We start from the raw sequence: 168,239 nt of genomic DNA, 5'->3' as shown, positions 1-168,239 counted from the left end.
TCTCTCCAGCGGCCTCAAGGTCGTCCTCGAAGCCGGCGCCGAACTCACCTTCAAGGCCGCCGGCAGCTTCATCAAGCTGGACGCCAGCGGCGTCACCCTGGTCGGCCCGCAGATCAAGATCAACTCGGGTGGCAGTCCAGGCAACGGTACAGGTGCGTCGCCCATCCTACCGGGCAAGGTGGTCGCTGCCGACAGCGACAAAGCAGGCGAACTATTGATCCAGGCTCAGCGCCAGGCGCTTATGCAGAAGAAACCGCTGTGCGCCATCTGCGAAGCAGCCAAGCGGGAGGCTGCGGATGCGGAACAATGATCGCCCATATCTCGAGCTGCCGGCCGGACTGCCATGGGATTCCCAGGCGAGCCTGCTGCTCGATGGCATCAGTGTGGAAGAACTACCGCGCCGACTCTATGAGTGGAGTCACGAGCCTGACTTCGAACCGCTGTATGCAGGTACCCGCTGGTCAGACCTGAGCGATGTATCTCCGTGCCTGGTTCGCCTGACTGGTCCTGGCGATCCGACTCTCGCTCAACATCTGCGGCATGCGGATGAAGAATGGGGCTATCTGTTGTTCAGCAAGGCCGACCGGGAAAATCAGCTGACGCACCTGCGCTGGTTGAGCTGCGTCAGGCACCCACTGGGCGAAGAAATGCTCCTTCGCCTGGCCGATCCGGCGGTAGCCGGAGCATTGCTCGAACATGCCATGCAGATCGGCGACGCCACCCTGTTCGGACCATTCGAGCAAATTGCCCTGGTCGACCGCACGAAACATGTCTGGTGTCAGTATTCTCGCCCAGCGACCGCCACCAGAATCTCGCGGGAGCGACCCTATCAACTCTCCGAGGATCAGCTGGAATTGCTAGGCGAAGTCAGCCTGCGCAGCTGCGTTATCCAGCTCGATGCCCATATGCAGGAGTTCTTCCCCCACTACCAGCCCCAGCTGCTGGGCCCGGAGCGCTGGCAACATTTACACGGGCTTGCTTCGAATGCCTATGCGCGCGGTTTCAACAGCGAGCGAGCCATCACCCTATACGCCAACATTTTTGGCTTTCTCGGCGAGCATGCCCTGGAGCGGCACGCTGACATCGCTGCATTGCTGAATACGCCCTCCGCAGCATCGCCCGAACAGCGTATCGAGCAGGCCGCCGAGCTGGCCAGAGAACGTGCCGACTCCATGGAAGGGAACTCCATATGACCGCCCAGCAACCACCACGCAGCAGCGGCAAGAATCCAAATCTGGCACCCAAGAGCAGCAGCGACGTCAAGATCGCTGGCGGTGCCTGCCCGTTGATGAAGAACAAGATACAACTGCTGCCACTGCGCTATGGCCTGGTCGAGCGCCTAGATCCGGCCAGCGAAGTAGCAGTGCCTTACAAACTCAAATCGAGGCCACTGGGCATCCGCCTGCTACGAGGTGGCTGGCTGTATGTGATTGATAACAGCACCGGCTATCTGCACGAGTACCGGGTCGAGAAAGGTGTCGTTACCAAGTTTCTCTGGAAAGGCAAGGAAGCCGCTCAGGACAAGCGCCAAGGCAACCTGACCGATGATCGCCTGGTTTTCCCGCGCAGCAGCACCCTGCATGTTAGCTTTTCGGAAGTGCAGTGGACCGCCTTCAAATGCTCGCAGATGCTCAAGAGCCGAGCCGAGCGCGACCACTTCATGCAAGTGATCGATCTGACAAAGGCCGATTGTGAAAAAGGTGGCAACCACCTCCTGACCGAGAAACAGGCCGCCAAATGGATAGCGGAGCTGGCCGAACAGCCCGCCGCCATCAAAGCCCCGACAGGCGCCCACCCCGAGGAAAGCCAGGACTACTGCTGGGAGCACCAGCCGCTCTATCGCAAGACCCAGCTCGGCGAGGTGAAGAAGGCCCTGCAGCCCAAGCACGAGCACGACCACCTCTATCTGGTGTTCAAGGACAGCATCGGCGTCATGCGCGACTTGGCCGACGAGCAGGACAAGGTCGTCGGCTGGATTGAAAGCTGGGTAGCCAAGGAACGCAACGACCTCAAGTACGTGATAGGCAGCTACATCGAGACCCTGATGGTGGTGAGCGACAGCACCGCACGTAAAGCGGGCGCCAGCTCGAAACTGTTTGAGAAAACCACTCCAGCCCAGCGCCAGAAAATCTACGATTACATCAATGCCCGCAACCGCTTAGCTGGCATGCATCGTTTCGACCCCAGGGTCCCGGCAGCCCAAACGGATGTCGCCGCCAAGAAAAAGGCCATGGAAGAGGCGCTCGGCGACGACCTCTATGACGAACTGGAAGACGATATCGAGGTCATCGAGGACCACAGCCATGCGGTGCTGGAGGGCAAGGGGCTGGGCGCGCGAGGCATCCATGATCTGGTCCGTCACAAGGAGATGAACCAGTACCTTGCCGCCGAACGCGTTCATCTCCAGCGCTGGAACGCTCGCCTCGACCGCATCACGGCAGACCGTGTCGGTCTCTTCACCCAGGCCGAATACCACCGCAGCGCCTGGTACTTCGACACCAATGTGCCCGATCAACTGATGGCCGCGCTGGTGACCGAGCAGAACTGCGTACGTGACATGTGCCGCACCGAAGACAGCCTCAAGGCCGTCAGCGAGTACTTCCACAAATACCCCTATTACATCCTCCCCGCCTTTGCCAGCCGCCTGGACCTGGCCTTCTTCATCAGCAAGTCGGGAGATCTGACCAAATGGCTGGACGACATCCGCAACCTCAAAGGCGGGCTGGCGGACGCCAAGGCCCGCCTACAGGAAGTGGGGGGGCTGATGGGCAGCCACTGGAGCAAAAGCCTCACGCTCAGCCCCGCAGCTCTCAGCGCCAGCCAGGCCGTCAATGCGGCCTACTCGCCGGCCATCGCCCTGCGCCTGCAGGACTGGCTCGCAGCGGTACAGAGCAAGCTCAACAGCCCCGACCTGAAAGCCCATCTGGACAAGCTGGAGGCCTACAGCAATCGCGCCCAGCGCCTGGGCAGCCTGGCCGCGCTCAAGCAGGAAGGAGCCGATCTGCAGGTGGCGACCGAGCAAGATGTCACGCTCTTCATGTCCAGGCTGGCAAGCCTTGTACGGCTACTGGACAGCGAAGACCAGCTGACCGCTGCACGCGACCGGGCCAAAGCCGACAGCAAGCGCCGCAGCCTCAGTGAGGCTCAGCGCCAGGCTGCCAAAGTGCAGAAACAGCAGCTCAACCAACAATTGGCCGCACTGCGCCAACAGCGCGCCGCTCTGGTCAGCCAGATCCAGGACAGCGTGATTACCACCGGCGCAGCGCAAGCGGGTTTTATCGGAGCAAAACTGAAAATCGACCCTGCCCAGCAGAACCTGCTGAACGAGGAGATCCGCCGGTTGCGCTTGGGCCTGCGGGGCGCTTATGGCGAGACGGGCGCCTATAGTGCAGTCGCGAAAAGCAGCGCACTGCCGCTGCTGGCACTGGCCTTACAGACATGGAATCTGAGGGATGCACTGAAGGCATGGCAGAGTGTATCCAAAGATCCGTCCTGGAAAGATCGAGTCATCTTCTACGGGGCACTTATGGCCCCAGTATCATCTGCTCTATCGGTATATCAGAACGCCCATATCGCCCTGGTGGATAAAGCCTTCAAGGCCATTGTCGCCAGCTCCGGCGGCAAAGGTGGCATGCAGTTCGCCGTCAAGCTGGGCAAGCTGGGGCTGGGCCTGGGCGCGGTGATTGCGCCTTTGGCCCTGCTAGGCTCGGTGGGCACCTCCTGGAACAACTGGAACAAATGGCTGGACGCCATGCGCACTGGCACCACCAGCGAACAGGCCGGCGCGCTGATGGCCTTTGTCGGCGACACCAGCAGTACTGCAATAAACGCTGCAATCACCGGCAAGGCATTTGCGGAGTTTGGCGGGCTGATCATGGAGGCCTCGCGAGCAGCACCGGGCCAGCGAGCGGTAGCGCTCAGCGCCGCCTGGGCCACCCGTGGTGCGCGTTTTCTGAGCTTTTCCGTCCGCCTCAGCCCCTGGGGCCTGGCGGCCACCGCCCTGCAGTTTGGCGGCGAGACGCTGTACAACTACGGCAACCTGGATGACCAGCAGCGCTGGATGCTGGGTTGCTGCTGGGGCCTGGAAAGCAAGGGCTGGGACTGGCCCACCCATGCCCAGGGCCTGGCCGAGGCCAGCATGCGCCCGCTGATCACCGATCAAGGCCTGGCCCAGCGTCCCCAGGATGGCGAAGAGTCGCGCCGCCTGCTGCTGAGCCTGCCAGGCGTGAGCATGGCCAGCCTGCGCCAGCATCCGCTGCGCCTTACTGCGGAATGGGAGTATCAGCTCGGCTGGCCCGCAAAGGACATCGGCGAGATCGTGCGCAACAACCTGCGCCCAGTCGGCGACAACCCGCTGACCCTTGAACTGGAGGTGTCGGCCGACTGGTCTGGCCCACAATCCAGACTACGACTGCGCCTGGCGGTACAACCGGAGTTGGCCGGCACGCCGCTCAAGCAAAACGATGCATACCTGTACTACTCGATTCCGTTAGGCTCCACCGCTTCGAGCGAGCCGATCAAGGGCGAGCCCTCCGTCGGGCCCACCCGTATCGCCCCGCAATGGATCGAAATCACCCCGGAGCACCTGCATGCCTGAAAACCAATACGAGCGCCTGCCCCACGCCGGGGACTTCGAGCGCGAAACCGGCACCGAGGTGTTCTACCTGGCGCCCAGGCCGGTGCCCACTGGCATGCCGGCCTTCAGCGGGCAGAACCTGCATCAGGAGGCCAATGAAGTTTTCCTGGATGTGGGCGCCGGCCAGGCCAGCGTCGAGTTCGCGGCCAGGGCCTATATCGGCTCGGTGATGACCTTAATAATCTTATTCTTTTTTGCCTCTGGCTTTGGAGCTTGGCTTCGGAGGTATAAGGAGCCGTTTGTTGATGGCTGGATCGATGGCTTTTCCACCCCCCCCATGTGGGGCTTTATTGCCTGCATTGCCGCTTTGGCCGGCTACAACATGTTCCGCATTATCCGCAATCTCGGCGCTCGCTCGCCTGTGCGCTTTAACCGCCAGCGCCGCGAGGTGGCCCTGGTGTTTCGCGGCGAAGCCCCTGTCTATGTGCCCTGGGAAGAAGTAATCGCCTGCGTTTCGGCCAGCCAGATCGTTACCCAGTACGCCGTTATGCCCAGCTTTGCCCTGATGCTCGGCCTGCGCAATGCCAGTAGCGGCGATGTCTATTGGGTCACCATCCCCGGCGGCAATCTGAGCTTGGTGGTCAGCGAGTGGGAAGCCATTCGGGTGTTTATGGAAGAAGGCCCTGCGGCCCTGCCGACGCCGGTACTGTCCGATGAAGAATTTCAGGAAGGTACCGTGGCCTACTTTCACATGTGCCGGGGCGTGTACCGCAAGGAACACTGGTGGCCGCGCTATGCCTTCGGCTTTCTGGTCATCCAGTTCTGTAGCGGTTGGACCTTGCCCTGTCACATCGCTCAGTGGGTCAACCGCCGTCCCAAGGCCGTCTTTCCGCAGGAAGTACTGGACTGGTCGCAACCCTTGCCCGACGAGCAGCAGGCCAATCCGAGCGAAGCCCTGCTCAAGGAAAGCGCCGAGATCCGCAAGGCCTTCGCCAAGGGGCAAAACCTGCTGGATTACTACCAGATCAAGTTCGCAGAGCCGGCCACCGAATCACCCGCCGCAACGGGTTAGACTCCTTTCATGGTCCCAACCGCTGACTCCATGCCAAACCCACCGCAGCAACCTCAGGACGAACTCGACCTCAGAAACCAACGCCCCAGCGCCGGAGAGGCTCGTCGCTTCGCTACTGGTGAGGCCCTGTTCCTAGCTCCGCTACCGGTCCCAACCGGACATCTCCCCATGGATTTGTGGGGCAGTTTTGTAGAAGTCAACGACACCTATCTGGACGTTGGCCAGAGCAATACCAACAAGGCATTCCAGACCCAATTGGCGATTTGGGGCGTGATGTTCGCAGGCGGCACTATGCTCTTTGTCCTCCCGCTTCTGGGGGCAGCCATACAGGCATTCGGTCCATATAAAAAAGATTTCTGGAACATGTTTTATGAAGGCTTTTACCTCTACTTAGTTGATGTGAGCTGGTGGACAGTACTACCTATATCAGCCCTGCTTACTGCTACGGTGATTCACAGCACCCTCAAAAAAGCTCGTACTCGCCCCCTACGCTTCAACCGCCAACGCCGCGAGGTCTGCTATTTCCCCGAGGGCAGCGACGAACCCATCATCCAGTCCTGGGAGGAACTGGTTGCCTGGGTCTCGGTCAGCACCGGTTTCACCGGCGAAGGAGTAATGAGCACCTACACCTTCGGCATGGCCATCGATAACCCCAAGACCGACAAGACCCACTTCCTCACCCACGGGGTATTCACCCCCGCGCATGGCATCTCCAAATGGGAAGCCATCCGCAGCTATATGGAAAAGGGCCCGGCGTACTGCCCCGGTAAGGCACCCTACGAGGGACGCCACACTTTCGATCTGGAGCGCAACGCCGTGCACGAGGCCTATCGCGAAGGCAATGGTTCGGCCATCGGCGTCGCCTGGTGGTACCTGTGCCGGGTGATCACTTGGTGGCGCGTCCCCTATTGGGTTGCCGAGTGGGACCACGGCTACGCGATGAAGGCCATGCCCGCCAACATCGCTCAATGGTCACAGCCGCTACCCACCGAGCAATGGACCAAATCTAGTCAGGCACTAAAGGAGCAGACCGCTCGCCTGGAAAAGGCCTATGCCAACGGCCAGAACTTCACGACCTACTTCAACTCCCAGCTCAGCATCGAGCCTTCAACCGCTAGCGCATGAGCAATTCATGACGCTGCAGCTCCAGAACGAGCTCGACGTCAGAAACTTGCACCGGCGAGGCGCATCGTTTCGTGGGGCAACCTAGCTATCCGCATGTCTGAAAACAAATACGAACGCCTGCCTCACGCCAGGAGTTTCGAGCGCGAAGCCGGCAGCGCTATGCAGCTCAGCCTATGTGCCCAGTCAGACTTGGCAATCCTCAGGCCTGCGTTGCACTGGCAGCTTACCTCGGCCCCGCCCCATGCCGAGCAAAGAACCAAGGTAACAGCAGCAACATAAGCGAACCCAGCGCTGCAGCCACGACGAACAACACCTGATATCCCAACCACTTGGCCAGCATGCCACTGCAAGCCCCCACGATGCCCGCCAGCAGCACCTGCGCACTGGCCTGCAGGGTGAAATCTGCACCTTCATGCTCAGGGCGGCACATGCGCATCATCACGGCGAACAGGGCGACGGTGGACATGCCGTCGGCGGTCTGTTCGAACAACGAGGCCGCATACACCAGCCCCGTATCGGCACCTCTGCCCACCAGCAACGCCATGCCGGCAATGCCGAGCGCCTGCAGGGCGCCGAAGGTCAGCAGCGAGCGCAGGGCGCCGAGGCGAGCGTAGAGCAGGCCGCCGAGCAGGGCGCCGCCGATGCCGGCCAGGCTGCTGATCAGGGTCAGTTGGCCGAGGTCGGTGGTGTCCCAACCCTGGTCCACCAGCATCGGCTTGATCATCGGCGAGCCGAGGGCGTCGCCGAGCTTGAAGGTGAGCACCACCGCCAGCCAGGCAAGCATGCCCGGTTGTACCAGTAGCCCCTTGTAATGGCGCCACAACAGGCCGGGGCCGGCGGGCTCGGCCTGCTCGACGTGCTGCGGCAGCAGGCGACGCTCGGGAAACAACCAGATCGGCAGGGTCAGCAATAGCAGGGCGCCGGCCAGCAGGCCGATGGAGAGATTCCAGCCCAGCGGGTCGATCAACAGCAGCAGGCCGCTGCCGCTGGCCAGCATGCCGACCTTGTAGCCGCCCACCTGCAGGCTGTTGCCCAGACCGCGCCAGCGCTCCGGCAGCAGGCGCACAGCCAGGCCGTCGGTGGCCACATCCTGGGTGGCGGCGCCCAGGTTGATGATCAGCAGCAGGCCCAGCAGCAGCCAGAACGCGCTGCCGAACAGTGCTTGCGGAGCGATCAGTGCCAGGCCGGCCAGACAGGTAATCACCGTGCCCTGCAGCGGCAGTATCCAGCCACGGTGATGTCCCAGGCGCCGTGAGCCGATGCGGTCGACCCAGGGCGCCCACAGCACCTTGAGCAACCAGGGCAGCGCCAGCAGCTTGAGCAGGCCGATCAGTCCCAGGTCGACACCGTGCTGGCGCAGCAGCACCGGCAGCGAGTGGGCCACCAAGCCGGACGGCAGGCCCTGGGCACAATAAAGGGAAGCCAGGAGTACCAGGGTGGTATTGCCGGGGCGATCTGCGGTGGTCATGAAGCATCCCTGCGCGAAAGGTGGCCAAGCCTAGGCCAGGGTGGAGAGCGGAGGCAACGTGGATATTCGAAGGGAAAGCCAAAACAAAAAAGAATATAAACCTACAGAAACATTCTTAGACTCTCTAAGCAAAGCCCATTATCTTCGCTGCCTGCTTATTCCAGCCTGTTCTACCACCCACTGTCAGGCAGCCGGTGCAATGAAGATTCGCGATCTAGACCTCAGCCAGAGCCCGCTCAACGCGGAGCACGAAGCACTCGGCCTGCCGCCCGTGGAAGACTACGTTTCCCACCCGGACAATCACCCGGTGCTGCGCGCCGCCATGTGGGCGGCGGTGCTGATTCTGGCCAGCTTGATAGGCTTCCTCGCCTGGCGCCTGTTCTTCGGCGACAACGGCGGCCACAGCGGCCTGGAGATCATCGAGAGCGCCCTGAGCAGCCCAACCTTCTGGAGCGCGGTGGCAGTCGGCCTGCTCGCCCAGATAGTCGACGGCGCCCTGGGCATGGCCTACGGCATCACCGCCACCACCTTCCTGCTCAGCGCCGGCGCCTCGCCCGCCGCGGCCAGCGCCAGCGTGCATATCGCCGAAGTGTTCACCACCGGCCTGTCGGGCATTTCCCACGTCAAGCTGGGCAACGTCAACAAATCGCTGTTCCTGCGCCTGCTGCTGCCGGGCATCATCGGCGCGGTACTCGGTGCCGTACTGATCACCCAGTTCGACGGCGCGGTGATGAAGCCCTTCATCTCCGCCTACCTGCTGCTGATGGGCCTGTACATCCTGTACAAGGCCTACCGCCATGTGAAGCAGCGCAAGGAGCCCAAGCACGTGGCCAAGCTGGCCCTGTTCGGCGGCTTCGTCGATGCCGCCGGCGGCGGCGGCTGGGGCCCGGTGGTCACCAGCAGCCTGATCGGCTCGGGCAGCGACCCGCGCACCACCATCGGTTCGGTGAACTTCGCCGAGTTCTTCCTGACCCTATCCAGCGCCGCTTCCTTCATCCTCCTGGCCGGCGAGCTGGATACCTGGCTGATGGTGGCCGGCCTGGTGTTCGGCGGCCTGTTCGCCGCACCGTTCGCCGCCTACCTGTGCAAGAAGATTCCGGCACGCACCCTGATGACCATCGTCGGCTGCCTGATCGTGCTGATCAGCGCCTTCAACATCTACAAGTCGCTGGCCTGATCCGGGGCATAAGGCCCTGCCAAAACGATCTAGGTAAAGGCCCGGTTCATTGCTCCAGCGCATTGACCGGGCCTCGGCGTTTTCCCATGCTGCGGGCCTTCCATACCGTCGAAGGAACGCACCGCATGAAACTGGAAACCCTCGCCATCCACGCCGGCTACAGCCCCGATCCGAGCACCAAGGCGGTGGCGGTGCCGATCTACCAGACCAGCTCCTACGCCTTCGACGATACCCAGCACGGTGCCGACCTGTTCGACCTGAAGGTCCCCGGCAACATCTACACGCGCATCATGAACCCGACCAACGCCGTGCTCGAACAGCGCGTGGCGGCGCTGGAAGGCGGCGTCGGCGCGCTGGCCGTGGCCTCGGGCATGGCCGCCATCACCTACGCCATCCAGACCGTCGCCGAGGCCGGCGACAACATCGTCTCGGTGGCCAAGCTCTACGGTGGCACCTACAACCTGCTGGCCCATACCCTGCCGCGCTTCGGCATCCAGACCCGCTTCGCCGCCCACGACGATATCGCCGCCCTGGAGGCGCTGATCGACGACAGGACCAAGGCGGTGTTCTGCGAGTCCATCGGCAACCCGGCCGGCAATATCGTCGACCTGCAGGCCCTGGCCGACGCCGCACACCGCCACGGCGTGCCGCTGATCGTCGACAACACCGTGGCCACGCCGATCCTCTGCCGGCCGTTCGAGCATGGCGCCGACATCGTCGTGCACTCGCTGACCAAGTACATCGGCGGCCACGGCACCAGCATCGGCGGCATCGTGGTCGACTCGGGCCAGTTCCCCTGGGCGGACAACAAGGCGCGCTTCCCGCTGCTCAACACCCCGGACCCGTCCTACCACGGCGTGACCTATACCGAGGCCTTCGGCCCCGCCGCCTTTATCGGCCGCTGCCGCGTGGTGCCGCTGAGCAACACCGGCGCGGCGCTGTCGCCGTTCAATGCCTTCCTTATCCTGCAAGGCCTGGAGACCCTGGCCCTGCGCATGGAGCGCCACTGCGAGAACGCCCTTAGGGTCGCCCACTACCTGCAGAGCCACCCTCAGGTGGCCTGGGTGAAGTACGCCGGCCTGGCGGACCATCCGGAGCACGAGCTGGCCGTGCGCTACACCGGCGGCAAGCCCGCTTCGATCCTCTCCTTCGGCATAGTCGGCGGGCAGGCCGCCGGGGCGCGCTTTATCGATGCGCTGAAGCTGGTGGTGCGCCTGGTCAACATCGGCGACGCCAAGTCGCTGGCCTGCCACCCGGCCTCCACCACCCACCGCCAGCTCAACGACGAGGAGCTGGAGAAAGCCGGCGTGCCGCGGGACATGATGCGCCTGTCGATCGGCATCGAGCACTTCGACGATATCCGCGCCGACCTGGAGCAGGCCCTGGCCGCCGCCGGCGCCTGATTGCCCTTGTTATGTGCGCCGCCTGCCACCACTTAGGTGGCAGGAGGACACCGACATGAGCCAACCCTTGCTGATTCCCTGCCCGCACTGCGCCGGGCTCAACCGTATTCCGGCCGAGCGCCTGGGCGATGCACCACGCTGCGGGCGCTGCAAGAACGCGGTACTGCCGAGTGCGCCGTTCGAGCTGAACCAGGCCAGCTTCGCCGCCCAGCTCAAGGGCGACCTGCCGCTGCTGGTGGATGTCTGGGCCGACTGGTGTGGTCCGTGCAAGGCCTTTGCACCGACCTTCCAGCAGGCCGCCGCGCAGCTGCAGGGACGTTGCCGCCTGGGCAAGCTGGACAGCGAGGTCAATCAGCAGCTGGCCGGCCAGCTCGGCATCCGCTCCATCCCCAGCCTGATCCTGTTCCGCGGCGGCGTCGAAGTCGCCCGCCAGGCCGGCGCCCTGCCGCTGCCGCAATTGCTCGGCTGGCTGCGCAGCCAGAGCATCGCCTGAGCGGATCGGTCAGCCGCGGCGAGCGCCGCGGTCATTGCCGCCGCAGCGCCAGCGGCTAGTCTCGGGGCTCCACTGCCAGGAGCCCGGATATGCCGCTACCCGCCGAGATGGCCCGCGTGTTCACCGAAGAGAAAATCGATTTCGTCAAACGCAGCGGCCTCAAGGCCGAGGAGCTGCTGCCCGGCTTCGTGCGCCTGCGCATGCCGCTGGCCGGCAACCAGAACCATATCGGCACCCTCTACGCCGGCGCCCTGTTCACCCTGGCCGAGATCCCCGGCGGCGCCCTGTTCCTCACCAGCTTCGACGTGCAGCGCTTCTACCCGCTGATCAAGGAGATGAACCTGCGCTTCCGCCGCCCGGCGACCAGCGACATCTCGGTCGAGGCGCACCTGGACGCCGAGGAGATCGAGCGCATCCAGAACCAGGCCGAACGCGAGGGCAAGGCCGAGTATCGCCTGGAGCTGCAACTCAAGGATGCCGATGGCCAAGTAGTGGCCGAAACGAGCGCTCTGTATCAATTGCGCAAACACTGACGTGCGGGACTTGTCCCCAGGCCAAAGCAGGTCTATTTAGAAAGCTCATTCTAAAGAACCCGTAGAGGTTTTCACCGGCGCCGCGCATGGACGAGGCGCACAAGGGGAACGACATGACAGGACACGTCCTTATCGCGCACGACCTGCGCAGCACTGCTGACCTCGCTCTTCGCCGCGCAGCCCAGATCGCTCGCCAGCACGATGCCAAACTGACTCTATTGCACGTGTTCGACCCCAAGCTGGGCCAGGCCGAGCGCGAACGCATCGAACAGACCCTCGACCGCAGCCTCACCGAATTCGCCCCCTCCGGCAGCCAGCTGCGCCTGTGCCACGGCAAACCGGCCGAGGGCGTGCTGGAGCAGGTGCAGCAGAGTGGCGCCGACCTGCTGGTGCTCGGCGCCCACCACCAGCGCCACGAGTTCTTCTCCGGTACCACCCTGGACCGCATCGCCCGCCGCTGCCCGGTGCCGCTGCTGCTCGCCGCCCGCGATGAGGACAGGCCCTACCGCAGCGCGGTGGCCGCCATCGACTTCTCCCTGTGCGCCTGCACTGCTCTGCACCAGGCGTGCCTGCTGCTGCCGAGCGAGGCGAGCATCCACGCCCTGCACGTATTCGAGCCGCAGAAGAATGGCGCAGTAGCCGAAGCCGAGCTACGCACCCAGCGCGCGCTGATCGACCAGTTGCTGCATGACGAGGCCCTGCGCCTGCCGCCGGACGTGCCCACGCTCAGCCACGAGGTACGCACCGGCAGCATCCTGCGCACCCTGCAGGAGTACATCTCCGGGCAGCAGCCGCAACTGCTGGTCCTCGGCAGCCACGGGCGCAGCGCCCTGTCCCAGGCCCTGCTCGGCAGCCTGGCGCAGCATTATTTGCACAAGGCGCCGTGCGACGTCTTTGTAGTGCGTTAAGGCTACGGCGAAAACGAAAAAGGCGCCCGCGGGCGCCTTTTTGATTGCCGCGAAATACTCAGCTTTCCAGCAGGTTGTGCAGTTCGACGAACTGCTGGGTCAGCTTGTGGCTGCGATCCAGGTGGATCAGCGGGGTGCAGACCTGGTGCGACTCGCGCATCTTCACCGAGCTCATCAGGTTCACCGGCAGCACCGGCAAGCCTTCCGCGACCAGCTCGTCGAGCAGCTGCTGCGGCAGGGTCGCGCGCGGCTGGAACTGGTTGACCACGATGCCTTCCACTTCCAGCTCCTCGTTGTGGTCTTCCTTGAGCTCCTCGATTTCCTGCAGCAGGCCGTACAGGGCATTGCGCGAGAAGCTGTCGCAATCGAAGGGGATCAACACGCGATCGGCAGCGATCAACGCGGAAACGGTATAGAAATTCAGCGCCGGCGGTGTGTCCAGGTAGATCCGGTCGTAGTCCTCGGCCAGGTCTTCTAGCAGTTTGCGCAGCTTGTTGATCTTGTGCTTCTGCTCCAGTTTGGGCTGCAGCTCGGCCAGCTCGGCGGTGGCGGTGACCACGTGGAGGTTGTCGAATGGCGTTTCGTAGATGTCGACCTTGCCCTTCTTGAAGGAGGTGGCCGAGAGGGTCTGCTTGAAGAACTCGGCGATGCCCATGGGAATGTCCTCGCCGGTCAGCCCGGTGAGGTAATGGGTCGAATTGGCCTGGGCATCCAGGTCGATGAGCAGCGTGCGGTAGCCTTCGGCCGCACTGACTGCCGCCAGGTTGCAGGCAATGCTGGACTTGCCCACCCCGCCTTTCTGATTGAACACCACGCGCCGCATGTGACACCTCCCTGATCGCAGATGGTTGGGGATTCTATGCAAACCCCGTGTCCAGGGCGAGGAATAAGCAGCACGGCGGCAGACCTCCGGTCAGGACGGTCGTGCCAGGATTTGCGCGGGCCGCGCACGGTCTGGATAATGCCGGCACCTCGCCATGGTCCCGGCCACCCTTCCCGCTGGCGGGGTCGAAGTAGACAAGGACGCCCTGGAAGGGCCGAGAAGAGCTCTCAGCGTGACTCAATTCAGGATCGAACAATGGCGTGCCTGGGCTCCCGGCCTGGACAGCACCGCCGACTGGCACGCCTGGCAACAGGCCCCCTTCGCCCCGCAGGACGGTGGCGAACAGCCCGATGTCGGCTTTCTCCCGGCCCTGCAGCGCCGGCGCCTGAGTCGCCTGGCGCGCATGGCCTTCCACGTCGCCTGGCCGCTGGCCGAAGAACACGGCCCCATGCCCCTGGTATTCGCCTCGCGCCACGGCGAAACCCCGCGCACCCTGGCCATTCTCAGCGACCTGGCCCACGACGAGCCGCTCTCGCCTACCCAGTTCAGCCTCTCGGTGCACAACGCGATCATCGGCCTGTGGTCGATCCAGCGAGGCGACACCAGCGAAATGACCGCCCTGGCCGCCGAAGGCGACGGCCTGGAGCAGGCCATGCTGGAGGCCGCCACCCTGCTCGGCGAGGGCGCGCCCGGCGTGCTGCTGATCGTCGCCGAGGAGACACCGCCGGAGCTGTACCGCGCCTATATCGACGACGTGCCCTTCCCCTATGCCGTGGCCCTGCTGCTGCGGCCCGGCACGGACTGGCAGCTGCGGCTCACTGAGGGCTCCGGCCCGCGCACTGCATGGCCCCATGCCCTGGAACTGGTCCGCGCCCTCTCGGGCAATGCGGACTCCCTGCAACATCACTGGAAGCGTCGGCAATGGAACTGGTCTCGCAGCAGGGCCTGAGCCCCTACAGCGCGCCCTACTGGTGGCGCCTGATCGCCACCGCGCTGAGCTTTTCGCTGTTCGGCATCGGCGGCGTGCTGCTGCGCATCGTGGTTTTCCCGCTGCTGTCCCTGCTGCCGGGCGACGCCCTGGCCCGCCGCACCCGTGCTCGTGCCGTGGTCAGCCGCACCTTCTACTGGTTCGTCCAGTTCATGTTCCGCACCGGCGTGCTGACCTATGAGGTCGAGGGCGCCGAGCGCCTGGGCCGCCCCGGGCAGATGGTGATCGCCAACCACCCTTCGCTGATCGACGTGGTGGTGCTGATCGCCTTCATCCGCGACGCCAACTGCGTGGTCAAGCAGAGCCTGTGGGACAACCCCTGCATGCGCGGGCCGATCCGCGCCGCCGGCTTCATCAGCAACAGCGGCAGCATGGACATGCTCGACGAGGCCGCCGGCGCCCTGCAGGAAGGCCAGACCCTGATCGTGTTCCCCGAGGGCACCCGCACCACGCCGGGGCAGGTTCCCGAATTCCACCGTGGCGCGGCGGCAATCGCCGTGCGCGGCGCCAGCATCGTCACCCCGGTAGTGATCAGCGTGACGCCGACCACCCTGACCAAGGCCGAGCCCTGGTACAGCATTCCGTCGCGTCGTTTCCATTTTCGCCTGCGGGTCGGGGAGGATATCGACCCGCGGCAATTCACCGAGCAGGCTCCGCTGCCGATTGCCTCGCGCAAGCTCAATGACCATCTGCACCAACACTTCATGAAGGAGCTCGCAACAGATGAGCGATCTGCAAACTGAGATCAAGCACCTGATCATCGAGGCCCTGGGCCTGGAAGACATGGCCGCCGAAGACATCGCCGCCGACCTGACCCTGTTCGGCGAAGGCCTGGGCCTGGATTCGGTGGACGCCCTGGAGCTGGGCCTGGCCATCCAGAAGCGCTTCGGCATCAAGATCGACGCCGAAGCCAAGGACACCCGCCAGCACTTCGCCAACGTGGCCAGCCTGGCGGCTTTCGTCGCCGCGAAACAGGCCGCCTGAGGACGTTAGCGATGCAAAGCCGTGAAGATATTTTCGCCACCCTGCGCGAAGCCCTGGTGGAACTGTTCGAGCTGGACGCCGAGCGCGTCACCCTCGAAGCCAACCTGTACGAAGACCTGGAAATCGACAGCATCGACGCCGTCGACCTGATCGACCACATCAAGCGCCAGACCGGCAAGAAGATCGCCGCCGAGGAGTTCAAGGCCGTGCGCACCGTCGGCGACGTGGTCGAGGCCGTGTACCAGGTGGTCAACGCCGAAGCGGCCGCCGGCTAAGCCATGGGGCGTTTGTTCGGCCTGCTGCTGGTCGTGGCCGGCCTGCTCTACCCCTTCGCCGTGTACTACGGCATGGAGCACCTGTCGCCGCGCCTGTTCGCCGCCCTGCTCGGCGGCCTGTGGCTGGCGCGCGTCCTGACGCAGCGCAACAAGCCCGGCGCCCTGTGGATGGCCGGCGCCGCCCTGGCCTTCTGCGCCCTGCTTGGCCTGGCCGGCGAGCCGGCGCTGCTGCGCTGGTACCCGGTGCTGCTCAACCTGATGCTGCTGGTGCTGTTCGGCCTGTCGCTGATCTACGGCCCGCCGATGGTCGAGCGCCTGGCGCGCCTGCGCGAGCCGGAACTGCCGGAGCACGCGGTGCGCTACACGCGCAAGGTCACGCTGGTATGGGCCGGCTTTTTCCTGGCCAACGCCCTGCTGATCAGCGCCCTGACCCTGTGGGCGCCGCTGACCTGGTGGATGCTCTACACCGGGCTGATCGCCTATGCCCTGATGGGTCTGTTGTTTGCCGCTGAGTGGTTGATCCGCCAGCGAGTAAGGTCGGATTTAAGGAGAAAATCGGGATGACCTGGCTGGGACTCGCCGATCATCTGCTGCAACCCCTGGCCGGCCGCGCCGTGGCGCTGGAGCCAGCGCTCGACCATGCCCAGCTGCAACAGCGCGCCCTGCGCCTGGCCGGTGCGCTGCAGGCCCGTGGCGTGCAGCGCGTGGCACTGTACCTGGAAGACGCAGGCGACTTGGCCATCGCCCTGCTCGGCGCCTGGAGCGCCGGCGCAGCCGTGCTGCTGCCGGCCGACGCCCAGGCGCAGAGCCGCCAGCGCCTCGCCGAGCAGGCCGATCTGTGGCTGGATAGTCTCGATGGCCTCGATGGCGAAGCGCTGCCGCCCGCCGCCCTCGATCTCGACGCCTGCCGCCTGACCCTGTGCACCTCCGGCTCCAGCGGCGAGCCCAAGCTGATCGACAAGTCCCTGCGCCAACTGGCCAACGAGGTCGACGCCCTGGAGCAGCTGTGGGGCCAGGACCTGGCCGGCGCCACCATTCTCGGCAGCGTCGCCGCCCAGCACATCTACGGCCTGCTGTTCCGCGTGCTCTGGCCACTGTGCGCCGGTCGCCCGTTCTGGCGCCGCGCCCTGCCCTTCCCCGAAGACCTGCAGCGCGAGAGCCTGGGCCAGCCGGCGTTCGCCTGGGTGGCCAGCCCCGCATTGTTGAAACGCATGGGCGACAACCTCGACTGGAACGCCCTGGGCGCCGTGCGCCGGGTGTTCTCCTCCGGCGGCGCGCTGCCGGCGGAGGTCTCCGTCGAGCTGGGCGAACGGCTGGGCCAGAAGCCCACCGAGATCTATGGCAGCTCCGAGACCGGCGGCATCGCCTGGCGCCAGGGCGGCGAGCTGTGGCAGCCGTTCCCCGGCGTGGAACTGGCCCTGAGCGACGAGGGCGCCCTGCGCATCGCCTCGCCCTACCTGCCGGCCGGGCATGTCGAGCAGAGCGCGGACGCCGCCGAGCTGCAGGCCGATGGTCGCTTCGCCCTGCGCGGACGCCTGGACCGCATCGTCAAGCTGGAAGAAAAGCGCATCTCCCTGCCCATGCTGGAGCAGGCGCTACAGCATCATGAGTGGGTCGCCGATGCCCGCCTCGGCGTGATCCAGGAAGGCCGCGCCTTCCTCGGCGCCCTGCTGGCGCTGAGCCCGGCCGGCCTGCACGCCCTGCGCAACCAGGGCCGCAAGACCGTCACCGAGACCCTGCGCAAACACCTGGCCGGCCACTGCGAGGCCATCGCCCTGCCACGGCGCTGGCGTTTGCTGCTGGAGCTGCCCTACAGCAGCCAGGGCAAGCTGGCGCAGAGCAAGGTCGACGAGCTGGTCGCCGCGCCACGGCCGACCCGCGTCGAGCCGCGCACAGTCCAGCTGGTCGACGGCGAGTGGCAGCTGGAACTGGACGTGGCGCCGGACCTGGCCCACTTCACCGGCCACTTCCCGCAGACCCCGGTGCTGCCCGGCGTGGTGCAGATCGACTGGGCCCAGCAACTGGCCCGCCAGCTGATCGCCGAGCTGCCGCCGCGCTTCTGCGGCATGGAAGTGCTCAAGTTCCAGCAGCTGGTCCGTCCCGGCGACCGCATCCAGCTGACCCTGCGTTTCGACGCCGAGCGCGGCAAGCTGTACTTCACCTACCGCAACGGCGAGGCGCCGTGCTCCTCGGGACGGATTCTGTTGGGGGCGGCCCAGTGAGCTTGTTCGTGCCTGGCAGACCCTCACCCCTGGCCCCTCTCCCGAGGGGAGAGGGAAAATACGCGCCGGCAAGCGTGATGCCAGGCATGCACTCCGTGTGGCCGATGCGCACGGCCAGCCCCCTCTCCCCTCGGGAGAGGGTTGGGGTGAGGGCCTGGGCGGCCAACGCGCTGGTGAGGTTCGGGCTGAGGAAAAGCTTCCATGCATAAGCCCTGCGCCGTCATCCCCGTGTACAACCACGAGCACGCCCTGCCCTTGGTGGTTGCGGCATTGCACGAAGCCGGGCTGCCCTGCGTGCTGGTCGACGATGCCTCCAGCAGCAGCTGCGCAGCGGTGATGGATCAGCTGGCCGCCCAGGACAACACCTATCTGGTACGCCTGCCGCTCAACCAGGGCAAGGGCGGCGCGGTGATGGCCGGCCTGCGCGAGGCGCAGCGCCTGGGCTTCTCCCACGCCCTGCAGGTGGACGCCGATGGCCAGCACGACCTGGCCGATATCGCCACCTTCCTCGACACCTCCCGCGAACACCCGCAGGCGCTGGTCTGCGGCTACCCGCAGTACGACGCCAGCGTGCCGAAGAGTCGCCTGTATGCGCGCTACCTGACCCATGTGTGGGTGTGGATCAACAGCCTGTCGCTGTCGATCCGCGACGCCATGTGCGGCTTCCGCGTCTACCCGCTGCCGGCCACGGTGGCGCTGCTCGACGCCAGCAACCTGGGCAAGCGCATGGACTTCGACCCGGAAATCCTCGTCCGTCTGGCCTGGCGCAACCAGCCGATGCAGTGGCTGCCAACCAAGGTGCACTACCCGCTGGATGGCCTGTCGCACTTCCGCCTGTTCCATGACAACGCGCTGATCTCGAAGATGCACGCCAAGCTGTTCTTCGGCATGTTGCTGCGCGCACCGCTGATCCTCTGGCGCAGGTGGCGCGGATGAACGGGCAGAAGGCCGAACACTGGGCCGGCCAGCGCGAGCGTGGCAGCTTCCTGCTAATGCGCTTCACCGCCGGCGCCGTGCGCCTGCTCGGCCGCCGCGCGCTGACGCCGGTGCTGTACGCCATCGTCCTGTACTTCTTCCTGTTCGGCCGCCAGGCCCGGCGCAGCATCCGCCAGTACCAGCGCAACCTGGCCACCTGGAGCGGGCGCAGCGAGCTGGCGCCGCGTTTCGGCTCGGTATTCGCCCAGTTCATGGCCTTCGCCGACGCCCTGCTGGACAAGCTCGACGTGTGGAACGGCCGCCTCGGCCTGGAACAGATCACCCTGGTCGACCCCGATGGCATCCGTCAGAGCCTGCACAGCGAGCCGCGCGGGCAGATGCTGGTCGGCGCCCACCTGGGCAACCTCGAGGTGTGCCGCGCCCTGGCCGAGCTGGGCGAGAAGGTGCAAATGAACGTGCTGGTGCACACCAAGCACGCCGAACACTTCAACCGCCTGCTCGGCGAGGCTGGCGCCAGCCACCTGCGCCTGATCCAGGTCAGCGAACTGGACGCGGCGATCATGCTGCAATTGTCCGAGCGCCTGGAGCGCGGCGAGTGGCTGGCGATTGCCGGCGACCGCGTGCCGCTGCACGGCGGGCGCAACGTCAGTGTGAATTTCCTCGGCCACTCGGCCGCTTTCCCGCAAGGGCCCTGGCTGCTGGCAGGACTCCTGCAATGCCCGGTCAACCTGATGAGCTGCCTGAAGATCGACGGCCGCTACCAGGTGATCCTCGAACGCTTCGCCGAGCGCGTGCAGTGGACGCGCCGCGAACGCGAAGAGGTGATTCGCGGCTGGGTGCAACGCTATGCCGAGCGGCTGGGCGAACGCTGCCTGAACGCCCCGCGGCAATGGTTCAACTTCTATCCGTTCTGGAATGCCCATGACTGACCACGTGACCTTCGGCGAAGCCCAGCTGACCATCGAACAGGTGGTTGCGCTGGCCAACCGCACCACCCGCGCGCAGCTGCAGGGCGATGCCGCCTACCGCGAGAAGATCGCCAAGGGCGCGCGCTTCCTCGACACCCTGCTGGACAAGGAAGGCGTGATCTACGGCGTGACCACCGGCTACGGCGACTCCTGCGTGGTGGCCGTACCGCTGCACCAGGTCGAGGCGCTGCCCAAGCACCTGTTCACCTTCCACGGCTGCGGCCTGGGCAAGCTGCTCGACGAGGCCAGCACCCGCGCCGTGCTGGCCGCTCGCTTGCAGTCGCTGTGCCACGGCGTGTCCGGCGTGCGCGTGGAACTGCTGGAGCGCCTCCAGGCCTTCCTCGAACACGATGTGCTGCCACTGATTCCGGAAGAAGGCTCGGTCGGCGCCAGCGGCGACCTCACTCCGCTGTCCTACGTCGCCGCCACCCTCAGTGGTGAGCGCGAAGTGATGTACCAGGGCGAACGCCGCAGCGCCGCCGACGTACACAAGGAACTCGGCTGGACGCCGCTGACCCTGCGTCCGAAAGAAGCCCTGGCGCTGATGAACGGCACCGCGGTGATGACCGCCCTGGCCTGCCTGGCCTATTCGCGCGCCGACTACCTGCTGCAACTGGCCACGCGCATCACCGCGCTCAACGTGGTGGCGCTGGAAGGCAACCCGGAACACTTCGACGAGCGCCTGTTCGCCGCCAAGCCGCACCCGGGCCAGACCCAGGTCGCCGCCTGGCTGCGCGAGGACCTGGCCGTGGCCGAGCCGCTGCCACCGCTGCACCGCCTGCAGGATCGTTACTCGCTGCGCTGCGCGCCGCACGTGCTCGGCGTGCTGGCCGACAGTCTGGGCCTGCTGCGCCAGTTCATCGAGATCGAACTGAACAGCGCCAACGACAACCCGCTGTTCGACGCCGAGACCGAGCGCACCCTGCACGGCGGCCACTTCTACGGCGGGCATATCGCCTTCGCCATGGACAGCCTGAAGAACCTGGTCGGCAACGTCGCCGACCTGCTCGACCGCCAGCTCGCCCTGCTGGTCGACACCCGTTACAACCACGGCCTGCCAAGCAACCTGTCCGGCGCCCCGGCGGAAACCGCGATGATCAACCACGGCTTCAAGGCCGTGCAGATCGGCACCAGCGCCTGGACCGCCGAAGCGCTGAAAAACACCATGCCGGCCAGCGTGTTCTCGCGCTCCACCGAATGCCACAACCAGGACAAGGTGAGCATGGGCACCATCGCCGCGCGCGACGCCCTGCGCAGCCTGGAGCTGACCGAGCAGGTGGCCGCCGCCACCCTGCTGGCCGCCAACCAGGGCGTTTGGCTGCGCGAGCGCGCCGGCAAGAGCGACATCCCCGCGCCGCTGGCCGCCATGCGCGAACAGCTGGCCACCGACTTCCCGCCGGTGATCGAGGATCGCGCCCTGGAAGGCGAGCTGCGCCTGTGCCTGGTGCGCATCCGCAGCCGCCACTGGGGGCTCTATGCGTAACCTGCTTTGCGTAGGGCGGGTGCAACCCGCATTGGCCGCTCGCGGGTTTCACCCGCCCTACTGGAGCGCTCGCCATGCGTAAGGAAGGCGTGCTGCAGGCGGAGGTCGAGATTCTCGTACCGTTCTTCGACGTCGACATGATGGAAGTGGTCTGGCACGGCCACTACGTCAAATACTTCGAGGAAGCGCGCTGCGCCCTGCTCGACAAGCTCGGCCACAACTACCGGCAGATGCGCGACGCCGGCTACGCCTGGCCGATCATCGACCTGCAGGTGCGCTACATCCGTGGCGCCCAGTTCGGTCAGCGCATCAAGGTGCGCGCCGATCTGGTGGAGTGGGAGAACCGCCTGAAGATCAACTACCTGATCACCGATGTAGCCACCGGCGAGCGGATGACCCGTGGCAGCAGTGTGCAGGTGGCGGTGGAGATTGCTACTCGCGAGATGCTGCTGGCATCGCCGAAGGTATTTGTTGAGGCAGTGGAGAGGGTACTGGCGTGAGCTTTCGGGGCCTAGCCGATTGTCTACGAGCTTCGTGGCTTCTGGTTGCGCCCCCCTGGGCGCGTCACTTTTTCTTGTTTGCCCAAGAAAAAGTAACCAAAAAGAAGGGCACCCCGGCATCCGGCCCCGCCTACGGCGGGGTTCCCTCCCTCCGGTGCCGCTCCGGGGGCCGGCTTACAAGGGCCATCCATGGCCCTTTAAGCCTCTCGCCGCATCCCTGCGGCTCGTCCCCCTGCGCAACACCTCCACTCGGCCTCCTGACGGGGACTTCCGCGCGCCTGATGCATGGGGGCGCAACCGCAGGCCAGCATGCGTCTGCCTCCTCACAACAGAGGATGGGGCCGGGACTGATCCCGTCAGAAGGCCGAATGGAGTCGCTCTGTAAGGGGTTGAGCGGCATGGATGCCGCGAGAGGCGCGATGGGCCAGGGATGGCCCTTCGCGACGTGCCCCTGGAAGAGTGACGGAATGAGGGAAGTCGAGCGCAGCGAGACCCGTATGCCGGGCGTGCTTTCTCTTTGGTTACTTTCTCTTTGCACGAGCAAAGAGAAAGTAACTCGCCCGGGGGGGCGAAACCCAAGACTTAAAGCCTCCTCGACAATCAGCCGAATGCTGATGGCCCTGGCATTGATGACCACAATTCCGGCCCAAGCCTTCGACCTGTCCGACCTCAGCGCCCAGCTCGCCAAGCCCACGGTCGTGCGCGGCCCCTTCATACAGGAGAAGCACCTGCGCGCCCTGCCCACCCCGCTGACCAGCCAGGGCCAGTTCACCTTGTCCCGCGACCACGGTCTGCTCTGGCTCCTGCAAAAACCGCTCAAGCAGGACTACCGCATCGCCGACAGCGGCATCGCCCGCCGCACCGCCGAGGGCTGGCAACAGCAACCGGGCCAGGACGTCGCCGCCCAGCAGAGCCGCCTGTTCCTCGCCGTGCTCAAGGGCGACCGTTCGGGCCTGGAGCGTGACTTCGACCTCAAGCTCAGCGGCGAACACAACGCCTGGCAGCTCCAACTCACCCCGCACTCCGCGCTGCTCAGGCAGATCTTCAGCGCCATTCGCATCGACGGCGGCGCGCTGGTCGAGCGCATCGAACTGATCGAGACCCAGGGCGACCGCACCGTCCTGAAACTGCCGCAGAGCCAGGCTGGCGACGCGTTGACTGCGCAGGAGCGCACCGACCTTGTCCATTAGCCTGCAGAGAGTCCTGCCGCGCCTGTTTGGGGCCCTGCTCCTGGCCCTACTGGCGCTGGCTGCCTGGCAGTGGCGCGACGGCCCGCCGGTGCAGGCCAGCATGCTCGCCCTGCTGCCCAAGGGCGCCGGCGACGTGCTGGTACAGCAGGCCGAGCAGCGCATGCAGGAACCACTGTCGCGCGAGCTGCTGATCCTGATCGGCCACCCGCAGCGCGAGCGCGCCATCGAGCTGGTGCGCCAGGCCGGCGAGCAGTGGCAGGCCAGCGGCCGTTTTGACAAGGTGCAGTGGAGCCTGCAGGCCGATCTCGACGCCATCCGCCAGCAGCTGCGTGGCGAGCGCCTGGCCCTGCTGGCGCCGGCCGACCGCCAGCTGCTGATCGAGCAGCCGGACAGTTTCATCGAGCAACGTGCGCAGCAGCTGTTCGACACCTTCGCCGGCTTCGGCCTGCTGCCCACCGAGCAGGACTGGCTCGGCCTCGGCCTGCGCGCCCAGCAGACGCTCAACCCCGGCAGCCGCATCCAGGCCGACCTCGGCAGCGGCGCCCTGCTGCTGCAGGACGACGGCACCACCTGGGCCCTGCTGCGCCTGCGTACCCGCGGCGACGCCTTCGATATGCAGGCGCCGCCGCAGATCGCCGCGGCTGTCGCCGAGCTGCGCCAGCAGGTCAGCGCCGAGGGCGGCCAACTGCTCGCCGCCGGTGGTGCGCTGCACGCCGCAGCCGGCCAGGCCAAGGCCACCCGCGAGATCGCCCTGATCGGCGGCGGCGCCACCCTCGGCACCCTGCTGCTGTTGCTGCTGGCCTTCCGCCGCCCGCGCATCCTGGTCAGCCTGCTGCCGATGGGCGTGGCGCTGCTGGCCGGCTGCACCGCCTGCGTGCTGCTGTTCGGCCAGATCAACGCGCTGACCCTGGTGCTCGGCGCCAGTCTGGTCGGCGTCGCCGCCGACTACCCGCAGCACTACCTGAGCAAGAGCTGGGGCGACGGCCCGTGGTCGAGCTGGGCCGCTCTGCGCGAGACCCTGCCGGGCCTGAGCCTGAGCCTGGGCACCAACCTCGCCGGCTATGTAGCGCTGGCCTTCACGCCTTTCCCGGCGCTGACGCAGATCGCCTTGTTCTCCGCTGCCGGGCTGATCGGCGCCTACCTGTGCTCGGTGTGCCTGCTGCCGGCCTGGCTGAACAACCTGCGCCTGGCGCCGCCGGCCAGCCTGCGCCGCGCCGCCGAGCGTCTGGTGCAGCGCCGCAAGACACTACTGGCGCGCACCGGCAGCTGGCCGCTGCTGCTCGCCCTGCTGGCCTTCTGCGCCGGAGGCCTGTGGCAGCTCACTCCGCAGAACGACCTGCGCCAGTGGCTGGGTCAGGAGCCGACACTGATGGCCGAGGCCAAGCGCATCGCCGAGCTGACCGGGCAACAGCCCACCAGCCAGTTCTTCCTGGTGCGCGGCGCCGACGAACAACAGCTGCTGCAGCGCCAAGCCGAACTCAGCCAGCGCCTGGACGCCGCCATCGCCGCCGGCCATCTGCGCGGCTACCGCGCCCTCAGCCAGCTGGTCGCCCCCGAGAGCGCACTGGTGCCGCTGCGCACTGCGCTGAACGAGCTGCCGCAACACTGGCAGCCGCTGCTCGACCTCGGCCTGCCGGAGGCCGCCCTGCGCGCCGAACTGGACGAGCTGCTGCACGCGCCGCAACCGAGCCTGGAACAGGCCCTGGCCGGCCCGCTGGGCGAGGCCTGGCGCCCGCTGTGGCTGGGCGCCAATGACCATGGCGTGGCCGGCATCGTCAGCCTGCAGGGCCTGAATGACAGCGCCCTGCTGCAGCAAACGGCCGAGGGTCTGCAGGGCGTGCAACTGATCGATCGCCTGGGCGAGCTGAACCAGCTGTTCGCCGCCACCCAGCTCAGCGCCGCCGAGCTCAAGCTGATCTCCAGCGCCGCCATCCTCCTGCTGCTGTGCCTGCCCTTCGGCCTCGGCGGCGCCCTGCGGGTGATCTGCCTGCCGCTGCTCTCGGCCCTGGCCGCGCTGGCCTGCCTCGGCTGGCTGGGCCAGCCGCTGACCCTGTTCAGTCTGTTCGGCCTGCTGCTGATCACCGCCATCGGCGTCGACTACGCCATCCTCATGCGCGAGAACATCGGCGGTCCGGCAGTGAGCCTGCTCGGCACCCTGCTCTCGGCGCTCACCGCATGGATGTCGTTCGGCCTGCTGCTGCTCAGCCAGACCCCGGCCATCGCCAACTTCGGCCTGGCCATCAGCCTCGGCCTGCTGTTCTGTTTCCTGCTTTCGCCCTGGGCTGCCGAACGGCCCGCCAAGGAGACACCCAAGGAGATAGCCGCGTGACCGTGCTCGGATTCTGGCTGCTGGCCCTGGCGATCTATGCCCTGGTCGCCGTCGTCGGTGGCCGCCGGCTGATCCCCATCGTCGGCCAGCTGCTGGTCGCGGCCATGGCGATCCCCGCCCTGCTGCTGTTGTGGGTCGAACCGCACTGGCAGCTGAGCGCCACCGATCTGCTGGCACCGACCTGGCTGAGCATGCTCTACGGCCTGTGCTTTGCCCTGCTGCTGGGCTACATCCTCAGCGACGTGATCGACCTCGACCTCAGCCCCGCCTGCGTAAAGATCGCCCTGCCCAGCTTCCTGGTGCCGATGCTCGCCGGCCTGGCCTGCTCGCTCTGGCTGCTGCCCGGCGAGCGCGGCTGGCTGAGCTCGGTGGGCATCGGCCTGCTGTTCTCGATCACCGCCATCCCGGTGCTGTACCTGTTCCTGCAGAGCATCGGCTACCCGGCGGCGGACACCAAGCGTCTGCTGCACGCGGCGATCCTCATGGACTTCCTGTGCTGGAGCCTGTTCGGCCTGGCCCAGGGCAGCAGCCACCCGGCCGCATTGCTGTGGCCGCTGCTGGCCGCGCTGCTGCCGCTAGTAATGCGCGGGCTGAAGCTGCGCCATCCGCTGTTCTACAGCCTGCCGTTCTTCGCCCTGATGCTGCTGTTCCAGCAACTGGGGCTCAACGCCCTGGTGTTCGGCATCGCCTACATGCTGTGCCTGGCCTGGCTCAAGCAGCTCTTCGTGCTGCCGCTGCCGCCACACCTGTGGCGACTGCTGATAAACGGCCTGGCCGTGCCGCTGATCCTGACTTTCGGCGTGCTGCGCGTGGACTTCCATGGCATAGGCCAAGACTACTCATGGTTGGTCATCGCTATCCTGCTGGCGCTGCCGGTGCTGAGCAAAGTGCTCGGCAGCTGGCTCGGTCTGCACTGGGCCGACCCAAGCGCCGCGGCGCGCGTGAAGTGGCGCGAGAGCCTGCTGCTGAACATCCGCGGCCTCACCGAAATCGTCTTCCTCAATCTGCTCCTGCAGCTGCAGCTGATCGATTCGCTGATCTACTTCGGTCTGCTGCTGATGAGCCTGTTCTCCACCCTGCTGCCGGCCCTGCTCGGCAAGCATGTCAACAACAATCAAGCGAGAAGCCGTTATGAAGTCTCCTGAAGTCGAACAGCGCCAGATCGTCGTCATCGGTGCCGGCCCCTCCGGCGCCATCGCTGCCGCCATCCTCAAGCGCCAGGGCCACGACGTGCTGGTGCTGGAGCGCCAGCGCTTCCCGCGTTTCTCCATCGGCGAGAGCCTGCTGTCGCACTGCCTGGACTTCGTCGAGGAGGCCGGCATGCTCGAAGCGGTGCAGGCCGCCGGTTTCCAGACCAAGCACGGCGCGGCCTTCGCCTGGGGTGAGCGCTACACCGAGTTCGACTTCCGCGACAAATTCACCGAGGGCCAGGGTTCGACCTACCAGGTGATCCGCGCCGACTTCGACAAACTGCTGGCCGACCAGGCCGAGCTGCAGGGCGTGGAGATCCGCTACGAGGAAGAGATCTTCGCCGCCGACTTCACCGGCGACTGCCCGAGCCTGTCGGTACGCCGCCTGGCCGACGGCCATGAATATGAAGTCGAGTGCGCCTTCGTCCTCGACGGCAGCGGCTACGGCCGCGTGCTGCCGCGCCTGCTCGACCTCGACACGCCGTCGTCCTTCCCGATCCGCCAGGCGGTGTTCACCCATATCGAGGACCGCATCGACCCGGCTTCCGGCTTCGACCGCGAGAAGATCCTTATCACCACCCACCCGACCCTGCGCGACGTGTGGTTCTGGACCATTCCGTTCAGCAACGGCCGCTGCTCGCTGGGCGTGGTTTCCGCCGCCGAGCACTACGAGGGCTACCCGAAGGACCTCGACGCCTGCCTCAAGCAGTTTGTCGCCGAGACGCCGTCGCTGAGCAAGGTGCTGCAGAACGCCGTGTGGGACACCCCGGCGCGCGCCATCGGTGGCTACTCGGCCAACGTCAAGAGCCTGCACGGCCCGGGCTTCGCCCTGCTGGGCAACGCCGCCGAGTTCCTCGACCCGGTGTTCAGCTCCGGCGTGACCATCGCCATGCGCTCGGCGAGCATGGCCGCCGGCCTGCTGCATCGTCAGCTCAGCGGCGAGGCGGTGGACTGGGAGAACGAGTTCGCCATCCCGCTCAAGCGCGGCGTGGATACGTTCCGCGTGTATGTGCAGGGTTGGTACGATGGCACCTTCCAGGACGTGATCTTCTACGAGAAGGCCTCGCCGGAAATCCGCCGCATGATCTGCTCGATCCTCGCCGGCTACGCCTGGGACGAGAAGAATCCCTATGTCGCCGAGCCCAAGCGCCGCCTGGGCGTGCTCGCCGAACTCTGCGCGATGAACTGAGGAGCCCCACCGCAATGGAACGCGCCGCCGCCACCTACGTCGAGGAAACCCGCTTCGGCTTCTGGTTCCTGCAGAGCCACGTCTGGCAGCACCACGTGCTGCGCGTGGCGATCAACGACCTCAAGCGCCTGATCGATGCGCCGCTGCCGCAGGCACCGGTACTGCTCGACGCCGGCTGCGGCCAGGGCCGCTCGTTCGGCCTGCTCAACCAGGCCTTCGCCCCGGCACGGATGATCGGCCTCGACGCCGACCCGCACAGCCTCGACTGCTCGCGCGCCGAGGCCGAGCGCCTGGGCCTCGACGTGCAGCTGATCGCCAGCGACTGCGCGGCCATCGACCTGCCCGATGCATCCGTCGACATCCTGTTCTGCCACCAGACCTTCCACCACCTGGTCGAACAGGAACAGGCCCTGGCCGAGTTCTGGCGCGTGCTCAAACCCGGCGGCCTGCTGCTGTTCGCCGAGTCGACCAAGTTCTACATCGACACCTGGGTGATCCGCTGGCTGTTCCGTCACCCGATGCACGTGCAGAAGAGTGCCGAGGAATACCTGGGCATGCTGCGCACGCAGGGCTTCCAGTTCGAGGAACGCAACGTCTCCTACCCGTACCTGTGGTGGAGTCGTTCCAAGGACTTCGGCCTGCTCGAACGCTGGGGCATCATGAAGGCCAAGCCGTTCGGCCAGCGCGACGAGACCCTGGTCAACGCGGTGGCACGCAAGCCGTGATGCTGCGTGCTGTCCTGCTAGCCCTGACCTTGCTGCTTGGCGCCTGCGCCGGGCACACGCCCGTGCCGACGAGCAGCCCCGCACTGACCGCCGGGCTGCCCATCAGCCTGCAGATCGAACGCACGCAGAACTCCGAGCGGCGCGACTGGCTGCTGGTGATCCAGGCCGAAGGCGAGGCCCTGCGCTGGTCGCTGTTCGACCCGCTCGGCGTGCCGCTGGCGCGCCAGCTGCTGCAAGGCGGCGAGTGGCGCAACGACGGCCTGCTGCCGCCCAACCCCGAGGCCCGCGAGCTGTTCGCCGCCCTGCTGTTCGCCCTCACCGCCGATGACGCGCTGCACGCCTATCCCGAGGGCAGCTGGCAGCGCGGCGCCGATGGTCAGCGCCGGCTTAACCCGGACTGGCGAATCCGCTACCGTTCCGCACTGGACTTCACCCTCGCCGCACCGCAGCTCAGCTATCGGGTGCGCGCGCTGAACCAAGAAGAAGGCAACTGATGCCCCGCTCTACACAGCCTGGCTCTCCCATGCCCAGCTATTTGAATGCCCTCGGCCTGCTGTGCGCCCTGGGCGAAGGCAAGCAGGCGGTGGCCGACGCGCTGCTGGCCGGCGATGCCTCCGGCATGCGCGCCGAGGATGGCTGGGTCACCGACCGCCGCCTCACCGTCGGCGCCGTGCGCGCGGCACTGCCGGCCATGCCCGCCGGCTTCGAGGCCGCCCATAGCCGCAATAACCAGCTGCTGCTGGCCGCGGCCCAACAGATCGAACCCGAGCTGCGCGCCGCCATCGCCCGCTACGGCGCCGCCCGTGTCGGCCTGGTGCTGGGCACCAGCACCTCGGGCATCCGCGAGGCCAGCGACGGCATCGCCCGCTTCCTGCACGAGGGCGAGGTGCCCGCCGAGTATGACTACGCCCAGCAGGAGATGGCCGCGCCGGCCACCTTCCTCGCCGACTGGTTGCAGCTGGCCGGCCCGGTGTACTGTCAGTCCACCGCCTGCACCTCCAGCGCCCGCGCCCTGCTCAGCGCTCATCGCCTGCTGCAGCAGGGCCTGTGCGACGCGGTGATCTGCGGCGGAGTGGACAGCCTGTGCCGCCTGACCCTCAACGGCTTCTCGGCACTCGAAGCGGTGTCCGCCGAGCCCTGTAATCCCTTCTCGGTGAACCGCCACGGCATCAATATCGGCGAGGGCGCGGCGCTGTTCTTGATGACCCGCGAGAGCAGCCCGATCGCCTTCCTCGGCGGCGGCGCCACTTCCGACGCGCACCATATTTCCGCGCCGCACCCCGAGGGTCGCGGCGCCCGCGCGGCGATGGACAAGGCCCTGGCCAGCACCGGCCTGCAGCCCAGCGACATCGACTACCTGAACCTGCACGGCACCGCCACGGCGCACAACGACGCCATGGAGAGCCAGGCCGTGCGCGGCCTGTTCCCCGCCGGCGTGCCCTGCTCGTCGAGCAAGCCGCTGACCGGGCATACCCTGGGCGCCGCCGGCGCCCTGGAGGCGGCCTTCTGCTGGCTGACCCTGAGCGAACATAACCGCGACGGCCTGCTGCCGCCACACCTGTGGGACGGCCAGGCCGACCCGGCCCTGGCGCCGCTGCAGCTGGTCGGCGCCGGTGATCGCCTGCAGAAAACGGCGGGGCGCCGACTGATGAGCAACTCCTTCGCCTTCGGCGGCAACAACGTGGCCCTGATTTTGGGTGATAAGCCGGGTGATGCGCCATGAGCCTGTGGCCCATCGCCGAGCTGGTGCCGCACGCCGCCGACATGATTCTGGTCGACGAGGTGCTGAGCTTTGGCGCCGAAGAGATCGAGACGCGCCTGGTGGTACGCCCCGGCGGCCTGTTCAGCCAAGAGGACGGCAGCCTGCCGGCCTGGGTCGGCATCGAGCTGATGGCGCAGAGCGTGGCCGCCTACGCCGGCTGCCAGGCGCGCCAGGCCGGCCTGCCGGTGGAGCTGGGCTTCCTCCTTGGCACACGCAAGTTCGAGTGCAACGTCGAGCGCTTCCCGGCCGGTGCCGAACTGCGCATCAAGGCCCTGCGCTCGCTGCAGGACGACAACGGCATGGGCGTGTTCGAGTGCCACCTGGACGGCCCCGATATCCATGCCGAGGCACGCCTCAATGTGTTCCGCCCGCCCGAGGTGGCGAGGTATCTACAAGAGCAGCAAGAGCAATCGCAATGACTGAAACCATCCTGGTCACCGGCTCCAGCCGTGGCATCGGCCGTGCCATCGCCCTGCGCCTGGCCCGTTCCGGTTACGACATCGTCCTGCACTGCCGCTCGCGCCGCGACGAGGCCGAGGCCGTGCAGGCGCAGATCGCCGAGCTCGGCCAGCAGGCGCGCATCCTGCAATTCGACGTGTCCGACCGCGCCGCCTGCCGCGAAGCGCTGGAGGCCGATATGGAGCAGCACGGTGCTTACTACGGCGTGGTGTGCAACGCCGGCCTGACCCGCGACGGCGCCTTCCCGGCGCTCTCCGACGAGGACTGGGACCAGGTGCTGCGCACCAACCTGGACGGTTTCTACAACGTATTGCACCCGCTGACCATGCCGATGATCCGCCGCCGCAAAGCCGGGCGCATCGTCTGCATCACCTCGGTCTCCGGGCTGATCGGCAACCGCGGCCAGGTCAATTACAGCGCCTCCAAGGCCGGCATGATCGGCGCGGCCAAGGCCCTGGCCATCGAGCTGGGCAAGCGCAAGATCACGGTCAACTGCGTGGCGCCGGGGCTGATCGACACCGAGATCCTCGACGATCTGGTGCCGGTGGACGAGATCCTCAAGATGATTCCGGCCGCGCGCATGGGTACGCCCGAGGAAGTGGCCGGGGCAGTGAATTTCCTGATGTCCGAGGAGGCGGCGTACATTACCCGCCAGGTCCTCGCGGTGAACGGCGGGCTTTGTTGATGGCTAATTTCAAACGTGTGGTCGTCACCGGCATGGCCGGTATCACCTCGCTGGGCAGCGACTGGCCGAGCATCTCGGCCGCCTTCAAGGAAGGCCGCAGCGGCATACGCCGCATGGACGAGTGGGATCGCTTCACCGAGCTGAACACCCGCCTGGGCGGTCCGGTGGACGATTTCGTCCAGCCCAAGCACTGGTCGCGCAAGCAGACCCGCAGCATGGGTCGGGTGTCCAAGCTGGCGGTATACGCCGCCGAGCGCGCCCTGGAGCACGCCGGCCTGCTCGGCGACGAGCGCATCCAGGACGGGCGCATGGGCGTGGCCTGCGGCTCGTCCACCGGCAGCACCGACGAGATCAAGGCGTTCGGCAATATGCTGCTGAATTCCGTCGCGGACGGCCTTAACGCCAACTCCTATATCCGCATGATGCCGCACACCACGGCCGCCAATATCAGCATCTTCTTCGGCCTCAAGGGTCGCCTGATCCCGACGTCCAGTGCCTGCACCAGCGGCAGCCAGGGCATTGGCTACGCCTATGAGGCAATCAAGTTCGGCCGCCTGAAGATGATGCTGGCCGGCGGCGCCGAGGAACTGTGCCCGACCGAGGCCATGGTGTTCGACGCGCTCTACGCCACCAGCCTGAAGAACGATACCCCGCACCTGTCGCCACGCCCCTACGACGCCGGCCGCGACGGCCTGGTGATCGGCGAAGGCGCCGGCATCCTGGTGCTGGAGGAGCTGGAGCACGCACTGGCGCGCGGCGCGACCATCCATGCCGAGATCGTTGGCTTCGGTTGCAACTCCGACGGCATCCACGCCACCAAGCCGGAGCAGGCGACCATGCGCGGCGCCATGGAGTTGGCCCTGGAAGATGCCGGGCTGGAACCCGCGGCCATCGGCTACGTCAACGGCCACGGCACCGCCACCGCCCAGGGCGATGTGGCCGAGAGCCTGGCCACCAGTAGCCTGTTCGGCCCGCGCATGCCGATCAGCTCGCAGAAGAGCTTCTTCGGCCACACCCTGGGCGCCTGCGGCGCGCTGGAGTCCTGGTTCAGCATCGAAATGATGAACTCGGACAGCTACGTGCACACGCTGAATCTGGACAATGTCGACCCGGAGTGCGGCGAGCTGGACTACCTGCGCGGCGAGTTCCGCCAGATGAGCCACCAGTACGTGATGAACAACAACTTCGCCTTCGGCGGGGTGAATACCTCGCTGATCTTCAAGCGCTGGAACTGAGCGCAAATACAAGGAAGTCCCCTATGCCCGCACTACTTCGCACCCTCCTGCTCGGCCTGATCGTCTCGGGCCTGGCCGCCTGCAGCACGCAGCAACCCGTCGACACCCCCACCATCGAGCTGCCGCCGGGCTCGGCCATCAGCGGTCCGCAGATCGAACAGGCCATCCTCAGCGCCCTGAGCACCTATCGCTGGCATGTCGGCCAGGTCCAGCCGGGCCGCGTGCAGGCCGATATCCTGGTGCGCGAACGCCATCAGGCGGCCATCACCATCGACTACAACCCGCGCGACATCTTTATCCGCTATCGCGACAGCCAGGGTCTGGAGTACAAGAACGGCAAGATCCATCGCACCTACAATCGCTGGGTGAAATACCTCAAGCTAGAGATCGAACACCAGCTCAACCTCTCCCCCACCCCGTGACCTTTCGTCAAGGAGACGACCATGAAACTGAAAAACTGGACCCTGGCCGCCCTGCTCTTCGCTGTTATTCCGGGCATTAGCCAGGCACGTGACACCACCCACTTCCTGCCGTTCGAGCAGGCCGTGCAGGAAGCCCTGAACGCCGGGCGCCTGGATGGCAGCGTGAAGTTCCACCTGGCAGGCACCAAGCCGGCCGGCACCGTCAGCGTGGTCAAATCCGGCGTCACCACCAGCCAGAAGACCAACGCCTTCAACAAGTCCGACGAAGGCGCCTGCTCCTGGGCCCTGCAGTCCGCCCTGATCCGCATGCAGAACGCTGCCAAGCAGGCCGGCGCCAACGCCGTGGTCAACATCGTCAGCAACTACAAGAACGTGGTCTATTCCGACACCCAGAAGTACGAGTGCCACGCTGGCGCCATCATGGCTGGTGTAGCCCTGAAGGCCGACTTGGCCAACGTCAAGTAACAGGCAATACCCCTGCCGGCCGCACCTCTGCGGCTGGCTCCCATTCCGGGCGCATCCGCAATGCAAATGCGGCCCTTTCGAGGATCACCGCATGTCGCTGCGCCTGTGCCTGCTGCTGCCGCTCATCGCCCTCACCGGCGCCTGCACCACCATCCCCGTCGAGCCGCTGAAGACGCCGCTCGCCTCGGTGTGCATCGAAGAGAACCCCGAAGTGCAGGTGGACGACTTCCTTGGCACCTTGCAGCGCGGCTTCGCTCGTCACGGCATCGACACCCGTCTGTACAAGCAGATTCCCGCCAGCGGCTGCCCGCAGGTGCTCAGCTATACGGCGCGGCGCTCCTGGTCGGTGGTCACCTATCTGTCGCTGGCCGAGCTGCGCATCCGCGATGCCGACGGGCGTCAGTTGGCCAGTGCCTACTACCGCTTCCGTGGCCGCGGCCTGCTGGCGGTCAAGAAGTATCAGAGCACGGAAACCAAGATGACCCCAGTGATCGACCAGTTGCTGGCCGGCACTCCCGTAGGAGCGAGCTCTGCTCGCGAATAAGGCTATGCACAGAAAGAACAAGGGCCGCATTTGCGGCCCTTGTCGTTACTGCTGGTGGTATTGCGCCGAGAGCTCGTGCACCGCCTCGAAGAAGGCCTTGGCATGCTCAGGATCGACTTCCGGGGTGATGCCGTGGCCGAGGTTGAATACCTGGCCGCTGCCCTGGCCGAAGCTGGCCAGGATGCGCGCCACCTCAGCGCGAATGGCCTCGGGTTTCGCGTAGAGCACGGCGGGGTCCATGTTGCCCTGCAGGGCCACCTTGCTGCCGACGCGGGCACGGGCGCTGCCGATATCGCAGGTCCAGTCCAGACCCAGGGCCTCGGCGCCGGTCTCGGCCATGGACTCCAGCCACAGGCCGCCGCCCTTGGTGAACAGGATCACCGGTACGCGACGACCATCGTGTTCGCGGATCAGGCCGTCGACGATCTGCTGCATGTAGCGCAGGGAGAATTCCTGGTAGGCCGCGGCAGACAGCGCGCCGCCCCAGGAGTCGAAGATCTGCACGGCCTGGGCGCCGGCGCGAATCTGCCCGTTGAGGTAGGCGATGATCGACTGCGCCAGCTTGTCGAGCAGCGCGTGCATGGCCTGCGGGTTGTCGTAGAGCACCGCCTTGGACTTGCGGAAGTCGCGGCTGGAACCGCCCTCGACCATGTAGGTGGCCAGGGTCCAGGGGCTGCCGGAGAAGCCGATCAGCGGCACACGGCCGTTCAGCTCGCGACGGATATTGCGCACGGCATCCATCACGTAGCCCAGGTCCTTTTCCGGATCAGGGATCGGCAGGGCCTCGATATCGGCCATGGAGCCGATGACTTTCTTGAAGCGCGGACCTTCGCCGGTCTCGAAGTACAGGCCCTGGCCCATGGCGTCGGGGATGGTGAGGATATCGGAGAACAGGATCGCCGCATCCAGCTGCGGGTAGCGGTCCAGCGGCTGGATGGTGACCTCGCAGGCCAGCTCGGGGTTCTTCATCAGGCTGACGAAGTCACCGGCGCGGGTCCGGGTGGCGCGGTACTCCGGCAGATAACGGCCAGCCTGACGCATCATCCACACGGGCGTGACGTCGACGGGTTGCTTGAGCAGGGCGCGCAGGAAACGGTCGTTCTTCAGGGCGGAGGACATCGGCAGGGTTCCTGGAAATACGGCAGGGAAACTGAACGGCGGGGGATTGTGCGGGAGTCGGCCAGCGGCGTCCCCCTCCTCCAGGCGGGCTCCTGGATCGCAGGTGCGCCGCGCGCCGTGGCACAGAAAAAGTGCGGGCATTTTCGCAGACCCAAAAACAAAAGGCACGGCGAGTGCCGTGCCTTTTGTCTATCGCGACGATATGCCGCGACGCGAATCGTCAGACCTGCAGGTAGTCGAGGATACCTTCGGCGGCGTTGCGGCCCTCGAAGATCGCCGTCACCACCAGATCGGAACCACGCACCATGTCGCCACCGGCGAAGATCTTCGGGTTGCTGGTCTGGTGTTTGAACTGGTTCTGCTCCGGCGCCACCACACGGCCCTGGCTGTCGGTATCGATCTTGAAGTCAGTGAACCAGGCAGCCGGGCTCGGGCGGAAACCGAAGGCGATCAGCACGGCTTCCGCCGGGATGATTTCCTCAGAGCCCGGGATCGGCTCGGGGCTGCGACGGCCACGGGCGTCCGGCTCGCCGAGACGGGTCTCGACCACCTTGACGCCTTCCACCTTGTCCTCGCCGACGATGGCGATGGGCTGGCGGTTGAAGAGGAACTTCACGCCCTCTTCCTTGGCGTTCTTCACTTCCTTGCGCGAGCCCGGCATGTTCTCTTCGTCACGGCGGTAGGCGCAGGTCACGGCCTTGGCACCCTGGCGGATGGAGGTGCGGTTGCAGTCCATCGCCGTATCGCCACCACCGAGGACCACGACGCGCTTGCCCTTCATGTCGATGAAGTCTTCCGGCGCCTTCTCGAAGCCGAGGTTGCGGTTGACGTTGGCGATCAGGAAGTCCAGCGCGTCGGTGACGCCCGGCAGGTCTTCGCCCGGGAAGCCGCCCTTCATGTAGGTGTAGGTGCCCATGCCCATGAACACGGCATCGTACTCATCCAGCAGCTGCTGCATGGTGATGTCTTTGCCGATCTCGGTGTTCAGGCGGAACTCGATGCCCATGCCGGTGAAGACTTCGCGACGACGGCTCATCACGGTCTTTTCCAGCTTGAACTCGGGGATGCCGAAGGTCAGCAGGCCGCCGATTTCCGGGTTCTTGTCGAACACCACCGGGGTCACGCCGTTGCGCACCAGCACGTCGGCGCAGCCCAGGCCGGCCGGGCCGGCACCGATCACCGCGACACGCTTGCCGGTCGGCTTGACCTTGGACATGTCCGGACGCCAGCCCATGGCGAAGGCGGTGTCGGTGATGTACTTCTCGACCGAACCGATGGTCACCGCGCCGAAGCCGTCGTTGAGGGTGCAGGCACCCTCGCACAGACGGTCCTGCGGGCACACGCGGCCGCAGACTTCCGGCAGGGTGTTGGTCTGGTGGCTCAGCTCGGCGGCAGCCAGGATGTTGCCTTCGGAGACCAGCTTCAACCAGTTGGGAATGAAGTTGTGCACCGGGCACTTCCACTCGCAATACGGGTTGCCGCAACCCAGGCAACGGTGTGCCTGGTCGGCGGCCTGGGCCGGCTTGAAGGGTTCGTAGATTTCCACGAACTCCTTCTTGCGCTGGCGCAGGAGCTTCTTCTTCGGATCCTTGCGCCCGACCTCGATGAACTGGAAGTCGTTGTTCAGACGTTCAGTCATTTTAAAACCTCATCAAACCACTTCAGGCGCTGTTATTGCGGATTGGCACGGGTGCTGGAGAGCAGCGAACCGAGGCTCGCGGCCTTCGGCTTGACCAGCCAGAATTTGCGCAGGTAATCCTCCAGGTTCTCGAGCAGGTGAGTGCCCCAGGGACTGGAAGTTTCCGCCACGTATTCGCTCAGCACGCCGCGCAGGTGGCTACGGTAAGCCTCCATGGCCTCGTTGCTGATGCGCTGGATCTCCACCAGCTCGTGGTTGACGCGGTCGACGAAGCCGTTGTCCAGGTCGAGCACGTAGGCGAAGCCGCCGGTCATGCCCGAGCCGAAGTTGACGCCGGTCTTGCCCAGTACACAGACGAAACCGCCGGTCATGTACTCGCAGCAGTGGTCGCCAGTGCCTTCCACCACGGCGTGGGCGCCGGAGTTACGCACGGCGAAACGCTCACCGGCGGTGCCGGCGGCGAACAGCTTGCCGCCGGTGGCACCGTACAGGCAGGTGTTGCCGACGATGGCCGACTCCTGGGTCTTGAACGGGCTGCCGGCCGGCGGGGTGATCACCAGCTTGCCGCCGGTCATGCCCTTGCCGACGTAGTCGTTGGCGTCGCCTTCCAGGCGCAGGTGCAGACCACCGGCGTTCCACACGCCGAAGCTCTGGCCCGCGGTGCCCTTGAAGCGGAAGGTGATCGGCGCGTCCTTCATGCCCTGGTTGCCGTGCTGCTTGGCGATTTCGCCGGAGACACGGGCACCGATGGAGCGGTCGCAGTTGCAGATGTCCAGCTCGTACTCGCCGCCGGTCTTGCCGGCGATGGCGGCCTGGGCCAGCTCGACCATCTTCTCGGCCAGCAGGCCCTGGTCGAACGGCGGGTTCTTCTCGACTTCGCAGAACTGCGGCTTGTCGGCCGGGATATGGTCGCTGCCGAGCAGCGGGGTCAGATCCAGGTTGCCCTGCTTGTCGGTCTGGCCCGGCAGCACGTTGAGCAGATCGGTACGGCCGATCAGCTCGCCGAGGCTGCGCACGCCCAGCTTGGCCAGCCACTGGCGGGTGTCCTCGGCGACATAGGTGAAGTAGTTCATCACCATTTCGACGGTGCCGATGAAGTGGTCCTTGCGCAGCTTGTCGTTCTGGGTGGCCACGCCGGTGGCGCAGTTGTTCAGGTGGCAGATGCGCAGGTACTTGCAGCCCAGGGCGACCATCGGGCCGGTACCGAAGCCGAAGCTCTCGGCGCCGAGGATGGCGGCCTTGATCACGTCGAGGCCAGTCTTCAGGCCACCGTCGGTCTGCACGCGGACCTTGCCGCGCAGGTCGTTGCCGCGCAGGGTCTGGTGGGTTTCGGCCAGGCCGAGTTCCCACGGCGAGCCGGCGTACTTGATGGAGGTCAGGGGCGATGCGCCGGTGCCGCCGTCGTAGCCGGAGATGGTGATCAGGTCGGCATAGGCCTTGGCCACGCCGGCGGCGATGGTGCCGACACCGGCTTCCGCCACCAGCTTGACCGAGACCAGCGCGGCCGGGTTGACCTGCTTGAGGTCAAAGATCAGCTGCGACAGGTCTTCGATGGAATAGATGTCATGGTGCGGCGGCGGCGAGATCAGGGTCACGCCGGGCACGGCGTAACGCAGACGCGCGATCAGGCCGTTGACCTTGCCGCCGGGCAGCTGGCCGCCCTCGCCGGGCTTGGCGCCCTGGGCCACCTTGATCTGCAGCACTTCGGCGTTGACCAGGTATTCCGGGGTCACACCGAAGCGGCCGGTGGCCACCTGCTTGATCTTGGAGCTGCGCACGGTGCCGTAGCGGGCCGGGTCTTCGCCGCCCTCGCCGGAGTTGGAGCGCGCGCCCAGACGGTTCATCGCCTCGGCAATGGCCTCATGGGCTTCCGGCGACAGGGCGCCGAGGGAGATACCGGCGGAGTCGAAGCGCTTGAGCACGTCGCTCAGCGACTCGACCTGGTCCAGCGGCAGCGGCTGGTCGGCCAGCTTGAGCTGCAGCAGGTCGCGGATCATCGACACCGGGCGGTTGTCCACCAGCGCGGCGTACTCCTGGTACTTCTCGTAGCTACCCTGCTGCACGGCGGCCTGCAGGGTGTTGACCACGTCCGGGTTGTAGGCGTGGTACTCGCCACCGTAGACGAACTTGAGCAGACCGCCCTGCTGGATGGCCTTGCGGTTGTTCCACGCCTCATTGGCCAGCAGCTTCTGCTCGGCCTCGATGTCGACGAAGCGCGCCCCCTGGATGCGGCTGGCAACGCCACGGAAGCACAGCTCGGTGACTTCGTCGGACAGGCCGACGGCCTCGAACAGCTGGGCACCACGGTAGGACGCAACAGTGGAGATACCCATCTTCGACAGGATCTTCAGCAGGCCCTTGGAGATGCCCTTGCGGTAGTACTTGAACACCTCGTAGAGGTCGCCCAGCACTTCACCGGTGCGGATCAGGTCGGCCAGTACTTCGTACGCCAGGAACGGGTACACGGCGGAGGCGCCAAAGCCCACCAGCACGGCGAAGTGGTGCGGGTCGCGGGCGGTGGCGGTCTCGACCAGGATGTTGCAGTCGCAGCGCAGGCCCTTCTCAGTCAGACGATGGTGCACGGCGCCAGTGGCCAGTGCGGCATGCGCCGGCAGTTTGCCCGGGGCGATGTGGCGGTCGGTGAGGACCAGCAACACCTTGCCACCACGCACGGCTTCTTCGGCCTGATCGGCGATGTTGCGCACCGCGGCTTCCAGACCGATGGCCGGATCGTAGTTGAGATCGATGACATGACGCTCGAAGCCCGGGGTCTCCAGGCTCATCAGCGCGCGCCACTTGGCCGGGGAGATCACCGGGCTGCTCAGCATGACGCGGCTGGCGTGGGCCGGGGACTCTTCGAAGATGTTGCGCTCGGCGCCCAGGCAGATTTCCAGGGACATGACGATCGACTCGCGCAGCGGGTCGATCGGCGGGTTGGTCACCTGGGCGAACTGCTGGCGGAAATAGTCGTAGGGCGAGCGGATGCGCTGCGACAGCACGGCCATCGGCGTGTCGTCGCCCATCGAGCCCACGGCTTCCTGGCCCTGTTCGCCGAGCGGGCGCAGCACCTGGTCACGCTCCTCGAAGGTGACCTGGAACATCTTCATGTACTGCTTGAGCTGGTCAGCGTCGTAGCTGGCCACGCCATGGTCGTCGTCCAGCTTGGCCTGGATGCGCACGGCGTTCTGACGCAGCCACTGCTTATAGGGGTGACGCGACTTCAGGCGGTTGTCGATGGCATCGGTGTCCAGCACCTGGCCGGTCTCGGTATCCACCGCGAGGATCTGACCCGGGCCGACACGGCCCTTGGCGATCACATCTTCCGGCTTGTAGTCCCACACGCCGATTTCCGACGCCAGGGTGATATAGCCGTTCTTGGTGGTGACCCAGCGTGCCGGACGCAGGCCGTTGCGGTCGAGCAGGCAGACGGCGTGACGACCGTCGGTCATCACCACGCCGGCGGGGCCGTCCCACGGCTCCATGTGCATGGAGTTGTACTCGTAGAACGCGCGCAGGTCGGCGTCCATGGTCTCCATGTTCTGCCAGGCTGGCGGAATGATCATGCGCACGCCGCGGAACAGATCGATGCCGCCGGTAACCATCAGCTCGAGCATGTTGTCCATGCTCGAGGAGTCGGAGCCGACGCGGTTGACCAGCGGGCCCAGCTCTTCCAGGTCCGGAATCAGCTCGTTGGCGAACTTCAGGCGACGGGCCACGGCCCAGTTGCGGTTGCCGGTGATGGTGTTGATCTCGCCGTTGTGGGCGAGGAAGCGGAACGGCTGCGCCAGCGGCCATTTCGGCAGGGTGTTGGTGGAGAAGCGCTGGTGGAACACGCAGATCGCGGTCTGCAGGCGCTCGTCACCGAGGTCCGGATAGAACTGCTGCAGGTCCGCCGGCATCATCAGGCCTTTATAGATGATGGTCTTCGGCGAGAAGCTGCAGATGTAGTGATCGGTGTCGGCGGCGTTGGCCACCGAGGAACGACGACGGGCGCTGAACAGCTTGATGGCGAACTGCTGGTCGTCCAGGCCTTCGCCGCCGATGAACACCTGCTCGATCTGCGGCAAACGCTCCAGGGCCAGGCGGCCGAGCACGCTGGTATCCACCGGCACCTTGCGCCAGCCGATCAGCTGCAGGCCGGCGGCCTCGATCTCACGGTTCATGTTGGCGCGGGCGGCCTCGGCCTTGGCCGGGCTCTGATTGAAGAACACCATGCCCACGGCGTACTGCTGCGGCAGCTCGCTGCCGAACTGTTCCTTGGCGATGGCGCGCAGGAACAGATCAGGCTTCTGAATCAACAGACCACAACCGTCACCGGTCTTGCCGTCGGCGTTGATGCCGCCGCGGTGGGTCATGCAGGTCAGGGCTTCAATGGCAGTATTCAGCAAGTGATGGCTCGCCTCGCCCTGCATGTGGGCGATCAAGCCGAAGCCGCAGTTATCCTTGAACTGATCAGGATGGTATAGACCTGCTTTCATAGACACTCTCACCAGGCTGCCTCGAGAGGCAAATTGCTTTCTAATTCATCGACCTAGCTGCCTTCCGCGCAGGGCTGTGCCCCAGCTTGGCGCAGGCAAAGGGGGGTCATTTTACATAGCGACCCCGGCCCTCACAAATTTTTGTGACGGCCAAATGAAAACTTCTGTCGCCTGGAAGAAAGGCGGCGACCAGAGGCCCGTGCTAGGACCAGCCGGTCACCAAATGAGAGGCAATCCACAGGCCACTAGCGGGCCCGCACCGCCTCTTGCTGGATGCTGGCGAAGCTACGCGGCCAGGGCTTACCCGCCTGCACCGCCGCCGGCAGCGACTTGACCGCCGCCTGGGCGGCTGCGCGACTGGAAAACTGCCCATAGGTCACCACATAAAGTGCCTGCCCCTGGTGCAGCTTCTTGAAGTAGCGGTATTCGCCACCATTCTTGCTGACGAACGCCTTGGCACTGCTCTCGGATCGGGTACCGAGAATCTGCAAGGCGTAACTGCCTGACGGACGGCTGGCATACCACTCGCCACCCGGAGCCGGAGCAGCACTGGCCACCGCGGCCGGTTTGGCCACTGGCGCAGCAGCGGGCTTGGGAGCTGGCGTAGGTTTGGCTGCGGCAGCCGGCGCAGGCTTAACCACCGGAGCAGCCACAACAGGAGCCGGCGCAGGCTTGGCGGTAACAGCAGCGACTGGCGGCACCACCGGCGCGCTCGCCACGGTCGGCACCACAGGCGCAGCGACGACCGGAGCAGGAATGGCAACCGGAGTTGGCTGCACCGCAGACGGCACCGCCTCCTGGCCGGCAGCAGCTCCCGCCTCGTCATCTTCCATGCCGGAGGCCTGGGCCAGTGGCTCACGGATCACCGGCTGCGCCTCACCCACCAAGGGTAGCGGCAGCGGATGGCTGGCACCGTTGAACTCCACCGCAGCAGGTGCCTGCGCCGGAGCCGCAGGCGCGCTCGCCGGCTGCTGCGCATCGGCAACCACGGGCGCAGCACTCTGCGGCAGCAATTCGATTGGCGCCTCGGCGACCATCGGCGGCGTACTTTCCGTGCGCCCCTGCATCAACCAGGCAGCCCCGAGCGCAACGGCAACCACAGCCAATGCCAGCAGGTGCTTCTTCGGCAAGCCGACACCGGACGAGCCGGCACTGGCACTACGGCTAGCCAGCATGGCCTCGACCAGCACCTCGCGCGCGGCCTGATTGATCGCACCCGGCCAGCCGCCGGAGCTCAGGTGAATGTCGCTGATCTGATCGTCGCTCAGCAGGTCGATACCCTGGCCCGCACCATCGAGGCGCTGCGCCAGGTATTCGCGGGTCTCGTCCTCGCTATACGGCAGAAGCTCGACCGCGTGGAAACGCTCTTCGCCATCGGCCATCAGCTCGAGTCGCGGCAGGATGTCGCTCTCGGCAAACAGGAAGACATGTGGCCGACCATCGGCATTGCCCGCCGCTAGCGTGAACAAGGCGTCGAGGGCGCCATCGGCCAGCTGCTCGGCATCATCCACCAACAAATAGACCTCCTGCCCAGTCAGCGCCAGCTGCGCCACCTGAGCCAGGATGCTACGCACGTCCGTCTGCTGCATGCCCAGCCCCTGGGCGACCTGGCGCAGCACACCGGCGACATCGCCAGCGCCGCGCGCGGATACGACCACCGACTGCACGGCCTGCTTGTTGGTGCTGGCGACCAGCGCCTGGCGCAGCAATGTCTTGCCACTGCCATGCGGACCGGTCACCACCAGCAGTAACTGGCTGTAGCGCGCCAGATGGTGCAGCTGCCCCAGTACCGGCTTGCGCTGGGCCGGATAGAAACGGAAGCCCGGCACCCGCGCAGCAAAGGGGTCATGACTGAACTGGTAGTGCGCGAGGAGCGCCTCGTCGGCATGCAAACTGGTCATGTAGCTCTCTTATTCTCCAAGCTGAGCCAGCAGCGCGCGGTAGTCTGCGCGCAAGGTGGCATCCAGAACTTCCCGCGGGAAGTCATCGGTAATCACGGCCTCGCCGAGCTGGCGCAGCAAGACCAGGCGCAGGCGACCATCTAGCACTTTCTTGTCGACCGCCATGTGCTCGAGAAAATCTTCGGGCCCCATCTCGACGGGCGGAACCACAGGAAGACCGGCTCGTAGTAGAAGACGAATGCCGCGATCGCGATCGGCAGTCGAGATCCAGCCCAGGCGAGACGACATCTCCAACGCCATGGCAGTGCCGGCAGCCACTGCCTCGCCGTGCAGCCATTCGCCGTAGCCCATATGCGTCTCGACGGCATGACCGAAGGTATGGCCGAGATTCAGAATGGCGCGCAGGCCAGACTCGCGCTCATCCAGCCCCACCACCCGCGCCTTGGCCGCACAAGAGCGTTCAATGGCCTCAACGAGCGCTTCAGGCTGCAGCGAACGTAAAGCATCGATGTTCTCTTCCAGCCACCCCAGAAAATCCAGATCGCAGATCAGGCCGTACTTGATCACTTCGGCTAGCCCGGCCGACAGTTCGCGCGCGGGGAGCGTACCAAGAACGGTCGTATCGATGATCACCGCATTGGGCTGGTAGAAAGCGCCCACCATGTTCTTGCCCAGCGGATGATTGATGCCGGTCTTCCCTCCAACGGAAGAATCCACTTGAGATAACAAGGTAGTCGGCACCTGGATGAAATCGACGCCACGCTGATAGCAAGCTGCCGCGAAGCCAGCCATATCGCCGACAACCCCACCGCCCAGAGCGATGACCGTAGTCTTGCGATCATGGCGCGCCTGGAGCAGGCCATCGAAGATCAGCTGCAGGGTTTCCCAGGTCTTGAAGCTTTCGCCATCGGGCAGCACCACGGACGCGATATCCTGTCCCTTCAGGGATTGCTGCAGCGTATCGAGATAGAGAGGAGCGACGGTTTCGTTGGTGACGATCGCCACCTGACGCCCCGCCAAGTGGGGCTTGAACAGATCAGAACGAGAGAGCAGCCCTTCCCCGATATAGATGGGATAGCTGCGCTCACCAAGATCGACAGTAAGAGTCTGCATGAAGCCCCCGAACAGAAAGGGCATAGGATAACGCAGATAGACGCGCTCTTTAACGGGGAGGCAATGCCTCGAGGCGTTCGATGATCTCCTGCACCACCAGACGCGGTGGCCGCTCATCCGTCTCGATGATCACATCCGCGATCTCTCGGTAGAGCGGATCACGAATTTCCATCAGGTTGCGCAATACCTTGCCCGGCTCTGCATTGCGCAGCAGAGGCCGATTACGATCTCGAGAAGTGCGCTCCAACTGCTGCTCGACGGAGGCGTGCAGATATACAACTCGCCCCCCTTCGCGCAACGCCTGGCGATTCTCAGGCCGCAACACGACCCCACCACCCGTGGCAATCACAACACCGTCAAGCTCGCAGAGCTCCGCAATCATCGCTTGCTCACGCTCGCGAAAACCCTGCTCGCCTTCCACATCGAAGATCCAGGGAATATCGGCACCAGTACGCTGCTCGATTTCCTTGTCCGAATCCTTGAAATGCAGCCTTAGCTCTTTCGCCAACAACCGCCCGATAGTGCTTTTACCAGCGCCCATCGGGCCAACCAGGATCATGTTCTGCACTATCAGTTGCTTACCGCAATGGACTGATTATTCATGATCCGCGGAGTCAGGAACACTAGCAGCTCGAATTTGTTATCAGCCACAACATCTCGACGGAACAGGCGACCAATGTATGGCATATCCCCCAACAGCGGGACCTTATCAACTGCCTTGGACTGAGTATTGGTAAATATCCCACCTAAAACGATGGTCTCCCCATCACTTACCAGAACCTTGGCATTGACTTCGTTAGTAAGGATCGAAGGAGTGCCGTCAACTTGATTGGAGAAATCAGCAGCATCCTTATTAACCTTTACCTCGATGATAACCCTGTTATCAGGAGTAATTTGCGGCGTCACCTCTAAAGAGAGATTTGCCTCGGCAAATGCAGTTGTTGACGCACCACTGGAGGAGGCTTCTTGGTATGGAATCTTAGCCCCCTTTAAAATCTTTGCCGTCTCTTTATCAGAGGTAACAACTTTTGGCTGAGAAATTATCTCACCATTGCCTGTTTTCTCCATGGCAGACAACTCAAGATCGAGCAGCGTATTATCCGTTATAAAACCAAGATTCAATCCAGCCGTTCGCCCAGGAGCGCCTAGATCAACGAAATTCCCAAGCGCTGGCGCTGCTGGATCTTGTACGCTGTTAGACCCACCAATAACCCAATTATTATCACCCAAGCGAAGCCCTCGCCACTCAACCCCCAGCTCCTTATTGAAGTCAACACTAGCTTCAACTATACGAGCCTCAACCATAACCTGGCGAACCGGTATATCAAGCTGTGTAACTATCCGCCGCAACTCATCCAAACGTTCTTGAGTTTGATAGGCAATAATACTGTTCGTTCTATCATCAACCGTGACCGAACCTCTTCCATCAGCCTGCTGCGCCCCCTCAGCATCCGTTACGGACTGGAATAATGCAGCAATATCAGAAGCCTTCGCATAATTAATCTGGATCAATTCGCGCCGCAAAGGAGCAAGCTCTGCAATTTGCTTTTGTGCTTCCAGCTCTTGGCGCTCTCTAGCCGCAATTTCATCTGCGGGCGCAATGAGAAGAACATTTCCCACCTGCCGCTTATCAAGACCACGAGTTTTCAATACCAGATCCAGAGCCTGGTCCCATGGTACATTTTGCAGGCGCAGCGTTATGTTCCCCTGAACTGTATCACTGGCAACCAAATTCAGATCCGTGAAATCAGCAATTAACTGCAGAACCGATCTAACATCAATATCCTGAAAATTCAGAGAAAGCTTTTCACCAGAGTATGCAAATCGCTCAGCCTTTTGTCTTTCAACGTCATCCTGAGTAAGTGGTTTAACACTGATCGTCAGTTTATTGTCCGTTTGGAATACGAGATAATCGTAATTCCCAACGGGCTCAATAGTTATACTGCTTTCAGCCCCCTGAGATGCCGCACTAACAAACTGGACAGGGGTCGCAAAATCTTTTACATCCAGCCGCACCTTGAGACTGTCAGGCAATTGCGTTTTCGAGAAACCCAGCCGAATTTTCCCACCTTGCTCTTGAATATCAGCGGTCACCGCCGGATCAGAAAGCTCAATTACCACATTTCCCTCGCCCTGCTCCCCACGCTGAAAATCAATATTATTGATTGCGCGCCCAGGCGCAACATAGGCAGCCGACTTAATAGGTTGCGGCGGTTGGCTAGCAACAGTGGAGGCAACACCACCAGACTCGCCGACTACCACATACAGATTATTACCCTCAGACCTTGTATGATAAGGGACAAGAGCTGATAAATTTACAATTAGCCGAGTTCGATCTTTTGCCTCAACCACCGTCACACTGCGGGCATTACCCACACCAAGCTCGCGATTTTTTGATCCCAATGCATTAGACACACCTGGAAGATCAAGAGCGATGCGAGCTGGTTGTTCTATTGTATATCCACGAGGTGCGGAAACAGGCTCATCAAAGGTCAATCGCAGCTCGACCTTATCTCCTGGCAGCGATGCGACATCAAGCGCCTGCAAGCTTGCCGCTAGCGCTGACGGTGCAAATGACGCCACAAAAAGAAAAGCGCCAAAACGATAAAGCGAGCTATTCATAAGCTGGTTCTTCCGTTCTGCAAATTTGTAGTTATTCTTCATGATTGGCCACCATTACGAGCGCTCTTTTAGGGTGAGACTACGCGGACGCTCAAGCCAACCACCCTCTCCATCCGGCACGATCTCAATAACTTCAATCTGTGCTTCATCAACTGCTGTCACACGGCCGTGATTTCTTCCAAGATAATCACCTGCCTTAACTCTGTGGACCCCTCCAGCCCCACGCACAAGCCCATATACCCCACCATCTCGGGCCAATGTCCCAACCATCTCGAAAGCCTCTATATTGAAGCCCTCCAAGAATTGTTTAACCCTAGTTTCGTCAGGCTTTATATCCTTGGAGCCTTTTTTCTGGCTCGCCAAATCAATCTTCACAGGCGGCTGAAATGGACTTCTAAGAGAGGCGGCACTATATGCAAATGCTTCATACGGTTGAAACTTAGGTAAGGGCTCGATTGAACCTTTCGGCCTACTTCTAACTTCTTCCATGTAGGATTGGAGATCAGAAAAATCATCGTCGACACAACCAGAAAGAGTCAAAAACGAAATCACTAGCAACAAACAGGATACTCGATTCATTTTGCCAGCCCCTGATCATTGTAACGATAGGTCTTAGCTAGCACGCTCATCCGTAATCTTGAAGGATTATCCTTGTCAGCCACTTTGACTTCAAAGTCATGAAGCGTAACGATTCGAGGCAAGCTAGAAACCCCACTCACAAACGTGGCCAAATCATGATAGCCACCCACAACAACAATCTGTATCGGCAACTCAACATAAAATTGCTGAACAGCTTCCGGCTGCAGTTTTATCTCCTCAAACTCCAAACCACTTCCAAGACCTGTACGAGTGATATCTTCTAACAAGCCTGGAACCTCTGTATCACTAGGCAGCTGCCGAAGCAGAGCCCCAAAGGACTCCTCCATCTCTACCATCTGCACCTTATAAGCATCCAAGTTGGCCGCTTGGAAGGCTTTACTAGAGAACGTATCCTTTAAAACAAGCTCCTCGGCACGCTGCTGATCCAGCATTCCCTGCAGATCTTGAAGATAAAAATTATAGCCCAACCCTATGGCCACAATTAACACTAGAACACTAGCGATCACCTTGGCCGCCACAGGCCATGAGCCCAGATTATTTACATCCAGTTCAGACAAATTCAGTTTGCGCAGCGCATCAATAGAATCAGCGAGATTCATGATTTTTTACCTGGGATGTTTTTACTGTTCGCTTGACCTCGCCCCGCCTCGCCATCCTCCTGCACATCTTCTCCAGGACGAGTCTGCTGAACAGTCAACCTAAACGTATTAGCTTGATCCACTCCACCTGCAGTTACCGCCTTAACTTCTGTTAAATTTGGAGACTTGAGCCAATCAGAGGAGTCAAGATTTCGCATTAAACTTGACACTCGATTATTTGATTCGGCGGCACCAAATATCGAAATACTTTCCCCAGAGCTTTTCAGCTCCGAAAAATAAACACCGTCCGGGAGTGTACGAACTAGCTGATCAAAAATATGCCCAATAACCGGCCGATTACCTTGAAGATCCTGAATAATCTTCATCCTCTCAAGAAGCTGCTCTCGCCTTTTTTTCAGCTCGCTAATTTCCTTGATCCGCGCATCAAGGACGGCTATTTCCTTGCGAATGAATTCATTGCGCGCACTTTGCTGCTGGATTGCACTGTCTAAATATTGCCCACCCAAGAATACAAGCCCTCCAGCGACAACCAGGGAGCCACCCAAGGCAGCTAAAAAACGCTGCTTGCGCTCCTCGCGCAACTGCTCCCGCCACGGAAGTAAGTTAATCCGCGCCATTAGTCGAAACTCCTCATTGCCAGACCACAGGCGATCATCAAGGACGGGGCGTCGCTAGCCAGTGCGCCGGCATTGACCTTGCCACCCAGCGCCATGTCGGCAAATGGATTGGCCACCAAAGTGGGAGTACCGATCTTCTGCTGAATCAGCCGATCCAGATCCGGAATGGACGCAGTGCCGCCAGCTAACAGTATGTAGTCCACATCGTTGAACTGACCTGCGGCGAAGAAGAATTGCAGAGAGCGCGAGACCTGCTGCACCACGGCCTCTTTGAAGGGCTGCAGCACTTCACTCTCATAGTCGTCCGGAAGGCCACCTTGCTTCTTGGCAAGGCCAGCTTCCTCAACGGACAGGCCGTAGCGACGCTGAATCTCTTCCGTTAGTTGACGACCACCGAACAGCTGCTCGCGTGTATAGATGGTGCGACCATTGTGCAGAACACTAAGGGTGGTCATGGTGGCACCGATGTCGACAACGGCCACGGTCAGTTCATCGGTGCGACCGCCGAGTTGAGACTCGAGCAGGCTGTAGGCACGCTCCAGCGCGTAGGCCTCGACGTCTACAACTTTGGCAGTCAGACCGGAAAGGCCGAGCGCCGCCTCGCGGACCTCGACGTTCTCTTTCCGGCATGCCGCCAGCAGCACTTCGACCCGCTCAGGGTTGCGCGCTGAAACGGCCTGGACTTCGAAGTCGATTGCCACTTCTTCGAGGGGATAAGGAATGTACTGGTCGGCTTCGATTTTCAGCTGGTTTTCCAGCTCATCGTCGTTGAGCCCAGCTTCCATTTCGATGGTCTTGGTGATCACCGCAGAACCGGCCACCGCGACAGCGGCAGTGCGCACGCCGGTCTTGGCCTTGCTGAGTACGCGAGAAAGGGCCTGACCAACCCCCTCCAGCTCGGCAATGTTCTTTTCGACCACCGCATTTGGCGGGAGCGGCTCGACTGCGTAGGCCTCTACCTTGTAGCGGCTTCCCGAGCGACTCAATTCAAGGAGCTTGACCGAGGTCGAGCTGATGTCGATCCCCAGAAGCGTATTCGCTTTCTTATTGAAGAGCCCTAGCACGACCGATTTCCTATTGGCATCCGCGACTTACGGACTATTTATGTTTTTCCACATTAAATAACAGTCTTGACAGAAGCGCAAATGGCTCCCCTGTAAAAAAACCGCTTATAATGTGAACAGTTTTCCCCTTTTCGCACCACGCACCGCTTAACCCATTCTTTTAACTGGAATTCCAAGAACCTTGATGCGTTTGCTGAAGTTTTTCTGGTGGTCCTGTGTCGCCGCTTTTTGCGGGTTAGCGCTCAGTTTCAGTGGAGCCTTTCTCTATCTTAGTCCTGGCTTACCCTCCGTCGAGTCGCTGCGCAGCATCCAACTGCAGATACCGCTAAGGGTCTATAGCGCCGACGGCAAGTTGATTGCCGAATTTGGCGAGATGCGCCGCTCGCCGATCCGCTTCGACGACATCCCTCCCGACTTCATCCGCGCCCTGCTAGCCGCCGAAGACGACAATTTCGCCAACCATTATGGCGTCGACTTCACCAGCCTGATGCGCGCTGCTACGCAGTTATTGGCGAGCGGGCACATTCAAACCGGGGGCAGCACCATCACCATGCAGGTGGCGAAGAATTTCTTCCTCACCAACGAAAGAAGCTTCTCGCGCAAGATCAATGAAATCCTCCTCGCGCTGCAGATCGAACGCGAGCTGAGCAAGAACGAAATCCTCGAGCTCTACGTCAACAAGATCTACCTGGGCAACCGCGCCTACGGCATCGAGGCCGCGTCGCAGGTCTACTACGGCAAGTCGATCCGCGAGGCGACCCTGGGGCAGATGGCGATGATCGCCGGCCTACCGAAGGCGCCTTCGCGCTACAACCCCCTGGTCAATCCGCAGCGCAGCAAGGAACGCCGTGACTGGATTCTCGGCCGCATGTACAAGCTTGGCGCCATCGATCAGGCCCGCTACGAGGCCGCACTGGCCGAGCCGGTCGGCGCTCGCCATCACGTACAGCCAATCGAACTCAATGCACCTTATATAGCCGAGATGGCTCGCGCCGAAATGGTCGGCCGCTATGGCAGCGAGGCTTATACGGAAGGATTCCGCGTCACCACCACGGTACCGGCGGCGCTGCAGGAGTCGGCCAACCAGGCACTGCACGACGGACTGATCGCCTACGACCAGCGTCACGGCTTCCGCGGCCCGGAAACCCGCCTGCCCGGCCTGACCCGCGAGGCCTGGCTGCAGGAACTGGCCAAGTACAAAAGCATCAGCGGCCTGCAGCCGGCGATCGTCACCCAGGTGGAAGCCAGCGGCATCATGGTGCTGCTGCGCAACGGCGAAGAACAGGCGGTCGCCTGGGACAGCATGAAATGGGCCCGGCCCTTCCTCAATACCAATAGCCTCGGCCCGCGCCCGCAGAAGCCGGCTGACGTGGCGCAGATCGGCGATCTGGTCCGCGTCGAGCACGACGCCGAGAACGACACTCTATTGTTCCGCCAGATCCCGGCCGCGCAGAGCGCGCTGGTCTCGCTGGATCCGCAGAATGGCGCGATCCGCGCCCTGGTCGGCGGCTTCTCCTTCGAGCAGAGCAACTACAACCGCGCCGCCCAGGCCAAGCGACAGCCGGGCTCCAGCTTCAAGCCCTTCGTCTATAGTGCGGCGCTGGATGCCGGTTTCACCGCCTCCAGCTTGGTCAACGACTCGCCGATCGTGTTCCAGGAAGCCGGCATGGAAGAGGCCTGGCGCCCGAAGAACGATAACAACACCTTCCTCGGCCCGATCCGCCTGCGCGAGGCGCTGTACAAGTCGCGCAATCTGGTCTCGATCCGCCTGCTGCAGACCATCGGCATCGACTACACCCTCGACTACATCAGCGCCTTCGGCTTCAACCGCCAGGAGCTGCCGCGCAACCTGTCCCTGGCCCTCGGCACCGCCGGCCTCACTCCGCTGGAAATTGCCGGCGGCTGGAGCGCCTTTGCCAACGGTGGACGCAAGATCCAGCCGTACCTGATCGAGCGCATCGACAGCCGCGACGGCAAGCCGCTGTTCATCGCCAACCCGCCGCGCACTCCGGAAAGCGTCATGCTGGTCGAAGAACAGAACGCCGCCCTGCTGATCGAGGAGCCCAACGCCGAAGTGCAGCAACCGGTACTCGCGGAGCAGATCATCGACGAGCGCACCGCCTACATCATGACCAGCATGCTGCAGGACGTGATCAAGCGCGGCACCGGTCGCCGCGCCCTGGCCATGGGCCGCGGCGACCTGGCGGGCAAGACCGGCACCACCAACGAGTCCAAGGACAGCTGGTTCTCCGGCTACAACGCCGACTACATGACCACCGTCTGGGTCGGCTTCGATCAGCCGGAAAGCCTGGGTCGCCATGAGTACGGCGGCACCGTGGCCCTGCCGATCTGGATGAGCTACATGGGCGCCGCGCTCAAGGACAAGCCGGACCACCTGCCGCCGGAGCCGGCCGGCCTGCTCAGCCTGCGCGTCGACCCGGTGAGCGGCCGCGCAGCCTCGCCGGGCGCACCCGACGCCTACTTCGAACTGTTCAAGAGCGAAGACTCGCCGCCACCGATGAGCGAGCTGGATCCGGCTATGGGCATTCCCGGCAGCCCGTTGCCGGTCGACGAATCGGCGCCACTCGACCTGTTCTGAGTGGCGAATGCCAGGCAATAAAAAGCCCCGCATCGGCGGGGCTTTTTATTGGGCCGGTGATCAGCCGTTGAACACGTCATTCACCGACTGCAGCGGGTAGTGCTTCGGATACGGCAGGGTCGCCACACCGGTCTCGATCGCAGCCTTGGCCACGGCATCGGCGACCACGGTGATCAGACGAGCATCCATCGGCTTCGGAATGATGTATTCACGACCGAAGCTCAGCTCGATGCCGCCATAGGCTTCGCAGACTTCCTTCGGTACCGGCAGTTTGGCCAGATCGCGCAGGGCGTTGGCGGCGGCGATCTTCATTTCCTCGTTGATACGGGTGGCGCGTACGTCCAAGGCACCGCGGAAGATGAAGGGGAAGCCGAGCACGTTGTTGACCTGATTCGGATAGTCCGAACGACCGGTGGCCATGATCACGTCCGGGCGCGCCTCGCGAGCCAGCTCCGGCTTGATCTCCGGGTCCGGGTTGGAGCAGGCGAACACGATTGGGTTCGGCGCCATCAGCTTGAGGTCATCCTGGCTCAGCAGGTTAGCACCGGACAAACCGACGAACACATCGGCACCGTCCAGGGCGTCGGACAGGCTGCGCTTGTCGGTAGCGTGGGCGAATACCGCCTTGTACTGATTCAGGTCGTCGCGGTCGGCATGGATCACGCCCTTGCGGTCGAGCATGAAGATGTTCTCGACCTTGGCACCCATGCTCACCAGCAGTTTCATGCAGGAGATGGCGGCGGCACCGGCACCGAGGCAGACGACCTTGGCCTGCTCCAGAGTCTTGCCGGCGATTTCCAGGGCGTTGAGCATGCCGGCGGCGGTGACGATGGCAGTGCCGTGCTGGTCATCGTGGAATACCGGGATGTCGCACTGCTCGATCAGCGCGCGCTCGATCTCGAAGCACTCGGGCGCCTTGATGTCTTCCAGGTTGATGCCGCCGAAGGTGATGGAGATGCGCTTGACGGTGTCGATGAAGGCCTGCGGGCTCTCGGAGTCGACCTCGATGTCGAACACGTCGATGCCGGCGAAGCGCTTGAACAGCACGCCCTTGCCTTCCATCACCGGCTTGGAGGCCAACGGGCCGAGGTTGCCCAGGCCGAGGATCGCGGTGCCATCGGAAATCACTGCCACCAGGTTGCCCTTGCCGGTGTAGCGATAGGCCAGTTCGGCATCGCGGGCAATCTCGCGCACCGGCTCGGCAACGCCCGGGCTGTAGGCCAGGGACAGGTCGCGGGCGGTCGCGGTGGGCTTGGTCAGTTCGACGCTCAATTTGCCCGGACGGGGCTGCGCGTGATACTCGAGAGCGGCAGTTTTCAGATCAGACATTTCGGCTATTTCCGCTTTGCAGTGAAGGCAGGCGAGCGAGCATACGCAAGAAGGCCAAGGCCCACAAGATCGGGCCTCTGAGCGGGTCAGCGAACTACCTTGAGCCAATCGCCGGGAAGTGGCTGACCGGTCGGATAAAGACCATTCAGCAACCTCAGCCGCTTCAGCTTGTCGCCCTCGCCACCCATCTCCCGACTCAACGCCTCCAGGCTCTGACCAGCCTTGAATTGCACCAGATGCAGACGCCAGGGCTGCCCCTGTTCGCGCTCCTTGGCTTGCAGCGGCCGGAAGCTGCGTACCACCTCCATGAACTGGTCGTCGGCGCTCTCCAGCGAAGCACGCCCCTTGACCGCACCGATGAACAGGAAGGCTTCTTTCTGTCGTGCGACCACCGCCACGCGCTTGGCGCCGTCGCCGGTCAGCACACCAGTGGTGACGTCCAGGCCGCTCTGCTTGAAGCTCTGCTCGCCAGTCAGGCCGCGCCCGCCAGTCTTCTCATGCACGAAGGTGCGCGAGTCGGTGCCCGGCTTCAGCGGCTGCATGCTCATGACCATGAAGGCCTGTTGATCGCCACTGTGCACGATCACCGCGTCCGGGCGATTGATCAGCTCCCAGCCCTGCGGGATGGCCAGGGTGAAGTCCAGGCCGACATGATAGAAGCGCTGCCCCCGACGCACGCCGGCTTCCGCGGAGTCGCCGAAGGGCATGCCCTCGATCCGCTTCAGGTAGCTGTCGCGCCCCACCTCGCCTTGATTAGTCGCCAGCGGGCTGGCCGAGGCCACCACCTGGCGCAGGCGGGTATCGTTGTCCGGGTGGGTATCGAACAGGCCGTGATAGCCGGCCGGCGGCACTTCCTGCCCCTTGGCCTGGGCCTCGTCGCGGGCGAAGTCTTCCTGGCTCTTCAGCACCTTGACCACTTCGATCATCGCCTGCGGGTCATAGCCGCTGCGCGCCAGGTACTGGGCACCGAAGCCGTCGGCCTCCAGCTCCATGTCGCGGCCGTAGCCACTCACCAGGGCGCCACCCAGCACATTGGTGATATCGCCGGCGGCGCCGACGCCGGTGCCGATCGCCACGGCCTGACCGAGGATGTTCCAGGCCGTCGACTGGCTCTGCTGACGCACGCTGTGGCGAGCCGTGACGTGCCCGACTTCATGCCCGAGCACGGCCGCCAGCTCTGCCTCGGAGCCGAGGTAGGCCATCAGCCCACGATGGATATAGATGTGCCCGCCAGGAATGGCGAAGGCGTTGATATCCGGGGAATCGATGACGGTGAAGCTGTAGGCGAGGTTGCTGCGATGGCTGTTGCGCGCCACCCGCTCGCCCACCTGCTGCACGTAGGCCTGCAGCTTCTCGTCGGCGTAACGCGGGTACTGCTTGGCGATCTCCTGGGCATAGTTGCGGCCCAGGTCGATCTCCTGCTGCTCGCTCATCATCACGAAGTCGGTCTTGCCGGTGGCCGGATTGACCGCGCAACCGGCGAGCTGGGCAAGAAGGGACAACAGCAGGAACAGACGCAACATCATGGCAACACCTCGAGCATGGCCGCGTGGGTCAGCGGCAGCATCCAGCGGGCTTGCTGCGGTTGTACGCCGCCGCGCCGGGAACGGTCAATCACCCAGCCACGCGCCTCGATCCGGCGACCGGCCAGGCTCTGCAGCGCCGCCACGTCAAAGTGGCGCAGCAGCTTCGGCTCGATGCGCAACACCAGCGGCCCATCCATCTCCAGCCACAGACCGCCGCGATTGCGCTGCACCCGCGCGACCTTGCCGCGCACCAGGGCGAAGCCACCGCCGCGCAGATCGAAGGGCGTGATGCTGCGCGCCTGCTGCCAGAGACCGACGCGCCGCTCGCGCGCTTCATCCTCGGCGCTGCGCTGGCAGTCTTCCAGGCCGGTGGCCGGTTCGAATGCCACGCGGTAGCCCAAACCCTCTGCCAACAGTTGCGCCTCCAGATTGCGCCCATCTCCGTCGTAGGCGTGGGCCAGGGTGCGGCCGTAGTGGTCGCGGGCCTTGCTGCCGGCGCGCAGACCGACGCGCCCATCATTGGCGGCCACCAGGGCCTGCAGACGCCTGGTCGCCGCCTCGGCGAAGGGCTCGGCCGGGCGACCGTCACGGGCGCGCTCCGGCGCGTTGATGCCGATCAGCCGCACGCTGCGGCCATCGGCCAGGCGCAGGGTATCGCCATCCACCACCTTGGCCACGCGCTGCGGCGCCAGGTTATCGACCTGCGGGCAGAAGGCCTGGGCTGGCAGAACCAGGCAGACAGAAACGAAAAAGGCGCCCACCAGGGACGCCTTTTTCAGCAAAGCGGCTTGCGCCACTCTTATTCGGTCTTGGCGCCGAACACACCGAAACGCTGCTTGAAGCGGTCGATACGGCCGCCGGTATCCAGCATCTTCTGCTTGCCGGTATAGAACGGGTGGCACTCGGAGCACACGTCGAGGCTCATCGGCTTGCACAGGGTGGAACGGGTCTTGATCACGTTGCCACAGCTGCAGGTTGCAACCATTTCTTCGTACTGCGGATGGATATCGGCTTTCATCGTATGTTCCTCGGTTGGGTGTGCCGCCACTCAGCTCGCTGCCGAGTACCGCACGGAAATAGGCCGCGCACTATACCAGACCGCCACTGCCAGGCAAGCCGCCGCCCGGACGGGGCGACGTGCGGCCGTGCTAGCATCGCCGCTTCGATTCCGGAGCCCGCCGTGCCTGACACCATCCTGCGCCTCGCCCTGCCCTCGCCGCTGCGCCGCCTGTTCGACTACCGCGCCCCCGAGGGCGTGCCTCGTTCGATGCTGCAGCCCGGCGTACGCCTGCGCGTATCGTTCGGCCGGCGCGAGGTGATCGGCGTGCTGGTGGAACTGGCCGACAGCAGCGACGTGCCGCAGGACAAGCTCAAGCCCGCTCTGCAACTGCTCGACCGCACCCCGCCACTGCCGGCGCCGCTGTTCAAGCTGTGCCTGTGGACCGCACAGTACTACCAGCACAGCCTCGGTGACACCCTGAGCTGGGCCCTGCCGGTGCTGCTGCGCCAGGGCGAGCCGGCGGAAGTGCGCCAGGAGCGCTACTGGCACGCGACCGAAGGCGCCAGCGCCGACGACCCGCGCCTGGCCCGTGCGCCGCGCCAGCGCGAAGCGCTGCGCGCCCTGGCCCAGCATCATCACGGCGTGCCGCACGGCCTGCTGAGCAAACTGCAACTGAACAAGGACAGCCTCGACCTGCTGCTGGAAAAGGGCCTGGTCCGCGTCGAGGTACGCCGCAGCGCACCGCTGCAACGCCACGGCGGCTGGCTGGCACAACCGGAGCTGCCACTCAACGCCGAACAGCGCGCCGCCTTCAACGCCGTGCAGGCCGGCATGGGTGGCTTCGGCGCCTACCTGCTGTATGGCGTCACCGGCAGCGGCAAGACCGAGGTCTACCTGCAACTGATCCGCCACTGCCTGGAAGCCGGCAAGCAGGCACTGGTGCTGATCCCCGAGATCAACTTGGGACCGCAGACCGTCGAGCGCTTCGCCCGCCGCTTCAATGCACGCATCGCCCTGCTGCACTCCGGGGTCAACGACCGCGAGCGCCTGGACGCCTGGCTGGCCGCCCGCGACGGCGAGGCCGACATCATCATCGGCACCCGCTCCGCCCTGTTCACGCCGATGAAGAACCCGGGGCTGATCATCATCGACGAGGAACACGACGCCTCCTATAAACAGCAGGAAGGCCTGCGCTACCACGCCCGCGACCTGGCCCTGGTGCGCGCGCGCCAGGAGAACCTGCCGATCGTGCTCGGCTCGGCCACACCGTCGCTGGAGAGCCTGCACAACGCCCACGCCGGCCGCTATGCCCTGCTCAAGCTCGGCCAGCGCGCCGGCAACGCCCAGCCGCCGCGCTTCCTGCGCCTGGACGTGAAGAGCCTGCCGCTGGACTCCGGCATCTCCGGCCCGCTGCAACTGGCCATCCGCCAGACGCTGGAAGCCGGCCAGCAGGTGCTGGTGTTCCTCAACCGCCGCGGCTTCGCGCCCACCTTGCTGTGTCACGACTGCGGCTGGATCAGCCAGTGCCCGCGCTGCGACGCGCGCATGACCCTGCACCAGCGCCACAACGAACTGCGCTGCCACCACTGCGGCCACGTCGAGCGCACGCCGCGCAACTGCCCGGACTGCCAGAAGGTCGACCTGCGTCCGGTGGGTGCCGGCACAGAGCGCGCCGAGGAGCGTCTGGCCATCCTCTTTCCGCAGTTCCCGGTGCTGCGCATCGACCGCGACACCACCTCGCGCAAGGGCGCCATGGACAAGCTGTTCGCCACCATCAACAAGGGCGAACCGTGCATCCTGGTCGGCACCCAGATGCTCGCCAAAGGGCACCACTTCCCGCGGGTGACGCTAGTGGCCATCCTCGATGCCGACGGCGGCCTGTTCTCCGCGGATTTTCGCGCCAGCGAGCGTATGGCCCAGCTGATCGTCCAGGTCGCCGGGCGTGCCGGGCGTGCTGAGGAGCCGGGCAAGGTGATCATCCAGAGCCATTTGGCCGACCATCCACTGCTGGTCCAGCTCACCGAGCAGGGCTACCCGGCCTTCGCCGAACAAGCCCTGAGCGAGCGCCGCGGCGCCGGCCTGCCACCCTTTGCCCACCTCGCCCTGCTGCGCGGCGAGGCGCACAAGCCGGGCCAGGCCGAAGGCTTCCTCGATGAGGCCTGCACCTACGCCGAGCAGTTGCGCGACGAGCTGAAGCTGGCCGGCATCGAGCTGCTCGGCCCGGTGCCAGCGCCGATGGAACGCCGCGCCGGGCGCTTCCGCGCCCAGTTACTGCTGATGGCCAGCGCCCGCGTGCCGTTGCACAAACTGCTGGCTCACTGGCTGCAGATACTGGAAGCCATGCCCAGCGGCCGCGCGGTGCGCTGGTCGCTGGATGTCGACCCGATCGACCTGTTCTGACCGTCAAAGCTTGAAGCCGCGCCCCTCGGGCGCCGATAATGCACAGTTTTCGACCAGCCGCGGCCGCCCCGAGCAGACCATGAAAGACACGATTCGCCACCTGATCCAGCAAGCCCTGACCCGCCTCACCGCCGAGGGCGTGCTGCCCGAGGGCCTGAGCCCGGCCATTCAGGTGGAGAACACCAAGGACCGCAGCAACGGCGACTTCGCCAGCAACATCGCCATGATGCTGGCCAAGCCGGCCGGCATGAAGCCGCGCGACCTGGCCGAGAAACTGGTCGCCGCCCTGCCGGCCGACGCCGGTATCGCCAAGGTGGAGATCGCCGGCCCCGGCTTCCTCAACTTCTTCCAGAACAGCGACGCCCTGGCCCAGCGCCTGGAAGCCGCCCTGGCCGACGCCAAGCTCGGCGTGCGCAAGGCCGGCGAGCCGCAGCGCGTGGTGGTCGACCTTTCGGCGCCTAACCTGGCCAAGGAGATGCACGTCGGCCACCTGCGCTCGACCATCATCGGTGACGGCGTGGCGCGCGTGCTGGAGTTCCTCGGCGACAGCGTGATCCGCCAGAACCACGTCGGCGACTGGGGCACCCAGTTCGGCATGCTGCTGGCCTACATGCAGGAAAACCCGATTGCCGCGGAAAGCGAGCTGGCCGACCTGGAAGGCTTCTACCGCGCGGCCAAGAAACGCTTCGACGAGTCCGCCGAGTTCGCCGACCGCGCCCGCGAGCTGGTGGTCCAGCTGCAAGCCGGCGACGCCGAGTGCCTGCGCCTGTGGCACCGCTTCAACGACATTTCCCTGTCCCACTGCCAGGCCATCTACGACCGCCTGGGCGTGAAGCTCTCCATGGCCGACGTGAAAGGCGAGAGCGCCTACAACGACGACCTGGCCAACGTGGTCGCCGATCTGCAGGCCAAGGGCCTGCTGACCGAGGACAACGGTGCCCAGTGCGTGTTCATGGACGAGTTCAAGAACTCGGAAGGCAACCCGCTGCCGCTGATCGTGCAGAAGGCCGGCGGTGGCTACCTGTACGCCACCACCGACCTGGCCGCCACCCGCTACCGGGCCAGCGTGCTCAAGGCCGACCGCGCCCTGTACTTCGTCGACCAGCGCCAGGCCCTGCACTTCCAGATGGTCTTCGCCGCCGCGCGCCTCGCCGGCTTCGTGCCGGCCAGCATGGAGCTGGAACACATGGGCTTCGGCACCATGAACGGCCCGGACGGCAAGCCGTTCAAGACCCGCGACGGTGGCACCGTGAAGCTGGTCGAACTGCTCGACGAGGCCGAGCAGCGCGCCTACGCCCTGGTCAAGGACAAGAACCCGGAACTGGCCGAAGACGAGCTGCGTAGAATCGGCCGCGTGGTCGGCATCGCCTCGGTGAAATACGCCGACCTGTCCAAGCACCGCACCAGCGACTATCGCTTCAACTTCGAGCTGATGCTCAGCTTCGAAGGCAACACCGCGCCCTACCTGCTGTACGCCTACACCCGCGTCGCCAGCATCTTCCGCAAGCTGGGCAAGGGTGTGGCCGAGATCGGCGGGCAGATCCGCATCGAGGCAACCCAGGAGCAGGCCCTGGCCGGCAAGCTGGCACAGTTCACCGACACCCTCAACAACGTCGCCGGCAAGGGCGAGCCGCACCTGCTGTGCGCCTACCTCTATGACCTGGCCGGGCTGTTCTCCAGCTTCTACGAGAACTGCCCGATCCTCGCCGCCGAAGATGAAGCCACCCAGCAGAGCCGCCTGCGCCTTGCCACGCTGACCGGACGCACCCTCAAGCAGGGCCTGGAGCTGCTGGGCCTGGAAACCCTGGAGCGCATGTAAGTGGCGGCAGCGAAGAAGAAGCCCGCGCCCAAGCGCGGCGCCAGCCGCTACCAGGCGCCGGCGAAGAAGCCGGTGCCGGGCTGGGTATGGATGGTCTGCGGCCTGGTCATCGGCGGCTTCTTCATGTTCCTGTTCAGCCTGGAGCCGGGCCGCGACGACGTGAAGCGGGCCAAGCCCGAGGAGCAGAAGCGCGTCACCGAGCAGCAGAAGAAGCCGCAGGTGGCGCCGGAGCCGGTCAAGCCGAAGTACGACTTCTACACCCTGCTGCCGGAATCCGAGGTCATCGTACCGCCGGACGCCCTGCCGCCAGCCGACGCCGTGAAGCCGCCGGAAAGCAAACCGGTGAGCCCGGAAGAGGCAGCCAAGATCGACGCCGCCCGCGCCGAGGCCGCGCTCAATGGCGAAACGCCGCCTCCGCCGCCCGTGGTGGTAGCCAAGGCGCCGGTCACCACCCAGTTCTTCCTGCAGGCCGGGTCGTTCCGCAAGCGCGAGGACGCCGACAAGGTGCGCGCGCAGATCCTCATGCTCGGCCAGAACGTCCAGGTGGAGTCCGGCAAGGTGCGCGAGGAGACCTGGCACCGCGTGTTGGTCGGCCCCTACGCCAACCGCGAGCAACTGGCCACGGCGCAGAAGCAGCTGGCCGGCAGCGGCTTCAGCAATCTCTTGCTACAACAGCGGCAGAGCCGCTGAGCCATCAAGTTGCCCGCCTCGGTTGAAAAGCCGGGCGGGCCACCCCATCTGATCTCCATTCGGGCACATCAGCCCCGCTGCGTGGAGATTCACCCTTGACCACCATCGTTTCAGTCCGCCGCAACGGCAAAGTCGTCATGGGCGGCGACGGCCAGGTTTCCCTCGGCAACACCGTGATGAAGGGCAACGCCAAGAAGGTGCGGCGCCTCTACCACGGCCAGGTGCTGGCCGGCTTCGCTGGTGCCACCGCCGACGCCTTCACCTTGTTCGAGCGCTTCGAAGGCCAGCTGGAGAAACACCAGGGCCATCTGGTGCGCGCCGCCGTCGAGCTGGCCAAGGACTGGCGTACTGACCGCTCGCTGAGCCGCCTGGAAGCCATGCTGGCGGTCGCCAACAAGGACGCCTCGCTGATCATCACCGGCAACGGCGACGTGGTCGAACCCGAACACGGCTTGATCGCCATGGGCTCCGGCGGCGGTTTCGCCCAGGCCGCGGCCATGGCCCTGCTGCAGAAGACCGAGCTGTCCGCCCGTGAAATCACCGAGGCGGCGTTGAACATTGCCGGCTCCATCTGTGTCTTCACTAACCAGAATCTCACTATCGAAGAAGAAGACTGCGCTGAATAAGCGCAGCCTCCGCCGGAGCCAACCTGCATGTCCATGACGCCCCGCGAGATCGTTTCCGAGCTCAACCGCCACATCATCGGCCAGGACGACGCCAAGCGCGCCGTGGCCATCGCCCTGCGCAACCGCTGGCGGCGCATGCAGCTGCCGGCCGAACTGCGCCAGGAAGTGACGCCGAAGAACATCCTGATGATCGGCCCCACCGGCGTCGGCAAGACCGAGATCGCCCGCCGCCTGGCCAAGCTGGCCAACGCGCCGTTCCTCAAGGTGGAAGCGACCAAGTTCACCGAGGTCGGCTATGTCGGGCGTGACGTCGAATCGATCATCCGCGACCTGGCCGATGCCGCGCTCAAGCTGCTGCGCGAGCAGGAAGTGCAGAAGATGAGCCATCGCGCCGAGGACGCCGCCGAGGAACGCATCCTCGACGCCCTGCTGCCGCCGGCCCGCGTCGGCTTCAATGACGACCCGGCGCCGAGCCAGGACTCCAACACCCGCCAGCTGTTCCGCAAGCGCCTGCGCGAAGGCCAGCTGGACGACAAGGAGATCGACATCGAGGTGGCCGAGCAGCCGGCCGGCGTCGAGATCATGACCCCGCCGGGCATGGAGGAGATGACCAGCCAGCTGCAGAACCTGTTCTCCGGCCTGACCAAGGGCAAGAAGAAGACCCGCAAGCTCAAGGTCAAGGAAGCCTTCAAGCTGGTGCGCGACGAGGAAGCCGCGCGCCTGATCAATGAAGAGGACCTCAAGGCCCGCGCCCTGGAGGCGGTCGAGCAGCACGGCATCGTGTTCATCGACGAGATCGACAAGGTCGCCAAGCGCGCCAACGTCGGCGGCGCCGACGTGTCCCGCGAGGGCGTGCAGCGCGACCTGCTGCCGCTGATCGAGGGCTGCACGGTCAACACCAAGCTGGGCATGGTCAAGACCGACCACATCCTGTTCATCGCCTCCGGCGCCTTCCACTTGGCCAAGCCCAGCGACCTGGTGCCCGAGCTGCAGGGCCGCCTGCCGATCCGTGTCGAGCTCAAGGCCCTGTCGCCGCAGGACTTCGAGCGCATCCTCACCGAGCCGCACGCGGCGCTGACCGAGCAGTACAGCGAGCTGCTGAAGACCGAGGGACTGAATATCGAGTTCGCCGCCGACGGCATCAAGCGCATCGCCGAGATCGCCTGGCAGGTCAACGAGAAGACCGAGAACATCGGCGCCCGTCGCCTGCACACCCTGCTCGAACGCCTGCTGGAGGAAGTCTCCTTCAGCGCTGGCGACCTGGCCGGCCAGCAGAACGGCGAGCCGATCCGCATCGACGCCGCCTACGTCAACGGCCACCTCGGCGAGCTGGCGCAGGACGAAGACCTGTCGCGCTACATTCTGTAAGCGACAAGCCCGTAGCCCGGATACCATCCGGGCTACAACCCATGGAATTGAGCATGCCCATTCCCAGCGCGATCAAACTGCACAAGGTCTCGAAGACTCTGGAACTGCGCTATGGCGAGCAGAGCTACCAGCTGAGCGCCGAGCTACTGCGGGTACACTCGCCCTCGGCCGAGGTGCAGGGCCATGGCAGGCCCATCCTCCAGCACGGCAAGCAGAACGTCGGCCTGAGCCGCATCGAGCCGGCCGGCAACTACGCACTGAAACTGTGCTTCGACGACGGCCACGACAGCGGCCTGTACACCTGGGACTACCTCTACCAGCTCGCCACCCGCCAGGAGCAGCTGTGGGCCGATTACCTGGACGAACTGGCCCGCGCCGGCAAATCCCGCGACCCGAGCGAATCGGTAATCAAACTGATGCTCTAGGGCTTTTCGGCGATCCGTCATCGCCACGCTCTGTTTCGCCCCTTCCGCCATATTAGTTTCACGCCTAGAGCGCATTTTCTAATCGCGCTCGGCATACTCCCGCGCGCCGCGCAATCAGTGTTCGCGAACTTGCGCAAAAACGGAAACTCGGGTAACCAAGGAACTGGCAGGTTCCATGCATTTGCCCCGGCGAATGCGAAGAAAGCGCGGAGCTCGCTCCGCACCCGGTAAACCCGAGCAGTACCAGCCCTTCGCCCTGTGCCCTTCACACAGCTGCAGTTGGTATTCGTCTCAGGACAATGGAGCGTCGTAGATGACCCAAAAGAATAATGAAGACCTGCATCGCCAAGCCTCGGAGAACACCTTGGGTTTGAACCCGGTGATCGGCTTGCGCGGCAAGGATCTACTCACGTCTGCCCGGATGGTGCTGGCCCAGGCCATCAAGCAACCGTTCCACAGCGCCAAGCACGTTACCCACTTCGCCTTCGAACTGAAGAACGTACTGCTCGGTCAATCCGAGCTGCTCCCGGAGGACGGCGACCGCCGTTTCGCCGACCCGGCCTGGAGCCAGAACCCGCTGTATCGCCGCTACCTGCAGACCTACCTGGCCTGGCGCAAGGAACTGCACGACTGGATCGAGGACAGCAACCTCTCCGAGCAGGACACCAGCCGCGGCCACTTCGTCATCAACCTGATGACCGAGGCCATGGCGCCGACCAACAGCATGGCCAACCCGGCCGCGGTCAAACGCTTCTTCGAGACCGGCGGCAAGAGCCTGCTCGACGGCCTGTCGCACCTGGCCAAGGACATGGTCAACAACGGCGGCATGCCCAGCCAGGTGAACATGGCGGCCTTCGAGGTCGGCAAGAACCTGGCCACCAGCGAAGGCGCGGTGATCTTCCGCAACGACCTGCTGGAGCTGATCCAGTACAAGCCGACCACCGAGCAGGTGCACGAGCGCCCGCTGCTGGTGGTGCCGCCGCAGATCAACAAGTTCTACGTGTTCGACCTGTCGCCGGAGAAGAGCGTCGCCCGCTTCCTCCTGCGCAACCATGTGCAGACCTTCGTGGTGAGCTGGCGCAACCCGACCAAGGCCCAGCGCGAGTGGGGCCTGTCGACCTACATCGAGGCGCTCAAGGAAGCCATCGATGTAGTCAGCGCCATCACCGGCAGCAAGGACGTCAACATGCTCGGCGCCTGCTCCGGCGGCATCACCATCTCCTCGTTGATGGGCCACTACGCTGCCACCGGCGAGCAGAAGGTCCACTCGATGACCCTGCTGGTCAGCGTGCTCGACACCAAGCTGGACACCCAGGTCGCCCTGTTCGCCGACGAGAAGACCCTCGAGGCCGCCAAGCGTCGCTCCTACCAATCCGGCGTGCTGGAAGGCAAGGACATGGCCAAGGTCTTCGCCTGGATGCGCCCCAACGACCTGATCTGGAACTATTGGGTCAACAACTACCTGCTGGGCAACGAACCGCCGGTGTTCGACATCCTCTACTGGAACAACGACACCACGCGCCTGCCCGCCGCCCTGCACGGCGACCTGATCGAGCTGTTCAAGACCAACCCGCTGACCCGCGCCAATGCCCTGGAAGTCTGCGGCACGCCGATCGACCTCAAGCAGGTCACCAGCGACATCTACTGCGTGGCCGGCACCACCGACCACATCACCCCGTGGGAAGCCTGCTACAAGTCCTCGCTGCTGTTCGGCGGCAAGGTCGAATTCGTGTTGTCCAACAGCGGTCACATCCAGAGCATCCTCAACCCGCCGGGCAACCCCAAGGCGCGCTTCGTTACCAACAGCGAGCCGGCGGCCAATGCCCGCGAGTGGCAGGAGAAGGCCACCAAGCATGCCGATTCCTGGTGGCTGCATTGGCAACAGTGGCTGGCCGAGCGTTCGGGCAAGTTGAAGAAGGCGCCCGCGAGCCTGGGCAACAAGAGCCACACGCCAGGCGAGGCCGCACCAGGCACCTACGTACACGAACGCTGAAACACGCAACGCTGCACCTTGCGCAGTACTGCCCGCGGCACCCGGAAGTGCCGCACGCCGCAACGGCCCATGGCCCGAGCGGCGCCCGCCGCGAGGCGGGAGACTGGCGAGCGGCCTCGGAAGGTCGCTCTCCGCTGATCCATGTATAGGGCCTAGCGCATGCCGCAACCTTTTGTATTTCGCACCATCGAGCTGGACGGCCAGACCATCCGCACCGCGGTCCGCCCCGGCAGCAGCAGCCTGACGCCGCTGCTGATCTTCAACGGCATCGGCGCCAACCTGGAGCTGGTCATGCCGTTCGTACGCGCTCTCGACCCGGACTTGGAAGTGATCGCCTTCGACGTTCCCGGCGTCGGCGGCTCGTCCACCCCGAGCACGCCGTATCGCTTCCCCGGCCTGGCCAAGCTGGCCGCGCGCATGCTCGACTACCTGGACTACGGCCAGGTCAACGCCATCGGCGTGTCCTGGGGCGGCGCCCTGGCGCAGCAGTTCGCCCACGACTATCCGGAACGCTGCAAGAAGCTGGTGCTGGCCGCCACCTCGGCCGGCGCGGTGATGGTGCCGGGCAAGCCCAAGGTGCTCTGGCGCATGGCCAGCCCCAAGCGCTACATCCAGCCCTCCTACGGCGTGCACATCGCCCCGGACATCTACGGCGGCGCCTTCCGCCGCGACCCCAAGCTGGCCCTGGCCCACGCCTCCAAGGTGCGCTCGGGTGGCAAGATGGGCTACTACTGGCAGCTGTTCGCCGGCCTCGGCTGGACCAGCATCCACTGGCTGCATCGCATTCGCCAACCTACGCTGGTACTGGCCGGCGACGATGACCCGCTCATCCCGCTGGTCAACATGCGCCTGCTGGCCTGGCGCATCCCCAACTCGGAACTCCACGTGATCGACGACGGCCACCTGTTCCTCGTGACGCGCGCCGAAGCGGTGGCGCCTATCATCATGAAGTTCCTCCAGGAGGAACGGCAGCGCGCGGTCATGCATCCGCAACCGCAGCCGATTCGCAGTCACTGATCGCACAACTGTAGTGCTGCTCCGGCAGGCTCGCCTCAGGGCGACGCCAGCCGGACAAGGAAGTTTTTTCGCGCGGCAGTCTGGAATGCCCTCCGGCGCGCCTTGGTACAAGCCTTGCTGTCACTGGACGTGACAGTTCGACGACGGAGCCTGCCCCATGCGAGACAAGACTGCACCGGGATCCATGCCGGTACCCGCACACTTCATGAATGCGCAGAGCGCGATGGTCGGTGTGCGCGGCCGCGATCTGTTTTCCACATTGCGTACCCTGGCCTTTCAGGGCCTGCGCCAGCCGATGCACAGCACGCGACACCTGCTGGCGTTCGGCAAACAGCTGGGCCGGGTGATGCTCGGCGACACACCACACCAGCCCAACCCGCAGGACAGTCGCTTCGCCGATCCCACCTGGCACCTTAACCCCTTCTACCGCCGCAGCCTGCAGGCCTACCTGGCCTGGCAGAAGCAGCTCAAGGCGTGGATCGACGAGAGCGACCTGTCGCCGGACGACCGCACCCGCGCGCACTTCTTGTTCTCCTTGCTCAACGACGCCCTGGCGCCGTCCAACACCCTGCTCAATCCGCTGGCGGTCAAGGAGCTGTTCAACAGCGGCGGCAGCAGCGTGCTGCGCGGTGCGCGCCAGCTGTTCGATGACCTGCTGCACAACAACGGCATGCCGCAGCAGGTCAACAAGCGCGCCTTCGAGGTCGGCCGCAACCTGGCCATCACCCCTGGCGCGGTGGTGTTCCGCAGCGAGATGTTCGAGCTGATCCACTACAAGCCGATGAGCGAAAAGCAGTACGAGCGCCCCCTGCTGGTGGTGCCGCCGCAGATCAACAAGTTCTACATCTTCGACCTCTGCCCCGAAAAGAGCTTCGTCCAGTACTGCCTGAAGAACGGCCTGCAGGTGTTCATGATCAGCTGGCGTAACCCGGACGCACGCCATCGCGAGTGGGGCCTGTCCAGCTACGTGCAGGCCGTGGATGACGCCACCGAAGTGTGCCGCGTCATCAGTGGCAGCAAGGAGGTCAACCTGCTGGGCGCCTGCGCCGGCGGCCTGACCATCGCCGCCCTGCAGGGCCACCTGCAGGCCAAGCGCCAGCTGCGCAAGATCGGCTGTGCCACCTACATGGTCAGCCTGCTGGACAGCCAGGTGGAGAGCCCGGCGATGCTGTTCGCCGACGAGCAGACCCTGGAGTCGGCCAAGCGCCGCTCCTACCAGAGTGGCGTGCTCGACGGCCGCGACATGTCCCGGGTGTTCGCCTGGATGCGCCCCAACGATCTGATCTGGAACTATTGGGTCAACAACTACCTGATGGGCAAGGAGCCGCCGGCCTTCGACATCCTCTACTGGAACAACGACAACACGCGCCTGCCGGCCGCGCTGCACGGCGACCTGCTCGATCTGTTCAAGCACAACCCGCTGACCCGCGTCGGCGGCCTGGAGGTGTGCGGCACGCCGATCGACCTGTCCAAGGTCAACCTGGACAGCTTCAGCGTCGCCGGTATCAACGACCACATCACCCCCTGGGACACCGTATACCGCTCGGCACTGCTGCTCGGCGGCAACCGCCGCTTCATCCTGTCCAACAGCGGCCACATCCAGAGCATCCTCAACCCGCCGGGCAACCCCAAGGCTACCTACTTCGAGAACAGCAAGCTGACCAGCGACCCGCGCGCCTGGTACCACGACGCGCAGAAACACGAAGGCAGCTGGTGGCCGCAGTGGCTGGAGTGGATTCAGCAACGCTCGGGCGAACAACGCGAGACCGTATTCGGCGTCGGCAGCAACAAGTACCCGGCGATGGAAGCGGCCCCAGGCACCTACGCACACGTGCGCTGAAGCACGGCGAAAAACACTGGCCGGGCGCAAGCCCGGCCGGTTATCGTCGAGGCTCCGGCGGCCAGACAAGATCATGGAATGAAGACCCGCGACCGCATCCTCGAAACTGCCCTGCAGCTATTCAACGATCAGGGCGAGCCCAACGTCTCCACCCTCGAAATCGCCACCGAGATGGGCATCAGCCCGGGCAATCTCTATTACCACTTCCACGGCAAGGAGCCGCTGGTGATGGCGCTGTTCGAGCGCTTCCAGGCCGAGCTGGCGCCGCTGCTCGACCCACCGCACGAAGCCGAACTGGGCGCCGAGGATTACTGGCTGTTCCTGCACCTGATCGTCGAACGCCTGGCCTCGTACCGCTTCCTGTTCCAGGACCTGTCCAACCTCTCCGGCCGCCTGCCCAAACTGGCCCGCGGCATCCGCCAGTGGCTGAACCAGCTCAAGCGCACCCTGGCCAGCCTGCTGGCCCGCCTCAAGGCCCTGGGCCAGCTGCGCAGCGATACCGAGGCGCTGGGCCAGCTGGTCGAGCAGATCACCCTGACCCTGCTTTTCTCCCTCGACTACCAGCGCATCCTGGGCGCCACTGGCGAAGTGCGCCTGGTGGTGTTCCAGATCATGATGTTGGTCGCCCCGCACCTGGCCGACGAGTCGCGCCACGCCGCCGAGCGCATCGCTCACCGTTATCTCGATGCCTGAAGCGTCCTCACAGCATTTTCCCTGCCCCTGAAATGGAAACGCCCGGCACTGGGCCGGGCGTTTGTGCATCCTGAGGGAATCAGGACGGAGTGGCGGGCGTTGCCGGTGCCGCGGCCGGAGCCGGGGTAGCAGCCGGGGCCGGCGCCGGAGTGGCGGGCTTGGCCGCGACCGGTTTGGCGGCCGGCTTCGGCGCGGCGGCTTTCTTCACCGCAGGCTTCTTCGCGGCAGCCGGCTTGGCGGCCGGTTTTGCAGCGGGCTTGGCTGCAGCCGGTTTCGCCGCAGGCTTGGCAGCTGGTTTGGCAGCAGCCTTGGTCGCAGGCTTCGCAGCCGGTTTGGCGGCAGCTTTGGCAGCGGGCTTGGCGGCCGGTTTAGCGGCGGCCTTGGCAGCTGGCTTAGCAGCAGGTTTGGCTGCCGGCTTGGCGGCGGCTTTGGCGACCGGCTTGACCGACTTCACCGATACACCGGTGAGCTTCTCGATCTGCTTGGTCAGACTGTCGACCTTGGTCTGCAGCGATTTCACTTCGTTGCGGCTAGGCACGCCCAGACGGGAGATGGCGCTGTTCAGACGCTTGTCGAAAGCCTCTTCCAGCTCGCTCCATTTGCCGATGGCCTTGCCTTTGACTTCGTCGACTTTCGACTTGGCCGAACCGACGGTGCTGCCGACGCTGGACTTGACCACACCCAGTTGCTTGTCAACTTCGGTCTTGGCTTTCTTCTCGGCCTTCTCGCCGTCCTTGACCAGGCCATCGAACAGCTTGTTGCCGTCGTTGCTGATCTTGGAATAGGCGCCGAGGCCGGCCAGCCAGATCTGGCGCGAGTACTTCTCGATCTCGCCGATCCAGGAGTTGCTTTCCTTCTTGGCAGCCGGTTTTTTCACTGCCGGTTTAGCCGCCGATTTTGCAGCGGTAGGTTTCTTAACAGCCATCCTGCTCTCCTTATTGGGTACGCGCCACTCGCTCAAGCAAAGCATTCAACTCGTCCAGCTTAGCAGAGAGTGCCTCAACATCCTGCTTGGAGGGAATACCCAGACGGTTCAGAGCGCTGGCTACACGATTGTCGAAGGCCTTTTCGATCTTGTCGAATTGCACTTCGACCTTGCCTTTGACTTCGGAGACGCTGCTCTTGACGCTTTTGAGTTGGGACTCGATCTGGCTATTGGCGGCATCGACCTGCTCGTTGACCAGTTTCTTGCCCTGCTTCTCGACGCCTTCGCCGGCCTTGACCAGCTCCTTGAAGTAGTCGGCGCCCTCGGCGCCGGCCTTGGCGTAGGCACCCAGACCGGCCAGCCAGACCTTGCGGGCATAGGCTTTGACGTCGGTCAGAACGGTGAGTTTGTCTTCGACTTTCTCGACTGCGACTTTCTTCTTCGCGGCAACTTTAGTGGCCATGGTGCACCTCTTGCTCAAAGTGATGGACTGGTCGTCCTTGCCAGGACTTGAGCGCAAGGTAGTGAAGAAAATTAGAAATCACATACTAGGGGCCATCAGGCCTGCAGATGCTTGTCGAGGGTCTGCTCGATCTCGCGCTTGATGGTGCCACCCAGGGCGGACAGCAGCAGACCCAGCTTGAGTTCCACGCGCACGCTGGAATCGCCCACCGCGATGGTGCCGTCGGCGCCGCTGCGCTTGAACTCCAGGGTGTCGCCGTTCCAGCGGTACTTCACGTCGTACTCGCTGGCCAGGCGCTGGGCCAGCGCCTCGGCCTTCTCGCGTGCGACGGCCAGGCCGAGGGAATGGGTGCGTTCGACGGTGATGCGAGACATGCGCGACTCCTGCTGCGACCTTGTGTCACGCGACTATATCAGCTCCGCCCGGCGCCAAGACAAAGGCCGGCCACGGGTTTAGAATGGCCGCCACTTCGATTCAGGTGACGGCGACATGAACGACCCGCGCAAGGCCCCAGAGCAGGAACAGACCACCCACTTCGGCTTCCAGGATGTGCCGGAAAGCCAGAAGGCGGAGAAGGTGGCGGAAGTCTTCCACTCGGTGGCGGCCAAGTACGACCTGATGAACGACGTGCTCTCCGGCGGCCTGCACCGCCTGTGGAAGCGCTTCACCATCGAGCTGTCGGGCGTGCGCCCGGGCAATCGCGTGCTGGATATCGCCGGCGGCACCGGTGACCTCACCCGCAAGTTCTCCAGCCTGGTCGGCTCGACCGGTGAAGTGGTGCTGGCCGATATCAACGACTCGATGCTCAAGGTCGGTCGTGATCGCCTGCTGGACAAGGGCGTGGCCGGCAACGTGGTGTTCGTCCAGGCCGATGCCGAGAAGCTGCCGTTCCCGGACAACCATTTCGACGTGGTCACCATCGCCTTCGGCCTGCGCAACGTCACCCACAAGGAAGACGCCCTGCGCTCCATGCTGCGCGTGCTCAAGCCGGGCGGCCGCCTGCTGGTGCTGGAATTCTCCAAGCCCGGCAACCCGCTACTGGCCAAGGTCTACGACACCTACTCGTTCAGCTTCATGCCGCTGGCCGGCAAGCTGATCACCAACGACGCCGACAGCTACCGCTACCTGGCCGAATCGATCCGCATGCACCCGGATCAGGAAACCCTCAAGGCCATGATGGTCGAGGCCGGTTTCGAGCGCGTCACCTACCACAACATGACCGGCGGCATCGTCGCCCTGCACCGCGGTATCAAACCCTGATGCTGACCCAGGCGCTGCTGGCCGGCGTCGAGCTCGGCCTCAACCGCGTGCTGCGGATGGACAGCACCGCGCTGCCGCGCCTGGCCCGGCTGGAAGGCACGGTGATCGAAGTCGACTGCCAGAGTCCGGCACTCAAACTGTTCATCCTGCCCAGCGAGGACGGCCTGCAACTCGCCGGCCAGTGGGGCGATGCCGACTGCACCCTCAGCGCCCCGGCCAGCAGCCTGCTGCGCCTGGCCCTGGCCAAGGACAAGACCGCCATCCTGCACCGCCCTGAAGTCAGCCTGAGTGGCGAAAGTGCCGTGCTGCTGGAACTGGCCGGCATCCTCCAGGACCTGGAGCTGGACTGGGAATACGAGCTGTCACGCTGGCTCGGCCCGATCGGCAGCACGCTGCTCGCCGGCCACCTGCGCAGCCGCGTGAATTGGGCAGGCGACAGTCTGGACAGCCTGCGCCAGACCCTCTCCGACTACCTGGCCGAGGAGTCGCGCAGCCTGGTCGGCGAGCGCGAAGCCCAAGCCCGCTTTACCGAACTGGACGACCTCAAGCTCGCCCTCGACCGCCTCGACGCCCGCCTCGAGTGCCTCGCCAGAAGAATGAAACCCGACGCATGAAGCTGCTCGCCACCCGCCGCCTGCTGCGCATCCTGCGCGTGGTCATCCGCTACCGCCTGGACGACCTGCTGCTGAACCTGCCGCTGCCCACCTGGATGCGCGCCCTGCGCTTCGCCCTGCCCTGGCGCTGGTTGCCACGACGCAAGCTCGAACTGAGTCGTGGCGAGGCCCTGCGCCTGGCCCTGGAAGACCTAGGCCCGATCTTCATCAAGTTCGGCCAGCTGCTCTCAACCCGCCGAGACCTGCTGCCGCCGGACGTCGCCGACGAGCTGGCGCGCCTGCAGGATCAGGTGCCGCCGTTCGACCCCGAGCACGCCGTGGAGCGCATCGAGCAGCAGCTCGGCGCCAAGGTCGGCGAAGTCTTCGCCCGCTTCGACGTGCAGCCGCTGGCCTCCGCCTCCATCGCCCAGGTACACGCCGCACAGCTGAAGAGCGGCGAGGAAGTGGTGGTCAAGGTGATCCGCCCCAACCTGCGGCCGATCATCCGTTCCGACCTGGCCTGGCTGTTCCTCGCCGCGCGCATCGCCGAGAAGGCCTCGGCCGACGCCCGCCGCCTGCGCCCGGTGGAAGTGGTCTCGGACTACGAGAAAACCATCTACGACGAGCTCGACCTGCTGCGCGAGGCGGCCAACGCCAGCCAGCTGCGGCGTAACTTCGAAGGCTCCGAACTGCTCTATGTGCCGCAGGTGTACTGGGACTGGTGCCGGCCCAAGGTACTGGTGATGGAGCGCATCTACGGCGTACCGGTCACCGACATGGCGGTGCTCGCCGACCAGCGTACCAACATGAAACTGCTGGCCGAGCGCGGCGTGGAGATCTTCTTCACTCAGGTGTTCCGCGACAGCTTCTTCCATGCCGACATGCACCCCGGCAACATCTTCGTCGCCACCCGCACGCCGTGGAGCCCGCAGTACATCGCCATCGACTGCGGCATCGTCGGCAGCCTGACCGCCGAGGATCAGGACTACCTGGCGCGCAACCTGCTGGCCTTCTTCAAGCGCGACTACCGCAAGGTCGCGCAGCTGCACATCGATTCCGGCTGGGTGCCGGCGGAGACACGGGTCAACGACTTCGAGGCGGCCATCCGCACCGTGTGCGAGCCGATCTTCGAGAAGCCGCTGAAGGACATCTCCTTCGGCCAGCTGCTGCTGCGCCTGTTCCAGACCGCGCGGCGCTTCAATATGGAAGTGCAGCCGCAACTGGTGCTGCTGCAGAAGACCCTGCTCAACATCGAGGGCCTCGGTCGCCAGCTGTACCCGGACCTGGACCTGTGGAGCACCGCGCAGCCGTTCCTCGAACGCTGGATGCGCGAGCGCGTCAGCCCGCGCAACCTGCTGCACAACCTGCAGAGCCAGGCCGAACAGGTGCCGCACTTCGCCAACATGGCCCGCGACCTGCTCGAACGCATGAGCCAGCCGCACGCCAGCGACCCGCCACCGCCGTGGCGCGAGCAGCGTGACCGCTGGCCGCTGCGTCTGCTCGGCGCGGCCCTGGTCGCCGGTGGCGTCAGCCAGGGCCTGGCCCTGGTACCGACCGCCTGGGCGGCCTGGCTCAGCCTCGCAGCCGGGCTGGCGCTGATCCTGCGCCGATAGCCAGTATCGCGCCCGACTGGCACACTGGCTCTTTCAAGCACCAGCAGGGTGCACCACCGGCGCGACGCCCGCGCCACCGAAGTGCCCGGAAACGGGCGGATTGAGAAATGACCGACTGGCTCGACGAAATTCGCTGGAACGAGGATGGCCTGGTCCCGGCCATCGCCCAGGACCACAAGACCGGCCGCGTGCTGATGATGGCCTGGATGAACCGCGAGGCCCTGACCCTCACCGCCGCCGAACAGCGCGCCATCTACTGGTCACGTTCGCGTGGCAAGCTGTGGCGCAAGGGCGAAGACTCCGGCCATGTACAGAAGCTGCACGAGCTGCGCCTGGACTGCGACGCCGACGTGATCATCCTGCTGGTCGAGCAGATCGGCGGCATTGCCTGCCACACCGGGCGTGAAAGTTGCTTTTATCGGGTCTGGGAAGATGGTGCGTGGCACAGCGTCGATCCGGTACTGAAAGACCCGCATGCCATCTACCAGGGACACAAGCATGAGTGACACCCTCACCCGCCTGGCCGCAGTGCTGGAGGCGCGCAAAGGTGCGGCGCCGGACAGCTCCTACGTGGCCAGCCTGTATCACAAGGGCCTGAACAAGATTCTGGAAAAGGTCGGCGAAGAGTCGGTCGAGACCATTCTTGCGGCCAAGGACGCTGCCAGCAGCGGTGACTGCAGCGACCTGATCTACGAAACCGCCGACCTCTGGTTCCACAGCCTGGTCATGCTCGCCGCCCTCGGCCAGCACCCGCAGGCCGTGCTGGACGAGCTGGACCGGCGTTTCGGCCTTTCCGGGCACGACGAGAAAGCGGCGCGCCCCACTACTTCCGACTGATCATTTTTCGAGGACTGATGCATGGGCATTTTCGACTGGAAACACTGGGTAGTCATTCTGATCGTGGTGGTGCTGGTGTTCGGCACCAAGCGCCTGAAGAACCTCGGCTCCGACCTGGGCGAAACCATCAAGGGCTTCCGCAAGGCGATGAACACCGAGGATGACAAGCCCGCCGAAGCGCAGCCGCAGGCACCGGTACAGCCCACCGCCAGCACCGACGTGCAGCACAAGCCGCAGACCATCGACGCCCAGGCTCAGCGAGTCGAAGAGCCGGCGCGCAAGGACTGACAGGTGTTCGATATCGGCTTCTCCGAGCTGCTGCTGGTCGGGCTGGTGGCGCTGATCGTCTTCGGCCCCGAGCGCCTGCCCGGCGCGGCGCGCACCGCCGGCCTGTGGATCGGCCGGCTGAAGCGCAGCTTCGGCGCGATCAAGGCGGAAGTGGAACGCGAGATGGGCGCCGACGAGATCCGTCGTCAGCTGCACAACGAGCAGATCCTGCAGATGGAGCGCGAGCTCAAGCAGTCGATCCAGCCACCGGCAGCGCCTGTCGCCCCCGTGCAGGCGACGCAGCCCGAGGCTGAGGCGGCCGTCACCGCAACGACCAGCGCCCCCGCCACTCCACCGGCCCCTTCCCCAGCCAATCCAGAGCCGCCGCGCCAACCATGACCGAACAGAACAGCGAGATGCCCCTGGTAGCGCACCTCACCGAGCTGCGCTCGCGCCTGCTGCGCTGCGTGATCGCCATCTTCATCGTCTTCGCCGGGCTGTTCTACTTCGCCCAGGACATCTACACCTTCGTCTCGGCGCCGCTGCGCGCCTACCTGCCGGAAGGCGCGACGATGATCGCCACCGGCGTCGCCTCGCCCTTCCTCACCCCGTTCAAGCTGACCGCCTGGTGCTCGCTGTTCCTCGCCGTGCCGATCATCCTGCACCAGGTTTGGGGCTTCATCGCGCCGGGGCTGTACAAGCACGAGAAGCGCATCGCCATGCCACTGCTGGTCTCCAGCATCTTCCTGTTCTATGGCGGCATGGCCTTCGCCTACTTCCTGGTGTTCCCGCTGATGTTCCACTTCTTCGCCAGCGTGACTCCGGACGGGGTGGCGATGATGACCGACATCAACGAGTACCTGGACTTCGTCCTGACCCTGTTCTTCGCCTTCGGCGTGGCCTTCGAGATCCCGGTGGCCACCTTCCTGGTGCTGTGGGTCGGCATCGTCGACATCGACACCCTGAAGAAGAGCCGCCCCTACGTGATCGTCGGCTGCTTCGTGGTCGGCATGATCCTCACCCCGCCGGACATCTTCTCGCAGACCCTGCTGGCCGTGCCCATGTGGCTGCTGTTCGAGGTCGGCCTGTTCTTCGGCGGCCTAGTACGCAAGCGCAGCGACCACGACGAAGTCGAGTCCGACGACCAGCCGCCCGCGCCGCTGCAATGAACCTGCTGCTGCTGGAAGACGCCGACTTCGTCGCGGCCGATCGCGCCGTGCTAGAAGGCCGCCGCCTCAAGCACCTGCACGAGGTGCATCGTGCCGAGGCCGGCGACCAGCTACGTGTCGGCCGCCTCGGCGGCGCCATGGGTCGCGGCACCCTCTTCGCACTGGATGAGCAACACGCCGAGCTGCGAGTGGAGCTGGAACAGCCGCCCCCGGCCAAACTGCCGCTGACCCTGCTGCTGGCCCTGCCACGCCCGAAAATGCTCAAGCGCGTGCTGCAGACAGTGGCCGCCATGGGCGTGCCACGCCTGGTCCTGCTCAACAGCTACCGGGTAGAAAAGAGCTTCTGGCAGACGCCCTTCCTTGAACCCGAAGCCATCCGCGAACAGCTGATCCTCGGCCTGGAGCAGGCGCGCGATACGGTGCTGCCCGAGGTGACCATCGAGAGGCGCTTCAAGCCCTTCGTCGAAGATCGCCTGCCGCAGATCGCCGCCGGTACCCTGGGCCTGGTCGGCCACCCCGGCGACTACCCGGCCTGCCCACGCGCGCTCAGCGAAGCGGTGACCCTGGCCATCGGCCCGGAAGGCGGCTGGATTCCCTACGAGGTGGAGAAGCTGGGCGAGGCAGGTCTTGCGCCGGTGCAGTTGGGTGAGCGCATCCTGCGCGTGGAAACGGCGGTGACGGCGCTGCTGGCCCGCCTGTTCTGAGCGACCGCACAAGCGTTGTTGTTCTGAAACAGTGGCCGGCTTAGGCTGACAACATCCTCAGCCGTCGAGAGCCGATCATGCGCCCACTGACCATCGATCTGGACCAACTGGCCTGCGCCCTCAACACCGAGGGCCTCGATCACTACCTCGACCTGCTCAGCGGCAAGGTGCTGCTGATCCCCGAAGAAGACGCCGACCCGGAGCTGGAAACCCTGCTGCGCGACGATCCGGAGCGGTTTCTACTGATCGAGCCGCTGGGCCAGCAGGATGGCCTGGAGCTGATGCGCGAATTTCTCGCCGAGGTCATCCACCCACACGCCTACGGCGAACTGGAGCAGGCCCTGGAGGGCCGCCGCCCGGCACGCACCTTCATCCACGCACTGATGCAGTACCCGGCGCTGCTACAGACCTGGCAGCGCTTCGAGGCCGAACGCCTGCGCGAGCTGGCGCAGGACTGGCTGGAAGAGAACGAGCTGCAGCCGGCCAGGCCGCTGCACTGATGGTCGGCACGCCTTACAGCGGCGGCAGGGTCAGATCTCGAGCAGGAAGGTCACCGGGCCGTCATTGACCAGATGCACCTGCATGTCGGCGCCGAAGCGGCCGCTGGCAACCTGCGGGTGCTGCTCGCGGGCCAATGTCACCAGTTGCTCGAACAGGACCAGGCCCTGAGCCGGCGGCGCCGCGCTGGAGAAGCTCGGGCGCAGGCCGCTCTTGGTGTCGGCCGCCAGGGTGAACTGCGAGACCAGCAGCAGGCCGCCGTTCACGTCCTTGAGCGACAGGTTCATCTTGCCGTCGGCGTCGGAGAACACCCGGTAGTTGAGCAGGCGCTGCAGGCCCTTGGCGAGAATCGCTGCATCGTCCTGCGGCTCGATGCCGACCAGCGCCAGCAGGCCCTGGTCGATGGCGCCGACTATCTCGCCCTCGACTTCGACGCGGGCGCCACGAACCCGCTGGATCAGCAGCTTCACGCGTCTTCCAGGGGCAAGTCGAGCAGGCGCCGGGCCATCTGGTCGGCGGCGCGCACCAGCGCATCGGTGATGCCCGGTTCGGCAGCGGCGTGGCCGGCGTCGCGGATGATCTGCAGCTCGCTGTTCGGCCAGGCCTGGTGCAGCGCCCAGGCGTTGTCCAGCGGGCAGATCACGTCATAGCGGCCGTGCACGATCACGCCCGGCAGGTGGGCGATCTTCGGCATGTCGCGCAGCAGCTGGTCTTCCTCGAGGAAGGCCTTGTTGACGAAGTAGTGGCTCTCGATGCGGGCGATCGACAGGGCGCGGTGCGGCTCGGTGAAACGGTCGACCACCTGCGGGTTGGGCCGCAGGGTGGCGGTACGCCCCTCCCAGCACGACCAGGCCTTGGCCGCATGCATCTGGGCGATCTGGTCGGGGCCGGTGAGGCGCTTGTAGAAGGCCTGCATCAGGTCGCCGCGCTCCTCGGCCGGGATCGGCGCCAGGTAGTCCTCCCAGTAATCGGGGAACAGGCGGCTGGCGCCCTCCTGGTAGAACCAGTCGAACTCCTGCGGGCGGCAGAGGAAGATGCCGCGCAGGATCAGCGCATGCACCCGATCGGGATGGGTCTGGGCGTAGGCCAGTGACAGGGTCGAGCCCCAGGAGCCGCCGAACAGCACCCACTTGTCGATGCCCAGGTGCTCGCGGATGCGCTCCATGTCCGCCACCAGGCTCCAGGTGTCGTTGCCCTCCAGGCTGGCATGCGGGGTCGAGCGACCGCAGCCGCGCTGATCGAAGGTGACGATGCGATACAGGTTGGGATCGAAGTAGCGGCGGCTGGCGGCGTCGCAGCCGGCGCCCGGGCCACCGTGCACGAACAGCACCGGCAGGCCGTCCGGAGAGCCGCTCTCGTCCACGTAGAGAACGTGCGGTTCCTCCACCACCAGCTCATGGCGGGCGTAGGGTTTGATCTCCGGATACAAAGTCAGCATGGCGCACTCCCGAGTCTGTGCGTAAGTTCCCTATGACCGTCTGCCGACGGCCAGCCGTGCCGGCATCATAACCATGAAAAGGACCTTGAACATGACTGCAGCGCGATTAATCCCCGCTTTTCTGCTGATCTGTACCCTGCTCGCCGGCTGCACGCCAAGCGATCCGCAGGCCGCACTGGAGGCCGCCGTTCAGCAGTTGCAGGACAACCTGGAAGCCAAGAACACCGGCGATGTCATGGAGCAGCTGCATCCGCAGTTCAGCGCCCAGCAGCAATACGACCGCACCTGGGCGCAGCGCACCATGGCCATGTTGTTCCTACGCCACAAGCAGGTGCGGGTGATTGCCATCGGCACCAGCAGCGAAGTCGACCCGACCTACAGCGAAAAGGGGCACACCCGCGCCGAGGTGGCGGTGACCGGCGCCGAGGGACTGATCCCGGACAGCGCCCGACACTACAGCGTCAAGCTGGAGTGGTGGCTGGAAGACGGCGAGTGGAAGCTGGCGCGGCTGAATTGGGAGTAGCCCTAGGGCGGGTGACGCCCGCGTTTCCGCATAGGACCAACGCGGGTGTCACCCGCCCTACGCCTGTTAGAACAGGTAGGGGATGAACATCCGGCTACGGCCCATATACGCACGGTAGTCCTCGCCGAAGTAGGCCAGGCACTCGGCCTCGTCACGCCGCGCTGCCAGGTACAGCAGCACGCTGGCGACCAGGGCCAGCGCCAGGGTGACGGCGTGCAAGTCCTTCCAAGCAATGCCCCAGGTCAGCAGCAGCAACGAGCAGAACAGCGGGTGGCGGATAAAGCGATAGATGCCACCGGTGACCAACTGCGAGGTGCGCTCGAAGGCGTACAGCTCGTCATCCTGGCGCTGTTCGCTGGGCCGACCATCGCGGCGCAGCTGATAGAGGCCGCAGAACAGCACGCTCAGCGAGGCGAACAGGAATACCCAGGAGATCTTCTGATGCAGCGCGTAGCGATCCTCGAACCAGACCGGCGCGTTGAGCACCAGCAGGCCGAGCATCGCCTCCCAGGCGAGGAAGCGATAGAAGCCGTGGGAACGGGTGTTCTTCAGCGCGCGCCAGGAGATGCCCAGCAGCACCAGTGAGCCCAGCACAAACCCCGCCACCTGCAGCCACGCCATCCTTTTCTCCTCCGTCTGCCGCTTCGCCAGAGCCGTCCAGGCCTCTGATACACTGCCGGCCTCTTCAGTTCCGGCGTACGCAATGGACCGCACCCAACTGCACAGCCTGCTGCCACACCAGGGCCAAGCCCTGTGGCTGGATGCCCTGCTCGGCCATGACGCCGGCCGCATCGAGGGGCTGTCCGCCTGGCATCACCTGGACGCCTTCGGCAACGACGCTTCGCCCTGTCTGCTGTTCGAGGCTGCGGCCCAGCTGTGCGCCGCGCATGGTGCCCTATATGGCGAGGATAACGCCATCGACATGGCCCTGGTGGGCAAGCTGTCGCAGTTGCAGCTGCACTTCGAGCCGCAACACCGCGAGGGCGCGCTGCATGTCGCCGCCAGCCAGGAGGCGCTGAGCCCGGCCGGCGCGCTCTACGCCTTCAGCATCCACGCCGAGCAGCGCCTGCTGCTGGACGGCAAGCTCCTGCTGGTGCTGATCCGTGCTTGAACTGAACGACATCGTCCATCGCTATCCCGGCGCCGACACCCCGGCCCTGCAGGGCATCGACCTGCAGCTGCAGGCCGGCCAGTGCCTGGGCCTGCTCGGCAGCAATGGCGCCGGCAAGACCACCCTGCTCTCCCTGCTGGCCGGCGTATTGCCGCTGCAGCAGGGCGAAATCCGCTGGGATGGCAAGCGCAGCCTCGGCCTGGTGCCGCAGCAGCTGGCCTTCTACGCCGAACTCAAGGTGCGCGAGAACCTCGAACTGTTCGCCGACCTGTATCGCCTGCGCGGCGCCGAACGCGCCCGCCGCCTGGAGCTGTGCATCGCCAGCACCGCCCTGGAGGGCAAGCTGCAACGCCGCGCCGCGCGCCTGTCCGGCGGCGAGCAACGGCGGCTGAACTTCGCCATCGGCCTGCTGCAGCCGGCGCGCCTGTACCTGTTCGACGAGGCCACGGTCGGCGTCGACGCCGCCAGCCGCCAACTGCTGCTGGGCGCCGTCGAGCGCCTGACCAGCGAAGGCCACGCGGTGATCTACACCAGCCACTACCTCGACGAAATCGAGCGCGTGGCCCAGCGCATCGTCCTGCTCCACGAGGGCCGCGTGCGCCTGGACCTGGACAGCCGCCAGTTGCTCGGCGACGGCCACGGCCTGCTGTTGGAGTGGCAGAACGAAGAGCCCGCCGGCCTGCGCGACCTGCTGAGCAAACTGCATCTGGACGCCGAAGCACTGCCAGGCGGCCTGCGCATCGCCGCGCTGGATGGCCCGCAGCTGCTGGAGATCACCCGCTTCCTCGCCGAGCGCCCCGAGCTGCCGCATCTGCTGCGCTTCGGCCGACCCTCGCTGGAGCAGCTCTACCTGCGCCTCAACGGAGGCCGCCTATGAGACTGCGGGCCCTGGTGCGCAAGGAATTCCTGCTGATACTGCGCGACCCGCATGCATTGGCCGTGCTGTTCATCATGCCGACCCTGTTCCTGGTGCTGATGGCCGGCGCCATGTCCAACTACCTGCAGGACAAGCCGCCGGCGCTGCGCCTGGTGCTGGAAGCGCCGCAGGCCAGTGCCTACGAGGAAGTGTTCCGAGCAGCCCTGCAAGCCCAGCTGCCCGGCAGCGAACTGCTGCCGCAGGGCGATGCACGCAGCGCCAGGATCAGCCTGCCCGCCGACTTCAGCGAGACCCTGCTGGACGACGAGCGCCAGGGCCTGGCCCTGAGCTTCCCACCGCAACTGGACAAGCTGTCGCGCCAGCACCTGCGTGGCGCCGTGCGCATCGCCCTGGCGCAGACCCGACTGCTCGCCTTCCTCGAAGACAGTGGCGACCTAGACGCCAGCCTGCCGCTGGCCGAACGCCTGGCCCTGGTGCAGCAACGCACCCAGAGCCAGATCGAGGAACACGAGCTGCTGGCCAGCGGCGACCTCAGCGGCCGCGCCAACGCCAGCCAGCTGAGCGTGCCGGCCTGGCTGATCTTCGGCATGTTCTTCGTCGCCCTGCCGATGGCCGGCGGCTTCCAGCGCGAGCAGCAGAGAGGCGCGCTGCTGCGCTTCCGTGCCCTCGACCTCAGCCTGGCCACTCTGGCCCTGAGCAAGCTGCTGCCCTACTTCGCCATCAACCTGGTGCAGTTCGCCCTATTGCTGAGCATCGGCGTGCACGGCCTGCCGCTGCTCGGCCTGCAGGGTCTGTCCCTGCCTGGCAGCCCGGCGGGCTATGTGCTGCTCGCCATCAGCCTGAGCCTGGCCACCTGCGGCCTCGGCCTACTCCTGGCGGCGCTAGCGCGCAGCGCCGAGCAGGCGTTGTTGCTCGGCGGCGGGATCAATATCATCCTCGCCGCACTGGGCGGCATCATGGTGCCGAAGAGCGTGATGCCGGCGGCCATGGGCCAGCTGGCCGAGGTCTCGCCAATGAGCTGGGCGTTGGACGCCTTCCTCACCCTGCTGGTGGGCCAGGGTTCGCTCGCCGACGTCGCCCCCTACTGTTTCCGCCTGCTGCTGATGGCTGCCCTGCTGGGCGGCGGTGGCTGGCTTCTGTTCCGCAGACGAGTGCAGCAAACGCAATGGACGAACGACTAGAACAACAACTCAAGCAACTGCTGATTCGTGAGTGCGACAAGGAAGACGACATCGACTGGCAGAGCATCGCCGACGATGAGCCGCTGTTCGGCGCCAAGAGCCGCGTGCAGATGGACAGCCTGGACGCCCTGCAGGTGTCGCTGGCCCTGCAGCAGCACTACGGCGTGCGCATCGAGGGCGCCAAGGACGGGCGCAAGATCCTCGCCAGCATCGCCGATATCGCCGCCTTTATCCGCAGCCAGCGATGACCCCGGTCTACCTGCAGCGCGGCGCCCTGCACAGCGCCCTGGGCACCGACCTGTTTGATGCCGCGAGCAACCTGCTGGCCGACCGCCGACCGCAGCCGACGCCCTTCCAGCTGCACGAACTGCAGCAACCGCGCCCCTATTTCGCTGTCGCCAATGACGAGACACTGGATGCGCGCCTGGACCGCCTGCTGGGCGAGACCCTGGGCGATACGCCGGCCGGCGACTGCCTGCTGATCGTCGCCAGCACCGCGCTGGATATCACCGAACTGGAGACGCGGGTTGCCGAAGAAGGCGGCTTTCGCTTCGAGCACTCCACGCCGCTGGACCTGATGGCCGAGCGGCTGCGCCTGCGCCACGGATTCCTGGAAGCCTTCACCCTCAACACCGCCTGCACCAGCGCCGCCAATGGCCTGCTGTATGGCGCGCGCCTGCTCGCCAGCGGTGACTACAAACAAGTACTGGTGCTGGCCTTCGAGACGCCCAGCGCCATCGCCCAACAGGGCTTCGGCGCCCTCGACCTGACCAGCCCTAGCGGCGCCTATCGGCCCTTCCATCCCGAGCGCGACGGCCTGGTGCTGGGCGAATGCTACTGCGCCACGCTGCTCGGCCGCGAACCCGGCCCTGCGCTACTGGCGAAGCTGCTTGGCGGCTTCAGCGCCTGCGACACCAGCAGCCTGACCACTACCCGCGAGGACGGCAGCCATATCGACTGGGTGATGCGGCGCGCGCTAGAGACGGCCGGCGTCAGGGCCGGGCAGATCGGCCTGGCCAAATTGCACGGCACCGCCACCGGCGCCAACGACCTGGCCGAGAGCGCCGGCATGCGCCTGCTCTACCCTGAAGCGCTGCCGCCGCTGGCCGTGCTCAAGCCCTGGCTCGGCCACACCCTCGGCGCTTGCGGCGTGAGTGAAACCCTGCTGTTGCTCGCCGCCCTGCGCCAGGGTGCACTACCAGCGCTGGACTATGCCGGCGAGGCGCTGCTGCCGCTGCCCACCGAGCCGACGATGATCGCGCCAGACGCTCTGCTGCTGGCCAACTTCTTCGGCTTTGGCGGCAACAATGCCAGCCTGGTACTGCAGGGAATCAGCCAATGAATGTCATCGCAGCCAGCGAAATCCACGGCAGCGCCGCCCTCGACGACAAGGCGCTGAAGGCCGCGCTCAGCCAGTACCTGAGCAGCCCGCCACGGCGCATCGACCGCCTGATCTTCCAGGCCCTGCTCGGCGCCGCCCTGCTCAAGGAGCATGTGCGCAGCGACTGCGGCCTGTACCTGGCCTCGCGCCACCCGGCGCGGCCGACCATGGGCGCGTTGCTCGACGCCGTGTGCGTGCAGCAGCGTCAACCCAAGCCCTTCGAGTTCGTCAACAGCGTGAGCAACGCCGCCGGCTTCCACGTCGCCCAGCAGTTGGGGCTGGAAGGACCCAACCTGTTCGTCGGCGCCGGGCCACGAGTGTGGCCGCAGCTGCAGCGGTTGGCCGCGCTGGACCTGGCCGATGGCCTGGTCAGTCAGACGCTGCTGGTGGTGGTCGAGGACCTGGGGGATTTTCGTGTGCAGGCGGTGCTGCTGGAGGGCACTGCGCCGGCCGCGTCGGCAGATGATTTTGCCGCGCTGACGGCGGGCATCGCGGTCAGGCGGCTCAGCCTGTAGGTGGATGCAACCCGCTGAAGATGCCAGGGCGCGGATTGCGCCTGAACCTCCCCTCTCCCCCCGGGAGAGGGGCCGGGGGTGAGGGATGGGGTGCCAGGTGGCGCTGCCCCTCACCCCAGCCCTCTCCCGGAGGGAGAGGGAGTTGTTCCTAGCGGCCTTGACCACGAGTGGGATGGCTGGCGTCGTCAACCCTTGCGTTTGCTCCAGGCGCCCAGCTCCTGCATCAGCGCCCGCTCCTGGCCGGCGATGCCGCGCAGCATCTCGGCAATGGGATGGAAGTCCGGCGCCTCGCCCTTGCTGCGGCTGGCGCGCACGCAGGCCGAGGCGAACTGGCGCCAGTCGTCGCCGATGGCGGTCAGGCGCGTTGATGCCTCGCCCAGTTCGGCGGCGCCAATCCTCTCGCCGGCCTCCTGCAGGAAGCTGGCGTACATGAAGCGGAAGCCGGCGCCGCCGGTGCCGATCTCTTCCTGCATGCGCACGATATGGGTCAGGTACAGGCGGTTGTACTTGCTCTGCGCCGGATCGAGGTTTTCGACCTGCTTGGCCAGATACTGGATGCCGCGAATGCCGATCCACGGCAGCGGCATGCCATCGAGGATGCGCGTGGTGCCGAGCACGGCCTGGCGGATCAGTTTCTCCCAGTCCTGCTCCTGCGGCACCTCGTCGAGCCAGTACATCAGGCCCTTGGCCGCCAGCGCTCCCTTGGCGAAGCGTGCCTTCTGCAGGTCGGCAGCGGCGCAGCGCACCGGCTGCTCGAACACCGGGTCGCTGATCAGGTATTCGTCGCCGTCGCGGCCGTAGGCCAGCAGGTTGTGGGCGTTGAAGTGGAAGCGCATCTCCGGCGGGAAGTACGGCAGCCAGAATACCGAGCTCTGCAGGCCGGCCAGGCGGCCCTGGTCGAGCAGCGCATCCAGCTCGCGGCGGCCCTGCTCGGGGTTGCCGAAGGTGCGGCTGTTGAGGCGCGCGCCGAGGCGTTTGCTCAGGGTCTTGATCAGGTGCCTGGGCGGCATGCGATAGGCAATCAACGGCATGCCACTGAGCTTCACGATTGGCAGGTAGGCGAAGGCCAGGCCCGAAGCCAGGCCGAAGGCCATCGGTTCGCTCATCGGCAGGCCGGCGTGGCTCAGCAGGCTGGCCATCACCCCGCTCTCGCAGTGGGCGCTCTGGCGGTGCTGGAAATGCGGTTCGAAGCTGCTCATGCCAGGGCCTTCTGGTAGCCGATCAGTTGTTCCACCGGCAGGCCGAAGGCTTCGGCATAACGGGCGAGGATAGAGGTGTTCAGGCGCCGGTAGATGGCCGGACGGAAATGCCGGCGGATGCGCCACTGGAACAGCCCGGTGATCTGCGCCAGCGCCGGCTCGTCCAGGCGGTAGCGGTACATCAGGCACTTCAGCGGCGACAGCTCGCCGCGCTGCCAGGCCGCCTCGGCGTCGGCCTCCTGGGCCTCCAGCTCGGCCACGGCCAGTTGGGTGGCGTAGGCCTCGGTGTCCCAGCCGTCGCTCTGCGCCCGCTGGTAGTGGCCCTCGGCGTCCACGGCGTAGACCAGCTTGCTGTGGCCGCCGTAGGTGGAGCTGTGATCCTGGGGAACCTCGTCAAGCTTCATCGCCGACCACCGTCAGATGCATGAACGCGCTGGAGAAACGCCCGCTTTCGGGCACGTAGCAGAGCAGACGTTCGCCGCTGCGCAGGCGGCCGCAGTTGAACAGTTCTTCGAGGATGATGAAGATCGAGGCGGCGCCGGTGTTGCCCTTGCTGGTCAGGTTGGTGAACCAGCGCTCCTGGGGAATCGGCAGGTCGGCCTCGGCCAGGCCCACCGCCAGCGGCTCGCGGAAGAACTCGGAGGAATAGTGCGGCAGGAAGTGGTCGATGTCCGCCACGCGCAGGTCACGCTTGTGCAGGATGCGCCTGAGCGCCTCGACCACGGTGTACTTGACGATGTTGTCGTTGAGCAGTTTGACGTCCTGCTTGATCGCCATCACCGAACGGCGGTTGCGCTCGTCGGCGTCGAAACGGCTCCAGCCGGTCAGGCCGTCCTCCGCCTTCTCCGCGCCGGCATACATGCACGGCGGCATCTGGTCGGCGAAGGAGAGGATGTCGATCCAGTCGATGCGCAGGCTCAGGCCGCCGGCGTTGGGCTGGCCCTGCAGCCACACGGCGCCGGCGCCGTCAGAGAGCATCCAGCGCAGAAAGTCCTTCTCGAAGGCGATCTCCGGGTGGGTCTCCAGTTCGGCGGCGCGGCGCTCGTACTCGGCGTCGAAGTTGTGCGCCTGCATCAGCGCGGAGGCCACCTCGGAGCCACAGGCCACCGCATTGCGGCTCTCGCCACTGGCAACGCTGAGCCAGGCGTACTTCAGCGCGGTCATGCCGCACAGGCAGATGCCGGCGGTGGTCACCACCTCGCCGGGCGGGCTGCCCAGCTCGCCGTGCACCATCACCGCATGGCCGGGCATGGTCTGGTCCGGCGACGAGGTGCTGGCCACCAGGCAGTCCAGCTCATTCAGATCGAAGCCCGGCGCCTGCAGGTTGCGGATGGCGGCGGCGCTGATCTGCGCGTTGCTCATCGCCTGCTGGCCGCTAGCGGGGTCGATCACGTAGTGGCGATTCTGGATGCCATTGCGCTTGAGCACCAGGCGCCGCGCCCGCGACGGCTGGCCGCCGACGAAGCCCAGGCGCTCCTCCATCTGCTCGTTGTCGACCGGGTCGAACGGCAGGTAGGCGCTGATGCGGTTGATGAAAACGGGATTGGCCACGTTGAATTCCTCGGGTCACTTCACTCGCCGGACGGGCCGGCGAAGTAGGCCTTTTCACGCAACGTCCGTTCCCTGGACAGCGGAGCCAGCAATTTCTTGAGCAGGGCGCCGAGCGGCACCACGGTAACGATCAGGCACAGCAGGAAGACGATGTAGACCACCAGGCCGGCGCCACGACGACGGCTCTGCTGCGGGCCGAGGGCGGAGAGCAGGCGGCTCCACAACTGGAAGCTGCGGTTGCCGACCTTCTCGCTGCCGATCAGCTTCTCGTCGATGCGCACGGCGCCGAGGCCCTTGAGCATGGGCTCGGTGATGGTCTGCGTGTCGCGGGTCAGGCGCTGCACCATGGCCTCGCCGAAGCGGCTGGCGGCGACGATCTCGCCCTCCTCGATGCCGGCACGCGGTACCCAGGAATAGGGTTTCTGCCGGCCGGTGAACATCCACAGCGGCGTGGCCAGGAAGCTCGCGGCGGTGCCGCAGGCGTCGGTCAGGGCGATATTGTCGACCAGGCGCGCGCCCAGCTCGGCCAGCTTGGCCTTGACCTTCTCCTGGGCCATCAGCCACATGTTGCGGCAGCCGATCAGGGTCACTACCGGGGTGTCCTTGAGCAGACTGGCCGCCTCGGGCGAGGCGAGGAAACTGGTCAGCGGCAGCGACGGCGAGAGGAACCACACCTGGTAGGCAAGAATCACAAGGTCGTAGCGCTTGCCGGCATCCACCTGCAGCGGCAACAGCGGCTGCGGGCGCATTAGCACGGTTTCGGGGAAGATGCGGAAGAAGCCGAGGAACGGCCAGGGGAAGGGAAAAGGCTGGGCCGGCTGCAGTGCGAGATGGTCGACCTGAACGCCGTCGGCTTTCTCCAGCGGAGCGCATACCGACTGGGTCAGCCGCCCCAACTGGCCGGTTTGTGAAAAATGGACCACTAAAACCTGACGCATCCCTTGCCTATTCCCTGCAGAATGGCCGGATTATGCCACAGCGATTTCTTCAAACCGTAACCTGGCCATGCCTGCTGGCGCTGCTGTTCGTCAGTTCACAGACGGTCGCCGGGGACATTCTGGTCAGGGTCGAGGGCAAACAGGCCAATGCCCCCGTGCACCTGGCCCTGCTCTCCGCCGACCAACCCGACTGGAACGGCTCCATCCTGCGCCAGATCCAGGGCGAGGACGGCGAACTGCGCCTGCGCGACCTGCCGCCGGGACGCTATGCCGTGCAGCTGTTCCAAGACCTGGACGGCAACGGCACGCTGGCGCTGAGCCCGCGCGGCATACCGCGGGAGCCGGTCGGTTTCTCGACCAACCCGACATTGCTCAAAGGCAAGCCGACGCCCGCGCAGTGCCTGTTCGAGCACGGCAGCGGCGATACCCTGATCACGGTGAAGCTGCGCAGCAAGAAGCGCTAGTCGGCGCGCCAAATTAGCTCGCTGGTGTCGTAGCCACGAGATTTGGCCTCGGTCAGCAGGCGCTCGCGCACCTCGTTGCTGACTTGCGGCTTGCGCGACAGCAGCCACAGGTACTCGCGATTCGGATGGCCGACCAGCGCGACGCTGTAGTCTTCCTCGAGATATAGCACCCAGTAGTCGCCCTTGCTCAGGCCGGGGAAGAGCTTGCTGAACCAGTTGTCGAAGCGCACCCACAGCTTGTCGGTGTGCCCCGCCTGCTGCAGCTCGGCCTGACCGTTCGCCTCCTGCCACTCGCCATCCTCGGTACGGCAACGGTTGGTCACCGCTACGCGACCGTCATCCTGCAGGCGGTAGTGCGCCTCCGAGGCAACACAGTGACGCTGAAAGAACATCGGCAGGCGGGCCAGTTCGTACCAGGCGCCCTGGTAGCGCTGCAGGTCGACCCGGCCCGCGGTCTGCGGCGGATCGTCCGGCTCGCCGGAGCCGGCGCAGCCGATCAGGGTGAACAACAGCAGGGAAAGCAGGATTGGGCGCATAACGGGTTCTCCTTCGGGCCTGTGCGCTTTCGACCACGATCCAGGCCGAAGGAGCGAGTTATCTCGCCGCAACCTTATTTCAGGCCCTGGCCAGAGAACATCATCACCTTGTCGCCGGCGAACTGGACACTGATGAAGGTCTTCTCGTCGCCCCAGGTGCAGCTGGTCAGGCCGATGGCGCCGGAACACTCGGTGGGGCTGCCCAGCAGGCTCTCCACCTCGGCCTTGGGCATGCCGGCCTTGAGCTTCGAATAGTTGTCCTGGTTGATCTTGCTGCAGGCGGCGAGCAGGACACAGGCGGCGAGGATGGCGAAGTTGCGCAGCGACATGGGGGACTCCAGAGGAAGGAAAACTGCGAGAGAGCTTGGCACAGGACGCGACCGATTGCGCCTCTGCGCCCCTCGAACCGGCGCGCAGTTCGCGAGTGGCGAATGCGTGGCCTAGAAGCGCGAGCCCGGTTGTTCGAGAAACGCCAGCTCCTCAGCCGTAGAGGTACGTCCGAGGCTGTCGTTGCGATGCGGGAAGCGGCCAAAGCGGCGGATCACCTGGCGGTGGCGCTCGGCGTAATCCAGATAGCCATCGAATGGCGCGCGCTGGTCGGCGGGAACCTGCTCGCGCAATGCGGCGAAACGCGCGGCCGCCTCATCCTGCAAGGCGAGGTCTTCGGCGTGCTCCAGCACCAGATAGGGAAATACCCGACAGATCGCCGGCAGGCGGGTATCCAGACCCAGTTCCAAGCCTTGACGAACCAGCGCTTGCGCGCGGACATCGCCAGAGAAGGCTTGCGGAGTAGAGCGATGGATCATCCGCGGCAACTGGTCCAGCAGCAGGATCAACGCCAGCCAGCCTTGCGGCAGCTCGGCCCAGTCTTGCAAAGCGCCGGCGAGAGCAGCTGCGCAGGGCTCGCCGAACAGCCGGCGGGCCTCGTCGTCCTGCTCGGCGCGGTAGCCGAACCACAATCCCTGGCGGTTGGCAGCCACGACGCTGGCGGCGGCTTCGGTATCACCGAACCACCAGTCCAGCAGCGGCTGCCAGGCGCTCATGGTCAAGCCTTGTGGTAGCCGGTGACGCGCTCGACTTCTTCCTTGGAGCCGAGGAACACCGCCACGCGCTGGTGCAGCGACTCCGGCTGGATGTCGAGGATGCGCTGGGTGCCGTTGGTGGCGGCGCCGCCGGCCTGCTCGATAAGCATCGACATCGGGTTGGCCTCGTACATCAGGCGCAGCTTGCCCGGCTTCTCCGGCTCGCGGGCATCGCGCGGGTACATGAACAGGCCGCCACGGGTGAGGATGCGATGCACGTCGGCCACCATGGAGGCGATCCAGCGCATGTTGTAGTTCTTGCCCAGCGGGCCTTCCTTGCCGGCCAGCAGCTCGGAAACATAGCCCTGCACCGGGGCTTCCCAATGGCGCTGGTTGGACATGTTGATAGCGAACTCGGCAGTGCTCTCCGGCACGCGGATGTTGTCGTGGGTGAGCACGAAGCTGCCCATCTCGCGATCCAGGGTGAAGCCCATGACGCCATCGCCGAGGGTCAGCATCAGCATGGTCTGCGGGCCGTAGATGGCGTAACCGGCGGCAACCTGCTTGGTGCCCGGCTGGAGGAAGGCCTTCTCGTCCAGGCTGTCGTTCTGGCTCAGGTATTCGTCCGGGCAGCGCAGCACGGAGAAGATGGTGCCGACCGAGACGTTGACGTCGATGTTGCTGGAGCCGTCCAGCGGGTCGAACACCAGCAGGTAGGCGCCCTTCGGATACTTGCCGGGGATCTGGTAGGCGTTGTCCATCTCTTCGGAGGCCATGCCGGCCAGGTGGCCGCCCCACTCATTGGCTTCGAGGAGGATCTCGTTGGAGATCACGTCGAGCTTCTTCTGCACCTCGCCCTGCACGTTCTCGGTGCCCATGCTGCCGAGCACGCCGCCGAGGGCGCCCTTGGACACGGCATGGCTGATTTCCTTGCACGCGCGCGCGACCACCTCGATGAGGAAACGCAGGTCGGCCGGGGTGTTGTGACTGCGGGTCTGTTCGATCAGGTAGCGGCTGAGGGTGACGCGCGACATGGAGGAGCTCCGGGAACTGGGAAAAATCGGCGGCAGTTTAACCGTTTGCGCGCGCGGGCGCCTCTGCCGAACCGGACAGCAGATGAGAGGATGGCGACACGGGGGAAGTTCAAAAGCGTGGCCCCGTTGCGGGGCCACGTCATAGAGCGCTTATAGGTCCCAGGACAGGGACAGGTTGATGCCATGCTGGTCGCTGTCGTCGGCGTCGCGGTAGGTGTATGCACCACGGACGGCCATGCCCGGAGCGAGCTTGTGGCTGACGCCGAAGCTGGCGCGCCAGGTCTTGTCGTCCGGGGTGTAGCCATCCAGGGTGTAGCCGATGGTCGGCAGGCTACGCAGGGACATGTCAACTTCGGTGGCGTCGTCCTCGTACTCGCGCTCCATCGCCACTTCGCCGAACAGGCGGGTCTGCTGGTTCAGATCGAACAGCCCCTGCAGGCCGATACCGAGGCGCTTTGAGGTACGTTTCTGATCGTCGTAGTTGAGTGCAGTGGCGCTCTGGCTGTCCTCGGCATAGCCATCGACTTCGACCCGCGCGTAGTCCGCGCTGACGAAGGGGCTCAGGTGCCATTGGCTGTCCGGACTCTGGGCGATGTCGTAGCCGACACGGCCGCTCAGGCTCCACAGGTCGCCGTCGGTATCGGCCTTCTCGCTACGGGTGGTCGGGCCCATGTCGAATTTGCGCTTGATATCGTGATAGTCCAGATAGCCGACACTGGCAGCCAGCTCACCCCACCAGCGATTCTGCTGGTACTGGGCGAAGGCGGTGGTCAGATAGCTGCGCAGGTCGTAGTCGGAGTCGGCCTCGCCGGCTTCCAGGTCCTGCTCGTACAGCCCAGCGGCCAGGCCTACGCGCCAGGCCTCGTCGAGGCGATAGCTGCCGCCGAAGTTGAGGCTGTAACCGTTGCCATCGGCATCGCTCTCGTAGATGTCATAGGTGAGGCGCTGGCCGCCGCCGTTGACGAACGAGCGCCACTGGCCGACTGCCTGCCAGGCCTCAAAATCCGCCTGCCATTGGGCGCGCAGCTGATCCTGGTGCGAACGCAGGGTGCCATGCGCCATTTCCGGCAGCAGGCTGATTTCCCAAGGTGCGGCCAGCAGGGAATAGGCGTAATCGGCGATCAGAGTCTGACCGGCGATGGTCGGGTGCACGCCATCGTTGAACAGCAGCTTGGTCGGGTCGGGGTTGGTGCCGTTGATGCCGTAGATCGGGTTCTGCACCGTGCAGTCATCGAAGCAGGTACCGATAAGGTCCTGGTCGGTAGCCAGGCCGTATTGGCCGGGATTCGCCAGCACCTCGGAGAGCATCAGCGGCACGTTCAGCGGGATGATCTCGGCGTTGACCGTGGACAACTGACGCACCAGCTCATTGTTGAACTCGACGCCCAGTTGCGAGACGGTGGCCGCCAGTCCGCTGCCCGAGAGGGCCGGGGTCTTACCTACATCCGGCAGCAGCCAGACCATGATATGGCGCGCGCCAGCCTGCTGCAGCGCCTGGACGCTGTCGACCAGGCGGCCGGCAGCAGCCTGGGCGGTAGCAGGGCTGGTCACGCGGAACTGCAGGAAATCGTTGCCACCACCAGTAACGTAGTACAGGGCATTAGGGTCTGCGCGCAACCCAGTGCTGGTCAGGTACTCGTTGTTGATCGAGTCGAGAATCTGGTCGGTGCGATAACCGCCTACCGCCCAGTTGCTGCCGCCAGAGTTCGCGGCGGCCAGGCCGTCTTCGCCGAGCCCCAACTGGCCTCCCAGCAGCATGGGCGCCACGGGACCATAGGCTTCACCCGGCAGGTAGCCCGGCCCGACGCGATTGGTAAAGCGCACGGGGCCGTCGGCGTCGGTGAACCAGCCGGCGTCGCTTAGGCTATCGCCGAATACGACCAGGGAAGAGTAGGGCGACGCGTGCAGCGAAAAAGAAGTACCGGCCAGCAGGCAGGCGGCCGCCAACGGAGTCAGTAAGCGCTTCATCGGATTGTCCTTATGATTGTTATTGGACCGGTGGAACGGGGCCGACTCTAACGTGATTTACCACTCATTTCACTAAGCAGTTGACACGGGAGAACTAGTGTTCACTGACTCCTGGCTTGCGCAATAGACTGAAGGCCATGCCGCCAAGCAGGGCTACGCCAGCCAGCAGCACCGCCCACAGGCCGACACGTTTCCAGTCCGCCGCGGACTGCGCCGCGTCGGCCGCATCACGCACGATCTCAGGCACCTCCGTAGGTGCGATGGCGCGACCGAGGCTGGCCAGGCGCTTGGGCTCGTAACCGGGAATCAGGGTGCCCAGCGGCAACGCCGCGGAGCGGGCCGAAGCATCGCCGACAACCAGCCGATAAGGCGCCGAACCGCGGGCGAGGAACACCACCTGGGTACCGCGTACGGCGACCCGCAAACTCGGCGCCTCCTTGTCGAGGCCGCCGCCGCGGGCATCGACGCGCAGACGCAGCTGCTGTACCGGCGTGCCCCATAGCTCGATCTCGTCCTGCAGCACTTCCTTGCCGTCCTGCGGCAGGCGATAGAGCAGTCCGCTGGTCAGCGGCTGCCACTCCAGCTTGCCGGCGCCGCGGGACGAGAGGCTGACCGGCGCCAGCACATTGCCCTCGGGCAACGACACCCGCACACGCTCCAGCGGCAGCGACAGGGGCAGCTCCCAGCTGTACTCGCCGACCTTGCTCGAGGTCGACGCCAGCGGCGCAGACCAGGCCAGCGGCGGCGCCAGGTCCTGGCTCTCGATGCTCACCACGCGCGCGGCCAGCAATGCCGGGGCCTGTTGCGGCGCCTGCCAGAGCAGACGCAAGTAACGCGCCTTGGCGCCCGGTAACTCCACTTCACGCTGCTCGACGCGCTCGTCGGCGAAGCTCAGGCGGGCGATCTGCCCGTCTTCCCAGCGCTGCCAATGCTGCAGGTCGTCGCTGGCCTCGATGGTGAAACGCTGGAAGCCTTCCTGATCGGAGCTCCAGTCCAGCTGCAGGCGGTGCAGCGGCTGGTCGAAGGCGCTGGCGTCGAGCAGCCAGCCACGCAGAATTTGCTCGCCGCTGGCGGAGGAGTCCGGTGCAACCTCCACCAGGGTGCCGCTGGTACCGCGTTGCACGCGGATCGCCGGCGCCGCCTGGGTATCGGCCGCGCCGCGCAGCGGGAACCACTTCACCGCAGCCTCCTGGCGCTTCTCCTCGGGCTGGGCGCTGCCCAGGGTCAGGGCATAGGCCAGCTCCTCACCCTCTGCATTGAGCACCCGCAGGTCGCGCAGGTCGGCGTGGCTGGCGGCCATCTGCACACCGAGCGGCAGCTCCAGGCGATACCAGGGGCCCTCACCCTCCAGCGTCAGTGGCACCTGGGTGGCGTACTCGGCCTGTGCCAGCGGCGCGACGAGCAGGGCCGCGAGGGCGATCGACAAGCATTTGTTCATGCATTCACCTGTGCAGATTCGGGTTTGCGCGGCGGCAGCGGGGCGAAGTAGCCCACCACCAGCAACAGCACGCCGACGCCGATAAAGGAAATGATGCGTTCCAGGCCACCACGGTTGCCCAGTTCGACGAAGAACAGCTTGGCCACCACCACCGCGATCAGCGCCGCGCCCAGCAGCCACAGCTCGCGGCGGCCGCGCAGGTGGCCGAGGATCATCAGCGGCAGGGCGATCAGGGTCCAGACGATGGACAGGCCGGCCTGCACCAGCATGGAATCGAGCAGCGCATCCAGCTCATAGGGCACGCTGCCCCAGTGATGGGCGGCGCGGAACACGCTGGCGGTGAGCACGGCGAACAGCGTCGCACCGGCGACCATCTGCGCGATGCGCTCGCTGTGCGCCGCCAGCCCCAGCTGTGGCAGGCCGGCGCGCAGCCAGCTGTAGATCGCCAGCAGCACCAGCAGCATGCCCAGCTCAAGCGGGTTGAACAGCGGCAGGTAGGGCAGCGGATCGGCGCTGCCGTCGCTGGCGATGTTGGCCAGCCACAGCCAGCCGAGCATCAGCAGCGCCAACGGCGCCGCGGCCAGTACCCGGTATTCGCGCGGGTAGGCTGCCACCGGCCAGGGCCAGGCACGCGGTGCGGCCATCGCCAGGAGGAAGGCGCTCGGCAGCACGGCCCAGCCCAGCCAGCGCCAGGCGTTGTAGTGCTCGGCCAGCAGCATCAGCAGGTAGCGCAACTCCAGCGCCAGTACGCCAAGGATCAGCCAGCAGCCGAGCACATGAGCGGCACTGCGCACGCCTGCCGGCAGCAGCTCGGCCAGACGCTTGAGCGACCACAGGTGAACGGCGAACAGCAGGCCCCAGCCGAGCCAGCCGAAACCGGCCGCCGGATGATAGAGGTGATGAGCCAGGTGCAGCAGAATCACCAGGCCAGCCGGCACCAGCAGGCTGCACAGCATTGCCAGCGAACGCCAGCGCAGGCGCCCGGCCAGCCAGCTCCACAGCGCCACACTGAGCGCCGCCAGCGTCAGCAGCGCGGCGCCCTGCAGATCGACCGCGACGAAGCGCAACACCTCGCTGCTCAGGGCCAGCGCCCACCAACCAGCGCCCCAGGCCAGCAACAGCTGGGACAGGCGCTGCAGGCTCAGACTGCCAAGGGAGCCCGCCTGCTGGCGCAGCAGCGCATGGCGCAAGCGCCAGGCGCCGACCTGCGCGGCCAGGGCCAGCACCAGCGGCGCCCAGAAGCCGGCATGCGCCAGCGGGCGCAGCCCCCCGCTGGGCAGATAACCGAGCAGCAACGGACTGACCGCGAGGAAGGTGACGCCACCGACCACCTGCAGCAGCAGGCCGAACAGGAAGCTGGCGCGCAACTGCAGGCGCAGGCTGAGCCAGATGATCAGCAGGCCCGTACCGGCCCACACCGCCGCGGCACTCTGCCAGGGCAGCACGAACAGCACCGCCAGGTTGACGAACAGCAGGCCGACCAGCATCACCAGCGACAGACCGCGCATCAGGCCGCGGTCCTCGCTGACCAGCTTGTCGCGCACAGCGATCAGCATGCCGGCCACCAGCGCCAGGCCGATCAGCGAGCAGACCATCAGGCCGCGCCAGCCGGAGTCGAGCACGCCCGCGCCATCCGCATCGGCGCCGCGCAGCCGCGCGAGGAACAGCACGCCACCGAGCAACTGGATGGCGAATGCGCTGAACAGGAAGGTCCGCGACTGCAGGCGCAGGCCGGCAAACAGGGTCGCCAGGCCGGCCAGCGCCCAGGCGATGGCCGTGCCTTCCGGGCCCAGGCACAGCGGGGCGATCAGATAGAGGAAGCCCAGCCCGGCAGTCGCCAGCAGCGGCAGGCCACGGCGCTCCCTGGCCCGGCTGACGTCCGCCGGCGCCTGGCGCAGTTGCCAGAAGCTGAACAGCAGCGCCACCCCGAGCATCAGCGCGCCCAGCGGTGCGCCGTCGAGCACCGTGTCGCTGGGGATGGAGAAATCGATCCCGCCGAGGAAGGCCAGCGCCGCCGCGAATTGCAGGAACAAGGCGAAGCTGCGCGCCAGCGGCCGACCCTGGCGCAGGCCCAACCAGTAGATGCCGGCGCCCTCCATCGCCCAGGCGGCGGAGGTCCAGCGCGCGTCCAGGCCCAGCGGAATGGCCAGAGTGGCAAACACCACGCCCAGGGCCAGGCAGGTCTCCATCAGCAGCAATACGTTGCGCCCGCGCAGCAGGCGCGCCAGGACCAGATAGAACAGGCCCAGGCCGAGAGCGCTGAAGGCGGCGGCGAACTCGAGGTGCTGGACGATGGCGTACTGCAGGCCGAAGCCCACCAGTGGCGGGCCGAACAGCACGGTGCCGTCGACATAATCGGCGCGGCCGCGGGACCAGCGCAGCAACTCGTCGCGGCCCTCGGGAGCATCCGCCGCCTCACGCAGCTTGCGCCGGGCGAACAGCAGGCCGATGGCCACGTACATCAGGAAGAACAGCAGCAGGAACGGCTCAGTGCTCCATAACAGCTCTGGCGTGTATGAGCGGATGCCCCAGGCGAAGCCGATGCCGAAGGTACCGACGAAACCGACCAGGTTGAGCAGGCGCCAGGCCTTGAACCAGGCGATAGCAAGGATGCCGGTGTTGAGCAGAATGAAGTAGGAGAACAGCGCCACATGGTTGCCGCTGCCGGTGGAGGTGAGGATCGGCGCGGCGAAACCGCCGAGCGCCGCCGCCACCGCCAGGCCCAGGGCGTTCTGTGCCACGGCGAGGATGGCCGAAAAGGCGGTGACCAGCACCAGCAGGCCGAGCGCCAGCTTGGGATCGAGCAGCGGATGCAGGCGCATGGCGGCGAACACCGTCAGGTACAGCACGGCGATACCAGTGCCCTGCAACATCAGACCGTAGTTCGGATTGCGTCGGCGCAGCCACCAGCCGAGGCCGAGCAAGGCGATGGCGCTGGCCGCCACTCCGGCGTAGCGCAGCTCCACCGGCACCACCATGCCCTCGGTGGCGTAGCGCAGGAGGAAAGCCAGGCCGAGGAACAGCAGCACCACGCCGACCCGCAGCACGGTGTTGCCACCCAGCAGCCAGGCCTTGGCCAGGGCGAAGCCACGCTCGATGGCCGACGGCTCGCGCGGCGGTTCCGGACGCCGCGGCTCGCTGGGGCGTGGCGGAATCTGCGGCAAGGGCGTGACAGGCACCGGAGTCGGGCGCGGCGCTTCGGAGGCAACCTGCGGCGAGGGACTGAGCTGCTCCGGCAGCTCCCAGACCAGCTCTGCAGATTCAGGCTCGGACTCGGCTGCGGTCATCGGTGCAGCCTCAGGCAGCAGCGCGGCGGCAATCGGCTCTGCAGGCACAGGCTGCTCCGCCAGCGGCGTGGCAGCGACGCCAGGCGGCGCGCCCTCCAGCTTGACCAGGCGCTCGTACAGCGCCGTGGTGCCGCGTTCGAAGCGCTCGGCAAAGCCTTTCAGCTCCTTGCGTAGCCGCTCGTTATCCGCCGCCAGCTGCTGCAGGCGCAACGCCTGACCCAGGCCCAACCCCAGCAAGCCGCCAAGCAGGGCGGAGGTTATCGATTCCCCAGCCAGTGCACCGAGCACCAGGCCGACCAGCATGAAGATCCATTGCATGCAGTAATTCCCGAGCCATTGAGGCGAAATCCCTTCCCCGTGCAGCTGACCGAGGGTGGCCGAGTATATCGGCGCAGCGGGGGACACTACCTAGAGACGTAGGCCAACTGGTGCACAGACACAACGCTTCGCTTGCTCACATTTCACCGGACACAAAAAAGCCCCGCCGAAGCGGGGCTTTTTCAATGCATCAACCGACTCAGAACTGAGCGGCGTCCAGCAGATACAGCGACTCGCTACCGGCCTTGACCGAAGCGGTCAGCGAGTGAATGCGCGGCAGCAGGCGGGCGAAGAAGAAGCGCGCGGTACCCAGCTTGCTCACGTAGAACTCGTCGTCACCCTGCTTGGCCAGTGCAGAGCGGGCCATCAGCGCCCAGACGTAGGCGTAGGCGGTGTAGCCAAACACCTGCAGGTACTCGACGGAGGCAGCGCCGATCTCGTTCGGGTTGCTCTTGGCCTGGGCGATAACCCAGGCGGTCAGCTCATCGAGGTTGGCGATGGCGGCTTTCAGCGGCTCGGTGAACTCGCCCAGCGAGGCATCGGCGCTACCGATGAAGGCCTTCACTTCGTCGCTGAAGTGCTTGTAGAAGCTGCCGCCGCTGCCGACGATCTTGCGGCCCATCAGGTCCAGCGACTGGATACCGTTGGTACCTTCGTAGATCTGGGTGATGCGGCAGTCGCGGATCAGCTGCTCCTGGCCCCATTCGCGGACGAAGCCGTGGCCGCCGAAGATCTGCTGGCCGTGGATGGTGGTTTCCAGGCCCATGTCGGTGAGGAAGGCCTTGGCCACCGGGGTCAGCAGGGCGACCAGTTCTTCGGCGCGCTTGCGGGTGTCCTTGTCTTCGCTGTACTTGGCGGTGTCCAGCTGCATGGCGACGTAGCTGGAGAAGGCGCGGCCGCCCTCGTTCAGCGCCTTCATGGTCAGCAGCATGCGACGTACGTCCGGATGCACGATGATCGGGTCGGCGGCCTTGTCCTTGTTCACCGGGCCGGTCGGTGCGCGGCTCTGGATGCGGTCGCGGGCGTATTCGATGGCGCTCTGGTAGGAGCGCTCGCCCAGGGCCAGGCCCTGGATGCCGACGCCCAGGCGCTCGTAGTTCATCATGGTGAACATGGCGTTGAGGCCCTTGTTCGGCTCGTCGACGATCCAGCCGGTGGCGCCGTCGAAGTTCATCACGCAGGTGGCCGAGGCCTTGATGCCCATCTTGTGTTCGATCGAGCCGCAGGACACGGCGTTCTGCGCGCCCAGCGAACCGTCGGCGTTGACCATGACCTTGGGCACCAGGAACAGCGAGATGCCTTTCGGACCGGCCGGGGCGTCCGGCAGCTTGGCCAGCACCAGGTGGACGATGTTCTCGGTCAGGTCGTGCTCGCCGCCGGTGATGAAGATCTTGGTGCCGGAAATCTTGTAGCTGCCGTCGGCCTGCGGTTCGGCCTTGGTGCGGATAATGCCCAGGTCGGTACCGGCGTGCGGCTCGGTCAGGCACATGGAGCCGGCCCAGACGCCGGCGTACATGTTCGGCAGGTACTGCTGCTTCAGCTCTTCGCTGGCGTGGTTGAGGATCGACAGGCAGGCACCGGCGGTCAGCATCGGGTACAGGCCGAAGGACAGGTTGGCCGAGTTGACCATTTCCTCGACCTGGGCGCCGATCACTTTCGGCATGCCCATGCCGCCGAAGTCCGGCGAACCGCCGACACCGACCCAGCCGCCTTCGGCGTAGGTCCGGTAGGCCTCGGGGAAGCCGGCCGGGGTTTTCACCACGCCGTTGGTCCAGGAACAGCCTTCCTCGTCGCCGCTGCGGTTCAGCGGGGCGATCACGCCGCCGGTGACCTTGCCGGCTTCTTCGAGGATCGCGGCAGCGGTGTCTTCGTCGACCACTTCGGCCAGACCTGGCAGCTGGGCCCAGAGCTTGGAGACTTCGAAGACTTCATTGAGAACGAAGCGCATGTCGCGCAGGGGAGCTTTGTAATCGGCCATGGAGCGATCCTCGGGGGCAACGAAACGGCCGACGATCCGGCCGATCCAACATGCTCCGGAGTCTATCTGAACACCAATTTAGGACATAGGTTCTAGTTGTGAACCATTGGTCACACCATCTTGCTCACTCGGTCGCGGCCTTGACCCGCACCGCGCCGCGGCGATTCTCGCCCTGGGCTACCACGCAGTTGCGGCCGGCCTTCTTGGCCGCGTACAGGGCCTTGTCGGCACAGCGGATCACCTCGTCGGCCGAACGCTGCTGCATCTCGCGCTCGGCCACGCCGATGCTGATGGTCACCGACACGCTGGCCGCACCGCTGGCGCGCCGGCGCTGGCGGCCTTCCTTGTTGTCCTTCGGCCGTTGCTGCTTGTCGCGCAGCTGCAGCGGGTAGTTCTCCACCGCCAGGCGCACTGCTTCCAGGTGCTGGCGGCAGTCCTCGATGGACTTGCCGGGGAACACCAGGGTGAATTCCTCGCCGCCGTAGCGATAGGCCTTGCCGCCACCGCCCACCTTGCGCAGCTGACTGGCGACCAGGCGCAGCACCTGGTCGCCGACGTCATGGCCGTGGGTGTCGTTGAATTTCTTGAAGTGGTCGACGTCGGCCATGGCGATCACGTAGCTGCGCCCCAGGCGCTCCAGGCGATCATTCAGCGCGCGACGCCCGGGCAGACCGGTGAGTTCGTCGCGGTAGGCCATCTGGTAGGCCTCGTGCACCACGGCGGCGACCAGCATCAGCATCACCAGGCTGCTCATCACCTGCAGGGCGTGCGGCAGGATGAAGGTGTTGGGCAGCATCCACAGCAGGCCGAACAAGCCCAGCAGCACCGCGGCATGCAGGGGGCGGGGCTGGCGCAGGTACTGCACCAGCAGCAGCACGCCGGCGATCAGGAACAGCGGGTAGGACAGCTGGATCAGGCTCATCCACTGGCCATGCCAGAGTGGCCAGTGGATCTCCGCCAACCACGCCTGCAGCCCCTGGGGAAAGCGGCGTGCCAGGGCCAGGGCAGTGCCGCCGATGGCCAGCAGCACGGCGGCGCGGGCGACCATGTCCTGCAGCAGGTGGCTGCGCTCGCGCCAGGCGCCGTACAGCCCGTAGAGCAGCGGCAGCAACAGGCAACACAGGTGGAACATCAGCGCCGCGTCTTCGCGCACCTTGCCGTGCTCACGGAAATAGTCGGTCTGGGTGTCCAGCAGGAAATAGCCGAGGTAGACCACCACCAGCAGGGACAACTCGCGCTGGCGGCCGTAGACCACGCAGAACGCGCCGCCGAGCAGCAGGAGCAGGGTCGGCAACACGTTGAACAGGGACAGGAAGAATTCGTTGAGCTGGCCCATGCGCGCGACCAGCAGTCCGGCGACCAGCAGCGGCAGCGCGGTCAGCAGATGATCGGGGCGGTAGGCGGTGAGACGCGGCACTTCGAATTCTCCAGCCCGCAAAGCAGGAGCGGGACGCGGCATTTTGCCTGTATCGCGCGCAAAGGACAGCGGTGATCGTTCGCATTCTGTCGACTCGCCTTTTTCCAGGCGAAAAAAAACCGCGACCCGAGGGCCGCGGCTTTTCTGACCTGCGGTCGGACCGGACTTAGTAGCCCAGAGCGAAGTGCTCTTCGTCCATTTCCATCAGGTTGCTGGCGCCGGACAGCATGGTGGCGACGTGAGTACGGGTACGCGGCAGGATGCGCTCGAAGTAGAAGCGCGCGGTCTGCAGCTTGGCCTTGTAGAAGGCCTCGTCCTCGGTGCCGGCAGCGATCTTCTCGGCAGCCAGGCGAGCGATGTCGGCCCAGAAGTAGGCCAGGCAGGCGTAACCGGAGTACATCAGGTAGTCCACCGAGGCGGCACCGACTTCTTCGCGGTCCTTCATCGCGGCCATGCCCACTTTCATGGTCAGGTCGCCCCACTCCTTGTTCAGCTGGGCCAGCGGTGCGACCAGGCCTTTGATGGCCTCGTTGCCTTCGTTGGCTTGGCAGAACTTGTGCACGATCTTGGTGAAGCCTTTCAGGGCCTCGCCTTGGGTCATCAGCACTTTACGGCCGAGCAGGTCGAGGGCCTGAACGCCGGTGGTGCCTTCGTACAGGCAGGAGATGCGGCTGTCGCGCACGTTCTGCTCCATGCCCCACTCGGCGATGAAGCCGTGGCCACCGTAGATCTGCACGCCGTGGTTGGCGGCTTCGAAGCCGACTTCGGTCATGAAGGCCTTGGCGATCGGAGTCAGGAAGGCCAGCATCGCATCGGCGGCTTTCTTCTCTTCTTCGTTCTGGCTGTACTTGACGATGTCGACCTGCTTGGCGGTGAAGTACACCATCGCGCGGTTGCCTTCGGCGAAGGCCTTCATGGTCAGCAGCATGCGACGCACGTCCGGGTGGACGATGATCGGGTCGGCAGCCTTGTCCGGCGCTTTCGGGCCGGTCAGGGAACGCATCTGCAGACGCTCGCGGGCGTACTTGATGCCGCCCTGGAAGGCGATTTCGGCGTGGGCCAGGCCCTGCAGAGCAGTACCCAGGCGAGCAGTGTTCATGAAGGTGAACATGCAGTTCAGGCCTTTGTTGGCCGGGCCGATCAGGTAGCCGGTAGCGCCGTCGAAGTTCATCACGCAGGTGGCGTTGCCGTGGATGCCCATCTTGTGCTCCAGGGAGCCACAGGAAACGGCGTTGCGGCTGCCCACGGAGCCGTCGGCGTTCACGTTGAACTTCGGCACGATGAACAGGGAAATGCCCTTGGTGCCTTGCGGGGCGTCGGGCAGGCGGGCCAGCACGATGTGGACGATGTTGTCGACCATGTCGTGTTCGCCGGCGGAGATGAAGATCTTGGTGCCAGAAACTTTGTAGGAGCCGTCAGCCTGAGGCTCGGCCTTGGTGCGCAGCATGCCCAGGTCGGTACCGCAATGCGGCTCGGTCAGGCACATGGTGCCGGTCCACTCGCCGGATACCAGCTTGGTCAGGTAGGTGTGCTTCTGCTCGTCGGTGCCGTGGGCTTCGATGGTGTTCATCGCGCCGTGGGACAGGCCGGGGTACATGCCCCAGGACCAGTTGGCTTCGCCGACCATCTCGCTCAGGGCCAGGCCCAGGGATTCCGGCAGGCCTTGGCCGCCGTGGTCGACGTTGTGCGCCAGGCTCGGCCAGCCGCCTTCGACGAACTGCTGGTAGGCTTCCTTGAAGCCGGTCGGGGTCTTCACACCGGACTCGGACCAGGTGCAGCCCTCGAGGTCACCAACACGGTTCAGCGGAGCGATGACTTGCTCACAGAACTTGGCGCCTTCTTCCAGAATGGCGCTGACCATGTCCGGGGTGGCGTCTTGGCAGCCAGGCAGGCTCTGATAGTGCGCTTCGTAGCCGAGCAGTTCGTCGCGAACGAAGCGGATATCACGCAAGGGGGCCTTGTACTCAGGCATAGCGGTAAACCTCTACGGTGGATTCCTTAGTGTTTTGGTGACCGTCTAGAGCGGTCGTTCGCGGGATTTCTCCCGGCACCCGGCAGGCGCAAACCGGCCCGGCACTCAAACAAGCGTTTGAAACATACGTTTACGCCCTACCCTTGTCAAGCACCCCCCGGGGAGCGCTTCAGACCCGCAGGTCAACCGCCGGCAGCGGAGCCTGCAGCTGGGCCAGGCGCAGATACAGGTCCAGTCTAGGTGGGGTCGCCGCCTGCTGCGGCTTTTCTTCCTCCTCGCGTGCGGCTTTCTCCCCCTCTTCGGCCAATTGCTCCTCGCGCCGGGTGGCACGCTCTTCGGCGGCGGCAACGGCCTCTTCGCGGCGCAGCTCGGCCAGTTCGGCGCGGGCCTGAGTGGCTTGCGCCGCGGCCTCGGCGGCGACGCGCAGATCCTGGGCGGAAGGCTCGGCAGGCGCCAATGCGGCGCGCTGCACCAGCTCCATCTTGCGCAGGGTGGCCTCGGGATCGCCGGGGATGGGGCTGGTGTCGATGCTGACTTCGCCGCCCACGGCGTAGCTCTTGCCGTCCGGGCCGCGTTTGAAGGTATAGGTGGGTGCGCCGGCATAAGAGCCACCGACCGAGGCATGGGCCTGCTCGTGGGCGCGCACTTCGCGGTCGCGGCTAGCCAGCTCGGCGATTTCCAGCTGCTCCTGGCGCAACTGCTGGGTTTCGCGCGGGGATTCTTCCTCACCCTCGGCGTCGGTGAGCGCCGGGCTCTTCGCCTCGTCACGCAGCTCAGGCGACTCGGCGCCTGCCAGTGGTTTGGCGGCAGGATCGGCGGGACGAGAAAGTTCGGACGAAGGAGTCCTGGCCGCCTGGGACGACGGCAGGGGCGCAGCGTAGGTCATGGCGCTGCCGATCTGCATCACACCCCTCCTCGCCCGGCCGGGCGAGCCCTCTGATTACTGCGTCGACAGCCCTGTCAGGCGCGGGTATCGATCAGCGTGCCGAGCACTTCGTCGGCGGTTTCCACCACCCGGGCGCTGGCCTGCACTTCGTTGCGACCCTGGGTCAGGCTCACCAGGCTCTCGGCCAGATCGGGCTGGGTCGCGGCGCGCACCTCGGGGTTCGGCTCGACCTGCTGCGGCGGCGAAGTCTGCGTCGGCGCCTGGGCCGGCAGGGTGTTGCTGGCGATCTCGCTGGCGGCCTGGTCGACACGACGTTGCCCGGCCTGGATGCCACTGAGGCCAGCGCTGAAGGCGTTACCGGAGATTTGCATGCTTGTGACTCCCTGACGGGGACAGACTCGTGCGGACAATTGAAGCAGAAAATGCTCAAAAAACGTACAAGCAAAGCGTTATGGCCGATCAGCGGTTTATAGCGCGGAGCTCAGCGGTCGCAGATCAATATGCGCAGCCACCGCTGCGGGCGTCGCTACCGCCAGGCGCGGCACCCGCCCCAGGCATGGCGCCGGCAGGCGCTCGGCGAGGGTCGCCAGGTTCTCGTCGAGGCGCGAGGTGTGCGGGTCAACGATATTGGCCACCCAGCCGGCCAGACGCAGGCCGTCGCGCTCGATGGCTTCCACGCTGAGCAGCGCATGGTTGATGCAACCCAGGCGCACACCGACCACCAGGATCACCGGCAGGCCGAGCGCAACGGCCAGGTCGGATAGATTCTCGCTCCCCGCCAACGGCACCCGCCAGCCACCCGCGCCCTCGACCAGGGAAAAGTCCGCATCCTTATCCAGGACTCGGCGCACCGCCGGCAGCAGCCGCGCCACGCTCAGCTCGACGCCCGCCTCGCGGGCCGCCAAATGCGGGGCGATGGCCGGTGCAAAGGCGAACGGATTGACCTCGTCGTAGCCCAACGCCAGCGAGCATTCGCCGAGCAGCGCCAGGGCGTCGCCGTTGCGCAGGCCTTCGGCCGTCGTCTCGCAGCCGGAAGCCACCGGCTTGGCCGCCGCCGTACTCAGCCCAGCCAGGCGCGCGGCGTGCAGCAACCCAGCGGCGATGGTGGTCTTGCCGACTTCCGTGTCAGTACCGGTGACGAAATAGGCCTGGCTCATATCAATCCTTGCGTAGCACGCCGTACACCACCTGGTAAGTGGCCGGCAGGCCCTGGGGCTGGCGGAAATGCTCGTAGGCTTCGACCAGGGCGCGAACTCGCGCGCGCCCGGTGAGGCCGCCCGGGCGACCGGGGTTTAGGTTGTGCGCGCCGAGCGCCTTGAGTTCGTGGGTCAGGGCGCGCAAGTCGGGGAAATGCAGCGTCCGGGCCTGGCGCTGCAGCATCAGCAGCTGCAGGCCGCTGGCCGCGCACAGCGCCTGGTAATCCTCGAAACGACGGAAACGATTGACGTGGACGAAGCCGTCCACCGCCTGCCAGCTGTCGCGCAGCTCCTGCAGGGTCCCGACGCACAGGCTGCTGAAGGCCAGCACACCGCCCGGGCGCAGTGCCCGGCGCGCCTCGGCCAGCACCGCAGCGAAGTCGCCACACCACTGCACGGCCAGGCTGGAGTAGATCAGGTCGAGGCTGCCATCGCGCAGCGGCAGACGCTCGGCATCGCCGACCACGAACTGGCGAGCGCCACCCTGCGACCGTGCATGGCGCAGCATACCCTCGGCCAGGTCCAGGGCCAGCCCACTGCCCTGCGGGTAGCGCGCGGCCAGGCCACGGGTGAAGTACCCGGTACCGCAGCCCAGATCCAGCCAACGGGCGGGAGTCAGCGCCGGCAGGCGTGCCAACAGCTCATTGCCGACATCGCGCTGCAGCGCGGCGACGCCGTCGTAGCTCTGCGCCGCTCGCGAAAAGGACGCCGCGACCTGGCGCTTGTCCGGCAGGTCGCCCTGTTGCAGTGGCTCAGACATCGCCCGCCTCGCCGAGGAAAGCCAGTATTGCCGCCGCTATCTCGTGCGGACGCTCCAGCGGGAAGGCGTGACTGACTTCCTCGATCAGCCCCACCTCGATATCCGGCTGCAGCATCAGCAGCTCACCGGCCACCTCGGCCGGCACCAGGGCGTCGGCGCCGGCCAGTAGATGCAGTTGCGGCCCGGCGAAGCGCTGCAGGGCGCTGCGCCCATCGAAACTGCCCAGCACTTCGAGCCCAGCCAGCAACACCTCGGCAGCAGCATGCGGCGCGCCGGCCTGTAGCTGGCGTGCCAGGCCGCGTGCCTCAAGCGAGCCCTGGGTGCAGAGCAGGCTGAAGCGCTTGAGGGTGGCGGCGGGATCGGCGCGGCAGCCGTCGACAAAGGCCTCGAAAGTGGCTTCCTCCATGCCGTGCGGCCAGTCCGGACCGGCGACGAAACAGGGATTACTGGCCAGGGTCAGCAGGCCGCGGCAGCGTTCGCCACGCAGGGCCGCCAGCTCGCTGGCGAGCATGCCGCCGAGAGACCAGCCGCCCAGCCAGGTATGCGGCGGCAGGCGTTCGTCCAGCTCCAGCAGCCAGTCGCGTGGCTCGCCACGGGTCAACTCGGGTAGCGGTTCGATTTCCACCTTGAGCGTCGGGGCGAGACCACGCAGGGCCTCGGCCAACACTTCCAGCGGCAGGCTGCCCAGGCCCCAGCCCGGCAACAGAATCAGATGATTACGCATCGCGGTTCACCAGCGGCCAGCATTCGGCCAGGGCATCGAGCAGGCGCCCCAGCTGCGCCTCGCTGTGCAGCGCGGAGAAGGTCACGCGCAGGCGTGCACTGCCGGCCGGCACGGTGGGTGGGCGAATGGCGCCGACCAGCAGGCTGCGCTCCTTCAGCAGTGCGGAGAGCCGAAGCGCACGCTCGCTGTCGCCGACCAGGATCGGCTGGATCAGCGTCGGGCTGTCCATCAGGGTCAGACCGATCTCGGCGGCGCCGGCGCGGAAACGGGCGATCAGCTTGTTCAAGTGCTCACGACGCCAGCTCTCGTCGCGCAGCAGCTGCAGGCTCTTGAGGCTGGCGCAGGCCACAGCAGGCGGCTGGCTGGTGGTGTAGATGTATGGCCGGGCGAACTGGATCAGCGTCTCGATCAGCTCCTCGCTGCCGGCCACGAAGGCACCGGCGGTGCCGAAGGCCTTGCCCAGGGTGCCGACCAGCACCGGCACGTCATCCAGCCCCAGGCCGAAGTGCTCGACTATGCCGCCGCCGCTGGCGCCCAGCGGGCCGAAGCCGTGGGCATCGTCGACCATCATCCAGGCGCCCTTGCTGCGGGCCTCGGCGCACAGGTTGGGCAGGTCGGCCAGGTCGCCGTCCATGCTGAACACGCCATCGCTCACCACCAGGGTATTGCCCTCGGCCCGCTCCAGGCGCTTGCTCAGGCTCACCGCATCGTTGTGCAGGTAGCGCGAGAAACGCGCGCCGGAAAGCAGGCCGGCATCCAGCAGCGAGGCGTGATTGAGGCGATCTTCCAGCACCGTGTCGCCCTGCCCGACCAGCGCGGTGACGGCGGCCAGATTGGCCATATAACCGGTGGAAAACAGCAACGCCCGCGGCCGGCCGGTGAACTCGGCCAGTGCCTCTTCCAGCTCGTGGTGCGGCGCGCTATGGCCGATCACCAGGTGCGAGGCACCACCGCCCACGCCCCAGCGCTCGGCGCCAGCACGCATGGCCGCGATCACCTCGGGGTGATTGGCCAGGCCCAGGTAGTCGTTGGAGCAGAAGGCCAACAGTGCCTGGCCATCGACCACCACCTCCGGCCCCTGCGGACCTTCCAGCAGCGGGCGCTGGCGATAGAGGTGAGCGGCGCGGCGCTCGGTAAGACGGGTGGCAAGATCGAAGGTCATGGGCGCGAATACCGGCAACCGGTGGATAACCGCAAGCGGGTTATCCACCCTACGAGAAGGTCAAGCGTTGCGTAGGGTGGATGGCGCTTCATCCATCCACCGTTCGAGGTCAGGCCGAGGCCGCGTCGTAGAACAGTTGGCCGTCACGCTGCTCGACCAGCGCTTGCTCGATGGCGGCCTGGTGCACTTCGTCGGCGTGCTCTTCGCGCTCCTCCGGCTTGATGCCGAGGCGGGCGAACAGCTGCATGTCCTTGTCGGCCTGCGGGTTGGCGGTGGTCAGCAGCTTCTCGCCGTAGAAGATCGAGTTGGCACCGGCCATAAAGGCCAGGGCCTGCATTTGCTCGTTCATCGCCTCGCGGCCAGCGGACAGGCGCACGTGGGATTTCGGCATCATGATCCGCGCCACGGCGAGCATGCGGATGAAGTCGAACGGGTCGACATCCTTCTCGCCGGCCAGCGGCGTGCCTTCGACCTTGACCAGCATGTTGATCGGCACGCTTTCCGGATGCTCCGGCAAGTTGGCCAGTTGGATCAGCAGGCCGGCGCGGTCGTCCACCGACTCGCCCATGCCGAGGATGCCGCCCGAGCAGATCTTCATACCCGCATCGCGCACGTAGGCCAGGGTCTGCAGGCGCTCCGAGTAAGTTCTCGTGGTGATGATATTGCCGTAGAACTCCGGCGAGGTATCGAGGTTGTGGTTGTAGTAGTCGAGGCCGGCCTCGGCCAGGGCGCGGGTCTGCTCCTGGTCGAGCTTGCCGAGGGTCATGCAGGTTTCCAGGCCGAGCTTCTTCACGCCCTCGACCATCTTCAGGACGTAGGGCATGTCCTTGGCCGACGGGTGCTTCCACGCCGCGCCCATGCAGAAACGGGTGGAGCCGATGGCCTTGGCCTCGGCGGCGGCCTCCAGCACCTTCTGCACTTCCATCAGCTTCTGCTTGTCCAGGCCGGTGTTGTAGTGGCCGGACTGTGGGCAATATTTGCAGTCTTCCGGGCAGGCACCGGTCTTGATCGACAGCAGGGTGGAGACCTGCACGCGGTTGGCGTCGAAATGCGCGCGGTGCACGGTCTGGGCCTGGAACAGCAGGTCGTTGAACGGCTGCTCGAACAGCGCCTTTACCTCGGCGAGGGACCAATCGTGACGAGTGACGGAGGCGATACTGGCGCTCATGGGCGATATTCCTTGTTCTAGGCTGTGCAACACGGCTGCGAGGCATAGTCAAAGGAAGGACCATGCGCTGTCAACCATTCACCGATAGCCAGGTTTACATCTGGACGAAAAATAAACAAACCTGCTTGTTGTGCGCTGAAACGGCGGACACCGCGCACCCGCTGTGCAGCGCCTGCGAGGGCGAACTGCCGTGGCTGGGAGGCCACTGCAACGTCTGTGCCCTGCCCCTGCCGGCCATTGGCCTGACCTGCGGCGCCTGCCTTAAGCGATCACCAAGCTTCGCCCGGGTCGAAGCGGCCTGGCGCTACGCCTTTCCGGTCGACAGCCTGATCACCCGCTTCAAGCACCAGGCGCAGTGGCCAATGGGACGTCTGCTGGCCGAGCTTCTGTCACATCATCTGCAACACGCTTTTGCCGAAGGCCTGCCGCGCCCGGACCTGCTGTTGCCCGTACCGCTGGGACGCAAGCGCCTGCGCAGCCGCGGCTTCAACCAGGCCGCAATGCTCGCCGACTGGCTGGGCAAGAGCCTGCAATTACCGGTACACGAGCGCTGGCTGCTGCGCCCGCAGGAAGGTGCGCACCAGCAGGAGCTGGACGCGACCGCGCGCAAGCGCAACCTGCGCCAGGCCTTCGCCCTCGCCGAACACGCCGAGGTGCGCGGCCGGCATATCGCCCTGGTCGACGACGTGCTTACCACCGGCGCCACGGCCGAAGCGCTGGCGCGCCTGCTGCTGAAAGCCGGTGCAGCGCGCGTGGATGTCTACTGCCTTGCCCGCACACCCAAGCCGGGAGATTGACCGCAGGCTCTGGATCGCGCATCGTGCAGCGCTATATAGAAAACTATATTGCGCCTGGCCATGACGCTTCTGACCGCCCTCGCCCAACATATCGCCCGCCGCCCGCAACGCATCGCCCTGCTCCACCAGGTGGCGGAACAGGGCTCGATCACCCGTGCGGCCAAGGCTGCCGGGCTGAGCTACAAGGCGGCCTGGGACGCCATCGACGAGCTAAACAACCTGGCCGGCCAGGCGCTGGTCGAGCGCAGCGTCGGCGGCAAGGGCGGGGGCGGCGCGCGCCTGTCGGCCACCGGCGAGCGCCTGTTGCAGCTGTATCGCCGCCTCGAACAACTGCAGGCGCAACTGTTCGACGCCGCCGAGCAGGATGCCGACCTGGCCCTGCTCGGCCGCCTGATGCTGCGTACCAGCGCACGCAACCAGCTCAGCGGCCGGGTCAGCGCCATCCACCCGCAGGGGCGCAACGACCTGATCGAAATCACCCTGGGCGACGACAACCGCCTGCAGGCGCAGATCACCCACGACAGCACCCTGCACCTGGAGCTGGCCATCGGCAGCACCGTGGTCGCGCTGTTCAAGGCCGGCTGCCTGGAATTGCTAGCGAGCGGCCAGAAGGCCAACGATGCGCTGCGCGGCGAGATCGAGGAGGTACTCAACCAGGGCGACGGCCCCTGTGAAGTGCGCATCGCCCTGCCCGGCGGCCAACGCCTGTGCGCCCTGCTCGATGCGCAACAGCCGCCAGCTCTCGACCTGGTCGTCGGCCGGCCGATCCAGGCCCGTGTTTCCCCCGCCCAAGTCCTGCTGGGCATCGCCACCTGAAGACAAGGAGTTCACCATGCGTCGCCTGCTACTCTCCCTCGCCCTGCTCGGTATCACCCAGGCCCAGGCCGCCGAGCCGACCCGCATCGCCGTGGCCGCCAACCTGCTGCCGGTGATGGAAAAGATCGCCAAGGACTACCAGCAGCAGACCGGTACCGAGGTGCAACTGGCCGGTGGTTCCAGCGGCGCCTTCTTCGAGCAGATCCAGCGCGGCGCACCCTTCGACCTGTTCTATTCGGCCGATGCCGAGCGCCCGGACAAGCTGGCCGCCGCCGGCGCCGGCGAAGCCTCGCGCACCTACGCCTGCGGCCGCCTGGCCCTGTGGGTACCAAAGAGCGAACCCAAGCTGAACGCGCTGCCCGCCGGCAAGATCGCCATCGCCCAACCGGATACCGCGCCTTATGGCAAGGCCGCCCTGCAGGCCATCGAACGCAGCGGCCAGCTGGACGCGCTGAAGCCGCGCCTGGTGTACGCCCAGGACATCGGCCAGACCTTCCAGTTCGTCACCACCGGCAACGCGCCGAGCGGCTTCGTCGCCCTCAGCCAGCTGACCGCGGCCAAGTCCCCGCAAGCCCAGTACGTGCAGATCGACGCCAAGCTCTACGACCCGCTGGTACAAAAACGCGTGCTGCTGGCCAAGGGCGAGCGCAAGGCCGCCGCCGAAGCCTTCCTGACGTTCTTCGATGCCCAGCACGAGACCCTGAAAGCCGCGGGCTACGCCCTGCCCGGCGAGGCCGGCTGTGCTGCTGACTGACAGCGACTGGCAGGCGCTGTCGATCACCCTGCAGCTGGCCGGTCTATCCACCGCCCTGCTGCTGGTGATCGGCCTGCCGCTGGCGGCCTGGCGCGTGCGCAAGCAGACCGCCCTGCGGCGCATCCTCGACGCCGTGCTGGCCCTGCCCCTGGTGCTGCCGCCAACCGTGCTGGGCTTCTACCTGCTGGTGCTGTTCGCCCCCTCCACGCCGCTCGGCCAGGCCTGGCACTGGCTCACCGGCCACGGCCTGGCCTTCAGCTTCACCGGCCTGGTGCTGGGCTCCGTGCTTTACTCGCTGCCGTTCGTGGTGCAGCCGCTGACCGTGGCCATGCGCGAGATTCCGCAAAGCCTGCTGGAGGCCGCCGCCAGCCTCGGCGCCAACCGCTGGGAGCGCCTGCTGCGCGTGTTACTGCCGCTGCTGCGGCGCGGCATCCTGGTCGCCGCCACGCTCGGCTTCGCCCATACCCTGGGCGAGTTCGGCGTAGTGCTGATGCTCGGCGGCAGCATCCCCGGCGAGACCCAAGTGGTGTCCATCGCCCTGTTCCAGCATGTCGAGGCCCTGCGCTATGGCGAGGCCCATCGCCTGGCCGCCTGCCTGCTGGGGCTGTCGTTCCTGCTCCTGCTGCTGGTCTACGGCCTGGGTGATAGCCGTCGCGCCACGCCCATGCGCAGCTGAGCACCCGCTTTACGCGTAGACTGGGCGCCTGATTTCGGAGCGCCCCATGTCCCATCCCTTCGCCGCCCTCACCCCCGACCTGGTTCTCGACGCCGTCGAGAGCATCGGTTACCTCAGCGATGCCCGCGTGCTGGCGCTGAACAGCTACGAGAATCGCGTCTACCAGGTGGGGATCGAGGACAGCCAGCCGCTGATCGCCAAGTTCTACCGCCCCGACCGCTGGAGCGATGCGGCGATTCGCGAGGAGCACGCCTTCAGCTTCGAGCTGGCCGAATGCGACGTGCCGGTGGTGGCGCCGCTGCAGCAGGACGGCGAGAGCCTGTTCGAGCACGCCGGCTTCCGCTTCGCCCTGTTCCCCCGCCGCGGCGGTCGCGCGCCGGAGCCGGGCAATCTGGACCAGCTGTACAGCCTCGGCCAGCTGCTCGGCCGTCTGCACGCGGTCGGCGCCAGCCGCCCGTTCGAACATCGCGAGACACTGGCGGTGGACAACTTCGGCCACGCCTCGCTGACCACCTTGCTGCAAGGCGACTTCGTCCCGCGCAGCCTGCTGCCGGCCTACGAGTCGGTGGCCCGTGACCTGCTCAAGCGCCTGGACGAACTGTTCGGCCGGGTGCGCTACAACCCCATCCGCCTGCACGGCGACTGCCACCCGGGCAATCTGCTGCACCGCGACGACGCCTTCCATATCGTCGACCTGGACGACTGCCGCATGGGCCCGGCCGTGCAGGACCTGTGGATGATGCTGGCCGGCGACCGCCAGGAACGCCTCGGCCAGCTCTCCGAACTGGTCGACGGCTACCAGGAGTTCCATGACTTCGACTCGCGCGAGCTGCCGCTGATCGAGGGCTTGCGCGCACTGCGCCTGATGCATCATAGCGCCTGGATCGCCCGGCGCTGGGACGACCCGGCCTTCCCCCTGGCCTTCCCCTGGTTCGCCAACGAGCGCTACTGGGGCGATCAGGTCCTGGCCCTGCGCGAGCAACTGGCGGCGCTGGACGAGGAGCCGTTGCGGCTGTTCTGATCGAGCGCGGTAGCCCGAAGCCAGGCGCCGCCGTAAAGCCTTTCTTACGCCATTTTCGCAGCAGCAAGGCGAGCCAAAGCTGATCACACAGACAAGCTCCATCGACCGGCACTAGAATCAGGGCTCTTTCGTTAGCCGCCTATCCACCAAGGACGCCCATGTCTTCCGCCAACCCCAGCCGCGGCTATGCCCTCGGCATCGCCGCCTACCTGATCTGGGGCCTGTTCCCGCTCTACTTCAAGGCCATCCAGGCCGTGCCGGCGCTGGAGATCATCGCCCACCGGGCGATCTGGTCGGCGCTGTTCGGCGCGGTGCTGCTGGCCCTGTGGAAACACCCCGGCTGGTGGCAGGAGCTGCGCGACAACCCCAGGCGCCTGGCGGTGCTCACCGGCAGTGGCCTGCTGATCGCCAGCAACTGGCTGGTGTACGTGTGGGCGGTGAACAACGGGCGCATGCTCGAAGCCAGCCTGGGCTACTACATCAACCCGCTGATCAACGTGCTGCTCGGCATGCTGCTGCTCGGCGAGCGTTTGCGCCGCCTGCAATGGGTCGCGGTGGGGCTGGCCGCCCTCGGCGTGCTGCAGCAGGTGTGGCAGGTGGGCAGCATTCCCTGGGTATCGCTGGTGCTGGCGCTGACCTTCGGTTTCTACGGGCTGATCCGCAAGCAGGCGCCGGTGGCCGCCCTGCCCGGCCTGGTGGTGGAAACCTGGCTGCTGCTGCCGCTGGCCCTCGGCTGGCTGTTGCTGCACCCGGCGGCGATAAGCACCCAGCCGGCGTTCTGGAGCAGCAGCGAGGCGCTGTGGCTGATCGCCGCCGGCCCCATCACCCTGGTGCCGCTGCTGTGCTTCAACGCCGCCGCCCGCCACCTGCCCTACACCACCCTGGGCTTCCTGCAGTACCTGGCGCCGACCCTGGTGCTGCTGCAGGCGGTAATGCTGTTCGGCGAGACGCTGGAGTCGAGCAAGCTGCTGTCGTTCGTGTGCATCTGGGCGGCGCTGTTCATCTATAGCCTGGACATCTGGCTGGGCCTGCGTCGCCGCGGCCAGGCTGGCTAGAAAACAGCCAACCGGCGGAGAAGCGCGACGGGGCTGGGCTGAGGCAGTTATTCCCAATCTTTTCCACAGCTCCATCCCCAGGCTTTGTGCACAAGCCAGACGGTGCTGTTCAGTTTCTGATCGATTGGCTACAGGCCTCGCCCCTCCTGGCCTGCAGCCCTGGTTCCCCAGGCTGTCCACAGGACTGCCCACGGCAAACGGGGATAGTCAGACGCAGCGCCACGGCGCGCGTTATCCACTGCGGCCAGCAGAGCGAACGCTGCACAAATATCAGCCAACGCGCCACAGGCCGCGCCAGCCGTGAAGCGCAGCGCTAAATCCCCGCCTTATCCACAGAACGATCCCCGGCCTTTGTGCACAAGCCATTGATACTGCTGGCTTTCTGAGCGAAGCGCGGGAAGCCGCGGAGCGCATGGCGTGCAGCGGCCATCCCCCAGGCTGCCCACACCTTCATCCACAGCTTTCGGGGATATCCATGCGCCACGCCGGGCTGGACGAAATTCGCCCAGCGCCCCGCAGGCCGCGCCAGCCGTGAGCTGCACGAGATGATCCCCGCGCTATCCACAGCTCCATCCCCGAACTTTGTGCACAAGCCGCTGAATATGAAGGTTTTTTGATCAGGCAAAGAAAAGCCCCGAGGCACTAGGCAGTGCGCCGGGGCTCCCCAGACTATCCACAGCTTCACCCACGCAAACTGGGGATCACTCCTCGGCAGTGCGCAGGTTCAGCTCCACCATCATGTCGTCGGCCAGGCTTTCCAGCTTGTCGCGCAGCAGGTCCAGCGACAGGGTCAGCGGCACGGCCAGCACCGCATCGGCGTGGAACAGCGGCTCGCTGCTCATCGGCGCCGGCGCCACCTCGGTGGTCAGGCTCTCCACATTGATGCCGTGCTCGGCCAGCAGGCGCGTAATGTCGCGGACGATACCGGGGCGGTCGTTGCCCACCAGGTCCAGGTGGATCGGCTTCCAGGTGCAGGACGGCTTGATGCCGCTCTCCGCCACCAGCACGCGAATGCCGTGGGTATTGAGGCCTTGCAGGCCATCCACCAGCTCGTCGTAGCCCTCGGCCGGCACGGCCACGCGCAGGATGCCGGCGAACTGCCCGGCCATGCGCGACATGCGGCTCTCCAGCCAGTTGCCGCCATGGGCGGCGATGCACTGGGCGATGCGTTCGACCAGGCCCGGTTGGTCCGGGGCGATGACGGTGAGTACCAGATGATCCACGTGCGACTCCTCGTTCAGGTTTCAGGCCGGGGCGTTCAGGCCGAGCCAGTAGGTATAGAACACCTCATCGCGCACATAGCCAAGCTTTTCGTAGAGCGCCTGGCCGGCGAAATTGTCCTTCGCCGTCTCCAGCTGCAGGCCGCAGGCGCCGCTCTGCTCGGCATGGGCGCGGGCAGCGTTCATCAGCTGCTCGGCCAGGCCCTGGCGGCGCCCGGCCGGGCTGACGTACAAGTCGCTGAGCAGGAAGGCCGGCTTCAGCTGCAGCGAGGCGAAGAACGGGTACAGCTGGACGAAGCCCAGCGCCGTGCCGGCCGCGTCGCGCGCCAGCAGCACGACCGACTCGCTGGCGGCCAGGCGCGCGGCGAGGAATGCCTCGATTTCCGAGGCCGGGCGCGGCACCTGGTAGAAGTCCAGGTAGCCGGCAAACAGCTCGACCAGCTCAGGCAGAACAGCAGGTAAATCGGCGGGTAGAACGCGGCTGACCGGCATGGCAACTCCACAGGCGAAAAAGTGCCCGCAGTATAGCCAGCGCCTGCGCCGCCGCCCGGCAGACGGGCACAGTTTGTGACTGATTTTTCCGAATGAGTCATGTAGTATCCGCCGACTCTTACTACATGGCCTTCCGGCCCTGTCTAGCATCAAGTGAGGCAAGCAATGACTGAGCGCGTTCAAGTAGGTGGTCTGCAGGTCGCCAAAGCCCTTTACGACTTCATCAACAACGAAGCCATCACCGGCACCGGCATCGCTGCCGACCAGTTCTGGGCCGGCGCCGAAGCCGTGATCAACGATCTGGCTCCGAAGAACCGCGCTCTGCTGGCCAAACGCGACGAATTCCAGGCCAAGATCGACGCCTGGCACCAGGCTCGCAAAGGCCAGGCGCATGACGCCGCCGCGTACAAAGCCTTCCTCCAGGAAATCGGCTACCTGCTGCCGGAGCCGGCCGACTTCCAGGCCACCACCCAGAACGTCGACGAAGAAATCGCCCGCCTGGCCGGCCCGCAGCTGGTCGTGCCGGTGATGAACGCGCGCTTCGCCCTGAATGCCTCCAACGCCCGCTGGGGTTCGCTGTACGACGCCCTGTACGGCACCGACGCGATCAGCGAAGAAGGCGGCGCCGAGAAAGGCAAAGGCTACAACAAGGTCCGTGGTGACAAGGTCATCGCCTTCGCCCGCGCCTTCCTCGACGAAGCCGCCCCGCTGGAAGGCGCTTCCCACGTCGACGCCACCGCCTATGTGGTGAAGAACGGCCAGCTGGCCGTGACCCTGAAGAACGGCAGCGAAGCCGGCCTGAAGAACGCCGCCCAGTTCATCGCCTTCCAGGGCGACGCCGCCGCGCCGATCGCCGTGCTGCTCAAGCACAACGGCCTGCACTTCGAAATCCAGATCGATGCCTCCAGCCCGATCGGCCAGACCGATGCCGCCGGCGTCAAGGACGTGCTGATGGAAGCCGCCCTGACCACCATCATGGACTGCGAAGACTCCGTCGCCGCCGTCGATGCCGATGACAAGGTCATCGTCTACCGCAACTGGCTCGGCCTGATGAAGGGCGACCTGGCTGAAGAAGTCAGCAAGGGCGGCACTACCTTCACCCGCACCATGAACCCGGACCGCGTCTACACCAAGGCCGACGGCTCCGAGCTGACCCTGCACGGCCGCAGCCTGCTGTTCGTGCGTAACGTCGGCCACCTGATGACCAACCCGGCGATCCTCGATGCCCAGGGCAACGAGATTCCGGAAGGCATCCAGGACGGTCTGTTCACCAGCCTGATCGCCATCCACAACCTGAATGGCAACACCAGCCGCAAGAACACCCGCACCGGCTCGGTCTACATCGTGAAGCCGAAGATGCACGGCCCGGAAGAAGTCGCCTTCACCGGCGAAATCTTCAGCCGCGTCGAAGACGTGCTCGGCCTGCCGCGCAACACCCTGAAAGTCGGCATCATGGACGAGGAGCGCCGCACCACCGTCAACCTCAAGGCGTGCATCAAGGCCGCCAGCGAGCGCGTGGTATTTATCAACACCGGCTTCCTCGACCGTACCGGTGACGAGATCCACACCTCCATGGAAGCCGGCGCCGTGGTGCGCAAGGCCGCCATGAAGGCCGAGAAGTGGATCAGCGCCTACGAGAACTGGAACGTCGACATCGGCCTGGCCACCGGCCTGCAGGGTCGCGCCCAGATCGGCAAAGGCATGTGGGCCATGCCCGACCTGATGGCCGGCATGCTCGAGCAGAAGATCGCCCACCCGCTGGCCGGTGCCAACACCGCCTGGGTACCGTCGCCGACCGCCGCCGCGCTGCACGCCCTGCACTACCACAAGGTCGACGTGTTCGCCCGCCAGGCCGAACTGGCCAAGCGCGAGCGCGCCTCCATCGACGACATCCTGAGCATCCCGCTGGCCAAGGACACCAACTGGTCGGCCGAGGAGATCCAGAACGAACTGGACAACAACTCCCAGGGCATCCTCGGCTACGTGGTGCGCTGGATTGACCAGGGCGTCGGCTGCTCCAAGGTGCCGGACATCAACGACGTCGGCCTGATGGAAGACCGCGCCACCCTGCGCATCTCCAGCCAGCTGCTGGCCAACTGGCTGCGCCACGGTATCGTCACCGAAGAGCAGGTGGTTGCCAGCCTCAAGCGCATGGCGCCGGTGGTTGACCGCCAGAACGCCAACGACCCGCTGTACCGTCCGCTGGCGCCGAACTTCGACAGCAACATCGCCTTCCAGGCTGCCCTGGAACTGGTGGTCGAAGGCACCAAGCAGCCGAACGGCTACACCGAGCCGGTCCTGCACCGCCGCCGCCGCGAGTTCAAGGCCGCCAACGGTCTGTAATTCGCAGCTGCAAGGAAAAAGCCGCCCTCCGGGGCGGTTTTTTTATGCCCGCTAACAGGGCAACAGCACAGGGCTGCTTATCGGGATAACCCCGGGTTATGCGCACTACCCGCGCGCCGGGCCAGCAACCATGCGCCTCGCAAGCCTTTGCCTGGAGACCCGCCGCGATGGTGGGCGCGCCGACCTCACCTTTGGCTATGGGCATAAGGATTATTCAGAAGTCAGGGGCGCCGGGCTTACCTAGGATGCCCCGGCACCTGTCATCAGGCTGCAAAGAAGCGATGCGCCGCGCGGCGTTGCCGCGGGCCTTCTTTGATCAGCAGGAGAGCCACATGAGAAGAACAACAACAGGCGCGGGGGCCATGTATCCCCACGCCCTGGCCCTGGCCGTAGCAATGGCAAGCGCGCTACCGGCCCAGGCCGCCAGCTTCAACATCGGGGAAATCGAAGGGCGGCTCGACTCCTCCCTGTCCATCGGCGCCAGCTGGGCACTGGATGAGGCCGATGCCAAGTTCATCGGCAAGGCCAACGGCGGCAGCGCCTCCACCCGCACCAGCGACGATGGCCGGCTGAACTTCAAGAAGGGCGAGACCTTCTCCAAGATCTTCAAGGGCGTGCACGACCTGCAGCTGAGCTACGGCGAGACCGGTGTGTTCCTGCGCGGCAAGTACTGGTACGACTTCGAGCTGAAGGACGAACACCGCCTGCTCTACGACATCGACGACAGCGGCCGCGACAACGCTGCCCAGTCTTCCGGCTTCGAGCTGCTGGACGCCTTCGTCTACCACAACTACCTGATCGGCGATCTTCCCGGCAGCGTGCGCGCCGGCAAGCAGGTGGTGAGCTGGGGCGAGAGCACCTTCATCCAGAACAGCATCAACGCCATCAACCCGGCCGACGTCGCCTCCCTGCGTCGCCCCGGCTCGGAGATCAAGGAAGGTCTGATCCCGGTGAACATGCTGTATGTCACCCAGGGCCTGACCGAGAACATTTCCGCCGAGGCCTTCTACCAGATCGAGTGGGAGAAGACCGTCCTCGACAACTGCGGCACCTTCTTCAGCACCGACACCGCGGCCAAGGGCTGCGACAACGGCATGACCACCTTCGGCAGCGACTACGACCGCGACCCGTCGGTGTACGGCTGGGTGCCGCGCGGCGACGACCAGGAGGCCCGCGACAGCGGCCAGTTCGGCGTGGCCCTGCGCTGGATGGTGCCGGAGCTGAACGACACCGAGTTCGGCTTCTACGCCATGAACTACCACAGCCGTACCCCGGAGAGCATGTGGACCGTGGGCCGCGCCAGCCTCAGCGCCGTCACCGGCGCCCCCGGCCCGGCCAGCGCCAGCTACTACCTGGCATACCCGGAAGATATCCGCCAGTACGGCATCAGCTTCGCCACCACCACCCCGGACGGCACCGCGCTGTCGGGCGAGATCAGCCACCGGCCGAACATGCCGCTGTCGCTCAACGGCACCGACGTGTCCACCGCCGCCAGCGTCGGCGGCCTGGTCAGCATGCTGGGCATCGACGGCCTGGCGATCTTCGACAGCGGCTGGGCCGATACCGAGTTCGGCAGCCTGGTGCAGGGCTACAAACGCATGCCCTTCAGCCAGGCCCAGGTCAGCGCCGTGCATACCTTCGATCAGGTACTCGGCGGCGACCGCCTGACCCTGATCGGCGAAGTCGGCTACAGCCATATCGGCGACCTCGGCTCCAGCGACGGCTCCGACCTGCGCTTCGGCCGCAGCAGCGTGTTCGGCAACGGCGTACTGCCGGACAACGCCGCGGCGCTGGGCATGACCGGCAACGGCCTGTGCAGCGCGCTGCTCAACACCACCAACCCGGACCAGTGCACCAGCAAGGGCTTCTACACCCAGAACTCCTGGGGCTACCGCCTGCGCACCCAGCTGGAGTTCAACGACGCCATCGCCGGGGTCAACCTCAAGCCCAACCTGGCCTTCGCCCATGACGTCGAGGGCTACGGCCCGACCTTCACCGAGGGCAACAAGTCGGTGAGCCTGGGCCTGGATGCCGACTACCTGTCCACCTATACCGCCAGCCTGAGTTACACCAACTACTTCGGCGGCGACTTCAACACCAACACCGACCGCGACTTCCTCGCCTTCAGCGTCGGCATGAGTTTCTGAGGTCTGAGCACATGAAGCTTTCCACTCTCCACACCCAACTCCTGCGCGCCGGCGGCCTGAGCCTCGGCCTGCTCGCCGGTCAGGCCCTGGCCGGCGTGCCGGCCGAGCAGATCGCCCGCCTGGACAAGGACCTGACCCCGATCGGCGCCGAGCGCGCCGGCAACGCCGACGGCAGCATCCCGGCCTGGACCGGCGGCCTGGCCAAGGACGCTGGCAACCGCGATGCCGACGGTTTCCTCAGCGACCCGTTCGCCGCCGACCAGCCGCTGTTCACCATCACCGCCGATAACGTCGCCCAGTACCAGGACAAGCTGACTCCCGGCCAGCTCGCCCTGTTCAAGCGCTACCCGCAGACCTACCGCATCCCGGTCTACCCGACCCGCCGCTCGGTGACCATGCCCAAGGCCTACCTGGACACCAGCCGCCTGAACGCGGCCGACACCCAGCTCGCCGAAGGCGGCAACGGCCTGCACAACTACCGCAGCGGCGGCCTGCCGTTCGCCATCCCGCAGAACGGCCTGGAAGTGATCTGGAACCACATCGGCCGCTACCGTGGCCTGGCCTTCCAGCGCATGGTGGTGCAGGCCTCGCCGCAGGCCAACGGCGCCTTCACCCCGAGCCTGATCAAGCAGCAGCTGGCCTACCCGGTGGGCCTCAGCGACTACGCCGCGCAGGAGATGAGCAACGTGCTCTATCTCTACCGCGAGGAATTCCTCGCCCCGGCGCGCCTGGCCGGCGGCGTGCTGCTGGTCCACGAGACCATCAACCAGGTCAAGGAACCGCGCATGGCCTGGCAGTACAACGCCGGCCAGCGTCGCGTGCGCCGCGCCCCGCAGATCGCCTACGACAGCCCCGGCGCCGAAGGCATGCGCACCATGGACGACTTCGACATGTTCAACGGCGCGCCGGACCGCTTCGACTGGAAACTGGTGGGCAAGAAGGAGATGTACATCCCCTACAACAGCTACAAGCTGAGCTCGCCCAAGCTGAAGTACAGCGACATCATCAAGCCCGGCCACCTCAACCCCGAACACACCCGCTACGAGTTGCACCGTGTGTGGCACCTCACCGCCACCCTCAAACCGGGCCAGCGCCACGTCTATTCGCGTCGCGACATCTTCCTCGACGAGGACAGCTGGCAGGCCGCCGAGGCAGACGCCTACGACGGTCGTGGCCAGCTGTGGCGCGTGTCCGAGGGCCACGGCACGTTCTTCTACGATCAGCAGATCCCGCAGTTCAGCGCCGAGACCCACTACGACGTGCTCTCCGGCCGCTACGCCGTCGGCGCGCTGTTCAACGAAGAGCAGAACGCCTACCAGTTCGACGTCAAATACAGCCGCAAGCAGTTCACCCCCAGCGCCCTGCGCGCCTCGGGGCTCCGTTGATCTCCACGCAACACTCCTACCTTGGCGGCCTGCGGGCCGCCGTTTTTTTATCTGCCGTTACACCAGCGAACGTCCGAGGCCCGCGTTTTGCTTTAAATTCAGCCCCCTGTCCTCCGAAACACCGGCGTCGCTCATGAAGTTGCACCAACTCCGCGCCATGCTCGCGATCAGCGAGAGTGGCAGCATCCAGGAGGCCTCGCGCCTGCTGCACATCTCCCAGCCGGCCCTGTCCAAGGGCATCAAGGAACTGGAGGCCGAGCTCGGCGTACCGCTGCTGATCCGCTCCAACCGCGGCATCACCGTCACCGAATACGGCGAGCGCCTGGTGCGCCGCGCGCGCCTGATCCTCGAAGAGGTGCGCCGCGCCCGCGAGGAAATCGAAACGCTCAAGGGCGTGATGGACGGCAAGGTGTCGATCGGCGTCTCGCCGGTCACCCCCGGCGCCCAGTTCATCGCCAGCCTCAACCGCTACCGCAAGCGCTTCCCCAAGGTGCAGGTGCAGATCAACGAACTGCGCCCGTCCAAGCTGATGGAGGGCCTGCGCGAGGGCCAGCTGGACCTGGTGCTGACCTCGCTGCCGGCGATCCGCAACAGCGACGGCTTCCACTGGACCGAGCTGTACGCCCAGCCCACCGTGCTGGCCGTGCGCAAGGGCCACCCGTTGAGCGGGGCGCGCGCGCTGGAGGAGCTGCGCGATCAGGAGTGGCTGCTGCAGGACTCGCTGGAGCAGTCGCGGGTCGGCCTGATGTTCGAGCAGTACCGGGTCGAGCCGCCGACACGGGTCATCGAATGCGCCTCGGTGGTGCTGTTCTCCGAGCTGGCGCTCAATACCGACGCCATCAGCTACTGGTCACTGCGGGTGCTGGAGCACGTGCAGAAGCTCGGCCAGGAACTGCACGTGCTGGACGTGGCGGAACAGGTGCCGCCGATGAACATCTCCCTGGTCTGCCGCGACCAGGAACTGATGACCCGCGAGGCCAAGGCCTTGGCCGACGAACTGGTGTACGCCTACAAGAGCCCGCACGCGCCGAAGCTGGGCGATTAGCCCAGGCCTCAGGTCGCGCTCAGGCGCGGTTGCTGGTCGAGGAACAGCACCAGGTCGCGCACGCTGCTCACCCGATCGAACCAGGGATTGTCCGCGGTCCGCTCCAGCGAGCGACCACTGAGGCGGGCCATGTCCGCCAGCAGGTCGAGATCCAGATCGTCGTCATCCAACCGCAGATCCTGCTTGAGCCGGTCATCGGCGCGGATCGGCAGGCGCCCGCCGAGGTAGCCGTGCAACGACTCGTACACGGCGCGAATCACCCAGGTATCCACCTGACGCCGTGGAAAAGCGCGGGCGAACTGGCAGATGGACTCGCCCTGACGTTGCGCGGCCAGGCGCGCCAGATAACGACGATCACGCCACACCATCCACAGCCCCAGCACAACCAGCCCCGCAATGAACCAAAGCAACCGAGGCTGCAGGCAGATGGCCAGGAGCGCCACCGACAGCAGGAACCAGGCCGCCACACGCTGACCTGGCGAGGCTGCCATTGTGGGCTCTTCCGCATCATGCATTCGTCTGGACGGTGTACGCATTCCGTTCACCTCAGGGATAGGCCGGCTCGCAGCGTACCTCGGTCTTCACCGAGCTGGCGATAAAGCACTCCTCGTGCGCCTCGTGGTGCAGTGCGTCGAGCTGTTCGCGGCTCGGGGCGGCGCCGGCGAAACTCACCGTCGGGCGCAGGGTGACGCGGGTCATGGCCAGGCGGCCCTCGGCGTTCCTACCCATGCGACCTTCGGCCTGGTCGCGATAGGCATCCACCCGCCAGCCGTCACGCGCCGCCAGCGAGAGGAACCAGAGCATGTGGCAGCTGGACAGCGAGGCGACGAAGGCCTCCTCCGGGTCCACCGCGTCCTCGCGCGAACCGGGCAGTGGCACCACGTGCGGCGAGGACGAGGCGGGCACCTCCACGCCACCGTCGAAACGCCACAGGTGACCGCGGCTGTAGCGGTTGTCGAGGAAGTCCTGGTCGCCACGCGACCAGAGGATTTCGGCGCAGTAGATCGCCATGGCAACACTCCCGAACGGGCCTGGCGGGCCAGCATAACCAAGCCACCGGGCGCTGCACATAACCAAAGCCGATACACATGCGCAGAGGTGATTATCCGTGGCCTGCCCACCTGCGGCATGCTGCGCCGCAAGCTACGACAAGGACACCCCCAATGCCGCTGATCCCGCAGCTCCTCGCCTGGCAGGATGAATTCGCGCGGTTGCGCCAGCAGATCCACGCGCATGCCGCACGCGGCTTCGAGGCAGCACACGCCAGCCGTCTGCTCGCACCCATCTGAACGAGGCCTGAGCCATGCAGTCCCCCTCCACCCAGAGACGCGCCCTGATCGTCGCCATGCTGCTGGCCGTGATGGTCATCAGCGTGCTGGACAAGACCATCTTCGCCTTCGCCGGCCCGCAGATCATCGACGAGCTGAAGCTCACTCCCGAGCAGTTCGGCTTCATCGGCAGCGCCTTCTTCTTCCTCTACTCGGTGTCCGGCGTGCTGGTCGGCTTCCTCGCCAACCGCGTGGCGAGCCGCTGGATTCTCTCCGGCATGTCGGTGGTGTGGATGGGCGCGCAGATCCTCACCGCAATCTCCACCAGCTTCTATGCCCTGGTCGCCAGCCGCATGCTGCTCGGCGCCGGCTGTGGTCCGGGCACCGCGGTGACCCAGCACGCCGCCTTCAAATGGTACGCCCCGCGCGACCGCGTGCTGCCGGGTGCCTGGATTCATATCGCGATCATGGTCGGTGCCATTCTCGGCGCCCTGTCGCTGCCGCTGCTGATCCAGCACCTGGGCTGGCGCGTCGGCTACCTGATGCTGGCCGGCGTCGGCCTGGTCTGGCTGGTGGTCTGGCTGTTCGTCGGCCGCGAGGGCCAGCATGACGAGGCGCCCGGCGAAATCGTCGGCGGCACCGCCAGTTACCGCCACCTGCTGCTCAACCGCACCTTCATCTTCATCACCCTGCTGGGCTTCTGCAGCTACCTGCCCAACGCGCTGATCTACAGCTGGATTCCGACCTACCTGCAGAAGGGTCTGGGCATGACCCCGATGCAGTCCGGCTATGTGGTGATGGCCGCCACCATCGGCGTGATCGTGCTCAATCTGGTGGTCTCCGCCCTGTCGCAGCGTGCCCTCAAGCGCGGTGCCAGCGTGCGCCTGGCCATGGTCTTCCCGCCGGCCATCGCCTGCGTGATCGGCGGCATCGCCATGAGCCTGCTGGGCTTCGTCGAGCAGGGCGTGGCGCTGACCATCACCCTGTACCTGATCGGCGGCATCGTGGTGAACCTGACCACTACCTTCTCCAACACCACCGTCGCCTACATCGCGCCGGCCAAGCAGCGCGGCAGCATGCTGGCCCTGCACATCGGCCTGATGACCAGCGCCGGCATGATCGCCCCGCACGTGGTCGGTCAGGCCATCGGCTGGGAAGGCGGCGACCTGGTCAAGGGCTTCGAACTGGCCGTGGGCCTGTTCGGTCTGGCGCTGATCGCCGGCGGCCTGCTCGCCCTGCGCCTGGTCAACCCGGAGCGCGACCTGCACACCATCGGCGCCCTCACCCGCCAACCCGATTCCGCATCCAATAACGAGCCGGCCGCTAGCCAGGCCTGAGTCAGGAAATCTGTCCCATGCACAAACGAGTTCCCTCGCCGCAGAAACGCCCCGAGTCCATCCAGCTGCCCGAGACCTGGCGTCACGCCGACGTGGAAGACGGCTTCTGCGTGGTCGCCGTCGGCGACATCATCATCACCCACGCCATCGCCGACAAACTGGCGCGCAAGTCGCCCGAGCTGCTCGACATCCTCAAGCGCGGCGACGTGGTGGTGGGCAACTACGAATGCACGGCGATCGACTTCAACCGCTATGACGGCTACCCCGAGGCGCTGTCCGGCTTCTCCTGGCTGCTCAGCGACGCCGACGCCCCGGCGGACCTGGCCAGCATCGGCTTCAACATGATGTCGCGGGCCAACAACCACGCCCTGGACTGGGGTGCGGCCGGCCTGAAGATGACCGACGAGTTGCTGGACGATGCCGGCATCGCCCACGCCGGCACCGGCAGCAGCCTGGCAGCCGCCCGCGCGCCGGCCTTCGTCAACACCGATAAGGCGCGTGTCTCGCTGATCTCCTACGCCACCACCTTCGAGGCCAACGCCCCGGCCGCCGACGGCCTCGGCATGGTGCCGCCGCGCCCGGGCCTGAGCCCGCTGCGCACCACCCCGCATCGCCTGGTGTCGCCGCAGGACTTCGCCGTACTCAAGCGCCTCAACGAGCAGGAGGCCTTCCAGGACCATTACCTGCTGCGCACCCTGCACGGCGAGCACAGCGTGCACCTGGGCATGGCCCTGCACTACCGCGTCGACCCGAATGCCGCACCGGGCACCGTGCGCATCCACTACGAGTGCGACAAGCTCGACCAGGCCGACATCGTGCGCAACCTGCGCCAGGCCAAGCAGACCAGCGACTTCACCATCGTCGCCCAGCACACCCACGAGCCGGACAACCAGTGCATCGAGGTACCCAACTACCTGCCGACCCTGGCGCGCAGCCTGGTCGACAGCGGAGCCGACATGCTCTGCGGCCACGGCCCGCACCAGATCCGCGGCATCGAGGTCTACCGGGGCAAGCCGCTGCTCTATTCGCTGGGCAACTTCTGCTTCATGGACAACAGCATGAAGCTGATGCCCGCAGACAAGTGGGAGAGCCGCGAGTGGCTGGCGGCCGAGGCCTTCGTCGGGCCCAAGGGCATCACCAACCCGCGCCTGACCACCGCGGCCGAGTTTCTCGAATGGAAGCGCGTGGTCGGCATCTTCAGCGAGCCGGTGTGGTTCGAGAGCGTGATCGCCGAGTGCCACTTCAACGCAGGCGGCACCCTGCGCGAGATGCTCCTGTACCCGATCGAACTGGGCTTCAACGGCCGCGACGCCGAGCGCGGCATTCCGCGCCTGGCCTTCGACACCGCCGAGAACGACGCCCAGGCGCGGCGCATCATCGAACGCCTGCGCGACCTCTCCGCCGAGTTCGGCACCGTCATCGAGATCGAGACCGTGCAGGTCGGCGAGCGCCAGAGCAGCATCGGCCGCGTCGTGCTCGACTCATGACCGCCAACCAGGGCTAGCGCCCCACAAGGTCGCCAGCCCGGGGCACGCCCCAACCCCAACGACCGATCCGTCGCCCGGCACCGGCCACAAGCCTGCGCCGCAGGCCCGGCCATGCCCGCGAAACCCCGCGGGCCGCTTTCACCACAAGGAACTGCACAACATGGATCTCTCCAGCTTCTCGCAGAGCTACGCCGAAGCCCGGCAGAAATTTCTCGCCGCCAGCGCCGCCACCGGCCTCGCCGTCGAATCCCATGTCCACCCGCTGCGCGGACGCGACGACGAGGAGCTGGCGATGGACGTCGCCCGCCTCGGCCCCGCGGATGCTGCCAACCTGCTGATCCTCAGCAGCGCCTGCCATGGCGTCGAGGGTTTCTGCGGCTCCGGCATCCAGGTCGCGCACCTGCGCGACAACGCCTGGCTCGAGCGCTGCAAGCGCGACGACCTGGCCGTGCTGTTCATCCACGCGCTCAACCCATACGGCTTCTCCTGGCTGCGCCGGGTGACCGAGGACAACGTCGACCTCAACCGCAACTTCGTCGACTTCAGCCAGCCGCTGCCGGACAACCCCGACTACCGCGCCGTCGCCCACCTGCTGCTGCCCAAACGCCAGCCGCCGACCCTGCTCAGCACCCTGGGCCTGGTCGGCTATGCCCTGCGCCACGGACGCATGGCCCTGCAGGGCGCCATCTCGCGCGGCCAGCACAATGACCCCACAGGCATGTTCTTCGCCGGCACCGAAGCCACCTGGAGCAACCGCACGCTGAAACAGGTGCTGCGCCAGCACGGCCAGCAATGCCGCCGCCTAGGCTGGATCGACATCCACACCGGCCTCGGCCCGCGCGGCATCGGCGAGCGCATCTACAAGGGCCGGCAGACGCCGGAAGACATCGCCCGCTGCCGCCGCTGGTGGGGCGAGCAGGTCACCAACAGCGCCGAGGGCAACTCGGTGTCGGCCAAGCTCAACGGCACCATCGACAACGTGGTGCCGGAGATCTGCCCGCAGGCCGAGTACAACGGCCTGACCCTGGAGTACGGCACCCTGCCGGGCCTGCAGGTGCTCAACGGCATGCGCGGCGACCACTGGCTGCAGCGCAATCCGCAGGCACCCGCCGCCCAGCAGGAGCGCATCAAGCGCCGCCTGCGCGATGCCTTCTATGTCGATGCCGATGACTGGAAGCAGCAGATCCTCGATCAGGCCCGCGAGGTGCTGGACCAGACCCTGAGCGGGCTCGCCACGCCGCTGCAGTCCCGCGTCTGAGGCAGCGCGGGCCTCAGTGCAGTTCCAGGCCGTGCTTGCGGTACAGCGCCTGCACCCAGCCCTCGCGGTACATCTGCCGCAGGTTGTCCTGCAGGCGCTGCAACTCGCCGGGGTCCATGCGCGGGTGGCAGGCGATGTCTTCCATCAGGGTCAGGAACGGCAGCACCTCGCGCGGGCGCGGGCTGGCCGAGAGCGAGTCGACCACCGCCGAGCTGGTCGCCCACAGGCGTGCGCGGCTGCGCTGCAGCATGCTCAGGTTGAGCGACTCCTTGTTCGAGTAGATCACTGCCACGCCGATGCTCTGCAGGTACTCGCCAGCGCCGGAGCCCTGGTGACTGAGCACGCGCAGGCCGCGGACCTGCTCCAGACTGCTCAGCTGCAGGTTGTCGTCAGCCTTGGCGTACAACCCCAGGCGCGACACCAGCAGCGGGCCGACCCAGGCGAAGTAGGGCTCGCGCTCCTGCTGGCGCTCCACCAGCAGCACGCAGCTGCGCTCCTGCTGCTGCACCTGGTGCAGGGCGCGCTGCAGCGGCATGAAGCTCAGTCGATAGGCGATGTCGGCACGGCGGAACAGCTCGGCGGTCAGCTCCGGTACCAGGCCGCTGGCGCTGCCATCCGGGCGCTGCTGTACCAGCGGCGCGCGCTCCCAGGCGAACAGCTGCAGCTCGGCGGCGGCCAGCGGCAGGCTGAGCAGGCTCAGCAACAGCAGGCTAATCCCACGCACGCAGGGCCTCCTCGTACGGCAGGGTGCGCCCGGGCGGGCGTTCGTTGTCCAGGCGCGGCCAGGGCGCGCCTGGCTTGCCCAGCCACTCGCCGGGTGGGCGCGCGGGATTCAACGCAGGCGCGCAGGCGTGTTGCTGGCGCTGGCCGACGACCTGCAAGTGACGGTCGAAGGCCAGGGCCAGATTGCCCAGGGCCTGGGCCGCGCTGAGCTTGCCCGACACAGCCGGGTGCAGCTGGCGCCACCACAGGCTGGCCATGCCGCTGTAGTCCGGCACGTTGGCGCCGGTGGGCGTCCAGCGCCGCGCCGCGCGGCTGCGGTAGAACTCCACCAGTCCGCCCAGGCGCGGTGCCTCGGCCAGCAGGGCCGGCGAATCGAGATCGGAGCGGCGGATCGGGGTCAGGCCGACCAGGGTCTTGCGCAGCGACACGCTCTTGGCGGTAACGAACTGGGCGTACAGCCAGGCCGCCTGGCGCTGGCGCAGCGGCGTGGCCTTGAGCAGGGTCCAGGCGCCGACGTCCTGGTAGCCGGACTTCATGCCATCGCGCCAGTAGGCGCCGCGCGGCGACGGCGCCACCCGCCACTTGGGCTTGCCCTCGGCGTCCACCACCGGGCTGCCGAGCTTGGTGTAGTCGGCGGTAAAGGCGGTGTACCAGAAGATCTGCTGGGCCACCAGGCCGCGGGCGGCGACGTTGCCGGCCTGGTTGAAGCTCATCTGCTGCGCCTCGGGCGGCGCGTAGCGCTGCAGCCAGTCGACGTACTGCTGGATGGCGTAGACCGCCGCCGGGCTGTCCAGCGCGCCGCCGCGGGCGACGCTGGCGCCCGCCGGGCGACAACCCTCGACGCGGATGCCCCAGTCGTCCACCGGCAAGCCGTTGGGCAGGCCCAGGTCGGCCACCCCGGCCATGCCCAGCCAGGCGTCGGACAGGCGCCAGCCGATGGAGGGATCGAAGCCGCCGTAGTCCATGTGGCCGTAGACGCGCTGGCCGTCGAGTTCGCCGACCTGCTCGGTGAAGAAGGCGGCGATGTCCTCGTAGGCCGACCAGTTCTGCGGCACATCCAGTTCGTAGCCGTAGCGCTGGCGGAAGGCCTTGCGCAACTCCGGGCGCTCGAACCAGTCGCGGCGGTACCAGTAGAGGTTGGCGAACTGCTGGTCGGGCAACTGGTACAGCCTGCCGTCGGGGGCGGTGACGAAGGACAGCCCGATGAAGTCGCCCAGATCGAGGGTCGGCAAGGTCACGCTGGCGCCCTCGCCGGCCATGAAGTCGGACAGCACCAGCACCTGGCCGTCGCGGAAGTGCTGGCCGAGCAGGTCGCTGTCACTGACATAGGCGTCGTACAGCGGCAGACCGGTCTCCTGCTGGGTGCGCAGCTTGTTGACCACGTCGTCTTCGCCGCTGATCTCGTGGATCACGCGAATACCGGTAAGCCGAGTGAACAACGGCGCCAGCACGTTGGTCTCGTACCAGTGGGTGTCGATGCGCTCGGCGATCACCCGCACCTGAGTGCCGGCGAACGGCTTGCCGGCCTGGGCGAACCAGGCCAGCTCGGCGCGCTGCTCGGCGGCACTCAATGAACTGGGCTGCAGCTCGGCCATGGCCTCCTGCAGGGGGTCGGCAGCATGCGTGGCCGCGCTCAGCACCAGGCCGAGCAATATCGCAGCGCGCATCGGAGGCTCCTTGTAGTTATGCGCTGAGTCTAGGCGAGTGCCGGGAGGAGCCGCCAGAGCCCCCTGCGACCGATGGTCCCAGGCGCAACCGGCATTTTGCAGCTATAGAAAGAAGAGGGACGGCCGACATAGCAATAACCACACATAAGCATCACCTATGGTCACAGGATGACCGACCAGTGGCCTTTAGCCACCAATCGGCTTTCTGTACACTCTGCGCCCCCGATTTGGGTACCTGCCATGCTGAAGAATCTGTCGCTAACCCTGAAGTTGTCGCTGCTGCCCGCCGTTGCCCTGCTCGGCCTGCTGCTGTTCGTGGGCTATACCTCGATGCAGCTATCGGCCAACGATGCCCGCCTGGACACCCTGGAGACCCACAGTTTCCCCACCCTGGAAAAGGCCGATGCGGTGAATTTCCAGTTCTCCCGCCTGCCCGGCCTGCTCAACAGCGCCGTCGCCGCCGGCGAGCTGTCGACCCTGGACGAAGCACGCCAGGTGCTGGCCGAGATCGCCAAACTGCAGCAGGCCTTGCAGCCACTGACCGGCGCCAACAGCGAGCGCGCCGGTGAGCTGGATGCCTGGCGCCAGGCCATCGGCCGCTACGCCGACAATGCCCTGTCCTCCTCCGAACAGCTGATCAAGGGCAGCGCCGGTTTCGAAGACCTGCGCCCCAACCTGGACCGCATGGCCAGCGACCTGGCCGCCGCGCAGAAGCTCGGCGAAACCTTCCGCGCCCATGCCTACGAGGACTTCCAGAGCACCCTGGGCCAGGCCCGCACCGACAACGCCGAGACCACCCGCGTCGGCTTCATCCTCACCGCCCTGCTGGTGGCCCTGGTCGGCCTCGGCGCCTGGGTGATCATCCGCGGCATCATGGGCAACGTGCACGGCGTGATCGATTCGCTGAAAGCCATTGCCCGTGGCGATGGCGACCTGACCCGCCGGGTCAACGTCGACTCGCGCGACGAGATCGGCGAGATGATCCAGCTGTTCAACGGCTTCCTCGACAAGCTGCAGGGCACCATCCGCCAGACCATCGACGCCGCCAGCCCGCTGGGGCAGATGTCCCAGGAACTCTATCGCCTGACCCAGGACGCCACCCAGAACGCCCGCTCGCAGCAGGGTCATACCGATTCGATCGGCCGTGATATCCAGACCATGACCAGCAGCATCCAGGAAGTGGCGCAGCGTTCGCAGCAGGCCTCCGAGGGTGCCGGCGCCGCCTCGCGCCAGGCCGACACCGCGCGCGCCAGCATCGGCAGCCTGTCCAGCAGCATCAGCGACCTGGGTAGCAGCGTGATGGGCGCGGTCCAGGCCATGGAGCAACTGGAGGAAGAGACCCAGCAGGTGGGCTCGGTACTCACCGTGATCCGCAGCATCGCCGAGCAGACCAACCTGCTGGCGCTCAACGCCGCGATCGAAGCCGCCCGAGCCGGCGAACAGGGCCGTGGCTTCGCCGTGGTCGCCGACGAGGTGCGCAACCTGGCGCAGAAGACCGCCGCCTCCACCGCCGAGATCCAGCAGATCATCCAGCGCCTGCAGAACAGCGCCAACGGCGTGCTCAACGTCATGACCGCCAACGGCGAGAAGGCGCAGAACAGCATCGAGCGTTCGGTGGAAGCCACCCGCATGCTCGAGTCCATCGCCGTGGCGGTGGGCCAGATCGACCAATTGAACGCCGGCATCGCTCAGCTCACCCAGGAGCAGATCGGCCTGTCCAGTTCCATCCAACAAGAGACCCAAGTGTTGCAGCAGGATGCCCAAGCAACCGCCCACGGGGCCGACGCCACCGCACGCCTAGGCGAGCAGCTGGTCAGCACAGGAGACCACCTGCGCGCGGCAACGGCCCAATTCCGCGTTTAACCCATTCAATGGAGCATCACCGCATGACCAATGTTCGTGTCCTCGGTATGGCGATCTGCCTGGCCAGCACCCCGGCGTTCGCGCTGGAGCAAGGCGAAGCCCTCATCAACGGTTTCGGCACCGTCGGCATCACCCACCTGGGTGGCGAAGACGACGGCCGCGGCTACGGTCTTTCCGGCCAGACCAACGATTCCTGGCGCGGCGACCAGCTGAGCAAGTTCGGCGCCCAGCTGACCTACGGCGTCACCGACACCGTCGGCCTGACCCTGCAGACCACCGCCAAGGCCTATAGCGATGAGTGGAAGGCCAACCTGGAGTGGGCGTACCTGTCCTGGCAGAGCACCGACAACCTGATGATGCGCTTCGGTCGCCTGCGCACCCCGGTGTACATGTACTCCGAGAGCATCGACGTGGGCTTCAGCTACCCCTGGCTGCGTCTGCCGGACGAGGTCTACAGCCAGGTCCAGCTGTCCAACTACGAAGGCGCCGACCTGGTCTACAACCTGCCGCTGTCCTTCGCCACCCTGTCGTTCCAGGTCGCCGGCGGCGTCGCCAAGAACCGTGACTACTACCTGTACGACGAAGAGTTCGACATCGACTACGACAACGTCTTCGGTTCCAGCGTGAGCCTGGCCACCAACGACTTCGGCACCTTCCGCATCGGCTACGTCGAGGCCGATATCGAGACCGAGATCGCCGGCAGCTTCACCGACATCCTCGGCAACCCGAGCTCGGCCACCCTGCTGTCGCTGGATAAGGACAAGGGCAAATTCACCTCCATCGGCTACCAGTACGACAACGGTACCTGGCTGACCGCCAACGAGTGGACCAGCCGCGTGATCGAGAACGACAACACCCACAGTACCGACTCGTTCTACCTGATGGGCGGCCGCCGCTTCGGCGACTTCCTGGGCCATGTCACCTACGCCCAGCTGGATGAGGACGAAGGCCGCCAGAGCTCCTGGACCCTCGGCCTGAACTACAACATCCTGCCGACCGTGGTGCTGAAGGGCGAGTACAAGCGCGTGGACACCAAGGGTGGCTACGACGGCGTGTTCGTGCGCAACTCCCAGGAGCTGTACGACAACACCGTCAACGACCGCACCAACGGCCTGCTCGGCGTGCCGGCGCGCAACTACGACGGCGACATCATCAGCGCCGGCGTCGACTTCGTCTTCTGAGGAGCATGCATATGAAGCAGTCCATTCGCATCCTCCTCGCCGCCGCCAGCCTGGGCGTTGCCGCCCTGGCCCAGGCCGAGGTCGCCGTGATCGTCAATGCCGGTGCGTCCGCCGCACCGTCGCAGTCCGACGTGGCCAACATCTTCCTGGGCAAGAACAAGTCGCTGAAAGGCGTCGACCAGAAAGACTGGAACCCGACCAAGGAGAAGTTCTACACCGCGGTCACCAACAAGAACGAAGCCCAGCTGAAGTCCTACTGGTCCGGCCTGGTGTTCACCGGCAAGGGCCAGCCGCTGCCGAGCGTGGCCGGCGATGCCGATGTGGTCGCCAAGGTGTCCGCCGAAGCCGATGCCATCGGCTACGTGGACAAGGCCGCGGTGACCGACAAGGTCAAGGTGCTGTTCACCCTGCCCTGATTACGGGGTAGCGCGATAGAAAAGGCCGGCGGGGCGACCCACCGGCCTTTTTTCATGCCTGCTGCATCTCCTTCACCAGCGTCGCCACCAACTCGGCTGCCGGCAGCTCGCGAGCCAGTGGAGCACCCTGGCCGGCCCACTGGGCGGCGAAGTCGTGGTTGCCCTGGGCACTGGCGGCGGCATGCAGGGCCTTGGCGGCGTCGTAGCAGATCGGATAGTCAGGTAACGCCGCGCCCAGGTCGCCGTACAGGCGATTGGGCAGGCCGCGGGCCGGGCGGCCGGAGATATTGGCGGTGATCTCGGTGCGCGCGGCCTTCTCGCCTTTCAGCGCCGCCCGGTAGGCGGCGTTGGCGGCAGACTCGGGGCAGAGCACGAAGGCCGTGCCCAGTTGGACCCCGGCCGCGCCCAGCGCCAGCGCGGCGTTGATGCCGGCGCCATCCATGATGCCGCCGGCGGCGATGATCGGCAGGCGCGACTGCTGCGCCAGCAGCCGCACCAGCGCCAGGGTGCCGAGGCCGGCATCACCCCATTCCGGCGCGAACACGCCGCGATGGCCACCGGCCTCGATGCCCTGCGCCACCAGCGCATCCACACCAGCAGCCTCGGCCAGGCGGGCCTCCTCGGGGGTGGTCACGCAGGCCAGCAGGCGGATGTCGGCGAACTTCAGGCGCTCGATCCACGCTTGCGGCGGCAGGCCGAAGTGGAAGCTGACCACCGCCGGGCGCAGCTCCAGCAACACTTCCAACATGTCAGGGTCGGCCAGGAAACTCCGGTAGATTTCGCGCAGCTGCGCCGGCGGCTCGGTGCCGAACTCGGCGAACAGCGGGCGCAGGCGCTCCAGCCAGGCCTGCTCGCGAGGGGCATCGGCCACCGCTGGCGCATGGCAGAACAGGTTGAGGTTGAACGGCTTGTCGGTCAGCGTACGAGTCTGCGCGATCAACTCGCGGGCCTGTACGGGCGTGCTCGCGCCCAGGCCCAGCGAGCCCAGCCCTCCGGCCTCGGACACTGCGGCGGCCAGCTGTGGCGTGGAAACGCCGACCATGGGCGCCTGGATGATGGGGTGAGACACACCGAGCAGGGTGCAGAGCGACGCGGACATGACGGAATCCTGAGTCTGGAGATGAGGCACGTCATTATCGGGGCTCTGCGACCTAGGTCCAATGGCCGCACCCTAGGGTGGGCGCGATGATCGGCACAAACCACACCGAGAGTTCCGCATGTCCTCCACCTCTGCGGGCAAGATGGCCGTGCTGCAGAACATCCACGGCCTCATGGAGTTCCTGCGCAAGTACCCGCCGTTCAATCAGATGGACAGCGCCCAGCTGGCCTACCTGGTGGAGCACTGCCAGCTGCGCTTCTATGCCGCCGGCGAGAGCATCATCAAGCCGGGCGACGGGCCGGTGCAGCACTTCTACATCGTCAAGCAGGGCCAGGTGGTCGGCGAGCGGCCGCACTCGGCCCGGCGCGGCAGCGAGACCACCTTCGAGATCGCCAGCGGCGAGTGCTTCCCCCTGGCCGCCCTGCTCGGCGAGCGCGCCACCCGCACCGAGCACTTGGCCGGCGAGGACAGCTTCTGCCTGCTGCTGGCCAAGGATGCCTTCGTCCGCCTGTTCGCCCAGTCCGCGCCGTTCCGCGACTTCGCCCTGCGCGGCGTGAGCAGCCTGCTCGACCAGGTCAACCAGCAGGTGCAGCTGCGCGCCGCCGAGAACCTCGGCGCCCAGTACTCGCTGGATACTCCGCTGCGCGAGCTGGCGCCGCAGCAGCCGGTGGCCTGCAGCGCCGACACGCCGTTGCGCGACGCGGTGCGGCGCATGCACGAGCAGCACGTCGGCAGCATCGTCATCGTCGATGAGCACGCCCGGCCCAACGGCATCTTCACCCTGCGCGACCTGCGCCGGGTGGTGGCCGACGGTGAATCGCTGGAGCAGCCGATCAGTGCGCTGATGACCCAGCGCCCGTTCCACCTGTCGCCCGACGCCAGCGCCTTCGACGCTGCCCTGGCGATGACCGAGCGGCACATCGCCCATGTCTGCCTGGTGGAAGACGGCCGCCTGGTCGGTGTGGTGTCCGAGCGCGACCTATTTTCCCTGCAGCGCGTCGACCTGGTCCACCTGGCCCGCACCATCCGCCATGCCGGGCGCATCGAGACCCTGGTGGCGCTGCGCGGCGACATCCGCCTGCTGGTCGAGCGCATGCTGGCCCACGGCGCCAGCTCCACCCAGATCACCCAGCTGGTGACCCTGCTCAACGACCACACGGTATGCCGGGTGATCGAGCTGGTGCTGGAGGAAATGGGCGACCCCGGCGTGCCGTTCAGCTGGCTGTGCTTCGGCAGCGAGGGCCGCCGCGAGCAGACCCTGCACACCGACCAGGACAACGGCATCCTCTTCGAGGCCCAGGACGGCGCCGATGCCGAGCGCATCCGCCAGCTCCTGCTGCCGCGCGCCCGACGCATCAGCCAGTTGCTCGCCGACTGCGGCTTCGCCCTGTGCCGCGGCAACATCATGGCCGGCAATCCGGCGCTGTGCCTGTCGCGCGAGGAATGGACGCGGCGCTTCTCCACTTTCATCCGTGAGGCCACCCCGGAGAGCCTGCTGGGTTCGAGCATCTATTTCGACCTGCGGGTGATCTGGGGCCCCGAGCAGGGCTGCGAGCAGCTGCGCCAGCACCTGCTGGCCGAGGTCGCCGACAACAGTCTGTTCCAACGCCAGCTGGCGGCCAACGCCCTGCGCCATCGCCCGCCGCTGGGGCGCTTCCGCGACTTCGTGGTGGCCCGCAAGGGCGCCGACAAGGACACCCTCGACCTCAAGAAGCAGGGCCTGACGCCCTTCGTCGACGGCGCCCGCCTGCTGGCCCTGGTCCACGGCATCGGCGAGAGCAGCACCCTGCGCCGCTTCGCCGAACTGGTGCGCCAGCGGGTGATCGACGCCCAGGACGGCGCGGCCTACGAGGAGGCCTACCAGCTGATCCAGCAGATGCGCCTGCAACTGCACCAGCAGCAGGCGGCCCAGGGCCTGGGCTTTTCCAACCGCCTCGACCCGGACAGCCTCAACCACCTGGACCGACGCATCCTGCGCGAGTCCTTCCGCCAGGCCCAACGCCTGCAGGCCAGCCTCGCGCTGCGCTACCAGCTATGAAGAAGATGCTCGAATGGCTGCGCCAGAGCAGCCCCGTCGTCGACCCACGCAGCCTGCGCCTGCCCGCTCCGGCGGCGCTGGACGAGCGGCCGCTGGCCCGCCAGCGCCTGGTGGTGGTGGACCTGGAGACCAGCGGCCTCAACCTGCAGCGCGACCACCTGCTGGCGATCGGCGCGGTGGTGATCGAAGACGGCGCCATCGACCTGGCCCAGCAGTTCGAGTGCACCCTGCGCCAGGCCGATCATCGCGCCGGGCCCAGCACCCTGATCCACGGCATCGCGCCCAGTGCGGTGGCCGCGGGTCGCGAGCCGGACGAGGCGCTGCTGGAGTTCATGCACTTCGTCGACGACAGCCCGCTGCTGGCCTTCCACGCGCCCTTCGACCAGCACATGCTCGAACGCGCCCTGCGCGAACAGCTCGGCTATCGCCTGCGCCATCCCTTCCTCGACGCTGCCGTGCTGGCCCCGCTGCTCTGCCCGGAGGAGCCGCCCTACCGAGGCCTGGACGAATGGCTGGAGCACTTCCAGCTGCTGGCCAGCGAGCGCCACAACGCTAGCGCCGATGCCCTGGCCACCGCCGAGCTGGCGCTGATCCTGTTCAGCAAGGCCCGCCGCCAGGGCCTGGACAACCTGGCCGAACTGCAGCACAAGGCCCAGGCCTGGAAGCGCCGCCAGCTGGCGCCCTCGCTGTGAATCGATAGAGCCGGGCAATATCAGTTGTAAAACATTCTCGATTCAAACAGCCCCTCGCCTCCACTAGAATGCGAGCCCGTTCCTCGTCTTCGAACACCACCATGCGCTCCACCACCATCCGCCGCTGGTCCGTCATCCACACCTGGACCAGCCTGATTAGCACCCTGTTCCTGTTCCTGCTGGCGCTCACCGGCCTGCCGCTGATCTTCCATCACGAGATCGAGCACCTGCTGGGCGAGGCGCCGGAGCTGCGCGAGATGGCGCCGGACGCACCGCGCCTGGACCTGCAGCAGATCGTCGAGGCCGGCGAGCGCCATCGCCCCGGCGAGGTGGTGCAGTACCTCGGCTGGGAAGACGACGAACCCAACGGCGTGGTGACCATCATGGCCGCCACTGCCGGTACCGAGCCCAACTCCTCGCACACCTTCATGCTCGACGCGCGCACTGGCGAGGCGGTAGAAATGCCGGCGGCCAACGGCGGCTTCATGATGCTCATGCTGCGCCTGCACGTGGACATGTTCGCCGGCCTGCCGGGCAAGCTGCTGCTGGCCTTTATGGGCATCCTCTTCGTGGTGGCGATCATCTCCGGCGTGGTGCTCTATTCGCCCTTCATGCGCCGCCTGGACTTCGGCACCGTGCGCCAGCACAAGTCCACGCGCCTGCGCTGGCTCGACCTGCACAACCTGATCGGCATCGTCACCCTGGTCTGGGCGCTGACCGTGGGCATCACCGGGGTGATCAGCGCCTGCGCCGACCTGCTGATCAGCGCCTGGCGCAACGACACCCTGGCCGCCATGGTCGAGCCCTACCGCGACGCCCCGCCGCTCACCGAGCGCGCCCCGGCCACGCGCCTGCTGGACATTGCTCAGCAGGCCGCGCCCGGCATGCAGCCGGATTTCATCGCCTTCCCCGGCACGCGCTTCTCCAGCGAGCATCACTACTCGGTGTTCATGAAGGGCAGCACGCACCTGACCTCGCACCTGTGGACGCCGGTGCTGATCGACGCCAAGACCCTGCAGGTCACCGCCGTCGCCAGCCGTCCCTGGTACATGGACGCCCTGGCCATGTCGCAGCCGCTGCACTTCGGTGACTACGGCGGCCGGCCGATGCAGATCCTCTGGGCGGTGCTCGATGTGCTGACGATCATCGTCCTCGGCAGCGGCCTGTACCTCTGGTGGGTGCGCCGCCGCGCACCGCGTGCTGCCCTGCGCGACGAGGTAGTGGCATGAAGCGCTGGCGCCAATCGACCTTCGCCATCCCCGTGCTGATCGGCGTGCTCAGCGCCGTCGGCCTGTTCGCCGCGCTGCTCGGAGACGGCCCGTGGGACGCCCTGGCCTGGCTCGGCCTGGGCCTGCCGGCCGTGCTCGGCGTCTGGCCACTGCTGCGCCGCTGAAAAACACTGGCGAAAGCGCACCGCCAGCCTAACGTGAGAGAAGGCAGAGATCGGAAGCACAGGAGTGCGCCGCTGTCAGTCCCTTCTCCCTCGCTGTTCTGCCGCCACCGCCGCATGCGCGGCATCGACGCCAACAGCCAGGGAGCATCGCCATGCTGTTCATCACCAATCGCTTTCCCAAGGGTTCGATCAAGACCGAGATCGATCGCCCCTTCACCTTCGACCTGAACAACAACGCGCCGAGCAACTCGGTGTTCTTCTGCGAGCGGCAGAGCAAGAAGAAGCTGGTCGAGATCGGCAGCCAGGCCTTCCTCGGCCGCCTGCAGGAGGCCAAGCAGCGGCAGATCCTGCTGTACATCCACGGCTACTCCAACCTGCCGGACGACGTGTTCGCCGCCGTCGACGAATTCCAGGACCTGTGCAACCAGCGCGGCAAGGACGAGGTGCTGGTGGTGCCGGTGATCTGGCCCTGCGACAACGACAAGGGCATCGTCCAGGACTACTGGGACGACCAGAAATCCGCCGACTACAGCGCCGTGTCGCTGGCCCGCGCCCTGTGCTTCTTCCTCGCCTGGCGCAAGGAGCGCGAGGAGGCCGGCCAGGCCAGCTGCCTCAAGCGCATCAACGTGCTGGCCCACTCCATGGGCAACCGCGTGCTGCGCGAAACCCTCAACGAGTGGGACCGCTACGACCTGGCCAACGGCGTGCCGATGCTGTTCCGCAACACCTTCCTGGTGGCTGCCGACATCGAGAACGAGTCGATCCACCGCGGCCAGCGCGGCGAGCTGATCTCCCACGCCTCGCGCAACGTGGTGGTGTACTACGCCTCGGACGACATGGCCCTGCGTAGCAGCAAGGCGGCCAACCTGAAGAACCGCATCGCCTCACGGCGCCTCGGCCACAGCGGGCCGGAGAACCTGGAGCTGACACCACAGAACGTCTACGCGGTGGACTGCGACGACATCAACACCCTGTACGACTTCCCCAAGGGCCACTCGTACTTCCGCAGCGGACGCACCCAGGGCGTGCCCGGCGTGGTGTTCGACCACCTGTTCGAGTGCTTGGTCAGCGGCCGGGTGTTCCCGCAGGACGAGTTCCGCCGCACCACCATCCTGCACGACAGCGCCGCCTGAATCGCGGCCATAAAAAAGGCCCCGGGAGTGGGGCCAAGCGCAGGGTGACAAAGCGCGAATCAGGTCAGCTGGGCGTGGGGGCCGCTGAGGTAGTCGAGCAGGCGGAACAGGCTGGCCTTGAGCGAGGCGCAGTGGGCGCTGCCGGCCTGGATGGTGGCGGCGTCCTGCACCGCACCGGGCCGCAGAAGATCCTGCGGGCAGGCGGCGAGCAGTTGTTCGATGCTCGCCGGGCTGCTCTCCAGATGGCACTGCAGGGCCACGACGCGCTCGTTCCAGACGAAGCCCTGCATGGCGCAGGCCGCCGAGTGATAGAGCGGGATGGCATCGGCCGGCAGGCTGAAGGTCTCGCCATGCCAGTGCATGGCCATCAGCCGCTGCGGCAGCATGCGCCCAAGCGGTGACTGGCTCGCTTCGGCGTGCTGCTCGATCGGGTGCCAGCCGATTTCCGCCGTGTCGGCCACACGTACTTCACCGCCCAGGGCCTCGGCCAGCAGCTGGCCACCGAGGCAGATGCCCAGCACGCGTTTGCCGGCATCCAGCGCCGTGCGCAACAGCAGCTTCTCGCCCACCAGCCAGGGATGCTCGGCCTCGTCGTGCACACTCATCGGCCCGCCCATGACTATCAGCAGGGCGAAGTCGTCGAGCGCCGGCAGCGTATCGCCGGCATACAGGTGATGTACTTGCGCCGGCAAATTGCGCTGGTCCAGCCACAGGCCGATCTGCGCCGGCCCCTCGAACGCCACATGCTGCAGGATGGACACACGCATCACACCACCTCCTCCGTCATTCGCCGCGCATTGCATAGCCGTCACGCCTCTTCATGCTCCAGGTACTGGTACTGCACGCCGAGCAGGCGAATGCCCTCCGGGCCGCACTCGACGATGCGCCGTTGTTCCTTGCGCTGTTGCACCCTCAGACTGAAGCCTTCGCTGCTGGGGAAGCGCTGCGCCAGCTCTTCACGAACTTCGTTCAGGCGCGCCCCGGGGACCATCAGCTCGGCCCACAGGCAATCGTCGCGGTGCAGCTGGATCAGGTAGTCGTTCATGCACTCAGCGCCGGCCGAGCCGGGCCCTCCAGACGGTTGCGCCAGTCTTCCAGCTGGCCACTGGACAGGCGTCGCGCGGCGCTGTGGCGCCAGCGCTCGGACAGGGCGTCGCAGGCCAGCAGCTGCTGCAGGCCGCCACGTTCGAGGGGGAACTGGAAGTAGCTGCGAATGGCCTGGGCCACGCTCAGGCCCGGATGGCTGCGCTGCACCAGCTCCAGCGGCTGCGCGGCGCTGACCCAGCCCGGCCGCAGCACGCGGAAGAACCAGCCGCACAGGCCATTATCCTGCATTTCCAGCGCCAGCCCCGGCAGCGCCCAGCGCTCGGCCAGGCGATAGCAGGGCGAACGCGGCTGGCTGACCTGCAACAGGGCATCGCCCCAGCGGAAGATGTCGCCGATGCACACCTGACTCTCCAGCAGACCGCGACTGGACAGGTTCTCGCCGAAGGCCGGCTGCTGCCAGTCGCGCTGCGGATAGCGCTGGCGCCACTGCGCATAGTGCTCGGACGGATAGAGGTGCAGAGCGCGCTCGGGGCCGCCGTGGTGGCGACTGTCGCCCTGCTCGTCGCCCTCTAGCCCCAGCGGGCCGAGCCACACCTCGGCAGCCACCGGCAGCTTGCCCAGCGCACTGACGTAGCCACGGCCTTCATCCACGGCTTTTCCTATGAATAATCCCGCCACCGCTGCCTTGATCAATTTCTCTGCCACCCATGTCGCGGCTATCGATGCGGCAGATGATAGGGATCTCACAAGCGAGACGACATTTCGATTTCCCAGCTTCATTGATAAGCTGAGGTTATCGATATCCGAGGAATGGCCGTGGACTTTCGTCAGCTGCGCTACTTCGTTGCCCTCTACGAGGAAGGCCATGTCGGCCGCGCGGCCGAACGCCTGAGCCTGTCGCAACCGGCGTTGTCGCAGCAGATTCGCCAGCTGGAGCAGAACCTGGAAGTGACGCTGTTCCAGCGCAGCGGCAAGCGCCTGTTGCCGACCCTCGCCGCCCACACCCTGTACAGCCATGCGCTGCCACTGCTCGACGGCCTGGAGCGCGCCCGCGATGCCCTGCGTGGCTTCCGCGGGCGAGCGCCGCGCAGCCTGGCGATCGGCGTGCTGCAGACGGTCAACGCCAGCCTGGTGCCGCACCTGCTGGAGAAGCTGCGCGCCGCCCAGCCGCAGCTGGTGGTACAGATCTACGAGCTGTCCGGCCTGGAGATCGAGCGGCGCCTGCTCAGCGGCAGCCTGGATATCGGCATCGGCTTTCTGCCGCCGCGCCAGCCAGGCCTGCACAGCCTGGAGCTGTACGAAGACGAGCTGCAGTTGGTAGTGCCGCCGGAGCATGCGCTGCGCGAGTTCCGGAAGGTGTCGCTGGCCCAGGCGGCGGAGCAGCCCATGCTGCTGCTCGGCGAGGAGTTCCGCGTGCGGCAGATCTGGCAGGAGCAGCTGACCCTGCTCGGCCGGCGCCCGCATGTGCAGGCCGAGCTCAACCATATGAGCGGCATCCTCGACAGCCTGCCGCACTCGGCTGACCTGGCTACCGTGCTGCCGGGCCGGGCACGGCAGCTGCATGCGAATCAAGGTCTGCTGTGGAAGCCGATCAGCGAGCCGCGCGTGCCGCTCAAGGTCGGCCTGGTGTTCCGCGATGCGCAGCGCCAGCAGCCGACGCTGGATCTGCTGAGCAAGCTGCTGAACGAGGTGGTGAAGGGCAATGGCTGACGCGGAAAATAAAAAACCCCGCTTGCGCGGGGTTCTGCAGACTGGTTCCTGACATCCGTGATCCGTTCGCCATCCTGGCGGACAATCCCTCATTTCCCTGTTGTCGCGGTGCGCTTCCTGCGCTAAGTCCTTGAAAGCGAGATTAATCTTCCTAGTGGCACGTTGACAGCAGCCTTCGCCGGCACACCGTGTAAGCCAAAGATTACAAAGCCGCCGAGCGGGAAGGGGTTCACAAAGTCGGTGTGACCGCTATCATCGCGCGCCTGATTGACCCGCGCCCCGCGCCACCGAGCCTGACATGAGACCGCAACTGATCGCCGCCGCGGAAATCGACCGCGTCGAAACCTGGACCAAGTACAACAAGGACATGTGCACCAGCTGCATGTCCACCTGCTGCACCATGCCGGTGGAAGTGCGCATCGTCGACCTGATCCGCCTCGGCGTGGTCGACGAGTTCGAACGCGGCGAGCCGCCGAAGAACATCGCCAAGCGTCTGCAGAAGGAAGGGCTGATCGAGCGCTTCAACCAGAAGTCCGGCATCTTCACCCTGACCCGCATGAGCAACGACGACTGCATGTACCTGGATCGCAAGAGCCGCCTGTGCACCGTCTACGACAAGCGCCCGGACACCTGCCGCAACCACCCGCGCATCGGCCCGCGCCCGGGTTACTGCGCCTGGCGCCCCAAGGGCTGAATACCCGCGCTCGACAATCCCGCGCGCATCGCCTCGATGCGCGCCTGCCACTCTCCCCGCTCGGCCTCGCTCTTGGCCAGCCACCAGTCGCGCACCAGCGTAGTGTCGTGACGCTCGACCCAGCCGGCGTAGCGCTCTAGCTGTCGACTGGGGAAGCCGTTGTCCTGGCCACGCAGGTAGTGGTCGAAGAAGGCGACGACAAAGGCATTCGGCGCACCGATCAGCACCTCGACCGGCGCCGTGCCGGCCATCAGATCCCGTAGCGGGCGCCGCGCCAGCAGGGCGTTGTCGGTGAAGCCGGCATGCACCGAATCCTTCAATACCAACCGGTGGATGTCCGCGCGCTGCCCGGCGTGGTCGAAGCGCTCGTAGGAGAAGTCGTTGAAGCCGCGCGGCTCGCCGACCGGCGCCTTGCCCAGCATGCGGTAGAAGCCGCCCAGGTCGGCATGCAGCATCAGCAGCGGCACCGGCAGATCGGCGGCGAACGGGGTGAAGTGGAAGTCGCCGCCATCCAGGTTGACGGCCGCTGCGCAGCGCCGGTCGACCATGCACACCGCGCCCGTGGTGGAGCCACCGAACGACATGCCGGCCTCGCCGGTACGGGCGAAGTCACCGGCGGCCACCAGCTCGGCGACGCTGGCCGGCACCGCGCCCGCCTGCAGCGCGTCGTGGACGAACAGGCGGTCGGCCAGCCACACCGGCGCGCTGAGGGCGATGCCGCGATTCCCGGGCGGCGCAATCTCCAGCGCGGTACGCAGCTGGCCATCCAGGCGCTCGTCGAAGTCCTCCGCCGTGTAGCCACGGACCATGGGTTCGGCGAACCCATGCGTCAGAACATGACGGAGATGCTCGGCCAGGCCCGGGTCCATCGGTAGCACTTCGCCGTCGGGCAACAGGGTCGGCGAGGCATCGCCCGTGTGCTGGATCGAGTAGACCGCGTAGCCGTGGCTGGCCAGCGCCTCCATCAGCGCCGAATTGGACGCCGGATAGGCGGTGTAGCCATGGCTGAAGAACACCACCGGCAACCGCCCGGCGTCCGCCGCCAGCGGCGCATGCTCGAAGGCATTGCTGCGCATGTGCTTGAGGTGGGTGAGCAGCGGCGGGAAGCCGAACAGCGAGCCGAAACCACGCGCCGTGCTGCGTGCCTCGGCCTCGCTGAAGTAGGGACGCGCCTGGGCGTCAGGCGCTGGCGTGGCCGGGTACCAGACCCGCACCAGCAGGCGTCGCGGTTGATCCGGCGCGGCGCCGAGCAGGCCTTTGCGGCTCTGGTCGATCAGCTCGAAGTCGCGCACGCCCACCGCGTGGGGGCCGTCCGGCGCCGGCAGATCGCCGAGTGGGAACAGCCACAGCGGCAGTACGGCCAGGCCCACGAGCAGGATGAACAACATGCCGGACAGCCACGGCAGCCCGGCGCGCGGGCGGCGCCGCAGACGCCGCGTCAGCAAGCCCAGCATGAGCAGCACGGCGACCGCCGCGCCCACCCCGCCCTGCCAGCGATCCAGCGCCACCGCAGCCAAGCCAGCGACCAGGGCCAGCAGCGCCATGCCCCACAGCCAGGCATCGCGACGGCGCAGCGACGGGCGCCACCAAGCCAGCAGGAACAGACACAGCGCCGCGCCGAGCAGGCCGTCGAGAAGAATCATGAAGGCTTGCGAGCGGTGCCGCGCAGGCGCACCCAGACCATGCCGATCAGCAGCAGCGGCACCGCCAGGCTGAGCCAGGACAGCAGGTCGTAGACCTCATCGCCGACCAGCGCCGATATCAGGCCGAACAGACTCAGTACGGCCAGCAGCAGCGGCCAGCGGAAGATCATCCAGAGTCCGCGTCTCATGCCCCACCCTCCGCCACCAGGCCGCCGGCGTTCAGTTCGGCCAGGCGCTTCTCCAGCGGCGCCTTGCGCCGAGCCAGCCAGAGATAAAGGCCGCTGATCAGGATGACGATGGAGACGATGTCGAGCAGCGCCCAGATGATCTTCAGCGGCAGGCCGCCGTAGTCACCGAAGTGCAGCGGCTGCGAGATCAGCAGGGTCTTCACGTACATCGGCATCTCGCGCATGTCGGTCAGCTCGCCGGTCGTGGCGTCGACCAGCGCCGGCTTGAGCAGCCTCGAAGTGAGCGGTGTGTTGCCGCGCATGAACACCGCGTAGTGGTGCTGGCTGCTGAAGTCGGTACCTGGGTAGGCGACAAAGCTCGGCTTCATATCCGGCGCGGCCGCCTGCGCGGTTTCCAGCGCCTTGTGCAGCGAACCCAGCTCGGTCAGCGGCGGCAGGTCCTTGTACGGCGCGGTCATCTCGGCCAGCTGGCCGTTCTGCCACAGGCCGAGGATGGGCAGCGCCAGGGTGTTGATCACCCCGGTGGCGCCGACCACCAGCACCCAGGCCAGGGTGACGATGCCCAGCACGTTGTGCAGGTCCAGCCACTTCAGGCGGCTGCTGCGCGCGGTACGCACGGTGGCGAAGTCCAGCTTGCGCATGAACGGCGTGTACACCACCACGCCGGAGACCAGCGAGGCCACCAGCAGCAGGCCCATGAAGCCGAGGAACAGGTAGCCGGGCAGGCCGAGGAACATGTCGGTGTGCAGGCGCAACATCAGGTGCATGAAGCCGTCTTCCGGCGGCTCCGCGGGAAACAGCTCGCCGGTGCGCGTATCGAAGGTCTGGATAAAGGCATCGAGCGGCGGCGGCTGTATGGTCGGCGCGGTGAAGATGAAGCCCAGCGGCTCCTCCGGGTCATAGCCGACGAAGCGCACGACCTCGCCCGGGCGTACCGCCAGCGCCTCGGCGATCAGCTTGTCGTAGTCGATGCGCGGCGAATCGGCGGTGATCTCCTTGAGCTCGGGGTGCGGCTCGAAGTAGTGCTCGATCTCCTCGTGGAAGATCAGCGGCAGCCCGGTCAGGCACAGCATCAGCAGGAAGACGGTGGAGATCAGGCTGGTCCACTTGTGGACCAGGTACCAGTTACGCAGGGCTCGGGCGGTCATCTTTGGCTCGTCTTATTGGCGGCCGAGCGGCCTGCGAGCGAAAGCTGGCACGGGCGACGCGCCGCCACGAAAGAGCCCAGAAGACCTTCTCGCGGCGGCGAACGTGCGCGCGCTCCTTCTACTGCTGCGTGTGCGGCCCGGTAATCATTTGCGAATACTTCTCATATTATCCGCTGCCGGCCGGCCCCCACAAGCGCAACGCCTTACCAGTCCAGCGACAGACTCAGGCCGATGCCGTGGAGGGCGTCGTCGCCGGCCTTGCGATAGTCGTAGCCGACCTGCAGGGCCAACTCCGGCGCCAGACGCTGGCGCAAACCGAGGGTCGCGCGGGTCAGGTGCTCTTCGCGCTCCACGCCCTTAAGACTGAAGTCGACGCCCGCGACGCTGTTCAGGCGCATGTCGACCTCGCTCTGCTCATCCTCGAACTCCTTCTCCTGGGCGATTTCGCCGAACAGCTCGGCATCCTCGGCCAGCTGGAAGCGCGCCTGCAGGCCGACGCCCAGACGCCGCGAGTCGCGGGTCTGGTCGTCGTAGCTCAGTGCGGTGGAGCTGGCACCGTCCTCGCTGTAGCTATGGACCTCGATGCGCGCCACATCGGCGCTGACGAAGGGACGCAGGCTCAGGCGTGGGTCGCCGGCCTGCAGTTCGATGCCCAGGCGCCCGCCGAGGGCCAGCACCTGGCCGTCGGTATCGCCGCGCTCGGTACGGGTGGTCTGGCCGAGAGCGAAGCGCCGCTCCAGGTCCTGGTAGTCGAGATAGCCGGCGATCAGCATCGCGTCGCCCCAGAGCAGGCCATCGCGGTACTGGGCGAAGGCGCTGGCCAGGTAGCTGCGCAGGCCATAGTCGGAGTCGCGCGGGCCCAGCTCCAGGTCCTGTTCCTGCACATCCAGCGCCGCGCCCAGGCGCCACTGCTCGCTCAGGCGATAGCTGCCGCCCAGGCTCAGGCCGTTGCCGCTGACATCGCCGGCGGCGCTGGTGTCGCCGCCGTCCAGATCGGCCCGGCGCGTGCTGCCATCGACGAAGCCACGCCAACGGCCGACCGCCTGCCAGGCTCCCGCGTCGCCCAGCCACTGCTGGTGCAGGCGCTCCTGGCTGCCGCGCAGAGCCGACTCGGCCGCTTGGGGCAACAGGCTCAGCTCCCAGGGCGCGGCCAGAATCGAGTAGCCCTGGTCGGCAAGGATCTGCTGCATGGCGGTGGTCGGGTGCACGAAATCGGCGTAGATCAGCCGACTGGGATCAGGGGCAATGCCGCCCAGGCCATGGACCGGGTTGACCCCGCCGCCACAGCCGGCGAAGCAGGTGCCGAGCAGATTCTGCGTCGGATCGAAGCCGAAGGCGGCGGGGTCGGCGAGCACCTCGCGATAGAGCAGCGGCACATTGAGCGGGATGACCTCGGCATGGACGGCGCCGAGCTGCGCCGCCAGTTCGGCATTGAACGCCCGGGCCAGCGGCACCTGGGCGGTGTTGACCACCCCGCCGGTGACCGGGCTGGCCACGTCCACCAGCAGCGGCACCATGAAGTAGCGTCCACCGGCCACCTGCAGGGCGCGCACACCGGCGACCAGGCGGCCGGCGGCGGCACGCGCGCTGGCATCGTCGACGATCAGACCCTGGAGGAAGTCGTTGCCGCCGCCGTTGAGGTAGAACAGGGTATCCGGATCGATGCTCAGGCCCTGGTTGCGCAGGTTGACCAGGTAGCCGTCGCGCTGGCGGATCAGCGGGTCGCTGTAGTTCAGGCCGGCGCGCACCTGCGAGCCGCCGATGCCGGTGAGCGGGTCGAACACGCCGGTGATGGAGTTGTAGATCTGCTCGGTGCGATAGCCGCCGACCGCCCAGTTGTCGCCGTCGGCCTGGCCGTTGAGGGCCCGCATGACGTTGGTCGAAGCCACCTGCGGGGTCAGCCCCAGGCGATCGTTGATCAGCATCGGCGAGGTATAGCCGTAGGCCTCGCCCGGCCCGAAGCCGGGCCCCACGCGGTTGGTATGGCGCACCGGGTTGCTCGGGGCGCCGGCCTCGGGGCGCTGGCCGGCGTCGCTCAGGCTGTCGCCGAACACCACCATGCCGCTATAGGCGCCGGCCTGGGCCGAAGTGGCGCCCGCCAGCAGGCAGGCGAAGGCCAGCGGAGTCAGTACTCGCTTCATGTGTCATGTCCCTTGTTCTTGTTGTGATGGGCAAGCGGCGAGGGACTTTAGGGGACGGAGAGGCGGGAACGCACGATCGCTCCGTGCAATTTCCCTCCTAAGACTGAAACGCCGCACGACGGATTACTCCATCGTGCGGCGCTCGTTCCAACGGGGGATGAAGCCGAGGCTAGAGCGGCTGGACGCGGCCCTTGGGCGGCTCCTGCTGGGCCAGTTCGCTGTCGACCGCCTTGGGTTTGATCAGGCTGAAATCGATCAGGTTCTGTGGCTGCTGCGGGTCACCGATCAGCAGCGGGCGCGGTTTGAAGTCGGCGCCGACCAGGCTGCGGCTGCGGTCGCGCTCGGCGAAGTCGAGCCCGGCGAGATCCGCCCAGGTGTGCACCAGGCTGGAGCTGCTGAACGGCCGGCCCAGCGCAAGGCTGAAATCGCGCGGCTGCCTGGCCTGCCATTTCGGCGAATTCCACAGGATGAACGGGATGGTGTACATCGGCCCGGTCGGCGCCGCCTCGTTGCGTCCCAGCACCTCGGACTTGGGCGCATCGAACACCGCCTCGCCGTGGTCGGAGAGGTAGAGCAGGAAGCCGTTGGGGTCGGTGGCGGAGAAGCGCTTGATCAGGCTGGAGACGACGAAGTCGTTGTACAGCACCGCGTTGTCGTAGGCGTTGTAGGTCGGCAGCTGGTCGTCACTGACATGCGCCGGCGCACCCTGGCGATCGGTGAAACGCTCGTACTCGGGCGGATAGCGGTACTGGTAGCTCATGTGGGTGCCGAGCAGGTGGACCACGATGAACTTGCGCGGCGCATCCTCGGCCAGCACCTTGGCGAACGGCTCGAGCACATCGCCATCGTACTGGCGCGCGTTCTGCTCGCGGTTGTTGTTCAGGTAGAACTGCTCGTCCGCCTGCTTGGAGAAGGTGGTGAGCATGGTGTTGCGCTTGGTGATGGTCTGCTGGTTGGTAATCCAGTAAGTCTTGTAGCCGGCCTGTTTCATCACGCTGACCAGCGACGGCGTCTCCAGGTAGGCGTCGGGGTTCTCCTGGTCGGCGAAGGTCAGCACCTGCTGCAGCGCCTCGATGGTGTAGGGCCGCGGCGTGACCACGTTGCCGAACACCTGCAGCTGATCGCGCAGCTTGTCCAACTCCGGCGTGGTCTGCCGGCCGTAGCCGTACAGGCTCATGCGCTGGCGGTTGGTCGACTCGCCGATGACCAGCACCAGGGTGGTCGGCTGGCCGGCATGGGCATCGGTCAGATCGGTCAGCGGCGCGATGCGCTGGCGGCCCTCCAGCAGGGCCTGCATATTGGCCAGCTGGGCGCGGTAGTGGCGATAACCGACCACCAGCTGCCAGGGCGTGGCCGGCTCGATGCGCTCCTCGAAGTTTTCCAGCGCCGAGCGCAGGTCGTCGTGCTTGCTGAACTGGCGCAGGGCCGGGTAGCCGAGCGAGGAGAACAGCAGGAACAGCGAGGCCAGCAGCGCCGCCGGCTTGGACAGATACACCGGGCGCACCTTGCGCCACAGCAGCCAGGCCCCCAGGCCGTAGGCGAGGAAGGCCGGCACCATCCACCAGGCGAAGTACTGCGCCAGGTACTCGGTGCCCTCGCTGACGTTGGACTCGAAGAGGATGAAGATCACGCTCTGCGAGAACTCCTGGCCATAGATCAGGAAGTAGCCAAAACCGGCCAGCGAGCACAGCCACAGCGGTACGCCGATCAACGCCGTCAGCAGGCGCGCCCGCGCCGGGAACAGCACCAGCGGCACCAGCCACAGCAGACTCAGCACCAACGACTGGCGCAGCCCGGAGAAACCGGCGCTGTCGCTGGAGTAGATCAGGATCTGGGTGACACCCGAGAAGTACCAGAAGAACAGAAAGGCCCAGCCCAAGCCGGCCCAGTCGATGCCGCCGCGAGAAGCGTCGGCGCGTTGCGCGATCGTCATCACAACCCCAAAACGAAGCGGGAAATCCCCTTATCGCCGGGGAATCTGCCGGAGCGGGTGTGAAAACTTTGTCAAAAGGTCAGGAAAGCTGTCGGCAGCGGCTTTGCCGCTGCCGGAGCCTCAATCCAAATGGAAGTGCGCGGTGTTCTGCGCCAGCGCGCGACTGCCGTCGCTGAGGCGGTCGGCGACGCCGTGCACGGCCTGAGCGCCATGCAGCAGGTCGGCGGCGGCCTGGTCGACCTGCTGGATGTTGCCGCTGACTTCCTCGGCGGTGGCGGCCTGCTGCTCAACGGCGGTGGCGATCTGCGCGATCATGTCGCTGACCCGCTGCACCGCGCCGGCGATCTCGCCCAGATGATCGCCCAGCTCGGTGACGGAGCCGGCGTCCACTTCGGCCTGGCTGCAGGCGGTCTGCATCAGTTCCACCGACTGCAGCACCACGCGCTGCAGGGCCTCGACCGTGGCGCTGATCTCGCGGGTCGACTCCTGGGTACGCTGCGACAGCGAGCGCACTTCGTCGGCGACCACGGCGAAGCCCCGGCCCTGCTCACCGGCACGCGCCGCCTCGATGGCGGCGTTGAGCGCGAGCAGGTTGGTCTGCTCGGCGATGCCCTTGATCACCACCACTACCCGGTCGATCTGCTGGGCCTGCTCGCGCAGCTCGCCCAGCGCCGCGGCGGTGTCGCCCAGGCGCGCGGTGAGCTGGCGCATGCTGGCGGTGGTCTGCTGGCTGCGCTGGTTGCTCTGCTCGGCGATATGACGGGTCTGGGTCGCGTCCTGAGCGGCCATCTCGCAGTTCTCTGCCACGCTCTGCGCGGTGGCGGCCATCTGCGTGGCAGCGGCGGCGATCTGGCTGACCTGCTGCTGTTGCTGCTCCACGGCGCGCAGGGCCGACTGGGCCTGCTCGCTGAGGGTGATCACGGTGCCACTGAGCTCGGCGCTCTCGCGATTCACGCCCTGCAGCGAACCGCGCATCTGCGCCACCGCGTCGTTCAATGCGACGCCGATCAGCGCCAGCTCGTCGTTGCCGTGCACGGTGACATGCCGACGCAGATCACCGTCGCGCAGGGACTGCGCCAGCGAGGTGATGCGCCAGCTGCTGCTGCGGATCGAGGCCTGCAGGCAGACCAGCGCGTACAGCGCCAGCGCCACCAGCACGCCGAAGGCGCCGAGGGTGATGATCAGCGCGCGCAGGGCCTTGGCCCGGTACTGGCCGAGGCGGGTATCCAGGGCCTCCAGGGTGGCGCGCTGCAGCGCCTCGATATGCCCTTGGGCCCTGTCCATGCCCTGCTCGAAGGCGGCTACGTCGAGCTGGATGCCGCCGTCGCCGTACATCTTCTGGTCCAGCTGTTTGAGCCAGTCATCCAAACCGGCCAGGCTTTGGGCATAGGTTTGGTTCCAGGCCGAGAGCGATTTCGGCAACTCGCTTTCCAGACGTTCGCCGAGCTTGGCCAGCTGCTGGCGCGACTCGCCGGCGGCGGCGCGGATCTCACGCAGCTGCAGGCGGCTCTGCAGGCTGAACTGGCCGGCCGCCACCGCGCCCTGTCCGACGCTGGCGAGCACGCCGAGACGCTGCTGCAGGCGCGGCGAATCCTGGGTGGCCAGCTGCATCAGCAGGTAGGTTTCCAGCCAGGGGTCGAGGATCAGCCCGCTCTCGGTGGCGATCTGCTCGCGCAGCGAACCGAGCTGCTGCAGGCTGAGGGTGAAGCGATCGTAGGCATCCGGCCACCAGCCGACGCTGCCCAGTGCCTGGGCGCGCAGGCCGTCGCGCTGCCCCTGCAGGGTGCGTAGGCTGGCCTGTACCTGTTCGCTGGCGCCCTCGGTGACCAGCATCTGCTGCAGGTCATCCAGCGCCTGGTCCAGTTCGGCCTCGCTCTGTTGCAGGCGGGTGATGGCGGCCTGGGTTTCGGCCGAGGCCTCGCGGTTGCGCTCGGTGGACTTCCAGCGGGCGGTCAGGTTGCGCTGGCGCACCAGCACCTGCTCGACCTTGTCCAGGGCCTGCAGCTGCAGGACTCCGGAATGCTCGTCGTCGACGACCTTGAGCTTGCCCAGGTAGTTGTCGCCGATGGACCAGGCGGCGTAGGCCAGCGGCAAGATGAACAGCAGCGCCAGCAACTGGAACTTGCGGGCGAAGCTGAATTTCTCGAGTGCGTTGACTCCGGGCAGCAACAGCGAATTCATCGTCGAACTCCTGAATCGGACGAAACTGCGAAGCGCATGAGCTAGCAAATGCCGAGCCACGCCTTCGCCGCTTCAAGGCTTCCATGAATATCGGAAGCCTCGCTGACTTCATGAGCTAAACGATAGAAGGCATTGCGCCATCAAGCTGCAAAAAGGCGCCATACGGCGCGCTCTTCACTCGTCGAACTGGCCGATGTCCTGACGCAGGGTCGCGGCCAGGGCGTGGAAGCCCTGCAGCAGCAACTGGTCGCTGTGCGAGGCGTTGCTGACGCTGGCGCGGACGAACTGCGGCACCGCCGCGCGGCCGACGGCGAAGGCCTCGGCGGTGGCGATCAGGCAGTTCTTCTGCTTCAGGTCCACCTCCACGTCCGAGGCGCGCCAGGGCTCGGGCACCTCGATCCAGAAGTGCGGGCACTGCGGATGGGTGCGATAGCTCAAACCCTCCAGCAGCCCCTGCACCAGCGCCTTGCGCCGGCCGATCTCGGCGATCTGCTGGCGCAGCAGCTTGGCGGCGATGCCGTTGCTGATCCAGTTGGTAGCCAGCTCCATGGCCAGTGGCGTGGCCATCCAGCAACTGGCGCGCAGGGTCGCGGCGATGCGCCCGACCAGGGTCGCCGGCGCATGCAGGTAGCCGACCCGCAGGCCGGCGGCCATGGCCTTGCTCAGGCTACCGATGAGGATGGTGCGCTCGGGCGCATAGCAGCTCAGCGGTGGCGGCCGGTCCTCGACCAGCACGGCGTGGGCCTCGTCCTCGATGATCAGCAGGTTGTGCTCGCGGCAGATGGCAGCGATGGCCTCGCGGCGGCGCGCGGACATCACCCCGGTGGTGGGGTTCTGCAGGGTCGGCGTGCAGTACAGGGCGGTGACCCGGTTGTGCCGGCACAGCTCGTCGAGGGACGCGGGAATAATCCCCTCCTCGTCCATGCTGGCACTGAGCAGCTTGATGCCGAGCAGGCGTGCAGCGGTGATCAGGCCCGGGTAGGTGAGCTGCTCGGTGACAAGGCTGTCGCCCGCGCGCAGCAGTGCCATCAGGGTGCAGAGCAGGCCGTGCTGGCCGCCGTTGACGCACAGCACCTGCTCGGCCTGGGGCTGGAAGTCGCCGTGGGCGAGCCACTCCGCACCGGCCTGGCGGTAGCGCGGCAGGCCGGCGTCCGGGGTGTAGAGGGTCAGCTCGGCGAGGGTCTGCGGGTCACGCGCCAGGTCCATCAGGCTCTGCGCCAGCAGGCTGGTCTCAAGGCCAGGGATGTGCATGTTGCGGCTCATGTCGAACTGCTCCGGCCGCTCCTCGACGAAGTTGCTGAAGCCCGCATCGCGCTTGCGCTCCAGGTCACGCTGGCGAACGAAGGTGCCGTCGCCGACCCGCGCCACCACCAGGCCCATGCGCTCCAGCTCGGCATAGGCGCGGCTGACCGTGCCGATGGTCACTCCGAGGCGATCCGCCAGGTTGCGGTGCGGAGGCAGCTTGGCCCCAGCCTCGATGCTGCCTTCCAGAATGCCGATCTCCATGGACCCGGCCAGGCGCTTGTATTTGGCGCCATGCCCCGAGCTTAACGCCTCGCGGAGCATTGACACCGTGTCAATAATTGGTTTGACAGCCATTTTTCGCCCAAATAGCCTAATTGACCAGTATCAATCGCGATTGATTCCTGGATATTAGGGTTCAATTTTGTGATCACGAAGGATTGTCATCATGCCAATGTCTGCGGTAATTGAAAACACCGGTAAATCCGGCAAGTACTGGTTGGGTGCGTTGATCACCAGCCTGCTGTTCCTGATCGTCTGCCTGAGCTGGGGTACTACCTGGCTGGGCATCAAGATCGCGGTGGAGACCGTGCCGCCGCTGACCGCCTCCGGCCTGCGCTTCCTGATCGCCTTCCCGCTGTTCCTCTGCTTCGCCCTGATCCGCGGCGACTCGATCTTCTTCCCGCGCAGCCACCTGGGCTTCTTCGTCTTCGTCACCCTGTGCTACTTCAGCCTGCCCTACTACCTGCTCAACTACGGCGAAACCCACGTCTCCTCCGGCCTCACCGCCCTGCTGTTCAGCTGCATGCCGGTGTTCATCCTGCTGTTCTCCGCGCTGTTCCTGCGCGAGCGCATCTACCTGTCCCAGGTGATGGGCATCGGCATCGGCTTCGGCAGCCTGTTCATGATCCTGCGCAGCCAGGGCCTGAGCCTGGCCCACGACGAGTTCGCCGGGGTGCTGGCGATCCTGGCGGCCGCAGTGATGCACGCGCTGTGCTACGTGGTGACCAAGAAGAAGGGCGCCGAAATCAGCGTCATCACCTACAACACGCTGCCCATCGGCCTGGCCGGCCTGATGCTGTTCCTGGTCGGCCTGGGCGTGGAGCGCCCGGACTTCTCCGCCATCAGCGCTCGCTCCTGGTCGGCTCTCACCTACCTCGGCCTGTGCGCCTCGGTGGGCGGCTTCATCGTCTACTTCTTCCTGCTCAAGCGCCTGAGCCCGGTGATCCTGTCCTTCGTCTTCATCATCTTCCCGGTGTTCGCCGTGATCATCGGCTCCTGGTACGAGGGCCTGCCGATCTCCCGCGACCTGGCGCTGTACTCCGCCCTGCTGCTGGCCGGCTTCGCCATCACCAAAGTGCCGGTGGAAAAACTCCTGGCGAAGAGAGACTGAGCCATGCCCGACAAGGACGTCCTCGACACGCAAGCCCTGCAGACCATCTACCGCCACGCCTGCGCCACCTACCCGGAGGAATGCTGCGGCTTCGTCTTCGCCGATGCCCGAGTACACCAGGGCCAGAACATCCAGAACCAGCTCAACCAGCTCGATCCCGAGGTGTACCGGCGCAGCGCCGCCAACGGCTACACCTTCGCCGTGGCCGACACCCTGCTGCTCAACCGCAGCCTGCGCGGCGACAACCCGGCGCGGGTCATCTACCACTCGCACCCGGATGTCGGCGCCTACTTCAGTCGCGAGGACGTGGACAAGGCACTGTTCATGGGCCAGCCCATCCACCCGGTCGCCTACCTGGTGGTCGACGTGCGCGAAGGCCAGGCCCACGGCGCCAAGCTGTTCGAATGGAGCGGAGAAGAATTCGTCTGCAGCCGGGAGTTCCCGGCTCCCCTTGATGGCCGGCAATAAAAAGGAGTTTGGCTATGAGTGTGGTGATTTTCCCGGAGGTGCTGGCCCGCGTCGCCAAGCTGCCCGCGGCAAAGCTGGAGGGCCAGGGGCGCACCGTGCGCGAGCTGGTGGAGGATGTCTGCGGCCGTCATGCCGGGCTGCGTGAACACCTGTTCTACGGCAACGACCAGTTCAAGGAGCACTTCCTGCTCACCGCCGACGGCGAGCTGGTGGAGGCCGACAGCCAGCTGCCGGCCGATGCGGAGCTGGACATCATGCTCGCCACCTCCGGCGGCCTGGATTGCGACGAACTGAGCAACGACGAGGTGCGCCGCTACGTGCGCCACATCACCCTGCCCGACGTCGGCCGGCGCGGCCAGCTGCGCCTGAAGAACGCCCGCGTGCTGATCATCGGTACCGGCGGCCTGGGCTCGCCGGTCAGCCTCTACCTGGCCGCCGCCGGCATCGGCACCCTCGGCCTGGTGGACTTCGACCGGGTCGAGAGCAGCAACCTGCAGCGCCAGGTGGTGCACGGCACCAGCACCCTCGGCCTGGCCAAGGTGGAGTCGGCGCGGCGCCGCCTGACCGACCTCAACCCCGACATCCGCATCGACGCCCACGATTGCGCCCTGACGCCGGACAACGCGCTGGAGCTGGTCGGCGCCTACGACCTGGTGATCGACGGCACCGACAACTTCGCCACCCGCTACCTGCTCAACGACGCCTGCGTGCTGCTCAAGCGCCCGCTGGTGTACGGTGCCCTGCACCGCTTCGACGGCCAGATCAGCCTGTTCAACCACCAGGACGGCCCCTGCTACCGCTGCCTCTACCCCAAGAGCCCGCCCGCCGAACTGGCGCCCAACTGCAACGCCGGCGGGGTGATCGGCGTACTGCCCGGCGTGGTCGGCCTGCTCCAGGCCACCGAGGCGATCAAGCTGATCCTCGGCATCGGCGAGCCCCTGGTCGGCCGTCTGATGCGCTTCGACGCCCTGGCGATGAAGTTCAGCGAAGTGCGCTTCAAACGCCGCGCCGACTGCCCCACCTGCTCGCCGGCGCGCAGCGACCGCAGCCTGCAGGTCGAGCAGCCCGCTACCTGCGCCGCCATGGCCGGCGACAGCACATTGCCGGCAGAACTGTTCATCAGCCCGCAGCAACTGCAGCTCAGTTTGGTGTACGGCGAGGACCTGCAGCTGCTGGACGTGCGCGAACCCAACGAACTGGAGGTCTGCCGCCTGCCCACGGCGCTCAACATCCCCCTCGGCGAGCTGGGCGAACGCCTGGGCGAGCTGGACCGCGAACGCACCCTGTGCCTGATCTGCTACGGCGGCCCACGCGCCGAACGCGCCGCGCGCCAGCTGCTGGACACCGGCCATTCACGCGTGCGCGTACTGCAGGGCGGGCTCAAGGCCTGGGCCCGCGACGTCGCCCCCGACATGCCGCTGTACTGAGGGCCGCGCGATGATCCACCAATCCCTGCTGCAGGCCATCGGCGAGACGCCGGTGGTGCGCCTGGCGGCCTTCAGCGCCGAGACCGGGCTGGAAGTGTACGCCAAGCTCGAATCGCTCAACCCCGGCGGCAGCCACAAGGCGCGCATCGCCCTGGCCATGGTGCGCGACGCCGAGGAGCGCGGCATTCTGCAGCCGGGCAGCGGCCAGACCATCATCGAACCGAGTGGCGGCAACACCGGCATCGGCCTGGCCATCGCCGGCAACATCCTCGGCTACCGGGTGGTGCTGGTGATCCCCGACAACTACAGCCCGGAGAAGCAGAAGCTGCTGCGCCTGTACGGCGCCGAGGTGGTGCTGTCCGACAGCCGCCGCGGCAACAACTCCCACGGCGAACTGGCCATGGAGCTGCAGCTGGAGAACCCCGGCTACGTGATGCTCAACCAGCAGCGCAACCCGGCCAACCCGGAGATCCACCGGCGCACCACCGCCCAGGAGATTCTCCGCGACTTCGCCACGCTGCCGCCGGACTGCCTGGTAGCCGGCATCGGCACCGGAGGCCATGTCACCGGCCTGGGCGAGACGCTCAAGGCACGCTGGCCGTGGTTGCGGGTATTCGGCGTGGAGCCGGAGCAGTGCGACCTGCTCGCCGACCGCCACGCGCCGCACGAGATCCAGGGCCTGTCCATCGGCCTGGTGCCGCGCATCCTCAACCTCGGCGTGCTCGACGGCATGCTCAAGGTCTCCAAGCAGGCCTGCCTGGAGCGGGTGCGCCGCACCATGCGCAGCGATGGCGTCAGCCTGGGGCTTTCGTCGGCGGCCAACCTGGTGGCCATTGCCCAACTGGCCGGCGAGCTGCCGCGGGCAACCCGGGTGCTGACGCTGGTCTACGACGGCGTCGACAGCTACCTGCCGCACTTCGATTGCTAGCCGTGGAGGACGACGGGATGCGCTACCTCGACAGACTGAAACTCTACGACGGGCTGCTGGACCACCTGGTGCATGCGCTCAAATCGCAAGACATGGAACAACTGATGCCGCACCTGGACGGCATCATGGACAGCGCCGTGGAGCAGGTGAGCGAGGACCTGCAGGCCTATGCCGCGCGCGACCCGGCCTCGTGCGGGCGCACCGAGCTGATCCTCGACACCTATGCCTCGTTCAAGGCGGCGCTGTTCCATCGCCTGGCCCATCAGGTGTGGCTGCGCGGCGGCCTGGTGGAGCGCGAGCTGATCGCCCACCGCCTGGCCAACGCCGGCAAGCTGCAGTCGGGGGTGGAGATCCACCCGGCGGCGCGCATCGGCAGGCGCTTCGTGCTGGACCACGGCTTCGGCACGGTGATCGGCGAGACCTGCGAGATCGGCGACGACTGCTACCTGCTGAGCGGCGTGACCCTGGGCGCCGCCGGTATTGCCGACAACCCCGGCGGCAAACGCCACCCGAGCCTGGGCAACGGCGTGGAGGTGGGCGCCGGCGCGCGCATCCTCGGCGCGATTCACATCGGCGACCATGCCTTCATCAGCCCCGCCTGCGTGATCACCCATGACGTGCCGGCCAACACCCGGGTCAGCATCGTCAACCAGCTGCAGATGCAGCGCGCCAGCGTTGGCGCCAACCGCGGCTACCTGGGTGCGTTCGTGCTCGGCGAACGCCTGCACCTGGTCGGCGAGCTACCGGAGGCGGAGGAAATCACCGTGCTCGACGCCGACCACCACCGGCTCGGCTGCCTGACCCTGGAATGCACGGTGCGCGAGCGCCACCACCGCCAGTACCGCCTGCGCAACCTCGGTGCCGTGACGCCGGTGCCGCGTTATCCGCTCAACCTGCGGATCGGCGACCGGCTGCAGGACGTGACGTTGCTCGATCCGCCCGGCCTCAGCCATCTGGCGCGGGCGGTGCTCAAACCCCACATCCTCAGTATCGGAGGCTGACCCATGTCGGCACTGGCCCTGCATACCCACCCCCTGTTCGACGAGTTGCCCTACCAGCACACCTTCACCGCCCGCGTGCTGGCGGTGAGCGAGCTGGGCGTGGCCCTGGACCAGACCCTGTTCTATCCCACCGGCGGCGGCCAGCCCGGCGACCAGGGCCACCTCCTGCTGCCGGACGGCGCGGCCGTGACCGTGGTCAAAACCCAGCGCGACCCGCTGCTGCGGGCGATCATCTGGCACCAGCTGGGCGAGGGTCATCCGGACATCCGCGTCGGCATGGAAGTGCAGGGCTGCCTCGACTGGGAACGGCGCTACCGGCACATGCGCATGCACACCTGCCTGCATCTGCTGTGCGCCATCGTCGACGCGCCAGTGACCGGCTGCAGCATCGCCGCCGACAAGGGCCGCCTGGACTTCGATCTGCCGGAATCGACCCTGGACAAGGAGCAGATAACCCGCAGCCTGATGCAGCTGATCGACGGCGGCCTCGACGTGCAGGTGCAGCTGCTCTCCAGCGAGCAATACCGCAGCCTGCCGAATCTCTGCCGCACCCAGGTGGCACCGCCCCAGGGCAACGGCACGGTGCGGGTCATCGACATCCCCGGTGTGGACATGCAGCCCTGTGGCGGCACCCACGTGCGCAACACCGCCGAGGTGGGCGCCGTGGCCTGCGACAAGATCGAGAAGAAGAGCCGGCACAACCGACGCGTGACCCTGCGCTTCGCCTGAGCCCTCCTCCACCGCCACCGACGTTCCATCGACTGCCTTCCCTTTTCATCGCCAATGGCAGGGTTATCCGCCCAGCGGCGGCGATGAGCACTCCGCGCCGCCCACAAGGCGGCCGGAACCTACCCTCCGGAGAACACCTCCGCCCCCCGCAAGGAGAAGACGATGCCTAGAAAGTTGATTCAGCAATCGCTGTTACTGGCCGGTCTGGCTGCCCCCGCCGCCGGCTTCGCCGCCGAACTGATCGACGTCGCCAACCTGCCGCTGGCCCGTGCCGGCGTCGCCGCCGGCGATATCCACAGCACCCTCGGCCTCACCCCGGACGAACTCGACGCCGACACCAGTGCGCGCCTGCCCAGCGGTGCCCGCATCACCCGCTACCAGCAGTTCTACAAGGGGGTGCGGGTGTGGGGCGAGGCCATCACCGAAACCAGCGGCCCACGGTCGCGCCGCAGCGGCCGCCTGCTGGTCGGCATCGAGCAGGACCTGGCCCGCGACGCCACCCCAACCCTGAGCAAGGAGCAGGCCCTGCAGCAGGCCAGAAGCCTGATCAACAGTGCCCTGCCGCCGATCAACCAGCAGAGTGAGCTGGTGGTGCGGCGCAATGAGCAGGGCCAGGCCCAGCTGGCCTACGTGGTGTCCTTCTTCGTCGGCGGCGCCAGGCCGTCGCGCCCGCACTTCATGATCGAGGCCAACAGCGGCGAACTGTTGCAACGCTGGGAAGGCCTGACCCACGCCGAGGCCAGCGGCCCCGGCGGCAACGCCAAGACCGGCCAGTACCTGTACGGCACCCAGTACGGCCCGCTGATCGTCAACAGCAAGTGCCAGATGAACAGCGGCGACGTGATCACCGTCAACCTCAACCAGCGCTGGGACAACCGCAGCGTCACACCCTTCCGCTTCGCCTGCCCGTACAACGACTACAAGGCCATCAACGGCGCCTTCTCGCCGCTCAACGACGCACACTACTTCGGCAACGTGGTGTTCCAGATGTACGGCGGCTGGTTCGGCGGCCTGCGCCCGCTCAACGAACGCAAGCTGTACATGAAGGTGCACTACGGCAACGGTTACGAGAACGCGTTCTGGGACGGCCAGGCGATGACCTTCGGCGACGGCCGCAGTCGCTTCTACCCGCTGGTGTCGCTGGACGTCTCCGCCCACGAGGTCAGCCACGGCTTCACCGAGCTGAACTCCGGCCTGGTCTACGAGGGCCAGTCCGGCGGCATCAACGAGGCCTTCTCGGACATGGCCGGCGAGGCCGCCGAGTACTTCATGAAGGGCAGCAACGACTGGAAGGTGGGCGCCGACATCTTCAAGGGCAGCGGCTCGCTGCGCTACATGGACCAGCCCAGCCGCGACGGCGCGTCCATCGAGCACGCCGAGCAGTACCACGACGGCATCGACGTGCACCACTCCAGCGGCATCTACAACCGCGCCTTCTACCTGCTGAGCAGGTCGACCGGCTGGAACACGCGCAAGGCCTTCGAGGTGTTCGTCGACGCCAACCGCTTCTACTGGACCGAGACCAGCGGCTTCGACCAGGGCGCCTGCGGGGTGATCCAGTCGGCGCAGAACCGCAGCTACGGCAGCGCCGAGGTAGTGGCGGCCTTCGCCGCAGTCGGCGTTAGCTGCCCGACCTGGATGTAGGCATGGTGGGCTCCCGCCGCCCTGGGGCGGGAGCCCCTAGGGCCTGCCGAGCAGCAGGCGCAGCGCCGCGCCGTAGGTGCGGCCGACGCGGCACTCGCTGCCATCGGCCAACTGGGCGATCCAGGCGGCGAAGGGCGCGGGCCGCAGGCGCACCACCGCGCTGCGCCGCACGATGGTGCTGCGGTGGATGCGGATGAATTCGGCCGGCTCCAGGCGCTGCTCCAGCGAGCTCAGGGTCTCGTGGAACAGGTAGTTGGCTTCGGCCAGGTGGATACGCACATAGTCGCGCTCGGCCTGCAGGCGGATGATGGCGGCCTGCGGGATGCGTAGGTGCTCGCCGCGCACCTTGACCCACAACTCCCTCTCCGGCCGCGCCTGGGCACCCAATGCCTGCTTGAGCGAGGCGATCATCTCCTGCAGTTCGGCGAGGCGATCCGCCTGACTGCGCGAAGCCGCGACCGTGCGCGCACGCTGCATGGCCAGGGCGAAACGCTCGGCATCGATGGGTTTGGTCAGGTAGTCGACCGCATTGACCTCGAAGGCGCGCAGGGCATGGTGGTCGAACGCCGTGACGAAGATGATCGCCGGCAACTCGCCGGCGAGCTGCTGCAGCACATCGAAACCGCTGCCGCCGGGCATCTGGATGTCGAGCAGCAGGATGTCCGGGGCGCAGCTCTGTGCCACGCGCAGGGTCTCGGCGACATCGCCAGCCTCGTCGACGCGACCGACCCAGTCCAGCCTGCGCAGCAGGCGGATCAGCCGGCGCCGGGCCAGCGGCTCGTCGTCGGCGACGAGAATGCTCAGCGCCGTCATGCACAGCGCCACGGTAGATCGATGACCGCGCGGTAGCGATCCGCGCTCACCGGGCCGCAGGAGAACCGACCGCCCTCCTGGAAGCGCAGGCGCAGCCGCTCGGCCACGTTGCGCAAGCCAACCCCCATGCCCGGCTGGCGCCGCTCTGGCGCGGCATCTGCGGCCATGCCGTTCTCCACGCTGATGCGCAGCCTCTGGCCGTCGCGTGCAGCCCTGAGGAGGATGTCCACCGGTCCCGCCGCCATGCCTACGCCATGCTTGATCGCGTTCTCGATCAGCGGCTGCAGGATCAGGCTGGGCACCAGCGCCTCGCGCGCCTCCTCGGCCAGTTCGACGCGAAAACTCATGCGGTCGGAAAAACGCTCGCGCTCGATCGCCAGGTATTCCTCCTGCAGCCGCAACTCATCCGCCAGAGGCACGTCGTGCAGCGGATCGAGCGACAGCGTGGTGCGCATGAAGTTGGAGAGCGACAGCACCATTCGCTCGGCGCGAGAGGAGGCGCCCTCCTCGATCAGGCCGGCGATGGAGTTGAGCGTGTTGAACAGGAAGTGCGGATTGACCTGATAGCGCAGCGCCTGCATCTGCGCCGCCAGGGCCTCCTCGCGCACGGCCGCCAGGCGTCGCTCCCGCTCGCGCACCTCGAAACAGTAGAGCAGGGCGATGAACAGGCAGGACCAGCCGAACAGCATCGAGGCGCCTTCGATCAGCATGTAGCCGGAGTACACCGGATCAAAGCTCACCGGGTTCGGATACTCGCAGATCAGATAGTTGAGGAAATCGACGGCGACGAACAGCGGCGCCAGCGCCGCCGTCATCACGAAGCTGAGCAGGGCCTTGCGCGGGAATCCTAGCCCCCTCAGGCGGAACAGCAGCAGCGACATGCCGAAGGTCATCAGCGCGCCGACGGCGAACAGCACGAACTTCAGCGGCGCCGACTGCAGCGGGTCGATATTGATGAAGTAACCCAGAATGCTGTCGGCGACGAACATGCAGGTCCAGTAGATGAGGCTGAGCTGCAGGGTCGCCCGCACCAGCCCGTCGAAGTCTTTCGTGTCACTCATGCCGCCTCCGTGCCTCTGCGAAGAACCTGTGCCGCGGTGCCGCCGGCCGACGGAAAACAGCCATTGGCAGAAATTCCTGTCATCCGCGCCGCCCTCGATAGCGGTTGGCCGAAAAGCGCTTGGCCGTCCCGTCGCCGCCTCTCTAGAGTGCCGCCAACCGGCCTCGCCGGGAAGTCGATTCATCGCTTCATATGGGCAACAGCACACGAGGGAATGTCATGAACACTATCTTCCGCGCAGCACGCCTGCTCGCACTGATCGCCGCCGGCCACGGCCTAGCCGGCTGCGCCGCCATCGCCGAAAAGACCAACTCGCTGAGCGATGAGAGAATCCTCGCGGAAACCGCGGGCGTGCTCGGCTACTCTCCCAGCCAGCTGCAACTGGTGGCGCGGCGCACCAGCGGGACCAATACCTACGCCGAGCTGCGGGCCGAGAATGGCAACGAGTTCAACTGCATCATCAATGGCGGCAACCTGGCCACCTTCGGCGCCATCAATCCACCCAGTTGCGCGAAGAAGGGCGAGATACTCAGGAGCGGGCCGGGGCAGTGATGATCTGGCTCGCTGACTAGCGAGGCTGTGCAGGATTTTGGGTAACCGGGGTCGGCTTGGCCCGCTCAACCCGGCTCCTGCACCAGCTCCTCAAAATGACCGGAATCCTCAATCCACGATGAAAATTTCCGCTTTCTTTGTCTATGCGGCGCTGGGTGTGATCGCACAACCAGCATGCGCCAACTACCCGTGCCCGAGCGGTCCTGGGCCTGGTGAACAGCAGATCGGCGTTGGCGGTGGCTCCCATGGAGTCGCCGCTGTTCCCCTGTGCGTGGCAACCGGTGGCGGGGCCGATAGCACGGGCGGTGGAGACGCTGGCGGTGGGTACGCAGGCGGCTATCGGTGTGACGGCTGCAATATTTTTGCCGACCCCGGCCCGCCCAGCTACGACGCCATGAGCATCGCCATCAACGAGCAGGCGGCCAAAAACGCAGAAGCTCGCAAGCAAATGCTGGAAGCCGAAGCCAAACTTCAGGAGCTGGAAGCGGATCCGGATTACCAACGCTACCTGCAGGGTGAATGGCAGTTTTTTCAGGCCAAGAAAGATTCGGCACCCGGAGACAACTGCGTGGCGATGTGGAGCAAAGATGGCGACGCGGTCAGTATCGTCGGCCCTGGAAAAGCCTATCAGGGCGGCATGCTGATCTTCTGGAGCGTGGATATTCCCAGGCCATCGGACACGCAAACCGTAGCGGTGACGCTTAAACAGTCGAAGTACCAAGCGCAGTCGGTGAACGCGCTGAATTTTTCGGTACCGAGTATCCCGGCCGGCGCGATCGGCCTGACCGTGCCGAACATCGAAGCGGCACTGAGCACGATGCTGGACGTTGAGCACTTCATCGTCGAGATGGGTGGGCGTGCCGTTGCGGATATCGATTGGACCGACGGCCTGGCCGCTCGCGCCAAGCTGAATCAATGCGTCAGTAACCGCTAGCGGGCTCGCCTGCTCGTACAACTGGCCAATAAAAAACCCCGCCAGATCACTCTCGCGGGGTTTTGCTCGTAACGCAGATGTCGCGTCGAGTTAGACCTTGCTGCGCTCGTAGCGCTTGCGGTCGTTCTCGTTGAGCATCTTCTTGCGCAGACGGATCGACTTCGGCGTCACTTCCACCAGCTCGTCTTCGTCGATGAACTCCAGAGCCTGTTCCAGGGTGAACTTCAGCGCCGGGGTCAGCTGGATGGTCTCGTCCTTGCCGGAAGCACGCATGTTGTCGAGCTTCTTGGCCTTGGTGGGGTTGATCACCAGGTCGTTGTCGCGGCTGTGGATGCCGGCCAGCTGGCCTTCATAGACTTCGTCGCCCGGGGACAGGAACAGCTTGCCGCGGTCCTGCAGGGTTTCCAGGGAGTAGGTCAGCGCGGTGCCGGTGGCCATGGAGACCAGTACGCCGTTCTGGCGGTGGGCGACGTCGCCGGCCTTCACCGGACCGTAGTGGTCGAAGGTGGAGGTCAGGATGCCGGTACCCGAGGTCATGGTCAGGAAGGCGTTACGGAAGCCGATCAGGCCGCGCGCCGGGATCACGTATTCCAGGCGGATACGACCCTTGCCATCCGGAACCATGTTGGTCATGTCGCCCTTGCGCAGACCCATTTGCTCCATCACCGGACCCTGGTGCTGTTCTTCGATGTCGATGGTGACGTTCTCGTACGGCTCCTGCTTGACGCCGTCCTTCTCGATGATCACCACTTCCGGGCGGCCCACGGCCAGCTCGAAGCCTTCGCGGCGCATGGTTTCGATCAGTACGGAAAGGTGCAGCTCGCCACGGCCGGAGACCTTGAACTTCTCGGCGGAATCGCCGGCCTCGACGCGCAGGGCGACGTTGTGCAGCAGTTCCTTGTCCAGACGGTCCTTGATGTTGCGGCTGGTGACGAACTTGCCTTCTTTACCGGCGAACGGCGAGTCGTTGACCTGGAAGGTCATGCTCACGGTCGGCTGGTCGACGGTCAGCGGCGGGCGGGCCTCGACGTTCTGCGGGTCGCACAGGGTGTCGGAGATGAACAGCTCGTCCATGCCCGAGACGCAGACGATGTCGCCGGCTTCGGCTTCGGCGACTTCGACGCGCTGCAGGCCGGAGTGGCCCATGATCTTCAGCACGCGGCCATTGCGCTTGGTGCCGTCGTCGCTGATCGCCACCACCGGGGTGTTGGTCTTGATGCGGCCACGGGCGATACGGCCGATGCCGATCACGCCGAGGAAGCTGTTGTAGTCCAGCTGGGAGATCTGCATCTGGAACGGGCCGTCGACGTCGACGTCCGGAACCGGTACGTGGTCGATGATGGCCTGGAACAGCGCGTCCATGTTGTCGTCCATCTTCTCGTGGTCCATGCCGGCGATGCCGTTCAGGGCGCTGGCGTAGACGATCGGGAAGTCGAGCTGCTCATCGGTGGCGCCGAGGTTGTCGAACAGGTCGAAGATCTGGTCGATGACCCAGTCAGGACGCGCGCCCGGACGGTCGATCTTGTTCACCACGACGATCGGACGCAGGCCGGCCTTGAACGCCTTCTGGGTCACGAAGCGGGTCTGCGGCATCGGACCGTCCTGGGCGTCGACCACCAGCAGTACGGAGTCGACCATCGACATCACACGCTCCACTTCACCGCCGAAGTCGGCGTGGCCGGGGGTGTCGACGATGTTGATGTTGTAGCCGTTCCACTTGATGGCGGTGTTCTTGGCCAGGATGGTGATGCCACGCTCTTTTTCCTGGTCGTTGGAGTCCATCACGCGCTCGGATTCCGCCTCTTTGCGGTCGAGGGTACCGGAGAGCTTCAGCAGCTTGTCTACCAGGGTGGTCTTGCCATGGTCGACGTGGGCGATGATGGCGATGTTGCGCAGTTTTTCGATCACGATGTCGTCTCGATTGATGATTCTGAAAGCTGTGGCCCGGCATTCTGCCTGGCCGTTGTGAACTCGGGATTACGCGGCGCGACGGTCGGGAGGCCGGTGGCGGATGCTGCCACCGAGCAGGCCTGCACGCTTAATGCGGGCGATAGACGCGAACATTCGCATGCCCCTCGCTGAGCAGGTGGTGAGCGTGCAGGCGGCTCATCACACCCTTGTCGCAATAGAGTAGGTACTGGCGGCTCTCATCCAGTTCCTTGAATCGGTTGTTCAGCGCGTAGAACGGCAGGGCCTGCACCTCGATGCCGGGCAACTGCAGCGGCTCGTCCTCGGCGGCATCCGGGTGGCGGATGTCGATGACGATCTGCCCGACCAGGGCCTCGCGCACTTCCTCGACCTGCAGGTCCTGGCCCAGGGCGTCGATCACCTTGTCCACGGTCACCCGCGTCGCGCGTTCCAGGGCGCGCTCGAGGATGGTCATGTCGAAGTGGCTCTCCTCGTGTTCGATGCGACCGGGCTTGGCGCGGGTGGTCGGGTTCACCGAGATCACGCCGCAGTACTCGGGCATGTTCTTGG

Annotated in this window: 157 protein-coding genes and 2 pseudogenes (1 of these 159 running past the window's edge); 94 read left to right on the top strand and 65 right to left on the bottom strand. The window is 66.0% G+C overall.

From position 1 onward, the window contains the following. From N7607_RS09270 to N7607_RS09250, 5 genes and pseudogenes are all read left to right on the top strand, one after another. Positions 1 to 310: pseudogene (locus tag N7607_RS09270) on the top strand (type VI secretion system tip protein VgrG); the annotation flags it as partial. After that, a complete protein-coding gene (locus N7607_RS09265; protein ID WP_279868744.1) occupies positions 297 to 1,193 on the top strand; it encodes a DUF4123 domain-containing protein in 897 nt (298 codons plus the stop codon). The pseudogene N7607_RS09270 and the gene N7607_RS09265, both read left to right, overlap by 14 nt. Then, the gene (locus N7607_RS09260; RefSeq protein ID WP_279868745.1) at positions 1,190 to 4,597 is read left to right on the top strand and encodes a toxin VasX; all 3,408 of its coding nucleotides are present in this window, start codon (positions 1,190 to 1,192) and stop codon (positions 4,595 to 4,597) included. Before N7607_RS09265 ends, N7607_RS09260 begins: the two co-directional genes overlap by 4 nt. Further along, a complete protein-coding gene (locus tag N7607_RS09255) occupies positions 4,590 to 5,648 on the top strand; it encodes a hypothetical protein (RefSeq protein WP_279868746.1) in 1,059 nt (352 codons plus the stop codon). Before N7607_RS09260 ends, N7607_RS09255 begins: the two co-directional genes overlap by 8 nt. A 168-nt stretch (positions 5,649 to 5,816) precedes the next feature. Next, on the top strand, positions 5,817 to 6,773 hold the full coding sequence (locus N7607_RS09250; protein WP_279868747.1) for a DUF6708 domain-containing protein: 957 nt from the start codon (positions 5,817 to 5,819) through the stop codon (positions 6,771 to 6,773). Positions 6,774 to 6,996: 223 nt separating this feature from the next. Here the strand turns inward: N7607_RS09250 and N7607_RS09245 are convergent, their stop codons facing one another. Beyond that, the gene (locus N7607_RS09245) at positions 6,997 to 8,241 is read right to left on the bottom strand and encodes an MFS transporter (RefSeq protein ID WP_279868748.1); all 1,245 of its coding nucleotides are present in this window, start codon (positions 8,239 to 8,241) and stop codon (positions 6,997 to 6,999) included. 199 nt (positions 8,242 to 8,440) lie between these two features. Here N7607_RS09245 and N7607_RS09240 point away from each other — a divergent pair, with 199 nt between their 5' ends. From N7607_RS09240 to N7607_RS09220, 5 genes are all read left to right on the top strand, one after another. Continuing rightward, complete coding sequence (locus N7607_RS09240; RefSeq protein ID WP_279868749.1) at positions 8,441 to 9,418, top strand: sulfite exporter TauE/SafE family protein; 978 nt, start codon at positions 8,441 to 8,443, stop codon at positions 9,416 to 9,418. A gap of 125 nt (positions 9,419 to 9,543) precedes the next feature. Then, positions 9,544 to 10,821: a bifunctional O-acetylhomoserine aminocarboxypropyltransferase/cysteine synthase gene (locus N7607_RS09235; protein WP_279868750.1), complete on the top strand. Its 1,278-nt coding sequence runs from the start codon at positions 9,544 to 9,546 to the stop codon at positions 10,819 to 10,821. Between the two features lie 55 nt (positions 10,822 to 10,876). After that, positions 10,877 to 11,314, top strand: coding sequence for a thioredoxin TrxC (trxC, locus tag N7607_RS09230; RefSeq protein WP_279868751.1), 438 nt, complete (start codon positions 10,877 to 10,879; stop codon positions 11,312 to 11,314). Positions 11,315 to 11,403: 89 nt separating this feature from the next. Then, positions 11,404 to 11,847, top strand: coding sequence for a YiiD C-terminal domain-containing protein (locus N7607_RS09225; RefSeq protein WP_279868752.1), 444 nt, complete (start codon positions 11,404 to 11,406; stop codon positions 11,845 to 11,847). Between the two features lie 113 nt (positions 11,848 to 11,960). Then, positions 11,961 to 12,755, top strand: a complete 795-nt coding sequence (locus N7607_RS09220) for a universal stress protein (RefSeq protein WP_279868754.1) — start codon at positions 11,961 to 11,963, stop codon at positions 12,753 to 12,755. A 58-nt stretch (positions 12,756 to 12,813) separates the two neighbouring features. Here the strand turns inward: N7607_RS09220 and N7607_RS09215 are convergent, their stop codons facing one another. Beyond that, positions 12,814 to 13,578, bottom strand: coding sequence for a ParA family protein (locus N7607_RS09215; RefSeq protein ID WP_279868755.1), 765 nt, complete (start codon positions 13,576 to 13,578; stop codon positions 12,814 to 12,816). 232 nt (positions 13,579 to 13,810) lie between these two features. Here N7607_RS09215 and N7607_RS09210 point away from each other — a divergent pair, with 232 nt between their 5' ends. From N7607_RS09210 to N7607_RS09100, 23 genes are all read left to right on the top strand, one after another. Then, positions 13,811 to 14,527, top strand: coding sequence for a beta-ketoacyl synthase chain length factor (locus N7607_RS09210; RefSeq protein ID WP_279868757.1), 717 nt, complete (start codon positions 13,811 to 13,813; stop codon positions 14,525 to 14,527). Further along, positions 14,500 to 15,309 (top strand): lysophospholipid acyltransferase family protein, encoded by an 810-nt coding sequence (locus N7607_RS09205; RefSeq protein ID WP_279868759.1) that lies wholly within the window; start codon positions 14,500 to 14,502, stop codon positions 15,307 to 15,309. The genes N7607_RS09210 and N7607_RS09205 overlap by 28 nt, the downstream gene beginning before the upstream one ends. Then, the gene (locus N7607_RS09200; RefSeq protein ID WP_021698802.1) at positions 15,290 to 15,550 is read left to right on the top strand and encodes a phosphopantetheine-binding protein; all 261 of its coding nucleotides are present in this window, start codon (positions 15,290 to 15,292) and stop codon (positions 15,548 to 15,550) included. Before N7607_RS09205 ends, N7607_RS09200 begins: the two co-directional genes overlap by 20 nt. A gap of 11 nt (positions 15,551 to 15,561) precedes the next feature. Then, entirely contained in the window at positions 15,562 to 15,825 is a 264-nt protein-coding gene (locus tag N7607_RS09195; RefSeq protein WP_279868762.1) for an acyl carrier protein, read from the top strand. 3 nt (positions 15,826 to 15,828) lie between these two features. Continuing rightward, positions 15,829 to 16,389, top strand: a complete 561-nt coding sequence (locus N7607_RS09190; protein ID WP_279868764.1) for a hypothetical protein — start codon at positions 15,829 to 15,831, stop codon at positions 16,387 to 16,389. Beyond that, the gene (locus tag N7607_RS09185; protein WP_279868766.1) at positions 16,386 to 18,047 is read left to right on the top strand and encodes an acyl-CoA synthetase family protein; all 1,662 of its coding nucleotides are present in this window, start codon (positions 16,386 to 16,388) and stop codon (positions 18,045 to 18,047) included. The genes N7607_RS09190 and N7607_RS09185 overlap by 4 nt, the downstream gene beginning before the upstream one ends. A 201-nt stretch (positions 18,048 to 18,248) precedes the next feature. Continuing rightward, a complete protein-coding gene (locus N7607_RS09180; RefSeq protein WP_279868767.1) occupies positions 18,249 to 18,983 on the top strand; it encodes a glycosyltransferase family 2 protein in 735 nt (244 codons plus the stop codon). Continuing rightward, entirely contained in the window at positions 18,980 to 19,912 is a 933-nt protein-coding gene (locus tag N7607_RS09175; RefSeq protein ID WP_279868769.1) for a glycosyl transferase, read from the top strand. The genes N7607_RS09180 and N7607_RS09175 overlap by 4 nt, the downstream gene beginning before the upstream one ends. Then, complete coding sequence (locus N7607_RS09170) at positions 19,905 to 21,434, top strand: aromatic amino acid ammonia-lyase (RefSeq protein WP_279868770.1); 1,530 nt, start codon at positions 19,905 to 19,907, stop codon at positions 21,432 to 21,434. The genes N7607_RS09175 and N7607_RS09170 overlap by 8 nt, the downstream gene beginning before the upstream one ends. A 74-nt stretch (positions 21,435 to 21,508) precedes the next feature. Beyond that, positions 21,509 to 21,934: an acyl-CoA thioesterase gene (locus N7607_RS09165; protein ID WP_279868771.1), complete on the top strand. Its 426-nt coding sequence runs from the start codon at positions 21,509 to 21,511 to the stop codon at positions 21,932 to 21,934. Positions 21,935 to 22,563: 629 nt separating this feature from the next. Beyond that, positions 22,564 to 23,124, top strand: coding sequence for an outer membrane lipoprotein carrier protein LolA (locus tag N7607_RS09160; RefSeq protein WP_347881168.1), 561 nt, complete (start codon positions 22,564 to 22,566; stop codon positions 23,122 to 23,124). Then, positions 23,114 to 25,453 carry an MMPL family transporter gene (locus tag N7607_RS09155; protein ID WP_279868776.1) on the top strand — a complete coding sequence of 780 codons (2,340 nt, stop codon included), beginning with the start codon at positions 23,114 to 23,116 and terminating at the stop codon, positions 25,451 to 25,453. Before N7607_RS09160 ends, N7607_RS09155 begins: the two co-directional genes overlap by 11 nt. After that, complete coding sequence (locus N7607_RS09150; protein WP_279868777.1) at positions 25,450 to 26,598, top strand: sodium:proton antiporter; 1,149 nt, start codon at positions 25,450 to 25,452, stop codon at positions 26,596 to 26,598. The genes N7607_RS09155 and N7607_RS09150 overlap by 4 nt, the downstream gene beginning before the upstream one ends. Next, positions 26,585 to 27,832: an NAD(P)/FAD-dependent oxidoreductase gene (locus N7607_RS09145; protein WP_279868779.1), complete on the top strand. Its 1,248-nt coding sequence runs from the start codon at positions 26,585 to 26,587 to the stop codon at positions 27,830 to 27,832. The genes N7607_RS09150 and N7607_RS09145 overlap by 14 nt, the downstream gene beginning before the upstream one ends. Before the next feature lie 14 nt (positions 27,833 to 27,846). Beyond that, entirely contained in the window at positions 27,847 to 28,557 is a 711-nt protein-coding gene (locus N7607_RS09140) for a class I SAM-dependent methyltransferase (RefSeq protein ID WP_279868781.1), read from the top strand. Continuing rightward, positions 28,557 to 29,051, top strand: a complete 495-nt coding sequence (locus N7607_RS09135; protein ID WP_279868783.1) for a hypothetical protein — start codon at positions 28,557 to 28,559, stop codon at positions 29,049 to 29,051. Before N7607_RS09140 ends, N7607_RS09135 begins: the two co-directional genes overlap by 1 nt. A 29-nt stretch (positions 29,052 to 29,080) precedes the next feature. Then, the gene (locus N7607_RS09130; RefSeq protein WP_279868785.1) at positions 29,081 to 30,280 is read left to right on the top strand and encodes a beta-ketoacyl-[acyl-carrier-protein] synthase family protein; all 1,200 of its coding nucleotides are present in this window, start codon (positions 29,081 to 29,083) and stop codon (positions 30,278 to 30,280) included. Next, positions 30,277 to 30,738 (top strand): hotdog family protein, encoded by a 462-nt coding sequence (locus N7607_RS09125; RefSeq protein WP_279868787.1) that lies wholly within the window; start codon positions 30,277 to 30,279, stop codon positions 30,736 to 30,738. Before N7607_RS09130 ends, N7607_RS09125 begins: the two co-directional genes overlap by 4 nt. Further along, positions 30,735 to 31,463 (top strand): 3-oxoacyl-ACP reductase FabG, encoded by a 729-nt coding sequence (gene fabG, locus N7607_RS09120; RefSeq protein ID WP_279868788.1) that lies wholly within the window; start codon positions 30,735 to 30,737, stop codon positions 31,461 to 31,463. The genes N7607_RS09125 and fabG overlap by 4 nt, the downstream gene beginning before the upstream one ends. Then, positions 31,463 to 32,698, top strand: coding sequence for a beta-ketoacyl-ACP synthase (locus N7607_RS09115; RefSeq protein WP_279868789.1), 1,236 nt, complete (start codon positions 31,463 to 31,465; stop codon positions 32,696 to 32,698). The genes fabG and N7607_RS09115 overlap by 1 nt, the downstream gene beginning before the upstream one ends. Before the next feature lie 23 nt (positions 32,699 to 32,721). Continuing rightward, positions 32,722 to 33,120 carry a hypothetical protein gene (locus N7607_RS09110; protein WP_279868790.1) on the top strand — a complete coding sequence of 133 codons (399 nt, stop codon included), beginning with the start codon at positions 32,722 to 32,724 and terminating at the stop codon, positions 33,118 to 33,120. Positions 33,121 to 33,141: 21 nt separating this feature from the next. Beyond that, positions 33,142 to 33,585, top strand: a complete 444-nt coding sequence (locus tag N7607_RS09105; protein WP_279868791.1) for an excinuclease — start codon at positions 33,142 to 33,144, stop codon at positions 33,583 to 33,585. Positions 33,586 to 33,676: 91 nt separating this feature from the next. Beyond that, positions 33,677 to 34,129 carry an Sbal_3080 family lipoprotein gene (locus tag N7607_RS09100; RefSeq protein ID WP_279868792.1) on the top strand — a complete coding sequence of 151 codons (453 nt, stop codon included), beginning with the start codon at positions 33,677 to 33,679 and terminating at the stop codon, positions 34,127 to 34,129. Between the two features lie 45 nt (positions 34,130 to 34,174). On the opposite strand, the gene hemE is transcribed toward N7607_RS09100, so the two are convergent. The 11 genes from hemE to N7607_RS09045 form a co-directional block, all read right to left on the bottom strand. Further along, the gene (gene hemE, locus N7607_RS09095; protein ID WP_279868793.1) at positions 34,175 to 35,248 is read right to left on the bottom strand and encodes a uroporphyrinogen decarboxylase; all 1,074 of its coding nucleotides are present in this window, start codon (positions 35,246 to 35,248) and stop codon (positions 34,175 to 34,177) included. Between the two features lie 220 nt (positions 35,249 to 35,468). Continuing rightward, positions 35,469 to 36,887: an FAD-dependent oxidoreductase gene (locus N7607_RS09090; protein ID WP_279868794.1), complete on the bottom strand. Its 1,419-nt coding sequence runs from the start codon at positions 36,885 to 36,887 to the stop codon at positions 35,469 to 35,471. A gap of 32 nt (positions 36,888 to 36,919) precedes the next feature. Next, positions 36,920 to 41,365, bottom strand: a complete 4,446-nt coding sequence (gene gltB, locus N7607_RS09085; RefSeq protein ID WP_279868795.1) for a glutamate synthase large subunit — start codon at positions 41,363 to 41,365, stop codon at positions 36,920 to 36,922. 245 nt (positions 41,366 to 41,610) lie between these two features. Further along, positions 41,611 to 43,266 carry an AAA family ATPase gene (locus tag N7607_RS09080; RefSeq protein ID WP_279868796.1) on the bottom strand — a complete coding sequence of 552 codons (1,656 nt, stop codon included), beginning with the start codon at positions 43,264 to 43,266 and terminating at the stop codon, positions 41,611 to 41,613. 9 nt (positions 43,267 to 43,275) lie between these two features. After that, positions 43,276 to 44,379 carry a 3-dehydroquinate synthase gene (aroB, locus tag N7607_RS09075; protein WP_279868857.1) on the bottom strand — a complete coding sequence of 368 codons (1,104 nt, stop codon included), beginning with the start codon at positions 44,377 to 44,379 and terminating at the stop codon, positions 43,276 to 43,278. Between the two features lie 49 nt (positions 44,380 to 44,428). Then, positions 44,429 to 44,947, bottom strand: coding sequence for a shikimate kinase AroK (aroK, locus tag N7607_RS09070; RefSeq protein WP_279868798.1), 519 nt, complete (start codon positions 44,945 to 44,947; stop codon positions 44,429 to 44,431). A gap of 2 nt (positions 44,948 to 44,949) precedes the next feature. Next, entirely contained in the window at positions 44,950 to 47,001 is a 2,052-nt protein-coding gene (gene pilQ, locus N7607_RS09065; protein ID WP_279868858.1) for a type IV pilus secretin PilQ, read from the bottom strand. 54 nt (positions 47,002 to 47,055) lie between these two features. Beyond that, complete coding sequence (gene pilP, locus N7607_RS09060; RefSeq protein WP_279868800.1) at positions 47,056 to 47,580, bottom strand: type 4a pilus biogenesis lipoprotein PilP; 525 nt, start codon at positions 47,578 to 47,580, stop codon at positions 47,056 to 47,058. After that, a complete protein-coding gene (gene pilO, locus N7607_RS09055) occupies positions 47,577 to 48,200 on the bottom strand; it encodes a type 4a pilus biogenesis protein PilO (protein ID WP_279868801.1) in 624 nt (207 codons plus the stop codon). The genes pilP and pilO overlap by 4 nt, the downstream gene beginning before the upstream one ends. Next, the gene (locus tag N7607_RS09050; RefSeq protein WP_279868802.1) at positions 48,197 to 48,817 is read right to left on the bottom strand and encodes a PilN domain-containing protein; all 621 of its coding nucleotides are present in this window, start codon (positions 48,815 to 48,817) and stop codon (positions 48,197 to 48,199) included. Before N7607_RS09050 ends, pilO begins: the two co-directional genes overlap by 4 nt. Next, a complete protein-coding gene (locus N7607_RS09045) occupies positions 48,817 to 49,881 on the bottom strand; it encodes a pilus assembly protein PilM (protein WP_279868803.1) in 1,065 nt (354 codons plus the stop codon). Before N7607_RS09045 ends, N7607_RS09050 begins: the two co-directional genes overlap by 1 nt. Positions 49,882 to 50,062: 181 nt before the next feature. Between N7607_RS09045 and N7607_RS09040 the strand changes: the two genes are divergently transcribed. Then, positions 50,063 to 52,480, top strand: coding sequence for a penicillin-binding protein 1A (locus N7607_RS09040; RefSeq protein ID WP_279868804.1), 2,418 nt, complete (start codon positions 50,063 to 50,065; stop codon positions 52,478 to 52,480). Between the two features lie 60 nt (positions 52,481 to 52,540). Here the strand turns inward: N7607_RS09040 and N7607_RS09035 are convergent, their stop codons facing one another. The 4 genes from N7607_RS09035 to rpmE form a co-directional block, all read right to left on the bottom strand. Next, on the bottom strand, positions 52,541 to 53,809 hold the full coding sequence (locus N7607_RS09035) for a malic enzyme-like NAD(P)-binding protein (protein ID WP_279868806.1): 1,269 nt from the start codon (positions 53,807 to 53,809) through the stop codon (positions 52,541 to 52,543). 86 nt (positions 53,810 to 53,895) lie between these two features. Further along, positions 53,896 to 55,332 carry a M48 family metalloprotease gene (locus N7607_RS09030; protein WP_279868860.1) on the bottom strand — a complete coding sequence of 479 codons (1,437 nt, stop codon included), beginning with the start codon at positions 55,330 to 55,332 and terminating at the stop codon, positions 53,896 to 53,898. Next, a complete protein-coding gene (locus N7607_RS09025) occupies positions 55,332 to 56,132 on the bottom strand; it encodes a thermonuclease family protein (protein WP_279868808.1) in 801 nt (266 codons plus the stop codon). Before N7607_RS09025 ends, N7607_RS09030 begins: the two co-directional genes overlap by 1 nt. A 2-nt stretch (positions 56,133 to 56,134) precedes the next feature. Further along, on the bottom strand, positions 56,135 to 56,353 hold the full coding sequence (gene rpmE, locus N7607_RS09020) for a 50S ribosomal protein L31 (protein WP_137973481.1): 219 nt from the start codon (positions 56,351 to 56,353) through the stop codon (positions 56,135 to 56,137). 162 nt (positions 56,354 to 56,515) lie between these two features. Between rpmE and N7607_RS09015 the strand changes: the two genes are divergently transcribed. The 10 genes from N7607_RS09015 (at position 56,516) to N7607_RS08970 (ending at position 69,206) form a co-directional block, all read left to right on the top strand. Beyond that, complete coding sequence (locus N7607_RS09015) at positions 56,516 to 58,735, top strand: primosomal protein N' (RefSeq protein WP_279868810.1); 2,220 nt, start codon at positions 56,516 to 56,518, stop codon at positions 58,733 to 58,735. Between the two features lie 79 nt (positions 58,736 to 58,814). Next, entirely contained in the window at positions 58,815 to 60,554 is a 1,740-nt protein-coding gene (gene argS / locus N7607_RS09010; RefSeq protein WP_279868811.1) for an arginine--tRNA ligase, read from the top strand. Next, positions 60,555 to 61,244 carry an SPOR domain-containing protein gene (locus N7607_RS09005; protein WP_279868812.1) on the top strand — a complete coding sequence of 230 codons (690 nt, stop codon included), beginning with the start codon at positions 60,555 to 60,557 and terminating at the stop codon, positions 61,242 to 61,244. Positions 61,245 to 61,339: 95 nt separating this feature from the next. Then, positions 61,340 to 61,870, top strand: coding sequence for an ATP-dependent protease subunit HslV (hslV, locus tag N7607_RS09000; protein ID WP_192312344.1), 531 nt, complete (start codon positions 61,340 to 61,342; stop codon positions 61,868 to 61,870). 27 nt (positions 61,871 to 61,897) lie between these two features. Beyond that, positions 61,898 to 63,238, top strand: a complete 1,341-nt coding sequence (hslU, locus tag N7607_RS08995; protein WP_279868815.1) for an ATP-dependent protease ATPase subunit HslU — start codon at positions 61,898 to 61,900, stop codon at positions 63,236 to 63,238. 53 nt (positions 63,239 to 63,291) lie between these two features. Further along, complete coding sequence (locus tag N7607_RS08990) at positions 63,292 to 63,663, top strand: DUF971 domain-containing protein (protein WP_279868817.1); 372 nt, start codon at positions 63,292 to 63,294, stop codon at positions 63,661 to 63,663. A 313-nt stretch (positions 63,664 to 63,976) separates the two neighbouring features. Further along, positions 63,977 to 65,656 carry a class II poly(R)-hydroxyalkanoic acid synthase gene (phaC, locus tag N7607_RS08985; RefSeq protein ID WP_279868818.1) on the top strand — a complete coding sequence of 560 codons (1,680 nt, stop codon included), beginning with the start codon at positions 63,977 to 63,979 and terminating at the stop codon, positions 65,654 to 65,656. A 159-nt stretch (positions 65,657 to 65,815) separates the two neighbouring features. Next, a complete protein-coding gene (gene phaZ, locus N7607_RS08980; protein WP_192399294.1) occupies positions 65,816 to 66,673 on the top strand; it encodes a poly(3-hydroxyalkanoate) depolymerase in 858 nt (285 codons plus the stop codon). A 157-nt stretch (positions 66,674 to 66,830) separates the two neighbouring features. Beyond that, positions 66,831 to 68,513 (top strand): class II poly(R)-hydroxyalkanoic acid synthase, encoded by a 1,683-nt coding sequence (phaC, locus tag N7607_RS08975; RefSeq protein ID WP_279868822.1) that lies wholly within the window; start codon positions 66,831 to 66,833, stop codon positions 68,511 to 68,513. A 78-nt stretch (positions 68,514 to 68,591) separates the two neighbouring features. Next, a complete protein-coding gene (locus tag N7607_RS08970; RefSeq protein WP_279868824.1) occupies positions 68,592 to 69,206 on the top strand; it encodes a TetR/AcrR family transcriptional regulator in 615 nt (204 codons plus the stop codon). Between the two features lie 79 nt (positions 69,207 to 69,285). Here the strand turns inward: N7607_RS08970 and N7607_RS08965 are convergent, their stop codons facing one another. The 3 genes from N7607_RS08965 to N7607_RS08955 all read right to left on the bottom strand — a co-directional run bounded on the left by N7607_RS08965 (position 69,286) and on the right by N7607_RS08955 (position 70,968). Then, entirely contained in the window at positions 69,286 to 70,131 is an 846-nt protein-coding gene (locus N7607_RS08965; RefSeq protein ID WP_279868826.1) for a phasin family protein, read from the bottom strand. A 10-nt stretch (positions 70,132 to 70,141) separates the two neighbouring features. Next, positions 70,142 to 70,594 (bottom strand): phasin family protein, encoded by a 453-nt coding sequence (locus tag N7607_RS08960; protein WP_192399290.1) that lies wholly within the window; start codon positions 70,592 to 70,594, stop codon positions 70,142 to 70,144. A 95-nt stretch (positions 70,595 to 70,689) separates the two neighbouring features. Then, positions 70,690 to 70,968: a polyhydroxyalkanoic acid system family protein gene (locus N7607_RS08955; protein ID WP_279868828.1), complete on the bottom strand. Its 279-nt coding sequence runs from the start codon at positions 70,966 to 70,968 to the stop codon at positions 70,690 to 70,692. 115 nt (positions 70,969 to 71,083) lie between these two features. On the opposite strand from N7607_RS08955, the gene ubiE reads away from it, so the two are divergent. From ubiE to N7607_RS08905, 10 genes are all read left to right on the top strand, one after another. Continuing rightward, positions 71,084 to 71,854, top strand: a complete 771-nt coding sequence (gene ubiE, locus N7607_RS08950) for a bifunctional demethylmenaquinone methyltransferase/2-methoxy-6-polyprenyl-1,4-benzoquinol methylase UbiE (protein ID WP_279868829.1) — start codon at positions 71,084 to 71,086, stop codon at positions 71,852 to 71,854. Next, positions 71,854 to 72,468 (top strand): SCP2 sterol-binding domain-containing protein, encoded by a 615-nt coding sequence (locus tag N7607_RS08945; RefSeq protein ID WP_279868831.1) that lies wholly within the window; start codon positions 71,854 to 71,856, stop codon positions 72,466 to 72,468. Before ubiE ends, N7607_RS08945 begins: the two co-directional genes overlap by 1 nt. Further along, positions 72,465 to 74,060, top strand: a complete 1,596-nt coding sequence (gene ubiB / locus N7607_RS08940) for a ubiquinone biosynthesis regulatory protein kinase UbiB (RefSeq protein WP_279868832.1) — start codon at positions 72,465 to 72,467, stop codon at positions 74,058 to 74,060. The genes N7607_RS08945 and ubiB overlap by 4 nt, the downstream gene beginning before the upstream one ends. A 107-nt stretch (positions 74,061 to 74,167) precedes the next feature. After that, a complete protein-coding gene (gene hisI / locus N7607_RS08935) occupies positions 74,168 to 74,566 on the top strand; it encodes a phosphoribosyl-AMP cyclohydrolase (RefSeq protein WP_137973496.1) in 399 nt (132 codons plus the stop codon). Then, the gene (locus N7607_RS08930; RefSeq protein ID WP_279868833.1) at positions 74,559 to 74,897 is read left to right on the top strand and encodes a phosphoribosyl-ATP diphosphatase; all 339 of its coding nucleotides are present in this window, start codon (positions 74,559 to 74,561) and stop codon (positions 74,895 to 74,897) included. The genes hisI and N7607_RS08930 overlap by 8 nt, the downstream gene beginning before the upstream one ends. Positions 74,898 to 74,918: 21 nt before the next feature. Then, on the top strand, positions 74,919 to 75,185 hold the full coding sequence (locus tag N7607_RS08925) for a twin-arginine translocase TatA/TatE family subunit (protein WP_279868834.1): 267 nt from the start codon (positions 74,919 to 74,921) through the stop codon (positions 75,183 to 75,185). Positions 75,186 to 75,188: 3 nt separating this feature from the next. Beyond that, on the top strand, positions 75,189 to 75,563 hold the full coding sequence (gene tatB / locus N7607_RS08920; RefSeq protein ID WP_279868835.1) for a Sec-independent protein translocase protein TatB: 375 nt from the start codon (positions 75,189 to 75,191) through the stop codon (positions 75,561 to 75,563). Then, the gene (gene tatC, locus N7607_RS08915; RefSeq protein WP_279868836.1) at positions 75,560 to 76,333 is read left to right on the top strand and encodes a twin-arginine translocase subunit TatC; all 774 of its coding nucleotides are present in this window, start codon (positions 75,560 to 75,562) and stop codon (positions 76,331 to 76,333) included. The genes tatB and tatC overlap by 4 nt, the downstream gene beginning before the upstream one ends. Next, positions 76,330 to 77,037 (top strand): 16S rRNA (uracil(1498)-N(3))-methyltransferase, encoded by a 708-nt coding sequence (locus N7607_RS08910; protein WP_279868837.1) that lies wholly within the window; start codon positions 76,330 to 76,332, stop codon positions 77,035 to 77,037. The genes tatC and N7607_RS08910 overlap by 4 nt, the downstream gene beginning before the upstream one ends. 77 nt (positions 77,038 to 77,114) lie before the next feature. Beyond that, a complete protein-coding gene (locus N7607_RS08905; protein ID WP_279868838.1) occupies positions 77,115 to 77,537 on the top strand; it encodes a UPF0158 family protein in 423 nt (140 codons plus the stop codon). A gap of 30 nt (positions 77,538 to 77,567) precedes the next feature. Here N7607_RS08905 and dtd read toward each other — a convergent pair whose 3' ends face one another. After that, positions 77,568 to 78,005: a D-aminoacyl-tRNA deacylase gene (dtd, locus tag N7607_RS08900; protein WP_279868840.1), complete on the bottom strand. Its 438-nt coding sequence runs from the start codon at positions 78,003 to 78,005 to the stop codon at positions 77,568 to 77,570. Further along, on the bottom strand, positions 78,002 to 78,973 hold the full coding sequence (gene pip / locus N7607_RS08895) for a prolyl aminopeptidase (RefSeq protein WP_279868842.1): 972 nt from the start codon (positions 78,971 to 78,973) through the stop codon (positions 78,002 to 78,004). The genes dtd and pip overlap by 4 nt, the downstream gene beginning before the upstream one ends. Before the next feature lie 91 nt (positions 78,974 to 79,064). Here pip and N7607_RS08890 point away from each other — a divergent pair, with 91 nt between their 5' ends. After that, a complete protein-coding gene (locus tag N7607_RS08890; protein ID WP_279868843.1) occupies positions 79,065 to 79,496 on the top strand; it encodes a hypothetical protein in 432 nt (143 codons plus the stop codon). A 66-nt stretch (positions 79,497 to 79,562) separates the two neighbouring features. Here the strand turns inward: N7607_RS08890 and N7607_RS08885 are convergent, their stop codons facing one another. Further along, the gene (locus N7607_RS08885) at positions 79,563 to 80,117 is read right to left on the bottom strand and encodes an isoprenylcysteine carboxylmethyltransferase family protein (RefSeq protein WP_279868845.1); all 555 of its coding nucleotides are present in this window, start codon (positions 80,115 to 80,117) and stop codon (positions 79,563 to 79,565) included. A gap of 82 nt (positions 80,118 to 80,199) precedes the next feature. Here N7607_RS08885 and N7607_RS08880 point away from each other — a divergent pair, with 82 nt between their 5' ends. Genes N7607_RS08880 through N7607_RS08855 form a run of 6 tightly spaced genes read left to right on the top strand, consistent with a single transcriptional unit; the run spans position 80,200 to position 84,561 of the window. After that, positions 80,200 to 80,607, top strand: coding sequence for a beta-hydroxyacyl-ACP dehydratase (locus N7607_RS08880; protein WP_279868847.1), 408 nt, complete (start codon positions 80,200 to 80,202; stop codon positions 80,605 to 80,607). Then, positions 80,600 to 81,484, top strand: a complete 885-nt coding sequence (locus tag N7607_RS08875) for an ABC transporter ATP-binding protein (protein ID WP_279868849.1) — start codon at positions 80,600 to 80,602, stop codon at positions 81,482 to 81,484. Before N7607_RS08880 ends, N7607_RS08875 begins: the two co-directional genes overlap by 8 nt. Beyond that, a complete protein-coding gene (locus N7607_RS08870; RefSeq protein ID WP_279868850.1) occupies positions 81,481 to 82,665 on the top strand; it encodes an ABC transporter permease in 1,185 nt (394 codons plus the stop codon). Before N7607_RS08875 ends, N7607_RS08870 begins: the two co-directional genes overlap by 4 nt. Then, positions 82,650 to 82,913 carry an acyl carrier protein gene (locus N7607_RS08865; protein WP_279868852.1) on the top strand — a complete coding sequence of 88 codons (264 nt, stop codon included), beginning with the start codon at positions 82,650 to 82,652 and terminating at the stop codon, positions 82,911 to 82,913. The genes N7607_RS08870 and N7607_RS08865 overlap by 16 nt, the downstream gene beginning before the upstream one ends. Next, entirely contained in the window at positions 82,910 to 84,007 is a 1,098-nt protein-coding gene (locus N7607_RS08860) for a beta-ketoacyl synthase N-terminal-like domain-containing protein (RefSeq protein WP_279868854.1), read from the top strand. Before N7607_RS08865 ends, N7607_RS08860 begins: the two co-directional genes overlap by 4 nt. Further along, positions 84,004 to 84,561 (top strand): hypothetical protein, encoded by a 558-nt coding sequence (locus tag N7607_RS08855; protein ID WP_279868855.1) that lies wholly within the window; start codon positions 84,004 to 84,006, stop codon positions 84,559 to 84,561. Before N7607_RS08860 ends, N7607_RS08855 begins: the two co-directional genes overlap by 4 nt. Before the next feature lie 185 nt (positions 84,562 to 84,746). Here N7607_RS08855 and N7607_RS08850 read toward each other — a convergent pair whose 3' ends face one another. Genes N7607_RS08850 through N7607_RS08835 form a run of 4 tightly spaced genes read right to left on the bottom strand, consistent with a single transcriptional unit; the run spans position 84,747 to position 88,249 of the window. After that, entirely contained in the window at positions 84,747 to 85,760 is a 1,014-nt protein-coding gene (locus N7607_RS08850; protein ID WP_279868943.1) for a BtrH N-terminal domain-containing protein, read from the bottom strand. Continuing rightward, positions 85,757 to 86,164: a hypothetical protein gene (locus tag N7607_RS08845; protein WP_279868942.1), complete on the bottom strand. Its 408-nt coding sequence runs from the start codon at positions 86,162 to 86,164 to the stop codon at positions 85,757 to 85,759. The genes N7607_RS08850 and N7607_RS08845 overlap by 4 nt, the downstream gene beginning before the upstream one ends. Further along, the gene (locus tag N7607_RS08840) at positions 86,154 to 87,311 is read right to left on the bottom strand and encodes a beta-ketoacyl-ACP synthase III (protein WP_279868941.1); all 1,158 of its coding nucleotides are present in this window, start codon (positions 87,309 to 87,311) and stop codon (positions 86,154 to 86,156) included. Before N7607_RS08840 ends, N7607_RS08845 begins: the two co-directional genes overlap by 11 nt. A 20-nt stretch (positions 87,312 to 87,331) precedes the next feature. Beyond that, on the bottom strand, positions 87,332 to 88,249 hold the full coding sequence (locus N7607_RS08835; RefSeq protein WP_279868940.1) for a dialkylrecorsinol condensing enzyme: 918 nt from the start codon (positions 88,247 to 88,249) through the stop codon (positions 87,332 to 87,334). Positions 88,250 to 88,281: 32 nt separating this feature from the next. Between N7607_RS08835 and N7607_RS08830 the strand changes: the two genes are divergently transcribed. Further along, complete coding sequence (locus N7607_RS08830) at positions 88,282 to 88,713, top strand: DUF2141 domain-containing protein (RefSeq protein ID WP_279868939.1); 432 nt, start codon at positions 88,282 to 88,284, stop codon at positions 88,711 to 88,713. Here the strand turns inward: N7607_RS08830 and N7607_RS08825 are convergent. The 17 genes from N7607_RS08825 to bioB all read right to left on the bottom strand — a co-directional run bounded on the left by N7607_RS08825 (position 88,710) and on the right by bioB (position 109,579). Continuing rightward, on the bottom strand, positions 88,710 to 89,249 hold the full coding sequence (locus tag N7607_RS08825) for a lipocalin family protein (protein WP_279868938.1): 540 nt from the start codon (positions 89,247 to 89,249) through the stop codon (positions 88,710 to 88,712). The genes N7607_RS08830 and N7607_RS08825 overlap by 4 nt on opposite strands. Before the next feature lie 74 nt (positions 89,250 to 89,323). Beyond that, the gene (locus tag N7607_RS08820) at positions 89,324 to 89,578 is read right to left on the bottom strand and encodes a hypothetical protein (RefSeq protein ID WP_279868937.1); all 255 of its coding nucleotides are present in this window, start codon (positions 89,576 to 89,578) and stop codon (positions 89,324 to 89,326) included. A gap of 111 nt (positions 89,579 to 89,689) precedes the next feature. Continuing rightward, positions 89,690 to 90,292, bottom strand: coding sequence for a DUF924 domain-containing protein (locus N7607_RS08815; protein ID WP_279868935.1), 603 nt, complete (start codon positions 90,290 to 90,292; stop codon positions 89,690 to 89,692). A gap of 2 nt (positions 90,293 to 90,294) precedes the next feature. Continuing rightward, the gene (locus N7607_RS08810; protein ID WP_279868933.1) at positions 90,295 to 91,305 is read right to left on the bottom strand and encodes a class 1 fructose-bisphosphatase; all 1,011 of its coding nucleotides are present in this window, start codon (positions 91,303 to 91,305) and stop codon (positions 90,295 to 90,297) included. Between the two features lie 150 nt (positions 91,306 to 91,455). Next, positions 91,456 to 93,273, bottom strand: a complete 1,818-nt coding sequence (locus N7607_RS08805; protein ID WP_279868931.1) for an autotransporter domain-containing SGNH/GDSL hydrolase family protein — start codon at positions 93,271 to 93,273, stop codon at positions 91,456 to 91,458. Between the two features lie 94 nt (positions 93,274 to 93,367). Beyond that, entirely contained in the window at positions 93,368 to 94,711 is a 1,344-nt protein-coding gene (locus tag N7607_RS08800; RefSeq protein ID WP_279868929.1) for a DUF3999 domain-containing protein, read from the bottom strand. Then, positions 94,708 to 98,316, bottom strand: a complete 3,609-nt coding sequence (locus tag N7607_RS08795) for a DUF2339 domain-containing protein (protein ID WP_279868928.1) — start codon at positions 98,314 to 98,316, stop codon at positions 94,708 to 94,710. Before N7607_RS08795 ends, N7607_RS08800 begins: the two co-directional genes overlap by 4 nt. A 199-nt stretch (positions 98,317 to 98,515) precedes the next feature. Next, complete coding sequence (locus N7607_RS08790; RefSeq protein WP_279868927.1) at positions 98,516 to 100,294, bottom strand: acyl-CoA dehydrogenase C-terminal domain-containing protein; 1,779 nt, start codon at positions 100,292 to 100,294, stop codon at positions 98,516 to 98,518. A 124-nt stretch (positions 100,295 to 100,418) separates the two neighbouring features. Next, complete coding sequence (locus tag N7607_RS08785) at positions 100,419 to 101,711, bottom strand: GGDEF domain-containing protein (protein ID WP_279868926.1); 1,293 nt, start codon at positions 101,709 to 101,711, stop codon at positions 100,419 to 100,421. A 166-nt stretch (positions 101,712 to 101,877) separates the two neighbouring features. Continuing rightward, positions 101,878 to 103,683, bottom strand: a complete 1,806-nt coding sequence (locus N7607_RS08780; protein ID WP_279868925.1) for a phenylacyl-CoA dehydrogenase — start codon at positions 103,681 to 103,683, stop codon at positions 101,878 to 101,880. A gap of 169 nt (positions 103,684 to 103,852) precedes the next feature. Then, positions 103,853 to 104,587 carry a putative metalloprotease CJM1_0395 family protein gene (locus tag N7607_RS08775; RefSeq protein WP_279868924.1) on the bottom strand — a complete coding sequence of 245 codons (735 nt, stop codon included), beginning with the start codon at positions 104,585 to 104,587 and terminating at the stop codon, positions 103,853 to 103,855. Between the two features lie 56 nt (positions 104,588 to 104,643). Then, complete coding sequence (locus N7607_RS08770; RefSeq protein WP_279868923.1) at positions 104,644 to 104,940, bottom strand: pyrroloquinoline quinone biosynthesis protein PqqE; 297 nt, start codon at positions 104,938 to 104,940, stop codon at positions 104,644 to 104,646. A 96-nt stretch (positions 104,941 to 105,036) separates the two neighbouring features. After that, positions 105,037 to 105,726 (bottom strand): dethiobiotin synthase, encoded by a 690-nt coding sequence (gene bioD, locus N7607_RS08765; protein WP_279868922.1) that lies wholly within the window; start codon positions 105,724 to 105,726, stop codon positions 105,037 to 105,039. Between the two features lies 1 nt (position 105,727). Further along, positions 105,728 to 106,525 (bottom strand): malonyl-ACP O-methyltransferase BioC, encoded by a 798-nt coding sequence (bioC, locus tag N7607_RS08760; RefSeq protein WP_279868920.1) that lies wholly within the window; start codon positions 106,523 to 106,525, stop codon positions 105,728 to 105,730. Beyond that, positions 106,518 to 107,249, bottom strand: coding sequence for an alpha/beta fold hydrolase (locus N7607_RS08755; protein ID WP_279868918.1), 732 nt, complete (start codon positions 107,247 to 107,249; stop codon positions 106,518 to 106,520). Before N7607_RS08755 ends, bioC begins: the two co-directional genes overlap by 8 nt. Further along, positions 107,242 to 108,411 carry an 8-amino-7-oxononanoate synthase gene (gene bioF, locus N7607_RS08750; protein ID WP_279868916.1) on the bottom strand — a complete coding sequence of 390 codons (1,170 nt, stop codon included), beginning with the start codon at positions 108,409 to 108,411 and terminating at the stop codon, positions 107,242 to 107,244. Before bioF ends, N7607_RS08755 begins: the two co-directional genes overlap by 8 nt. A gap of 109 nt (positions 108,412 to 108,520) precedes the next feature. Continuing rightward, positions 108,521 to 109,579 (bottom strand): biotin synthase BioB, encoded by a 1,059-nt coding sequence (bioB, locus tag N7607_RS08745; protein ID WP_279868914.1) that lies wholly within the window; start codon positions 109,577 to 109,579, stop codon positions 108,521 to 108,523. Between the two features lie 62 nt (positions 109,580 to 109,641). On the opposite strand from bioB, the gene N7607_RS08740 reads away from it, so the two are divergent. From N7607_RS08740 to rarD, 6 genes are all read left to right on the top strand, one after another. Next, on the top strand, positions 109,642 to 110,376 hold the full coding sequence (locus N7607_RS08740) for a ComF family protein (RefSeq protein WP_279868913.1): 735 nt from the start codon (positions 109,642 to 109,644) through the stop codon (positions 110,374 to 110,376). Positions 110,377 to 110,436: 60 nt separating this feature from the next. Then, on the top strand, positions 110,437 to 111,192 hold the full coding sequence (locus N7607_RS08735) for a TOBE domain-containing protein (protein ID WP_279868912.1): 756 nt from the start codon (positions 110,437 to 110,439) through the stop codon (positions 111,190 to 111,192). A 16-nt stretch (positions 111,193 to 111,208) separates the two neighbouring features. Further along, positions 111,209 to 111,946, top strand: a complete 738-nt coding sequence (modA, locus tag N7607_RS08730) for a molybdate ABC transporter substrate-binding protein (protein WP_279868911.1) — start codon at positions 111,209 to 111,211, stop codon at positions 111,944 to 111,946. Next, entirely contained in the window at positions 111,933 to 112,622 is a 690-nt protein-coding gene (gene modB, locus N7607_RS08725; protein WP_279868910.1) for a molybdate ABC transporter permease subunit, read from the top strand. The genes modA and modB overlap by 14 nt, the downstream gene beginning before the upstream one ends. A 46-nt stretch (positions 112,623 to 112,668) precedes the next feature. Then, on the top strand, positions 112,669 to 113,643 hold the full coding sequence (locus N7607_RS08720) for a serine/threonine protein kinase (RefSeq protein WP_279868908.1): 975 nt from the start codon (positions 112,669 to 112,671) through the stop codon (positions 113,641 to 113,643). 158 nt (positions 113,644 to 113,801) lie between these two features. After that, positions 113,802 to 114,698, top strand: a complete 897-nt coding sequence (rarD, locus tag N7607_RS08715; RefSeq protein WP_279868907.1) for an EamA family transporter RarD — start codon at positions 113,802 to 113,804, stop codon at positions 114,696 to 114,698. Positions 114,699 to 115,399: 701 nt separating this feature from the next. Here rarD and N7607_RS08710 read toward each other — a convergent pair. After that, entirely contained in the window at positions 115,400 to 115,921 is a 522-nt protein-coding gene (locus N7607_RS08710) for a glycine cleavage system protein R (RefSeq protein ID WP_279868906.1), read from the bottom strand. A 21-nt stretch (positions 115,922 to 115,942) separates the two neighbouring features. Next, positions 115,943 to 116,410, bottom strand: coding sequence for a GNAT family N-acetyltransferase (locus N7607_RS08705; RefSeq protein WP_279868904.1), 468 nt, complete (start codon positions 116,408 to 116,410; stop codon positions 115,943 to 115,945). A gap of 165 nt (positions 116,411 to 116,575) precedes the next feature. On the opposite strand from N7607_RS08705, the gene N7607_RS08700 reads away from it, so the two are divergent. The 4 genes from N7607_RS08700 (at position 116,576) to N7607_RS08685 (ending at position 123,330) form a co-directional block, all read left to right on the top strand. Beyond that, the gene (locus tag N7607_RS08700) at positions 116,576 to 118,753 is read left to right on the top strand and encodes a malate synthase G (RefSeq protein WP_279868902.1); all 2,178 of its coding nucleotides are present in this window, start codon (positions 116,576 to 116,578) and stop codon (positions 118,751 to 118,753) included. A gap of 332 nt (positions 118,754 to 119,085) precedes the next feature. Further along, positions 119,086 to 120,900, top strand: a complete 1,815-nt coding sequence (locus tag N7607_RS08695) for a DUF1302 domain-containing protein (RefSeq protein WP_279868901.1) — start codon at positions 119,086 to 119,088, stop codon at positions 120,898 to 120,900. Positions 120,901 to 120,911: 11 nt separating this feature from the next. Then, positions 120,912 to 122,285, top strand: a complete 1,374-nt coding sequence (locus N7607_RS08690) for a DUF1329 domain-containing protein (RefSeq protein WP_279868900.1) — start codon at positions 120,912 to 120,914, stop codon at positions 122,283 to 122,285. Between the two features lie 133 nt (positions 122,286 to 122,418). Next, entirely contained in the window at positions 122,419 to 123,330 is a 912-nt protein-coding gene (locus tag N7607_RS08685; protein ID WP_279868899.1) for a LysR substrate-binding domain-containing protein, read from the top strand. Between the two features lie 8 nt (positions 123,331 to 123,338). On the opposite strand, the gene N7607_RS08680 is transcribed toward N7607_RS08685, so the two are convergent. Next, a complete protein-coding gene (locus N7607_RS08680) occupies positions 123,339 to 123,821 on the bottom strand; it encodes a hypothetical protein (RefSeq protein ID WP_279868898.1) in 483 nt (160 codons plus the stop codon). A 55-nt stretch (positions 123,822 to 123,876) separates the two neighbouring features. Beyond that, complete coding sequence (locus tag N7607_RS08675; protein ID WP_279868896.1) at positions 123,877 to 124,341, bottom strand: OsmC family protein; 465 nt, start codon at positions 124,339 to 124,341, stop codon at positions 123,877 to 123,879. A gap of 152 nt (positions 124,342 to 124,493) precedes the next feature. Between N7607_RS08675 and N7607_RS08670 the strand changes: the two genes are divergently transcribed. From N7607_RS08670 to N7607_RS08655, 4 genes are all read left to right on the top strand, one after another. After that, positions 124,494 to 124,619 carry a hypothetical protein gene (locus tag N7607_RS08670; RefSeq protein WP_279868895.1) on the top strand — a complete coding sequence of 42 codons (126 nt, stop codon included), beginning with the start codon at positions 124,494 to 124,496 and terminating at the stop codon, positions 124,617 to 124,619. A gap of 14 nt (positions 124,620 to 124,633) precedes the next feature. Further along, positions 124,634 to 125,935 (top strand): MFS transporter, encoded by a 1,302-nt coding sequence (locus N7607_RS08665; protein ID WP_279868894.1) that lies wholly within the window; start codon positions 124,634 to 124,636, stop codon positions 125,933 to 125,935. A 17-nt stretch (positions 125,936 to 125,952) separates the two neighbouring features. Next, a complete protein-coding gene (locus N7607_RS08660) occupies positions 125,953 to 127,422 on the top strand; it encodes a CapA family protein (protein WP_279868893.1) in 1,470 nt (489 codons plus the stop codon). Between the two features lie 160 nt (positions 127,423 to 127,582). Next, a complete protein-coding gene (locus tag N7607_RS08655; protein ID WP_279868891.1) occupies positions 127,583 to 128,680 on the top strand; it encodes a M14 family metallopeptidase in 1,098 nt (365 codons plus the stop codon). Positions 128,681 to 128,693: 13 nt separating this feature from the next. Here the strand turns inward: N7607_RS08655 and N7607_RS08650 are convergent, their stop codons facing one another. Together N7607_RS08650 and N7607_RS08645 are read right to left on the bottom strand one after the other, a co-directional pair. Then, a complete protein-coding gene (locus tag N7607_RS08650; protein ID WP_279868889.1) occupies positions 128,694 to 129,404 on the bottom strand; it encodes a transporter substrate-binding domain-containing protein in 711 nt (236 codons plus the stop codon). After that, positions 129,391 to 131,070 (bottom strand): ABC transporter substrate-binding protein, encoded by a 1,680-nt coding sequence (locus N7607_RS08645; protein ID WP_279868888.1) that lies wholly within the window; start codon positions 131,068 to 131,070, stop codon positions 129,391 to 129,393. The genes N7607_RS08650 and N7607_RS08645 overlap by 14 nt, the downstream gene beginning before the upstream one ends. Before the next feature lie 240 nt (positions 131,071 to 131,310). Between N7607_RS08645 and N7607_RS08640 the strand changes: the two genes are divergently transcribed. The 3 genes from N7607_RS08640 to N7607_RS08630 are packed head-to-tail and all read left to right on the top strand — an operon-like array spanning position 131,311 to position 134,530. Next, positions 131,311 to 132,933 carry a methyl-accepting chemotaxis protein gene (locus N7607_RS08640; RefSeq protein WP_279868886.1) on the top strand — a complete coding sequence of 541 codons (1,623 nt, stop codon included), beginning with the start codon at positions 131,311 to 131,313 and terminating at the stop codon, positions 132,931 to 132,933. Positions 132,934 to 132,956: 23 nt separating this feature from the next. Continuing rightward, the gene (locus N7607_RS08635; RefSeq protein ID WP_279868885.1) at positions 132,957 to 134,114 is read left to right on the top strand and encodes a hypothetical protein; all 1,158 of its coding nucleotides are present in this window, start codon (positions 132,957 to 132,959) and stop codon (positions 134,112 to 134,114) included. A gap of 11 nt (positions 134,115 to 134,125) precedes the next feature. Beyond that, entirely contained in the window at positions 134,126 to 134,530 is a 405-nt protein-coding gene (locus N7607_RS08630) for a phosphate ABC transporter substrate-binding protein (protein WP_279868884.1), read from the top strand. Between the two features lie 52 nt (positions 134,531 to 134,582). Here the strand turns inward: N7607_RS08630 and N7607_RS08625 are convergent, their stop codons facing one another. Continuing rightward, a complete protein-coding gene (locus N7607_RS08625) occupies positions 134,583 to 135,629 on the bottom strand; it encodes a nitronate monooxygenase (protein ID WP_279868883.1) in 1,047 nt (348 codons plus the stop codon). Between the two features lie 118 nt (positions 135,630 to 135,747). Between N7607_RS08625 and N7607_RS08620 the strand changes: the two genes are divergently transcribed. The 5 genes from N7607_RS08620 to N7607_RS08600 all read left to right on the top strand — a co-directional run bounded on the left by N7607_RS08620 (position 135,748) and on the right by N7607_RS08600 (position 140,885). After that, positions 135,748 to 137,667: a putative nucleotidyltransferase substrate binding domain-containing protein gene (locus N7607_RS08620; RefSeq protein WP_279868882.1), complete on the top strand. Its 1,920-nt coding sequence runs from the start codon at positions 135,748 to 135,750 to the stop codon at positions 137,665 to 137,667. A 5-nt stretch (positions 137,668 to 137,672) separates the two neighbouring features. Continuing rightward, positions 137,673 to 138,359 (top strand): 3'-5' exonuclease, encoded by a 687-nt coding sequence (locus N7607_RS08615; RefSeq protein WP_279868945.1) that lies wholly within the window; start codon positions 137,673 to 137,675, stop codon positions 138,357 to 138,359. A gap of 101 nt (positions 138,360 to 138,460) precedes the next feature. Next, on the top strand, positions 138,461 to 139,588 hold the full coding sequence (locus N7607_RS08610) for a PepSY-associated TM helix domain-containing protein (RefSeq protein WP_279868880.1): 1,128 nt from the start codon (positions 138,461 to 138,463) through the stop codon (positions 139,586 to 139,588). After that, positions 139,585 to 139,752, top strand: a complete 168-nt coding sequence (locus N7607_RS08605) for a hypothetical protein (protein WP_279868879.1) — start codon at positions 139,585 to 139,587, stop codon at positions 139,750 to 139,752. Before N7607_RS08610 ends, N7607_RS08605 begins: the two co-directional genes overlap by 4 nt. Before the next feature lie 152 nt (positions 139,753 to 139,904). Then, positions 139,905 to 140,885: an alpha/beta hydrolase gene (locus N7607_RS08600; protein WP_279868878.1), complete on the top strand. Its 981-nt coding sequence runs from the start codon at positions 139,905 to 139,907 to the stop codon at positions 140,883 to 140,885. 59 nt (positions 140,886 to 140,944) lie between these two features. On the opposite strand, the gene N7607_RS08595 is transcribed toward N7607_RS08600, so the two are convergent. The 3 genes from N7607_RS08595 to N7607_RS08585 are packed head-to-tail and all read right to left on the bottom strand — an operon-like array spanning position 140,945 to position 142,625. Next, the gene (locus N7607_RS08595) at positions 140,945 to 141,652 is read right to left on the bottom strand and encodes a type 1 glutamine amidotransferase (protein WP_279868876.1); all 708 of its coding nucleotides are present in this window, start codon (positions 141,650 to 141,652) and stop codon (positions 140,945 to 140,947) included. Between the two features lie 41 nt (positions 141,653 to 141,693). Beyond that, entirely contained in the window at positions 141,694 to 141,930 is a 237-nt protein-coding gene (locus N7607_RS08590; protein WP_279868875.1) for a hypothetical protein, read from the bottom strand. After that, on the bottom strand, positions 141,927 to 142,625 hold the full coding sequence (locus N7607_RS08585) for an MOSC domain-containing protein (protein ID WP_279868944.1): 699 nt from the start codon (positions 142,623 to 142,625) through the stop codon (positions 141,927 to 141,929). Before N7607_RS08585 ends, N7607_RS08590 begins: the two co-directional genes overlap by 4 nt. Positions 142,626 to 142,748: 123 nt before the next feature. On the opposite strand from N7607_RS08585, the gene N7607_RS08580 reads away from it, so the two are divergent. Further along, positions 142,749 to 143,642: a LysR substrate-binding domain-containing protein gene (locus N7607_RS08580; RefSeq protein WP_279868873.1), complete on the top strand. Its 894-nt coding sequence runs from the start codon at positions 142,749 to 142,751 to the stop codon at positions 143,640 to 143,642. Between the two features lie 298 nt (positions 143,643 to 143,940). Beyond that, positions 143,941 to 144,336 carry a YkgJ family cysteine cluster protein gene (locus tag N7607_RS08575; protein ID WP_279868872.1) on the top strand — a complete coding sequence of 132 codons (396 nt, stop codon included), beginning with the start codon at positions 143,941 to 143,943 and terminating at the stop codon, positions 144,334 to 144,336. On the opposite strand, the gene N7607_RS08570 is transcribed toward N7607_RS08575, so the two are convergent. The 7 genes from N7607_RS08570 to N7607_RS08540 form a co-directional block, all read right to left on the bottom strand. Next, a complete protein-coding gene (locus N7607_RS08570) occupies positions 144,309 to 145,979 on the bottom strand; it encodes a hypothetical protein (protein ID WP_279868870.1) in 1,671 nt (556 codons plus the stop codon). The two genes, N7607_RS08575 and N7607_RS08570, sit on opposite strands and share 28 nt — an antisense overlap. After that, positions 145,976 to 146,167, bottom strand: coding sequence for a hypothetical protein (locus tag N7607_RS08565; protein WP_279868868.1), 192 nt, complete (start codon positions 146,165 to 146,167; stop codon positions 145,976 to 145,978). The genes N7607_RS08570 and N7607_RS08565 overlap by 4 nt, the downstream gene beginning before the upstream one ends. Then, positions 146,164 to 147,315: a PepSY domain-containing protein gene (locus N7607_RS08560; RefSeq protein WP_279868866.1), complete on the bottom strand. Its 1,152-nt coding sequence runs from the start codon at positions 147,313 to 147,315 to the stop codon at positions 146,164 to 146,166. The genes N7607_RS08565 and N7607_RS08560 overlap by 4 nt, the downstream gene beginning before the upstream one ends. Positions 147,316 to 147,518: 203 nt before the next feature. Beyond that, positions 147,519 to 149,456 carry an autotransporter domain-containing SGNH/GDSL hydrolase family protein gene (locus tag N7607_RS08555; RefSeq protein ID WP_279868864.1) on the bottom strand — a complete coding sequence of 646 codons (1,938 nt, stop codon included), beginning with the start codon at positions 149,454 to 149,456 and terminating at the stop codon, positions 147,519 to 147,521. 169 nt (positions 149,457 to 149,625) lie between these two features. Beyond that, entirely contained in the window at positions 149,626 to 151,389 is a 1,764-nt protein-coding gene (gene cptA, locus N7607_RS08550) for a phosphoethanolamine transferase CptA (RefSeq protein ID WP_279868863.1), read from the bottom strand. A 120-nt stretch (positions 151,390 to 151,509) separates the two neighbouring features. After that, positions 151,510 to 153,570, bottom strand: coding sequence for a methyl-accepting chemotaxis protein (locus N7607_RS08545; RefSeq protein ID WP_279924019.1), 2,061 nt, complete (start codon positions 153,568 to 153,570; stop codon positions 151,510 to 151,512). Positions 153,571 to 153,744: 174 nt separating this feature from the next. Beyond that, positions 153,745 to 155,169 carry a PLP-dependent aminotransferase family protein gene (locus tag N7607_RS08540; protein ID WP_279865478.1) on the bottom strand — a complete coding sequence of 475 codons (1,425 nt, stop codon included), beginning with the start codon at positions 155,167 to 155,169 and terminating at the stop codon, positions 153,745 to 153,747. 97 nt (positions 155,170 to 155,266) lie between these two features. On the opposite strand from N7607_RS08540, the gene N7607_RS08535 reads away from it, so the two are divergent. From N7607_RS08535 to N7607_RS08510, 6 genes and pseudogenes are all read left to right on the top strand, one after another. After that, positions 155,267 to 156,205: a DMT family transporter gene (locus N7607_RS08535; RefSeq protein WP_279865479.1), complete on the top strand. Its 939-nt coding sequence runs from the start codon at positions 155,267 to 155,269 to the stop codon at positions 156,203 to 156,205. Positions 156,206 to 156,208: 3 nt separating this feature from the next. Next, positions 156,209 to 158,100: pseudogene (moeB, locus tag N7607_RS08530) on the top strand (molybdopterin-synthase adenylyltransferase MoeB). Positions 158,101 to 158,110: 10 nt separating this feature from the next. Beyond that, on the top strand, positions 158,111 to 159,028 hold the full coding sequence (locus N7607_RS08525; protein ID WP_279865480.1) for a PLP-dependent cysteine synthase family protein: 918 nt from the start codon (positions 158,111 to 158,113) through the stop codon (positions 159,026 to 159,028). A gap of 17 nt (positions 159,029 to 159,045) precedes the next feature. Then, positions 159,046 to 160,029: a serine O-acetyltransferase gene (locus N7607_RS08520; RefSeq protein ID WP_279865481.1), complete on the top strand. Its 984-nt coding sequence runs from the start codon at positions 159,046 to 159,048 to the stop codon at positions 160,027 to 160,029. A gap of 3 nt (positions 160,030 to 160,032) precedes the next feature. Then, positions 160,033 to 160,758, top strand: coding sequence for an alanyl-tRNA editing protein (locus N7607_RS08515; protein ID WP_279865482.1), 726 nt, complete (start codon positions 160,033 to 160,035; stop codon positions 160,756 to 160,758). 162 nt (positions 160,759 to 160,920) lie between these two features. Further along, on the top strand, positions 160,921 to 162,402 hold the full coding sequence (locus N7607_RS08510; protein ID WP_279865483.1) for a M4 family metallopeptidase: 1,482 nt from the start codon (positions 160,921 to 160,923) through the stop codon (positions 162,400 to 162,402). Positions 162,403 to 162,438: 36 nt separating this feature from the next. Here the strand turns inward: N7607_RS08510 and N7607_RS08505 are convergent, their stop codons facing one another. Together N7607_RS08505 and N7607_RS08500 are read right to left on the bottom strand one after the other, a co-directional pair. Further along, positions 162,439 to 163,215 (bottom strand): LytTR family DNA-binding domain-containing protein, encoded by a 777-nt coding sequence (locus N7607_RS08505; RefSeq protein WP_279865484.1) that lies wholly within the window; start codon positions 163,213 to 163,215, stop codon positions 162,439 to 162,441. Then, on the bottom strand, positions 163,212 to 164,276 hold the full coding sequence (locus N7607_RS08500) for a histidine kinase (RefSeq protein ID WP_279865485.1): 1,065 nt from the start codon (positions 164,274 to 164,276) through the stop codon (positions 163,212 to 163,214). The genes N7607_RS08505 and N7607_RS08500 overlap by 4 nt, the downstream gene beginning before the upstream one ends. Before the next feature lie 218 nt (positions 164,277 to 164,494). Between N7607_RS08500 and N7607_RS08495 the strand changes: the two genes are divergently transcribed. After that, a complete protein-coding gene (locus N7607_RS08495) occupies positions 164,495 to 164,827 on the top strand; it encodes a hypothetical protein (protein ID WP_279865486.1) in 333 nt (110 codons plus the stop codon). A gap of 118 nt (positions 164,828 to 164,945) precedes the next feature. Next, positions 164,946 to 165,761: a hypothetical protein gene (locus N7607_RS08490; protein ID WP_279865488.1), complete on the top strand. Its 816-nt coding sequence runs from the start codon at positions 164,946 to 164,948 to the stop codon at positions 165,759 to 165,761. Positions 165,762 to 165,851: 90 nt separating this feature from the next. Here N7607_RS08490 and typA read toward each other — a convergent pair whose 3' ends face one another. Together typA and thiI are read right to left on the bottom strand one after the other, a co-directional pair. Next, positions 165,852 to 167,669 carry a translational GTPase TypA gene (typA, locus tag N7607_RS08485; RefSeq protein WP_279865489.1) on the bottom strand — a complete coding sequence of 606 codons (1,818 nt, stop codon included), beginning with the start codon at positions 167,667 to 167,669 and terminating at the stop codon, positions 165,852 to 165,854. Positions 167,670 to 167,799: 130 nt separating this feature from the next. Continuing rightward, positions 167,800 to 168,239 carry the end of a tRNA uracil 4-sulfurtransferase ThiI gene (gene thiI / locus N7607_RS08480; RefSeq protein ID WP_279865490.1) on the bottom strand. The gene runs 1,018 nt beyond the window's last position, so 440 of the gene's 1,458 nt are visible here — the last part of the coding sequence; its start codon lies beyond the right edge, outside the window — the gene reads right to left on this strand; the stop codon is at positions 167,800 to 167,802.

Source organism: Pseudomonas sp. GD04019, assembly GCF_029837695.1.
Classification (GTDB): Bacteria; Pseudomonadota; Gammaproteobacteria; order Pseudomonadales; family Pseudomonadaceae; genus Aquipseudomonas.
The sequence above is the reverse complement of the archived record's forward strand: the minus strand, read 5'-3'. Positions and strand labels throughout refer to the sequence as shown.

What these genes read in the sequence shown, in the direction of transcription:
- N7607_RS09265 (WP_279868744.1), top strand. Translation starts at nt 297, where the DNA reads ATGCGGAACAATGATCGCCCATATCTCGAGCTGCCGGCCGGACTGCCA.
- N7607_RS09260 (WP_279868745.1), top strand. Translation starts at nt 1,190, where the DNA reads ATGACCGCCCAGCAACCACCACGCAGCAGCGGCAAGAATCCAAATCTG.
- N7607_RS09255 (WP_279868746.1), top strand. Translation starts at nt 4,590, where the DNA reads ATGCCTGAAAACCAATACGAGCGCCTGCCCCACGCCGGGGACTTCGAG.
- N7607_RS09250 (WP_279868747.1), top strand. Translation starts at nt 5,817, where the DNA reads ATGGATTTGTGGGGCAGTTTTGTAGAAGTCAACGACACCTATCTGGAC.
- N7607_RS09245 (WP_279868748.1), bottom strand. Translation starts at nt 8,241, where the DNA reads ATGACCACCGCAGATCGCCCCGGCAATACCACCCTGGTACTCCTGGCT.
- N7607_RS09240 (WP_279868749.1), top strand. Translation starts at nt 8,441, where the DNA reads ATGAAGATTCGCGATCTAGACCTCAGCCAGAGCCCGCTCAACGCGGAG.
- N7607_RS09235 (WP_279868750.1), top strand. Translation starts at nt 9,544, where the DNA reads ATGAAACTGGAAACCCTCGCCATCCACGCCGGCTACAGCCCCGATCCG.
- trxC (WP_279868751.1), top strand. Translation starts at nt 10,877, where the DNA reads ATGAGCCAACCCTTGCTGATTCCCTGCCCGCACTGCGCCGGGCTCAAC.
- N7607_RS09225 (WP_279868752.1), top strand. Translation starts at nt 11,404, where the DNA reads ATGCCGCTACCCGCCGAGATGGCCCGCGTGTTCACCGAAGAGAAAATC.
- N7607_RS09220 (WP_279868754.1), top strand. Translation starts at nt 11,961, where the DNA reads ATGACAGGACACGTCCTTATCGCGCACGACCTGCGCAGCACTGCTGAC.
- N7607_RS09215 (WP_279868755.1), bottom strand. Translation starts at nt 13,578, where the DNA reads ATGCGGCGCGTGGTGTTCAATCAGAAAGGCGGGGTGGGCAAGTCCAGC.
- N7607_RS09205 (WP_279868759.1), top strand. Translation starts at nt 14,500, where the DNA reads ATGGAACTGGTCTCGCAGCAGGGCCTGAGCCCCTACAGCGCGCCCTAC.
- N7607_RS09200 (WP_021698802.1), top strand. Translation starts at nt 15,290, where the DNA reads ATGAGCGATCTGCAAACTGAGATCAAGCACCTGATCATCGAGGCCCTG.
- N7607_RS09195 (WP_279868762.1), top strand. Translation starts at nt 15,562, where the DNA reads ATGCAAAGCCGTGAAGATATTTTCGCCACCCTGCGCGAAGCCCTGGTG.
- N7607_RS09190 (WP_279868764.1), top strand. Translation starts at nt 15,829, where the DNA reads ATGGGGCGTTTGTTCGGCCTGCTGCTGGTCGTGGCCGGCCTGCTCTAC.
- N7607_RS09185 (WP_279868766.1), top strand. Translation starts at nt 16,386, where the DNA reads ATGACCTGGCTGGGACTCGCCGATCATCTGCTGCAACCCCTGGCCGGC.
- N7607_RS09180 (WP_279868767.1), top strand. Translation starts at nt 18,249, where the DNA reads ATGCATAAGCCCTGCGCCGTCATCCCCGTGTACAACCACGAGCACGCC.
- N7607_RS09175 (WP_279868769.1), top strand. Translation starts at nt 18,980, where the DNA reads ATGAACGGGCAGAAGGCCGAACACTGGGCCGGCCAGCGCGAGCGTGGC.
- N7607_RS09170 (WP_279868770.1), top strand. Translation starts at nt 19,905, where the DNA reads ATGACTGACCACGTGACCTTCGGCGAAGCCCAGCTGACCATCGAACAG.
- N7607_RS09165 (WP_279868771.1), top strand. Translation starts at nt 21,509, where the DNA reads ATGCGTAAGGAAGGCGTGCTGCAGGCGGAGGTCGAGATTCTCGTACCG.
- N7607_RS09160 (WP_347881168.1), top strand. Translation starts at nt 22,564, where the DNA reads ATGACCACAATTCCGGCCCAAGCCTTCGACCTGTCCGACCTCAGCGCC.
- N7607_RS09145 (WP_279868779.1), top strand. Translation starts at nt 26,585, where the DNA reads ATGAAGTCTCCTGAAGTCGAACAGCGCCAGATCGTCGTCATCGGTGCC.
- N7607_RS09140 (WP_279868781.1), top strand. Translation starts at nt 27,847, where the DNA reads ATGGAACGCGCCGCCGCCACCTACGTCGAGGAAACCCGCTTCGGCTTC.
- N7607_RS09135 (WP_279868783.1), top strand. Translation starts at nt 28,557, where the DNA reads ATGCTGCGTGCTGTCCTGCTAGCCCTGACCTTGCTGCTTGGCGCCTGC.
- N7607_RS09130 (WP_279868785.1), top strand. Translation starts at nt 29,081, where the DNA reads ATGCCCAGCTATTTGAATGCCCTCGGCCTGCTGTGCGCCCTGGGCGAA.
- N7607_RS09125 (WP_279868787.1), top strand. Translation starts at nt 30,277, where the DNA reads ATGAGCCTGTGGCCCATCGCCGAGCTGGTGCCGCACGCCGCCGACATG.
- fabG (WP_279868788.1), top strand. Translation starts at nt 30,735, where the DNA reads ATGACTGAAACCATCCTGGTCACCGGCTCCAGCCGTGGCATCGGCCGT.
- N7607_RS09115 (WP_279868789.1), top strand. Translation starts at nt 31,463, where the DNA reads ATGGCTAATTTCAAACGTGTGGTCGTCACCGGCATGGCCGGTATCACC.
- N7607_RS09110 (WP_279868790.1), top strand. Translation starts at nt 32,722, where the DNA reads ATGCCCGCACTACTTCGCACCCTCCTGCTCGGCCTGATCGTCTCGGGC.
- N7607_RS09105 (WP_279868791.1), top strand. Translation starts at nt 33,142, where the DNA reads ATGAAACTGAAAAACTGGACCCTGGCCGCCCTGCTCTTCGCTGTTATT.
- N7607_RS09100 (WP_279868792.1), top strand. Translation starts at nt 33,677, where the DNA reads ATGTCGCTGCGCCTGTGCCTGCTGCTGCCGCTCATCGCCCTCACCGGC.
- hemE (WP_279868793.1), bottom strand. Translation starts at nt 35,248, where the DNA reads ATGTCCTCCGCCCTGAAGAACGACCGTTTCCTGCGCGCCCTGCTCAAG.
- N7607_RS09090 (WP_279868794.1), bottom strand. Translation starts at nt 36,887, where the DNA reads ATGACTGAACGTCTGAACAACGACTTCCAGTTCATCGAGGTCGGGCGC.
- gltB (WP_279868795.1), bottom strand. Translation starts at nt 41,365, where the DNA reads ATGAAAGCAGGTCTATACCATCCTGATCAGTTCAAGGATAACTGCGGC.
- N7607_RS09080 (WP_279868796.1), bottom strand. Translation starts at nt 43,266, where the DNA reads ATGACCAGTTTGCATGCCGACGAGGCGCTCCTCGCGCACTACCAGTTC.
- aroB (WP_279868857.1), bottom strand. Translation starts at nt 44,379, where the DNA reads ATGCAGACTCTTACTGTCGATCTTGGTGAGCGCAGCTATCCCATCTAT.
- pilQ (WP_279868858.1), bottom strand. Translation starts at nt 47,001, where the DNA reads ATGAATAGCTCGCTTTATCGTTTTGGCGCTTTTCTTTTTGTGGCGTCA.
- pilP (WP_279868800.1), bottom strand. Translation starts at nt 47,580, where the DNA reads ATGAATCGAGTATCCTGTTTGTTGCTAGTGATTTCGTTTTTGACTCTT.
- pilO (WP_279868801.1), bottom strand. Translation starts at nt 48,200, where the DNA reads ATGAATCTCGCTGATTCTATTGATGCGCTGCGCAAACTGAATTTGTCT.
- N7607_RS09050 (WP_279868802.1), bottom strand. Translation starts at nt 48,817, where the DNA reads ATGGCGCGGATTAACTTACTTCCGTGGCGGGAGCAGTTGCGCGAGGAG.
- N7607_RS09035 (WP_279868806.1), bottom strand. Translation starts at nt 53,809, where the DNA reads ATGTCTGATCTGAAAACTGCCGCTCTCGAGTATCACGCGCAGCCCCGT.
- N7607_RS09030 (WP_279868860.1), bottom strand. Translation starts at nt 55,332, where the DNA reads ATGTTGCGTCTGTTCCTGCTGTTGTCCCTTCTTGCCCAGCTCGCCGGT.
- rpmE (WP_137973481.1), bottom strand. Translation starts at nt 56,353, where the DNA reads ATGAAAGCCGATATCCATCCGCAGTACGAAGAAATGGTTGCAACCTGC.
- argS (WP_279868811.1), top strand. Translation starts at nt 58,815, where the DNA reads ATGAAAGACACGATTCGCCACCTGATCCAGCAAGCCCTGACCCGCCTC.
- hslU (WP_279868815.1), top strand. Translation starts at nt 61,898, where the DNA reads ATGTCCATGACGCCCCGCGAGATCGTTTCCGAGCTCAACCGCCACATC.
- N7607_RS08990 (WP_279868817.1), top strand. Translation starts at nt 63,292, where the DNA reads ATGCCCATTCCCAGCGCGATCAAACTGCACAAGGTCTCGAAGACTCTG.
- phaC (WP_279868818.1), top strand. Translation starts at nt 63,977, where the DNA reads ATGACCCAAAAGAATAATGAAGACCTGCATCGCCAAGCCTCGGAGAAC.
- phaZ (WP_192399294.1), top strand. Translation starts at nt 65,816, where the DNA reads ATGCCGCAACCTTTTGTATTTCGCACCATCGAGCTGGACGGCCAGACC.
- phaC (WP_279868822.1), top strand. Translation starts at nt 66,831, where the DNA reads ATGCGAGACAAGACTGCACCGGGATCCATGCCGGTACCCGCACACTTC.
- N7607_RS08970 (WP_279868824.1), top strand. Translation starts at nt 68,592, where the DNA reads ATGAAGACCCGCGACCGCATCCTCGAAACTGCCCTGCAGCTATTCAAC.
- N7607_RS08965 (WP_279868826.1), bottom strand. Translation starts at nt 70,131, where the DNA reads ATGGCTGTTAAGAAACCTACCGCTGCAAAATCGGCGGCTAAACCGGCA.
- N7607_RS08960 (WP_192399290.1), bottom strand. Translation starts at nt 70,594, where the DNA reads ATGGCCACTAAAGTTGCCGCGAAGAAGAAAGTCGCAGTCGAGAAAGTC.
- N7607_RS08955 (WP_279868828.1), bottom strand. Translation starts at nt 70,968, where the DNA reads ATGTCTCGCATCACCGTCGAACGCACCCATTCCCTCGGCCTGGCCGTC.
- ubiE (WP_279868829.1), top strand. Translation starts at nt 71,084, where the DNA reads ATGAACGACCCGCGCAAGGCCCCAGAGCAGGAACAGACCACCCACTTC.
- N7607_RS08945 (WP_279868831.1), top strand. Translation starts at nt 71,854, where the DNA reads ATGCTGACCCAGGCGCTGCTGGCCGGCGTCGAGCTCGGCCTCAACCGC.
- ubiB (WP_279868832.1), top strand. Translation starts at nt 72,465, where the DNA reads ATGAAGCTGCTCGCCACCCGCCGCCTGCTGCGCATCCTGCGCGTGGTC.
- hisI (WP_137973496.1), top strand. Translation starts at nt 74,168, where the DNA reads ATGACCGACTGGCTCGACGAAATTCGCTGGAACGAGGATGGCCTGGTC.
- N7607_RS08930 (WP_279868833.1), top strand. Translation starts at nt 74,559, where the DNA reads ATGAGTGACACCCTCACCCGCCTGGCCGCAGTGCTGGAGGCGCGCAAA.
- N7607_RS08925 (WP_279868834.1), top strand. Translation starts at nt 74,919, where the DNA reads ATGGGCATTTTCGACTGGAAACACTGGGTAGTCATTCTGATCGTGGTG.
- tatC (WP_279868836.1), top strand. Translation starts at nt 75,560, where the DNA reads ATGACCGAACAGAACAGCGAGATGCCCCTGGTAGCGCACCTCACCGAG.
- N7607_RS08910 (WP_279868837.1), top strand. Translation starts at nt 76,330, where the DNA reads ATGAACCTGCTGCTGCTGGAAGACGCCGACTTCGTCGCGGCCGATCGC.
- N7607_RS08905 (WP_279868838.1), top strand. Translation starts at nt 77,115, where the DNA reads ATGCGCCCACTGACCATCGATCTGGACCAACTGGCCTGCGCCCTCAAC.
- pip (WP_279868842.1), bottom strand. Translation starts at nt 78,973, where the DNA reads ATGCTGACTTTGTATCCGGAGATCAAACCCTACGCCCGCCATGAGCTG.
- N7607_RS08890 (WP_279868843.1), top strand. Translation starts at nt 79,065, where the DNA reads ATGACTGCAGCGCGATTAATCCCCGCTTTTCTGCTGATCTGTACCCTG.
- N7607_RS08885 (WP_279868845.1), bottom strand. Translation starts at nt 80,117, where the DNA reads ATGGCGTGGCTGCAGGTGGCGGGGTTTGTGCTGGGCTCACTGGTGCTG.
- N7607_RS08880 (WP_279868847.1), top strand. Translation starts at nt 80,200, where the DNA reads ATGGACCGCACCCAACTGCACAGCCTGCTGCCACACCAGGGCCAAGCC.
- N7607_RS08870 (WP_279868850.1), top strand. Translation starts at nt 81,481, where the DNA reads ATGAGACTGCGGGCCCTGGTGCGCAAGGAATTCCTGCTGATACTGCGC.
- N7607_RS08865 (WP_279868852.1), top strand. Translation starts at nt 82,650, where the DNA reads ATGGACGAACGACTAGAACAACAACTCAAGCAACTGCTGATTCGTGAG.
- N7607_RS08860 (WP_279868854.1), top strand. Translation starts at nt 82,910, where the DNA reads ATGACCCCGGTCTACCTGCAGCGCGGCGCCCTGCACAGCGCCCTGGGC.
- N7607_RS08855 (WP_279868855.1), top strand. Translation starts at nt 84,004, where the DNA reads ATGAATGTCATCGCAGCCAGCGAAATCCACGGCAGCGCCGCCCTCGAC.
- N7607_RS08850 (WP_279868943.1), bottom strand. Translation starts at nt 85,760, where the DNA reads ATGAGCAGCTTCGAACCGCATTTCCAGCACCGCCAGAGCGCCCACTGC.
- N7607_RS08845 (WP_279868942.1), bottom strand. Translation starts at nt 86,164, where the DNA reads ATGAAGCTTGACGAGGTTCCCCAGGATCACAGCTCCACCTACGGCGGC.
- N7607_RS08835 (WP_279868940.1), bottom strand. Translation starts at nt 88,249, where the DNA reads ATGCGTCAGGTTTTAGTGGTCCATTTTTCACAAACCGGCCAGTTGGGG.
- N7607_RS08830 (WP_279868939.1), top strand. Translation starts at nt 88,282, where the DNA reads ATGCCACAGCGATTTCTTCAAACCGTAACCTGGCCATGCCTGCTGGCG.
- N7607_RS08825 (WP_279868938.1), bottom strand. Translation starts at nt 89,249, where the DNA reads ATGCGCCCAATCCTGCTTTCCCTGCTGTTGTTCACCCTGATCGGCTGC.
- N7607_RS08820 (WP_279868937.1), bottom strand. Translation starts at nt 89,578, where the DNA reads ATGTCGCTGCGCAACTTCGCCATCCTCGCCGCCTGTGTCCTGCTCGCC.
- N7607_RS08815 (WP_279868935.1), bottom strand. Translation starts at nt 90,292, where the DNA reads ATGAGCGCCTGGCAGCCGCTGCTGGACTGGTGGTTCGGTGATACCGAA.
- N7607_RS08810 (WP_279868933.1), bottom strand. Translation starts at nt 91,305, where the DNA reads ATGTCGCGCGTCACCCTCAGCCGCTACCTGATCGAACAGACCCGCAGT.
- N7607_RS08805 (WP_279868931.1), bottom strand. Translation starts at nt 93,273, where the DNA reads ATGAAGCGCTTACTGACTCCGTTGGCGGCCGCCTGCCTGCTGGCCGGT.
- N7607_RS08800 (WP_279868929.1), bottom strand. Translation starts at nt 94,711, where the DNA reads ATGAACAAATGCTTGTCGATCGCCCTCGCGGCCCTGCTCGTCGCGCCG.
- N7607_RS08795 (WP_279868928.1), bottom strand. Translation starts at nt 98,316, where the DNA reads ATGCAATGGATCTTCATGCTGGTCGGCCTGGTGCTCGGTGCACTGGCT.
- N7607_RS08790 (WP_279868927.1), bottom strand. Translation starts at nt 100,294, where the DNA reads ATGGCCGATTACAAAGCTCCCCTGCGCGACATGCGCTTCGTTCTCAAT.
- N7607_RS08780 (WP_279868925.1), bottom strand. Translation starts at nt 103,683, where the DNA reads ATGCCTGAGTACAAGGCCCCCTTGCGTGATATCCGCTTCGTTCGCGAC.
- N7607_RS08775 (WP_279868924.1), bottom strand. Translation starts at nt 104,587, where the DNA reads ATGCAGATCGGCAGCGCCATGACCTACGCTGCGCCCCTGCCGTCGTCC.
- N7607_RS08770 (WP_279868923.1), bottom strand. Translation starts at nt 104,940, where the DNA reads ATGCAAATCTCCGGTAACGCCTTCAGCGCTGGCCTCAGTGGCATCCAG.
- bioD (WP_279868922.1), bottom strand. Translation starts at nt 105,726, where the DNA reads ATGAGCCAGGCCTATTTCGTCACCGGTACTGACACGGAAGTCGGCAAG.
- bioC (WP_279868920.1), bottom strand. Translation starts at nt 106,525, where the DNA reads ATGTCTGAGCCACTGCAACAGGGCGACCTGCCGGACAAGCGCCAGGTC.
- N7607_RS08755 (WP_279868918.1), bottom strand. Translation starts at nt 107,249, where the DNA reads ATGCGTAATCATCTGATTCTGTTGCCGGGCTGGGGCCTGGGCAGCCTG.
- bioF (WP_279868916.1), bottom strand. Translation starts at nt 108,411, where the DNA reads ATGACCTTCGATCTTGCCACCCGTCTTACCGAGCGCCGCGCCGCTCAC.
- bioB (WP_279868914.1), bottom strand. Translation starts at nt 109,579, where the DNA reads ATGAGCGCCAGTATCGCCTCCGTCACTCGTCACGATTGGTCCCTCGCC.
- N7607_RS08740 (WP_279868913.1), top strand. Translation starts at nt 109,642, where the DNA reads ATGCGCTGTCAACCATTCACCGATAGCCAGGTTTACATCTGGACGAAA.
- N7607_RS08735 (WP_279868912.1), top strand. Translation starts at nt 110,437, where the DNA reads ATGACGCTTCTGACCGCCCTCGCCCAACATATCGCCCGCCGCCCGCAA.
- modA (WP_279868911.1), top strand. Translation starts at nt 111,209, where the DNA reads ATGCGTCGCCTGCTACTCTCCCTCGCCCTGCTCGGTATCACCCAGGCC.
- N7607_RS08720 (WP_279868908.1), top strand. Translation starts at nt 112,669, where the DNA reads ATGTCCCATCCCTTCGCCGCCCTCACCCCCGACCTGGTTCTCGACGCC.
- rarD (WP_279868907.1), top strand. Translation starts at nt 113,802, where the DNA reads ATGTCTTCCGCCAACCCCAGCCGCGGCTATGCCCTCGGCATCGCCGCC.
- N7607_RS08705 (WP_279868904.1), bottom strand. Translation starts at nt 116,410, where the DNA reads ATGCCGGTCAGCCGCGTTCTACCCGCCGATTTACCTGCTGTTCTGCCT.
- N7607_RS08700 (WP_279868902.1), top strand. Translation starts at nt 116,576, where the DNA reads ATGACTGAGCGCGTTCAAGTAGGTGGTCTGCAGGTCGCCAAAGCCCTT.
- N7607_RS08695 (WP_279868901.1), top strand. Translation starts at nt 119,086, where the DNA reads ATGAGAAGAACAACAACAGGCGCGGGGGCCATGTATCCCCACGCCCTG.
- N7607_RS08690 (WP_279868900.1), top strand. Translation starts at nt 120,912, where the DNA reads ATGAAGCTTTCCACTCTCCACACCCAACTCCTGCGCGCCGGCGGCCTG.
- N7607_RS08685 (WP_279868899.1), top strand. Translation starts at nt 122,419, where the DNA reads ATGAAGTTGCACCAACTCCGCGCCATGCTCGCGATCAGCGAGAGTGGC.
- N7607_RS08680 (WP_279868898.1), bottom strand. Translation starts at nt 123,821, where the DNA reads ATGGCAGCCTCGCCAGGTCAGCGTGTGGCGGCCTGGTTCCTGCTGTCG.
- N7607_RS08675 (WP_279868896.1), bottom strand. Translation starts at nt 124,341, where the DNA reads ATGGCGATCTACTGCGCCGAAATCCTCTGGTCGCGTGGCGACCAGGAC.
- N7607_RS08670 (WP_279868895.1), top strand. Translation starts at nt 124,494, where the DNA reads ATGCCGCTGATCCCGCAGCTCCTCGCCTGGCAGGATGAATTCGCGCGG.
- N7607_RS08665 (WP_279868894.1), top strand. Translation starts at nt 124,634, where the DNA reads ATGCAGTCCCCCTCCACCCAGAGACGCGCCCTGATCGTCGCCATGCTG.
- N7607_RS08660 (WP_279868893.1), top strand. Translation starts at nt 125,953, where the DNA reads ATGCACAAACGAGTTCCCTCGCCGCAGAAACGCCCCGAGTCCATCCAG.
- N7607_RS08655 (WP_279868891.1), top strand. Translation starts at nt 127,583, where the DNA reads ATGGATCTCTCCAGCTTCTCGCAGAGCTACGCCGAAGCCCGGCAGAAA.
- N7607_RS08645 (WP_279868888.1), bottom strand. Translation starts at nt 131,070, where the DNA reads ATGCGCGCTGCGATATTGCTCGGCCTGGTGCTGAGCGCGGCCACGCAT.
- N7607_RS08640 (WP_279868886.1), top strand. Translation starts at nt 131,311, where the DNA reads ATGCTGAAGAATCTGTCGCTAACCCTGAAGTTGTCGCTGCTGCCCGCC.
- N7607_RS08635 (WP_279868885.1), top strand. Translation starts at nt 132,957, where the DNA reads ATGACCAATGTTCGTGTCCTCGGTATGGCGATCTGCCTGGCCAGCACC.
- N7607_RS08630 (WP_279868884.1), top strand. Translation starts at nt 134,126, where the DNA reads ATGAAGCAGTCCATTCGCATCCTCCTCGCCGCCGCCAGCCTGGGCGTT.
- N7607_RS08625 (WP_279868883.1), bottom strand. Translation starts at nt 135,629, where the DNA reads ATGTCCGCGTCGCTCTGCACCCTGCTCGGTGTGTCTCACCCCATCATC.
- N7607_RS08620 (WP_279868882.1), top strand. Translation starts at nt 135,748, where the DNA reads ATGTCCTCCACCTCTGCGGGCAAGATGGCCGTGCTGCAGAACATCCAC.
- N7607_RS08615 (WP_279868945.1), top strand. Translation starts at nt 137,673, where the DNA reads ATGCTCGAATGGCTGCGCCAGAGCAGCCCCGTCGTCGACCCACGCAGC.
- N7607_RS08610 (WP_279868880.1), top strand. Translation starts at nt 138,461, where the DNA reads ATGCGCTCCACCACCATCCGCCGCTGGTCCGTCATCCACACCTGGACC.
- N7607_RS08605 (WP_279868879.1), top strand. Translation starts at nt 139,585, where the DNA reads ATGAAGCGCTGGCGCCAATCGACCTTCGCCATCCCCGTGCTGATCGGC.
- N7607_RS08600 (WP_279868878.1), top strand. Translation starts at nt 139,905, where the DNA reads ATGCTGTTCATCACCAATCGCTTTCCCAAGGGTTCGATCAAGACCGAG.
- N7607_RS08595 (WP_279868876.1), bottom strand. Translation starts at nt 141,652, where the DNA reads ATGCGTGTGTCCATCCTGCAGCATGTGGCGTTCGAGGGGCCGGCGCAG.
- N7607_RS08590 (WP_279868875.1), bottom strand. Translation starts at nt 141,930, where the DNA reads ATGAACGACTACCTGATCCAGCTGCACCGCGACGATTGCCTGTGGGCC.
- N7607_RS08575 (WP_279868872.1), top strand. Translation starts at nt 143,941, where the DNA reads ATGAGACCGCAACTGATCGCCGCCGCGGAAATCGACCGCGTCGAAACC.
- N7607_RS08570 (WP_279868870.1), bottom strand. Translation starts at nt 145,979, where the DNA reads ATGATTCTTCTCGACGGCCTGCTCGGCGCGGCGCTGTGTCTGTTCCTG.
- N7607_RS08565 (WP_279868868.1), bottom strand. Translation starts at nt 146,167, where the DNA reads ATGAGACGCGGACTCTGGATGATCTTCCGCTGGCCGCTGCTGCTGGCC.
- N7607_RS08560 (WP_279868866.1), bottom strand. Translation starts at nt 147,315, where the DNA reads ATGACCGCCCGAGCCCTGCGTAACTGGTACCTGGTCCACAAGTGGACC.
- N7607_RS08555 (WP_279868864.1), bottom strand. Translation starts at nt 149,456, where the DNA reads ATGAAGCGAGTACTGACTCCGCTGGCCTTCGCCTGCCTGCTGGCGGGC.
- cptA (WP_279868863.1), bottom strand. Translation starts at nt 151,389, where the DNA reads ATGACGATCGCGCAACGCGCCGACGCTTCTCGCGGCGGCATCGACTGG.
- N7607_RS08545 (WP_279924019.1), bottom strand. Translation starts at nt 153,570, where the DNA reads ATGAATTCGCTGTTGCTGCCCGGAGTCAACGCACTCGAGAAATTCAGC.
- N7607_RS08540 (WP_279865478.1), bottom strand. Translation starts at nt 155,169, where the DNA reads ATGGCTGTCAAACCAATTATTGACACGGTGTCAATGCTCCGCGAGGCG.
- N7607_RS08535 (WP_279865479.1), top strand. Translation starts at nt 155,267, where the DNA reads ATGTCTGCGGTAATTGAAAACACCGGTAAATCCGGCAAGTACTGGTTG.
- N7607_RS08525 (WP_279865480.1), top strand. Translation starts at nt 158,111, where the DNA reads ATGATCCACCAATCCCTGCTGCAGGCCATCGGCGAGACGCCGGTGGTG.
- N7607_RS08520 (WP_279865481.1), top strand. Translation starts at nt 159,046, where the DNA reads ATGCGCTACCTCGACAGACTGAAACTCTACGACGGGCTGCTGGACCAC.
- N7607_RS08515 (WP_279865482.1), top strand. Translation starts at nt 160,033, where the DNA reads ATGTCGGCACTGGCCCTGCATACCCACCCCCTGTTCGACGAGTTGCCC.
- N7607_RS08510 (WP_279865483.1), top strand. Translation starts at nt 160,921, where the DNA reads ATGCCTAGAAAGTTGATTCAGCAATCGCTGTTACTGGCCGGTCTGGCT.
- N7607_RS08505 (WP_279865484.1), bottom strand. Translation starts at nt 163,215, where the DNA reads ATGACGGCGCTGAGCATTCTCGTCGCCGACGACGAGCCGCTGGCCCGG.
- N7607_RS08500 (WP_279865485.1), bottom strand. Translation starts at nt 164,276, where the DNA reads ATGAGTGACACGAAAGACTTCGACGGGCTGGTGCGGGCGACCCTGCAG.
- N7607_RS08495 (WP_279865486.1), top strand. Translation starts at nt 164,495, where the DNA reads ATGAACACTATCTTCCGCGCAGCACGCCTGCTCGCACTGATCGCCGCC.
- N7607_RS08490 (WP_279865488.1), top strand. Translation starts at nt 164,946, where the DNA reads ATGAAAATTTCCGCTTTCTTTGTCTATGCGGCGCTGGGTGTGATCGCA.